191 protein-coding genes and 2 tRNA genes (2 of these 193 only partly in view) are annotated in these 230,686 nt (G+C 49.8%); 104 read left to right on the top strand and 89 right to left on the bottom strand.

Annotated features, from left to right (window positions below; genetic code table 11):
• From L1278_RS07785 to L1278_RS07795, 3 genes are all read right to left on the bottom strand, one after another.
• Positions 1 to 1,092, bottom strand: partial view of an acyl-CoA carboxylase subunit beta gene (locus L1278_RS07785; RefSeq protein ID WP_253402580.1) — the 5' portion only. Its footprint begins 468 nt before the window's first position; 1,092 of the gene's 1,560 nt are visible here — the first part of the coding sequence; the start codon lies at positions 1,090 to 1,092; its stop codon lies beyond the left edge, outside the window.
• A gap of 141 nt (positions 1,093 to 1,233) precedes the next feature.
• Positions 1,234 to 3,837: an ATP-dependent Clp protease ATP-binding subunit gene (locus L1278_RS07790; RefSeq protein ID WP_253402582.1), complete on the bottom strand. Its 2,604-nt coding sequence runs from the start codon at positions 3,835 to 3,837 to the stop codon at positions 1,234 to 1,236.
• A gap of 116 nt (positions 3,838 to 3,953) precedes the next feature.
• Positions 3,954 to 4,559, bottom strand: coding sequence for a WbqC family protein (locus L1278_RS07795; protein ID WP_253402584.1), 606 nt, complete (start codon positions 4,557 to 4,559; stop codon positions 3,954 to 3,956).
• A gap of 174 nt (positions 4,560 to 4,733) precedes the next feature.
• Here L1278_RS07795 and L1278_RS07800 point away from each other — a divergent pair, with 174 nt between their 5' ends.
• The gene (locus tag L1278_RS07800) at positions 4,734 to 5,645 is read left to right on the top strand and encodes a lysophospholipid acyltransferase family protein (protein ID WP_253402586.1); all 912 of its coding nucleotides are present in this window, start codon (positions 4,734 to 4,736) and stop codon (positions 5,643 to 5,645) included.
• Between the two features lie 53 nt (positions 5,646 to 5,698).
• Here the strand turns inward: L1278_RS07800 and L1278_RS07805 are convergent, their stop codons facing one another.
• The gene (locus tag L1278_RS07805; RefSeq protein WP_253402588.1) at positions 5,699 to 6,325 is read right to left on the bottom strand and encodes an L-threonylcarbamoyladenylate synthase; all 627 of its coding nucleotides are present in this window, start codon (positions 6,323 to 6,325) and stop codon (positions 5,699 to 5,701) included.
• A 211-nt stretch (positions 6,326 to 6,536) separates the two neighbouring features.
• Between L1278_RS07805 and mltG the strand changes: the two genes are divergently transcribed.
• The 17 genes from mltG (at position 6,537) to L1278_RS07890 (ending at position 31,222) form a co-directional block, all read left to right on the top strand.
• Entirely contained in the window at positions 6,537 to 7,607 is a 1,071-nt protein-coding gene (gene mltG / locus L1278_RS07810; protein ID WP_253402590.1) for an endolytic transglycosylase MltG, read from the top strand.
• A gap of 102 nt (positions 7,608 to 7,709) precedes the next feature.
• Positions 7,710 to 8,123: a thioesterase family protein gene (locus tag L1278_RS07815; protein ID WP_253402592.1), complete on the top strand. Its 414-nt coding sequence runs from the start codon at positions 7,710 to 7,712 to the stop codon at positions 8,121 to 8,123.
• The gene (locus L1278_RS07820; RefSeq protein WP_253402594.1) at positions 8,120 to 9,094 is read left to right on the top strand and encodes a YihY/virulence factor BrkB family protein; all 975 of its coding nucleotides are present in this window, start codon (positions 8,120 to 8,122) and stop codon (positions 9,092 to 9,094) included. Before L1278_RS07815 ends, L1278_RS07820 begins: the two co-directional genes overlap by 4 nt.
• 175 nt (positions 9,095 to 9,269) lie before the next feature.
• Positions 9,270 to 9,354, top strand: a tRNA-Ser gene (locus L1278_RS07825).
• A 240-nt stretch (positions 9,355 to 9,594) separates the two neighbouring features.
• Complete coding sequence (locus L1278_RS07830) at positions 9,595 to 10,467, top strand: peptide MFS transporter (RefSeq protein ID WP_253402596.1); 873 nt, start codon at positions 9,595 to 9,597, stop codon at positions 10,465 to 10,467.
• 63 nt (positions 10,468 to 10,530) lie between these two features.
• Complete coding sequence (locus L1278_RS07835) at positions 10,531 to 11,256, top strand: hypothetical protein (RefSeq protein ID WP_253402598.1); 726 nt, start codon at positions 10,531 to 10,533, stop codon at positions 11,254 to 11,256.
• 277 nt (positions 11,257 to 11,533) lie between these two features.
• On the top strand, positions 11,534 to 12,256 hold the full coding sequence (locus L1278_RS07840) for an SGNH/GDSL hydrolase family protein (protein WP_253402599.1): 723 nt from the start codon (positions 11,534 to 11,536) through the stop codon (positions 12,254 to 12,256).
• 56 nt (positions 12,257 to 12,312) lie between these two features.
• Positions 12,313 to 13,341: a LacI family DNA-binding transcriptional regulator gene (locus L1278_RS07845; RefSeq protein ID WP_253402601.1), complete on the top strand. Its 1,029-nt coding sequence runs from the start codon at positions 12,313 to 12,315 to the stop codon at positions 13,339 to 13,341.
• Between the two features lie 174 nt (positions 13,342 to 13,515).
• Positions 13,516 to 15,771, top strand: coding sequence for a GH92 family glycosyl hydrolase (locus tag L1278_RS07850; RefSeq protein ID WP_253402603.1), 2,256 nt, complete (start codon positions 13,516 to 13,518; stop codon positions 15,769 to 15,771).
• Positions 15,768 to 18,044: a GH92 family glycosyl hydrolase gene (locus L1278_RS07855; RefSeq protein WP_253402605.1), complete on the top strand. Its 2,277-nt coding sequence runs from the start codon at positions 15,768 to 15,770 to the stop codon at positions 18,042 to 18,044. Before L1278_RS07850 ends, L1278_RS07855 begins: the two co-directional genes overlap by 4 nt.
• Positions 18,045 to 18,145: 101 nt before the next feature.
• Complete coding sequence (locus L1278_RS07860; RefSeq protein WP_253402607.1) at positions 18,146 to 19,582, top strand: glycoside hydrolase family 125 protein; 1,437 nt, start codon at positions 18,146 to 18,148, stop codon at positions 19,580 to 19,582.
• Positions 19,583 to 19,634: 52 nt separating this feature from the next.
• Entirely contained in the window at positions 19,635 to 20,579 is a 945-nt protein-coding gene (locus L1278_RS07865) for an ROK family protein (RefSeq protein ID WP_253402609.1), read from the top strand.
• A 637-nt stretch (positions 20,580 to 21,216) separates the two neighbouring features.
• Positions 21,217 to 24,372, top strand: a complete 3,156-nt coding sequence (locus L1278_RS07870) for a TonB-dependent receptor (RefSeq protein WP_253402611.1) — start codon at positions 21,217 to 21,219, stop codon at positions 24,370 to 24,372.
• Positions 24,373 to 24,383: 11 nt separating this feature from the next.
• A complete protein-coding gene (locus tag L1278_RS07875; protein ID WP_253402613.1) occupies positions 24,384 to 26,270 on the top strand; it encodes a RagB/SusD family nutrient uptake outer membrane protein in 1,887 nt (628 codons plus the stop codon).
• A gap of 11 nt (positions 26,271 to 26,281) precedes the next feature.
• On the top strand, positions 26,282 to 26,980 hold the full coding sequence (locus tag L1278_RS07880) for a DUF3823 domain-containing protein (RefSeq protein WP_253402615.1): 699 nt from the start codon (positions 26,282 to 26,284) through the stop codon (positions 26,978 to 26,980).
• Between the two features lie 89 nt (positions 26,981 to 27,069).
• On the top strand, positions 27,070 to 28,806 hold the full coding sequence (locus L1278_RS07885; RefSeq protein ID WP_253402617.1) for a DUF4886 domain-containing protein: 1,737 nt from the start codon (positions 27,070 to 27,072) through the stop codon (positions 28,804 to 28,806).
• A 124-nt stretch (positions 28,807 to 28,930) separates the two neighbouring features.
• Positions 28,931 to 31,222: a GH92 family glycosyl hydrolase gene (locus tag L1278_RS07890; protein ID WP_253402619.1), complete on the top strand. Its 2,292-nt coding sequence runs from the start codon at positions 28,931 to 28,933 to the stop codon at positions 31,220 to 31,222.
• 205 nt (positions 31,223 to 31,427) lie between these two features.
• On the opposite strand, the gene L1278_RS07895 is transcribed toward L1278_RS07890, so the two are convergent.
• The 5 genes from L1278_RS07895 to L1278_RS07915 form a co-directional block, all read right to left on the bottom strand.
• The gene (locus tag L1278_RS07895) at positions 31,428 to 32,351 is read right to left on the bottom strand and encodes a hypothetical protein (RefSeq protein WP_253402621.1); all 924 of its coding nucleotides are present in this window, start codon (positions 32,349 to 32,351) and stop codon (positions 31,428 to 31,430) included.
• 142 nt (positions 32,352 to 32,493) lie between these two features.
• Entirely contained in the window at positions 32,494 to 33,102 is a 609-nt protein-coding gene (locus tag L1278_RS07900; RefSeq protein WP_253402623.1) for a TetR/AcrR family transcriptional regulator, read from the bottom strand.
• A gap of 195 nt (positions 33,103 to 33,297) precedes the next feature.
• Positions 33,298 to 33,753, bottom strand: a complete 456-nt coding sequence (locus L1278_RS07905) for a cold-shock protein (RefSeq protein WP_253402625.1) — start codon at positions 33,751 to 33,753, stop codon at positions 33,298 to 33,300.
• Between the two features lie 50 nt (positions 33,754 to 33,803).
• Entirely contained in the window at positions 33,804 to 34,031 is a 228-nt protein-coding gene (locus tag L1278_RS07910) for a hypothetical protein (RefSeq protein WP_188502380.1), read from the bottom strand.
• A gap of 137 nt (positions 34,032 to 34,168) precedes the next feature.
• Positions 34,169 to 34,360, bottom strand: coding sequence for a cold-shock protein (locus L1278_RS07915; RefSeq protein WP_188502381.1), 192 nt, complete (start codon positions 34,358 to 34,360; stop codon positions 34,169 to 34,171).
• 586 nt (positions 34,361 to 34,946) lie between these two features.
• On the opposite strand from L1278_RS07915, the gene L1278_RS07920 reads away from it, so the two are divergent.
• The 3 genes from L1278_RS07920 to L1278_RS07930 are packed head-to-tail and all read left to right on the top strand — an operon-like array spanning position 34,947 to position 38,079.
• Complete coding sequence (locus tag L1278_RS07920) at positions 34,947 to 35,765, top strand: prephenate dehydratase (protein ID WP_253402627.1); 819 nt, start codon at positions 34,947 to 34,949, stop codon at positions 35,763 to 35,765.
• A gap of 10 nt (positions 35,766 to 35,775) precedes the next feature.
• Positions 35,776 to 36,951: a pyridoxal phosphate-dependent aminotransferase gene (locus L1278_RS07925; protein ID WP_253402629.1), complete on the top strand. Its 1,176-nt coding sequence runs from the start codon at positions 35,776 to 35,778 to the stop codon at positions 36,949 to 36,951.
• A 45-nt stretch (positions 36,952 to 36,996) separates the two neighbouring features.
• On the top strand, positions 36,997 to 38,079 hold the full coding sequence (locus L1278_RS07930) for a bifunctional 3-deoxy-7-phosphoheptulonate synthase/chorismate mutase type II (RefSeq protein ID WP_253402631.1): 1,083 nt from the start codon (positions 36,997 to 36,999) through the stop codon (positions 38,077 to 38,079).
• 39 nt (positions 38,080 to 38,118) lie between these two features.
• On the opposite strand, the gene L1278_RS07935 is transcribed toward L1278_RS07930, so the two are convergent.
• From L1278_RS07935 to L1278_RS07950, 4 genes are all read right to left on the bottom strand, one after another.
• The gene (locus L1278_RS07935) at positions 38,119 to 39,378 is read right to left on the bottom strand and encodes an MgtC/SapB family protein (protein WP_253402633.1); all 1,260 of its coding nucleotides are present in this window, start codon (positions 39,376 to 39,378) and stop codon (positions 38,119 to 38,121) included.
• A gap of 112 nt (positions 39,379 to 39,490) precedes the next feature.
• On the bottom strand, positions 39,491 to 40,828 hold the full coding sequence (locus tag L1278_RS07940; RefSeq protein WP_253402635.1) for a TolC family protein: 1,338 nt from the start codon (positions 40,826 to 40,828) through the stop codon (positions 39,491 to 39,493).
• Between the two features lie 53 nt (positions 40,829 to 40,881).
• Positions 40,882 to 43,998: an efflux RND transporter permease subunit gene (locus L1278_RS07945; RefSeq protein ID WP_253402637.1), complete on the bottom strand. Its 3,117-nt coding sequence runs from the start codon at positions 43,996 to 43,998 to the stop codon at positions 40,882 to 40,884.
• Between the two features lie 78 nt (positions 43,999 to 44,076).
• Positions 44,077 to 45,165 (bottom strand): efflux RND transporter periplasmic adaptor subunit, encoded by a 1,089-nt coding sequence (locus L1278_RS07950; RefSeq protein ID WP_253402639.1) that lies wholly within the window; start codon positions 45,163 to 45,165, stop codon positions 44,077 to 44,079.
• A gap of 214 nt (positions 45,166 to 45,379) precedes the next feature.
• Here L1278_RS07950 and L1278_RS07955 point away from each other — a divergent pair, with 214 nt between their 5' ends.
• Positions 45,380 to 45,715, top strand: a complete 336-nt coding sequence (locus tag L1278_RS07955) for an MGMT family protein (RefSeq protein WP_253402641.1) — start codon at positions 45,380 to 45,382, stop codon at positions 45,713 to 45,715.
• A 44-nt stretch (positions 45,716 to 45,759) separates the two neighbouring features.
• Here the strand turns inward: L1278_RS07955 and L1278_RS07960 are convergent, their stop codons facing one another.
• Positions 45,760 to 46,281, bottom strand: coding sequence for a hypothetical protein (locus L1278_RS07960; protein ID WP_253402643.1), 522 nt, complete (start codon positions 46,279 to 46,281; stop codon positions 45,760 to 45,762).
• Between the two features lie 480 nt (positions 46,282 to 46,761).
• Here L1278_RS07960 and L1278_RS07965 point away from each other — a divergent pair, with 480 nt between their 5' ends.
• From L1278_RS07965 to L1278_RS07975, 3 genes are all read left to right on the top strand, one after another.
• Positions 46,762 to 47,871: a sensor histidine kinase gene (locus tag L1278_RS07965; RefSeq protein WP_253402645.1), complete on the top strand. Its 1,110-nt coding sequence runs from the start codon at positions 46,762 to 46,764 to the stop codon at positions 47,869 to 47,871.
• Between the two features lie 301 nt (positions 47,872 to 48,172).
• Positions 48,173 to 48,910: a LytTR family DNA-binding domain-containing protein gene (locus L1278_RS07970; protein WP_253402647.1), complete on the top strand. Its 738-nt coding sequence runs from the start codon at positions 48,173 to 48,175 to the stop codon at positions 48,908 to 48,910.
• 218 nt (positions 48,911 to 49,128) lie between these two features.
• Entirely contained in the window at positions 49,129 to 50,163 is a 1,035-nt protein-coding gene (locus L1278_RS07975) for a hypothetical protein (RefSeq protein ID WP_253402649.1), read from the top strand.
• 14 nt (positions 50,164 to 50,177) lie between these two features.
• Here the strand turns inward: L1278_RS07975 and L1278_RS07980 are convergent, their stop codons facing one another.
• The gene (locus tag L1278_RS07980) at positions 50,178 to 50,552 is read right to left on the bottom strand and encodes a cupin domain-containing protein (protein ID WP_253402651.1); all 375 of its coding nucleotides are present in this window, start codon (positions 50,550 to 50,552) and stop codon (positions 50,178 to 50,180) included.
• 110 nt (positions 50,553 to 50,662) lie between these two features.
• Here L1278_RS07980 and L1278_RS07985 point away from each other — a divergent pair, with 110 nt between their 5' ends.
• Together L1278_RS07985 and L1278_RS07990 are read left to right on the top strand one after the other, a co-directional pair.
• Positions 50,663 to 51,046, top strand: coding sequence for a hypothetical protein (locus tag L1278_RS07985; RefSeq protein WP_253402653.1), 384 nt, complete (start codon positions 50,663 to 50,665; stop codon positions 51,044 to 51,046).
• A gap of 187 nt (positions 51,047 to 51,233) precedes the next feature.
• Positions 51,234 to 51,770, top strand: coding sequence for a ferritin (locus L1278_RS07990; RefSeq protein WP_253402655.1), 537 nt, complete (start codon positions 51,234 to 51,236; stop codon positions 51,768 to 51,770).
• 71 nt (positions 51,771 to 51,841) lie between these two features.
• Here L1278_RS07990 and L1278_RS07995 read toward each other — a convergent pair whose 3' ends face one another.
• Both L1278_RS07995 and L1278_RS08000 read right to left on the bottom strand, forming a co-directional pair.
• Positions 51,842 to 52,126, bottom strand: coding sequence for a ferredoxin (locus L1278_RS07995; protein ID WP_253402656.1), 285 nt, complete (start codon positions 52,124 to 52,126; stop codon positions 51,842 to 51,844).
• Between the two features lie 79 nt (positions 52,127 to 52,205).
• Positions 52,206 to 52,622: an STAS/SEC14 domain-containing protein gene (locus tag L1278_RS08000; protein ID WP_253402658.1), complete on the bottom strand. Its 417-nt coding sequence runs from the start codon at positions 52,620 to 52,622 to the stop codon at positions 52,206 to 52,208.
• Positions 52,623 to 53,294: 672 nt separating this feature from the next.
• On the opposite strand from L1278_RS08000, the gene L1278_RS08005 reads away from it, so the two are divergent.
• On the top strand, positions 53,295 to 55,766 hold the full coding sequence (locus L1278_RS08005) for a prolyl oligopeptidase family serine peptidase (RefSeq protein ID WP_253402660.1): 2,472 nt from the start codon (positions 53,295 to 53,297) through the stop codon (positions 55,764 to 55,766).
• Between the two features lie 83 nt (positions 55,767 to 55,849).
• Here the strand turns inward: L1278_RS08005 and L1278_RS08010 are convergent, their stop codons facing one another.
• Positions 55,850 to 56,617: a peptidylprolyl isomerase gene (locus L1278_RS08010; protein ID WP_253402662.1), complete on the bottom strand. Its 768-nt coding sequence runs from the start codon at positions 56,615 to 56,617 to the stop codon at positions 55,850 to 55,852.
• A gap of 417 nt (positions 56,618 to 57,034) precedes the next feature.
• Between L1278_RS08010 and L1278_RS08015 the strand changes: the two genes are divergently transcribed.
• Positions 57,035 to 58,255 (top strand): S8 family serine peptidase, encoded by a 1,221-nt coding sequence (locus tag L1278_RS08015; RefSeq protein WP_253402664.1) that lies wholly within the window; start codon positions 57,035 to 57,037, stop codon positions 58,253 to 58,255.
• A 58-nt stretch (positions 58,256 to 58,313) separates the two neighbouring features.
• On the opposite strand, the gene L1278_RS08020 is transcribed toward L1278_RS08015, so the two are convergent.
• On the bottom strand, positions 58,314 to 58,817 hold the full coding sequence (locus L1278_RS08020) for a GNAT family N-acetyltransferase (RefSeq protein WP_253402666.1): 504 nt from the start codon (positions 58,815 to 58,817) through the stop codon (positions 58,314 to 58,316).
• Between the two features lie 130 nt (positions 58,818 to 58,947).
• Here L1278_RS08020 and L1278_RS08025 point away from each other — a divergent pair, with 130 nt between their 5' ends.
• Entirely contained in the window at positions 58,948 to 59,946 is a 999-nt protein-coding gene (locus tag L1278_RS08025) for a zinc-binding dehydrogenase (RefSeq protein ID WP_253402668.1), read from the top strand.
• Between the two features lie 180 nt (positions 59,947 to 60,126).
• Here the strand turns inward: L1278_RS08025 and L1278_RS08030 are convergent, their stop codons facing one another.
• Positions 60,127 to 62,331 (bottom strand): S9 family peptidase, encoded by a 2,205-nt coding sequence (locus tag L1278_RS08030; protein ID WP_253402671.1) that lies wholly within the window; start codon positions 62,329 to 62,331, stop codon positions 60,127 to 60,129.
• Positions 62,332 to 62,461: 130 nt separating this feature from the next.
• Here L1278_RS08030 and L1278_RS08035 point away from each other — a divergent pair, with 130 nt between their 5' ends.
• On the top strand, positions 62,462 to 62,713 hold the full coding sequence (locus L1278_RS08035; protein WP_188502413.1) for an acyl-CoA-binding protein: 252 nt from the start codon (positions 62,462 to 62,464) through the stop codon (positions 62,711 to 62,713).
• Positions 62,714 to 62,766: 53 nt separating this feature from the next.
• On the opposite strand, the gene L1278_RS08040 is transcribed toward L1278_RS08035, so the two are convergent.
• The 4 genes from L1278_RS08040 to L1278_RS08055 all read right to left on the bottom strand — a co-directional run bounded on the left by L1278_RS08040 (position 62,767) and on the right by L1278_RS08055 (position 67,054).
• Positions 62,767 to 63,189, bottom strand: coding sequence for a DUF2007 domain-containing protein (locus L1278_RS08040; RefSeq protein ID WP_253402673.1), 423 nt, complete (start codon positions 63,187 to 63,189; stop codon positions 62,767 to 62,769).
• A gap of 21 nt (positions 63,190 to 63,210) precedes the next feature.
• A complete protein-coding gene (locus L1278_RS08045; RefSeq protein ID WP_188502415.1) occupies positions 63,211 to 63,435 on the bottom strand; it encodes a CDGSH iron-sulfur domain-containing protein in 225 nt (74 codons plus the stop codon).
• 142 nt (positions 63,436 to 63,577) lie between these two features.
• Positions 63,578 to 64,381 (bottom strand): hypothetical protein, encoded by an 804-nt coding sequence (locus L1278_RS08050; protein WP_253402674.1) that lies wholly within the window; start codon positions 64,379 to 64,381, stop codon positions 63,578 to 63,580.
• 234 nt (positions 64,382 to 64,615) lie between these two features.
• The gene (locus L1278_RS08055) at positions 64,616 to 67,054 is read right to left on the bottom strand and encodes a GAF domain-containing protein (RefSeq protein ID WP_253402676.1); all 2,439 of its coding nucleotides are present in this window, start codon (positions 67,052 to 67,054) and stop codon (positions 64,616 to 64,618) included.
• Between the two features lie 241 nt (positions 67,055 to 67,295).
• Between L1278_RS08055 and L1278_RS08060 the strand changes: the two genes are divergently transcribed.
• Positions 67,296 to 67,928 (top strand): DUF6565 domain-containing protein, encoded by a 633-nt coding sequence (locus tag L1278_RS08060; protein ID WP_253402678.1) that lies wholly within the window; start codon positions 67,296 to 67,298, stop codon positions 67,926 to 67,928.
• 100 nt (positions 67,929 to 68,028) lie between these two features.
• Here the strand turns inward: L1278_RS08060 and L1278_RS08065 are convergent, their stop codons facing one another.
• Complete coding sequence (locus L1278_RS08065; RefSeq protein WP_253402680.1) at positions 68,029 to 68,205, bottom strand: hypothetical protein; 177 nt, start codon at positions 68,203 to 68,205, stop codon at positions 68,029 to 68,031.
• Positions 68,206 to 68,456: 251 nt separating this feature from the next.
• Between L1278_RS08065 and L1278_RS08070 the strand changes: the two genes are divergently transcribed.
• The 4 genes from L1278_RS08070 (at position 68,457) to L1278_RS08085 (ending at position 71,778) form a co-directional block, all read left to right on the top strand.
• Positions 68,457 to 69,071: a deoxynucleoside kinase gene (locus tag L1278_RS08070; protein ID WP_253402682.1), complete on the top strand. Its 615-nt coding sequence runs from the start codon at positions 68,457 to 68,459 to the stop codon at positions 69,069 to 69,071.
• Positions 69,072 to 69,188: 117 nt separating this feature from the next.
• Positions 69,189 to 70,856, top strand: a complete 1,668-nt coding sequence (locus L1278_RS08075; protein ID WP_253402684.1) for a Zn-dependent hydrolase — start codon at positions 69,189 to 69,191, stop codon at positions 70,854 to 70,856.
• Positions 70,857 to 70,861: 5 nt separating this feature from the next.
• The gene (locus tag L1278_RS08080; RefSeq protein WP_253402686.1) at positions 70,862 to 71,317 is read left to right on the top strand and encodes a hypothetical protein; all 456 of its coding nucleotides are present in this window, start codon (positions 70,862 to 70,864) and stop codon (positions 71,315 to 71,317) included.
• Between the two features lie 239 nt (positions 71,318 to 71,556).
• Complete coding sequence (locus L1278_RS08085; RefSeq protein WP_253402688.1) at positions 71,557 to 71,778, top strand: hypothetical protein; 222 nt, start codon at positions 71,557 to 71,559, stop codon at positions 71,776 to 71,778.
• 81 nt (positions 71,779 to 71,859) lie between these two features.
• On the opposite strand, the gene L1278_RS08090 is transcribed toward L1278_RS08085, so the two are convergent.
• The 6 genes from L1278_RS08090 to L1278_RS08115 all read right to left on the bottom strand — a co-directional run bounded on the left by L1278_RS08090 (position 71,860) and on the right by L1278_RS08115 (position 78,169).
• A complete protein-coding gene (locus tag L1278_RS08090) occupies positions 71,860 to 73,458 on the bottom strand; it encodes a glycosyltransferase family 39 protein (RefSeq protein ID WP_253402690.1) in 1,599 nt (532 codons plus the stop codon).
• A gap of 13 nt (positions 73,459 to 73,471) precedes the next feature.
• Complete coding sequence (locus tag L1278_RS08095) at positions 73,472 to 74,611, bottom strand: FAD-binding oxidoreductase (RefSeq protein ID WP_253402692.1); 1,140 nt, start codon at positions 74,609 to 74,611, stop codon at positions 73,472 to 73,474.
• 2 nt (positions 74,612 to 74,613) lie between these two features.
• On the bottom strand, positions 74,614 to 74,868 hold the full coding sequence (locus L1278_RS08100) for a hypothetical protein (protein WP_253402694.1): 255 nt from the start codon (positions 74,866 to 74,868) through the stop codon (positions 74,614 to 74,616).
• Positions 74,865 to 75,518 (bottom strand): alpha/beta hydrolase, encoded by a 654-nt coding sequence (locus L1278_RS08105; RefSeq protein WP_253402696.1) that lies wholly within the window; start codon positions 75,516 to 75,518, stop codon positions 74,865 to 74,867. The genes L1278_RS08100 and L1278_RS08105 overlap by 4 nt, the downstream gene beginning before the upstream one ends.
• A gap of 57 nt (positions 75,519 to 75,575) precedes the next feature.
• On the bottom strand, positions 75,576 to 76,523 hold the full coding sequence (locus L1278_RS08110) for an alpha/beta fold hydrolase (RefSeq protein WP_253402698.1): 948 nt from the start codon (positions 76,521 to 76,523) through the stop codon (positions 75,576 to 75,578).
• Positions 76,524 to 76,681: 158 nt separating this feature from the next.
• A complete protein-coding gene (locus L1278_RS08115; RefSeq protein ID WP_253402700.1) occupies positions 76,682 to 78,169 on the bottom strand; it encodes an APC family permease in 1,488 nt (495 codons plus the stop codon).
• A gap of 339 nt (positions 78,170 to 78,508) precedes the next feature.
• On the opposite strand from L1278_RS08115, the gene L1278_RS08120 reads away from it, so the two are divergent.
• Complete coding sequence (locus L1278_RS08120) at positions 78,509 to 78,712, top strand: hypothetical protein (RefSeq protein ID WP_253402702.1); 204 nt, start codon at positions 78,509 to 78,511, stop codon at positions 78,710 to 78,712.
• Here the strand turns inward: L1278_RS08120 and L1278_RS08125 are convergent.
• From L1278_RS08125 to L1278_RS08140, 4 genes are all read right to left on the bottom strand, one after another.
• A complete protein-coding gene (locus tag L1278_RS08125) occupies positions 78,709 to 79,182 on the bottom strand; it encodes a hypothetical protein (protein ID WP_253402704.1) in 474 nt (157 codons plus the stop codon). The two genes, L1278_RS08120 and L1278_RS08125, sit on opposite strands and share 4 nt — an antisense overlap.
• A gap of 111 nt (positions 79,183 to 79,293) precedes the next feature.
• Entirely contained in the window at positions 79,294 to 79,656 is a 363-nt protein-coding gene (locus tag L1278_RS08130; RefSeq protein ID WP_253402706.1) for a Rieske 2Fe-2S domain-containing protein, read from the bottom strand.
• An 8-nt stretch (positions 79,657 to 79,664) separates the two neighbouring features.
• Positions 79,665 to 80,036 carry a DUF3221 domain-containing protein gene (locus tag L1278_RS08135; RefSeq protein WP_253402708.1) on the bottom strand — a complete coding sequence of 124 codons (372 nt, stop codon included), beginning with the start codon at positions 80,034 to 80,036 and terminating at the stop codon, positions 79,665 to 79,667.
• A gap of 105 nt (positions 80,037 to 80,141) precedes the next feature.
• Positions 80,142 to 80,825 carry a hypothetical protein gene (locus L1278_RS08140; RefSeq protein WP_253402710.1) on the bottom strand — a complete coding sequence of 228 codons (684 nt, stop codon included), beginning with the start codon at positions 80,823 to 80,825 and terminating at the stop codon, positions 80,142 to 80,144.
• 411 nt (positions 80,826 to 81,236) lie between these two features.
• Here L1278_RS08140 and L1278_RS08145 point away from each other — a divergent pair, with 411 nt between their 5' ends.
• From L1278_RS08145 to L1278_RS08155, 3 genes are read left to right on the top strand one after another with little or no spacing between them, the layout of a single operon-like run.
• On the top strand, positions 81,237 to 83,768 hold the full coding sequence (locus L1278_RS08145) for a PIG-L family deacetylase (RefSeq protein ID WP_253402712.1): 2,532 nt from the start codon (positions 81,237 to 81,239) through the stop codon (positions 83,766 to 83,768).
• Positions 83,769 to 83,822: 54 nt separating this feature from the next.
• Positions 83,823 to 83,966 (top strand): hypothetical protein, encoded by a 144-nt coding sequence (locus tag L1278_RS08150; protein WP_220627672.1) that lies wholly within the window; start codon positions 83,823 to 83,825, stop codon positions 83,964 to 83,966.
• On the top strand, positions 83,963 to 85,666 hold the full coding sequence (locus tag L1278_RS08155; protein ID WP_253402714.1) for a sodium:solute symporter: 1,704 nt from the start codon (positions 83,963 to 83,965) through the stop codon (positions 85,664 to 85,666). Before L1278_RS08150 ends, L1278_RS08155 begins: the two co-directional genes overlap by 4 nt.
• Before the next feature lie 45 nt (positions 85,667 to 85,711).
• On the opposite strand, the gene L1278_RS08160 is transcribed toward L1278_RS08155, so the two are convergent.
• From L1278_RS08160 to thpR, 11 genes are all read right to left on the bottom strand, one after another.
• Positions 85,712 to 86,671: a methyltransferase domain-containing protein gene (locus tag L1278_RS08160; RefSeq protein ID WP_253402716.1), complete on the bottom strand. Its 960-nt coding sequence runs from the start codon at positions 86,669 to 86,671 to the stop codon at positions 85,712 to 85,714.
• 77 nt (positions 86,672 to 86,748) lie between these two features.
• On the bottom strand, positions 86,749 to 87,627 hold the full coding sequence (locus tag L1278_RS08165; protein WP_253402718.1) for a DUF2911 domain-containing protein: 879 nt from the start codon (positions 87,625 to 87,627) through the stop codon (positions 86,749 to 86,751).
• A 105-nt stretch (positions 87,628 to 87,732) separates the two neighbouring features.
• Positions 87,733 to 88,257, bottom strand: coding sequence for a hypothetical protein (locus tag L1278_RS08170; RefSeq protein WP_253402720.1), 525 nt, complete (start codon positions 88,255 to 88,257; stop codon positions 87,733 to 87,735).
• A 566-nt stretch (positions 88,258 to 88,823) separates the two neighbouring features.
• The gene (locus L1278_RS08175; protein WP_253402722.1) at positions 88,824 to 90,644 is read right to left on the bottom strand and encodes an ABC transporter ATP-binding protein; all 1,821 of its coding nucleotides are present in this window, start codon (positions 90,642 to 90,644) and stop codon (positions 88,824 to 88,826) included.
• A gap of 662 nt (positions 90,645 to 91,306) precedes the next feature.
• Positions 91,307 to 92,779 carry a sodium:solute symporter gene (locus tag L1278_RS08180; protein ID WP_253402724.1) on the bottom strand — a complete coding sequence of 491 codons (1,473 nt, stop codon included), beginning with the start codon at positions 92,777 to 92,779 and terminating at the stop codon, positions 91,307 to 91,309.
• A 52-nt stretch (positions 92,780 to 92,831) separates the two neighbouring features.
• Entirely contained in the window at positions 92,832 to 93,848 is a 1,017-nt protein-coding gene (locus L1278_RS08185) for an MBL fold metallo-hydrolase (RefSeq protein WP_253402726.1), read from the bottom strand.
• A gap of 158 nt (positions 93,849 to 94,006) precedes the next feature.
• The gene (locus tag L1278_RS08190; protein ID WP_253402728.1) at positions 94,007 to 94,660 is read right to left on the bottom strand and encodes a hypothetical protein; all 654 of its coding nucleotides are present in this window, start codon (positions 94,658 to 94,660) and stop codon (positions 94,007 to 94,009) included.
• Between the two features lie 255 nt (positions 94,661 to 94,915).
• Entirely contained in the window at positions 94,916 to 96,745 is a 1,830-nt protein-coding gene (locus tag L1278_RS08195; protein WP_253402730.1) for a M61 family metallopeptidase, read from the bottom strand.
• Between the two features lie 58 nt (positions 96,746 to 96,803).
• Positions 96,804 to 97,457, bottom strand: coding sequence for a class I SAM-dependent methyltransferase (locus L1278_RS08200; RefSeq protein ID WP_253402731.1), 654 nt, complete (start codon positions 97,455 to 97,457; stop codon positions 96,804 to 96,806).
• 183 nt (positions 97,458 to 97,640) lie between these two features.
• On the bottom strand, positions 97,641 to 98,132 hold the full coding sequence (locus L1278_RS08205; RefSeq protein WP_253402733.1) for a CinA family protein: 492 nt from the start codon (positions 98,130 to 98,132) through the stop codon (positions 97,641 to 97,643).
• Between the two features lie 33 nt (positions 98,133 to 98,165).
• Positions 98,166 to 98,738: an RNA 2',3'-cyclic phosphodiesterase gene (gene thpR, locus L1278_RS08210; RefSeq protein WP_253402735.1), complete on the bottom strand. Its 573-nt coding sequence runs from the start codon at positions 98,736 to 98,738 to the stop codon at positions 98,166 to 98,168.
• 93 nt (positions 98,739 to 98,831) lie between these two features.
• Here thpR and L1278_RS08215 point away from each other — a divergent pair, with 93 nt between their 5' ends.
• From L1278_RS08215 to L1278_RS08235, 5 genes are all read left to right on the top strand, one after another.
• Positions 98,832 to 99,539, top strand: a complete 708-nt coding sequence (locus tag L1278_RS08215) for a phosphatase PAP2 family protein (RefSeq protein ID WP_253402737.1) — start codon at positions 98,832 to 98,834, stop codon at positions 99,537 to 99,539.
• Between the two features lie 124 nt (positions 99,540 to 99,663).
• Positions 99,664 to 99,745, top strand: a tRNA-Leu gene (locus L1278_RS08220).
• 913 nt (positions 99,746 to 100,658) lie between these two features.
• Positions 100,659 to 101,369, top strand: a complete 711-nt coding sequence (locus L1278_RS08225; protein ID WP_253402739.1) for a phosphatase PAP2 family protein — start codon at positions 100,659 to 100,661, stop codon at positions 101,367 to 101,369.
• 475 nt (positions 101,370 to 101,844) lie between these two features.
• Complete coding sequence (locus L1278_RS08230) at positions 101,845 to 104,721, top strand: tetratricopeptide repeat protein (RefSeq protein WP_253402742.1); 2,877 nt, start codon at positions 101,845 to 101,847, stop codon at positions 104,719 to 104,721.
• Positions 104,722 to 104,778: 57 nt separating this feature from the next.
• The gene (locus L1278_RS08235) at positions 104,779 to 105,339 is read left to right on the top strand and encodes a histidine phosphatase family protein (RefSeq protein WP_253402743.1); all 561 of its coding nucleotides are present in this window, start codon (positions 104,779 to 104,781) and stop codon (positions 105,337 to 105,339) included.
• A 3-nt stretch (positions 105,340 to 105,342) separates the two neighbouring features.
• Here L1278_RS08235 and L1278_RS08240 read toward each other — a convergent pair whose 3' ends face one another.
• The 3 genes from L1278_RS08240 to L1278_RS08250 form a co-directional block, all read right to left on the bottom strand.
• Complete coding sequence (locus L1278_RS08240; RefSeq protein ID WP_253402746.1) at positions 105,343 to 105,774, bottom strand: RDD family protein; 432 nt, start codon at positions 105,772 to 105,774, stop codon at positions 105,343 to 105,345.
• A gap of 97 nt (positions 105,775 to 105,871) precedes the next feature.
• Positions 105,872 to 106,375: a methylated-DNA--[protein]-cysteine S-methyltransferase gene (locus L1278_RS08245; RefSeq protein WP_253402748.1), complete on the bottom strand. Its 504-nt coding sequence runs from the start codon at positions 106,373 to 106,375 to the stop codon at positions 105,872 to 105,874.
• Between the two features lie 103 nt (positions 106,376 to 106,478).
• The gene (locus L1278_RS08250) at positions 106,479 to 107,486 is read right to left on the bottom strand and encodes a c-type cytochrome (protein WP_253402750.1); all 1,008 of its coding nucleotides are present in this window, start codon (positions 107,484 to 107,486) and stop codon (positions 106,479 to 106,481) included.
• Positions 107,487 to 107,974: 488 nt separating this feature from the next.
• Here L1278_RS08250 and L1278_RS08255 point away from each other — a divergent pair, with 488 nt between their 5' ends.
• From L1278_RS08255 to L1278_RS08270, 4 genes are all read left to right on the top strand, one after another.
• The gene (locus tag L1278_RS08255; protein WP_253402752.1) at positions 107,975 to 108,430 is read left to right on the top strand and encodes a MarR family winged helix-turn-helix transcriptional regulator; all 456 of its coding nucleotides are present in this window, start codon (positions 107,975 to 107,977) and stop codon (positions 108,428 to 108,430) included.
• A gap of 48 nt (positions 108,431 to 108,478) precedes the next feature.
• Positions 108,479 to 109,138 (top strand): YceI family protein, encoded by a 660-nt coding sequence (locus L1278_RS08260; protein ID WP_253402754.1) that lies wholly within the window; start codon positions 108,479 to 108,481, stop codon positions 109,136 to 109,138.
• Positions 109,139 to 109,508: 370 nt separating this feature from the next.
• Positions 109,509 to 110,171 carry a YceI family protein gene (locus L1278_RS08265; RefSeq protein ID WP_253402756.1) on the top strand — a complete coding sequence of 221 codons (663 nt, stop codon included), beginning with the start codon at positions 109,509 to 109,511 and terminating at the stop codon, positions 110,169 to 110,171.
• A gap of 322 nt (positions 110,172 to 110,493) precedes the next feature.
• Complete coding sequence (locus L1278_RS08270; RefSeq protein WP_253402758.1) at positions 110,494 to 111,261, top strand: DUF6503 family protein; 768 nt, start codon at positions 110,494 to 110,496, stop codon at positions 111,259 to 111,261.
• Between the two features lie 178 nt (positions 111,262 to 111,439).
• Here L1278_RS08270 and L1278_RS08275 read toward each other — a convergent pair whose 3' ends face one another.
• Complete coding sequence (locus L1278_RS08275) at positions 111,440 to 112,339, bottom strand: flavin reductase family protein (protein ID WP_253402760.1); 900 nt, start codon at positions 112,337 to 112,339, stop codon at positions 111,440 to 111,442.
• 341 nt (positions 112,340 to 112,680) lie between these two features.
• Between L1278_RS08275 and L1278_RS08280 the strand changes: the two genes are divergently transcribed.
• The 29 genes from L1278_RS08280 to L1278_RS08420 all read left to right on the top strand — a co-directional run bounded on the left by L1278_RS08280 (position 112,681) and on the right by L1278_RS08420 (position 146,044).
• Entirely contained in the window at positions 112,681 to 113,469 is a 789-nt protein-coding gene (locus L1278_RS08280) for a polysaccharide biosynthesis/export family protein (RefSeq protein ID WP_253402762.1), read from the top strand.
• Positions 113,470 to 113,490: 21 nt separating this feature from the next.
• Positions 113,491 to 115,848 (top strand): polysaccharide biosynthesis tyrosine autokinase, encoded by a 2,358-nt coding sequence (locus tag L1278_RS08285; protein ID WP_253402763.1) that lies wholly within the window; start codon positions 113,491 to 113,493, stop codon positions 115,846 to 115,848.
• Positions 115,849 to 116,061: 213 nt separating this feature from the next.
• Positions 116,062 to 117,372, top strand: a complete 1,311-nt coding sequence (locus L1278_RS08290; protein ID WP_305884435.1) for a nucleotide sugar dehydrogenase — start codon at positions 116,062 to 116,064, stop codon at positions 117,370 to 117,372.
• A gap of 86 nt (positions 117,373 to 117,458) precedes the next feature.
• Positions 117,459 to 118,454 carry an SDR family oxidoreductase gene (locus tag L1278_RS08295; RefSeq protein ID WP_253402765.1) on the top strand — a complete coding sequence of 332 codons (996 nt, stop codon included), beginning with the start codon at positions 117,459 to 117,461 and terminating at the stop codon, positions 118,452 to 118,454.
• A gap of 67 nt (positions 118,455 to 118,521) precedes the next feature.
• Positions 118,522 to 119,571, top strand: a complete 1,050-nt coding sequence (gene rfbB, locus L1278_RS08300) for a dTDP-glucose 4,6-dehydratase (protein ID WP_253402767.1) — start codon at positions 118,522 to 118,524, stop codon at positions 119,569 to 119,571.
• Positions 119,572 to 119,586: 15 nt separating this feature from the next.
• Entirely contained in the window at positions 119,587 to 120,138 is a 552-nt protein-coding gene (rfbC, locus tag L1278_RS08305; RefSeq protein ID WP_253402769.1) for a dTDP-4-dehydrorhamnose 3,5-epimerase, read from the top strand.
• Between the two features lie 112 nt (positions 120,139 to 120,250).
• Positions 120,251 to 121,120: a glucose-1-phosphate thymidylyltransferase RfbA gene (rfbA, locus tag L1278_RS08310; RefSeq protein ID WP_253402771.1), complete on the top strand. Its 870-nt coding sequence runs from the start codon at positions 120,251 to 120,253 to the stop codon at positions 121,118 to 121,120.
• A 16-nt stretch (positions 121,121 to 121,136) separates the two neighbouring features.
• The gene (locus L1278_RS08315; RefSeq protein WP_253402773.1) at positions 121,137 to 122,195 is read left to right on the top strand and encodes an NAD-dependent epimerase; all 1,059 of its coding nucleotides are present in this window, start codon (positions 121,137 to 121,139) and stop codon (positions 122,193 to 122,195) included.
• 16 nt (positions 122,196 to 122,211) lie between these two features.
• On the top strand, positions 122,212 to 123,213 hold the full coding sequence (locus L1278_RS08320; protein WP_253402775.1) for an NAD-dependent 4,6-dehydratase LegB: 1,002 nt from the start codon (positions 122,212 to 122,214) through the stop codon (positions 123,211 to 123,213).
• Positions 123,214 to 123,252: 39 nt separating this feature from the next.
• Positions 123,253 to 124,413: a LegC family aminotransferase gene (locus tag L1278_RS08325; RefSeq protein ID WP_253402778.1), complete on the top strand. Its 1,161-nt coding sequence runs from the start codon at positions 123,253 to 123,255 to the stop codon at positions 124,411 to 124,413.
• 12 nt (positions 124,414 to 124,425) lie between these two features.
• Positions 124,426 to 125,451 (top strand): N-acetylneuraminate synthase, encoded by a 1,026-nt coding sequence (gene neuB, locus L1278_RS08330; RefSeq protein WP_253402780.1) that lies wholly within the window; start codon positions 124,426 to 124,428, stop codon positions 125,449 to 125,451.
• Complete coding sequence (neuC, locus tag L1278_RS08335; RefSeq protein WP_253402782.1) at positions 125,433 to 126,557, top strand: UDP-N-acetylglucosamine 2-epimerase; 1,125 nt, start codon at positions 125,433 to 125,435, stop codon at positions 126,555 to 126,557. Before neuB ends, neuC begins: the two co-directional genes overlap by 19 nt.
• A 4-nt stretch (positions 126,558 to 126,561) precedes the next feature.
• Entirely contained in the window at positions 126,562 to 127,608 is a 1,047-nt protein-coding gene (locus L1278_RS08340; protein WP_253402784.1) for a sugar phosphate nucleotidyltransferase, read from the top strand.
• Between the two features lies 1 nt (position 127,609).
• Positions 127,610 to 128,326, top strand: coding sequence for an acylneuraminate cytidylyltransferase family protein (locus tag L1278_RS08345; RefSeq protein ID WP_253402786.1), 717 nt, complete (start codon positions 127,610 to 127,612; stop codon positions 128,324 to 128,326).
• The gene (locus L1278_RS08350; protein WP_253402787.1) at positions 128,323 to 129,240 is read left to right on the top strand and encodes a Gfo/Idh/MocA family protein; all 918 of its coding nucleotides are present in this window, start codon (positions 128,323 to 128,325) and stop codon (positions 129,238 to 129,240) included. Before L1278_RS08345 ends, L1278_RS08350 begins: the two co-directional genes overlap by 4 nt.
• A 3-nt stretch (positions 129,241 to 129,243) precedes the next feature.
• Entirely contained in the window at positions 129,244 to 129,981 is a 738-nt protein-coding gene (locus L1278_RS08355; RefSeq protein ID WP_253402789.1) for an SDR family oxidoreductase, read from the top strand.
• A gap of 33 nt (positions 129,982 to 130,014) precedes the next feature.
• Complete coding sequence (locus L1278_RS08360) at positions 130,015 to 131,439, top strand: lipopolysaccharide biosynthesis protein (RefSeq protein WP_253402791.1); 1,425 nt, start codon at positions 130,015 to 130,017, stop codon at positions 131,437 to 131,439.
• 3 nt (positions 131,440 to 131,442) lie between these two features.
• A complete protein-coding gene (locus L1278_RS08365; RefSeq protein WP_253402793.1) occupies positions 131,443 to 132,801 on the top strand; it encodes a surface carbohydrate biosynthesis protein in 1,359 nt (452 codons plus the stop codon).
• A complete protein-coding gene (locus L1278_RS08370) occupies positions 132,798 to 133,724 on the top strand; it encodes a glycosyltransferase family 2 protein (protein ID WP_253402795.1) in 927 nt (308 codons plus the stop codon). The genes L1278_RS08365 and L1278_RS08370 overlap by 4 nt, the downstream gene beginning before the upstream one ends.
• A gap of 189 nt (positions 133,725 to 133,913) precedes the next feature.
• Positions 133,914 to 135,065, top strand: coding sequence for a glycosyltransferase family 4 protein (locus L1278_RS08375; RefSeq protein WP_253402797.1), 1,152 nt, complete (start codon positions 133,914 to 133,916; stop codon positions 135,063 to 135,065).
• A gap of 114 nt (positions 135,066 to 135,179) precedes the next feature.
• Complete coding sequence (locus L1278_RS08380; RefSeq protein ID WP_253402799.1) at positions 135,180 to 136,271, top strand: glycosyltransferase; 1,092 nt, start codon at positions 135,180 to 135,182, stop codon at positions 136,269 to 136,271.
• Entirely contained in the window at positions 136,268 to 137,332 is a 1,065-nt protein-coding gene (locus tag L1278_RS08385) for a glycosyltransferase family 4 protein (RefSeq protein WP_253402801.1), read from the top strand. Before L1278_RS08380 ends, L1278_RS08385 begins: the two co-directional genes overlap by 4 nt.
• A gap of 30 nt (positions 137,333 to 137,362) precedes the next feature.
• Entirely contained in the window at positions 137,363 to 138,559 is a 1,197-nt protein-coding gene (locus tag L1278_RS08390) for a hypothetical protein (RefSeq protein ID WP_253402803.1), read from the top strand.
• 60 nt (positions 138,560 to 138,619) lie between these two features.
• Positions 138,620 to 139,786, top strand: a complete 1,167-nt coding sequence (locus L1278_RS08395) for a glycosyltransferase family 4 protein (RefSeq protein ID WP_253402805.1) — start codon at positions 138,620 to 138,622, stop codon at positions 139,784 to 139,786.
• 53 nt (positions 139,787 to 139,839) lie between these two features.
• Positions 139,840 to 141,192, top strand: coding sequence for a UDP-glucose/GDP-mannose dehydrogenase family protein (locus L1278_RS08400; RefSeq protein WP_253402807.1), 1,353 nt, complete (start codon positions 139,840 to 139,842; stop codon positions 141,190 to 141,192).
• Positions 141,193 to 141,219: 27 nt separating this feature from the next.
• The gene (locus L1278_RS08405) at positions 141,220 to 141,837 is read left to right on the top strand and encodes a sugar transferase (RefSeq protein ID WP_253402809.1); all 618 of its coding nucleotides are present in this window, start codon (positions 141,220 to 141,222) and stop codon (positions 141,835 to 141,837) included.
• A 168-nt stretch (positions 141,838 to 142,005) separates the two neighbouring features.
• Positions 142,006 to 142,638 carry an acetyltransferase gene (locus L1278_RS08410; RefSeq protein ID WP_371927333.1) on the top strand — a complete coding sequence of 211 codons (633 nt, stop codon included), beginning with the start codon at positions 142,006 to 142,008 and terminating at the stop codon, positions 142,636 to 142,638.
• Positions 142,635 to 143,768: a DegT/DnrJ/EryC1/StrS aminotransferase family protein gene (locus L1278_RS08415; protein ID WP_253402811.1), complete on the top strand. Its 1,134-nt coding sequence runs from the start codon at positions 142,635 to 142,637 to the stop codon at positions 143,766 to 143,768. The genes L1278_RS08410 and L1278_RS08415 overlap by 4 nt, the downstream gene beginning before the upstream one ends.
• 344 nt (positions 143,769 to 144,112) lie before the next feature.
• Positions 144,113 to 146,044 carry a nucleoside-diphosphate sugar epimerase/dehydratase gene (locus L1278_RS08420; protein WP_253402813.1) on the top strand — a complete coding sequence of 644 codons (1,932 nt, stop codon included), beginning with the start codon at positions 144,113 to 144,115 and terminating at the stop codon, positions 146,042 to 146,044.
• A 107-nt stretch (positions 146,045 to 146,151) separates the two neighbouring features.
• Here L1278_RS08420 and L1278_RS08425 read toward each other — a convergent pair whose 3' ends face one another.
• The 4 genes from L1278_RS08425 to L1278_RS08440 form a co-directional block, all read right to left on the bottom strand.
• Positions 146,152 to 146,517 carry an endonuclease domain-containing protein gene (locus L1278_RS08425; protein ID WP_253402815.1) on the bottom strand — a complete coding sequence of 122 codons (366 nt, stop codon included), beginning with the start codon at positions 146,515 to 146,517 and terminating at the stop codon, positions 146,152 to 146,154.
• An 84-nt stretch (positions 146,518 to 146,601) separates the two neighbouring features.
• Positions 146,602 to 147,873 carry a fumarylacetoacetase gene (gene fahA / locus L1278_RS08430; RefSeq protein ID WP_253402817.1) on the bottom strand — a complete coding sequence of 424 codons (1,272 nt, stop codon included), beginning with the start codon at positions 147,871 to 147,873 and terminating at the stop codon, positions 146,602 to 146,604.
• An 833-nt stretch (positions 147,874 to 148,706) separates the two neighbouring features.
• A complete protein-coding gene (locus L1278_RS08435) occupies positions 148,707 to 148,973 on the bottom strand; it encodes a NifU family protein (protein WP_188502076.1) in 267 nt (88 codons plus the stop codon).
• Positions 148,974 to 148,978: 5 nt separating this feature from the next.
• Entirely contained in the window at positions 148,979 to 150,082 is a 1,104-nt protein-coding gene (locus tag L1278_RS08440) for an Mrp/NBP35 family ATP-binding protein (RefSeq protein ID WP_253402819.1), read from the bottom strand.
• An 856-nt stretch (positions 150,083 to 150,938) separates the two neighbouring features.
• On the opposite strand from L1278_RS08440, the gene dnaG reads away from it, so the two are divergent.
• Positions 150,939 to 152,867 (top strand): DNA primase, encoded by a 1,929-nt coding sequence (dnaG, locus tag L1278_RS08445; protein ID WP_253402820.1) that lies wholly within the window; start codon positions 150,939 to 150,941, stop codon positions 152,865 to 152,867.
• Between the two features lie 2 nt (positions 152,868 to 152,869).
• Here the strand turns inward: dnaG and L1278_RS08450 are convergent, their stop codons facing one another.
• On the bottom strand, positions 152,870 to 153,805 hold the full coding sequence (locus tag L1278_RS08450; protein WP_253402822.1) for a glycosyltransferase family 2 protein: 936 nt from the start codon (positions 153,803 to 153,805) through the stop codon (positions 152,870 to 152,872).
• A 230-nt stretch (positions 153,806 to 154,035) separates the two neighbouring features.
• Between L1278_RS08450 and L1278_RS08455 the strand changes: the two genes are divergently transcribed.
• A complete protein-coding gene (locus L1278_RS08455) occupies positions 154,036 to 155,277 on the top strand; it encodes a bifunctional 3,4-dihydroxy-2-butanone-4-phosphate synthase/GTP cyclohydrolase II (protein WP_253402824.1) in 1,242 nt (413 codons plus the stop codon).
• Between the two features lie 237 nt (positions 155,278 to 155,514).
• Positions 155,515 to 156,162 (top strand): hypothetical protein, encoded by a 648-nt coding sequence (locus L1278_RS08460; protein WP_253402826.1) that lies wholly within the window; start codon positions 155,515 to 155,517, stop codon positions 156,160 to 156,162.
• A gap of 11 nt (positions 156,163 to 156,173) precedes the next feature.
• On the opposite strand, the gene L1278_RS08465 is transcribed toward L1278_RS08460, so the two are convergent.
• Together L1278_RS08465 and L1278_RS08470 are read right to left on the bottom strand one after the other, a co-directional pair.
• On the bottom strand, positions 156,174 to 156,944 hold the full coding sequence (locus L1278_RS08465) for an ABC transporter permease (RefSeq protein WP_253402828.1): 771 nt from the start codon (positions 156,942 to 156,944) through the stop codon (positions 156,174 to 156,176).
• Between the two features lie 6 nt (positions 156,945 to 156,950).
• Positions 156,951 to 157,841 (bottom strand): ABC transporter ATP-binding protein, encoded by an 891-nt coding sequence (locus L1278_RS08470; RefSeq protein WP_253402830.1) that lies wholly within the window; start codon positions 157,839 to 157,841, stop codon positions 156,951 to 156,953.
• Positions 157,842 to 158,209: 368 nt separating this feature from the next.
• Between L1278_RS08470 and L1278_RS08475 the strand changes: the two genes are divergently transcribed.
• Together L1278_RS08475 and L1278_RS08480 are read left to right on the top strand one after the other, a co-directional pair.
• Positions 158,210 to 158,797: a DUF3267 domain-containing protein gene (locus L1278_RS08475; protein WP_253402832.1), complete on the top strand. Its 588-nt coding sequence runs from the start codon at positions 158,210 to 158,212 to the stop codon at positions 158,795 to 158,797.
• A 212-nt stretch (positions 158,798 to 159,009) separates the two neighbouring features.
• The gene (locus L1278_RS08480) at positions 159,010 to 160,209 is read left to right on the top strand and encodes a dipeptidase (protein ID WP_253402834.1); all 1,200 of its coding nucleotides are present in this window, start codon (positions 159,010 to 159,012) and stop codon (positions 160,207 to 160,209) included.
• Positions 160,210 to 160,728: 519 nt separating this feature from the next.
• Here L1278_RS08480 and L1278_RS08485 read toward each other — a convergent pair.
• Entirely contained in the window at positions 160,729 to 162,210 is a 1,482-nt protein-coding gene (locus tag L1278_RS08485; protein WP_253402836.1) for a PQQ-dependent sugar dehydrogenase, read from the bottom strand.
• Positions 162,211 to 162,405: 195 nt separating this feature from the next.
• Between L1278_RS08485 and L1278_RS08490 the strand changes: the two genes are divergently transcribed.
• Positions 162,406 to 163,125, top strand: coding sequence for a lipopolysaccharide assembly protein LapB (locus L1278_RS08490; protein WP_253402838.1), 720 nt, complete (start codon positions 162,406 to 162,408; stop codon positions 163,123 to 163,125).
• Between the two features lie 72 nt (positions 163,126 to 163,197).
• On the opposite strand, the gene L1278_RS08495 is transcribed toward L1278_RS08490, so the two are convergent.
• The 3 genes from L1278_RS08495 to L1278_RS08505 all read right to left on the bottom strand — a co-directional run bounded on the left by L1278_RS08495 (position 163,198) and on the right by L1278_RS08505 (position 166,201).
• Entirely contained in the window at positions 163,198 to 164,949 is a 1,752-nt protein-coding gene (locus L1278_RS08495) for a M14 family zinc carboxypeptidase (protein WP_253402840.1), read from the bottom strand.
• Positions 164,950 to 165,087: 138 nt separating this feature from the next.
• Positions 165,088 to 165,531 carry a DoxX family protein gene (locus L1278_RS08500; RefSeq protein ID WP_253402842.1) on the bottom strand — a complete coding sequence of 148 codons (444 nt, stop codon included), beginning with the start codon at positions 165,529 to 165,531 and terminating at the stop codon, positions 165,088 to 165,090.
• Between the two features lie 40 nt (positions 165,532 to 165,571).
• Positions 165,572 to 166,201, bottom strand: a complete 630-nt coding sequence (locus tag L1278_RS08505; RefSeq protein ID WP_253402844.1) for a mechanosensitive ion channel protein MscS — start codon at positions 166,199 to 166,201, stop codon at positions 165,572 to 165,574.
• 120 nt (positions 166,202 to 166,321) lie between these two features.
• On the opposite strand from L1278_RS08505, the gene surE reads away from it, so the two are divergent.
• The gene (gene surE / locus L1278_RS08510; RefSeq protein ID WP_253402846.1) at positions 166,322 to 167,095 is read left to right on the top strand and encodes a 5'/3'-nucleotidase SurE; all 774 of its coding nucleotides are present in this window, start codon (positions 166,322 to 166,324) and stop codon (positions 167,093 to 167,095) included.
• 81 nt (positions 167,096 to 167,176) lie between these two features.
• On the opposite strand, the gene L1278_RS08515 is transcribed toward surE, so the two are convergent.
• From L1278_RS08515 to L1278_RS08545, 7 genes are all read right to left on the bottom strand, one after another.
• Complete coding sequence (locus L1278_RS08515; RefSeq protein WP_253402848.1) at positions 167,177 to 167,950, bottom strand: energy transducer TonB; 774 nt, start codon at positions 167,948 to 167,950, stop codon at positions 167,177 to 167,179.
• Positions 167,951 to 168,098: 148 nt separating this feature from the next.
• The gene (locus L1278_RS08520; protein WP_253402850.1) at positions 168,099 to 169,361 is read right to left on the bottom strand and encodes a TonB family protein; all 1,263 of its coding nucleotides are present in this window, start codon (positions 169,359 to 169,361) and stop codon (positions 168,099 to 168,101) included.
• A gap of 101 nt (positions 169,362 to 169,462) precedes the next feature.
• A complete protein-coding gene (locus L1278_RS08525; RefSeq protein ID WP_253402852.1) occupies positions 169,463 to 170,908 on the bottom strand; it encodes a M56 family metallopeptidase in 1,446 nt (481 codons plus the stop codon).
• Complete coding sequence (locus L1278_RS08530) at positions 170,892 to 171,284, bottom strand: BlaI/MecI/CopY family transcriptional regulator (RefSeq protein WP_253402854.1); 393 nt, start codon at positions 171,282 to 171,284, stop codon at positions 170,892 to 170,894. Before L1278_RS08530 ends, L1278_RS08525 begins: the two co-directional genes overlap by 17 nt.
• Before the next feature lie 140 nt (positions 171,285 to 171,424).
• Positions 171,425 to 172,813 carry a RagB/SusD family nutrient uptake outer membrane protein gene (locus L1278_RS08535; protein WP_253402856.1) on the bottom strand — a complete coding sequence of 463 codons (1,389 nt, stop codon included), beginning with the start codon at positions 172,811 to 172,813 and terminating at the stop codon, positions 171,425 to 171,427.
• 20 nt (positions 172,814 to 172,833) lie between these two features.
• Positions 172,834 to 175,911, bottom strand: coding sequence for a TonB-dependent receptor (locus L1278_RS08540; protein WP_253402858.1), 3,078 nt, complete (start codon positions 175,909 to 175,911; stop codon positions 172,834 to 172,836).
• A gap of 247 nt (positions 175,912 to 176,158) precedes the next feature.
• The gene (locus L1278_RS08545; RefSeq protein WP_253402860.1) at positions 176,159 to 176,752 is read right to left on the bottom strand and encodes a histidine phosphatase family protein; all 594 of its coding nucleotides are present in this window, start codon (positions 176,750 to 176,752) and stop codon (positions 176,159 to 176,161) included.
• 354 nt (positions 176,753 to 177,106) lie between these two features.
• Between L1278_RS08545 and L1278_RS08550 the strand changes: the two genes are divergently transcribed.
• From L1278_RS08550 to L1278_RS08560, 3 genes are all read left to right on the top strand, one after another.
• A complete protein-coding gene (locus L1278_RS08550) occupies positions 177,107 to 178,216 on the top strand; it encodes a glycosyltransferase (protein WP_253402862.1) in 1,110 nt (369 codons plus the stop codon).
• A 40-nt stretch (positions 178,217 to 178,256) separates the two neighbouring features.
• Positions 178,257 to 179,351 carry a glycosyltransferase gene (locus L1278_RS08555; RefSeq protein WP_253402864.1) on the top strand — a complete coding sequence of 365 codons (1,095 nt, stop codon included), beginning with the start codon at positions 178,257 to 178,259 and terminating at the stop codon, positions 179,349 to 179,351.
• Between the two features lie 104 nt (positions 179,352 to 179,455).
• Complete coding sequence (locus L1278_RS08560; RefSeq protein WP_253402866.1) at positions 179,456 to 180,010, top strand: NUDIX hydrolase; 555 nt, start codon at positions 179,456 to 179,458, stop codon at positions 180,008 to 180,010.
• Here the strand turns inward: L1278_RS08560 and hisC are convergent.
• Positions 180,007 to 182,160 (bottom strand): histidinol-phosphate transaminase, encoded by a 2,154-nt coding sequence (gene hisC / locus L1278_RS08565; protein WP_253402868.1) that lies wholly within the window; start codon positions 182,158 to 182,160, stop codon positions 180,007 to 180,009. The genes L1278_RS08560 and hisC overlap by 4 nt on opposite strands.
• Before the next feature lie 207 nt (positions 182,161 to 182,367).
• On the opposite strand from hisC, the gene L1278_RS08570 reads away from it, so the two are divergent.
• The 3 genes from L1278_RS08570 to L1278_RS08580 all read left to right on the top strand — a co-directional run bounded on the left by L1278_RS08570 (position 182,368) and on the right by L1278_RS08580 (position 185,067).
• Entirely contained in the window at positions 182,368 to 182,820 is a 453-nt protein-coding gene (locus L1278_RS08570) for a MarR family winged helix-turn-helix transcriptional regulator (protein ID WP_253402870.1), read from the top strand.
• 77 nt (positions 182,821 to 182,897) lie between these two features.
• Positions 182,898 to 183,713: a TerB family tellurite resistance protein gene (locus tag L1278_RS08575; RefSeq protein ID WP_253402872.1), complete on the top strand. Its 816-nt coding sequence runs from the start codon at positions 182,898 to 182,900 to the stop codon at positions 183,711 to 183,713.
• A 160-nt stretch (positions 183,714 to 183,873) separates the two neighbouring features.
• Positions 183,874 to 185,067: a serine hydrolase gene (locus L1278_RS08580; RefSeq protein ID WP_253402874.1), complete on the top strand. Its 1,194-nt coding sequence runs from the start codon at positions 183,874 to 183,876 to the stop codon at positions 185,065 to 185,067.
• Between the two features lie 117 nt (positions 185,068 to 185,184).
• On the opposite strand, the gene L1278_RS08585 is transcribed toward L1278_RS08580, so the two are convergent.
• The 4 genes from L1278_RS08585 to L1278_RS08600 form a co-directional block, all read right to left on the bottom strand.
• Positions 185,185 to 186,039, bottom strand: coding sequence for a DUF4846 domain-containing protein (locus L1278_RS08585; protein ID WP_253402876.1), 855 nt, complete (start codon positions 186,037 to 186,039; stop codon positions 185,185 to 185,187).
• 402 nt (positions 186,040 to 186,441) lie between these two features.
• Positions 186,442 to 189,711 (bottom strand): amidohydrolase family protein, encoded by a 3,270-nt coding sequence (locus L1278_RS08590; RefSeq protein WP_371927345.1) that lies wholly within the window; start codon positions 189,709 to 189,711, stop codon positions 186,442 to 186,444.
• A 355-nt stretch (positions 189,712 to 190,066) separates the two neighbouring features.
• The gene (locus tag L1278_RS08595; RefSeq protein ID WP_253402880.1) at positions 190,067 to 190,849 is read right to left on the bottom strand and encodes a hypothetical protein; all 783 of its coding nucleotides are present in this window, start codon (positions 190,847 to 190,849) and stop codon (positions 190,067 to 190,069) included.
• A 23-nt stretch (positions 190,850 to 190,872) separates the two neighbouring features.
• Positions 190,873 to 191,415, bottom strand: a complete 543-nt coding sequence (locus L1278_RS08600) for a hypothetical protein (protein WP_253402882.1) — start codon at positions 191,413 to 191,415, stop codon at positions 190,873 to 190,875.
• Positions 191,416 to 191,637: 222 nt separating this feature from the next.
• Here L1278_RS08600 and L1278_RS08605 point away from each other — a divergent pair, with 222 nt between their 5' ends.
• The 7 genes from L1278_RS08605 (at position 191,638) to L1278_RS08635 (ending at position 199,288) form a co-directional block, all read left to right on the top strand.
• Complete coding sequence (locus L1278_RS08605; protein ID WP_220625778.1) at positions 191,638 to 191,919, top strand: ATP-dependent Clp protease adaptor ClpS; 282 nt, start codon at positions 191,638 to 191,640, stop codon at positions 191,917 to 191,919.
• A gap of 11 nt (positions 191,920 to 191,930) precedes the next feature.
• Entirely contained in the window at positions 191,931 to 192,539 is a 609-nt protein-coding gene (recR, locus tag L1278_RS08610) for a recombination mediator RecR (RefSeq protein WP_253402884.1), read from the top strand.
• Positions 192,540 to 192,699: 160 nt separating this feature from the next.
• On the top strand, positions 192,700 to 193,230 hold the full coding sequence (locus tag L1278_RS08615) for a transposase (RefSeq protein WP_253402886.1): 531 nt from the start codon (positions 192,700 to 192,702) through the stop codon (positions 193,228 to 193,230).
• Positions 193,231 to 193,385: 155 nt separating this feature from the next.
• On the top strand, positions 193,386 to 194,594 hold the full coding sequence (locus L1278_RS08620) for a pyridoxal phosphate-dependent aminotransferase (protein ID WP_253402888.1): 1,209 nt from the start codon (positions 193,386 to 193,388) through the stop codon (positions 194,592 to 194,594).
• Complete coding sequence (locus L1278_RS08625; RefSeq protein WP_253402890.1) at positions 194,594 to 195,613, top strand: bifunctional heptose 7-phosphate kinase/heptose 1-phosphate adenyltransferase; 1,020 nt, start codon at positions 194,594 to 194,596, stop codon at positions 195,611 to 195,613. Before L1278_RS08620 ends, L1278_RS08625 begins: the two co-directional genes overlap by 1 nt.
• On the top strand, positions 195,594 to 197,393 hold the full coding sequence (locus L1278_RS08630) for a TrkH family potassium uptake protein (RefSeq protein ID WP_253402892.1): 1,800 nt from the start codon (positions 195,594 to 195,596) through the stop codon (positions 197,391 to 197,393). The genes L1278_RS08625 and L1278_RS08630 overlap by 20 nt, the downstream gene beginning before the upstream one ends.
• A 95-nt stretch (positions 197,394 to 197,488) precedes the next feature.
• The gene (locus L1278_RS08635) at positions 197,489 to 199,288 is read left to right on the top strand and encodes a TrkH family potassium uptake protein (protein WP_253402894.1); all 1,800 of its coding nucleotides are present in this window, start codon (positions 197,489 to 197,491) and stop codon (positions 199,286 to 199,288) included.
• 165 nt (positions 199,289 to 199,453) lie between these two features.
• Here L1278_RS08635 and hemE read toward each other — a convergent pair whose 3' ends face one another.
• The 3 genes from hemE to L1278_RS08650 form a co-directional block, all read right to left on the bottom strand.
• Complete coding sequence (gene hemE / locus L1278_RS08640) at positions 199,454 to 200,500, bottom strand: uroporphyrinogen decarboxylase (RefSeq protein ID WP_253402896.1); 1,047 nt, start codon at positions 200,498 to 200,500, stop codon at positions 199,454 to 199,456.
• 668 nt (positions 200,501 to 201,168) lie between these two features.
• Positions 201,169 to 201,789, bottom strand: coding sequence for a MarC family NAAT transporter (locus L1278_RS08645; protein ID WP_253402898.1), 621 nt, complete (start codon positions 201,787 to 201,789; stop codon positions 201,169 to 201,171).
• 92 nt (positions 201,790 to 201,881) lie between these two features.
• Entirely contained in the window at positions 201,882 to 202,499 is a 618-nt protein-coding gene (locus L1278_RS08650; RefSeq protein WP_253402900.1) for a MarC family NAAT transporter, read from the bottom strand.
• 150 nt (positions 202,500 to 202,649) lie between these two features.
• Between L1278_RS08650 and L1278_RS08655 the strand changes: the two genes are divergently transcribed.
• Together L1278_RS08655 and purE are read left to right on the top strand one after the other, a co-directional pair.
• Entirely contained in the window at positions 202,650 to 203,780 is a 1,131-nt protein-coding gene (locus L1278_RS08655; RefSeq protein ID WP_253402902.1) for a 5-(carboxyamino)imidazole ribonucleotide synthase, read from the top strand.
• 2 nt (positions 203,781 to 203,782) lie between these two features.
• Positions 203,783 to 204,307 carry a 5-(carboxyamino)imidazole ribonucleotide mutase gene (purE, locus tag L1278_RS08660; RefSeq protein WP_253402904.1) on the top strand — a complete coding sequence of 175 codons (525 nt, stop codon included), beginning with the start codon at positions 203,783 to 203,785 and terminating at the stop codon, positions 204,305 to 204,307.
• 64 nt (positions 204,308 to 204,371) lie between these two features.
• On the opposite strand, the gene L1278_RS08665 is transcribed toward purE, so the two are convergent.
• The 5 genes from L1278_RS08665 to L1278_RS08685 all read right to left on the bottom strand — a co-directional run bounded on the left by L1278_RS08665 (position 204,372) and on the right by L1278_RS08685 (position 213,060).
• A complete protein-coding gene (locus tag L1278_RS08665; RefSeq protein ID WP_253402906.1) occupies positions 204,372 to 205,610 on the bottom strand; it encodes an outer membrane beta-barrel protein in 1,239 nt (412 codons plus the stop codon).
• 319 nt (positions 205,611 to 205,929) lie between these two features.
• A complete protein-coding gene (locus L1278_RS08670; protein WP_253402907.1) occupies positions 205,930 to 207,174 on the bottom strand; it encodes a porin family protein in 1,245 nt (414 codons plus the stop codon).
• Between the two features lie 98 nt (positions 207,175 to 207,272).
• Complete coding sequence (locus L1278_RS08675; protein ID WP_253402909.1) at positions 207,273 to 207,938, bottom strand: outer membrane beta-barrel protein; 666 nt, start codon at positions 207,936 to 207,938, stop codon at positions 207,273 to 207,275.
• A gap of 171 nt (positions 207,939 to 208,109) precedes the next feature.
• A complete protein-coding gene (dnaK, locus tag L1278_RS08680; RefSeq protein ID WP_253402911.1) occupies positions 208,110 to 210,041 on the bottom strand; it encodes a molecular chaperone DnaK in 1,932 nt (643 codons plus the stop codon).
• 298 nt (positions 210,042 to 210,339) lie between these two features.
• Positions 210,340 to 213,060, bottom strand: coding sequence for a S8 family serine peptidase (locus tag L1278_RS08685; RefSeq protein WP_253402913.1), 2,721 nt, complete (start codon positions 213,058 to 213,060; stop codon positions 210,340 to 210,342).
• Positions 213,061 to 213,542: 482 nt separating this feature from the next.
• Between L1278_RS08685 and L1278_RS08690 the strand changes: the two genes are divergently transcribed.
• Positions 213,543 to 216,728, top strand: a complete 3,186-nt coding sequence (locus tag L1278_RS08690; RefSeq protein WP_253402915.1) for a glycosyl hydrolase — start codon at positions 213,543 to 213,545, stop codon at positions 216,726 to 216,728.
• Between the two features lie 146 nt (positions 216,729 to 216,874).
• Here the strand turns inward: L1278_RS08690 and L1278_RS08695 are convergent, their stop codons facing one another.
• Positions 216,875 to 217,345 (bottom strand): hypothetical protein, encoded by a 471-nt coding sequence (locus L1278_RS08695; RefSeq protein WP_253402917.1) that lies wholly within the window; start codon positions 217,343 to 217,345, stop codon positions 216,875 to 216,877.
• A gap of 171 nt (positions 217,346 to 217,516) precedes the next feature.
• On the opposite strand from L1278_RS08695, the gene L1278_RS08700 reads away from it, so the two are divergent.
• Together L1278_RS08700 and L1278_RS08705 are read left to right on the top strand one after the other, a co-directional pair.
• Positions 217,517 to 218,059, top strand: coding sequence for a PepSY domain-containing protein (locus L1278_RS08700; protein WP_253402919.1), 543 nt, complete (start codon positions 217,517 to 217,519; stop codon positions 218,057 to 218,059).
• Positions 218,060 to 218,064: 5 nt separating this feature from the next.
• Positions 218,065 to 220,476: a TonB-dependent siderophore receptor gene (locus L1278_RS08705; protein WP_253402921.1), complete on the top strand. Its 2,412-nt coding sequence runs from the start codon at positions 218,065 to 218,067 to the stop codon at positions 220,474 to 220,476.
• A 233-nt stretch (positions 220,477 to 220,709) separates the two neighbouring features.
• On the opposite strand, the gene L1278_RS08710 is transcribed toward L1278_RS08705, so the two are convergent.
• The 3 genes from L1278_RS08710 to L1278_RS08720 all read right to left on the bottom strand — a co-directional run bounded on the left by L1278_RS08710 (position 220,710) and on the right by L1278_RS08720 (position 226,135).
• A complete protein-coding gene (locus L1278_RS08710) occupies positions 220,710 to 222,206 on the bottom strand; it encodes a DUF6056 family protein (protein ID WP_253402923.1) in 1,497 nt (498 codons plus the stop codon).
• A 204-nt stretch (positions 222,207 to 222,410) separates the two neighbouring features.
• Complete coding sequence (locus tag L1278_RS08715) at positions 222,411 to 222,992, bottom strand: hypothetical protein (protein ID WP_253402926.1); 582 nt, start codon at positions 222,990 to 222,992, stop codon at positions 222,411 to 222,413.
• Between the two features lie 206 nt (positions 222,993 to 223,198).
• The gene (locus L1278_RS08720) at positions 223,199 to 226,135 is read right to left on the bottom strand and encodes a glycosyl hydrolase (RefSeq protein ID WP_253402928.1); all 2,937 of its coding nucleotides are present in this window, start codon (positions 226,133 to 226,135) and stop codon (positions 223,199 to 223,201) included.
• A 189-nt stretch (positions 226,136 to 226,324) separates the two neighbouring features.
• Between L1278_RS08720 and L1278_RS08725 the strand changes: the two genes are divergently transcribed.
• Complete coding sequence (locus tag L1278_RS08725) at positions 226,325 to 227,299, top strand: YpdA family putative bacillithiol disulfide reductase (RefSeq protein WP_253402930.1); 975 nt, start codon at positions 226,325 to 226,327, stop codon at positions 227,297 to 227,299.
• Here L1278_RS08725 and L1278_RS08730 read toward each other — a convergent pair.
• The 4 genes from L1278_RS08730 to L1278_RS08745 all read right to left on the bottom strand — a co-directional run.
• Entirely contained in the window at positions 227,289 to 227,846 is a 558-nt protein-coding gene (locus L1278_RS08730) for a hypothetical protein (RefSeq protein WP_253402932.1), read from the bottom strand. The two genes, L1278_RS08725 and L1278_RS08730, sit on opposite strands and share 11 nt — an antisense overlap.
• Before the next feature lie 18 nt (positions 227,847 to 227,864).
• Positions 227,865 to 229,148 carry an LVIVD repeat-containing protein gene (locus L1278_RS08735; RefSeq protein ID WP_253402934.1) on the bottom strand — a complete coding sequence of 428 codons (1,284 nt, stop codon included), beginning with the start codon at positions 229,146 to 229,148 and terminating at the stop codon, positions 227,865 to 227,867.
• A gap of 117 nt (positions 229,149 to 229,265) precedes the next feature.
• On the bottom strand, positions 229,266 to 229,949 hold the full coding sequence (locus tag L1278_RS08740) for a pseudouridine synthase (protein WP_253402936.1): 684 nt from the start codon (positions 229,947 to 229,949) through the stop codon (positions 229,266 to 229,268).
• 182 nt (positions 229,950 to 230,131) lie between these two features.
• Positions 230,132 to 230,686, bottom strand: partial view of a GNAT family N-acetyltransferase gene (locus L1278_RS08745; RefSeq protein ID WP_253402938.1) — the 3' portion only. 57 nt of this gene lie beyond the right edge of the window; the window shows 555 of its 612 coding nt (coding positions 58–612); its start codon lies beyond the right edge, outside the window; the stop codon is at positions 230,132 to 230,134.

Raw genomic sequence — 230,686 nt, forward strand, 5'->3', positions numbered from 1 at the left:
TTCCAGCACCAGCAACGGCACGTTGAAGCTGTCGCAGAAGCGCACGAAGCGGGCTGCTTTGGTGCTGGCGTTGATGTCAAGTACGCCGGCGAGTACGGCAGGCTGGTTGCCCACGATACCGATGCTGCGGCCACCCAGACGGGCAAAACCTACCACAATATTCTCTCCGAAGTTCTTGTGCACCTCAAAGAAAGAGTCCGCGTCGATGATGCCCTCGATCACCTCACGCATGTCGTAAGGCTGGTTCGGGTTCTCCGGTATAATGGTGTCGAGTACAGCGCGTGTTTCGTCCGCTTTTTCCTCGTAAGGTATAGAGGGAGGCAGTTCTTCGCAGTTCTGCGGCACGTAGCTCAACAGCGTTTTGATGTAGGTGATACACTCCACTTCGTTGGCGCAGGAAAAGTGCGTTACGCCGCTCTTGGTGCTGTGCGTGCTGGCACCGCCCAGTTCCTCCGACGTTACGTTCTCGTGCGTTACCGTTTTCACCACGTTAGGGCCGGTCACGAACATGTAGGACGTGTCTTCCACCATCATGATGAAGTCGGTAATGGCAGGAGAGTATACGGCGCCGCCCGCGCATGGCCCCATGATAGCTGAGATCTGAGGTATAACGCCTGAGGCCAGTGTGTTGCGGTAGAAGATGTCGGCATATCCACCCAGCGAAACCACACCTTCCTGGATACGGGCACCACCCGAGTCATTCAGACCAATTACAGGTGCACCGTTTTTCATGGCCAGTTCCATGATCTTTACGATCTTTTCGGCATGTGTTTCAGAAAGTGAACCGCCCAAAACGGTGAAGTCCTGTGAGAAAACGTATACCAGACGCCCGTTGATGGTGCCGAAGCCGGTCACCACGCCGTCGCCGAGGTAGTACTGCTTGTCCAGACCGAAGTCCTTGGAGCGGTGCATCACAAACTTGCCGATCTCCTCGAAAGAGTTTTCATCCATTAAAAGGTGAATGCGCTCGCGGGCCGTCAGTTTGCCTTTTTTGTGCTGTGCTTCTATTCTGTCCTGTCCGCCGCCAAGCAAGGCTTCGGCGTTTTTGCGCTCCAGCGTTTCTATCTGGCCTTTTCTGATTTCTCCTGCCATGAAATGGGGTATATCTGATTTATCTGATACGAATTGATTAATTGTCAAATTTAAAAACTATAAGCCGAAAACAGCTATAAACCAGACAAAAAATAAGGGCTGCCCCACACGGGACAGCCCTTATACCTTAGGTCTTATACCTTATTTGTCAGATTTCTCACCGTCGCCCGAAGACTTGGTTGGCTCGGTCTCTTCCTCTTCTCCGTCGTTGGCCATGCCTTTGTTTTTCTTACCATTGCCTTTTTTCGAAGCGAAGGTCAGCTTCTCTTCGCCTTCCTTGTAGTCCACCATCATGGTGTCGCCCTGTGCGATCTCGGCTTTCAGTATCTCTTCCGCAATCGGGTCTTCGATATACTTCTGAATAGCACGGTTTAGCGGACGGGCACCATACTTAGGATCGTAGCCTTTCTCAGCCACGAAGTCCTTCGCTTTGCTGGTGAGCTCAATCTTGTAACCCAGGGACTCAATGCGCTTGAACAACCTGCCAAGCGACAGCTCGATGATCTTGTGCATATCCTCACGACCAAGTGAGTTAAACACGATCACGTCATCCAGACGGTTCAGGAACTCTGGCGAGAACGTTTTCTTCAGGGCGCTTGCAATAGTGCCTTTCATGATTTCGTCCACGTTGTCCTGTTTGGTCTTCGACATGAAACCGATACCGGCACCGAAGTCCTGCAGATCGCGTGCACCGATGTTGGAGGTCATGATGATGATCGTATTACGGAAGTCCACCTTGCGGCCAAGTCCGTCTGTCAGAATACCATCGTCCAGCACCTGCAAGAGCAGGTTGTACACATCCGGGTGCGCTTTCTCGATCTCGTCGAGCAGTACTACAGAGTATGGTTTGCGGCGGATCTTCTCAGTCAGCTGACCACCTTCTTCGTAGCCCACGTAGCCCGGAGGCGCTCCCACCAGGCGAGATACGCTGAATTTCTCCATGTACTCACTCATGTCGATGCGTACCAGCGCGTCGTCTTTGTCGAACAGGTAAGTGGCCAGCACTTTGGCGAGCTCTGTTTTACCTACACCAGTCGGACCCAGGAATACAAACGAGCCAATCGGCTTCTTCGGATCCTTCAGACCAACGCGTGTACGCTGGATGGCTTTCACCAATTGCTTGATGGCTTTTTCCTGACCAATTACTTTTCCGCTCAGTTCATCGGCCATATTCAACAGCTTCTGACCTTCGTTCTGGGCGATACGCTTCACCGGTATACCTGTCATCATGGCAATAACCTCTGCCACATTTTCCTCTTTTACCGAATAACGCTTCTTTTTGGTCTCTTCTTCCCAGTTCTTTTTAGCTTGCTCGAGCTGGTCAATGAGTTTTTTCTCTTTGTCGCGCAGTTGGGCAGCCTCTTCGTATTTCTGGCTCTTCACCACGCGGTTTTTCTCTACTTTGATATTCTCAATCTGCTCTTCGAGCTTCAGGATATCCTCCGGCACCACAATGTTATTGATGTGCACACGCGCACCCGCTTCATCCAGAATATCGATGGCCTTGTCCGGAAGGAAACGGTCGCTCATGTAGCGGTCCGAAAGCTTCACGCAGGCCTCAATCGCCTTATCAGTGTAGTTCACATGGTGGTGGTCTTGGTACTTGTCCTTGATGTTGTGCAGGATCTCCATAGTCTCTTCCGGCGTGGTAGGGTCTACCATCACGATCTGGAAACGACGGGCCAACGCACCATCTTTCTCAATGTACTGGCGGTACTCGTCAAGCGTGGTCGCGCCAATGCATTGGATTTCGCCGCGGGCCAGGGCCGGCTTGAACATGTTGGAGGCATCCAGCGAACCGGAAGCGCCACCGGCACCTACAATCGTGTGCAGCTCGTCAATGAACAGGATCACGTCCGGAGACTTCTCGAGCTCGTTCATCACGGCTTTCATACGCTCCTCGAACTGACCACGGTATTTTGTGCCCGCCACGAGAGAGGCAAGATCAAGAGTCACCACACGCTTATTGAAGAGCACGCGGCTTACCTTTTTCTGCACAATGCGCAGCGCAAGTCCTTCAGCAATAGCTGTTTTACCTACACCAGGCTCACCAATCAGGATCGGGTTGTTCTTCTTACGACGGCTCAGTACCTGAGCCACGCGTTCGATTTCTTTCTCACGGCCCACAATCGGGTCGAGTTTGTCGTCTTCTGCCAGTTTAGTCAGGTCACGGCCAAAATTGTCGAGCACCGGAGTGCGCGATTTTTCACCGGGCTTCTTGCTCGAGCTGCTGCCAGCGCGGGAAGAAGAGCCAAACAATTTGTCAGAATCATCATTATCGTCTGTGTCAGACGATGCCAGTGGATTATTGCTGTGATAATCCAGGGAGTCTCTTATCGCTTCGTAGTTCACGTTGAATTTCGCTAGGATTTGTGAAGAAATATTGTCCTCATCCCGAAGGATGGATAATAAGAGATGTTCAGTACCTATTATATCACTCTTGAAGATCTTGGCCTCCAGGTAAGTAATCTTAAGCACCTTCTCAGTTTGCTTGGTAAGCGGAATGCTGCCGGTAATATTGCTGTTCTGAGAAGCGGTGTTTCGTGTAGCCTGTTCCAAAGCGTACTTCAGTTCATCTATCGAAACACCCAGCTTCTTAAGCAAGGCGATAGCAGTTCCTTCTCCTTCCCTGATCATGCCCAACACCAGATGCTCAGTGCCAATATAGTCATGTCCGAGACGGATAGCTTCCTCACGGCTGAGTGAGATCACCTCTTTCACTCTGTTCGAGAATTTAGCTTCCATGTATACTCTTTAAAAAATGTAAAGGTCTAAAAATGTTGTAACTCGTTGAGGCTAACAGGAAAAGCCCCTGATTGTTAACAAGCCCGAGTCAGCAAAGGTTTAGTTTTGCAGGGGCATTATTGTAAGTAGGAAAGCGACTTCGGACCCTGTGTGAACAACAAGTCAATTATACTAAGGTCTTGTACAAATTGTTTGCCAAATACTTGTGTATAGGGTTGTACGTACAAGTTGTCAGGAATGATTTTAGGATGTATCCTATTTCTGAGGTCGAGCATCCCCTCCGGTTGCCCTGTCTGATAGCTGTCTGTGAACCCGATTGTCGGGTCTAGTTTCAGAAATTTAAGATAAAGCCGCAATAAATCAACGTTCAGGTCGAATAAATATTTCGGCTGCCGCTCATATACCTCTTTCAGGTAGTCGCTGTAAAATTCAAAATAAGGCGCCCGTCCGTAGGCTGCCTGTATCGTGCGCCAGTGCACGTTATACCATTTCTGGGTATAGTCAATCTCTATTTCAGTGATCAGGGTCTTGTCTTTGCTGTTGCCCCGCAGCACCGGCACGCTCAGCGGCACCATGCCCTGCGCCGTGAGCACATGGCAGCGGTTGCGGTAGCTCTGCTTCACGTAGTTCTCGTGTTTTTCTATGATCAAGCCATCCGCCCGCAGCGCCTGCGCGAAGTACTGGATGGGCGGGTGGTACATGGTTTCGGTAAGAAGAAGCAATGGTTTGAGTTAAGTGTTTAAATTTGGACAAAGGATAAAGGATCGGTACCTGTATTAATAAGTCCTTAGTCTTTTGTCAAGCAATCCTTTGTCAAGTACTGCTGCGAAATAAGCACGATTTCTTTAATTTCATAATGCAAGTATAGCTTGTACCTTTGCAGGCGATCTATACCTGTGAAAAAATCTCCGAACATACCCATACTTTATTACCCGCTGTGGTGGCTGCTCAAAGGCCTGTCTTTGTTGCCGCTGCCTGTCCTATACCTGCTCGCTGACTTTTTGTTTGTGCTGGTGTATTATGTGATCGGCTACCGCAAAAAAGTTGTGTTGCAAAACCTGCGCAATTCCTTTCCCGAAAAGTCAGAACAGGAGATTCAAGGTATAGCTAGGGCCTTTTACCGGCAGTTCCCGGACCTCATCGTGGAGATACTGAAGCTGGCCTCGATGGACGCAGCCGAAATGCGCCGCCGTATTGTGTTCTCCAATCAGGAAGTGCTCAACGATTATGTCCAGCAAGGCGGAACAGTTATCACGATGGGCTCTCACTCCGGCAACTGGGAATGGGTTTTATCGGCCGGCTCGGTTCAGTTCGGTTTCCCGTCAGAAGGTATATACAAGCCACTCAAGAATGAATTCTTTGAAGAGTTCATGCTATACCTGCGTGGCCGGTTGGGTGCTCGCCTGATCAAGATGAAGGACACCATGCGCGACTTTGTGCGAAACAGGAAGACGCCGCGTGTGGTGGCCATGCTCTCAGATCAAACGCCTCCTTATGGCGAAATACAGTTTTGGACCACTTTCCTCCATCAGGATACACCTTTTTTTGTCGGCGCTGAGAAGCTGGCGCATGCATTTGGCTGTCCGGTGCTGTTTCTGGATGTGGAGCGCATCAAGCGTGGCCATTATCGCCTTACGTTCGAGGTGCTGTCTGACGGCACCATCAAGCCCGAAGAAGGCACATTCCCGATCACCGAAGCCTTTGCCCGCAAACTCGAGACCTCCATCCGTCGCAACCCCGCCAACTACCTCTGGACGCACAAGCGGTGGAAACATAAGCGGCCGAAGGCCACAAGTACAGAGTCCTGAGTCACGAGTTCTGAATTAGTAAATTCCAACTCTGGACTCGAGACTCAGAACTCCTAAAGATATTCCTCAATATCTCCCGCACCTTCTCTAAGCACTTCAAAATTGTTGGCCACGTCTACTACAGTTGAGGCGACATTCTGGCCTGGACCACCGTCAATCACGGCATCTACTAAGTTGCGGTATTTTTCATAGATAAGTTCCGGATCGGTACTATACTCCAACACCTCGTCCTCGTCACGGATGGAGGTGGAAAGAATCGGGTTGCCGAGTTCCTGCACCAGCGCCAAGGCAATTTTGTTGTCGGGCACGCGTATACCTACCGTTTTCTTTTTGCTTCCGGCATAGCGGGGCACACGGCTGCTGGCATCCAGCACGAAAGTGAAGGGGCCGGGCAGTGCCTTTTTCATCACCTTATAAGTTGGCGTGTCGATCTTGGCATAGTCGGAAATGTGCGTGAGGTCGGAGCAAATAAAGGAGAGGTTCACCTTATCCGGCTTCACGCCTTTGATCTGGCAGACGCGCTCCACGGCTCTTGTATTGTGGATGTCGCAGCCGAGGCCATAGATGGTATCCGTCGGGTAAATGATCACTCCGCCGTTGCGCAGTATCTCGACCGCTTCCTGTATTCTTTTGGGCTGTGGATTATCCGGATGTATGTGGAGGAAAACAGCGTTGGCCATAGTTTTATCGTGTAAAGTTGAGCACTAGGTAGGACATACTGATTAAAAGCCCGCTGCGTTGCAGGTATAGCCTTTCAGATTAGTGGATGAAGCCATTCGAACAGATGCCGGTTCAAAATTAGTCAGATAAGAAAGAATAGTGTTATTTTTGTAGCCTAAACTATACAGGTCCGGAACCTGACATCCTTTTCCGGGCTTATTTATCAACATTATGGCTAACGAAGTCACCCCACGCAAACGCGTCAAGAAAGAGAAAAGCATGTGGCTACCCGGCATTATTGTGCTGTTTCTGTTCCTGTTTGTGAGCTTTTCCTACTACGCCTACCAGATCGTGTATACGGCCAACGTAGACACCAAAGAGCAGGACACTTATGTCTACATCCCGACCGGCGCCAGCTACGAGCAGGCCCTCGACTCAGTGGAGGCCACCGGTACCATCATCGACCGCCTGTCGCTGCGCTTCATGGCCAAACTTATGGACTATGACAAACTGGTAAAGCCAGGCAGGTATAAGATCGAGAATGACTGGAGTAACCGCCAGCTGATCGGCGTGCTGCGCTTAGGTGAGCAGGCACCGCTCAAAATCACGTTCAACAACATCCGGCTGCGCAGCCAGCTGGCCGAGAAACTGGCCGCTGCCGTAGAGCCATCGACTGAAGAAATTGACAGCCTGCTCAACGACCAGGAGTATCTGCAAACGCTCGGTTTCGATACGACAACAGTGGTGAGCATGTTTATACCTAACACCTACGAGGTATACTGGACCATTAAGGCGCCGGAACTTATGCAGCGCATGAAGACCGAGTACGAGCGCTTCTGGACCGCCGAGCGCAAAGCCAAAGCCGAAGCGCTGGGCTTGTCTCCGAAGGAAGTATCAACGCTGGCTTCCATTGTGCAGGCCGAGACGATCAAGAACGACGAGAAGCCGCGTGTGGCCGGCGTATACCTAAACCGTCTGCAGCGCGGTATGAAACTGGAGGCCGACCCGACGGTGGTATATGCTGTGCGTGACTTTAGCATCCGCCGCGTTCTCAACGTGCACCTGCAGCACGACTCACCTTACAACACTTATAGGTATGCCGGTTTGCCTCCGGGCCCGATCAACGTACCGGATATCTCCAGCATCGACGCCGTGCTCAATCCGGAACAACATAAGTATATCTACTTCTGCGCCAAAGAAGATTTCTCGGGTTACCATAGCTTCGCCGTTACGCACGCCGAGCATATCGCCAACGCACGCCGCTACCAGCGCGCACTGACAGAGCGGAATATTTTGAAGTAAATTGTTTAATTGCTGCCTTGTTAAATTGTTGATTCGCAGGTATAATATATGCCTGCAGGAGGTCAACGATTTAGCAATTTAACCATCCAACCATTTAAACAAATGTTCGAATCAGAAGTACAGATACGCGTGCGCTACGCCGAAACCGACCAGATGGGCTATGTCTATTATGGCAACTACGGGGCCTACTACGAGGTGGCCCGCACGGAGGTATTCAGGAGACTAGGTATACACTACAAAGAGATGGAAGCGACCGGTACCATGATGCCGGTACTAGAGCTCAAGTGCAAGTATATCCGTCCGGCCAAGTACGACGATCTGCTGACGATCAAGCTCTTTGTTAAGCACAAGCCTCATGGCTCGCGTATAAAGTTTGAGTATGAGGTGTATAACGAGGAGCAGACGCTGCTGAACGTGGGCGAAACCACCATGGTGTTTGTGGACATGAAATCAGGTCGCCCAACGGCTATACCTGCGCTCATACACCAGAAGTTGGACGGATACTATAGCGAATGAGGCTGAACCAGCAATATCTGAAGCGCCGCAGAGCGTATCGCAAATTTATCGTGTTCCTGAAGAGGTGGCGTTTCAACAACGGCCAGTCTTCGGTATACGAGGTGGCCGACGTGCTGTTGGGCGAACTCAGGCTGGACTCCGTTACCAAGCGCGCCTCGTACATGGCCTTCAACTTTACGCTGGCCATCTTCCCGACCATCATCTTCCTGTTCACACTCATACCTTACATGCCCAGCATCCTGTCGCTGGACCTGGGTGAGAGCATTCTCAACTTCCTGGCTGATTTCCTGCCCGAAGAGATGTATACCGTAGCCTACGGCACCATCGACGACATTGTGAACAAGCCACGCGGGGGGCTGCTGTCCTTCGGTTTTCTCTTCGCCCTGATTCTGTCCACTAATGGTATCATGTCGCTGATGGATGCCTTCGACAAGAAGTACCATACCTTCTACAAGCGGCCCTACTTTAAAAAGCGTGTGATTGCCACGGTGCTGACCATTGCGCTTTCTTCTATACTGTTCCTGGCTGTAGCGGCAATCTTCTTTGGGCAGTGGATATTAGACGTACTTGTCTTTTACGAGGTCGTGACCGAGAGCTATACCTATACCTTGATCGTGATCCTGAAATATGTGGCCATTATCCTGCTATTTCTGCTGGCTACGTCGCTGATCTACTATTATGTGCCCGCCATCCAAGACAAGTGGCCTTTCATTTCGGCCGGTGCAGTAGTGGCGACCATCCTGATTTTTCTGGTGTCAATGATCTTTTCGCTCTACATCAGTGCCTTTGATACCTACAATAAGTTCTATGGTTCCATTGGTGCCCTCATTGGTCTCATGATCTGGCTTGACTTTGTGTCGATGATCCTGATCCTGGGCTTCGAGATCAACGTGAGCATCGACACAGTAACAAAGCGCCTCACCCGCAAGACGGCACAAAGCGAAGCAAAAGCTGCTTCGGCAGCGGTCTGAGAATCTAGTCGGCAGGTATAAGCGACCGTTGCGAGGTTTAGCAGCGATGCTTTGAAAAATTTTACGCTTCTAAATCAACTGCTTATACCTGAAATGCTCTAACCGGCGAAAAATATTTGCGTATAGCTTTGAAAATTCAGCGCGGCACTATACTTTTGTGCTCGATTCAATTACTAGAGAGTTGGCGGAGTGGTCGAACGCGGCGGTCTTGAAAACCGTTGACTGTAACAGGTCCGGGGGTTCGAATCCCTCACTCTCTGCAAAGCCTGCAAACGATAAGTTTGCAGGCTTTTTTGTTTTACAGGACTCCTGAGTTTTACAATTTCTTTCCTTTCCAAAGTAGCATGTTCAGCTACTCAAAATCATTCCCATCCCATAGGATCTGGCTTTTGCAGCTTTCTCTAATTATTGGCCGCAGAAGGTATAATCCAGGCTTATATAAATAGCACATTGCCTTGAATTTGCTTTTGCAACAGACCATCCATTTTGTAGACAAAAGAATGTCTACTAAAACTGCTACCAAATCAAAGCACCCTAAAGGTCTCTATTACCTGTTCTTCTCTGAGATGTGGGAGCGGTTCGGCTTCTACCTGATGCTGGCCATCTTCTTCCTTTACATGATCGATGCACAAAATGGTGGCCTTGGAATTTCCAAGGAAAGCGCATCTGATATCTTCGGGACGTTCATTGCTTTTGTATACCTGACTCCCTTTCTTGGCGGCCTGCTTGCTGACCGGGTACTGGGGTATAGGCTATCGATCTCCATTGGCGGTATCCTAATGGCCATTGGTTATATCGGGCTGGCCTTGCCGGGCGATCTGGCAATGGTTGCTGCGCTTGGCCTGATCATCATCGGAAACGGTTTTTTTAAACCAAATATCTCTACCCTTTTAGGCGGGTTGTACTCCACACCCGAATACCAGGATCAGAAGGACACAGGTTATAACATCTTCTACATGGGGATTAACCTGGGAGCATTTATTGCGCCCTTAGTGGCTTCTTACCTTCGGAATAACTATGGCTGGGGCTACGCTTTTGCAGCTGCAGGCGTAGGTATGTTCCTGGGTGTTATCATTTTCTGGCTGGGCAATAAGCATTACAAAGATGCTGATGTGCGCAAGCCAGCCGCGGCCAACGATATGTCGCTCACCCGCATTTTTAGTGTGGTGATATTGCCTGCAGTCGTTGCCGGCGTGCTAGGCTGGGTGCTTATACCTGGGGATATTTTCGGTTCCAACTCGACAGACGCCTTCATATTTGGTGCTATCCCAATTATGGTGTTCTACGGTTCGCTTTGGGCACGCGCTTCTTCAGAAGATAAACGGCCAATTGCCGCCCTGCTCTCCATTTTTGCTGTAGTGATCGTATTCTAGGCCATCTTCAAGCAGAACGGTACAGCGCTTACTACCTGGGCCGAATATTACACGGTTTGTGAAATGGTAGATGGTCTGACCGGGCCAGCCGGTACGATTGGTATGGTGCAGGAAGTGGATCAGAGCCTGGCAACCGTGCCGGATTATGATGAGAACTTCCGATCGCGTACCGATGCCGATGGCAAAGTAGTGACCAAAGAGGGAGTGGCGCCGTATTTCAATAACCTGCCCAAGGATCAGTGGCCGGCCGAAGGCCAGCCGCTGAAGCTTACCTCGACGGAGCTTTTCCAGTCCATCAACCCTTTGTTCGTTATTCTGCTCACGCCACTGGTCGTGTGGTTCTTCGGCTTCCTGCGACAACGGGGCAAGGAGCCCTCAACGCCTGCCAAGATTATGTGGGGCCTGATCATCACGGCCATGAGCACGCTGGTTATGGTAGGTGCCGTGTTTGCCGGTATGAATGGCGCGGAAAAAAGTTCCGCGATGTGGCTGGTTGGTTCCTACGCCGTGATTACGATAGGGGAGCTTTTCCTGAGCCCGATGGGCCTTTCCCTAGTGTCAAAGCTGAGCCCGCCTCGCCTGACTGCCCTGATGATGGGTGGCTGGTTCCTGGCTACCTCCATCGGCAACAAATTATCAGGGGTACTGGCCAGTATGTGGGACAAGTATGACCACAAGGCCTGGTTCTTCGTGGTAAACTGCATTGGGTCGTTACTGGCAGCTTTTGCCATATTACTGATGCTCCGGTGGCTTCGAGAGATCGTGAAAACGCACACTGGCAAACAGTAGGCTCTATACCTTGTGACTATACCTAAAATCAGCCTGGACCTTCACCCGGGCTGTTTTTTTTTATTTTGTACACAACCCGAAGTATGGCATTAGGTCTTCATTTTCTGACTGAGCTTTGTAACGACCCATAGGCCACCCATTTGGGAGGAGTTTGCTAATCAGATTAAAAATAATAGTTTTACGATAGGATAAGGGTCTTTCGCTTCATATTAGAGTATGTTGGAGCCTGGCTTTATCATGACATCCCACACCTTTGAATAAAGATTAAGTTAACATTATGAAGAAATTACTATCCCTTTTTGCCCTCCTTTTTACAACTGCTACTTCTGATGCACAGGATTGGCCTAACCTGAAAAAATATGAGGCTGCTAATCAGGAGATAATTGTCTCTACTAAAAACCCAAAAGCTGTCTTTATGGGCAACTCGATCACAGAGGGTTGGTGGCAACAGCGTCCGGAGTTTTTTGAAAAGCATGGTTTTGTTGGAAGAGGGATCGGGGGACAAACGACGCCTCAGATGCTAATACGATTTACTCCTGATGTGATCGACCTGAAGCCTGAGGTAGTGGTGATTCTGGCTGGAACCAATGACATTGCTGGAAACACCGGACCTTCCTCCGTAAAGATGATCACCGACAACCTGGCGGCCATGGCGCAGCTGGCGAAAGCAAATGGAATAAAAGTAGTGTTGAGCTCTATATTGCCCGTGAAAGAGTATCCGTGGAGCAAAGACGCTGATGCCGTTGGAATGATTGGGCAGGTGAATACCTGGATGAAGCGTTATGCAGCCGAACAAGGGTTCGTTTACCTGGATTATTTCTCTGCGATGGTGGATGACGAAAAGGGACTAAAGAAGAAATACTCGGGTGACGGCGTGCATCCGGATCTGAAGGGATATGCCGTGATGGAGCCACTGGTGCTGAAAGCGGTTGAAAATGCCCTGAAACAGGGTAAAAAGGAACCAAAGAAAACTAAAACCTCCAGGACCAAAAGCCTTTAAGTCTATCTCTTCTTCCTGATGGAAGCATCATCCTAACGCTACTGCTATACCTGAAATTGAAACCCAAACGTCCCTCCATCAAAGACATTGCGGCTAACCTTAATGTCTCCGTAACGACCGTATCCTTCGTCCTGAACGGCAAAGGGCCGGAGATGCGTATTTCTGAGGAAGTTATCCAGAAAATACTTAATTACGCAAAAGAGATCAATTACACTCCCAACCAGCTTGCACAGAGCCTGCGCACCGGCAAGTCGAACGTCATCGTTTTTATGGTGGAGGATATTTCCAACCCCTTCTTTGCACGGTTAGCCCGCATCATTGAAGTTACTGCCTATAAGAAAGGCTACAAGGTTATTTTCTGCAGCAACGAGAACGATGACCGGCACACCGAAGAGCTCCTTCAGGTTTTCAGGGATCAGAAGGTAACCGGCTATATTATTATACCTTCGGCAGGAGCCAAAAAACAGATCATGGCCTTGTTGGAGGAAGACGTTCCGATGATTCTCTTCGACCGCTATTTCCCTGAACTGGAAACGAATTATGTGGTGATTGACAATGAGAACGCTACCTATAAGGCTACGAAGCATCTTATTGGGAATGGCTACAGGAATATTGGCTTTGTAACGATTGCCTCAAAACAAACCCAGATGATGGACCGCCTGAAGGGGTATAGCAAGGCGGTGAAAGAGGCCAAATTCCAAAGCCGGGTGCTAGAACTGCCGTTTGTGGACCCCTTGGTAGGAGAAGGGCTTATGCGGAATTTCTTTGATGCAAATCCAGAACTGGATGCCGTTTTCTTTGCTACCAACTATCTGACCCAGCGGGGATTACTGGTGATGCGGGAGCATTTCCCTGGCAAGCTGAATGAATGGGGCATTATGACTTTTGATGATAACGAATTCTTCCACATTCATACACCTTCTATTTCCGCGGTAGCCCAGCCACTTGAAGAAATCGGAAACAAATTGATGGAAATTATGCTGGAGTTGCTAAAAGGGGAGAAAAAAACTGTGCATCAGGTGGTGCTAAAGGCGGAGTTGAGGGAGCGGGATTCTTCCAGGTCGAAGCATGCCAGCAGCATTTAATAACAGCCGCTAATTCTAGCAAATCTTATCTGAAGCGAAACTTTGGGCTCAAAATGTAGGAATTCCTTGTTTGCGTGGTCCATCCTCCCCTAGAATCTGCGGACATAGACAACAGTAAGTTTGCAAATGAGCAATTTTTTTAGTTTTTTGCTAAAACGATTTAGGAGTGACAATATGAGCAAGTATACAATCAAGGTCTTGGGGCTGTTATGTGGACTAATACTGGGTAGCTGTTCGACGGTTCAGAAAGCTATTGTAGAGCCCGTAGACCATGTTAATCCCTATATGGGGAATATTAGTCACCTGCTGGTGCCGACGTACCCTACCATGCACCTGCCTAACGGCATGCTCCGGGTCTACCCCGAGCGGGACGACTACACAGGCGTACGACTTAAAGGTCTTCCCGTTGCAGTCACCAGTCACAGGGGGAGCTCTGCTTTTAGTCTGAGCCCCTACCAGGGTCCTGCGTCTGGGCTACAGTCTGTTATCAGGTATAGCTACGATCGGGAAAAGATCACGCCCTATTCTTATTATGTCTACCTCGACGAGCAGGAGATGGACGTACATTATGGACTTTCATCTCAGGCCGCCCTTTATGAAATCAACTTTGGAAGTCAGGAAGATACCTATCTGGTAGTCAGTTCCAGGCAAGGCCAATTGGATTGGGACGGAAAGGCCCTCTCGGGCTACCAGGAGCTGGCAAACAACACGCGCATCTACGTTTACATAGAACCCGAAACGCAACCTTCCGAAGTCTCTGTGTTGCAGGAAGGAAAGCTTACGGCCGGGGCTTCTGCAACTGGCCGGGAAGCCAGCCTTGTAATGGAATATCCTGCCGCACTCCAGTCGCTGAAGCTGCGCTATGGAATCTCCTTTATTGATGCCGTTCAGGCAAAACAAAATATGCTACGCGAGGTAGCTGGCAAGAGCATCGCTGAATTACAAACCCATGCGCGTAAACAATGGAACGAAACGCTGGGCAAGATAAACATCGCCGGCGGCTCTCCAGATGAGCGTACTGTCTTCTATACCTCCCTGTACCGCACGTTCGAGCGGCCGGTGAATATTACAGAAGATGGCCGCTATTTCAGTGCGTTTGACGGAAAAGTGCACAAAGCCGATCGTAACTTCTATACCGACGACTGGATCTGGGATTCCTACCGGGCGCACCATCCACTGAACGTATTGATTGATCCAGCCAAAGAAGAAGACATCCTGAATTCCTTTGTGCTGATGGCACAGCAAATGGACGAGTTCTGGCTGCCAACTTTCCCTGAGATCACAGGTGACAGCAGGCGGATGAACTCTAACCACGGCGTGCCCACCCTGCTGGATGCCTGGCGCAAAGGCCTTCGCAATTTCGATTTGAAAGCTGGCTATGAGGCTGCCAAGAATGCCATCACAGAGAAAACATTAGCCCCCTGGTCAGCCGCCCCTGCAGGAGAGCTTGATCGTTTTTACAAGGAGATAGGCTTTATCCCGGCGCTAAGACCAGGAGAAAAAGAGTACATCCCGGAGGTGAATTCGTTTGAGCGCCGTCAGGCCATTGCCGTAACGCTGGGAACCGCCTACGACCAATGGGCGCTGTCCGCGATTGCCGATGAACTCGGATATAATGATGATGCGAAATTCTTTCAGGAAAAATCTTACAATTATCGGCACCTGTTTAATCCGAAAACCGGGTTTTTCCATCCGAAAGATTCTTCCGGAAACTTTATTGAGCCATTCGACTACAAATTCTCCGGTGGTATGGGTGCCCGGGATTATTACGGGGAGAACAATGCCTGGACCTACCAGTGGGACGTGCAGCACAACGTGGCCGACCTGATTTCCCTGATGGGAGGACGTAAGGCCTTCCTGAAGAACCTGGACCAGCTGTTCGAGGAGCCACTTGGCAAGAGCAAGTTTGACTTCTATGCCCAATTACCCGACCAGACAGGCAACGTGGGGCAGTTCTCCATGGCCAATGAGCCTTCCCTCCACATCCCATACCTGTACAACTATGCTGGCCAGCCCTGGAAAACCCAGAAAATGATCCGCTTTTTGGTAGATACCTGGTTCCGGAATGACTTGATGGGGGTTCCTGGTGATGAAGACGGAGGAGGTATGTCTGCCTTTGTTGTTTTCTCCCAGCTTGGGTTCTATCCAGTAACGCCCGGTATGCCGGTTTATAATATCGGCAGCCCGGTATTTGAGAAGGCCGTTCTGGATCTTGGAAACGGAAAGCAATTCACGATTATTGCCAAAAACTATGACCCAGCGCATAAGTACATCCAATGGGCACGTCTGAACGGGAAAGAGTGGAACAAGCCGTGGTTCTCTCACGAGGATATCATCCAAGGCGGTGAACTAGAATTGACCATGGGCCTTAAGCCTAATAAAGACTGGGGAACTGCTGAAGAAGCGGCTCCGCCTTCCATGCAGAAATGAAGTATTGGGGTTTCCATATCACGTTAGCAGTTCTCCTGCTAGGTATGAGCTTTTCGGCCCATGCCCGGCAGGAGCAGGACCTGGTGCAGTATGTTAATACGCTTCAGGGGACTAATTCCTCTTTTGAGCTAACCTATGGCAATACCTATCCCACTACCGCTTTGCCTTTCGGCATGCATACCTGGACCCCACAGACTGGTAAAAATGGAAATGGCTGGAAATACCAGTATGCAAAAGACTCGATCAGAGGCTTTCAGCAGGCACACCAATGCAGCTCCTGGAGCGGCGACTACGCTGTTTTTTCACTGATGCCGGTAGTAGGGCAACTGAAACTGCATGAAGACGAGCGCGCCACCCGATTCAGCCACACGAATGAAATAGGCAAACCTCACTACTACAAAGTTACCTTCGACAACCAGATCACCACCGAGATTTCCCCCACCGAAAGAGGCGCCCATCTGCGCTTCAGCTTTCCCGAAGGAGAGAGTTCATACCTGGTACTAGATGGCTATACCGGACTAAGTTCGGTTAAAATCGATCCAGAAAACAAGCGCATCACCGGCACAGTTTCCAATGGCCGTCTTGTTGGGAAGCTGATCAATTACTTTGTGGTTGAGTTTGACCAGCCTTTTAAAACTTATGGAACCTGGGAAAACCGCAAAGGCGGGCAATGGCCTGGAGCAAAATCTGCAGAAGGGAGGGGAGTTGGCGCTTACATCGAATTTGCATCCGGGCAGCAGGTACAGGCCCGGACCGCCTCTTCTTATGTAAGTCTGCAGCAGGCAAAGCTTACCCTGGAGCAGGAGCTTGGTAAACTTGACAGCCTGGAAGACACTAGAGAGGAAGCCCGCCAGGTATGGAACCAGCAACTGGGGAAGATCGTGGTGGAAGGCGGTACAGAGGAGCAGTTGCGGACCTTTTACTCCACCTTGTTCCGGGCTAACCTGTTCTCACGCAAATTCTATGAAATAAACGCGGAAGGAGAGCCTTATTATTTCAGCCCATATGACCTCAAGCTTCACGCCGGATACCTCTTTACGGACACCGGATTCTGGGATACGTTCCGGGCTCAGTTTCCTCTCAATACGATTTTGCATCCCACCCAGCACGGGCGCTACGTGGCAGCCTTGCTGGATGTGCATGAGCAGAGCGGCTGGCTGCCGAGCTGGTCCTTCCCCCATGAAAACGGCGGTATGATCGGGAATCACGCTATTACTTTACTTGCCGACGCCTGGGTAAAAGGTATACGCACCTTCGATCCGCAAAAAGCACTGGAGGCCTACCATCATACGGCTACCAACAAAGGTCCCTGGGGTCCTTCGAACGGACGGGAGGGCTGGAAAGAATACTATACCTTAGGCTATGTGCCTTACCCAACCTATGAAGAAGGAACTGCCAAAACATTGGAGTACGCCTATGATGATTTTGCCGGTTACCAGCTTGCAAAAGTGACCGGGAACGACTTTTACAAAGGAATCTTTGAGCGGCAGATGTACAATTACCGGAATGTGTTCGATCCGGCTACTGGCTTTATGCGGGGGCGCCAGGCTGATGGCCAATGGAACCCGAATTTTGATGCTTTCGAATGGGGTGGCCCCTATACCGAGGCCAATGCCTGGCACTACCTCTGGTCGGTGTTCCACGATGTACAGGGACTGATCGACCTGCTCGGGGGTGAGAAGCAATTTGTGAGCAAGCTAGACTCGGTGTTCTCTTTACCCAGCACCGTGAACACGGGCTCTTACGGCTACATGATACACGAAATGACGGAGATGCAGCTAGCCAAAATGGGGCAATATGCGCACGGCAACCAACCCATCCAGCACATGATCTACCTGTATAACTATGCCGGTCAGCCCTGGAAGGCCCAGCATTGGGCACGGGAAGTGATGGAGCGCCTGTACAATTCCACCGAGAATGGGTATCCCGGAGACGAAGACCAGGGCCAGACCTCTTCCTGGTATGTGCTGAGTGCCTTAGGCTTTTACAGTGTGACGCCGGGTACGGACGAGTATGTACTGGGAAGCCCGGTTTTCAGAAAAGCGACCATCAACCTAGAAAACGGGAAACAATTTGTCATCGAGGCGGAAGGCAACAGCAAGGAGAACGTGTACATCCGGTCGGCCAGGTTAAACGGGAAAGCTTATTCCAAGAATTTTATCCGGCATCAGGATATCATGAACGGAGGGCGGCTTCAGTTTAAAATGGGCAGTAAGCCTAATAAGTCAAGAGGAACAAAAGAAAGCGATAAGCCATACTCTGTCTCCCGCTGAACTTACTCCCGGGGAAATTTAAGTCTCTGAAGATGATCAGGAATAGAGGTATGGGGAGAGCAGCCGTCATACTGGTAGTAGAAAGTGAAATAAGGTAACATATGAAAAGAAGAAATTTTATACAGAATGTAGCGCTTGCCGGGGGATTCGTTATGCTGGACCCATTGTCCGCGGTAGGAGCGCCATCACTTACCGATACATTGTTCAAGCGTTTTCCGGAGGTGAGGACCCCAGAGGCGAAACGTAATTTCAGCAGCAAGGTGATTGAGAAAGCTATCAAGGAATTCGGCAAAAAGGTGAAGGATGAAGAGCTCGCCTGGTTGTTCAACAACTGCTTCCCTAACACACTGGATACCACCGTTACCTATTCCGAAAAGAACGGCCGTCCGGACACCTACGTGATCACCGGCGACATCGACGCGATGTGGTTGCGCGACAGTTCGGCACAGGTATGGCCATATCTGCCATTCACTGAAAAAGACAAGAACCTCAAGAAACTGATCGCGGGCGTCATTAACCGACAGACCAGCTATATTTTGAAGGATCCCTATGCGAACGCCTTCTACAACGACCCGACCCAGACAGGCCACTGGGTAAAAGACATTACCGACATGCAACCGGGCGTGCACGAACGCAAGTGGGAGATCGATTCCCTGTGTTACCCGATCCGTTTGGGCTACGGCTACTGGAAGACCACCGGCGATACATCACCCTTCAACGCAGACTGGCAAAATGCCATCAAGCTGATCCTGAAAACTTTTAAGAACCAGCAGTTGAAAGACGGGAAAGGCGACTATACTTTCCAGCGGGAAACGGCTGCAGGTACCGATACCAGAGCGTTGCAAGGCTATGGCTATCCTGTAAAACCAGTGGGATTGATCGCTTCGGCTTTCCGGCCGAGCGACGATGCGACTGTGTTTTCTTTCCTGGTACCTTCCAACTTTTTTGCTGTAGTTAGTTTGCAGCAGGCGGCCGAGATGATGACGGAGCTTGCCAAAGACAAAGCAACAGCCAACGAGTTGAAACAGCTTAGCGAAGAAGTAAAGGCAGCCCTACAGAAGCATGCGGTGGTAAACCACCCCAACCACGGGAAAATTTACGCCTTTGAAGTGGACGGCTATGGAAACCATTTGATGATGGATGACGCCAACGTTCCGAGCTTGTTGTCGCTACCATACCTGGGCGCTGTTGAGGCAGATGATCAAATTTACAAAAACACCCGTAGCTTTGTCCTCTCGCTGGACAATCCTTTCTTCTTTAAGGGAACAGCCGCGGAAGGTATAGGCGGGCCTCATATTGCGGTGGATACGATCTGGCACATGTCCATCATCATACAGGCGTTGACCAGTAAAGATGAAAAGGAAATCAAGAAGTGTATCGGGATGCTGAAGTCGACACACGCTGATACCGGATTTATGCATGAGGCATTCCATAAAGATAATCCGTTTGAGTTTACCCGAAAGTGGTTCGCCTGGGCGAACACCTTGTTCGGGGAGTTGCTATGGAAGACGTATCAGGAAAAACCGCATTTGCTATAGGGGAGTGGCTGTGGCCGAGCTAAATTAACTACAGCTAAATCAGATTTGATGAATGACAAAGGATAGAAAGATTGCCCTGGGAGTTGACATCGGAGGGAGTCATATTACGGCAGCGGCAGTGTGTTTGGACCAGTTCGAGATCATTCCCGGGACCAGTATTAACAGAAAGATAGACAATAAAGCTTCAAAGGAAGCTGTTTTAGAAGCCTGGGCCGGTACGATCCGGGAGGTGCTGGAGACCCAAATCCCGACATTGGGACAAGGAAGTATCGGGATAACAGGTATAGGTATAGCGATGCCTGGCCCGTTCGATTATCCCAATGGGATCGCGATGTTTGAGGGAAACAACAAGTATGAATGCCTTTACAAGGTGGATGTCCGCAAACCGTTGAGTGAGCTGGTAAACATTCCGGTAGAGAAAATCCATTACTTCAACGACGCCTCTTCCTTTGTGGTGGGCGCAGCCTTACAAACGCAGGTGCTTCATAAGAGAACCGTGGGGCTCACCCTAGGCACCGGTTTCGGGGCAGCATTCCTGGTCAACTCCCTGCCTGCGATAGAGGGGGAGCAGATTCCGGAGAATGGGTGCCTGTGGGATAAGGGCTTTAAGGCTGGTATCGCCGACGATTATTTCTCTACCCGCTGGTTTGTGGGGAAGCATGAGGCAGCTACGGGGGAAACCTGTAGCGGCGTGCGGGAAATGGTTGCATCAGGCCATACGTCGACCCAACTGGTTTTTGAGGAATTTGTTGAAAACCTGACAGTGTTCCTGAGGCCGTATCTGGAGAAATTTGAAGCAGAAGCGCTCTTAATTGGAGGCAATATCTCCAGATCGCACCACCTTTTCGTTGAGGCCCTGAGAGCATCTCTTGGTATACCTAGTGGACTTCAAATTGAGATTGTGGAGGATACGGAGAACTGTAATATGCTGGGAGCATCGCATTTGATGCAACTGGACTACTGGCAGCAACAGTCTGCGTTGAAGGCATTCTTCTAAGGCTATATTCTCTTTATTAGTGTATCTGGTCTGTCGAAATACAGACTATTAAGGTATAAGGACCTGGTTGGTTTTTCTTCAAAAGGAAAGCCAGGCAGGTCCTCTTACTTTATATAGATGGTACCCTTTCTGGTTGAGTTCATACCTTATGCTTCAGCCTATACCTATCTCTTAAGTCTTTCTATAGACAAGACGATAATACTTCTTTCAACCACCAAACCCTGCGTGAGTGAGTACTCTCTATGATGTTACTGTGTTGATTTACAGTATTTTGAGCGTGGCGTTACAACGCAAGGTTATGATTTTCCTCTTGTTACTTCTTCCACCAGGTTATTGTAGCCTCCATAGAGGGTGAATAGGGGAGATGTATACCTTAGCTTCCTGGTTGTTTTCCTATATTATTTTGCAAAAGTCAGGTATAGTGTTAACCCCATGTTAAGCCTGGATGATGGCCAGATTAATAAATAGGGCGTTTTCGGAGAACAAGACAAATTATTATTAGGGTTTTTCTATTAATGCTGTTGTATTTTACTAAAACGTTTTAGTATATTTGATATCATTGTGGAGCGACGCTTTTCAGCCGATCAGGTTGACGCGAAACCATAAGAAGTTCAAAGTTCAACTAACATCAAAAGTTATGACAAATAGATACTCTAACAGGTATTTGCGTAAGGGATGGGGGCTGGTGTCTTTCGCTGCTCTCCTGTCGTACTTTCCTTCTCAGGCAGGTGCCTCGCTTTACAATGTGCCCGAAAACGACATGGCGCTTGCGTTCATGCAGGATCAGGCCACAATAAAGGGCAAGGTGGTAGACGATCAGGGGATGCCCTTGCCGGGTGCCAGCATCGTGGAGAAGGGGACAACCAACGGCGTGACTTCCGATGCTGACGGTAACTTCACCATAAAAGCCGGATTGAATACTGTACTTGTCGTTTCATACCTGGGCTATAAATCTCAGGAGGTGGAAGTTGCCGGCCAGACTAATCTGACTATCGGGCTGGAAATGGATGCAACAGGCCTCGGAGAGGTGGTTGTGGTTGGCTACGGTACCCAGAAGAAAGAAAACCTAACTTCTGCCATTTCTACTATCAGAGCCAAAGACATTGTTACTACGACCAGTTCCAGCCTGGCACAAAGCCTTCAGGGTAAAGTTCCGGGTCTGCAGATTCGTCAGCAGGACGGAGAGCCGGGTAGCTTTTCATCCTCCATCAATATTCGTGGGTTCGGAGAACCTCTTTATGTAATCGACGGGATCGTGCGGGATGGAGGAGTAGAGTTTCAGCAGCTTAACCCCAACGACATTGAGAGTATTACCATACTGAAGGATGCTTCTGCCGCCATCTACGGCTTGAATGCTGCCAACGGAGTAATCCTGGTAACCACCAAGAAGGGTAAATTAGGGAAGCCATCCTTTAATTATACCGGTACAGTAGGCTTCCAGAGGCCGACTGATGTGCCGGTGATGTCGGATGCAGCGCAGTATCTTGAAATGTACAACGATGCTGTTTTCTATCGCGACAAGAACCACTACATATCAGCCGATGAACTGCAACGCTGGCGCGAGGGAGGTGCCGGTTATACGAGTACGAACTGGTTCGACGAGACCTTTAAGGACTATGCTACCCAGCACCAGCACAATTTCTCCGTGCGTGGAGGTACAGAAAAGGCTGACTACTTTGTGAGCCTTGGCACCTACTCTGAGGGTGGTTTATTTAAAAGCAACGACATCAATTACAACCGGTATAACTTCCGCTCCAACCTCGGCCTGCAGCTAACCAACAACCTGAGAGCGGAAGTAATGCTCTCCGGCAGGTATAGCGAAAGGGAGTACCCGGGAGGTGACGGATTCATGTGGATCTACAAAGGGACCATCATCAGTCACCCGCACGAACGTCCTTTCATCAACGATAACCCTGACTACCCTGCCAATATCCACAACCAGCAGAATCCGGTGTTGATGGCCCAGAACCGATACGCAGGATACACCACCAATGAGAACAAGGACTTCACCTCCTCTGCCTCCCTGGCCTGGAGTGTTCCTTTCCTGGAAGGGTTAGAAGCCAGAGCTACCGCTTCCTATGACAGCCGGAACATGTTCAACAAAAACGTATGGAAAAACTATACGGTCTACTCACCGGATCTAACGCCGCAGGTGATCAATCCGCCACGGATTGCAAACGCCATCGACGATGCCAACCGCCTGGTGTTCCAGGGCCAGTTAGCGTACGAGAACACCTTCTTCGATCGGCACAACGTCAGTGCAACGGCAGTTTTCGAACAGAAATATTACGAGAAGAAATACTCATACCTGAAACGGGAGTACGACTTCTTTACCACGGATGTGGTGGACTTCGCGGGTGGGCTTCAGACGAACGCGGGCAGTGAAGTAGAGGAAGCCACCATGTCCTACATCGGTCGCGTGAACTACGACTTCTCAGCAAAGTACCTGGCAAGCTTCGCCTTCCGCTACGACGGATCCTACCGCTATGCGCCAGGCAACCGCTGGGCGTTTTTCCCAACTGTTTCCGCAGGTTGGAGAATTTCGGAGGAAAATTTTATCAAAGACAACTTACGCTTTATCAACGATCTGAAGATCAGGGCCTCTTATGGTCAGATTGGCGAGAACGTTGGGGCTCCCTTTCAGCACGTGCTAGGGTTTAGCCCATCGCCCAACCAGGGCGCAGAATTCACCAACGGTATTGTGACGGGTGGCATGGTGGCCCCGGGCGTGATCAACCCGAACTTCACCTGGGTGGAGTCGACCATCGCTGACATAGGTATAGAAGGCAGCTTCTTTGACAACAAATTGAGCTTTGAGGCAGACTACTACGAAAGGGAGAAAACAGGAAAGCTGAAGACCCGTGAGGGAGGCTTACCAAACACCTTTGGAGGGGAGATGCCGATAGAGAACCTGGAAAGTGAGGTAACGAGAGGCTTTGACTTCATTGTTTCGCACCAGCACAACATCAACGAATTCAGCTACGGGGTAAGTGTCAACATGAACCTGGCCCGTACGATGCACAAGGTGGTAGACAAGCCAGATCCGACCAGTAGCATGGACCGTTGGAGGCACGGTTTCCCGAACAGATGGAACGATATCCAATGGGGTTATGACCGCACGGGTCAATTCCAGAACCAGGAGGACATCAACAACGGCCCGATTCACGGTGGCAACCAGGGGAACTCACAGATTCTACCGGGAGACTACATCTACGATGACGTGAACGGAGATGGAATCATCGATGGCAAGGACATGATGCCGATCTTCAGAAACGGTACTCCGAAGCTGTTCTACGGACTCACGCTTACTGCGGGCTACAAGAACTTCGACATGACTGCCGTTTTCCAGGGCGCATCCTTGTACACCATCCGATTTAATGAGGTATACAGCCAGATGTTCTTCAATGGCGGTAACATCCCCGCTTACTTCTACGACAGATGGCACCTGGCAAATCCTTACGATCCGAACTCAGAGTGGGTACCGGGAAGATGGCCTGCCAACCGTTTTGCAGAGTATATGCAGTCTTCCTACAGAGAGAGTGATGCCTGGAGGATGAATGCCAGCTACCTGCGCATGAAGAGCATTGAGATTGGGTATACCATCCCGTCGCAAATCACTGGCAGGTCTTTCCTTAACCAGGTACGGATCTACGCCAATGCGCATAACCTGTTAACATTCTCTGATTCTTTCCTGAAACAATTTGACCCTGAAAAACATGAAGGGCAGTACCAGGCCGGTTACAATTATCCGCTGATGCAGAGCTTTAACTTCGGAGTGAATGTTTCTTTTTAACTAGCAAAATCATGAAAAATAGAAGCTTAAAATATTTATTCATAGCCCTTCTGGTAGGAACCTTCAGCTCCTGTAATGATTCCCTGGACGTTGAACCGAAGAACAAAGTGCCTGCAGAAGCGGTGCTTTCTGACCCGAACGGTATTCGCAGTTACCTGGCGAATATGTATTATGAATTGCCGGTAGAGGATTTCGTGTATTTCCCACGTGCAGGTTTTAACGCCCGCGGTAACACAGGTTCCCTGTCGCTATCCCAATACGGACTGGAAGCCATTCACTCAGAGTGGCCTAACTGGAATGAGTTCAACAACCAGTGGTGGACGCGCGGTTACCAGCTCAACCGGGATATCAACCTGCTGGAGGAATCTGTGGCTAAAGTTAATTTCTCTGAAGCAGAGAGAAGCGCCATTGAAGGGGAGATCGCATTTCTTCGTGCCTATACCTATTATGGTTTTGTGAAAAGGTATGGCGGGGTGCCCATTATTACCGAAAATCAGAACTATTCTACCGATTGGGAGAGTCTCCGTGTGCCACGCAATACCGAGAAAGAGACCTGGGATTTTGTGCTTGCCCAATTAGACATTGCTTTTGACAAACTACCGGAGACCAGAAATAGCCTGGACGAAACGAAGCGAAGAGCTACGAAATGGGCTGCGGCCGGCTTGAAATCGCGCGTTGCCCTGCATGCTGCTTCTGTGGCTAAGTACTGGAACCGCGCTCCGCTTTCAGGACAAGCTGTCGATGCCGGGTTGGTAGGTATGCCAGCGACTGAAGCAAACCGCTACTACCAGGAGGCTATTAAGGCTTCTGAGACAGTGATCAATTCCGGTCGGTTTGGCCTATACATGGCGAACCCATCTAGTCCGCAGGAAGCTGCCAGAAACTACCAGAAACTGTTTATGCAGCCAAACGACGCCATGACAGAAGTGCTCTTTATGAAAGGGTACGGCCATGCTGGTGGTCCGCTGGCCCATGACTACGATGGCTGGAATAACCCCAACCAGACAGGTGAAGGCTTCCCACACGTTGGGCGCACCAATCCTGTACTGGAGCTGGTTGACCGGTATGAGAACTATGAGAAACCGGGAGAAGCTTCTCCCATCGTCACGACTGCCGACGGGCAGGTACAGCTAGGGGATTTTAACCCTTCTGCCGATTACATCCGGTTCTCTTCTCCGGAAGAGATCTTCCAGGGAAAAGATGCACGTTTCTTTGCTTCCATCATCCACCCCGGCGCGGTATGGAAAGGTACGGAGATCGTTATTCAGGGTGGTGTCATTCGTCCGGACGGAAGTGCCTTGACAACGAAGGGTTCAGTAGAGCACAAGGGTACGACCTATCACGCCTACGGGGCAGCGACCAGCAACCAATACTCAGGTTTTGATGGAACACCTAACATGACGCGTACAGGCTTCCTGTTGAAGAAGTTTTTGGATGAAGGAGCCAGCATCAACACCTGGTTACAATCAACCACCGACTTTATTGACATCCGTTATGCGGAAATCCTGCTGAACTATGCCGAAGCGGTAGCCGAGAGCGGACAGGGCAATGCAGACCTGGCCAGCCAGGGGCTGAACGCCGTCAGGAGAAGAGCAGGACACACGGTTTCTATACCTCTGACACTGGAGAATGTGTTGCGGGAGCGCGCTGTGGAACTTGCCTTTGAGAACAAGGAGTACTGGGACCTGATCAGAAGACGCACCTACCACCAGATCTTCAACAACTACGTGAAGACTGCGCTGGTGCCGATGCTAGACCTGCGCGGAGAGGAGCCAGCCTATATCTACATCAGGAAGAGAGTGCCCGGAGCTCAGCCCAATACCTTTCCCGAGAGAGATTACTACAGTGGCATCCCGGGTGTAAACAACAACGGAGTTATCCAGAATCCTCAGCATTAAGAAAGACAGTTATGAAAAGTATCAAGACATTAAGCATTGCCCTGGCAAGTCTGTTTCTGCTGGGTGGTTGCGAATTGAACGAGCTCGATAATTATGAAGGTCCGAATGCAACCATTAATGGCGGCATTTATGATAAGGAGACAGGAGAACTCATTCAGCAGGACATCATTAACGGGATGCAGATCGAATACATCGAGCATGGGTTTGAGAATCCCCAGACCCAGTATGTGGTGGTGAAGAACGACGGCACCTACCGCAACAACCTGATGTTTGCAGGAGACTATACCATCAGGCCAGTACGCGGCAACTTTGTGCCGGTGGAGCCTGAGGAGATTGTGGTGAAGGGGAATACCGTGAAGAACTTTGAGGTGCAACCCTACATCCGCGTCAGAAACGCCAGGATCGAACGGCAGGAAAACAAGATCGTCGCAACTTTCAATCTTGACCAGACAGTGACAAACAATGTGAGCCGGATCGGGCTATTTGCCCATCAGGAGCCTAACGTAGGCGCTCCCCTGAATACTGTGTCGTCGGTAGTCAACCTTAATGAGGTAACCAACGATGTAACAGAGTATAGATTGGAAATTAACCTGGAAGCTCATAGTGGCAGCCTGAAACCCGGCAATAAGTACTATTTCAGGGTAGGGGCCTTAGTTGACGCTCCCGAGGCAAAATACAACTATGCACCGCCAGTTCTTATTGAATTATAATGTGCAAGGAAGCCTCGTGAAAGCCTTTCTCGGAAGCACCTGCACGAGGCTCCCTATACCTGACATCAATCAACTAATCATCTGAAAATATGAGACCTTTTCTACAAGGACAAATGAAAGTGCTCCTGTATGTAATGCTGAGCCTTTTCTCCCTGACTGCCATCTCTTGTGATAAAGACGATGAAGTACCGGGCATTGAGCAGTCGGTAGTTTTGGATACCAGTAACAAGACGCTTCCGGTGGGAGGTGAGCTGGTAGTGAAGCCTACCTTCGAACCCAAAGTGAACCCGCAGCGGACCTACAGCTGGGTTACCAGCAACCCTGATGTGGCGGGTGTCAAAATGAACGACGACCATTCCGCCGTCATCACCGCCAAAAGAAGTGGGGTTTCCACCATCACATTTATCTCTTCCGACAGGAAAGTGAGCGCGGCCTTCGAGGTAACTGTCAGCGGTCCGGAAGACGACGGCGTGATCAAGGTGCTGGCCATCGGAAACAGCTTTTCAGAAGATGCGATAGAAAGCTACTTATACGAACTGGCAGCGGCCAAAAATGTTCCGATCGTGATTGGCAACCTGTACATCGGGGGTGCTTCGCTGGAACAACACTGGAGCAATGCGGAGGGCAACGCTCCTGCCTATGACTACAGGAAAATCGAGGAAGGCGAGAAGACGAACAGGTCACAAACGACCATTGAATACGCTGTGAAGGACGAGAACTGGGATTATGTCAGTTTTCAGCAAGTAAGCGGTAACTCCGGTAAATACGAGACCTTTACCACGCCGCTTCCCGCCCTCGTGAAGTATGTAAAAGAGCGCACTACAAATCCGGAGACAAGGTATATCCTTCACCAGACCTGGGCTTACTCAGAAAACTCCACCCACTCAGACTTCCCTAATTATGGCAATGACCAAAAGGTAATGTATGCTTCTATTGTGCAGGCGTACCGGAAAGCGAAGATTGCCTACAACATGGACTATGTTATTCCGGCGGGCACCGCCATACAGAACGGGCGCAGCACCCTGATTGGCGATAACTTTACCCGGGACGGCTACCACCTGGATTTCGGGATCGGCAGGTATACGGCAGCAAGCACCTGGTTCGAGGCACTTACCGGCATCAGCGTAGTGGGCAACCCTTACAAACCAGCTGGCCTGACAGATCTTGAAGCTGAAATAGCACAACACGCTGCACACGCTGCAGTCCTAAACCCGGACAAAATTACCGTTCTATCCGATTATCAGCCAGCGCCGGCAGCGCCATTGACAGCACCGGTCTATGTGAACTTCGGACACAAGATCGTTCCTAAGTGGAACACTTTAGGAGACCATCACGAAGGCGCTTCCATCGGAAACCTGAAAGACGAGAATGATGCCTTTACCAATATTGCCCTGGTGGTGACGCAACGATTCAATGCGATGAACGAGGTAGGGGAGAGCGAGACCAACACGGAATTCAACATGCCGGCAGATGTTTCGACCCAGTCTTACTACGGAAATACCCGTGGCGTATGGCAGAACCTGGAGATCAGACAGAGCCAGTTCACGCTGTCAGGTCTGGACAAGAACACGACGTATAACCTGTGCTTCTTCGGATCAAGAGCCGGTGTTGGCGATAACCGCGAAACGAAGTTCATCGTTTCTGGCGAAAACGCGAAGACGGTATACGTTCAGACCTCGAGCAACAAAGACAAAACGGCATGTGCCGACGGCATACAGCCCGACTTCAATGGTACGATTACGGTTACTGTAACTGCGGGTGAGAATAATAACAACGGATCCGGCTTCTATTATCTGAATGCCATGAGGCTGGCTCCTGGAAAATAAAATTGGTTGATTGTTAATAGATTAGGTTAATTGAGCCAGAGTTCACTTCACTGTGGACTTTGGTTCTTTTTTATAGGCTGTACTAAGCCCGCTGCCATAACCGATGAAAATTAATACGTTGCGTATGAGATTTGTTTTTTGCCTCCTTGTACTTATTGCCTTAAGCTTCTCTGCCAAGGCTCAGAATCATATTGTAGAAAAAGTAGAGCATCCGGTCGACTGGGTGAATCCGCTGATGGGAACAGACTCCAAGCGCGAGTTGTCTAACGGAAACGTTTACCCCGTCGTCGCCCGTCCCTGGGGCATGAATTTCTGGACCCCGCAGACGGGCAAGATGGGAGACGGCTGGATCTATATGTACAGCGCAGACAAGATCCGGGGTTTCAAGCAAACGCACCAGCCCTCTCCCTGGATGAACGACTACGGGCAGTTCGCCATTATGCCCATTACGGGGAATCTTCGGGTGCGCGAAGATGAACGCGCCAGCTGGTTTTCCCACAAAGCTGAGATTGTGAAACCCTATTACTATAGCGTATACCTGGCAGATCACGATGTGACCACTGAATTTACCCCTACTACCAGAGCGGCTTTCTTCCGCTTCACTTTTCCAGAGGCAGAGCAGGCTCACATCATTCTGGACGCGCTGGATATGGGGTCCCATGTCAAAATTATTCCGAAGGAAAGAAGGATCATCGGCTATACCACTAAGAATAGTGGGGGCGTACCAGACAATTTCCGGAATTACTTTGTCATCGAATTCGATAAGGATTTCGAAGCAGCCCATACCTTCAGTAACTACGAGATTTTCGATAAGCCGGAAGCAGAGGCGAACCACGTAGGGGCAGCTATTTCTTTTAAAACCAGGAAAGGGGAAGTGGTGCATGCCAAAGTGGCGTCCTCATTCATCAGTCACGATCAGGCATTGCTTAATCTGCAGGAACTGGGGAACAAGAACTTCGAGGCTGTAAAAGCAGACGGAAGAGCAGAGTGGGATAAGGAACTTGGGCGCATAAAAGTGGCCGGTGGCACCTACGATCAGACCAAGACCTTTTACTCGAGCTTATACCGCAGCCTGCTGTTCCCGAGGAAGTTTTATGAGATCGACAAAGAAAATAAAGTAGTGCATTACAGTCCGTATAACGGGAAAGTACTGCCCGGCTATATGTTCACTGATACAGGCTTTTGGGATACCTTCCGTTCGCTTTTCCCTTTCCTGAACCTGATGTACCCGGAGTTGAACGCGCAGATGCAGGAGGGCCTTGTAAACGCTTACAAAGAGAGCGGCTGGCTACCGGAATGGGCAAGTCCGGGTCTGCGAAACGTGATGGTGGGAAACAACTCGGCTTCGGTAGTGGCGGACGCTTACCTCAAGCTCGGGAAAGAGCATACCTATGACGTTGAAACGCTCTGGGATGCCGTGATGAATGGTGCCAACAACGCAGGTCCGTTGACTGCAGTAGGGCGTGCCGGCGCATCGTATTACAATGAACTGGGCTATGTGCCTTACGATGTGGAAATTAATGAGAATGCCGCCCGTACGCTGGAGTATGCCTACGATGACTTTGCTATCTACCAGCTGGCAAAGGCCTTGAAGAAGCCTGCTGATGTAGTAGAGCTATACAAGCAACGCAGCCTGAACTACAGGAACCTGTACGACCCGGAGCACAAGCTGATGCGTGGCAAGAACAAGAATGGGGAATTCCAATCGCCGTTCAATCCGTTCAAATGGGGCGACGCTTTCACAGAAGGCAACAGCTGGCACTACTCCTGGTCGGTGTTTCACGATACGCAGGGGCTCATTGACCTGATGGGAGGGAATAAGGAATTCGTGGCCCAGCTGGATAAGGTGTTCAGCCTGCCGCCTGCCTTTGAGGAAAGCTATTACGGGCAGGTGATCCACGAGATCCGTGAAATGCAGATCGCCAATATGGGACAGTATGCGCACGGCAACCAGCCCATTCAGCACATGATCTACCTGTACAACTATGCCGGCGAACCCTGGAAGGCCCAATACTGGGTGCGCGAAACGATGGACCGGATGTACAAACCAACGCCGGACGGCTACTGCGGCGACGAAGACAACGGACAAACCTCCGCCTGGTATGTGTTCTCTGCCATGGGATTCTATCCGGTAACGCCTGCCACAGACCAGTATGTGCTGGGAGCTCCGCTATTCCGGAATATCACGGTAGAACTTTCCAACGGCAAGAAGATCGTGATCAATGCTCCTAAAAATAGCTCTGAGAACAGGTATATCGAGAGCCTTCGCGTGAATGGCAAGGCGCATACCCGAAACTGGTTGAGCCATTCGGATTTGATGAAAGGTGCTAAGTTGAACTTTAAGATGACTGACAAGCCTAATAAGAGCCGGGGTACGTTTAAAGAAGACGCTCCTTACTCTCTGTCTAATGAGTAGCGGCTGTCTGAAACGGTAATAAAACAGAAAAGCCCATCAATTAGCAATTGGTGGGCTTTTCTGTTTTATAGGGCGCGCTAATAGACTTCTAAGTTCTTGTGCAGTTCGGCTTTAGTATAACGGCTTATACCTACAATCCCTATGCGTTTGTACCATACCACAGGGTAATGATACTTGCTTTCAGTCAATCAGTTCCAAGTACGTTCTATTTTTCTGGTTCTAGTGACGCTACCGCTGCTTTCCCTATAGAAGCCTTGTACACGATATACCCTTCCTGTTCCAGTCCATCGAGCATGGTTTTTTTGATTTTAGTTGGATAGCCATCGCGGTTGTAGGTATAGCTACAGGTATAGGAGAGGTCTTTTCTGATATTACTATCCCGGTCGCGCACGGTATACCTGGTGATGTTGTGGTTGCGGTAAGGCAGCTCCAGCGGCATGAACTTGGCTTCGAGGGGAAGGCTCCTCAGATAACCCGGCTTGTCGTCATACTCCAGTTCGATGGTGAGGTAGGGTGTTTCTGCTCGAGGGGCATAATGTTCCATTCGCTGTAGCTTGCCCTGATCATAGCTATAACTAATATGCTTATATAAATAACGAGGGTCGTCCTCTGCTATACCTAATTCATAAGCACTCCGCACAAAATAATAATAGTTGGTCTTAATTAGTTTATTAGCAGCGTCATAGTGGTGATAAACATTATGGCTGTTGGCTCTTCCAGAGGATGGTCCCTGGTTATGCATCACCGTATAAACGGTAAAGCTCTCACGCGCTAAAAGTCCTGTTTCGTGAGACCGTATGAGCATCTCCTGTTTTCTTATAATAGAGTCGGCCTTGTCCAAGCCAATAGAACCTGCATCGGGTCTGAAGTTCACTTCAAAAATCTTATCCTTGAACTGGTGGTCCGGCTCCTTGAAGTACTCATCAAAATAACTATAAGTCACCTCCTGGTAGAAGTTGGGCCTGTTGGTTGTCACGCTGTACACCCTACCCTGGTCGTAGTGGAATTCGTGGGTCGTGCCGCCGATCACCACCTTTTTGGGATATAGCTGCTTGATTTCTTCTTCGCCTTTAGAGCAGGCGGCCAGAATAACCAGAAGGGGGAGGAGGAGTAAAGTTCTTGCTCTCATGACTTATCTGTTTAATGAGATTGGGAAATACTTTACTAAATATAGTTATATTTTAATTTGTAGCAAATTAAATGTGCTGTTTTTCAGTTGTTTAGTTTTCAACTAAGGTATAGCAGCAAGCTTTGCTTAGTCTGCTGATTGCTTACTTCTTCTCCAGCAAACCATGAAAGATCAGGTTAGCCAGGCCCTCATACACGGCAGATGGGCTATAATCGATATCCCTCATTAGTTCTGGTGGTACCTGGCTGATAAACTCCGGGTCCAGGATTTTCTCCAGCGCACTGGCGTAAAGCAGTACTGCCAGCGAGGTATTGGCGTCTTTCCGGATAAAGCCCTTCCGGCTGCCTTCTTCCAGCAATGTTTTGAATCGCTTAAAAGCGGCCTCGGTGCGGTACTGTTGTAGTAGTTGCCAGGTCTTGGGGGTGTGCTTTCGAATGTCGGTGAGCAGCTGGCCGTTGATAAGTGCAAAGCGCTGTCCGACGGTCCGGAAGACTTGTTCCGCTTTGCGGGTGAAATCGGCTTCTTCCTGCTGGAGCAGGTGTTCTACTTCCCGCTGCAGTGCTTCCAGGTAGTGCTTGATCACGGCGTGGAGCAATTCCTCTTTTCCTCTGAAATACTGGTACAGCGTTTTTTTGCTCATACCCAGCTGCTTGGCCAGGTCAGCCATCAATACCTTGCTGTAGCCTTGCTTAAAAAACTGTTGTTGAGCCTCCTGCAATATCAAGGCCTTCGGGGTGTTTGTCGTGTCCATACTAGTAGGGTGCGGTTCATCATCACGGTCCTGCCACAAAGGTACGAGCAGCTGTGACCAGGAAGCTTATACGACAAAAAAATCTCCTGCAGTCAGTATTATTACTGACAATAGCAGGAGATTTTAAATTTATAATCACCTAAGTTAAACTAGATGGCTTAAAGCTGTATTCGCAGGCTTTTGAACCAGAGGGGATTACGCCAGTTTAACGTTAACAGCATTCAATCCTTTGGGGCCTTTTTCAACCTCAAAAGTTACACGATCATTTTCCTTGATCGCGTTCACCAAACCATTCTGGTGCACAAAGACACGCTCCTGGGTCACATGATCCTGGATGAAGCCGTAGCCTTTCGAATCGTTGAAAAAAGAAACGGTTCCTTTTCGGATCAGGTCAGCCGGGTCGATATCGGCCTGCTTGGCCACACCGATCTGGATATCTTCCTGCTTGAATTCTTTTTTCTTCTTCGTAGGGTCTGGCGGCGTGTCGGTGATATTGCCGAACTCGTCCACATAGGCCAACATATCATCCAGGCCTTTGCCTTTGTCAGAGTTGGCCATACGCTCCTCGCGCTTCTGCTCTTTGTCTTGTCTTTTCTTAAGTTTCTTCTTCTCTTTTTCTTTTTTACTGAAGGTTTCTTGTGATCTACCCATATTGCTGTTAAATGATCTATATAATTACGGTAAGCGGATGTTCAGGTTTGTTAGTACCTGAACAGGAAATTTGTGCCATTGCGAATCCACTTTTCAAAAAATGAATTGTCGTTATACTCGCCGGTTACAAGTTCGAAGTCGGGTTGGTCTTTGTTTTTACGAGAGTTCATGAACTTTGGGAGGGAATCCTGATTGTTTGGGGTCCAATCCTGTCCTTTTTGGAGGGCTACGCAGATGTACTCGCGTGTGGTAGTGTCTACCAGGTATCTTCTATTCATCGTAAGGAGGGGTTAGGTGAAACATTGCCAGGGCGGCATTATACAAACGGGGAGTGGTGCAAATACGTGCACATCAAACTTAAAAAAAAGCCTCACCCGCAGGCAAGGCTTTTCTCGAAATGACTTATATCTAAAAACTAAGCACGCTTAACGTTAATCGCGTTTAGTCCTTTTCTGCCTTCCTGCAATTCAAAAGTCACTTTGTCGTTTTCCTGGATTTCATGTACCAGGCCAGTCACGTGTACAAAGTACTCCTGATCTGTGTTGTCTTCTTTAATAAAACCAAAACCTTTCAGGTCATTAAAGAATTTTACTGTTCCGTTATTCATTCTGTGTTGTTTAATTATATACTAACTACATTATAGTTGGTATATAGGTTCATTTATTTTTTTACAATATACGATAAAAATTTTACAATTGCGCGGTGCAGTCGGTTTTATTAAAGGTATTCTATATTCCTTCAGTGCAAAGTCACCAACCAAAGTGCGTACGGGTGCTTTAAAGCCAGATAATTGAGTTAGGAGAGGGTTAGTATACAGAAATATAATTTCTTAGAAGGCTCTGTTTTTGTGATATAAAAACGAAAATAAATTGTTGTTTTATAAAAAGTCTCTATATTGGCGACTGAAATGAACAAGCAGCAGACATCTTATACCTTCTTTTTTTACTTTTTTCCTTCACGGGACTAAAGCGGGAAAAGGTATATGTAATCATATAGAGGCCCCGCACCAAGCGGGGCCTTTTTTGTTTTAAATCAGCAATACGAATGCATCTGACACAACAGAATTTTTATTACGGCTTTGGTTTTAGCTTTTACTTTTTTGGTAAACGCCCGGGGCTGTATTGATTATACTTTAACCTAAAGTTATCACCAGCGCCCCGGAGTCTTACTTCGGGGCGTTTTTTTTGATCTAAATGAAAATAGCAATTCAAGGTATAGCGGGAGCATTCCACGAAGAAGCCGCCCGGCTCCGGTTCGGCGACCAGCCGATAGAGATAGTGCCCTGCCTCACGTTCCGGGAACTGGCTGCGGCTGTTGCCTCGGGGCTGGCCGATAAGGGCATTATGGCCATAGAGAATACCTTAGCGGGTACAATACAGCCCAACCTGGACCTGATACGGGAGCACCAGCTGTGGATAAGCGGCGAAGTGATCATGCGCATCCGCCAGCACCTGGGCGGTGTGCCCGGGTCGTCGCTGCAGAGTATCCGCAAGGTATACTCTCACTACATGGCCCTCAACCAGTGCCGCCCCTTCTTCGATGCCTATCCTGCTGTGGAGCTGATTGAGTCGGAAGACACGGCGCTAAGCATCCGGAACGTAGCCGAAGCCGGCTCTACGAAGCTGGCAGCCATTGGCAGCTCGCTGGCCATTTCACAATACGGCCTTGTCGTGCTCGGAGAGGGGATCGAAACAAGCAAGCAGAACTACACCCGCTTTCTGCTGCTGGACCGGCAGCCGCAACAGGTTATTTCCTGCAACAAGGCCACCCTTAGCCTGGTGCTGCAACCCCACCCGGAAGCTTTCACGCAGGCTATGGCGCTGTTGCAGGAGCGGGGCATACAAGTCTCTAAAATCGAATCTTTGGCTATACCGGGCCGCCCCTGGCACTATCGCTATTACCTGGACCTGCGGTTTGAGGCAGAGGAGCAACTAGATGAACTGCTTTTGTCACTCTATACCTTAACTGAATCTGTCGACCTGCTCGGGAAATACACGGCCCATACCCATTAATCCATTTGTTATGATCAATCCATCAGCACGCGCTAACAAAACAGGCGCTTACTACTTTTCCCAAAAGCTGACCGAGATCAGTCAGCTCGAGGCACAAGGTCGCACCATCCTCAACCTGGGTATAGGCAATCCGGATTTGGCGCCCGACCCGAAGGTGACCACAGCACTGATCGAAGCAGCCTGCCAGGCGGAGGCGCACCAGTACCAGTCGTACCGCTGCACTCCTGCCCTGCGCCAGGCGCTGAGCGCCTGGTATAAGCGAAACTTTGGGGTAGCGCTCGATTATCGGGACGAGGTCCTGCCACTTATCGGCTCTAAAGAAGGCATCATGCACCTTTCACTGGCTTTCCTGGACCCGGGCGATGAAGTGCTTATACCTGACCCCGGCTACCCCATTTATGCGAACGCAGCAGTAGCTGCCGGAGCCAAGGCAATCTACTACAACCTGACGGCGGCGAAAGGTTGGTTGCCGGATGTGGCTGAACTGGAAAGTCTTGTCAGTCCCACCACCAAAATGCTGTGGCTTAACTTTCCGGGCAACCCGACAGGGGCTGTGGCAAGTGAAGCGGACCTGCAGGCGCTTGTCTCTTTTGCCGACAAGCACCAGATCCTGCTTTGTCATGATAATCCCTATGCGCTAATCCTCAACGAAGAGCCGCTTAGCATCTTGGCTATTAAAGGGGCAATGGAAGTGGCCGTGGAGCTCAACTCGTTAAGCAAATCGCACAATATGCCCGGCTGGCGCTTGGGTATGCTGGCCGGAAAAGCAGCCTACCTCGATGCTGTCGCGAAGATGAAAAGCTACTCAGACACTGGCATTTTCAGACCCATACAGGAAGCCGCTATCGTTGCCTTAGAGGCAGATGAAGCCTGGTATTCGGCATTGCAGTCAACCTACCTGCAAAGACGGACCCTGATATGCCAACTGCTGGATGAGCTGCAGTGTAGTTACGCCACCACGGGGGCAGGGCTATACCTGTGGGCGGCTATACCTCCCGGCTGGCAGGACAGCTTCGCTTACAGCGACTACCTGCTCAGCACGTTCGACCTGTTCGTGGCACCCGGCTCGGTATACGGTCGCAACGGCGAGGGCTACATCCGGGTAGCGCTCACGCAACCTGCCGAAGCGCTGGCACAACTGCTACGGAGGGTGCAGCAGCATGAACTCAGCAGCCTCCAGGTATAACACATCAAATAAATAGAATTCAGAAACACATCAGCTTCAACTAATATGAATACGAAATCAGCATGGACACTAAAAGCACAGGAACAGCCTCTCATCATAGCAGGGCCTTGCAGCGCTGAAACAGAAGAGCAGGTGCTGGCGACAGCCCATCAGTTAAAAGATGCGGGAGTGGATATCTTCAGAGCAGGCAGCTGGAAGCCCAGAACCCGCCCGGGCTCATTTGAGGGGGTAGGCCAACAGGGACTTGCCTGGCTGCAGCGCGTGCAACAGGAAACAGGCCTGCGTGTAGCGACGGAAGTAGCGAATACCCTTCATGTTGAGCAGTGCCTGCAGCACGGTATCGATGTGCTTTGGGTCGGCGCGCGTACCACGGCCAATCCGTTTGCTGTGCAGGAAATTGCAGACGCCCTGAAAGGTACAGGTATACCCGTGCTGGTCAAAAATCCTGTTAACCCGGATATAAACCTTTGGCTGGGAGCCATTGAGCGCCTGGAGAAGGCAGGTATCAAACAGGTTGGCGCCATCCACCGGGGCATCTCGCCGCTGGGCAAGTCGGTGTACCGGAACAACCCGGAGTGGAGCATGCCCATGACCCTGAAGGAGCTGCGGCCCGATCTGTTGCTGATCAACGACCCCAGCCACATTGCTGGTAACCGTCAGCTGCTGGCAGGTATAGCCGAAACAGCATTAGCCCTCCGCATGGACGGCCTGATGATCGAAACGCACATAACCCCCGAAACTGCCTGGAGTGACGCCGACCAGCAGATTACCCCACAGACCCTCCAAGAACTGCTTGCAAAACTGAGCGGCCGTCCGTTGACCACTGACACAAAAGCGGGAGCCGATCTGAACGATATGCGCCATTCTATTGACTACATTGATGAGCAACTGATTGATCTGTTGAGCTACCGCATGCAGGTGGCCGCTGAAATAGGCCACTACAAAGCGCAGCATAACCTTACCGTGTTCCAGGAAAACAGGTGGGCGCAGCTGCTTGAAAAACACACCAGTCTCGCTCTGAGCAAAAATCTTAATGAGGAATTTGTCACGCAGTTGTTCGACCGCATCCATCAGGAGTCGGTGAGGAGACAGCAGAGGGTGCTGCCGCTTATACCTGCGCGGGCCTAGTCGGTTTGGCAGTGATTTCGGGTGAGGTAATAACGCGGGCTATACCTGCCAAGTATAGCCTTCCGGCCACCACCAGAGCACCAGAAGTCCGCCCAGCAGCACAATGCCAAACAGGAGCGAAATCTTAGCGAATAGCTTGCTGTTGCCCAGAAAGCCGGCCAGGGCACCCTTAAAAGCGACATTGGAAAGTGCAGCCACCAAAATGATTCGCCAGCCGTTGTCGGGCGACAAATTGCCCATGTTCATCAAGCGGGAAGTAGAAAGTGTAATGGCATCCACGTCGGTCAGGCCCGAAATGATGGCGACAATGTACAGGCCACTGTCCCCGAGGTAGTCATTCGCGGCAGCTGTTGCCAGAATCACAATACCGTAAATAGCACCGAACACGAGGGCCGCCTTCAGTTGGGCGGGGTTTTCCTGCTCGGGCATGTGGTCACCTTCTTCTTTATTGGTAAAGTAAGCGATTAGGCCAACCACGACCATCAGCCCCACCACAACCAACAGGGGAGGGGCCACCTGGGGCATTACACCCGGCGCCACGATCAGGATCTCCGTCAGGATTCGGAAAAAGGCCACCGTAGAGGCAATGAAGATCACAATAGCCGCCAGCTGGCTGCTTCCTTTAGAATCCTTAGCACGGCGGGCATAGCTCACCGTAGTAGCAGTGCTCGAGATCAGTCCGCCCAGCACGCCACCCAGAAATGTGCCCGCCTTGTTGCCGAAGAACTTATATACAAAATAGCCCAGCAGCCCGATGCCTACAATCAGCACGACCATCAGCCAGATGTTATTTGGGTTTAGTACTTCGTAGGGGCCATAGGCTTGGTCAGGCAATATAGGCAGGATAACGAAGGAGATGACCACAAACTGCATGATGGCTGTCAGGTCCTGCTGCCCGATGCGCGATACGATGCGGTGCAGGGTATCTTTGAGGTGGAGTAGAACTGCTACCGTGGCGCCCAAAGCCACAGCCACCGTCTTGCTGCCGTACACCAGGTAGGCGCCTACCGCAAACATGAGCAGAAGGGCCGCTTCCGTGGTTTGACCTACATCAGGTAAAGGCTCCTTCTTTTTCATCAGGTTAGCCGTCACGACAAGGGCGGCAGTGGCCAGCAAGCCGGCTCCTACTACCCATCCGCCCATTTCACGGGTCATCAGGGCAGTGAGGGTGCCAAAGAGTGTGATGAGCGGGAACGTGCGGATGCCGGCAATCTGGGCGTTGTCGTGCTGTCGCTGCAGACCAACCAACAGTCCGAGTCCCAATGAAATGGCAAGTATCTGGAAGAGTTCCTGTTCCATGCAGGCAGTGTAAGGGCTATAGGTAGGATGCTAAGATACAGCCCTAAATGATAAAAGTATAACCGGGGCTATACTTTTATCAGGCAATTACAATATATACCGGGAGGTATGGTTATTCGGCTCCTTCCTGCAGCAGCGTGCTGCTGATGCGCTTCAGCTCCGTTTCGGCGGCTTTTGCCTGGAACTGGATGTCGATCAATCGGTTTTCGGCAACGAGCTGGTTACGCTGCGCCTCCCGCAGCTCAATGGCAGTCAAAAGGCCCAAGCGATAGCGTTCCAGGGCAATGGCGGCGTTTTCCTGGGCCAGCGTCAGGTTGGTTTCTTCCAGCTGCAACAGCTGCAGGCGGTTGGTGTACTGGCTGTAGGCCCGGGCCAGTGCGGCATCCAGCAAGTTCTGCTGGCGCTGATACTCCAGGTTGGCAGACTCCATGTTGATGCGGGCATTTTGAGCCAGGCGATTTGTGTTGAACCCCCTAAAAAGAGGCAGGCTTACACTTAGGCCATAGTTATACCCCCGGTTCTGGTTAAAGAGCGGCGAGAACTCATTCAGCGGTTCGTTCTCTGAGCGGTTAAAGTTATAGGCACCCACCACTCCGATCACAGGGAGACGGCTGGCACGAACGGACCTGATGTCCAGGCTGGCGATCTCCTGATTGAGTTTGAGGCGACCCAGAAGCGGGTTGTTGGCCAGCATGCCTGCATCCGCGTTTCCGTAGTTCAGGTTAGGGTCTACCACAATAGAGTCTACGGCGACAAAGTCGATGTTCGGGTCGCGACTGAGGAGTTGGTTCAGGTTGATCTTGGCGTTCTGAAGCGCCTCCTGTTGCACCAGCAGCTCTGAGCGGTCGGTGTTAAAGTCCACCTGCGCACGCAGAATCTCCACCTTGGCGCTCACACCCACTTCGTACTGTGCCTGGGCGATGTCTACCCGCGCCTGCGAGATGGCAATGGCGTCTTCAATGGCCTGCATCTTCTTGGACTGGCGCACTACCTCAAAGTAATTGTCGAAAATGTTGGCAAGCGTGTTCTGCACGGTTTCGCGGGTGAACAAGGCTCCGGATTTTTCCAGCGCCTTCAACCGATCGTAGTTAATGAACATGCCCATGCCGTCAAATATGGTCCAGTTCAGGTTGATGCTCCCGTTGAGGTTGTTGGAGCTGGCGCCGTTACGGGTGCGGTCCGGGCCTGTCTGAAACTGCTGGCGGGAGTTGTTCTCACTAAAGGTACGGCCCCCGCGTGCGTCCACATTCGGCAGAAAACCGGCATTGCCACGGGTGACGTTGTTCTCGGCAATAGCCTCCTGCCGACCGGCGATCTGGATGTCGTAATTGTTTTGAAGCCCTATGCGGATGGCATCCTGCAGCGAAAGCTGTTCCTGTGCGGCAAGTTTGTTGGGGAAGAGCAGCACTACTCCCAGGAGGAACAGTGCTGCAACTTTAAGTGGGGACATTATATTAGAATGCAAAGGTTTAAATCTTAGCGTCAGAGATTCGATTTCAGATATTATTTACTCAGAGCGTGCTCTCTTTCCTGCTTGCGCTCGTTCCTGCGTTCCTGCTCTGCCTCCCTGTCTTTATCTTCCATCAGGTCCAGGTTCGCCTCGGCCGTGGAGAAGTAAGAATAGATAGCCGGGATGATGTAGAGCGTGAGGCCGGTCGAGAAGATAAGCCCGCCCACTACCGCTATACCCATGGACACGCGGCTTTCAGAACCAGCACCCAGTGCAAGGGCAATCGGCAGGGTTCCCAGAATGGTGGCCAAACTTGTCATCAGGATGGGGCGGAAACGCGACACAGCGGAGTCGATGGCGGCGCTGTACTTGCTCAGGCCCTCCTGCTTGCGCTGGTTTGCAAATTCCACCAGCAGGATACCGTTCTTAGTTACCAGACCCACCAGCATGATCATACCGATCTGGCTGAAGATGTTCAGCGTCTGGCCAAAGTACCACAAGCTGAACAAGGCGCCTGCCAACGCCAGTGGAACGGTGAACATAATGATGATCGGGTCACGGAAGCTTTCGAACTGTGCTGCCAGTGCCAGGTAGATCAGACCAAGTGCGAGTAAGAAGGCAAACATCAAACTGCCGGAGCTTTCCTGGAAGTCCCTCGACTGGCCTGTCAGGGCTGTCTGGTACGTTTCGTCCAGCGTTTTGGCGGCTATCGCGTCCATGGCCGCTATACCGTCGCCAATGGTTTTGCCTTTGGCCAGCGAGGCGCTGAAAGTGGCGGCCGCGAAACGGTTGAAGCGGTAGATCTGCGGCATGGCGCTCTCTTCCTTCAACTCAATCAGGTTGTCCAATTGAATCAGTTCGCCGGCGTTGTTCTTCACGTAAAGGCTGCGCAAGTCCAGGGGCTCGCTGCGGTTGGCCCGCTCCACCTGTCCGATGATCTGGTACTGCTTGCCGCCTCGCACGAAATAGCCGAAGCGAGAACCGCTCAGGCCAAGCTGCAGCGTCTGCGCCACATCCCGGATGTCCACACCCAGTGAAAGCGCTTTCTCACGGTCAATCTCCACACGTAGCTCGGGTTTGTTGAATTTCACGTTCACGTCCACGAAACTGAAAGTAGGGTCCTGGCGGGCTGCCTCCAGAAACTGGGGAACCACCTCGCGCAGCTTCGCCACACTCTGCGACTGTACTACATACTGCACCGGCTGTCCGGAGCCACGGCCACCGCCCAGGCCTTTGTCACCTGAGGCAAAAGCACGCGCGCCCGGAATCTGGTTGATCAGGCCAGGCAGCTTGTCCACGATTTGCTGCTGGGTCAGTTCCCGTTCAGATGGGTCGATCAGGCGCAGGCGTATAAAGCCGCTGTTGGCGTTACGGGTCATACTCGTCATGCTGCCTATACCTGGCACCGAGTCGTTGACCAGTGCCGTCAGCTCGCGCATGTAGTTGTCCATGAACTCGAAGGAAGCACCCTCAGGGCCGGTGGCGTTGATGCGCAGGCCGCTGCGGTCCTCATCAGGCGTCAGCTCCGATGGCATGGTTTTCATGAGTCCCCAGATGATGCCGGCAGAAGCGAGTATCAGGATGAAAGCGACCCAGCGGAACTTCATGAAGCTCTCCAGGCTGCTGCGGTACCCATTGGTTAGGGAGTTAAAGAACGGCTCTGTTTTGCGGTAGAACCAGTTTGGCTTTTCCTGGTGGCGGAGCATGCGCGAGGACATCATCGGTGTCATGGTAAGCGACACGAAGGCCGAGATGATCACCGAACTAGCCACCACTATGCCGAACTCCTTAAAGAGGCGACCGGTGGTGTCTTCCAGGAAGGCTACGGGCATGAACACCGCAGCCAGCGCCACCGTGGTGGAGATAATAGCGAAGTATATTTCCTCGGAGCCCTTCTTGGCGGCCTTCTTAGGTTCCTGCCCGTCTTCTATACGGGCATAGATGTTCTCAAGTACCACAATGGCATCGTCCACCACCAGGCCGATCGCGAGCACGATACCCAGCAAGGTGAGCACGTTGATGGAGAAATCCATCAGGTACATGATGAAGAAGGTGCCGACGAGCGAGACAGGTATGGCCACGACCGGAATGAGCGTGGAGCGCCAGTCGCGCAGGAAGAGGAAGATAATAACGACTACCAGGCCGAAGGCGATGAAGAACGTTTCCTGCACCTCAAACAGGGAAGCCTTGATGTATTGGGAGTTGTCGAAGCCGATAACCAACTCGATGTCCTTGGGAATGTCTTTCTTGATGTGCTCGAGGCGTCGGTAGAACTCATCAGAGATCTCTACCTGGTTGGAGCCCGGCTGCGGAATGATCACCACGCCCAGCATCGGAATGCCGTTGAAGCGAAGCACCGTCTTCTCGTTCTCAGGTGCCAGTTCGGCGAACCCGATGTCACGGAAGCGGATCAGGCGGTCGGCGTCCTGGCGCACTACCAGGTTGTTGAACTCCTCCGGGGTGGAAATACGACCCATCGTTCGCACCGAAAGCTCGGTGCTGGCACCCTCTATACTTCCGGAAGGCAGCTCTACGTTTTGCCTGGTCAGCGCCTGCTGTACCTCAACCGGGGTTACGCTGAGGGCGGAGAGTTTGTCCGGGTCCATGCGCAGGCGCATGGAGTAGCGCTTGTCGCCCCAGATGTTGATGGCACTCACACCCGGAATGGTCTGCAGCTGCTCCTTAAATATGTTGGTGGCCAGGTCAGAAAGGTCGAGCAGGGAGCGCGTCTCGCTCTTGATGCCGAGCATCAGGATCGGGTTTGCATCGGCGTCGGCCTTGGCAATGGTGGGAGGGTCAGCATCATCCGGCAGCAGGCGCTGTGCCCGCGACACCCGGTCGCGCACGTCGTTGGCCGCGGCCTCCAGGTCGATGCCCAGGTTAAACTCTACCGTGATGTTGCTGCTGCCCTCGCTGCTGGAGGAGGTAAGCGTGCGTATCCCTGCTATACCGTTGATGGACTCCTCGAGCGGCTCGGTGATCTCCGACTCGATGGTCTCGGCGTTGGCCCCGGTATAGGAGGTAGACACGTTCACGATCGGAGGATCCACGCTCGGGTACTCGCGCACGCCAAGGAAGTTAACCCCGATGATGCCGAATACGATGATGGTGATACTCATCACGATGGCGAGTACCGGGCGCTTTATACTTATGTTTGATAAACTTGCCATACTTCTTAATTACTTATTCCTTCTCTTCAGGAGATTCATTTATACCTCCTTAGGCTCCATGCAGCACGTTGCGGCGTGCTACTCCTTCACTTCAGATGATGTCACTCTTCTGATTTTCAAATCAGAGCCGGGGCGTGCCTGCAGTATACCTGAGCTGATGATGGTATCGCCAGGTTGTACTCCTTCAATGATCTGGATCATGGTTTCGGAGCGTTGGCCGATCTTCACCATCTGTGGCTGGGCTTTTCCGCCTTTTGCCAGGAACACTTTATGTCCTGTTGCCTCCGGGATGATCGACTCAGTAGGTATAAGGATGGCTTCCTCCACATCCTTCAGGCCAAGCTCCACTTTCACAAAGGCGCCAGGCTTTATTTCCTGGTTCTTGTTCTCGTAGAGGGCGCGCAGTTGCAGGGTGCGGGTGGCGGGGTCGATGTTGGGCTGTATGGCGTAAATGGTGGCTTCATACCGCTCAGCACTGCCTTCGGAAGAGAAGGTGATCTTATCGCCTACTTTTACGGATTGGCTATAGCGGCCGGGTATGGAAAAGTCGATTTTAACAGGGCTGATGTCGACGATGCGGGCCACAGGCGTGGTTGGCGTTACGTAACTGCCTTCGCTCACCTGGCGCAGGCCGATCACGCCATCGAACGGCGCACGCACGTAGGCTTTGGACAAGGTGGCTTTCAGCGCCTGGATGTCTGCTGTGGCAGTGGCGAGCTGGTTGCTCACCTGGTCATACTCCTGGCGGCTGATGTATTCTTTCTCGAGGAGGGTGCGCTGGCGCTCTTCCATGTCCTGGTACAACTTCTGGTTCGACTGCAGCTTGGCCAGCTGAGCGCGCAGGTCTGCGTCGTTCACTGTCATCAGGAGCTGTCCTTTTTTCACCTGGCTGCCTTCCTTGAAGTTGATAGCCGTTACGCGGCCGGATATTTCGCTGCGCAGTTCCACGTCCTCGTTCGGCATAACGGAGCCGGTAGAAGTGATCCTGTTCTGGAAAGCGGTGGGAGAGACTACAAACACGTCTACGGCCACTTTCTGAGCCATAGGTCCGCCCGTAGGTCCGGCAGCTTTTGTTTCTTCGTTACCAGAAAACACTTTGCTGTAAAGTAGGTAACCCACAACGGCGGCAACTACCAGGAGAAGGATGGTTTTGACAGTTTTGTTCATTTAGATTTAAACTTCGATTCGAGGTGCGTGACCTCAAAGGTATAAAATTCTGGTTTGTATTAAATGTATAGACAACAGCAAAAAACGACTAAATTTACACGCTTATCATGGTAGTAAAAAGCATGGGCTAGCTGAACTCTACCAACAGGCGCTATTATAAGACAAACGGCAACTCCAGAGGTTTAAAAACGAATAAAAGAATTTGCGCAAAGGTATGAGCGACAACAAGAAAAACTTTTTTGAAGATGTGTATGAAGTAGTTAAGCTGATCCCCGAGGGGCGTGTGACTTCGTACGGCGCCATCGCCAGCTACCTGGGCTCGAAGGGTTCGGCCCGGATGGTCGGCTGGGCCTTGATCGCTTCGCAGCCATTTGCCGCTATACCTGCGCACCGGGTGGTTAACAGAATCGGTATGCTCACCGGCAAGCAGCACTTCGAAGCTTCCAACGCCATGCAGGAGCGGCTGGAGCAGGAGGGCGTTAAAGTCGAGAATGACCAGGTGGTGGAGTTTGAGAAGCTGTTCTGGGACCCGGCGAAGGAACTGCTGTAAAGTTTGAGAGTTTAGGAAGTGAGGCTAGCTTTCGTTTGGGTAAACTATTGTGTGATTTTCACATTTGAAGATGCGGCTGATAGCCTTTTCCATACCTGAATGGCCTTTTGCAGTCGGGGGCGGTTGTAGCGCTGCACCAGGATGGGGTATACGTTCAGGATCACATTCAGAAAAATCAACCACAGCGATTGCTCTAGTCCGTATTGGTATAACACGAAAAAGGTAAACCCAAGTACGATAAAGAAGATAACCAAATGCCCGAACTCAGATTGTCGGGTATTGTATTCCATCCGCTGTAGTGCCTCCAGATCTTTTTTGACAGGGCTTACCGCTTTATGAAGCCTTTCCCAGCCAACCCAAACCAGCAGCTTCCGGAAGATGTTGACACCAAACCATCGGTATACCTGCCCGCCATTTTCCCATACCTTCACATCAAAGTATTCAGCTGAGAGGGCTGGTTTAAAGGTTTGCATGATAGACGACACCGCCATCATCAGCATGAAATTAAAAACCCAGGCAAAAGAGAAGGAAGTGACGCCCAGCAGATAAGCTACGGCTAGAATCATGCCGACCGAAAATAGGGAGATGAGAAAAGTGCTAAGGTATTTAAACATGGGTACAGCGTGCAGCTATGTTTTCAGGTATAGTGATTTACTAATTTACAGCTATTGCCCTTTCCGGTCAAACCCCAAAAAGAAAAAGGCACCACCTTGCGGGCAGCGCCTTTAACCACTCTAACAAATCACTGTCGGCACGAGTCCGGGGACTACGCTGCTGACAACGGCCTTATCACAGCCTACAGAAAAAATGTCTATGCAGCACCATAGGGGCTCTGTCTTCCCCGATAGTGATACAAGTATAGGGAGTCTGAAACTGGCAATTTTAACTTTTAGACAAGCGACCGTTTTGCGTACCCTTACAGCAGGTATAGCACCCCGCAGGCTGTACGCGGCACGATGGCTGCACTTCGTGTGGCAGGTATAGCCGCTCGTCTAAAAGCACCTGTCGGCTAGGGACTTGATGCGCAGAAAACGTAACTTTGCAGGATGGAAGTAAAACTGAACGCGGCACGTGAGCTGGAGGTAAAGAGCTGGAGTCTGCCGGATGTGCGTAACATCACTCAGAACAGGCTGCTGCTGCACCTGCTCTTCTGGGCGGTATACGTGTGCTTTTTCGGTCTGCTCTACGGCAGCTACATCGACGATTACTACAACGCCTTCATGATCGAGCTCATTGAGCTGCCGTTCAAGATGCTGCTGGTATACTTTAACATGTACTTCCTGATGCCGCAATACCTGTTGCAGCAGCGCTACCTGGAGTTCGCCGTATACCTGCTCCTGATGATGGGGGCCATCGGCATCCTGATGCAATTTGTGCTCATGCCGCTGCTCATTCATCCGCTCATCTGCCCCACCACCTGTACCAACGACAACCTGACGCTCCACCGCTTTGTGCGCAATATCGTCAACCTTGGTTACCTGGTGTCGATGTCAGCGGCCATCTACCTGCTCAAAAACTGGTACCGCAACCAGCAGTCCACGCAGCAGCTGGCGCAGGATAAACTGGAGGCCGAACTTAAGTTTCTGAAAGGCCAGATTCACCCGCACTTCCTCTTCAACACGCTCAATAGCCTGTACTCGCTCACGCTCCGCAAATCCGATAACGCGCCGGAGGTGGTGCTCAAGCTGTCGGGTTTGATGGACTATATGCTCTATGATGCCGCTGCTGCCAAAGTCCCGCTAGAAAAGGAGTTGAGCTACATTCAGAACTACATCGCCCTGGAGCGCATCCGCTACGGCGATCGGGTGGACATTGCCTACACCGAGTCGGGAGGTATAGCCGGTAAGCAGATTGCACCCATGATGCTGCTGCCCTTTGTGGAAAATGCCTTTAAGCACGGCGTGAGCACCGAAACCAAAAACGCCTGGATAAGGGTAGACGTGAAAGTGCAGGGCCATACCTTGGTAGTGCTGGTTGAGAACTGCAAATGCCTCGAAAAAGCCAGCGACAGCAACCGCGATTTCGCCTCAGGCATCGGCCTGAAAAACGTGCGCCGCCGCCTGGAGCTGCTCTACGAAAACAGGTATAACCTGGAGGTTGAGGACGAGCCTGAGAGCTATGCCGTGCGCCTGGAGTTGCACCTGGGTCAGGGATAAAAATTTTTAGAGATTTATTCCCTGAGCCCTCCGAGAAATAGGGCTGTTTCTTTAGGGGATTCTCCCCTTGAGGGGAGCGTAGAAGGGTGTTTACATCAGCGAGTAAATTGCAAATAGGTCATTAATTGGGTTTTCTGTACTGCCTTTACACCCCTATAATCCCCTCAAGAGGATAGTTGCTAGCAGAAATTATAAGCCTTGCTTCTTTTAAGCAACAGGAGTGGGTTAACGTATATCACGAACATCAGCTAAGATTAACGCACACCCATTACGTATACCTTGTGCCATACCTGAATAAAACATGAAACTACGCTGCCTGATAGTAGACGATGAGCCCCTGGCGCTGGACGTGCTGGAGACTTTTGTGGAACGCCTCGACAACCTGGAACTGGTCTGCCGCTGCAACAATGCTGTGGAGGCTTACAACTGCCTGCAGACTGAGCACATCGACCTGATGTTCCTCGACATACAGATGCCCAAGCTGACAGGTATAGATTTTCTCAAGTCTATACCTAATCCGCCCAGGGTCATCTTCACCACCGCCTACCGCGACTACGCCCTCGACAGCTACGAGCTCAACGCCGTAGACTACCTACTCAAGCCCATCGCCTTCGACCGCTTCCTGAAAGCTGTGGCCAAGGTGACACCAGCCGAACCCAGAGGTATAGCCACTTCGCCTCCAGCAACAAATCAATCCGAACCGGATTACAAGGATGCCTTCATCTATCTGAAAGCCGACAAAAAAATGGTGAAGGTGATGCTGGCCGATATTCTTTACATCGAGAGCCTGAAGGACTACATCCGCGTAAAGACCGATACGAAGGAGATCATCTCATACCAGAAAATCTCCTTCCTGGAAGAAAAGCTGCCCACCGACAAATTCCTGCGCATCCACCGCAGCTTCATCATCTCCCTCGACAAGGTGCAAGCCTTCTCCGCCACCGCCGTCGACGTAGGCAAAACCGAAATCCCGATCGGCCGCCTCTACAAGAATGACGTTCTGCAAGTGCTCGGGCAGAACAACCTGCTGGAAAGTTAAAGCGTTTAGGATTTTGAGAGTTTAAGAGGGAAGAAGTAAGGTGAAGTGAATTGCGTTTGCTCCATTCTGCTAATTATGCCAAAAGAGGCAGGTATAGCGAATGAGGTAAAACTTCTATACCTTAACTCGTAGCATAATATCTTTCTTTCCCGTAAAGGCTCGTCAGGAGACGCATTGTTGACTCCCAGACTCTTAAACTCTCTAACACCTAAACTCCCTTGAACTCCATCTCCAAAAAGAAGCTGTTTTACCCGATAGCGGCTTGCCTGCGCAGTTACCTGCACGAATACGACCGGGAGACAAAACTGCCCGTGCACTACGAAGATCTGGTCCACTATACCGATGCCTTCCCTTACTACGACAAAAAAGGGCACGACACACTCTGGGAGACCATCATGTTCGACCAGCAGGCGCAGGCGGAGCTCAACTCCGGACTGACCCAGATCTACGCCCTGCTCAAAACGGACGGCGATATGTCGGTGATGGAGCACCTGTACGTGTCCCGGGTCGATTACTGCACCTTTGGCAACTCTAACCCTTTCCGGGTGCAGATCATGAACCAGCTCAACGACAACTACGACTACTTCTATGTGAAGCGTGCCGATGCTTCCCGCATCTACGGGCTTGAGCTGGAGTACATTTTGTCGCCCAACCGCATCAACTACCTCGTGGATGGCGACACGCTCATTGAAGAGCATATTGCAGGTATACCGGGCGACCTTTTTATCAAAGAATACCTCAACCGGCCGGCCTCCAACAAGGTGCGCATTGCCAAAGAGTTTGTGAAATTTAACGAACGCTGCTTCGTGCGACTGCTCGGCGACATGCGCTCCTATAACTATGTGGTGGACATCACGCCTGACTTTGAGGATGAGCAGTACCGCGTGAGGCCCATCGACTTCGACCAGCAATCCTATGAAGGGCGCAAGAGCATGTACCTGCCGCAGTTTTTCAAAGACAATAACGTGATTGTGGAACTGGTGCTCAAGCTGCTGAAACCTGATGTGGTGCGGCAGTACCAGAACGAGGAGCGAACGCTTATTTTCAGGCGCCTGCGCACAGCCCGCTACCGCCTTCGCGACTTGATTGACTGTATGCGCAAAGACACCATCTCGACACCAGAAAAAATAGCGCAGCTGAAGCAGGAACTGGCCCAGCATCACAATTCAGACGAGTTTCTCAAATGCCGGGGCATGGGGGACCTGGTGCGCCTCAACCTCAAAACCGTGATGAAAAAAGCCAAAATCAAGTAGGGTTATACCTGCTGCTACAGTCGCTCCAGGTTGGTGCGGGTGCGCTCGCTGTCGGTCAAATTGCCGGTGTTCACAGTAGTGGCGGGCTCAAACAGCAGCACTTCGGCCTCTTCGTGCGCCACCGGCCGGTGCTCCACGCCACGGGGCACGATAAGGAACTCTCCCGGTTGTAAGGTGATCGTTTTGTCCCTGAATTCCATATCAAAGCTTCCCTTTACGACCAGAAAGAGCTCGTCCTCCTGCTCATGGTGGTGCCAGTCGAATGCGCCCTTGAACTTAGCGAGCTTCACCTGCTGCCCGTTCAGCTCCCCGGCAATACGCGGATTCCAGAAGTCAGGTATAAGAGAAAACTTCTCAGACAGCTTTACTTTTTCTATTTTCTGATTCATGCTATACCTATTTTATAGAGTGGTTATGAATATCATCTAAATTTATTTGGACTGATTCTAAATAGACCTTACCTTTGTGTTGTTCGATTTAAGAAACAAGCGCCACCACTATGATAGCAGCAATAGCGAAGCCCGGAGAGATAAAGACAGCAGCCCCTGAATTGGTCGAAATTTATGCAAACGAAGCTGGAGCCGTGTTCCAGTGCGACCGCAAGAACCGCCTGATGCTATACTTTGCCGGAACGCTGAACGTGCTCAAGGTAGATACTTTTCTGCGTTTAAAGAAAGCTGTTGCAAGCATTGACTTGGAGCAAATGGCCGCCGACCCGTCTCGTTCCTCTGATTACGAAATTGTATCGATCTGTGGCTGCGACCGCTGCTTTATCTTGTCGCTGACTGAACTGTATGGCCTGCGTGATCTCCTGGCGGGCGCAAAGTTTAGCCTGGAGTTGAACCGCCTGCTGCACGAGTGCCTGACACCGCTCGAAGCCTAGTTCCGCAACAGCAGCTATACCTGCCAGCACAACCTTAGAGTTGTGCTTTTTTTATTTAGACTTCTTCTATATTTCGTCCCATGTGTCCGTTTTCGGAACATTATACTTATCTTAATGGTAAGAATAAAAGACGCATGCTCTGCTTGGAGCATGCCCTGGATGTAGAACGAAAAACACCCCTATACCTATGAAGGATTTATTAAGGCTAAGAACTTCGCTTACCGAAGAGATAGAAAGAGTACTCAACGAACAGATCAAAATGGAAGCAGACGCTTCGGCTATGTACCTGGCCATGTCAGCCTGGTGCGACCGCAACGGCTTCGACTTCAGTGCAGGTTACTTCAAGAAGCAGTCGGACGAGGAGCGCGAGCACATGCTGCGTCTGTTTAAGTACGTGTCTGATATGGGCGGCCGTGCCGTTTCTCCGGATATTTCAGGTATTCAGATCGAATTCGAGTCTTTCAGAGGCGTGTTTGAGCAAGCGTTGCAGCAGGAAATCGCTGTAACACAATCATTCAACCGCATGGCTGACAAGTGCATGAAAACCAAAGACTTTGTGACGTTCACGTTCCTGCAGTGGTTCCTGAAAGAGCAGATCGAGGAAGAATATGTAGCCCGCCGTGCGCTTGAGTTGTTCGATGTGATAGGCGAGGAGGGAACAGGCCAGTACGAGATCGACAAGCGTGTGCCGAAAATCACATACGAGGATACTTACGAGGGATAATTAACCCTACTATAAAAGCAAAAGCCTTTGGATTCGCTCCAAAGGCTTTTTTTTATTAGTGGCCCCTATACCTATACCTGACCGTCTGTTTTCAGGATATGGTCATTGAAAGCTTGTTTGGCCTTTTCTTCGGTGGTATGTTGCAGCCACACATTGTCAGGCTGAAAACTCATGACAGGGGCAAAATCGCAGCGGTCAGTGCATTCGGTCTTCACCACTTCTACCTTTCCTTTCAGGCCCATGTCTTTGATCATGTTGCGGAGCATTTTGCCGATCTCCTTTCCGCCCTTCTTCTTGCACTTGCTGCCCGTGCACACATATATCACCTTATCAGGTACCTCAAATCCTTTGCTCATGTATTAGTTTGAATTGCTTCTCTTTTAAAGAGGAAAACTTGTGAATTAGTTCATGTACGTGCAGTCCTATACCTTCGGCTTAACTTTGCTGACAGGCCGTGAGCCAACTGCGGGCCTCGTCTATATCTTTAAAGATACGCATCTCGAAGCGACCCTGTACCCGATCCAGCATATCGGCTGAGGAAGCGGCTGCAAATGCATCTTCATTGGCAATGTGCGCATAATATCGCAATCCTGCTTCTGCGGCGGCAGGTATCCATACCTGCTCAATCCATTCCACTGATTCATCCCAACGCCCTACCAGGTTACGGTTATCGTTCAGTCCGCAGGAGGCTTTATGCTGCTTAATGGCTTGCAGTACGGCAAGGCTACCCTGCTTTACGTTTTCAGGAGACACATAGCCGATCCAATCGTTGTACACCCACTTGTTATGCTCATCATAATAAATGGTGAGGTAAGTTTTGCCTGTAGAAGATGTAAGCTCCTGTACTTTCATCCGGATAATTTTGTGCGCTGGTTTATTGAGGATCGGCAGTATTCGGTACTCCTTCCCGCTGACTTGTAGAAGTAAATGTAGTGAATTAGGTTTGTTAATGCCCTGTGCGATTATCATACGGCAATAGCCGCAGCCTTGATTTGTAAAAGGACTGTTAAGCGAAAGCTTACTGGATATTGGTGTTCACCAGTTTCAGCTGACCGGCTCGCTTTTGCCCATATGCCTTAGAGACTGGCCCTCCTGTAATAACTGTTGTCCCGGGTTCATTCATGCCTACAAATGAATTTCTGTCTTTCCCTGACAGACCAGCTTTTCCTGCCTGATGAAAGACCGAATGCTTGACTTGTTATAAAGTATAGGTGTCTACTTGCAGAATGTTGCCTGTGCCTACCACATAGGTGGTGCCTTTGGCAATTTCCGAGTTAGATATGGAAGAATGCTGCGCCAAGGAGGTAAAGGAACCAAGGAAACCCAGTAAGAATGTGAGTGAGCAAGGTGATTTTTTCAGAACAGTATTAAGTTAAGGATATAATTAGATATATTAAGCCTGCTATAAAAATTGCCAGCCCGGAGAAGACTGGCCTGATTTCTTTGAATGCTGATTTCTGGCTTAAACCTTCAACCTCACTAACTGTCTAATCCCACATCTAACCTACTAACCTTAAAAGAAACATGCACATCAAGACTCTGAGAACCCCGAAGCGCTTGGCCGCTTCGTTGCTGAGCCTGTTGCTACTGGCGGGCTCCCCGGCTCCTGTCGTTTTTGCGCAGAACGGCAACCAGGCCATCACCGGCTACCAGCGACCACCCGAGGCCATTGCCTCTATTATCGACGCGCCTTCTACACCAAATGTCAGCATTAATTCCAAAGGCGACTGGATGCTGCTGCTTGAGCGGGCAGGCTACCCCAGCATAGAGGAGCTTGCGCAACCTGAAAGCCGTCTGGCTGGACTCCGCATCAACCCCGCCACTAACGGGCAGAGCCGCGCCACTTTTATCAACAATATCAAGCTAAAGCAGGTGAATGGCGGCCAGGAGTTTGAGCTGGCAGGTATACCGCAAAATGCCCAGATCTCTTACGTAACCTGGTCGCCGGACGAAAAACAGATCGCTTTCACCATCACCAAAGCCAATGGCATCGAACTGTGGACAGCAGGTATAGCCGACCGACAGGCGCGCAAGCTAACTGACGCCGCCTTGAACGATGCGTATAGCGGCAGTCCATTCTCGTGGTTGCCGGATAGCAAGTCGCTGCTCGTGAAGTTTGTGGACGAGAAGCGTGGCGAAATGCCAAAGGCTAACCTGGTACCAACGGGCCCGAACATTCAGCAAAACATTGGTAAGGCAAATCCTTCGCGCACCTACCAGGATCTGCTCAAGAACAAGTACGACGAGCAGCTTTTCGACTACTACATGCAGACCCAGCTGAAGCTGGTGAGCCTGGACGGAAAACAGCAAAATGTAGGTCAGGCCGGCATTATCAAGAGTGCCGACGTATCGCCGGATGGGCAGTACCTGCTCGTGGAAACGATCCAGAAACCTTACTCATACCTGGTGCCGCACTATTACTTCCCTTACAATGTGGAGGTGTGGGGCCGTGATGGTAAAGTAGTGAAGCAATTGTCCCAACTGCCACTCGCCGAAGATATTCCGATTGGTTTTGATAACGTGGCCAAAGGTCCGCGTGGCTACAACTGGCGACCTGACAAAGCGGCTACGCTCTATTGGGCAGAAGCGCAGGATGGTGGTGATGCCAGCAAAGAAGTTGCTGAGCGCGACGTAGTGTTCATGCTGGATGCACCTTTCTCCGGAAAGCCTGCTAAACTGGCCGGTACCAAGTACCGCTATCGTGGTGTACAGTGGGGCAATAATGACTTGGCTCTTATAAACGAGCGCCTCTGGAAAACCCGCACTGAGCGCGTCGTTCGCGTGAATCCATCGAAGCCTGCGCAGGCCGGCACGGTGCTGATCGAGCGCTCTTACGAAGACGGTTACAGTGACCCGGGCAGTCCGGTATACACCAAAAACCAGTATGGCCGCAGTGTGTTGCTAACTGATAAGAAAGGTGACAACATTTACATGATCAGTGAAGGTGGCTCACCGGAAGGCAACCGTCCGTTCCTGAGTGAATTCAACCTGAAGTCGAAAAAAGCGAAGATCCTGTTCCGCTCTGAGGCCCCTTATTACGAGCGTCCGGTGGACATCATCGATCTGAACAGCAAGCGCATCATCACCCGTCGTGAGTCGGAGCAGGAGGTGCCGAACTACTTTGTGCGTGACCTGAACAAGAAGCGCATGACGCAGGTAACAAAATTCCCGCATCCATACCCGCAACTTCAAGGCGTGCAGAAAGAGATGCTGCAGTACGAGCGTAACGATGGTGTGAAATTAACGGCGGTACTATACCTGCCGAAAGACTACAAGAAAGGTAGCGGAACGCTTCCGATGCTGATGTGGGCTTATCCGCGTGAGTTCAAGAATGCCGCTGCTGCCGGACAAGTGAAGAGCTCGCCTTACGAGTTTACCCGCATCAGCTCTGGTTCGCCGCTGTTCTGGGTGACGCAAGGCTATGCCGTCCTCGACCGCACGGACTTCCCGATTGTAGGGGAGGGAGATGCGCAGCCAAATGACACCTACGTGGAGCAACTGGTAGCTAGTGCCAAAGCTGCTATCGACAAGACAGTAGGTATGGGCGTGGCCGATCCGAAGCGCATTGCCGTGGGCGGACATTCTTACGGTGCTTTCATGACCGGCAACTTGCTGGCACACTCTGATCTGTTTGCCGCAGGTATAGCCCGAAGCGGAGCTTACAACCGCACGCTCACACCGTTTGGTTTCCAGCAGGAGGAGCGCACGTACTGGCAGGCACCGGAGGTATACAACCGCATGTCTCCGTTCTCTGCAGCTCATAAAGTTAAAACGCCTATCCTACTTATTCATGGCGAGGCTGACAACAACTCCGGTACCTTCCCGGTGCAGAGCGAGCGCTTCTACAACGCCCTGAAAGGCCACGGTGCCACCACACGACTAGTGTTCCTGCCGCACGAGAGCCACGGCTACGCAGCCCGTGAGTCAATCCTGCACATGCTGTGGGAAATGGACACCTGGCTGAACACCTACGTGAAGAACCGTCAGGTGCAGTAAGGTATACCTATACCTTGCCTGTAAACAAAATGCCCCGGCCAAACAGGTCGGGGCATTTTGTTTTTATACGTTAAATAAGATATTTATTGATTGATCGTCTTGATCGTGTGCGGGACAATATCACGTGGCCAGTTTTGCCCGTCTACCGGCTCTTCGGCGATCTTATCGACTACTTCCATACCTTCTATCACTTCTCCAAACACTGTGTACTCCTGGTCCAGTGAGGGCTCTCCGCCGATCGTGGTGTAGAGCGCAATCTGCTGTGGGGTATACTTCATGTTGTGTTTGGCCTCTAATGCTCTTAGTTCCTGAACAGTTTTGATCTCTCCCTGCACAATGTAAAAGTTGTGGGATGAGGATTCCTTCTCCGGGTTGCGCTCGTCGCCGTAGCGGGCCATGGCCAGGGCTCCGCGCTTGTGAATGTATTTGGGGTTGAACTCCTGCGGAATTTTGTACGCCCCGTTTTTCATGGTACGGGTATCAGAGTCACCGCCCTGCACGGCAAATCCTTTGATGACCCGGTAAAACTCCCCCTGGTCATAAAAGCCCGCTTTTGTAAGGCGCACAAAGTTGGCGCGGTGCAGCGGTGTTTCAGGGTATAGCCGCAGCTTGATATCACCGTGGCGCGTGCTGATCAGGATCAGGCTGTCAGCGTGTTCTTTTTCGTAGGCAGTCAGTATGGCGACGGCACTCTCTGAAGTGAGCGGCTCCAGCTTGGCCTCCGTATCGGTCTCCAGATTCTCGGATTTAGTCTGTTCTTCTGTGTTGGGCTGGCAGCCTGTCAGGCTGATGAAGAAAGCGATCACCCAGAGGAGATGCCGGGGAGCGCGTGTTTTTTTCAAATAGTTCATAACGGTGAGTTTAGTGCATCTGTTAATATAGTGAACTGTAGGTATAGGTTGCAAATAAAATTGCACCGGCTAGTCATTAAAATAGGATTAAAATTTGACTTTTCAAGGATAGTGCTTCCTGAATGCAAACTTTGCATTACGAACAACGTATAAAGGCGGCTCCAAATATTCTGATCTTTGCATACACCCCAAAAAGTGCCCTGATTGCCGTGGGAGCGAGGATTTGCGCGCTAAATTCAGTGCAATTTAAATGTTGCAACAACGTGTGGCCTGCAGCTAGCGCCAGGTGCATTTCATAAAAAAGCTTCCAAAAAAATTATACTTTTATTTGGATATATAAATCTCATTCAATAGTTTGCCTTTCACTATCCTTATAATAAACCTTAAAACTTTAACTAACCTAACATTTTTACAAGTATGAAAAACACCTTACGCGTTAAGAACGTTCTGCGTTCTGTCCTATTTGGCGCAGCTCTCTCTACTGCTGCCGTTTCGTTTACCTCTTGCGACTCTGAGGCCCCTGAAGCAACTGAAGTAGCAGAGAATTTACAGACCTCCACCCAAAATGGAGCTGTTATTAAAGGCCAATACATTGTAGTATTTAAGAAAGATGCCAATCAGCGTCTGGATGGTACTGTTACTTATGCCGAGCGTGTAGGCGCAGTGCGTGAAATGGGCCAGGAATTACTCTCCTCTAAAGGTATTTCCAATGCAACAATTGAGCAGGCCTATGGTCAGGCATTAGTAGGTGTGGCAGTAAAACTGTCGGATGACCAGGTGGACGCGCTCCGTAGCGACAGCCGTGTAGATTATATCGAGCCAGACAGAATTGTGATGCTGGCGAAGCCAGGAACAGGTGGCGGCGGTTCTGCAGCCCAGACAGTGCCTTACGGCATTGCCCGTGTGGGTTATGGTGACGGTACCGGTAAAACTGCCTGGGTGATTGACTCAGGTATAGACCTTGACCACCCAGACCTGAAAGTGGATGTTAACCGCAGCAGAACGTTCTTTACCTCTGGTAGAGATGCTGGCTCAGCTGACGATGGCAACGGACACGGCACACACGTAGCAGGTACGATTGCCGCTCTTAATAACTCCATCGGTGTGATCGGTGTGGCACATGGCGCTACAGTAGTAGCCGTAAAAGTGCTGGACTCACGCGGTAGTGGTTCTTACTCTGGCGTAATCGCTGGTGTTGACTATGTGGCTTCGGCTGCTCAGTCTGGCGACGTGGCCAACATGAGCTTGGGTGGCCCAACTTCTCAGGCATTGGATGACGCAATTATTGCTGCTGCCAACAAGGGGGTTAAGTTCGCCCTGGCTGCCGGTAACGAGTCTACGCACGCTAACAACTCGTCTCCTGCACGTGTAAACCATGCTAACGTGTACACAGTTTCTGCCATGAACTCTTCTGACTCATGGGCCAGTTTCTCTAACTATGGCAACCCGCCGGTAGACGTTTGCGCACCTGGTGTGAGCATCAACTCTACCTGGAAAGGTGGTGGTTATAACACGATCAGCGGCACATCTATGGCGTCTCCGCACGTAGCAGGTCTCCTGCTGCACGGACCACTTAGAACAAGCGGCACTGTGAAGAACGATCCGGACGGAAACCCAGATCCAATTGCAGTGAAGTAATCCGAACCGATAGGGATAGTGATACAAAACGGGCAGCTGAAAGGCTGCCCGTTTTTTTTTATGCCAAAGCTTTGCGCATCACGTAGTCGTTCATCCAATAAGGGCCAATCGGGATGTCCTCTTCCAGCAGCACCCGGTAGCCTGAGCGCTCATAAAAAGCTTTTGCCTGGTTATACTTGTTTACATTCAGGTCCAGGTAACGGGCTCCTGCCTTCTTTACCCTTTCTTCCACCGCTGTCAGCAGCAAATTGCCCAGTCCCTCACCCTGGCGCGAAGGGAGCAGGTATATCTTGTTGAGTTTGTATACAGCGTCTGAGGAATCTTTCATGGAATAGGCAGCAAAACCGATCGGCTCCGCAGCGTCCAGCAATAAAACAAAGCGTTGACCTTCCTGCATTTGCTGTTCCAGAGCTTCGTAGGTATAGATCACCCCAAACATATACTCAATCTGTTCCCGCGAGAGAATGGCACGGTAGGTGGGCTCCCAAATAGCCTCGGCCAATTGGTGGATGGTCGGTATGTCAGTTGATGTGGCTTCCCGGATGCTGTACGTGGTATTCATGTGCGCTTATGTTGCTGTGCTGGCAACGAAGATAGTTGCTCCCCTATAAAAAGCCAATGCCTGCCCCGATAGGTTTTCAGCTTAGGGCAGAAGTTATACCTTTGTATACCTATACCTTCATCCAACTACTATGAGAGCCATCTACCTGGAAGCCATCAACAGCCCTTTTGTGCTGATCGAGAAAGAGAAACCTACTGCCGGAGCAGGAGAAGCCATTGTGCAGGTAAAAGCTGCCGCCCTGAACCACCGCGACGTCTGGATACAGTACGGCCGCTACTTCACCAGAGACTACCCGGCCATACTCGGGTCTGACGGTGCAGGTATAGTAACAGCAGTAGGTGAGGGGGTGGACGAGAGCTGGGTAGGGCAGGAAGTGGTGATCGACCCTTCCACCGACTGGGGCGATAATCCGCAGGCGCACAGTAAGGCATATAAGGTGCTGGGCATGCCCGAGGACGGCACATTTGCAGACTACGTGAAAGTAAAAGCCACTAACCTGCACCGCAAGCCCGCACACCTGAGTTTTGAAGAAGCGGCTGCCCTGCCGTTGGCCGGCGTTACGGCCTACCGCGCCATGTTCACGAAGTGCGGCTTGAAAGCCGGTGAGCGGGTGCTGATAACGGGTGCCGGTGGCGGCGTGGCCCTGTTTGCCGTGCAGTTTGCGGTAGCAGCTGGAGCGGAGGTATGGGTCACATCAGGGTCGGACAAGAAGATCGAAAAGGCCAAAGAACTGGGTGCAACAGGCGGCATTAATTACAGGAAAGAAAACTGGGGCAAAGAGTTGAAAGCTATGGTTGGTGGGTTTGATGTAGCCATAGATGGGGCAGCGGGCGAAGGTTTTGTGCAACTGGTGAAACTGGCTAACCCAGGCGGGCGCATTGGCATTTATGGCGGCACCACCGGTATGATCGGCCAAATTAACCCGGCTGAGATTTTCTGGAAGCAACTCGCCATACACGGCAGCACCATGGGCACCAACCAGGATTTCACCGAGATGATCGCCTTTGTAGCAGAGAAGAAAGTAAAGCCCGTGGTAGATATCGTGTTCCCGCTCGAGGAAACCGAACAAGCCATGCGCTACATGGAAGCCGGCAAGCAGTTTGGGAAAATAGTAGTGAAGATGAGCTAGATATCTGCTATAAACTGAATCGTTCATGTTATCTCGACGATGGGAGAGATCTGGAGTCTTTCGAAGTCCGAGCAAAATTTCAGATTTCTCCCAAGGGTCGAAATGACAAGGTATAAAAGAGGAAGCCCGCTGCAGATGGATTTGCAGCGGGCTTCCTCTTTTTAACTCCTAATGCTATACTTACTCCTTGATTCCAGCCAGTTTCAAAAAGAAAGCGTACTGCAAGGCTGTTTCGCGGTAGGGTTGGAAACGGCCGGAAGCACCGCCGTGTCCTGCTTCCATGTTGGTCTGGAAGAGTACCAGGTTATCGTCGGTCTTTAACTCGCGGAGCTTGGCTACCCACTTGGCGGGCTCAAAATATTGTACCTGCGAGTCGTGCAGACCGGTGGTTACGAGCATGTTCGGGTAGTCTTTGGCTTCCACGTTGTCGTAAGGGGAGTAGGAAAGCATGTAATCGTAGGCGTCTTTCTTGGCCGGGTTGCCCCACTCGTCAAACTCACCGGTGGTCAGTGGAATGCTGGTGTCGAGCATGGTGGTGACCACATCCACAAACGGTACGGCGGCGTGCATGCCTTCATACAGGTCTGGACGCATGTTGGCAACAGCGCCTATTAACAGGCCTCCGGCGCTACCGCCCTGCGCAAAAAGCTTATCCGGATTGGTATAACCTTGCTTGATCAGGTATTCCGACACATCAATGAAGTCGGTGAAGGTGTTTTTCTTCTTCATCAGTTTGCCATGCTCATACCACTGGCGCCCCATTTCCTGGCCACCACGAATGTGCGCAATAGCATACACAAAGCCACGATCAAGTAAGCTCAGACGAACGGAGCTAAACCCAGGGTTCATGCTGATACCATAAGAGCCGTAAGCGTACTGCAGGGTCGGGTTGTTGCCATCGAGCTTCAGGCCTTTGCGGTATACCAATGAGACTGGAATCTTAGTGCCATCTTTGGCGGTGGCGTAAATACGCTTGGATTCGTAGTTGTTCTTGTCGAAATCACCCACCACTTCCTGTTCTTTCAGCAGGGTTTTCTGCTTCGTTTCCATGTTGTAGTCAAACGTGGAGCTTGGGGTGGTAAGCGAACTGTACACATAGCGCAGCACTTTGCTGTCGAAATCAGGGTTGATGCTGATGCCGGCGGTATAAGCTTCTTCTCCGAAATCCACGTAATAGTCTGTTTTCGGGTCATTCCATTTCTTCACGCGCAGCTCCGTGAGGCCGTTCTTGCGCTCCTGCAGCACCAGGTAGTCTTTGAAGATCTCAGCCTCTTCCAGGTACGTGTCAGCACGGTGTGGAATTACTTCTTTCCAGTTCTGTTTGGTGGTTTTGCCCACCGGGGTTTTCATCAGCTTAAAGTTGGTCGCGCCGTCTTTGTTGGTGCGGATGTAGAAGCTGTCGCCGAAATGGTCGACGCTGTACTCAAGACCGCGCTCGCGTGGCTGAATAACTTTAGGAGTGGCTGTTGGCTTGGCAGCATCAACAAAACGGTATTCCTGCGAGAGTGTGCTGCTAGAGCCGATGATGATGTACTTGTCTGACTTGGTCTTATACACAAACGTGCTGAACGTCTCATCAGCTTCGTGGTATACCTCCTTGTCCTGCGATGTGGGAGTGCCCAGGGTATGGCGGAAAATCTTGAAAGAACGCAAAGACGGGTCCTTCATGGTATAGAAAATGGTCTTGTTGTCGTTCGCCCACACCGCACCACCTGTGGTGTTGGGTATACGGTCAGGCAGCATTTCGCCGGTCTGCAGATTTTTGAAGCGGAGGGTATACTGGCGGCGGCTTACGGTGTCCTCCCCGAAAGCTACCAAATGGTTATCCGGGCTCACGTTCATGCCAGCGGCAGCATAATAGCTCTTGCCCTCGGCGCGTTCGTTGGCGTTCACCATGATTTCTTCCTTGGCATCCAGGCTCCCCTTTTTGCGGGCATATATCGGATACTCTTTGCCGGCCTCAAAGCGCGTATAATAGAAGTAACCGTTCTTCTTATAGGGGACAGACTCGTCGGTTTGCTTGATACGGCCCACAATCTCGTTGAAGAGCTTTTCCTGAAGCGCTTCCGTATCGGCCATTACCTGCTTGGTGTATGCGTTTTCGGCGTTCAGGTAGGCGATCACTTCCGGGTTCTCGCGCTCGTTCATCCAGTAGTAATTGTCCACACGAGTATGGCCGTGCGCCGTGAGTTCTTTTGGTTTCTTGGCAGCGACAGGCGGTTGCGGCTGCGCGACATCAGCGTTTGCCGTGGTGTCGGCTGCCTGCTCAGTCGTGGCCGTCTCGGTTGTGGTGGGTTGTTGTGTGGTGCTGCAGGCTGTGCCCGCCAGCAAGCAAGCCGATAGCAGTAGGGCCGGAGCCGTTGTGCTGTTGTGTCCTTTTTTCATAGTGTGTATTTTTTATACAGAATATAAAAATAAGGAAAATATTGGAAACTCAATTATAAAATAAAGTTATGCATGCAGCGTATTTTTTTATACCTTGTCACCACTAAAAAAACGATTAATCTAGCACACTATGGCAACACAAGAAGAATTTGAGCAGGCAGTAGCTCAGTCGAAGGAGTTGACGGAACGACCATCGAATACGATTTTGCTGCAACTTTACAGCTTATTCAAACAGGCTACGGAAGGGGATGTGAACACAGAGCGTCCGGGTGGTTTCGATTTTAAAAACATCGCCAAATGGGATGCCTGGAAAAGCCTGGAAGGAACGAGCCAGGAAGATGCCCGCGCGCAGTATGTGCAACTGGTAAACAGCCTGAAGTAAGCCCGAAAGCTGAAAACAGCAGGTATAAAAAAAGCGCCCTGAGGGGCGCTTTTTTAGTTTTCTTTCCAGGTATAGCCGCAGTCATGGCAGCCGTAGCGCTTGCTGACGAAGGGCAAAGTTATACCGAGCACGCCTCCAAAGAACCCACGGGCAGAGATGTTTTTTGACTCGCAGATCGGGCAGGCTTCTGTATCCTCGTATACCTGCGTAGGAGGCGCTAATTCAATGCTATCATCGATGATGTACTCACTAGTGCCGCGCTCTATACGGCCCAGTAACTCGAGGGCCTCTTCCACATCACCTTCTGTCACCTGCAGTTTCACACCGCCCACTGCCAGCGAGTAAAGTGGCTGTGCCGCGATAATTTGCTCGTCGCCTAAAAAGCAGAGAATTCCCTCCGCCTCCAGACGTCCTTTCAGGATGTGGGCTTCGGTGGGCTGGCTGAAGGTGGCAACGGTGATCAGGCGCTCTGCCATAGGGAACAGGTTGTGTTACGGTTACTGTTTTTTGGGAGGGAGATCGAAGGCTTCAGCATCATGCTCGAAGTGCCCTTTGTGCGAACCGTCGCAAAATGGTTTGTTCTTCGACATGCCACAGCGGCAGATCGAAACCAGTTCGCGTCCACCGAGCCCGTATACGTTACCGTTCTTGTCCACAATCTCAAACTCACCCTCTACACGCAGAGAGCCATTGCTGTTCACTGTTATTTTTGTCTTCGACATTATCTTTTGTTTAGTGCAGTAACAAATATAGCTTTTTTACGGCAATATTACCAGAGGCCAGCCTGCAGCACGAGAAGGACAGAAACACCACAGCCCCCGGACACGGAGGTCCGGGGGCTGTGACACTACTGACGCATCAGGCTTAGTTGCTGTACACGTAGTTGAATGTTTGGGACTTACCGTTTGGCAATGTCACTGTCTGGCTGATTGGCATGCCGCTGTCGTCGTATTTGTAAGAGTAAGAGCGCGTGAATGCCTTCTGGCTGTTATGCACTTCCATAGAAGAGCGCACCAGGTTGTTGGGGCTGCTGGCCGAGCCTGGCTCTGCAAAAGCGTGCAGTGGGTTCGGGTTAGCATCGTAAGAGTTGGTTGTGGTCGCGTAAAGCTTAGCTTCTCCTGTGCCATCGATCACAAACTGCTTTTCCTGGGCGTAGTTACCGTTCGGCATCACCTCATAAGTCGAGAATGACTTCAGTTTGCCTTTCTTCTCCGTGCCTTCGAAAACGGACTTCTTGCTCAGCTTCTTGGCAGCGTCGTAAGCATAAGTGGTGTAGGTCTGGTACTCCGGCTTGCCACCTGAGAAGTAAGTGGACACCGATTTGCTCAACTCGCCTTTGTCGCTGTAGGTATAGTGCTGCTCTGTCAGAAGCGTCTGGCTTTTGCCGGCGTAAGTTGTGCTCTTGATCAGGCGGCCCTTGTTGTCGCGCTCGTACTTGTCTAGACTCTCCACCTCGCCGGTTTCCGGGTTGTAGTGGTTTACCTGGCTGAGCTGCTTGCCCACCACATTGTAAGAAGTAACATCTGCGGAGTCCAGCGTAATGTGTGACAGGGCGCCACGGTCAAATGTAGGCTGTGCAGAGGACTCACTGTCGTTTTTCTCGCAAGACGATAGGGCTACCACGCCAAATACTAGCATGGCGGGTAAAAAACGGTTTTTCAATTTCATTTGGCTAAAAGTTGAAAAGTGAAAATAAATAAACAGCACAGGGCGCTTCCCCGGCAGTCTCAGGTAAAACGCCCTTTCCCTTAAAATAATTGCACTGTTGTAGAGAAAATTATAGGAATAGCTAGGATTGATAGAATCTTACAACTTTAACTGCGTTGTAAGATTCTGATTTATAACTTGTTGTTAAATAGATGTTCTAGTTAAAAAAAATGCTTTTTGTATAAAAGTGCAATTTTAGTTGAGAGTGGCCGCGCGTGCGATCTGCAGCAGTTCGTCGCCGGCATCAATGTCGTGGCGCAGCTGCTCCTGGAAATTGATCGAAATGCGGAGCGCTTTTAGTCCCTGCACGCCCTGTAGCTCTTCTATCTCCAGGTCTTCTATTTCTTCTTCAATATAACCTTCTGCCTGCAGGAAGTCGATGTAGCGGCGGTATTCCTGCGCTTCACGTGGCTGCGTGTACACAATGGCGACCTTGCCGGGTTGGGTAAGGCGCTCCTCGGTGCCACGCAGCGTGGCCTTGTCAATTCGCTTTTTGAGAATCTCATAGCGGATATTGTCGGCACCCTCCACATCAAACTTCTTCTCATCGAGCCGGAAGCGGATGCAGATAGGGTTATTGTGCACCAGTATCAGCTGGGTGATCTCGAGGGGGAGCTTCAGGTTAGCGCGCAGTTTGTGTATGCGACGGGCAATCTCGCAGGTGAGCATCAACTGCCAGAGGCGCATGTTCTTCAGGTATAGCTCCTCAAAATGACCACTGTTCAAGAGCGATGCCCCGATGTAGATGTTATACTCCAGGCCATCCGTCTTATACTTCTCAAAGTAATGCGGAAAGATCTGCTGCGCCTTTTCCTCCTCCCGGTCCAGGAAGCTGGAAATGGTGTCGTTAATCAGGTATAGACTCTCTTCGTAGGCTCGCCGCTTGTTGTACACCACGCCATTCGGGTTGTTGGTGGCCTTGCGGTAGGTTTCAATGGCCTTTTGGGTGGAAGGGTACTTCTGGGTGAAGTGATTGAAAAGCGGTTCGATCTCACTGCGCAGAAACTCCAGCACCACCGCCTCATCGCCCGAGCCCAGTTCCTGCACGATGTTTTGCGAGTACTTGTCTATCTTGTAGATCAACTCGTCCAGGATGGAGAGCGGCAGCTTGTCTTTGGCGGCCAGAATCACCTCTTTGGCCAGCACCAACTGGTCGAGCAGGTCGCCCTGAATGGCTTTGTTGCGCTCCGAAGCCGAGCTGCGCACGTCCGATACCCCGTAGAGCGGGTAGATGTCGCGGAACACGATCGGCTCGATCTCGGCCGGTACATTTCGTTCCATCTTATCGAGCAGGTTGATGGCTGCCTGCGTAAAGCGCCACTCCACAATCGGGTGAATGGCCGTGTACTTCTCTTTGATGATATTTTGAATACTGCTGCGCAACTCGTCGAGCATGCGGTTGAGCGCCAGGGCAAAAAGCGGCAGTATCTCCTTGAGCTTGATCGTGGAAAGTGCATTCAGTTCGCCAGGTATAGGCGACGCTAGTTCCAGCATGCCGATCGTTTTGCCTTCGTATTGGAGCGGCGCGATGATCAGGTTTCGTACACCGGACTTAATCAGCTCCTGCTCCAGTCTGTTGGTCTCGTCCAGCTGCTCCAGGTCGTCTACTATAATGGTATTGCCCTTAATGAGCACGGGGGCGTAGATGGACTCCGTCAGGTCTTCCAGTTTGACATGGGAGTCTTTCTGAAGCACCAGTCCGTTCCAGGTTTTGCGGGTAAAGTTGGTGTCGAACTCATGTAGCGCGGGCAGGGAGGCCAGACCCAGCCGCAGCCCCGGCAGCCCGAAGAGCACGCGCAGTTTCTGTTGCAGGCTCTCAAACCCTTCCGGCGTGGTCACTGAGTCCTGGTCGAGGAGGTCGTAGCGCAGCGATGAGATGGTCGCCTCGTTGGTCACGTCCGTAAAATCGTAGATGGCAAAGCCACTAAACTCAAAGTTCTCCGGCGGAATCTTCTGCATCCAGAGGTCCAGGTCGTTGTAGCGGTTGATCAGAAAGTTTATTTCCTGTGTGCTGAGCTGCTTGATCGGCCCTTTGGCCTTCACTTTCATGAACTTCAGATCGGTGATCAGCTTGTAGTGCCGGTCCAGTTTGGTGAACTTGTCTTTGATGCTGAAAATAAAGGGCTCGTCCACAAAAAAGTTGGCGTTGTAGAATTTCTCCAAGATCAAGGTATAGGCCGAGAGCGTCTGGCGGAAGAGCAGCGTTTTAAGGTCGAGGTTGAGTTTTTGGGTATAGTTACCACCTCCCAGCAAGTCAAGCTCCTCCAGGCGCGGCGTGGCGTAGAAGCTGTCGAAGTGAAAAGGCAGCACAGTGGCGCGCAGATCGTTCTCCCAGAGGGCACTCGGGAAAATGTCCTCCATCAGAATGTCGACCGTATCAATGTATTTATTGATAATGGACACATCTTCGATAGGCTCCAGCAGCGCAGGATTTTGGCGCAGCAAACCGGCCAGCTCGTTTACGCGAGACACATTGCAGTTCGGGTCGGTCTTGATCTTGTTTTCCCAGTAAGTCACCAGCGGTGACAGGCTAAGGGTCGCCTTGAACGGAAACCGCTCGGCGCTCAGGATGATCTCGTCCCGGTTAGGTATGGAAACAACAGTTTCGTGGAAGTTGCCCCTCGATTTGCGCATATGATTTTATTTGGTTGATGGGGAAGAGCGCGTATGGCTAATCCCAAGTGCGGCGCAGGCAAAATGCCTGTCTTTGCTTTAAACGTAAGCAGCCGCAAAAAGATAGCAGGCGGCATGTTGTACCGGGTGCAGGTATAGCAGCAGCATTAAAAAAAATATAGCTCCATCAGAATATTCTGGCATAATATTTAATGGGAGTGCTGTGTTAGAAGAGTATCCTGTAACATTATAAAAACAACCTATGAAGAAGATATTTGTTCCCGTTCTATTGCTTTTGATGGTGATCAGTACGCTTGGAGTTCAGGCTCAGACCAAATCGAAGCTAGAGCAGGACCTCGAGGATTTCCGCACCTGGATGAACAGAAGAGTAAACCAGGGCGATAGCATCACAAGGGCTGAATGGCCAACGGTCAAGGAGGAGTTCAGGGCCCGCACCCAAAGCCTGGACCGTAGCAGCAGTCAGATGAACGAAGCCTCGAAGCAGGAGTATGGCGAGCTGAAAAACCAGTATCAGGAGTGGGAAGCAGAAAAGGAAGAGCGCTACGGACAGCCACTCAGCCGCGAGACGGCCGTCACCTGGGAGCGCCGCCTGGCCGGCACGAACAAAATCGGATCGCTCAAGGCCAGTCAGTTGCGCGGCACTTTTGTCAGGTTTATGGAGAACGTGCGGGCGCAGCGCACCGATTGGAGCCTGCGCGACTGGGACTACGCCGAGCACGTATATCTGCAGCTCAACGACCGCAAACAGCAGGTGCTCAGTCAAATGACGAACAGTGATAAGATGAAAGTGGCGGCGCTGCAAGTAGAGTTCAACACCCTGCGCAAAAGCCGCGACGCCAAAGATAGGTATAACCAAATGCGGGAGCAGCGATAGGTATACTTCCCTTAACGACTGGAGATATCTATACCTAATAAAACAGCCGGGACATGCAGCATTTGTTGCATGTCCCGGCTGGTTACGGTTATACTGTTAACTAAATGGCGTTCTGGCCTTTAGTGCCGCCAGACTGGTCGCCTTTGTTACGACCCTGGTTTGGACTTTTATCCTTTTTCTGGTCAGGCATACTGCGGTTTCCCTCTTGGCCGCCTTTCTGTTTGGCCTCAGGCTGTTGCTGCGACTTATTTTTGTCCTGGTTGTGTCCCTTTGTCATAGCTTTATTTATTTTAGTTTCACTTACAATTTACGCAGTCTGGTCAGATGAGTTGATGGCGCATAGCGCAGTAACAGAAGCGCTACATCTGTGCCCTTAAATTATTGAGGTATAGGTATCTAGTGGATCGCGGTGTGTAGAGCAACAGGCAATGTGCATAACCGCGTGGGTAAGTTTCAGGACCGGAGAGAAACAGGCACGAAAAAAAGCTTTAATTTGCAGCCGGTTTCTTCATCCATTATACCATTACCATGCACATTGCGATCGTCGGCAACATTGGCGCCGGCAAAACTACCCTGGCCACCAAACTTTCCCAGCACTTTAATTGGGAGCTATACCTGGAGTCAGTTGAGAATAACCCTTACCTGAAGGATTTTTATGAGGACATGGAACGCTGGGCCTTTCACCTGCAAGTGTTCTTTTTGAACAGCCGTTTCGGGCAGGTACAGCAGATCCAGGCCAAAGACGGGCACGTGATCCAGGACCGCACCATCTACGAAGATGCTTATATCTTCGCGAAGAACCTGCACGATTCCGGACTGATGAGCACGCGCGATTACGAGAACTACTACGCCCTGTTCCAGTCGATGATCAGCATGGTGAAAGCGCCTGACCTGATGATCTATCTGAAGGCGGACCTGCCGAAACTGATTGGGCAGATCGAGAAACGCAACCGCGAGTACGAGAACAACATCAGCATCAACTACCTGCGCAACCTCAACGAGCACTACAATACCTGGATGAGCAGCTACGACCAGGGCAAGCTACTGGTGATCGATGTAAACAACATGGACTTTGTGGCCAACCCCGAGGATTTAGGGAGCATTATTGAACGTATCAACAGCGAACTGTTCGGCTTGTTTTAAGCTAGTCAAGAGCATCATATAGGTATAAGCCGCTGCCCTGACAAAGGGTGGTGGCTTTTTCTTTTACTTCAAATCCTGTATCTTTCTCTTGAAAAATAAAACTAACCTTATACTTACATGAAATCACGCCACCTTATACTTGCTGCTTCTGTAGCCGCCATGACGGCCGCCTGCACAGGCAGCACCACTAACGAAGCGCAAACCACTGAAACGGTACAAACTGACACCACTGCCACCGACCTGCAGCAAAAGCTAGGCATGTACACCACGGTGCGTTTGACCGCTGACCTGAGCGGACTGAGCGAAAAAGAGCGGCAGATGATTCCCCTGTTGATCGAGGCAAGCAACATCATGGACGAGTTGTTCTGGTATGAGGCCTATGGTAAAAAAGACTCCCTGCTGAACGCCTTGACTGATGATGCCGCCAAGCAGTTCGTGAAGATCAACTACGGCCCCTGGGACCGCCTCAATAACAACGAGCCTTTTATACCTGGCGTGGGCCCGAAATTAGACGCAGCCAACTTCTACCCGCACGATATGACGAAAGAGGAGTTTGAGAAGGCGAATTTGAAAGACAAAGCCAGCCAGTATACCTTCCTGCGCCGCGACGCCAAGGGGAACCTGATCACAGTGCCTTACCACGTGCAGTTCAAAGAGCAGGTAACACGCGCCTCTGACCTATTGCGCCAGGCGGCAAACCTGGCCGAAGAGCCGGGTCTGAAAAAATACCTGACACTGCGTGCCGATGCCTTGCTGAATGACAACTACCAGCCAAGCGACCTGGCCTGGATGGACATGAAGAACAACCGCCTTGACATCATCATCGGCCCGATTGAAACCTATGAGGACAAAGTGTTTGGCTATAAAGCGGCCCATGAGGCCTATGTTTTGATCAAGGACATGGACTGGAGCAAGCGCCTCGAGAAGTATGCGGCTTTCCTGCCGGAACTGCAGCGCGGTCTGCCGGTGCCAGCCAACTACAAGAAAGAAACGCCCGGCACCGACTCAGACCTGAATGCCTACGACGTAGTGTACTATGCTGGTGATTGCAACGCGGGTAGCAAAACCATCGCCATCAATCTTCCGAACGACGAGGAGGTGCAGCTGAAGAAAGGCACGCGCCGTCTGCAACTCAAAAATGCTATGCAGGCCAAGTTCGACAAAATCATGCTGCCCATTGCTGATGAGCTGATCGCCGATGACCAGAAGCAGCACATTACCTTCGATGCCTTCTTTGCCAACACCATGTTCCACGAAGTAGCGCACGGACTGGGCATCAAGAATACCATCAATGGCAAAGGCACGGTACGTGAGGCGCTTAAGGAGCATGCCTCTGCGCTGGAAGAAGGCAAAGCCGATATCTTGGGCCTTTACATGATCACGCAGCTGCACAAGAAAGGCGAAGTGAGCGGTAGCCTCGAAGATTACTATACTACCTTCATGGCAGGCATTTTCCGCTCGGTGCGCTTTGGCGCGGCCAGTGCTCACGGCAAGGCTAACATGGTGCGCTTCAACTTCTTCAAGGAAAACGGTGCCTTTGAGCGCGATGCTCAGACCGGTAAGTACCGCGTGAACTACGTGAAGATGGGTGAGGCAATGGACAAACTATCGGAGTTGATCCTGACGCTGCAGGGCAACGGCGATCACGCGGGCGTGGGCAAACTGCTGAACGAGCAGGGACAGATCGGTGCGGAACTGCAGGCCGACCTCGAACGCCTCAGCCAGAAGAATATACCGGTTGACGTGGTGTTTGAGCAAGGCGTAGACGTGCTAGGATTAAAGTAGGAAGCATGGAACTGCTGTACTGGAAACAGGAAAACCTGACGGCTCGGAAGTATACAGTGCGTGATGAGAACAGTTTGGTTGGCGAACTTGCCTTCAGGGGTTGGACGAGCAACGACGCGGATTTCAGCTCAGCGCGGATCAACCTGTACTTCCAAAGGCAGGGCTGGCTCGAGCATGACCTCACCATCCATTTCAAAGACGAAGTGATCGGCATGAGCAAATCGTCCGGCTTCGGCAAAACCACGACTACGCTGGTGACAGGGGAGCAGTTCACGTTCCAGGGCAAAACCCTGAATAGTAGCAGGGACATACTCGATAAAACTGGCCAAACCCTGGTGCGTTTTGAACAGGGAAACTTCAGTATCGCGAGCGGCCAGATTTCCATTGGCCGGGACATTCCGGAGCTTACCAAGCTGCTGTTGGTGGCAACCGGACTTTACTTGAAGCATCTCGGGCAGTAGTGAAGTTATTCCTCCTGGGGCAATATTTTCATACTTAACTATCTAAGTATTTGATATTCTGAATAAAAGGTCCTGCTAATCGGCAGGACCTTTTTTATTGTTGGGTCACGAAGCTGACTTTTGTGCGTTTTAGGCCGCTCAGGGCAAGTTGTGGAAAACTGCACTTGAATATAGACAACTTATAGAGGGGGTTGGGAGTAAAACTGATCTCCAACTCACTTTAAATCAAATATTTAATTATGAAAAATTTTGTAAAATCCTTTTACGATTTTAACCTAAGCAGCCCCCAGGAACGCCAGGAGCGCAACCAACTATACCCTGAACTAGCCAAATTTCACATTGCGCTTCGCGAAGAAATGAGCGAAGAAGAGTACCAGGAGTTTTACAGAGCGGAGAAGGAAGCTGCCAAAAACCTGATGATCCCTAACCCTAATTCCAAGCCTCAATGGATACGAATGTAACTCATACTGACGATAGAAACTGAAAAAGGTAAACCGAACGTGGTTTACCTTTTTTGTTTGTAAAAACAGAACTTAGATTATTTACTCAATTATCTTATATATAATAATTGAATCTACAGGAGTTAAGCTTACAAACCAAGGTATAAATTGCGGGTAAGTATGATAGAACCTTGCATAGTGAGCAGTAGTGAGACTATTCCACATATTCTGAGCGCATATTATTTCATCAACTTTTGAAAACTTCATATTAGCTTCAATTTTTTGTTGATACACTCGCTTAGGAACAACAAAATAATCGCCTACTTCTGGCTTTGATTTCTCGGAGTCATAAAACTCCATACCTGCTTTCTTGCTATACCATTGCCAGCCCCAATGCCCAACAGTCCATACCTTAGCACTTGATGGTATTTTTTTTATAACAACAGGAGCTGATGCTCTATAAAAATTTGCGTATTGCCAATCGGAAATGCTTAGAAGAATGCCGAGTAGTATAGTAAAGGATATTGAAAAAACTATTGCCTTTGTAGAAATTTGCTCAATGGTATAGGCAATAATAATGAGTAATGGGGGTAAGATGAGCAAGGAATGACGAGTTGCCATAAAAGGTGCAAAGAGGACAATGAAACCTATTAATCCAACAAACCAAAGAACGATTAATTTCATAGTAGGTGTCAATGTGGTTCTTCGCAAAAGGATATAAGGAAAGATAATCAACATCAAACCATTGGTAAAAAAAGCAACCCAAAACAAGCTATAGAAAGGTGCTTTAAGAGGTATACCATATACCAATAAGTAGACTATTACTACGCATGTAACAATACCAAAACAAACTCTTACTATTGTATAACGGCTCGAGGACTTTAAAAAGTGATCACAGAAAATTAAAGTGAATGGAACAATTGCACCAAGGGTAAGTAAAAAAGAAACTGAGTTGTTAAGTAGTAGGTCTGGGGTAAATGTGTTTTTAGGTCTTCCTAAAATATGAGAGCCTCCATATTCGAGATAGTTAGTAAGTGACCAAAAGGCAATTGTAAACACTGGTAATAATAAGACTAACGCAACCCTAATCTTTTTTTGTTGCCAAACTTTATATATCAGGATTATTACAAGAGGTAAAAGTGTGTATTTTATAAGCAAACCACCGCTTAAGATCAAGGCAGCTATAAAAAGGTTTTTAAATGCATCAGCTTTGTCAGCTTTAATGATATAATACATAAACATGACAGATATACTAAGAATAGGTATATCTGTCATTAAGTTCTGATTAACTAGAAACCCTGGGCCTAATGCGAGTAAAATACTAGCTGATAAAGCAAATTCTTTGTTAAATAATTTCGCTAGTTTATAAAAAAACACAATACTAATTAGGATGAAAACTGACTGCAGAAGGTGCAGTGCAATTTCATTATAACCAAATAGAGCACCAACACTAGCAATTAAATAGAAATAGAGTGGAGGTTGATTGAAGTGATGTATAGGTTCATCTGTATCCACCCAATTGATGTATCCAGACATAGGTCTCAATGGATTGTGCTGAATCCATTCAGCTGCTTCTAAATGAAAAGTATCGTCAATATGAAATGCCTTATTAATATTGATAAGTGTTGCAATAATCCAGACAGCGGACAGTATCATCCAAGGGTAATTCTGTAATCGATGCCAGAAGGAAGCTTTGAGCATGAATATGAGTTTGTTACAGTTTCTCCAACACCAGCTTCGCCCCCTCTTCACCCACCAACGAGCCGATGGCTAGGCCCATGCCACCCATGCGCACGGCGCAGCACACATGCTCCGACACCGGCTGCACAATGGTTGTTTTTCCCGGGCCAACCCCCATGATACCACTCCAGCGTTGCTCTACTTCATAAGGTGTGCCCGGCAAAATGACTTCGCGTAAAAGTTCGTCCAGTTTGTGCTGCACCAGATCTGTAAGTCCCATCTCGGTCGTTTCCTCAGTTTTGAAATCGAGGTTGCGGCCGCCGCCAAACAGCACCCGATTGCCGATGTTGCGGAAGTAGTAGAATCCTTTGTCGTAGTGAAAAGTGCCTTTGAAGCGCAAGCCGGGTATAGGTTTGGTGATGAGCACCTGCGCACGGGCCGACACCACCTGCAGCTGCGGCAGCAGCTGGCGGGCAAAGCCGTTGGTAGCGACCAGGGCCGCGCGAGCAGGTATAGCAATGCCTTGTTTGGTGAGGGCGGTTATACCTGTGCTCTCTTCCTGCAGACTTTCAATTTCCACTCCGTTCAGCACAATCACACCCAGGGCCTGTACCTTCTGCGTGAGGGCGAGTATCATCTTACCCGTATCGATCTGCCCCTCGGCAGAGCTCTCGATCAGGTGCGCTATCTGCTTAAATCCGAAATCACTGATCTTGTGGTCTGCCAGGCGGTAGATGTCCTGTTCTCCCGTTACCTGCTGCAACTGTTTGTTGAGATATGGCAGTTGCTCAAGGCAGTCTTCGTAAAGCGGCTTTTGGTTTTCTTCAAACAGTTCGTAGCCACCCCAGCGGTGGTAGTCGATAGCTTGGTCGCCCAGGTTCTGGCGCAGACGTTGCAAGCCACGCCAGCGACGTTCCACCAGCGCAAACACATCGCTTTCGCTGTGGTGACTCAGGTCGTCGAGCAGCTCGGAGGGACTGCCGAAGCAAGCAAAGCCGGCGTTGCGGGTACTGGCCCCGGTGGGTAACAGACCGCGCTCTACCACCATGACTTTCAGGGCAGGTTGCTGCGTTTTCAGGTATAGCGCCGCATTTAGGCCCACGATGCCGCTGCCCACAATGAGCACGTCCACATGGCTGAAGTACGATTCCTTTTCCCAGAAGCTCAACTCCATGGCTACTCGTCTTCGCGGATATAGGTATGGGTATAGTTGCGGGCCGTCGCCTCGTCTATGATCTCAAAACCGGTCAGCATGATTTCCCGCTCGCCGCTGTTGTAGCCGCGCACGAAAACGCCTTCCGGACTTTCATAGATGGAGTAGTTGTGACGGCCGAAAGGGTAGAGGTTGTTGCTCCGGAGGGTGGTCGCGTTGGTGAGGTCGGCCGTTTTACCGTCCGGCGTTTTGATGATGAATTTCTTTTTATCTGTCATGTCTCGCAATCTTCTAAAATCTTATCCAAGATAGCACTTATCTCGGAAGCGTGGCTCAAAACCATCAGGTGACCGGCCCTTTTTAATTTGATGATGCCCGGGTAGGTACCCATCGGCAGGATGCGGTCGGCGGTGCCGTGAATCATCACCGCATTCTCGTAGTGGTCGGGTTGGTGCCAGTTGAGCAGCTGCCCGATGGCCCAGCGCAGAAAGTGCGGGTCGGTTTCGAGGATCACCTGCTTGAGCAGTACTTTTTCGGCTCTGGTGTTGGCACCAAACAACAGCGGACCTACAAAATGAAAGCGCTTGAGCCAGGGCACAGGTATAATGCGGTGCAGTCGCAGGAAGCCCATCAGGCGGTAGTACCACGGCAAAATTTTGCTGCTGGCGATGCTCGAGATGAGGATGGTTTTGCGTGGGTTCAGAAACTTAGAAAGCTCAATCGCTACAATCCCCCCAAAGGACATGCCCACCAGTACCGGGTTCGGTTCAGTGATCTGCTCGGCCAGCCTCATTGCATACTCGTGCAGTGGTTCGTCATCTTTCGGCTTAATCCAGCGCACGTATACCTTGTTTTTGCATTTGAGGTGCAAGAACTGAAACATGCGCTCGTCCGCCCCAAGTCCGCTGATAAAATAAATGGTGCTCATACAGCTTAGCGTTTACGGCTGGTGACCGTTAACGACAGCAAAGCTACTTCTTTTCTGCTAATCGAGCTGCGCGACTTCCTGACTCAGAAAGGACAGCACGTCCTGAACGGTTTCGTGTGGCTGCTCCTCCATAGGGATATGCCCTGCACCTGCGTAGACTTTCAGTTGGGCACCTTTTATACCTTGCTGGAATTGACGTGCATTTGTGAAAGGTACCCAGGCATCGGCTTCGCCCCAAAGTATGACGGTAGGTGCCTGTACCTGTGCCAGTTTGTACAGGTTGTCAGTGTCTACCGTGTTGAGACGATCTATCAAAGCGCTCCGGTTACCCTCGCACAGCAGCAGGTCGTGGCTCAAGGTAATGGTTTCCGGTTTCAATTTACTGTCGTCGCCATATACCTCTTTAAGACTCTGTTCTACAATAAAGCGCGGCGTGATATATTTCAGCGAGTGCTTAAGCAGGGGCGTTTGCGCCATCCGGAAGGGGAGCGTGATACGCTTGTCGTTGGCGTTGGTGACGCCGGTAGGGGAGACAAGAATCAGTTTCTGCACCCGTTCCGGATGCGTGGCCGCAAAGTCGAAGGCGATCTGGCCGCCCAGGGAGCTGCCCCCGATATGTGCCTGCTCTATACCCAGGCTGTCCATAAACTGCAGGAGCAGGTCGCGGTAATAGTCGATGGAGTACGAGCCGGATGCATTGGGACCGGTCAGTCCGAAGCCGGGCAGGTCGAGCCGCAGCACCCGGTGCTGTTTGCTGAGTTCGGCGGTCCAGCCATCCCAGGTATGGAGCGAGGCGGCCGTACCGTGTACCAGGATGATCGGTATACCCTGTCCTTCGTCACGGTAGTGCAGTTTAGCATCAGCGATGTTTATAAAGTGGGAGGAAGATGTCGTATACCTGGCTTTTAACTCTTCGGCAGGTATATCCGCCCTGATCATTAGCGCAAAAGCAATCAGTATAACTAGCCCGGCTACTACAGCTACATGTTTTCCCTTGAACTGCATGGTGTTCGGATTGTGACATTTCCTGAACTAAAGTATGAAATTATTGGCGAAATGTTTGCCCGCCCTTTTCTGTTTCCTACATGGTGAGATGGTTTCAAACAAAAAAGCAGCCTGCCATACCTGACAGACTGCTTTTGAACTATTGTACAGAAAAATTCTTACGAACCAGACTCCTTCTTAAACTTGTTTCCGAAGAAATAATAAACCGGTATGCCCAGCGCCACGATGATGAGGCCCGGCCAGGTATAGACTGGCTTGTAGATCAGCAGGATGATACAGATGCCTGAGGCGATGAGTACGTAAAGCGCTGGCAGGATCGGGTAGCCGAATGCCTTGTAAGGGCGATTGAGATCCGGACGACGCACACGCAGCACAAACACCCCGATGATGGTGAGTATGTAAAAGAGCATCACCGCAAAGATCACATAATCGAGGAGGTCGTTGAAAGTGCCGGAGAGGCAAAGCAGGCAGGCCCACGCGCACTGCATCCACAGTGCGGCGGCCGGTACGCCGTTTTTGTTCAGGTGCCCCATCTTCTCGAAGAACAGGCCGTCTTTGGCGATGGCATAGTATACCCGTGCTCCAGAGAGAATAGCGCCGTTGTTACAGCCAAACGTTGAGATCATGATCAGGATGGCGATGCCTACCGTGGCCGGGTAACCACCAATCACCTCTGCCACTGCCGTTGCCACACGGTCGTTGGAGGCGTACTTGATGCCTTGCCCTATCACGTCCGTTGCATTGGGGTCGCCGTTGAGGGGAAGCACGAGCAGGTATACCAGGTTGATGATCAGGTAGAGGCCCATCACAATCGCGCTTCCGATCACCATGCTCAGCACGATGGTGCGCTTCGGGTTCACGATCTCGTCACCCGAAAAGCCGATGTTGTTCCAGGAGTCGGCGGAGAACAGGGCGCCCACCATGGCAATGCCGATGGCCGTGATCAGCGCCATACCTACCGGAGGCGCTTCGCTGGTTCCCGCGGCCGCTGCGGCAGAGCCCCAAAAATCAGAGAAATTGGCCTGCACTGCTGTGTCGTTGATGCCGAAAAGCAGTCCGAAAAGGATCAGGCCAAACAGGGCGATCAGCTTGGTGCTGCCAAAGATGTTCTGGATCAGCTTGCCACTCTTCACACCCCTGGAGTTGATGTAGGTCAGGAACAGGATACTCCCTATGGCCAGCAGCTGCACCGAGCTGAAGTTAAAGCTGCCCAATGAAATCAGCACATTGTCTTCGCTGAACCAAGGTATAAGCACCCCGGTAAAACGGGCAAAAGCAACGCCCACGGCTGCGATCACGCCGGTCTGGATTACGAGGAAGAGCGTCCAGCCATACAGGAAGGCCACCATCTTGTTGTAGGCCTCTTTCAGGTACACATACTGCCCGCCCACCTTCGGGAACATGGACGACAGTTCGCCATAGCTGATGGCGCCCACCATGGTCAGGAAGCCTGAGAGCACCCACACCAGCAGCATATTGCCCGGACTGACAACCGCCCTGGATATATCGGCGGTCACGATGAAGATGCCCGAGCCGATCATACCCCCGGTCACAATCATAATGGCGTCGAAAAGCGTAATCTCCCGCTTAAAACCGCTTTCTTTCTCTTCTTGCTGCACCCTCTTTACTTCTTCTGTATCCTGCATAGGAGCCTTCTTATACCTGTTTAAGCAGCCGGCAACCCGGAGAAAGGCACTGGCTGAGAGACAAAATTAAAGTTAATTTTTTGGGAATGGACTACTACAGATCATTATCTGCCAGAAAGCCTGCAGTTGATAAATTATATATAACTATACCTGTTAAAATTTGACTTTTTGGCTTTTAAAAAGTGTGGTCGTTCGTCTGGTTTTTCAGGAGCTTCACGGATGATTTCAGGCCCTTGGTATAAAATAGTAGTAAATGAAGTAACAGTACCTTGCATAACAAAGTACTATAGAATAACTTTGTCACAGTAATTAATTGATAACCATTTAAATCTTAAAGCCATGAAAGTATTATTCGTAATCGCCGCCACAGTATCTTGCTTCGGTCTTGCTTTGCAACCAGCTACCAAAAACGTTCAAACAGTTGATGCTGCTGTTGCGAGCCATGTAGAGATGGAAGTAGAAGAGCCCATGATGACCGTACTGCTCGACACAGTCGTGATCACACCTGTTGCGCCTCATGCGGTAGCTGCTAACGTGCGTTAAGCCGTAGCAGCCCGCTGGCCAGCGGCAGTGTTATCCTGTTTCAGGAGCCACTCTTCGGCCAGACGCCGTTGATAAAAGTTTTTCATGGAGAGCTTAGGAGTCAGGCGCTCTTCAAGCTCTCGGGCAGCGAGTCTGCTGAACATACTAAAGGAGTATACGTGCGCCATGTAGTGCAAACCGGCTCCGATTACTTGCGGCAGCCACTCAAACTGAAGCCAGTCGTTCGCTTCCTGCCAATCGCCGGTCACTTCGGACTTGTCGTTGAGCAATTTCGGGCAGGGGTCTTTTCTTAGCAATTCGAGAAAGGCCTTCGCTGCGCAGACCACATTGTCAGCTGTTATATGGCCCTGCCACTTGGCTTCTATGTAGTCCTGCTTACGCTGAATGGTGACGTACAATTCGCCCATCATGTGGTGCAGTTCTATTGGTGGGGATGGCGTAATTTCCGGACGGATGATTCTGGTTGCCATAGACATAACATCAGTTGGTTGCGCCCTAATGTAAACAATTCGTGCACCTCACCCACAGGAATCACCCTATTTTAAGTAGAGCGCTCCCTAACAGGGGTAAAAGACTCCTTCTCAGGTAGTGGTCGCTACGTGTTCGATTCCCACAAACACACCCTCATCCCTTAATTCTACCCGGTGCAGAACCGCCTTGCGGGTACGAAAGTCACACTCACGTCCATCCTGCATGCTATACCTGTAGCTGTGCCAGGGGCATATCACTTCATTCAGGTAATTCGTAGTGCCTTTGCTGAGGGAGTAACCCAGATGCGGGCAGCTATCGTCGAGGGCAAAAAAGCCGGTGGTAGTATGCGCAAAGCAAATAGACCGGCCATCCAGCACTAACTGTTTTAGTTTTCGAAGGGGCACCTGCTCGCGGGCTTCTGTCGCGCTGTCAAACACCTTATGCCAGGTATAGCGTGCCTGTTTCTGTTCCATCTGTACAACTAGTTGCTCACCCGCACGGCGGATGCATGGGCCTGCACCGGGAAGGATTCCATCACCTGTTCATCAAACCAGGCTTCCACTAACTGACCCTCGCGTAAATGGTCCAGGCGGAGCGTGGTACCCTGCAAGTTTTCGATGTAGGTTTTGGCATCAATCCGGAGTGTCGCCTGGGTATAGTTTGTTTGCACGCCTTCTACCGATTCGACCAGAACCATAGCTACGCCTTCCTTTTTCTTGGAGTTGGTTTTTTTGATATTCTTGATACTGCCCCGCATGTCGGGTTGTGTGTTGGGGATCTGGAAGCCGTCCTGCGTCTGGCATCCAGCCAGGAGGAGAGCTGCCAGGGGTAGTATGTTCAGGTATCTTCTCATGGGTACAGGGTCGTGTCAGGCCCATTCCTTAGGGAAGGACCTGTTTTGACATTTGTACGCAGGAGGGGGGGAGTGGTAAAGGCTCAAGCGCTTTTTATTTGCCGCTTAAGCCACCCGCATGAACTGGTCTGACAACTCTCTGCGCAGGTTTTCACCTTGGGTATAGTAAGAAAGGAAGTCGGTGCGGCGGCAAGAGGCCAGCCGCGGCTCCTGGCGCAGGGTAAGCCGGGAGCGTCTGCCTACTGTCAGCAGGCCAATCCCTTTTCGTTCGCATAATTTAGATAGGTAATTTGCCATGGCATTGCCGCGCCAGCACAGGCTGCTTACCTGTATACCTAACCACTGATGGTCGCCGGGTTGCTGCCTGAGTTGGTCAACTGCATTTTTCATTTGCTGCTGTATGTAGCGCTTACGAAGCCTGGAGTGCAGGACAAAACCAGCGACAGCAAGTATAGCAGGTATAGAGGCCATGGCCAGCCAACTGCCAGTCTGGTAGCAAAGATAAGCTGCCACGCCGAAAATAGAGCCAGCCGTGACATAGCGTATCCTGCCCAATCCTTTCTTCTTGTAGGAAGAAAGTACACGTGCAAGTTTATCAGAAGCGGAAGTGCTGAGAGAGACAGCAAAAAAGCTATTGTCGTGTTTCTGGTAGGCAAACAGCGCATCAGCAAAGGTGCCTTGATGGGTGGACACCGTTCTGTTTACAAGTAAGCCAGACTTTTTTTCATGTTTGGCATAGTAGGACCCAAGGAATTCGATTGCCTGGTCTCCGATGCTGCTCTCCGCCATATGCGTCAGTTGTTTGTAGCCTTCAAATACATTGTTTCATAGTTGGGGCTACCCAGTAAAACTGATGAGCCTTAGGCAGGATGCGTAAAGTGTCTTCCACTTTTTTTACAAATATAGCGATGGTAAAATATAAAGCTAATAATTTGATTATTTTTTTGAAAAATTTACTTTAGTCGATAGTGTTCTTCGATAAGTCCTGACTGGTCATATTACTATTCTATACCATCTGTTTTCTGATCATAGGGTTACGTGCTGTTTTAAATGCAAATTTTTTATACTTATTGTTATATGTCGGGTTTGCGTGACTTTCTGTCTTATAAAACCCTGAAAACTGGGTAGGCTGACGCAAATTTTTTAGATTTACGGCATGGTGCTGTTAGCCTACTTTTACTGCCCCTTTTAACTAAAACCATGAAAAAAAGTTTTTCGCTCCTGTTTGCCCTATTCGTTCTGCTAACCTGTGTGTCGCTGCACGCGCAGACACCCTCCAAACCCAACGCCGCTGAGCTACTGCAGGATATTAAAAAACTGAACGTGTTGGGCACCGCGCTGTATGTGGCAGCGCACCCTGACGACGAGAATACCCGCTTTATTGCCTATCTTTCTAACGAGAAGCTATACAACACCGGCTACCTATCCGTAACCCGCGGCGACGGCGGTCAGAACCTGATCGGACCGGAGATTCGCGAAGGACTGGGCATTATCCGCACGCAGGAGTTATTACAGGCCCGCCGCATGGATGGGGGGCAGCAGTTTTTCACCCGCGCCAACGACTTTGGCTATTCTAAAAATCCGGAGGAGACTTTTGCCATCTGGGACAAGGAGAAGGTGCTGCACGATGTGGTGTGGGCAATCCGCAAGTTCAAGCCGGACGTGATCATCACCCGTTTCACACCGAAGCCTTCTGAAACACACGGCCATCACACGGCCTCTGCCATGCTGGCAAACGAGGCCTTCGTAGCCGCGGCCGACCCGAAGCGCTTCCCGGAGCAGCTCAAACATGTTCAGGTATGGCAGGCCAAACGGGTGCTTTGGAACACAGGTGTGTGGTCCTTCCGCAGCCAGAAAGAATTTGAGGACTATGGTTCACAACTCTTGAAAATAGACGTTGGTGGCTACAATCCACTGCTGGGCAAGTCCTACCCGGAGATTGCTGCTCTGAGCCGCAGCATGCACAAGAGCCAGGGCTTTGGCGCTACCGGTACGCGCGGCGTAACCATCGAGTATTTAGAACATACCAAAGGCGAGCGGGCAAAAGAAGAACTGTTTGAAGGCATCAACACCACCTGGAGCCGCGTGAAAGGCAGTGAAAAAGTGGCAGCCTTGTTGCAGCAGGCAGTATCAGAATTTAAGCCCGAGCAACCGGCCGCCGTGGTGCCTACGCTGCTGGCCGCCCGAAAAGAACTGGCCAAGCTGCCCGACAGCTACTGGAAGCGCCTTAAAACGGAGGAGTTGGAGGAGGTGGTGAAGCACAGCCTGGGCCTATACCTGGAAGCAGTGGCGACTGACTATGCCGTAACGCCAGGCGAACACCTGAACGTGCAGTTGGAAGCTATCAACCGCTCGGCTATACCTGTGCAGTTGGTAAGTATGCGTCCTGCCTTTACTTCTAAGGACAGCCTTCTCAACAAAACACTTTCGCCAAACGAAGCGCTTCTGATTCCCTTCAAACTTGAAGTACCGGCCTCGGCAAAACTATCGCAACCTTACTGGCTACGGCAGGAGGGGACGCTGGGACTGTTCCGGGTAGATGAGCTGCAGGAAATCGGAGCGCCTGAGAATCAGCCGGCCGCCGAAGTACGCTTCGACTTGAAGATTAACGGGGAGCCGTTCAGCTATACCGTGCCGGTCGTGTTTAAGCGCAACGATCCGGTGGAGGGCGAACAGTACAGACCTTTGGCCATTACACCGCCGGTGTTTGTGAACATCTCGGAGAAAGTGCTGATGTTTGCCTCGCAGGAACCCAAACCGGTACATGTGCTGGTGAAGTCGGGCAAGGCAGGTATACGAGGCAATGTAGCCCTGCAACTGCCGAAGGGTTGGCGTGCAGAACCAGCCCATGTGGCCTTTGATCTGGAGCAGAATGGGGCCGAGCAGTTGGTGCGTTTTATGGTGCATCCGCCCAAGGGACAGCAGGAAGTAGAGTTGAAAGCGGTGGCTACTGTCGAAGGCAATCCCTATACCCGCGGACTCAATATTATTCAGTATAGCCACATCCCGACCCAAACCACTTTCCCGGAAGCCGTGACCAAAGCCGTGCGCCTCGACCTGAAGCGCAACGGAGAACAGATCGCCTACCTGATGGGTGCCGGCGACGACATCCCTGCCAGTCTGCAGCAGATTGGTTACAATGTGACATTGCTGAAAGACGAGGACATCACAGACCAAAACCTGAAGCGTTTTGATGCGGTGATACTGGGCGTGCGGGCCTATAATACAGTGGAGCGCATGAATTTTTACCAGCCGCGTCTGCTCAACTACGTGCAGCAAGGCGGTACCGTGATCGTGCAGTATAACACCGGGCATAGCCTCAAGACCAACAACGTGGCCCCTTATCCTTTAAAGATATCAAGCCAGCGCGTGACGGTGGAGGACGCCGACGTGCGCTTCCTCAAGCCAGATCACCAGGCGTTGAACAGCCCGAACAAGATCACCAAAAAGGATTTTGAAGGCTGGGTGCAGGAGCGGGGTCTATACTTCCCGAGTGAGTGGGGCAGCGAGTTTGAAGCAATCCTCTCGAGTAACGACCCTGGCGAACCAGCCCGTAACGGTGGCCTCCTGATTGCGCGTTATGGCAAGGGACACTTTGTGTATACTGGTTACTCCTGGTTCAGACAACTGCCCGCCGGAGTGCCAGGTGCCTATCGCATCTTCACTAACCTGATCTCGCTTGGAAACGGGCATGGCGGCACACAAGGCAGCGCGGGGAGTACAGCCAAATAATTATCCGGAAGCCAGTGTGCTACGCGCATCGCGCTTTTGATAAGAATAGAAACCATGAAAGAAACTGACAACAAGCCTACCCAGGAGCTTGACAAACCACCCTTTTTCAAGAGCTGGAAAAGTATGTACTGGCTGGTGCTGGGCAATCTCGCTTTTCTGATCACCCTGTTTTACATCATCACCCGCATCTATTCATGAGGTTACTCGACTGGATTGTACTGCTCGGCACACTGGGCTTTATTGTGATCTACGGCGTCTGGAAAACACGTGGCAGCAAAGATATAGAAGGCTACCTGAAAGGCGACAACAGCATGAAGTGGTGGACGATCGGCCTCTCCATCATGGCCACGCAGGCCAGTGCCATCACTTTTCTCTCCACGCCGGGGCAGGCTTACGAAGATGGGATGCGCTTTGTGCAATTCTACTTCGGTTTGCCTATCGCCATGGTCATCATCTCGATCACGGTTATACCTATTTTTTACCGGCTCAAGGTATATACAGCCTATGAGTATCTCGAGAGCCGCTTCGACCTCAAGACCCGCTCGTTAGCTGCCCTGCTCTTTCTGATCCAGCGCGGGCTGGCGGCAGGCATTACCATTTATGCGCCGGCCATCATCCTGTCCACCATTCTGGGCTGGAACCTGACGCTCACCAACCTGTTCATCGGTGTTCTGGTGATTGTCTATACCGTGTCGGGGGGCACGAAGGCCGTAAGCGTGACGCAGAAGCAGCAGATGGCCGTGATGATGGGCGGTATGCTCGTGGCCGGTTTTATGGTGGTGCACTACCTGCCAGAAAGTGTGTCCTTCGGCGATGCCGTGGCCGTAGCCGGCAAAATGGGTAAGATGAACGTGGTGGATTTCTCCTTCGACTGGAACGACAGGTATAACTTCTGGTCAGGTATGACGGGCGGTTTGTTCCTGGCCCTTTCTTATTTTGGCACCGATCAGAGCCAGGTGGCCCGCTACCTGGGTGGCCGTTCCCTCACCGAAAGTCGCCTGGGTTTGCTCTTCAATGGCCTACTCAAAATCCCGATGCAGTTTATCATTCTCTTTATCGGGGTGATGGTGTTTGTGTTCTACCAGTTTAACCAGCCGCCTCTTTTTTTCAACGAGGCCACCAAAAACAAGGTATACGCGACCGATTTTGCCCCTGAAATGGAGGCACTGGAAGAGCAGCACACCGCTTTGTTCAACCAGAAACAGGAAGCGATGCACGGTCTGGTTGCCGCCCTGCGAACCGATGATGAAAAGGCCATCGCCGCTGCCCAGGCCGAGGTGCAAGGTATAACTGACGCCTCCAAAGTAGTTCGTGACGATGTAAAGGCGCTGATTACCAAGGCCACACCCGATGCTGAGACAAAAGACACGGATTACGTGTTCATTTCTTTTGTAATGAAGTATTTGCCGGCTGGGTTAGTGGGTTTACTTTTAGCTGTGATTTTTTCGGCAGCCATGTCGTCTACTGCTTCCGAGCTCAACGCCCTGGCATCTACTACGGTAATAGATATCTATAAGCGATCCGTCAAAAAGGACAAAGACAATTTTCATTACCTGCGCGCTTCCAAGCTGTTTACCGCAGCCTGGGGTGCCCTGGCCATTATCTTTGCTACCTACGCCTCCCTGCTAGACAACCTGATACAGGCCGTCAACATTATCGGGTCCATCTTCTACGGCACCATCCTGGGTATTTTTCTGGTGGCCTTCTACGTGAAGTACATTAAAGGTAACGCAGTATTTATCGCGGCGCTGCTAGCTGAGGCGGTGGTGCTATACTGCCATTTCTATACCGATATCGCCTTCCTGTGGTTCAACGTAATCGGTTGCGTAGCCGTGGTCGTGTTTGGTGCGATCATCCAGTTCTTTATGGGGCAGAAGAAAGGGGAATTAGTGGCCTAGCAATTTTTATAGCGCGAGCACCTACACTCGCGTCATAGATTATACCTAATACCGCGGCTTCTGCCCCGCCACAATATAGACCAGACTGCCGCCAGCCGATACGTACTCTTCGTTCAGGAGCCTCTGCTTGAGGGCGATCTTGTTGTAGAGCAATTTCTGCCAGTAGGCGTCGAACTTGTCTTTGTCGCCGCCGCCGGCCATGAAGTAGTTCAGATTGTCCTGGTAATCGTAGCCCATCGAGTCGGAATCGATCCACTGCAGCATCTGATCCACGCGCAGCATCTTCTCCTGTGTATCGTAGGGCGGAATGATCGAGAGGGCTTTGTCTGAGATCCATACCTTAATGTTTTCAAGGCCGGCCTTCAGGTATAGGTCAGGTATCACGTCGCCGAGGGAGTTGAATCCTTCTCCGAGCCGCTTCTTCCCTTTTTCGATGCGCAGCTTTATCTCGAGCACTTCCAGGGTGCTCTCCACGTCAAAATCGGTCTCGCCGTAGCGGTCGAACATGAGGTTGGGCACTAGGTTATTGGGTTCCAGTGCCAGCACCCAGCCGCCGGGCTTCGTGATCCGGATCATCTCGTTTATGACCTGTTTCGGGTCCTTTACATGGATCAGCAAAGTCTGGCAAAGCGTAATATCGGCCAGGTTATCAGGCAGGGGAATGTTGGAGGCGTTGCCCACCCGGAAGTCGTAACTGATGTCGTTGTGCAGGTAGATGCTCTGGGCTTTTTGCCTGGCCTCTTCAATGTATTCGGGCTCAAAATCGACACCGTATACCTTAGCGCCAGAGGGGAGGTGCTTCGAGAACATAAAGCCCATCATGCCTTTGCCGCAGCCAATATCCACGAGCGTGCCAGTATAGTCCAGGTGCAGGCGACGGGCCAGTAACTCCAGGTAGTCGTCGTTCCACCAGTATTCCCGGGCGGGCCCGAGGTGGTCTTCTGAGTGTTTTTTAGGTTCTTCCAACAGGTATAGCGAATTAGGTATAAGGAGTGGCAGGTCCACTCCATCAGGTATAGTATCTCAAAAAAGAAAGCCCCTGCCAGAGCAGAGGCTTTCGGTAAAAAGCGGGCAGGTATAGCCTACTTCATTTTCTTCCACTCGGCAATGGCCTTCTCATTCATACGCACGTAGTCGGCATTGTTTGCCTTTTTTGCCAGCTCTATTGATTGCTCAGCAGTCTTTACAGCGCCTTTGTAGTCTTTCATTTTCGCCTGAATTTTGGCCTGTGCGTGCAGGTTCCAGAATTTAGGGTCGTTCGCATTGGCTTTCTTCATCCACTCCAAGGCCTGCTTCATGTCCTTGTTGTTGTCAGCGTAGTAGTTGGCAGCAGCAGCGTAAAGCGTAGGAGACACCTCTTTGCCATTTACCACACGCTCCTGAATCTGCGCCATCACTTTGCTGTCTACTTCCGTCTCAATGGTGAAACTGGCGATCGTTTTGTCCCACATAATCTCCAGATCGGCTGAGTTTGCTTTCAGGTTAGCAAAATTGATGGTGAAGGTTTCCACCTTTCTTGGGTTAGTCTGCGGCTTCACGGTGAAACGGAGCAGATCGTCTTCCTGCTTGTAAGCGGCTACGTTTCCACCGATTTTGATGTCTTTGTACAGGATGATGGTCCACTCATTCTGGTTTGGAATAGTCAGTAGTGCATACTCACCGGCAGGCACTTTTTTGCCCTGGATGGTCACCTCGTCGCTGAACTTAAGGGTAGTGGAGTTGTTGGCACCCGTGCGCCATACCTTGCCAAAAGGCACAACATCACCACCGAAAACCGAGCGTCCTTTCATGGATGGGCGGGAATAGCTCACGCTTGCGTTCGTAAGGCCGATTTCCTGCGTTACGGTGGACAGTGGGCTGGCGGCTGGCATTGCTATACCTTGTTGCTGGGCCTGAGCTGTCAGGGTAGTGCCGCCTAGCATTGCTGCCGAAAGAAGCACGCTGAATAAAATCTTTTTCATTGTTCTATTTTTTTAGATTGCTGATGTTTTGCGATACGAAAATACTCAAAAATGCTGATAATACCCTTTAAACGTTCCTCTCAGAATAAGTTTTAAAGAGGCCTTCTAGAAACTTCGCCCTACACTTAACCCAAAGCGAGGTATAAAAGCGGGCCCCGGCGACTTTATGTTACTTTCTGTCGAAAGGAAAGGCGTAAAGCCGACGCGCACCACCAGTCCGCCTGTCGGGTTCTGATACCGGAAACCGATGCGGCTGAAGTACATGTTTCGCAAGAGGTCAGGCTCGTTGGTAAACCGTCGGGTATAGCCCAGCCCGAACTCAAAATGTTTCTGAAAGCGCCCGATCATACCCAATGCTTCAACAGGTACAACCGGGTAAAAGCCTGGCTCTTCAGCGGAAAAGAACTGGTTGCTCGCTATACCTATCCTGAAAGCCGCCTTCACCATAGACTTCTGGTACACGATGCGGTCGTAGTTAGCGGACAGCAGATCACCATTCCCGCCCAATTCGGCATACACCGCATTGCGCGCTCTGAATGAGTCGCGGTAATTCTGAGCCGAAGCCGAAAAGCCAATGACAAGCAGCAGGCAAAAAAGAAGGGCTCGGGTGAAAGCGCTGGAAATGTGCATAAAGTGATTCAGGGGCGAAGATACAGATACGGTGTAAAGCTCCGCAAATTAGTGATTTATTAGGATATATTGATGTAGAAGTATGTAGGGTTGGAGAGGATGGTAACTGTAAGAATCAGGATTTTCAAGATTTAGGGATGACAGGATTTACGTGCACGATTGACATCCCCCTGCCCCCTTCAAAGGGGGACCTTTCGGCCTTTACCAATTTGAAGGTATAGCTGCGTATCACGGCCCCACTGGCAGTTAAAGTAAGAGTAACTTGCCCCTTCAACAATGAAACAGACAGCATTCGCCAGGTGCACTTTTCGATGCTCTACTGTTTGAGCGTTCAGCGAGTGGGGGTAAGGGCCCTTGATTTGGAGCTTCTTGACTTTTTTGCTTACTTTTTGTCTTGACACAAAAAGTGAGTGCCCGCCGCACAGGCGAAGCCATGAAACAATTCAGGTTGCTATACCTGCAACTGCCACTTATGCTATACTGCAACCCCGCCACTACTATACCTACAACAAAAAAGCCCTGTCAGCTTAACACTAACAGGGCTCCTATACCTTATAAAATCAAATTTAACTCATCTCAAACTGCAGCCTGAGCAGGTTGGCATATATACCGTTGTCATTAAGCGACAACACTTCATGCGAGCCTTCTTCAACAATCTCCCCTCCATCAATCACCAGAATCTTATCTACTTTACGAATGGTAGCCAGACGGTGCGCAATCACGATGGTCGTTCTGTTCTTCATCAGTTCATCCATGGCTTGCTGCACCAGATGCTCTGACTCGGAATCGAGGGAACTGGTGGCTTCGTCGAGTACGAGGATAGCCGGGTTTTTCAGGATGGCACGGGCAATAGCGACGCGCTGGCGCTGACCGCCGGAGAGTTTGATGCCGCGCTCGCCCACTAAAGTATCCAGTCCTTCCGGGAATGAGGAGATAAAGTCGTAAGCATTGGCTTTGCGGGCTGCTGCTATAATTTCTTCCTCAGATGCTTCCGGGCGGCCATAGGCAATGTTTTCGCGGATGGAACCGCCAAACAGCAGGACTTCCTGTGGCACGATGCCCACATTGGCGCGTAACTCGGTCAGACTCATCTGACGGATGTCTTGTCCGTCTACGGTAATGCTGCCGTGGCTTATATCATACAAACGAAGCAAAAGCTGTACGATGGTTGACTTGCCTGCTCCACTTGGGCCTACCAAAGCTATCTTCTCACCGTAATTGATGCTGAAGTTAATGTCGCGCAGCACCTGGATATCCGGACGTGTAGGGTATGAGAAGGCCACCTGGTTATAGCTGATATCGCCGCGCACCCGTCTAATCTCGCTCAGTGGACGCTGACTCTTATCGGTTGGCTCTTCCTGTTCGGCCAGTATTTCCTGTATGCGTTCTGTTGCTCCCAGAGCAGACTGTATTTTGCTATAAAGCTCTCCCAGACCACCCACGGAGGCGCCGATGAACACGGTATAAATGATAAAGGAAATCAGTTCGCCGATGGTCAGGTCGCCGTTTTGCACCAGCGTAGCGCCATACCAGATCACGAGGATGATACCGCCAAACAGACCTACAATGATAAAGGAAATGAAAGCGCCCCGGTAGTTGGCCGCCGAGAGGGCAGTCTTCACGGCTTTGCTGAGGGAGTGACGATAGCGGCCGATCTCAAAATTTTCGTTGGTATAGGCCTTTACGGTATTGATCGCCTGTAGCGTTTCCTCCACGATCACGTTGGTGTTAGCCAGTTCGTCCTGTGTTTTCTTGGAAAGGCTCTTGATCTTGCGACCAAAAACAAGCGTGAGCGCTACCAGCACCGGGAAGGTGGCCAGCATGAACATCGACAGCTTAATGGAGGTCCAGAGGATAATGATGATGCCTACCAATAGGGTAGTGATCTGACGGAAAAGCTCGGCCAGCGTGATCGACATGGCATCCTGTACCTGGGCCACGTCGGTGGTGATGCGGCTTGTGATCTCGCCCACACGCCTTTTCTCGTAGAACGGAATCGGCAGCATCATGAACTTGCTGTAGAGGTCGCGGCGGATGTCGGCCACGGCGTTTTCGCTTACCTGCGCAAAGAAGTATACCCTGAAAAAAGAGAAGATACCCTGCGCCAGGATCACGGCAAACAGGCCAAGGGCGATCATGTCAATGTCTTCGAGGAACCAGTCGGCGTTGCCCGTGGAGGAGTCGACCAGCTTGCCGGTGAGCAGCGGGAAGATCATGAAAGTCAGGCTGGAAAGTACCAGAAAGCCCAGACCGACCATGAACTTAAACTTGTAGGGTAGTACGTAGCTAAAGATCCTGATGCCGCGACGAAAGCTGTCTTTACTGATTTTCTTTCTGCCTTCTTTCTCCTGTGTGCTGTCGTTTAGCCCGATTCCGCGTTTTGCCATTAATGAAATCTATACTTAATAATAGGGTGTGCTGGCTTATAACAGCCAGTCAGCACTAAAAATGCCACGTACCCGAAAAATCTTCCAAAGGTAAGCAAAGTATAGGAGATTAGTGTCAGAATCATAACAGAGGGCTTTTATTCCCCAGTTTACTCACTATGCCGCAAGTTTAGCGTCTGCGCAAGTATGGTTGAGCATGGGGCCAGATTGCTAATGGCGTAGCGGCGGCCTGCTTTTATAGGTATAGCGGTTGGGCTATTGCATAGCTGGCTTTTGCCCTGGCCGGGCGGGCCATACTTTTTTCCTTGATGAAAGGAAAGAGGGCCCCTACCCCCAGTAAGCAAAAAAATCAAGACCCTGCAAATCGAGGGCCCCCACCCCCACTCACTGAACGCTCGAACAGTGGAGTGTCATTTAAGTGCACCCGGCTGAAGTGATCTGTTTCATAGCCTAAGGGACAAGTTAGTCTTGCTATACCTGCCAATGGTCATCTGCTATAGAACTTATACCTTTAAAATAGCAGCTACAGAAAAGTCCCCCTTCGAAGGGGGCAGGGGGATGTTGATCTTTCCCTAAACTCCCTCCCCTGTTTTGGAGGTAGGGGCCCTCTATAAAAGGGGAGTGCGGGTTAAACTACAGCACTTATACCTGAGAACTATGAGTTACAAATCTACTGCCTTAGAGCTGGCTTCAGTAGACCCTGATTCAGACACTGCCCACAAGCCCACAAACGTTAGAAATCCATTCAGAATCAGCACCTCAAAACCAAATTGATAACCATAGAACCAGGCGACTGAATTAGCGCTAATGATGTAGGTGAGGACCGGGGCAGCCACGCAAATGGCCGGCACATAGCGGTCGCGTACCTGGCGGCGGGTAAAGAGGCCGAAGCTGTAGAGCCCCAGCAGAGGTCCGTAGGTATAGCCAGTCACTTGAAGCACCGTTGTGATCAGGCTTTGGCTGTTGATTGAGTTGACGGCAAAGATGACAAGGCCAAGCAAAATGGAAAACCCAATATGCACAAAGTAACGCAGCCGTAGCCGCTCATGCTCGCTTCTATCTTTGAAATTGAGGAAATCCACGCAAAAGGAAGTGGTGAGTGAAGTAAGCGCCGAATCGGCGGAGGCGTAGGCGATGGCAATGATGCCCAGAATGAATGCAATACCTACCACAGGCGGGAAGTGGTTCAGGGCCAAAAACGGGAACACATCATCGCCACGTTCCGGCAATGCTATACCTTTGGCGGAGGCGTACAAGTATAGCAGGGCGCCCAGCATCAGCAGCAGGGCAAAAACCATCATCAGGATGAGGCTGAACCAGAACATGTTTTTCTGTGCTTCGCCGATGTTTTTGCAGCTCAGGTTTTTCTGCATCATGTCCTGGTCCAGACCCGTCATAGCGATGGTAATGAAAGCGCCGGAGAAAAACTGCTTGAGAAAATAGTCGTTGGCCTTAAAGTCCCAGTTGAAAACCCGCGAATAATCACTGGCGGCTATCGTATCGACCATGCCTTGGAACCCGAGATTAAGCTCGTCGGACACTACCCAGATACTAACCCCAACGGCCGTCAGCATAGCGCCTGTCTGGAAGGTATCGGTCCAGATGATGGTTTTCATGCCGCTCCTGAAGGTATAGACCCAGATCAGCAGGATCGTGACAGCCACTGTCACGGCGAACGGAATACCGATCTCGTCGAACACGGCCAGCTGCAGCACGCTTGCCACCAAGAAAAGGCGTATGGCCGTGCTCAGTGTGCGTGACAAGAGGAAGAAAGCGGCCCCGGTTTTATAGGACCAGAAGCCGAGACGCTGCTCCAAGTAGGTATAGATGGAAACTAGGTTGAGGCGGTAATACAGCGGCAGCAGCACCGTAGCAACCACAAAATAGCCTGCCAGGTAACCCAGCACCACCTGCAGGTACGAGAACTGCGCGTCGCGCACCATGCCCGGCACCGACACAAACGTAACCCCCGACAAAGTAGCGCCTATCATGCCAAAGGCCACCACATACCAGGGCGATTTCCGGTTGGCCAGGAAAAAGGTATAGGAATCCGTATTCTTGCCAGTGAGGAAAGAAATCAGGACCAGGATGCCGAAATAGCCGATGAGGAGGCTTAGGATGAGCGTTGCAGACATGTGAAATGCGGGAAAAACGCTGCAAATATAGCACAGCCTGCCGGTTTTAGGGCTATACCAATTCCCGCAGCAGCACCTGCTCGCCAATGGCAGGTATACGCAAGCCCTGCATCATACCTGATACGGCGATCTGCTCGAGCAGGCGTACCGGCTCTCCCGCCGGCTCGTCCGACAGGTCGAAGGTGCCGTAGTGCATCGGTATAAAAGTGCCGCCGCGCAGCACATTGTAGGCCCGCACCGCTTCATGCGGATTCAGGTGACTTTTCTGCATCAGAAAGCTCGGGCGATAAGCCCCCACCGGCATCACACACACATCCATCGGACCGAACAAAGACTCTATCTCCTCAAAGTGCCCGTTATAACCTGTGTCGCCGGCAAAGTAAAGCTGCATGGTGGGCGTCTTGATCAGGAAACTTCCCCACAGCACTTTGTTCATGTCGAACATGCCGCGGCGGTGCCAGTGCGAGGCTGGCAGAAAGTAGATCTCTATACCTTCCGGGGTGAGGTCGAATTTCTGGTACCAGCCTGCCTCCTGGTAAGGCAGGTGCGGCTCGGCGCTACGCAGCAGATCACCAGCATGCAAAGGGGCAAGGGCCTTCAGGTCCGGGTTGTGGCGGTAGAGTGTTTTAATGGAGCGTTCGTCGAGGTGGTCGCGGTGGCCGTGCGAGAGCAGGACCAGGTCTATACCTGTGAGTTGCTCCGGCGCGCATGGCAGCCCGATGCGCCGCTTGATCATGGGCAGGTCGTAGAACACCGGGTCGGTGATCATGGTCAGGCCGTTCACCCGGATCAGAAACGTGGCATGCCCGAGCCACACCACCATGTCTTCCTTCGATGTGATGAAATCGGTGCCGTAGACAACGGGCGGCACATAGGTGTCGGCTTTCTTTTCTTCGCGCTGCGGATTGCGGGAGGTTTTCCAGCGCAGCACCTGGCTCATTTTAGGGTTAAAGAGCTCGTTGCCATTCAAAAACTGCCCGTTAATGGTCTTATTGCCGCGGAAATCTGGTTTTACCACGGGCAGTTTGTCGTTTTTCAGATGTCTTACTGTTTCGTTCTTCTGCTTCAAAATCTGAATAAGCTTGTTTCAGGGAATATTAACACGATAACGCGCACGAAAGTTGAAACGTGTGCCGGTAATTAATTAAAATACGCCAACAGGCATTAAAAAAACGCCTTCTCCTTTCAGAAAAGACGCTTTGTAATTTTTTATCCTACCCCGGTAGGCTAGTACCAGAAACCTCCGCTTCGGCCCACAGACACCGGATGGTGAAATGGACTGTAGAACGGGGAGGCGCCTTTGGAGTAGCGCATAGCACCGGTCACCGAAAAGTGCTCTGTGATTTTATAAGTCGCCCGCATGTCCATGCCCTGGCGGCCCGGGTTCATAAAGTTCATGTAAGCCGGGTTCTGAGCTGGTATGTTCGAGAAGTCCCTCCACACGCTGCCGCTCAGGATCAGGCGATCGTTCACCAGGTATTCGGCACCCACATGGGCAATGTAATGATCATTTTGGCTGCTCCGCATTAGGGTAGTTCCGCCATCAGAAGTAGGCACGGTATACTGGCCCGGCATCACCGATAGATAGGTCAGGCTGCTGAACACGCGCAGGCGCGGGTTGAGCTGATAACGGACGGTTGGTTCCAGGTAGGTGGCGCCAAAACCGCTGCCAAAACTGGCTCCGGCCGAAAGACTGTAGCTGAAGCGCTTTGCGGGCATCTCAAATTTCGTCGGCCTTTCTTCTTCAGTAGCTGGGGCTGGTCGCTCCTGCAGGACCGGGGCTGGTGCAGTTTCCAGGCTGGCTTTCTGGCCCGTCTGTGCCATGGCGCTCCCTGCGAAAAGCAGGCTGCAGGTCAGGAAAGTGCTCAAAAATATTTTCACGTGAAAAAAAATCAGTTGAATGTGGTACTAAGTTACAGCGCAATTGCTTCAGAAACAAGCGGGTGTCATTTCTCAAACGGCTACGCAGGTCATTTGTTGTAGGCAGCTAAACCTTGCTTTTGCTTCCCCAGCCAGGTATACGCTTGCTTAAAAAAGCCAGCTGGAAGCTCAAGCCCGGCAAAAGCAGATAGTAAAAGGTATAGGCTATCATCCCCGATGCAGAAACGAGTCTTCCGGGAGCAAAAAGGAAGGTGACTACTTTGCCTTTGACCCCAACCAATCTTCCCTGAAAGCTTTCATAGCTGGTGTGAGCTCCTTGCCTGACTCTTCGAAACGTTCAATCATCAGCTCCGGCATCTCTTCCAGCACAATCTGCGTGCTGATGATCGGGGCCAGCTCGCTACTTCGGTAAGTGATCGGCACACTGTGCGCTGGCTTGAGTTTGCTCATAATCTTCTGCAGTTCCTTTTCGCTCGTCACTTTCTTGCCATTGAGTGTCAGTAGGATGTCGCCCCGGTTCAGACCGGCTTTGTAAAGCGGCGAGGTGACATAGGTGCCGCTCACGAGCTTTGCGCCGTTCTTGCTGAACTCGAAGTTGGCTGGTCCCAGGCTGGCCTTGCCGGGTTCGGCTTTACGCAGTTGCAGACCGGCTTCGGCCAACAAGGCGGCGTAGTCAGGCAGTTCGCTACCGTATACCTGTCGTCTGAAAAAGTCGGATGCCCAGGCGGTGTCTTTGGTCACTTCGGCCAGCGTGCGCTCCAGGTCGGCCATGGTATAAGGCATTTCAGTTTTGCCGTACTTCTGCCAGAGCGCCTGCATGTAGGCGTCGAGGGTGGTGTTGAAGTCACGGCGCAGCGTCAGGTCGAGTCCCATGCCCAGCATGCTGCCATAGGTATAGTACGAGATAAAGGTGTTGTGACGATTGTTCGGGTCCACGGAGCGGGCGGCATCCACAAAAGGTGCTTGCATACTCATCTCCGCCAGGCTATGGTAGTGCCTTCCGGGTGAGAGCAGCACGTAGTTCAGGTCGCGGGCAACGTTTTTAACATCATTGATGCCGAGGCGGTACATGGTCAGGGCCCCATAGTAAGAGGTAAAACCTTCGGCCAGCCACAGGGCCTCCGTCATGTTGGCCCGCTGAAAATCGAAAGGCTCCAGCGTAGCAGGTCGCAGGCGCTCCACATTCCAGGCATGAAAAAACTCATGCGACACGGTACCAAGCAGGGCCGGGGTAGAAGTGCCGAGCGGGCGGGAGCTCGACACGATGGTAGAGTTGCGATGCTCCATGCCGTCACCTATGGCCTGCGGACCATAGCAGGCGATAAAGGTATAGCGGCCGAAATCGAAGTCGGGCAGTTCTCCGAATACCGCCTGCTGCTCGGCCACGATTTGCTTGGTTTTCGCCACGTACTCATCAAACTGCGCCTTGTTGCCGTGGTGGTGCATGGCTACCTGAATGGTCTTGCTTTTGCCGCGGTCCTGCACGGTCCACTCTGCCAGTTCAAAATTGCTCAGCTCGGTGGGGCTGTCCATGAGGTACTGAAAGTGAGGTGCAGTGAAAGTAGAGTCGTTTACAGGTTGCAGCTGCGTGGCGACTTTCCAGTTGCTACCCTTAGGTATGCGAAACGTGACGCGGGCGGGAGCTTGCTCGAAGCCGCGGGCATACATGAGGGTGGCGGGCATGTTCAGGTGCGCGTGCGTCTCATCGATGCCGGTATAGGTGCCGTCGGCATGGGCGCCAAACAAGGTATAGCTCAGTGTGATCTCTCCCTGATGCCCGCTCACGTCCCACTGGTGCGGATTCGGTCGGCTGATCTGCAACTGCTTTCCTTTGCTGTCGGTCGCTTTCACGCTGTAGACGTTTTTGGCAAACTCGTGCAGTGCATAGCGCCCCGGCGAGCTGCGCGGCATGAGCACCTGCAGGGTGTCGCTTTTTATACCTGTAAAAGTAACGCTGATCTGTGCCTCGTGGTGCACGGCGTTCGGGAAGGAGAGGTGGTAGCTAACTTGCTGTTCCTGTGCCAGCAGAGGGGTAAACGACAGCGACAGGGCAGCGCACAGGGCGCCAAAAAGTCTCGTGGACATAAGGGTGTGTTTGGTTCGAAACTAAAAGTAGGAATTTTATAATTGTTGCGCAATGTGGCTATACTTTCCGGTAGGCCCTGGCCTGTACCAGACCGCCGTAAAATGTGGCGGAAGCCTCAAGTCGCAACGGTTGTCTGGCGAAGTGATCATTAAAGTCTGGTAGTCTGGGGGCTTTCACATGGCTCACCAAACCGAAAAAGGTATACATGCTTTTGAGCAGCAGTTGCTGCCAGGCAGGAGGTGGTGTTTGAGCTGGCCAGAAATCGCTGAAAAGCCAACGGCCTTGCGGACGTAATGAAGCACACAACCGATTCATAAGTTGCTGCAGCCGCTCATCCGGAAAAAGATCGAGTAGGAAAGGGGTAATGATCACGTCGAAGGTTTCGTCTGGCTGTAAGCTGTTTTCGTCGCCTAGGCGAAAGTCTATCTTGAATGGTTCTGGAAACTTTTGACGGATGCGTCGTTGGGTCAGGTGCAGCATTTTTTCAGAGACTTCTAGGTAAGTGATCTCTGCTTCAGGCCTATACCTGAGCAACTGCTCCAGCAGCCAACCACTACCGCCCCCGATCAACAGCACTTTTGAATTTGGAGGTATAAGTGAAATGTGTTCCGTCTGCGCCCGCTGCAACACATTGCCGAAGACGAGCCATGAGAGGCCATCGTAAATTGGGGCTATGCTGTCGAAATTGGTGTTACTCACTGATTTTATCATTTCGACCTAAGGGAGAAATCTGAAGAGAAAGTGGGTAAGCTGATTAGTAACTTCAATCCTAATTGGATTCAATTGAATGACGAAGTTAAAGGTTGGGAGGATTAACATACTATATATCACTCCAGATTTCTCCCTTAGGTCGAAATGACAAAAATGAACAATCTTCATCACTAGTCATAAGGGCTACCGAGAGTAGTGATCTTCCACAATCCCTTTAAGTTTTTCGAGCACGTATTCGGTAAATTGTTTCAGCAGACTTTGGCTGTTGCCTTTAAACACTTCCCGGAACTCCTCCGCTTTGCCATCATACAGAAAGGAAACGAAGATGGTGCCCACCGGCTTTTCGGATGTTTCGGAGCCTCCGGAGCCGGCAAGGCCCGTGGTGGCGACACTGATGTCGGCATTCAACGCTTTCTTCAGGCCCATCACCATCTCATTGGTTACCTGCTGCGACTCGGCGGTGTAGAGGTCGAGGGTATCCTGTTTCACACCCAGGAGTTTTTTCTTGGCTTCCACATTGTATACTACCAGGCTGCCGATCAGCACATCGCTGCTGCCTTTGGCTTTTACCAATTCAGATGACAACATGCCAGCCGTGCAACTCTCAGCAAAGGCAACGGTCAGGCCATTGTCTTTCAGCATCATGGTCAGTTCGGTAAGCTCCGTTTGATTCATAGGGTTACATTTAGTTCAGATAAAGGGTGATTCTCATACTGTTTTGCCGTCCGGGGGGTTACCTGTCAGCGGGTAGCGCTGCAGGATGCTGTAGCGGGGGTGAGGCGATCCTAGCTCCGAGCGCCAGACCGCCATTTCATTTACGTGGAGTGTGATCGGGCTGGCAGGTTCGAATGATTTAAGATCGTGAGGCGCAGGGCGATCCATGCGAAAGCGGGCAAGCGTAACGTGCGGAATGGGCTCACGGTTGAGGGCTGGCACTTCAGAAAGTGCCTGTGTGAGGGAGCGGCTCAGTTGCGCGAAGGCGTCATGGCTCTTAAAGCGTGCCCAGGTCAGGCGAGGGGAGCGGGGCTTGGGGCCAGGCTCGATAGCTTCCAGGTGTAAATCGAAGGGGGCGAACTGCTGCGCCATGTGGGCGGTAATGTCTTGTATAGCAGGCAACTGAGTGGCCGGTACGTTGCCGATGAAATAAAGCGTCAGGTGCTGGTTTTCTGTGGGAACTTGTCGAATGGCATCACTCTTATACCTGGCGGCCTGCTCAGTTAAATACTGCTTGAGCGTATCAGGAAGCGGTGCTGCAATAAATAGTCTGGTCGTTTGGCCCATGTACTGTCGTGTCTATACTTGTATGGCTTCGCATACGTAATAACAGGTCGGGCGTATACCTAGCCTGAATTTGAACCAAGACCCCGAGTATGTATGATACGAAACTTCTATAAAAAGCTGGCTGCGGGCTTTGCCTTGTTCACCCTCGAACTGATCTTTGTGATGGTGATTTTCCTGGCCTGTGTGCTGGTCTTTCTCTACGTGAGCGCCCAAGTGGTAGAGGCATCCGGCCCGATAAAGTTCGATGAAGCAGCTTTTGCGGTTGCCGCCGATTTGCAGAGCACCGGCTTTACACAGTTTATCGAGTTCATCACTTTTTTCGCCTCTCGCCACTTTATGACGGCGGCCGGGCTGTTGCTGATCGCCTATTTTTTGTTCGTGCGGAGGCATAAGTGGTATTCGCTTAAAGTGCCGGTGGTGGCACTGGGCAGTATATCGCTCAACCTGGTGCTCAAGTTCTTTTTCGACAGAGAACGGCCCGCTATGCCCTTGGTCGACGCCTCCGGCTTGAGTTTCCCGAGCGGTCACTCGATGATCGCCGCCTCTTTCTACAGTCTGATCATTTACCTCACCTGGAAGCATGTGGAGTCGAAGCCGCTGCGAAATTTCTTGGTGGCCCTGCTCGTCATTTTTATTCTACTCATCGGATTCAGTAGGATATACTTGCGCGTGCATTACGCAACAGATGTAGTAGCAGGCTTCGCTGCTGGTATTCTGTGGGTTATCTTTGGTATTGGGCTGCTGCGCCGCATTGAGAAGTATACCCGCAAAGAAATCGCTCCTGTCGTTGAGGAGGAATGATATTCAGGTAGAGGAATTTTTTTTTAGGGTGAGCTATTGCAGATAATAAATTCTGTTATACCTTTGCAATCCCAATCAACAAGGGTTAAAGGGTTTTGGGAACACATTTTGAATAATACCAAATGCGCACGTGGCGAAATTGGTAGACGTGCAGGTCTCAGAAGCCTGTGCCTTCGGGTGTGGGAGTTCGAGTCTCCCCGTGCGCACTAATTCAAAATGTAAAAAAGCCGGCTGCAAAGCCGGCTTTTTTGTTTTATACCTTTCTGAAGTGATTTTCAAATAAGTATTCTCAGGGTTGTGAAGGGGATGGCGCGAGCGTCCACGCTTGTGTCTGCAATAGTGGGGCCTCTAGGCCAGGTATAGGTTTAGGTATAGATATACCGCAAGTTTAGCGTCAGCGCAACTGGTGGTTTTGCATAGGGCCGGTTTGCGACTGGCGTAGCGGCGGCCTGCTGTAGGTATAGCAACCTGAATTGTTTCATGGCTTCGCCTGTGCGGCGGGCACTCACTTTTTTCCTTGATGAAAAGAAAGAGGGCCCCTACCCCCAGTAAGCAAAAAAATCAAGACGCTTTTGAACTCGCTGACCGCTCAAACACAAAATCGTCGTTTTTGCACCTGGCCTGTGATCTGCTTCGTTGCTTCCGGGGCAAGTTACTCTTGCTATACCTGCCAGTGGCGTGTGCTACAAAGCTTATACCTGTAAAGTAGTAATTACAGGCTCCCCGCCTTAGACAAGAAGGGGTTAGGGGTGGTTGGATCCGGTATCTGTAGCAAAATCTACAGCGCTTATACTTGCGAACTGGTAACGGCGGAAAGTCCCCCTTAGAAGGGGGCAGGGGGATGTATAATTGTGCAAGAGAATCCTGTCAATCCGTGGGGGTAGGGGCCCTCTTTTAATCCTGTAAATCCTGATTCAGACAAGCTGTACCTGCAGACCTCGTGGTGTGCAGAGTTCCTGCGTGTGTCTCAACCGACTGCTATAACTATACCTATGCCTCTTCAGCCGATGCCAATCTGTTAGACACTTGCAGGTCTGGAAGACACTGCGAGGTCTTTTCAAAAAGCTATACCTCACCTAACCACCCCTTCTTTCGTAAAGTGGGCAAAATGTATGCGACATGAAAAGCCTTACCAAGCGACTTCTGAAACTACTGGCGCTGCTTTCGGCTGAAGCAGCGCTGGTGGGCTTAGTTTTTCTTGCCAGTCTGCTTGTTTTCGGCTACATGACCCGCGAAGTTTTCATTCTGCAGGACACCGGTCTGGACGGTGCTCTGTTTCAGTTTGCGGCCTCGCACCGTTCCGAAAGCATGACCCGCCTGATGCGTTTTTTCTCTTTTTTCGCCTCCGCCGACTACCTGCTGGTTGCGCCCGCCCTCATCGTGCTGGTCATGGCCTGGTTTCATCACCTGCGCTGGTATGCCCTGAAGGTATTGGTGATCGCCTTTACCAGTACCATGCTCAATCAGTTGCTTAAGCGTTTATTCGAACGGCCCCGGCCCATCACAGCCATGTTGGAGCAGTCGGGGCTGAGCTTTCCCAGCGGACATGCCATGATCGGTGGCTCATTTTATGGGTTGCTTATTTACATTGTGTGGCGCGAAGTGAAAAGCCCTTTCTGGCGCTGGTTATGGGTAAGTCTGCTTTCCTTATTACTGCTGTTCATCGGCTACAGCCGCATTTACCTCAACGTGCATTACGCTACCGATGTACTGGCCGGTTATGCGATGGGTATCATTTGGCTACTTGTTGCTATCTGGCTGATGAAGAAACTCGAGCGATGGTATTTTGGGAGGTTAGAAAGGTTGGAAGGGAGAAAGTTAGAAAGTTAATGTTCTTTGTAGGGACAGGTCGCGCCTTCTTGTAGTCGATTTTAGAAATTAGAAGATGCTGATTCGAATATATTTATCTGAACCCGAATGAAGGCCTCAACCCTCAAATTTGCGGGCCTCCAAACCTGCGTATGTCAGCACACGGGGATATGGACATCCCCAGCAGATGAGTGTAGGGGTCCTCGATATAGCTTCCGAACATCCATGTCCGGAAGAGCATCAGCAGCTTTTGGGACGGAAAATCCACAAGTACATAAACATTTCATCCTGGCGTTCTATGTAGGGACAGGTCGCGACCTGACCGAATCATACAACGGTATACCTGCACAATCGTGCACTGGCAACAATTAACAATCAGCAATTTAACAATTCAACAATTTAACCATCTAACAATTAACAATTCAACATTTCCCTTTGTCTTCAGCATCAGGCAGCTTAATTTAGAGTGATCAACCGCCTCTCTAAAACAGAAACTATGCCTCGCCTTCTGATTGTATGCCTTTGCTATACCTTGTTATTTCTTGCTATACCTGCCCTCGCCCAGCAGCCCGACCAAATTGTCGAGGTGAAAGCCAGATTGGAGAAAGAGCGACGTGCTTTACGGGAGACAGGTATAAGATCATTGCCTGAGAGAGCAGACCGCATGCTGGACCTGGGCATGTGGCAGGAGGCTGAGGCGCTACTCAAATCAGGCACTAGCTCCCCTGCGGTAAATTTGGCTAAAGCGCGTCTTGCTATGCTTCGACACGAATACCAGGTAGCGGAAGCGTTGGTGGGAGGGGTGCTGAAACAGGAACCCGCCAACAGAGCCGCTTTACTGTTGCAAGGCAAGCTGCAAATCCAGGCTTGGGAATTGAAAAATGCGCTGGCCACTGCCCAAAAACTGCTGCGTGTCAATCCAAAAGATGAAGAGGCCGCCCTGCTGGCAGGACGCATCCTAATGCTGCAGAAAAAGTACAACGAGGCCCTGGCTCAGGCTTTGAAAGTACAGCGCTGGAATCCAAATAATGCCGCTGCCTACCTGCTGGAGTCGGATGTGCTGTTCTGGGACCAGAAGCCCGAAGAGGCCGAAAAGCCTCTTGTTAAAAGCCTAACGCTCGACCCATTCAATGCGGATGCTCGCTTCAATTACGGCTATGCCATCTGGCGCCGGGTGGACGCCACACAACTCAACGCCATGGCCGCGCAGTGGGAGCTTGCGCTGGAACTCAATCCGCTGCACTATGTCACGCATTGGCACTGGGGCAACGGTCACACTAACCTCACCTATGCCGATTACGCCCAGCCGGAAGATAAAGCCGTTCGCAAAGCCCTGCAATCTGCTGATCAGCTGATCTCTCAAAACAAACTGCAGGAAGCCCTGGCTGAGATCCGAAAAGTGCAGCAGGCTTACCCGGCTTCGGTACTGCCTGACATGCTGCGCGGCTCTGCTTACTACATGGCTTTCGACCTGCCACGCCAGCCACGCCTCGATTCAGCGGAAGTTATTTTCCAGCGCATCCTTCGCAAGAAGCAACACTACGGCCCGGCGCACAATGCCCTGGCCGCTGTCATCAAGCAAAAGCAGCTCGTATACCTGGCCGCTTATGATTCACTTTCTCAGGTGATCCGGCAGACGGAGATCAATGACTCTGTCAACTTTGCACGCGTGTTTCCGGATGTAACGTACTATCCTGGGGAGACGGTGAAAAAGATGGTCTGGTCGCAGCTATACGCCAGCACGGTGTATTTCCCTTTTCTGTCGCGGCAGGGTGAAAAGTTTGTGATCCCGCCCCTGCACATCGACCTGGCCATTGCCATGAATTCTCCTTTCTTCCGACAGGCTACCACTTTTGACAATCGTCAGTGGATGGATATTAGGGGCGTAGGTAGCGGGGCAGCCGCCATTGAATACGTTATCCGGGGAGCCTACCTGGAGCGTAATGTGGTGCTGCATGAGTACGTACACTTGTTCCATGGGCGGGTATTTACGGACGCTGAAAACCGGACTGTGCGCCAGCTTTACCATAATGCTATGAAAGAAGGGCGCACGCTCGACTATTATTCAGCCAACAACGAGCACGAGTACCTGGCCCAGACCTATCCGGCTTACTTCGAGCCCGTGAAAGTGCATCCGCTCAACCACAAGTCCATTAACACCACCGCCGACCTGAAGGCAAAGGATCCCGCACTCTATACCTTCCTGGACGAGCTTGTGAAAAGGCAGCAAGCCTATCTGGCCGGCGACAAACAGGCCATGGCCAGCAACTGGGCGCAGGTATACCTGAACCTGGCCGAATGCGAAACCCGGGCACAAAACTACCCCAAAGCGACCGCACTCCTTGACTCGGCCCTAATCTGGGACGCCAACTACCAGCCCGCCCTAATAGCCTATGCCGGTCTGAAGCAAAGACAACTGGCTTTCGACGAAGCGCAGCAGTGGTTGCAGCGCGCTCAAAAAGTGGACAAGGATTATGCACCGATCTATACTGCAGAGGCGGATTTGTTTGAAGCTCGCCGCAGAGCCGGACAATTGTCGGTCCGCCGGGCAGTACAGGAACAGCAGTCACGCTACGACCAGGCTCTTTTGCTAGAAGAGGACCTGCTGACCCGCGCCCGCATTAACCAGGCTTTCCGGGAAATGTATGCCTCCTACGGACGTCTTTCTGAGGCTATTGCAGTAGGAGAGCGCTATGTGCAGGAAGCCCCCACTATCTCTACCTACCTGCGTGACCGCCGCGACGAAGCACAGGCTTATACCAGCTGGCTGCGGGGTACTGCCGCGCCATCTGAAGAGGCGGAGCGCACCCTGGCGGCACTGGTTGCACGCAAGCCGCAACAGTACGAACTCCGCCAGCAGTATGCTGAGGTGCTGGCCACGCAGGGCAAGTATTCTGAGGCCATCGCCACGCTTGCAGAAGCGCAGCGCATCCTCACAGCGGCTGGAACGCCCCGCCCCGGCTACATGGTACGCATGGCCGCCTGGCAGTTGCATTTGGGAGATAAAGCTGCCGCTCAGCAATTACTGGAGCCAATCAGCAACGGTAAAATGCGTGCCCGCAGCGAAGCCACGCTGCTGGCCAGGGTATACGCCGGACTAGGTGATACGAATAAGGCACAAGAAGAACTCAAGAAGCAACCCGTACAACACACGCCCGCCGAATTAGCTGATTTTCTGTTCGCCTCCGGCAAGGTATGGGAAGCGGAAAAGGATCAAAAACGCGCCCGAAAAGCCTACGAAGCCGCCCTTCGCGAGAACCCATACCTGTACGAAGCCCGCCAAAGCCTGGTCCGACTCCTGCACCAGGAAGGCAAAAGCGGCCAGGCCGAACGCCTGCTTACGGAAGGTATAGAATTGGGGTATAAGTTGTAAATGCTGATTCAGACAATTTTCTTAACTTTCTACCTCCAAACATTCTAACCTTAACTCATGAAAAATCTCTTCCGCCTCGCTTTCTTTCTTTTATTTATAGGCATGTTCAGTGCCTGCAACACGGGTACGTCAACTTCTGATCAGCAGATCGAGGAGATCGAGACTGCTACGGAAGTGACTACGGTATACCTGGTTCGGCATGCCGAGAAGGATACTACCGATGCTTCCAATGAAGATCCGGAGTTGACAGAGGCAGGACATGCACGGGCGGAGGCCTTGCGTGCTTTGTTGGAAGGACAGGAGGTGGATGCTTTGTATGCGACGAAGTATATGCGCACCGGACAGACGCTTTATCCGCTGGCCAAGGAACGCAACTTAGAGGTGGTGCAGTATGAAGGGCACGACTTTGAAGGGCTGAAAGCACGTATCCTGCAGGAGCATCGTGGGCAGACGATCGTGGTAGCTGGACACTCGAATACACTGCTGCCGATCATCGAAGCATTTGGCGCGACAAAGCCTTTCGAAGAGATTGCAGACAGCCAGTACCGTTATTTGTTTAAACTGACTGTTCGTCCGGACAGTACGGCAAGTGTGGAAGTGACTGAATTCGGGGACTAGCCTTTATGACAAGACCCTGGTCTTGCAGATGCGGTCGTGGAATAGGCGGGAATGGGAGGAAACTCTTGTTCCTGTTAACGCCTGCATAATCAATACAAAAATGCTGATTGGCTTGATCAGGTAGCGGAGGCTGGCACAACGGAACGAAATGCGCTCACCGGAATGTCCCACAACGCGAAGCCCCACCAAATGTTTGCCAATAGAACCCTGCCAGGTAGCACTTTCGGTGCCGGCAAAGTATAGCCAGCCCATCAGTAAGTGCAGCAAGCGCTCTGATTTAAATAGAAATGCTTCTTCGTTGCTGCTGATAGTAAAGAACTCGATCAGTCCGATAATGGAAAGCAAAAAAAGTGCGTCCAGACAAAAAGCAAGCACCCTCGTGCCCAACTGAGCCTCGAGTAGGTGCGGTTTCGCTTTCTGATAAGACAACTGCATAGGTAATAAGGAGTAATAGCACCTTAACACAAGATGCTATTACTCTATACTACATACCTGCAAGTGAGTTGCAGTACTTTATTAAAAATTGTAATTTTTAAAATAGATTCATTTGTATAGCCGCCCGAAGTGCTCCTTCATGGCGCAAAAGCCACTCTTTACGCCATAGGCCACCTGCGTATCCCGTCAGGCTTCCATCGCTGCCAATTACCCGATGGCAGGGCACCACAATGCAGATCGGATTCCGTCCGTTGGCAGCGCCCACAGCACGTATGGCCTTCTCTCCCGAAACAGCCCTAGACACAGCCAGGTAGCTGGTGGTTTTGCCATGCGGTATACCCTGAAGCTCCTGCCATACCTGCTTTTGGAAAGTCGTACCTGCTGGCGCTAAATTCAATTCGAAATCCTGCCGCTTACCCGCAAAATATTCCTGCAATTGCTGCACGCAGGCGCTGAGGCAGGCCGGCAGATCACCTGTACTGTCATCTAGTGCTACCTCGTCACCACAGAATTTGACTTCCGTTATACCTAAATCTGTACCGCTGATCCGGAGCTGCCCCAAGGGAGATGGCATATAAGTAGTGTAGGTTCTGCTTTCCATAGTATGCGCCTGGCTATACCTCAAATATAGGAATTCAAACCTACGTTCGCCATCAAAATTTGAGCATGTGCTGGCAAACGTGGGTGACAGGTATAGGATAGGCCTACTTGCCGGCTACTGCCGTTGGCGGAGTAAAGCGCTCTACCTTGTTGTTGTTCCCCTCTACTGACATCAGGTATTTGTAGATCGCTTTCAGGTCGGCTTCTTCCATACCTGCATACATGGCCCAGGGCATAATGGTGTTGAAATCGTCAGGGCCAAGCTTTTTGGCAGTTGCTTCAGGTCTTCCGTAGCTTTTAAAGCGCTGAACAAAGGTTTCCTCTGTCCAGTTGCCTATACCTGTTTGCCTGTCTGGTGTGATGTTGGCGGAGCGCAACACGGCGCCGTTCGGAAACTTAAACTCGAATCCACCGGCCAGGTATTTCCCTTCGACAGGCGCCCCTTTCTCTTGTGGCGTGTGGCATTCGGCGCAGGCCGCTATAGTGAGCAGGTACTTGCCGCGGATCAGTTCATCCTCCAGTGTGCGCTCGTCAGTAGGAGTAGGTTTCCCTGACGGGATCGTGCGCAGAATTAGATTCATTGGGAAATCTGGTTTGGAGGCCGGCACCTGGTGCCTGATCGGGTCGAGCGAACGAATGTAGGTGACAATGGCATAGGCATCATTGGTCGTCATGCTGGCATACGACTTATAAGGCATTACCGGGAAGAGTGGATCACCGTTGCGGCTAACCCCCGTCGTAAAGGCGCGGTATACCTCCCCATCGGTCCAAGTGCCTATACCTGTCTTAGTGTCAGATGTGATGTTACGGGCGTAAAAAATGCCGGGGAAGCCCATGGAGTGATCAAACACATCGCCTCCTTTACCTTCTGTACCAGGTAAAACCGGACCTGCAAAGCGGGAAAAGTCGCGTGTAGAGTGACAGTCGATGCATACCGCCACATGATTGGCCAGGTAAGCGCCACGCTCAATTAACTCCGGCGTCTTCTTGATGGTGATAGTAGGGGCTGCATCCACCTTAGGGAAGGTATAGCGTAGGTATACGACCCCTGCCGCCGCAATTACTACTAGCGCCACGAGCAGCATACCAATGATTCTAAGAGCTTTATTCATAACAGTGAGAGGTATAAAGTGAGAGATTAGGTCTGCTGTAAAGTGTAATATTTAAAATAAAAATTTTCATAATCAAGCGCATTTTTACCTCGAGTTCTATATTTTAGTGCAGCTTCATTTTCAGGATGTGAAGAGTAGGTATAACTGGGTATAAATATGAACTATGTTGTTGTATTAAATGTATGTACATATATTTGCAGTATTGAAATTTATTGGGATCAGGTATTGTCAGGACTATTCTTTTCAAGCGAATCCCAATAATGAAAATACTCAGGTAAGAGGCCGTTTTAGAGGTATAGAAATGACAGTTTCAAATGGCACTAGTTTCTGCTTCGCTCAAACTGGCGGTATGACAATAATTCCCCTCTTGAAAGGGGCAGAGGTGTGTTAATCGTTTACAACAATTCTCTAAATCCTTAGGGAAGGAGTTGAATAAGAATAGTTACAAGCAGAACGATTATGCCTCACAACAATTAAAACAGCATAACATGAATATAGAAGAAGAAATTAAGCAGGCAGTTTTCAGGAGTCCGCACCAGAAGGCGTACATCAACCTGGTCTACACGGCGGGATGGGTTGAGCAACAGCAGAGTATGCAATTCAAACCTTTTGGGGTGAGTTTACCGCAGTATAATGTTTTGCGTATCTTGCGAGGACAATACCCGAAACCTGCTACCGTTAGTATGCTGATCGAACGCATGCTTGACAAGACCTCGAACGCTTCGCGGATCGTGGATAAGTTAGTGGCCAAGGAACTGGTTACCCGTCAGCAGTGCCCAAATGACCGACGTACTGTCGATGTACTCATCACCGACAAGGGCCTGTATCTGCTCAAGCAGATGGATGAACTGGAAGGAGGGAAGGGAACAGGTATAACGAATTTGTCGGACGAAGAAGCCCTGCAACTAAGCAAACTGTTGGATAAAGTGAGGGAGAAGAATTAAACCATTTTACAATTTAACTATCCAACCATTCAACAATTTATAAATCACATGAAAAAAACCGCTATTCTGGCATCACTTGCCGCCGCGCTGATGCTTTCTGCCTTTACCGGCACCTCACGCACTGATCTAAATGCAACTGAAGTGGCCGCTCCTGCCAAGGCACGCACTTTTGCTGTGGAGACTGCTGCCAGCGAAGTAAACTGGAACGCCAAAAAAGTGACTGGTGAGCACTTCGGCAAAATAACTATGAAAAGTGGCCAGCTACAGGTGGATAAAAACCGCGTGACCGGCGGCACCTTCGAGTTTGATATGAGCTCGATCACGGTAGAGGACATCAAGGATGCCGGCATGAATGGCAAGTTGGTTGGTCACCTGAAGTCAGATGACTTCTTCGGTGTAGAAAAACACCCAGGCGCTACTTTCGTGATCACGGAAGCTACTCCAATCACAAAGGCCACCGCTGGCCAGCCAAACTACAACGTAAAAGGCAACCTGACCATCAAAGGCATCACCAACCCCGTGAGCTTCCCGGCTACTATCACCGTGAAAGACGGTGTAGCCACTGCCAAAGCCGATGTGACTGTAGACCGCACCAAATATGACATCCGCTACCGCTCCAGCAACTTCTTCGAGAACCTGGGTGACAAAGCAATCTACGACGAGTTTACAGTAAGCTTTAACGTGAAGGCGAAGCAGACGAATAGCTAAGGTATAGCTGGAATAACTCCACTTAAGCCCTCCCCTAAAAATGGGGGAGGGCTTTTTTGTTTCTAATAGGTATAGGTCCTTATTTGTCATCTCGACAATAGGAGAGATCTGGATGATTGTAAGGCCTGTACTATATCTCAGATTTCTCCTAAAGGTCGAAATGACATCTAGTGGACATGCTGGCATTGCTGGGATGTCGGAAATCACCCTTGCACGATTTGGACAGGTTGCGACTTATCCTAACAGGGCTGCTAATTCTTTTATCCATACAACAATTCAAAATTTTCTGAACTATGTTTGTACAATAAATGTATATACATTAGATTTGCAAACAGAATTAGAAAACTATAATTATCTAAATTAGAATTACATGAAAAAGACAGCAATCCTTGCTTCTATGGCCGCAGCGCTTTTCTTTACCGCTTGCACCGACAGTAACACTGCAACTGAAAACACAACTGCCGTTACAACTGAAGCCACTGTTGCAACAGAAGGTGAAGCGTATGCCGTAGATACGGCTGCCAGCGAATTGACCTGGAACGGTAAAAAAGTAGGTGGTGAGCACTCTGGTAACATCAGCCTGCAAGGTGGCGAACTGTTAGTAACTGACGGCCAGTTAGTAGGTGGCGAGTTTACCATCGATATGGCCTCTATCACCAACACCGACTTAACAGATGCTAAATACAATGCTGACTTAGTAGGTCACCTGAAGTCTGACGATTTCTTTGGCGTAGAGCAGCACCCAACGGCTAACTTCAAGATCAACAGCATCAGCCCGATTGCCGACGCTGCTGCCGGTCAGCCAAACTATAACGTAGAAGGCGACTTAACCATCAAGGGCAAAACCAATCCTGTTAGCTTCCCAGCGACAGTTACTGTTGAAAACGGCACAGCTACTGCTAAAGCTGACGTAATCATTGACCGCGCCAAGTATGACGTTCGTTACGGCTCTAAGAGCTTCTTCGATGACCTGGGCGACAAAGTGATCGACGATAACTTCACCGTGAGCCTGGATATTACTGCCAAGCAGTAATTCGAACTACCTCTAAGGAAGAAGACCCTACCCGAGCCCTCCCCTGAAAACAGGGGAGGGCTTTTTTGTTTCTAGCAGGTATAGGTCCTTATTTGTCATCTCGACAATAGGAGAGATCTGAATTATTCCGAAGCCTGTACTACGTTTCAGATTTCTCACTAGTAGAGGGCCCCTACCCCCAGTTCGAAATGACAAAAAAGTACTTTCTGCCGGTGTTAGGATTCAGGCAGATTACTTGTGCACGTTTCGGATAGGTCTCGACCTGTCCCTACAGATATTTAGAAAATGATTAACTTGCCTGTACATACAACGCCACCACCTTATGCTGTACAAATCTATCTATACCTTACTATTTATACTGCTAATCAGCATCACCTCTTGCCAGACTGAAAAGCAGCCGGACGCGCAGCAGATTGTGGATAAGGCGATTGAAGCTCATGGAGGGGAGCGTTTCCTGAAGAGTGCGATCAGTTTTGAGTTCCGGGACAGGCAATACCGGGCTTTGCGTGATGGTGGGGTATTTGTGTATAGCCGTACTTTTACGGATTCTACGGGGCAGCATGTGCGGGATGTGTGGCGAAACAGCGGCTTTACCCGCACCATCAATGACGAGGAGGTAGAACTTCCTGAAGAAAAGCAGAAAGCCTATACCGCTTCTGTTAACTCTGTTATCTACTTTGCCCTACTGCCTTATGCCCTTAACGACGAGGCTGTGCAGAAAGAATACCTGGGCGAAACTACCATCAAAGGAGAGCCCTACCACAAGGTACGTGTGACTTTCGCCCAGGAAGGCGGCGGCGAAGGCTACCAAGATGTCTACATCTACTGGTTCCACCAGCAGCGCCACACTATGGATTACCTGGCTTACTCTTTCCAGGAAAATGACGGTGGTACCCGCTTCCGCGAGGCCTTTAATCCCCGCACCGTCGGCGACATCTTATTTCAGGATTATAACAATTATACCTTAAAGGAGGATACCCCACTGGAAGCCTATGATCAGGCCTTTGAGGCAGGTAAAATGGAAAAGGTGTCGGAAGTTGTGTTGGAAGATATTGAAGTGAAGGAGTTAGAAAGCCATAGGGATATGTAGCGACCTTTCCGAATCGTGAGGTTTAAATACCTGCTATTGTGCGCCATCCCCCTTCAAAGGGGGATGGCGCACAATGCGTACTTCAATAATGATTCATACATATTGAGTGTCTCCCTTTGAACGGGGCAAGGAGATGACAATCGTGTAAAAGTCCCCTCTTGGGAGGGGCAGGAGTGGGTTAATAATCAACAATCATCAGCAACACTTTCCACGCCTCCTGCACCTGATGATCATCCAGCAGCTTTTTGCCTAGTTTTTCCAATTCTGTACGCAGTTGTGCTTTGTCATGCCTGTGCTTACTAAAGGTATAGCTGACTAGCGGATCAGATTTGAAGGCTTCTACTTCCTCCGCAGAAGGAATAACTTCTGTATTGCCCAGGCGGGCCAGATGATTGCCGGTCAGGATACTGCTGTGGCGGATGTACTCTGGTAACTGATCTACCCCGACGCTCTTGTTTCGCACTGGCTTGGGCAACTCGAATATACAGTCGCCATTGGCCCTGAGGTAATAGTCGCCACCCATACGCGCGACAGCATCCAGTTTATAAGGATCGATCTTGCCATCCTCGTTCAGGATGTTTTCATTCACATGAATCAGCAGTACCTCACAGATCACCAGGTTACCGGCGCCGCCTTCCGGTCCGAGGCTGATCACCTCGTTCACCCGGCACTCCAGGGCTACAGGTGCTTCTTTCACCCGCGGGGCACGCACCATTACGGAAGGCTCTGGCGTCAGACCAGATTTGATAAACTCGTTAATGCCCTTGTCATACTCCGTACTTGCCAGCGACATCTGCTCCACCATGTCGTAGTTGCTAATGTTGATGACCACTTCCCTGGTAGTCTCTACATTCTCCAGGGTATGCTTTCCGGTATTGTCGCGCACCCGGCGGGCAGGGGAGAAGACCACGATGGGCGGTTTGGCGCTGAAAACGTTGAAGAAGCTAAACGGGCTCAGGTTCACATTCCCTTCCTCATCCACCGTACTGGCAAAGGCGATCGGCCGCGGCGCAATGGCACCCAACAATAAAGCATGCACTTCTGCCGTTTTGGTTTCTTTCGGGTTTATGGTTTTCATGGTATAGCTGGTTTGTGTTGGAGGGTTGCAAGTTACGAAATGTATGAATGTGGAAAGTAAGGTTGTAAAACACGATGAGACTAAACTTGCCCCTGCCCCTCCAAGGAGGGGGATTTGCACAAATAATATTCCCTTCCTTGGAGGGGCGGGGGTGGGTTAATCATTCACAAGTACTCCCCATCTTTAAATGAGAAGGTATAAGAAGCTAGAATTAACCACATATAATAAATGTTTTCAAAAACATTTTACGTAATTTTGCTTTCTAGCGACAATGTGTCTACGTTGCTGAGACTTGGTTGTGACCTTTAGCTTGTTGCATTAGCAAATGCTATTTACCCCATATGAAAATTAAACTAGTACTCTTCCTGAGTCTTCTCTTCTTGGCCTCCTGCAGTTCCCTGCGTACCCGTAACATCGTCTATTTTAGCGACCTGGAGCAAAAGCCACTTCTTACAGAATCAATAGAAATAAAGCGTCTGACCATCAAGCCCGGTGACCTATTAGCTATTGAAGTACTTACTCCAAACATGGAAACGAACATGCTATTTAATAGAGGCATTATGATGGAGGAAGGTGCCAGTGGTGGTGGACAGATGATGCGGCAACAGGGCAACCAAAACGAAGGCTATTTAGTAGATACTCGTGGCACTATTGATTTTCCTGTATTAGGTACGATGCCTGTCAACGGGATGACAACGGAACAACTTCGGGACTCAATCCTGTTACGGGTAAAAGAATATGTGCAGGATCCAATCGTTAAAGTAAGATTGCAAAATTTCAGGTTCACCATGATGGGCGAGACAGGACCTGCTGTAGTGGAAGTTCCTGCCGATAATGAGGATGTGAACCTACTAGAAGGACTTGCGATGGCAGGCGGCATTTCAATTTACGGGAAGATGGAAAATGTACTAGTGATCAGAGAACAAAATGGTGTGCGTACCATGGCTCGCTTAAATCTCAATAGCAAGGAAACGCTTAACTCTCCCTACTTTTATTTGCAGCAGAATGACATTGTGTATGTAGAGCCAGATAAGGCCAAGGTGACAGGTACCAGCTTTATCCGGCGTAACTGGGGCTTCGCTGCAGGCATTGTGTCTTCTGCCTGGGTGCTTTACCAATTGTTAAAATAATATAACACTTCCTTCTATATAATGTCCGAACTCGATTTTCAGGAAGATAACAGTGAATCTTTAGATATAAAAGGCCTGGTCATGCGGTATCTCCGCTATTGGTACCTCTTTGTGATCGGTGCTGCCCTTGCTCTTACGGCGGCACACCTTTACCTGCGTTATTCTACCCCAGTCTATAGCGTAAAAGCTACTATTCTTATCAAAGATGAAAGTGGCGCTGATCTGGCCAATAGTGGGGTATTCGGTGACATGGCTCTGCTAAAATCAAATAAGTCCTTTTCGAATGAGGTGTTAGTTATTAAGTCGAAAGGCTTGATGGAACGTGTGCTGACGGAATTGGGCATGGAGGTGTCTTATTTTGGTGAAGGGCGCATCAAATCACCGGAGTTGTACGGAGGGCGGAGCCCAATTAAGGCGGTTATTGCACAACTAGACTCGGCTGGACTAGGGAAAAACTTTATTGTAGAGGTAGAAGACAATAACTCCTTCAGTATTTATGAGGGCGAAAATAAAGTCTCTACTCACAAGTTTGGTGAGCAGATAAAGAAGCATTATGGTACTTTTACTATTGTGGCAGATTCGGATATCACCAATGATAGGGGTCGTCGTGTGTTAGTGCGTTTTAATAACCTCGGTAAGTTGGCGAATAGCTATAGTAAACAGCTTGGGGTGAAAAGCGTGAACGAGTACGCCACGGTCATGGAGTTAAGTCTGACTGATCCGGTACCTGCCAAAGGCAAAGACATTCTGAATAAGCTGATTGAAGTATACAATCGTGAAACAATCAACGAAAAAAACCTAGCCGTTTCTAAGACTATTCAATTTATTGATGACCGTTTGGTATACCTGACACGAGAGCTGACAGATGTAGAAAAGGATGTAGAGCGGTATTTGCAAGATAATAGATTGATAGACCCTGCTGCCAGTGGAGGAATGTATCAAAGTACTGCACACACCTATAACCAACAGATAACAGAGAATGAAATTAAACTCGAGATATTAAAGTCAGTTGAATCATACCTCCAACAAGAAGAAAATAAATATGAACTGGTACCCACCAGCCTTGATATTGCTGATCCAACGCTTGGTGGTTTAATTGTTAACTTCAATGAGCTACAAAATCAGCGACGACGCTTGGGCCGTTCTGTTACTGAAAACAATCCGGTTCTCCGTAATGTGAATGAGCAGCTAGAAATTTTGCGCCTGAATATTCTGGAAAATATTCGGAATATCAGAGAGGGACTATTAGTCGTTCGCCGTAATTTACAGGCCAGCGCCCGTCAGTTTGAGTCACAGGTGCGGCAGGTACCTTCTATGCAACGAGAACTGACTGACATCAGCCGACAACAGGGCATTAAGGAGGGATTATATTTATATCTTCTGCAAAAACGCGAAGAGGCCGCCTTATCACAGGCTATTACGCCATCCAATTCCCGTGTTCTTGATCCGGCAGCGGCTGGTGGAAGCCCCATTGAACCTCAGGCTACCAACATATACCTTATGTCTTTGTTAGCTGGTCTCGCTATACCGTTCGCAGGTATATTCCTGCGCGATATGCTCAACGATACTATACAGGAGGTGCGTGAAGTTGAAAAGGCTACATCTACACCTATCCTTGGCGAAATCGGGCATAATGATTCGGGTCAAATGATGGTAGTCAGGCAGGAGAGTCGTAGCTCGAGTGCTGAGCTTTTCCGCTTATTGCGTGCAAATATGCAATTTGCTGCAGGAGGCAAAGAAAATAGGGTGATTCTGGTAACTTCCAGCATGAGCGGAGAAGGTAAAACCTTTTTTAGTTTGAACCTGGCTGCCAGTTTGGGGATGACAGGTAAAAAAGTAGTTGTGCTGGGTTTTGACTTACGGAAGCCTAAGCTGACACAAGGAGTGAATTTGCCAAACAATATTGGTATCACCAATTACCTGATCTCAGACAGTGTTCAGATTGAGGATATGATTCAGTTTGCACCCGATATGCCAGATTTGGCAATCATCGGCTCAGGACCTATTCCTCCGAATCCTTCTGAACTGATGTTATTGCCGAAGATTGGAATGCTCATCGAAGAACTCAAGTCTGCCTTTGACTATATCATCCTGGACTCCTCGCCTGTCGGGCAGGTGGCGGATACCCTGGCATTAGCCCCTTATATTGACTCTAGCTTATATATAGTACGCTATAATTACACGCATAAAAAACAGCTGCAAATCATTGATGACCTATATAAGTCACGCAAGCTCAAGCATCCGATGATTGTGCTCAATGATGCTAAAAAGAGCAATAGCTATGGTTATTCCTATGGTTACGGCTATGGGTATGGTAACTATTATGAAGAAGAGTCGAGGGGTTTGGGTAGTAAGTTGAGGAAGTTGGTGAAGGGGTAAACCCCACCCCAGCCCTCCCCTAAAAACAGGGGAGGGAGCCTGTGAACGATTACACCTTTGCCCTTCTCAAGAGGGCCCCTACCCCCAAAACAGGGGAGGGGGATTTTAAAAAATAATTAAATAGAAAGTGTTCTCAAGCCCCCTCCTGTTTTGGGGGTAGGGGCCCTCGATAAAAGGAGGGGGTTGGGGGAGGTAAAAAACGAACATAAATAAATGTCAGGTACAGAGATGACAGCTATAGGAAATGCCAAAATTGCCGTAATCGGCTTAGGTTATGTAGGTTTACCACTAGCCGTTGAGTTCGCTAAGAAATTCTCTACTGTCGGGTTCGATATCAACGAGGGACGGGTGCAGGAACTGAATGGTGGATATGATCGCACTTTAGAGATTGAAAATGATTATTTAAAATCGGTTCTAACTTCAAGCTCTAATGGCAAGGTAGGTTTGTATTGCTCTAATAACCTGAAAGACATTGAAGCCTGTAATTATTACATCGTCACTGTACCTACCCCGGTGGATAAAAACAACCGACCCGATCTTACTCCGCTCTACAAAGCGAGCGAGACTGTGGGAAAGGTACTGAAGCGCGGAGATATCGTGATCTATGAGTCTACTGTATATCCTGGTGTGACGGAAGAAGAGTGCGTGCCGGTGCTGGAGCGCATGTCAGGACTATCGTTTAATGTAGACTTTTTTGCAGGCTACTCTCCTGAACGCATTAACCCGGGAGATAAAGAACATACTGTTGCTAAAATACTAAAGATCACTTCCGGTTCTACTCCTGAAGCTGCAGAGAAAGTGGACCAATTGTATAGAACAGTGATCACAGCCGGAACGCATAAGGCAGCTTCCATCAAAGTAGCAGAAGCAGCAAAAGTGATCGAAAATTCACAGCGTGATATCAATATTGCCTTCGTGAACGAACTTGCCAAAATCTTCAACCGCCTGGGCATCGATACTGACGAGGTATTGGAAGCAGCCGGAACCAAATGGAATTTTCTCAAATTCAAGCCCGGTTTGGTAGGAGGTCACTGTATTGGTGTGGATCCATACTACTTAGCACAAAAAGCTCAGGAAGCCGGTTACCATCCGGAGATCATTTTGGCTGGCCGCCGATTAAACGACGGCATGGGAGAGTATGTTGCCCATGAAGTAATTAAGTTAATGGTCAAGAAGGAGATTGCTGTAAAAGGAGCTAATATTTTGGTGCTCGGCATAACATTTAAGGAGAACTGCCCGGATGTGCGCAATACTAAAGTAGTAGACATCCTGCGCACCCTTAAAGATTACGATACCAATATCACTATTTACGACCCATGGGCTGAACCTGCTGAGGTAAAGCACGAGTATGGATGGGATTCTGTTAAAGAATTGAACAGTGTAACTAATTGCGATGCCATTATCTTAGCCGTATCTCACGATGAATTTAAGTCATTGGACTTAAGTAAACTCTGTAAAGAAAACGCTGTGATCTACGACGTAAAAGGCGTCCTCCCCAAAGAACTCTCCGATGCTCGTCTATAAGTTAGGTAATTAAAACTCCCCTCTTCGGTTAAGAAGGGGCTGGGGTGGGTTGACCCGGTAATTCAAACCCTTTATCAAGAAGAAATATGTATAATACTCCCTACCACACGACAGACCTAAGCCAAAGCAGCTTCCTTGTGACAGGCGGAGCGGGCTTCATCGGTTCTAATATCGTCGAATACCTACTCAAATACGATGCAGGGAAGGTGCGTGTACTTGATAACTTCTCGACCGGTTCTAGAGCAAATATTGAAGAGTTCAAAAACAATCCGGCCTTTGAACTAATAGAAGGCGATATCCGAGATCTTGGAACCTGCAAAAGAGCGCTGGAAGGTATAGATTATGTATCGCATCAAGCTGCACTAGGCTCAGTGCCCCGCTCCATCAATGATCCTATTACGAGTAACGAAGTAAATGTAAGCGGTTTTCTAAACATGCTGGTAGCGGCAAGAGATGCACGAGTAAAGAACTTTATCTATGCGGCAAGCTCCAGTACATACGGCGATCATCCAGGTCTACCAAAGATAGAGGACAATATTGGGAATCCACTTTCTCCTTATGCTGTGACTAAGTTTGTAAATGAACTGTACGCCAGTGTCTTCTCCAGAACCTACGATTTCCATACCATAGGCTTGCGCTACTTCAATGTGTTCGGACCGAAGCAGAATCCGAAAGGACCATATGCAGCAGTGATTCCACTCTTCATCGAGGCAGCAATTGAAAACAAACAGCCTTATATTAATGGGGACGGAGAGACGAGTCGTGACTTTACTTTTGTTGAAAATGCGGTACAAGCAAACATCAAAGCCTTGCTGACTGAAGATATAGACAAGCATGAGGTGGTGAATATTGCATATGGTGAACGGACTACCCTGAACCAGTTATGGCAAAGAATAACTAAAACCGCAGGTATCGAACTAACACCAGAGTATCGGGAAGAGCGAAAAGGTGATGTGCGTCACAGTCTGGCAGACATCAGCAAGGCAAACCAACTAATAGGCTACAATCCTGGATTTTCTGTTGCAGAAGGTTTAGATATAGCTTTCAACTGGTATAAGCAAAACAGCATTGTAGTGCAGTAATTCCCCTTCTTAGACAAGGCGGGGTTAGGGGTGGTTGAACAAACTACCATGAGACAAATTTAAGCATATGAACCTACTGATCACAGGCGGTGCGGGCTTCATCGGCTCGCACGTGGTGCGGCTTTTCGTGGAGTCCTACCCCCACTACCGCGTCTTCAACCTCGACGCCCTGACCTACGCGGGCAACCTGCAGAACCTGGCCGACGTGGAGTCGCGGGAGAACTACACCTTCCTGAAAGGCGACATCACCGACGCTTCGTACCTGGAGCAGATTTTCGCTGAGCACAAGTTCGGCGCCGTCGTCCATTTGGCGGCCGAGTCGCACGTGGACCGCTCCATCGCCGGGCCCATGGCCTTCGTCGAGACCAACGTCATCGGCACGGTCAACCTGCTGGAGGCCTGCCGCCGCGCCTGGGCCGGCGACTACGCGGGCAAGCTCTTCTACCACGTCTCCACCGACGAGGTGTACGGCTCGCTGGGCGCTGAGGGCCTGTTTACGGAAGAGACACCGTATGACCCGCGCTCGCCCTACTCGGCCTCCAAGGCGGCCTCGGACCACTTCGTCAGGGCCTGGTTCCACACCTACGGCCTGCCGGTCAAGCTCAGCAACTGCTCCAACAACTACGGCCCCAACCACTTCCCCGAGAAGCTGATCCCGCTGGCGATCCACAACATCAAGAGCGGGAAGCCGGTGCCCGTGTATGGCAAAGGCGAGAACGTGCGCGACTGGCTCTACGTCAAGGACCACGCCCGGGCGATCGACGCCATCTTCCACCGCGGCCAGGTGGGGGAGACCTACAACGTGGGCGGGGTGAACGAGTGGCGCAACATCGACTTGATCGAGCTGCTCTGTGACGTGATGGACGAGAGGCTGGGCCGCGAGCCGGGCGATTCACGGAAGCTGATCACCTTCGTCAAGGACCGCGCCGGCCACGACGCCCGCTACGCTATCGACTCCTCCAAGCTGATGGAGGAGCTGGGCTGGAGACCGTCGGTGACCTTCGAGGAGGGCCTGCGCCTGACCGTGGACTGGTACCTGGAGAACGAGGCCTGGCTGGAGGAGGTGACAAGCGGTCACTACCAGCAGTATTACGCGCAGCAGTACGGGGAGAGATAGGTGAGGAGACGAGACATGAAAATTATAGAGACATTCCTGGGGGACTGCCTGCTGCTGGAGCCGGCCGTCTTCGCAGACGAGCGGGGCCACTTCTTTGAAAGCTTCAACGAAAGCCGGTTCAACAGCTTGTTGGGAAAAGAGGTGCGCTTTGTGCAGGACAACCAATCACACTCCACCCGCGGCGTGCTGCGCGGGCTGCACTTCCAGCGCGGGGCGCACGCGCAGGCCAAGCTGGTGCGGGTGCTGCGGGGCGAGGTGCTCGACGTGGCCGTGGACCTGCGGCCGGATTCGCCCGCTTTCGGGGAGCACTTCTCGGTGGTGCTCAGCGCCGAAAACAAATTGCAGCTCTTCATCCCGCGCGGCTTCGCCCACGGCTTCGCGGTGCTCAGCCGGGAGGCCGAGTTCTTCTACAAGTGCGACAACTACTACCACAGGGAGTCGGAGGGGAGCATCCTCTACAGCGACCCGGAGCTGGGCATCGACTGGGGGATCGACCCGGCCGGGTTGATCGTGTCCGCAAAGGACAGGGAGAGCGGGACATTCGCTGAGTTCAGACATAGCCTCTGATGCCCGCTCAGGCGGGGCGAGCAGCCCTTGCCGGGGATTTTATTACCTTTGTCCGGGCGGAACTCGTATAGACCCCGCCCGAGCATCAAACACAAAAACTGACGGAAGACAAATGAAAGGCATTATCCTGGCCGGGGGCTCCGGCACCCGCCTGCACCCCCTGACGCTGGCCGTGAGCAAGCAGCTCATGCCCGTCTACGACAAGCCCATGATCTACTACCCGCTCTCCACGCTGATGCTGGCGGGGATAAGAGAAATATTGATCATTTCCACGCCGCACGACCTGCCAATGTTTGAGCGCCTCTTGGGGGACGGAAGTCGCATCGGCTGCCGCTTCAGCTACGCTGTGCAGGAGGTGCCCAACGGGCTGGCGCAGGCCTTCGTGCTCGGGGAGGAGTTCATCGGGCGGGACAAGGTGGCGCTGGTGCTGGGCGACAACATCTTCTACGGCGCCGGCATGAGCCAGCTGCTGCAGGCCAACGCCGACCCTGACGGCGGGGTGGTGTACGCCTACCATGTGCAGGACCCGGAGCGCTACGGCGTGGTCGAGTTCGACGAGCAGGGCAGGGCCGTCTCCATCGAGGAGAAGCCGCGAGAGCCCAAGAGCCAATACGCCGTGCCGGGCCTCTACTTCTACGACAATGACGTGGTCGGGATCGCCAAGCGCCTGGCGCCCAGCCCGCGGGGCGAGTACGAGATCACGGACGTCAACCGCGAGTACCTGCGGCGGGGCAGGCTGAAGGTCGGGGTGCTGAACCGCGGCACGGCCTGGCTCGACACGGGCACGGTCCAGTCGCTGATGCAGGCGGCCACGTTTGTGCAGGTGATCGAGGAGCGGCAGGGCCTCAAGATCGGCTGCATCGAGGAGGTGGCCTGGCGCATGGGCTTCATCTCGGACGAGCAGCTCAGAGAGGCCGCAGAGTCCCTCCGCAAAAGCGGATATGGTGAGTATTTGCTGAGGTTGCTAAAAGAGAAGTTTTAAATATATTTACGATAGTATGAAAGTTCTGGTAACAGGAAGTGCTGGCTTTATTGGCTTTCACTTAGTTAATAGATTGTTGGAGAGAGGAGATGAGGTTGTTGGGTATGATAATATAAATGATTATTACGAAGTCCGTCTCAAATACGGAAGATTAGAGGAAGCCGGAATTGCTAAGGAGAAGATCGAAGTAGGATCATTAATACAAAGCAGCAAATTCAAGAATTACAGGTTTGTAAAAGAGGACGTTGTTAATAAAGAGTATTTGCATAGTCTGTTCAAATCAGAAAAGTTTGACGCTGTTATTAATCTGGCTGCACAAGCTGGCGTAAGATATTCATTGGAAAACCCCGATGAGTATATATCTTCAAATGTTCAAGGTTTTTTGAATGTACTGGAGGCGTGCCGACATTATCCAGTGAAACATCTGGTATATGCTTCATCAAGTTCCGTATATGGAACGAATACAAAAGTTCCTTTTTCGACTAATGATCAAATAGATCATCCTATCTCTCTGTATGCGGCTTCAAAAAAATCTAATGAGCTAATGGCGCATACCTATAGCCACTTATTTAACATTCCTACAACTGGGATACGTTTTTTTACCGTTTATGGACCCTGGGGTAGACCAGATATGGCCTTATTTTTATTTACAAAAAAAATAATTGAAAGGGAGGCTATACAGGTATTTAATAACGGGGAGATGAAGCGCGACTTTACCTATATAGACGATATAATCGAAGGTGTGCAAAGGGTCGTAGATAAGCCAGCAAAGGCTGATGGCTATAATAATGTAAGCAGTAAAGAAAAAGGACTTGATTCTAAGGCTCCTTATAGGATATATAATATAGGGAATTCCTCACCTGTGTTGTTGACTGATTTTATTGACGCGCTTGAAGAATCAATAGGTATAAAAGCTAAAAAAGAGTATTTACCTTTGCAACCCGGTGATGTATTGATAACATGGGCTGATGTAGATGATTTAATAAAGGATTTTGAATATCAACCCAATACCGAATTAAGACAAGGGATTAATAACTTCGTGAAATGGTATAAATGGTTTTATAATATAGCATAATTTTAAGAACTACGTAATGGCTGAGCTTAAAAATAAAAAAGTATTAGTAACAGGAGCTGATGGATTTATTGGTAGCCATCTGGTAGAACGCTTAGTGGATGAGGGCTGTCAGGTAAGAGCATTTACATACTATAATTCATTTAATAGTTGGGGCTGGCTTGATAACTTCCCGAAGGAGAAGCTCTCACAGATAGAAATTTTCTCAGGAGATATCAGAGACCCTAATGGTGTCCGTACTGCCATGAAGGATATCGAAGTTGTTTTTCACTTAGCAGCACTGATTGCCATACCCTTTAGCTATCATTCCCCGGATAGCTACATTGATACAAATGTCAAAGGTACTCTAAATATCGTGCAGGCTGCGAAGGATCTAGGGATTGAGCGAGTTCTTGTAACTTCTACTTCAGAAGTATATGGTACTGCCCAGTATATCCCAATCGATGAAAAGCATCCAAGGCAACCGCAGTCGCCCTATTCAGCGTCTAAAATAGGTGCAGACTGTATTGCCGACTCCTTTTACAGAAGCTTTAACTTGCCACTAACGATCGTACGGCCCTTCAATACCTATGGACCGCGTCAATCAGCCAGAGCTGTTATCCCTACTATTATCACACAGTTGCTGCAAGGCAAGACTGAGATCAAATTAGGTGATTTGACACCTACACGCGATTTGCTTTTTGTGAAAGATACAGCCAATGGCTTTGTAGAAATTGCAAAGTCAGAAAGCTTAATAGGGGAAGACTGTAATATTGCTACGGAGTCTGAAATAACTGTCGGGGATCTTGCTCAAAGTCTTATCAATCAAATAAATCCTGATGCCAGAATTATTCAGGATGATGTTCGATTGAGGCCTGAGAAAAGCGAGGTATTCCGTTTGTATGGTGCCAATGGCAAAATTAAGAGCCACACGAATTGGGAGATGCAATATACCTTGGAAGAGGGCCTTGCAGAAACAATCGAATGGTTCAAAAACAAAGAAAATCTGCGCCAATACAAAGCTGATATTTATAACATCTAGCCAGCCAATACAAAGGTAATCATTATAAAACAGATCTATATGGAGCAGCCTTCTAAGTATGGGCACATCGTAGAGTATATAAAATCTCAATTTTCGAACCAGGACTTCATACCACTACATGAGCCAAGGTTCATTGGGAATGAGAAGAAGTATGTTGCTGATGCCATTGATTCAAATTTCGTGTCTTCTGTTGGTGCCTATGTGAACCGCTTTGAAAAGATGATGCAAGATATCACTGGAGCGAAGTATGCTATTGCTACTGTAAATGGGACTGCTGCCTTACACATGGCACTCATAGTAGCGGGAGTAAAGCAAGGAGAAGAGGTGCTTTCTCAAGACTTGACTTTTATAGCCACTGCAAACGCCATTAGCTATATAGGAGCTATACCTGTGTTTCTGGATATAGATAGAAAGACACTGGGCTTATCAGCCGAGAAACTGGAAAACTTTTTACAGCAACATGGGAAACAAGTAGATGGGGTAACTATTAACAGTAGAACAGGAAACAGGATTGCTGCTTGTGTGCCCATGCATACTTTTGGATTCCCATGCGAAATAGAGCGAATAGCGGAGATTTGTGCTAAGTGGAATATCCCTTTGGTGGAAGATGCTGCAGAATCTCTGGGCAGCTATTATAGAGGCAAGCATACAGGTAACTTCGGTTTGTTGGGTACTTTCAGTTTTAATGGTAATAAAACGGTGACTTGTGGCGGCGGCGGTGCCATTGTAACCAATGATGAAAGTATAGCTAAACTTGCTAAGCACTTGACTACACAAGCGAAAATGCCACATGCCTGGGAGTTTAACCACGATCATATTGGTTATAATTATCGCATGCCAAATCTGAATGCAGCATTGGCTTGCGCTCAATTGGAGCAGTTAGCGACTTTCGTAGAAAATAAGCGTGAGTTGGCTGTACAGTATAAGCGCTTTTTTGATGATGTAGAAGGAATAGAATTTATGACGGAAGAATCGGATGCAAAAGCAAACTACTGGTTGAATGCCCTTTTACTAAAAGACAAAGAAGAGCGTGATTCCTTTTTAGCTGAAGTCAATAGTAACGGCGTGATGGCCCGCCCAGTATGGACATTGATGCACAAGCTGCCAATGTTCCAGGATTGCCTGCATGATGATTTATCTGTTAGTAAGTGGGTTGAGGAAAGGTTAGTTAATATTCCAAGTAGCGTTAGGATTTCTTAAGAAATAAAATCAATGAATAAAACTATCATTATAGCGGAAGCAGGAGTCAATCATAATGGCGATTTAGCCTTAGCTAAAAAACTTATTGATGTTGCTGCTGATGCAGGAGTTGATTACGTAAAGTTTCAAACTTTTAAAGCTGATAAGCTTGTGAGCAAATCAGCTAAACAGGCAGAGTATCAAAAAAAGAATCTGGGGAATAATACCGAAGACTCTCAGTATGCAATGTTAAAGAAGCTGGAACTTTCTGAAGACATGCATAATGAATTGCTTGCTTATTCTAAGCAAAAAGGAATTAAATTCTTATCAACAGGCTTTGATGAAGAAAGTGTTGATTACCTGGAAAGCTTGGGTATAGATCTTTTCAAGATTCCTTCAGGAGAGATTACTAATTACCCGTATTTAAAGCATATCGCCCCAAAAGGAAAGCCTATTGTCGTTTCAACTGGTATGGCTACTTTAGGCGAGATCGAGGACGCTCTAAATGTATTAAAAGAAGGAGGAGCATCGCTGGATAAAATAACAGTTTTGCATTGTAACACTGATTACCCGACTAGGTATGAGGATGTAAATTTGAATGCTATGCTAACTATACAGCAAGCTTTTAAAATCGAAGTTGGGTACTCTGATCATACATTAGGTATTGAAGTGCCAATTGCCGCAGTAGCCTTAGGAGCAAGCGTTATAGAGAAACATTTCACACTTGATCGTAATCTACCAGGACCTGATCACAAAGCATCTTTGGAGCCACATGAATTGAAGGAAATGGTTTTTGCTATCAGGAACATTGAAAAGGCGATGAGTGGTAATGGTCGCAAAGAACCTACTGAATCCGAATTGCTGAACAAGGGGGTAGCCCGTAAGAGTATCCACCTTAAACAATCAGTCGCTGCTGGCGAGCTGTTAAACATCTCTAACTTAGAAATGAAAAGGCCTGGTGATGGAATATCACCAATGGACTTGCCTAAAGTAATAGGTCGCAAACTGAATTCGGATATGGAGGCCGGGAATAAATTAGAATGGAAGCATCTGCTTTAACGCGCATAGGGGTTCTTACAAGTTCTCGTGCAGACTATGGCATCTATAAGCCATTGCTTAAGGCTTTAAAGGAAGACCCTAGCTTTGAATTAAACATAATTGCTTTTGGTACGCACTTATCTCCTTATCATGGCTATACAGTAGATAATATCATTACAGACGGTTACGAAGTAAAGTATAAAGTCAATTCTTTGTTAATCAACGATGATAAGAATGCCATTTCTACTGCTTGTGCTTTAACTTCTCTTAAGTTCGCTGATTTCTGGGAACAACATGCACTTGATTTCGATCTGGTTTTTTGCTTAGGAGATCGGTTTGAAATGTTTGGTGCAGTTGCGGCAGGTATACCCTACCAGATAAAGTTTGCTCACCTACATGGTGGTGAAACTACACTAGGAGCGATAGATAATATCTATAGGCACGCAATTACCCTTGCTTCTACACTACACTTTGTTTCTCAAGAAGAATTTGCAACTAGAGTTTCTGAAGTTAAGGGCGACCATGATAACATATTTGTGACGGGAGCATTAAGCTTGGACAATCTGAAGGATATTCAGTTCCTTAGTAAAAAAGAATTTGAGGATAAGTGGCATATTGACCTGGATATTCCTACAGTTTTAGTAACTGTTCACCCAGAAACTGTTGCCCCAGAGTTGAACAGTCAGCACCTGTATGAAACCTTAGAAGCTTTGCGTTTCATAGCAAAAGAGTATCAGGTGGTCATAACGATGCCAAATGCGGATACTAATGGAAACGTCTTCCGTGAAGGATTTGTAAGCCTTAAGACCGAACTAGGAAACAAGCTGTATCTAATAGAGAATTTTGGCACACAGAACTATTTTACCTGTATGCTATATTCTAAACTCTTAGTGGGAAATACTTCAAGTGGTATCATTGAGGCGGCTTCATTTAATAAGTATGTTCTGAATCTTGGAGATAGGCAAAAGGGCCGGGCAACAGGAAATAATGTTATTCATGTGCCGTTTATTGCAAATAAGATTAAGGAGGCATTTAATCGCGCTAAGCTTCTCGGAGATTATCAGGATGATAACCCCTATTTTAAAGATGGGGCTGCTCAAAATATAATTGCTGTTATAAAGAAATAAAACTGTGATAAACTTTAGAAAACATCTTATTTATAATAATTCTCCAATCAGACCTGCATTGTCTCAATTGAATGAGCTCGCAGCGGACGCAATCCTTTTTGTTGTAGACGAAGAGGAAAAGCTGCTTGGGTCATTAACGGATGGGGATGTTAGAAGAGGCTTTTTAAGTGGCCTAACCCTAGAGGATGTAGTTGACAAGTTTTTACAGCCAAATCCAAAGTTTCTACAAAAAGGAGCTTATACTGTTGAAGATGTAATTTATTACAGAGAGCATAATTTTAAAGTAATACCTGTTCTTTGTAGAGAAGGTAAGATAGTCAACGTTATAAACTTCCGCTTCCATAAATCATATCTACCAGTAGATGCGGTCCTTATGGCAGGCGGTCGAGGGGAGCGTTTACGGCCTCATACGGATACAGTTCCAAAACCACTTTTGAAAGTAGGTGAAAAACCGATTGCAGAGCATAATTTGGATAGATTGGTTGCTTATGGTATAGATGACTATTGGATCTCAGTAAAATATCTTGGAGAGCAGATTGAGGAATATTTTGGTGACGGAAACAATAAAAACATAAAAATTCAATATATCTGGGAAGACGAACCTTTGGGTACTATCGGCGCGGTATCAAAGATTGAAGACTTTGAACATGACTACGTTCTTATTACAAATTCAGATTTACTGACCAATCTAGATTATGAGAATTTCTTTCTATACTTTACTAATCAAAAAGCTGATTTAGCTGTGGTAACTATTCCTTACCAGGTGAATGTTCCCTACGCTGTGTTAGAGACTTTAGATGGTGATATTAAAAGCTTCAAAGAAAAGCCAACTTATACTTATTATTCTAACGGAGGGATATATCTGGTAAAAAAAACAGTACTAGAATATTTACCTAAGGGTGCTTTTTATAATGCCACAGATTTGATGGAAAAACTTATTCAAGAAGGCAAAAAAGTGGTTTCCTATCCATTAGCTGGCTATTGGCTAGATATAGGAAAACCTGAGGACTTCGAGAAAGCCCAAAAAGATATTCATCAGATAAAGTTTTAAAATGAACATACTTATTACAATTTGTGCCAGAGGTGGATCAAAAGGTATACCTGGCAAAAATATAAAGGAACTCAATGGGTTACCACTTATAGCCTATACTATAAACGTCGCCAATGAATTTGCTAAAAGGTACAATGCTGATGTTTCCTTGAGCACTGACGATAGCCTGATTATGGCAAAAGCGGCAGAATATGGATTAATGACCTCCTATATCAGACCTGAAATATTAGCCACAGACACAGCAGGTAAAATAGATGTCATTCAGGACCTTGTGAACTACGAAGAAAGTACTAGAGCTAAGGAGTATGACTTTATCGTGGATCTTGATGTAACTTCCCCAATGAGGACACTCCAAGATTTAGAAGAAGCTTTAAAAAGGATTCAAAGTCACCCTGAGGCTCTAAATATATTTTCAGTTAATCCTGCAAATCGGAACCCATATTTCAACATGGTAGAAGAATATGGTGATGGTTTTGTAAGGGTTGTTAAAAAAGCTGGAGACATAAAATCAAGACAAGCTGCACCACCTGTGTACGACATGAATGCCTCCTTTTACATATTCCGGAAGAGTTTTTTTGAACAGGGTTACAGAACTAGTACCACAGAGCGCTCCCTCGCCTATGTAATGAAGCATATTTGTTTTGATCTGGACCATCCTATTGATTTTACAATCATGGAGATAATGATGAGGGAAAGATTGCTGGATTTTGAACTATGAAAGTATTAATTATAGGTCTGGGATCGATTGCTCAGAAGCACGTAAATGCATTGCGCCAAATAAAGCCAGATGTAGAACTGATTGCACTACGCACAGGAGAAGAAAAGCCGAGTCAGCAAGGTATATCTAATATATATCATCTAAATGAAGTGAGTCGTGATGTTGCATTTGCTATCATTTCAAACCCAACAAGTAAACATTTAGAAACAATAAGAGAACTTACAAGTCTCAGAATTCCTTTGTTTATTGAAAAGCCTCCACTAGCAACTTTAGATGGAGCTATTGAAATTGTTCAGTATTTGGAGAGAGAAGAGATCACGACGTATACTGCCTTCAATTTTAGGTTCCATCCTGTCGTACAATGGATTAAGGAAAATATTAAGAACAAAAGGGTACTTGAAGTACAGGCATATTGTGGTTCATATCTACCAGAATGGAGAGCTAATGTAGATTATCGGAACGTTTACAGCTCTAAGAAAGAACTCGGTGGAGGAGTACATTTAGATTTAATTCATGAGTTGGATTACGTTACATGGCTTTTCGGTAAGCCCAATGCTGTACATGGTTATACATCTAAGGTATCTGACCTCGAGATTGATTCGCCAGACGTTGCACACTATTGGCTTCAATATGAATCAATGAATGCAAGTATAGTTTTAAATTATTATAGGAGGGACTCTAAAAGAAGCCTAGAAGTAGTGTTTGATAATGGTATCTGGTTTGTTGATCTAATTAATTTTAAGGTAATAGATTCCTTTGGTAAAGTTTTGTTCGAAGCAGTTCCTGATGTGCTTGCGACATATGTTTCCCAAATGTCCTACTTTATTTCCTGTTTAGAAGAAGGGAATAAGCCTATGAATGATTTGTCCGAATCTATTGAGACATTAAAGTTGTGTTTAGCTGTAGAGAATTAGCAAATGTTGTTAAAAGATAAAGTAATACTTGTTACCGGTGGTAGTGGTCTATTAGGTAAGGCGTTTATAAATAACCTTAAGGAAAAAGGAGCTATTGCCTTAAATTTGGATGTTAATGTAAAAACTGATTTTTCTCAAGACGAAGTATTTTGCAATATCACGAATGATGCAAGCATTTATAAAGCTATAGACTCTATACTGGATAAATATCACAAAATTGATGGTTTAGTAAATAACGCCTATCCTCGTACAAAAGATTGGGGTGCTCCCTTTGAGCAAATAACGACAGCGTCTTGGAGGGAGAATGTTGACTTGCAGCTGAATAGTTACTTCGTGATTACTCAGGCAGTTCTAAAAGAGATGAGACAAAATAAGGCGGGAAGCATTGTAAATATAGCTTCTATTTATGGTGTCGTTGGAAATGATTTTACTATATATGAAGATACTGCCATCAATCCTCCCGCAGCTTATTCTGCAATAAAAGGTGGTCTGGTAAATTTTACCAGATACCTTGCTTCTTTGTATGGCAAGCATAATGTAAGAGTGAATTGTGTGTCTCCAGGAGGTATCTTTGATCGTCAACCTGAAACTTTTGTAAGCGCTTATGAAAAGAAAGTACCTATGAAAAGAATGGGGAATCCAGATGATATTGCACCTGCAGTGTCTTTTCTTTTATCTGAAGAGGCTAAATATATAACAGGGCAGAATCTTGTGGTAGATGGTGGGTGGACTGCTATTTAACTAGCTGTTTTAATTGATTCCAGTATATAAATAATGTCTCTTAAAAAAACTACTCTTACAAATCTAAAATGGTCTTTTGTAGAGTCTGTTAGTTTAAAATTAATAGGTTTTATATTAACTATAATACTTGCAAGGCTACTTAAACCTTCAGATTTTGGTATTTTGGCAGTAGTTAATGTTTTTTACCTAATAACAGTCCCGTTCATAGATGGAGGGCTTAAAGAAGCTTTAATACAGAAAAAAGATGCTGAGGAAAAGGATTACTCTTCTGTTTTTTGGGTAAATTTAATAATTGCAGCATGTTTTTACATTGTGCTTTTTATTGCAGCACCTTTTATAGAAGATTTTTACAACATCGCTGATTTAAGCTTTTATATTCGCTTTCAATCTTTATGCTTATTGATTGATTCGTTGACAATTGTACAAGTCATTAAAAGTACAAAGGAACTCAATTTAAAGAACATCACACAATCACGAATACCTGCTTCACTTTTAAGTTTTTCAGTGGGTGTTTCTATGGCATACATGGGGTTTGGAGTAGTCGCATTAATTACGCAGCAACTGGTAAATTCAATTTGTTATGTAGTATTACTATGGATGAAGATTAAATATAGGCCAAGCCCAGTAATTAGTCGGTCGTCAATAAGATCGCTCTATAGTTTTGGTATAAAAGTATTTGCTGCTGGTTATTTAAACAGAATTTATGTCCAATCGATGAGCTTAATCTATGCAAAGTTTTTTTCTCCTGCTCTTCTAGGATTATATAACAAAGCAAATAACCTACAGCAGTTACCAGCATCCTTGATCCTAACTTCAGTTGCCAATGGAGTGTATCCTACAATGGTAAAAATTCAGGATAATAATTCGAAACTAAAAGAACTGTATAAAAAGAATATTCAAGTTTCATTCGGGTTAATTTGTTGTCTTAGTGTACTTTTCTTTTATCAAGCGGATAATGTAATTTCAATACTTTTAGGAGAAGCTTGGATGGGAATGGTGCCTTATACAAAAATAGTAGCAGTAGGAGGTTTGTTTCTTCCTATGAGTTCGTTAAACCGAAATATCCTTAAAGTAAAAGGACAGGCTGGTTTATTCTTGAAATTAGAGTTGTGGAGAAAGGTTTTGATTATAGTTGCCATTATAATTTTTATACGATTCTCCTTTATAACTACTTTAATCTCTGTGACTACAGTCAGTTTTCTAATGACTTTGGTTGACATGCATTTTGCTGGCAAGAACATTAATTATTATCTAAAAGAGCAGATCACTGATATTTTGCCATTTTTCTTTATCATTAGTTTTGTGGGGTTGTCTATTGACTATGTACTAAGCTATACTCAAATGAGCTCAATCGTTGAATTAACCATATTTTCACTCAGTTTCTCTGCTTTAACAGGCTTAATTATCTTTTTGACGCAAAGGAGGCTTGTTGGTGAAATAATGCTATTATTAAAATAAAATATGAATATTTTACTTCCAATAGAAACTATAAATAGGGAAATAGACTTCAAAATTGTGTTGGCCTCTATTCTAGCCAGTAATGACCATAACATATTTATCGGCCAACATGATTTCCTGATGTCCCTTTTACCAAAAATGAAAGGTGGAGTTTATATAGGTAAAAACCTGTTTTCCAGACGCTCGGATTTAGAGAAAGGTAAAAAATATTCTGAACTTAAAAAAAAGGGTTTTGATATTATCTACCTACATGAAGAGGGTGCCGTTTACGCAGGAGACGAACAAAATTGGGAGCAAGTTTTGAAGCAACAATATGATTTACGTTTTTTTGATGAACAGGACAGAATATGTGTATGGGGCGATCTTCAAAAAAGAATCGACATACAAAGAAGTAACGGCCTAAATATATTTGTAACTGGGCACCCTAGATTTGATCTCTACAAAAAAGAATGGAATAGCTATTTTAGTAATGATGTTGAAAAAATAAAGACAGAGTACAACAGCTACATATTAGTAAATGGCAATTATGGAGTCGCAAACCATGGACTTGGTGTAAGTTATGTTTTTTCTGATGCTTTTAGTTATAAAGTAGATGATATTGATGCTAGACTAAAAAGGGTAGGTTTTTTTAGTTACTCAACAAAGCAGCTAGTTTCAATTATAGAGTTGACGCATCAATTAGCGGTAAGATATCCAAATAAAAAAATAATATATCGCCCTCATCCATCAGAAAGCTATAAATACTATGAAGCAGTTTTCGGTGGAATTTCTAATATAATTGTAAACCATGTTGGTCCTGTAGGGCCTTGGATATTAGGTGCAGAAGCCGTAATACACGATGGTTGTACTACGGCAATTGAAGCGAGCTTAGCTAATATTCCTGTTATTAATTATAAACCACATACTAGTAATGAACATGATATATGGCTTCCTAATCAATTAGGTAAGCAGGCGACTTCTTTTAACGAAGTATGTAATTTACTCGATAATGTTTTACAATTCGATTTTAGCTTCTCTAAAATTGAATCTGTTGAAAAGGTTTATGACTTATTCTACAATTTTGAGGGGGATAGTTTTGAAAGGTTCATAAATATTGTCGAAAGTAAAATTAATGAAAAAAAGGATAAGTCAGAAAGTCCATCTTCTTCGTTTATTAATAAGAATTATTTAATCCAAAAGGCTAAAACATCCTTAGCTAGTGTTATTAGTAAAGAATCTGGGAGAAAAATTAATTACCATAGAAATAAATTTTATGGTTTTGATAAGGAGGTAGTATCCTCAAAATTTAAGCAGGCAGGAAAAGTTTTAGGGAAACAAATTGATTATAAATTACATAATCCATTTTTAATTGAAATTAGATGATTGGAAAACCGTTAGTATCAATTATAATTCCAACATATAAAAGGAGTCAATTTATAACACATTCAATAGATAGCGTTTTAAATCAAACTTATAGTAATATTGAAATTCTAATAATAGATGATAACGGTATAGGGACGAAATCTCAAATAGCAACTAAGTCAGTACTAGAAAAATATTTAAGTAGGGGAAACTTTAAATATGTAGAGCATATAAAAAATAGTGGTGTCTGTGCAGCAAGGAACACGGGTCTCTGTCATATTAAAGGTGATTATGTAGCTTTTTTAGATGATGATGATATTTGGGATGCCACGAAACTAGAGAAACAAATTGCAAAATTTGCAGAGTTACCCCTTGAAATAGGTATGCTCTATACAGGAGTTTTAGTTTTAGATGAAGTTGAGAATAAATCATATAAATTGCATTCAAGGCTTTCTGGGAAAATTCTCGACGATTTGCTTTTTATGAATCAAATAGGGACTTTGAGTTCAGTATTAGTCAGAAGGGAAGTAATAAAATCGGGGATAAGGTTTGATAATTCTTTAAAAGCTAGGAATGATTTGGATTTTTATATAGAAATATCTAAGCGCTTCCAAGTAGATTTTGTAGACGAATTCTTGGTTACAAAACACGATCATGTTGAAGAGACTATTTCTCGTAATATGACAAAAAAGCTTGAAGCCTGGACCCTATTTTATGAGAAGCATCGGAGTTTATACGAGCAGAATATTGAGGCAGATATTCAGTATAAAATAGGCTTTGGGCATCTTAACATGCTTTGCGGTAAATACAGGAAGGGTTTAAAATACTTTACTGCAGCTTTCCTACAAGCACCACTTAAATTAAGGAATTTAAAATATCTTATTTCATCCCTTCTCGGGGTAAACATTTATAATGCCCTTGCCAAGCTAAGTAGGCTATTATAATATAAATAGCTGAAGTTTGATCATTTTGGTTTATACTTTGGATAGTCCTAGTAGTAATAGGATTGGTTTAGCAAATAATGTTGAACTAGAGCAATATGGCTTGTAAATTAGCCTAGGTTATTAGTTAAGTAAGTTGAATATAATTTCAGTTTTTTAAGGAATTGAGATTTAAACAGTAAAATAGATACAATGAATATTGTTTATGTGGGTATTCCTAAAGCTGGAGGAGGTTATAGCCATTTTTGTCAACTAAAGAATAAGCTAACTCAATATAATTTTACACTTTTAAGTTTAGGCGAAAATAAAGTATCCTTTGATTATGAGGAAGAGGCATTTGTAAATATAGGACAAGGATTAAATTTAACGCATCACCAAAAAGAGTTAGCACATCTATTTATAGATTATCTTATTAAGAATAAAGTCAATATACTTATTCCCAATAATTCACCACTTGTTGTTTCGTGTCTGCCTTTTCTGCCATCAAATATCAATGTAGTTTACATAGTTAATAGTGATACACCACGAGTTTATCAGTATGTAGCTACGCATTCTGATTATATATCAAGAATTGTATGTATATCTCCTGTTCAAGTGAAAAAGCTTGGGAATAGGTATCCGAGGCTTAGCAGCAAGCTAATCTTGATTCCTCACGGATTAGATGTGCAAGATATAAATCCTATTTCTATAAGGGAAAAGAAGACACTACAAATTGGCTTTTTGGGTAGGCTGCATGATGGCCATAAAAAGGTTTTAATTATACCTAAGATATTGAAGAGATTTGGTGGTAGTTACAATTTGCACATAGTGGGTGATGGGCCTGATAAAACTGATTTGCTTAGATTATTAGATAAACATAATATTTCGTATACATACCATGGATTTATTAAAAATAAAGATTTAGCACCTATAATCAGTTTATGGGATATTATGCTATTCCCATCAGTTGTGGAAGGCTTTGGTCTTACGTTGATTGAGACAATGCAATATGGTGTGGTCCCTATTGCAAATAGATTAGAAGGAATTACTGATTACATTATTGAGAATGGCGAAAGCGGATATTTGGTTAGTAATAACGATGTTTCATCTTATTTAGATAAACTAAACAAACTAAATAACGATTCTGATTTAATGCTTAAAATGAAGCGGAAAGCTAAGTCAAGAGTCATAGAAAGGTTTGATATTAGTAAGGTTTGTAGTGATTATGAAATGGTATTTCGTGAAGCTATGTTATATCATAGACCGCCAACTGATAAAATTGCTGATTGGCAGCCATACAAGGAGTATAAGCCAAATATTATACAGAGAGTTATCAACAGTATGAAATTGTATTTCGGAAATTAAAGCAGTTTATAATCATTCATGTTATTTACCTTTATAGCTTATTGTTCTAAAATGTATTCGTGTATCGAAAACTAATTATTTTTACTTGTCTGGTTAATATTCAATTTAATAAACTTGTCTATTTTATTTTACTTTCCCGATTTACGTCCAGGAGGAGCTGAGCGAGTTATGTTACAGTTGCTTAATTTTTTTCACAATAGGGGGCTTTGCGTCTCTTTACTTCTTGGTAAAAAAGAAGGACAGCTTTTAAAACAACTGAATCCCCAAATCCCTGTCTATGAGTTAGGAACTGCCGGCGCCAAGGGCTCTGTATTCTCACTTATTAGATTCTGCAGAAAACATCAACCGGACATCCTATTTGCCACATTAGGGGCTTCAGTAGCGGCGGCACTTGCAAAGCCCTTTTTGCCACGTAAAACGAAACTTATTTCTCGTTTAGGAAATACAGTTGGGGCAGAAAGAAGCATAATCAAAGGTTCCATCAGAAGGATGATAGTGATGGAATTACTTAAGCTGATTGCTAAGAAGTCTGATATAATAATCTTTCAAAGCCAATATATGAAAAGGGACTTCTTAAAATTTATCAAAATAAATGAGTCCAAATGTCGCGTTATCTATAATCCAGTAAATATTCCTGAAGTTAATTCGAAAGCAACAGAGGAGGCAATCAATTCTGATCTTTTAGCAATAGGAAGATTGATGGAACAAAAAGACTATTTTACCCTAATCCAAAGTATCGCTCATTACAAACGTATTACTTCTGATTCTATTAATTTAAATATTATTGGAGAAGGTCCGTTAGAAAATGAGTTGAAGGAATTAGTCAAAAGTTTAGCATTAGAAAATGAAGTTCACTTCCTAGGTTTCCAGGCCAACCCTTATAGATATCTTTCTAAATCAAAATACCTTATTTCTTCTTCTCTCTATGAAGGATTCTCAAATGTGATTTTAGAATCTCTTGCTTTGGGCGTACCAGTAATTGCTACAGACTGTCCCAGCGGCAACAGGGAAGTCCTTGAAGAGAATGTAAATGGTTTCTTTACCGAAGTAGGAAATCCAGAAAAGATGGCTAATACTATTAAACTTGCTTTGGAAACTAGACCATCGTTTGTTTCAAGTAAGTTAGCTACTGATTTGAAAACAAAGTTTGATCTTCGATTCATTGGCGAGCAGTATGTACATGTTATAAATGAATTCCAGAATTGAGAGTTTTATTCTTTCCTAAATATACCCGTCTGGGTGCGAGTAGTAGATTGCGAACCTACCAGTATCTGCCCTATTTTAGGGAGCAAGGAATCGATGTTGAGTGCAGCCCCTTATTTGATGACTTATATTTGCAGCAGCTTTATCAAAAGAAAGCAATCAGTAAAGTAAGAATTATTCAAGCCTATATTTCAAGATTATTTAAACTCTTTGCATCAGCAAAATATGATCTTGTTGTTATAGAAAAAGAACTCTTTCCCTATTTTCCTGCGTTTGCAGAACAAGCTCTTGCATTGCTTAAAGTTAAATATATTGTTGACTATGACGATGCGATATTTCATAACTATGATCTGCATCCCAACAAGTGGATTCGGACTCTGCTGAAAAGAAAAATTGCTAAGGTAATGAATGGGGCATCGTTAGTGGTTGCAGGCAATAAATACTTAAAAGATTATGCTCAAAAGGCAGGAACCCGGAAGACTACTATTATTCCAACAGTGATCAATACGGATCATTATACGGCAAAGAATGCTAAAAATCAGGGAGAAGTTATTATCGGATGGATAGGTTCGCCCACTACCCTAAAATATGTTAAAAATATAGTGCCTGTTTTAAAGGACCTTAGAAGTAAGTATCCTCTTAGATTACATATCATTGGTGGTAAAGCAGGAGTAGGCTTTGATAACTATGAAGAAGTATTTGAATGGTCAGAAGAAGCAGAAGTAGAACTAATCAAGCACTTCGATATAGGTGTTATGCCCTTGAATGATGATGCTTGGGAAAAAGGAAAGTGTGGCTATAAGCTTATACAATACATGGGCTGTGGGCTGCCTGTAGTCGGCAGCCCTATAGGCGTAAATGATGAAATCATACAGGATGGAATAAATGGATACAAAGCCACAGACTTGATAAGTTGGAAGCAAGGACTCGAAAAGCTATTGGCTGATAAGAATTTGAGGGAGACTATGGGTAAAGAGGGCCGAGCTTTAGTGGAAGAGAATTATTCTTACAAAGTGGCCAAAGATAAATGGTTACAAAGCCTACTAGGAGTATATAATTTTTAAGTACACTTATATGTAAGCTTATTAAGTATAATGGGCATTTTTGATGTAATAATATTATTGCTAATACCCTATTTGGTAAAGGTAGCTATTCCCTATTTTTCCAAGATAGCTGGTGTCAAATATACAAAATGGTTGTACTATTTGTGGTATTATCATGTTTTTTTTGGTGTCATCTTTATTATTTATATTCAGGTATTTGGAGGTGATGCGCTTGGCTATTGGCGAATAAAAGAGGCTAGCCTTGATGAATACTTAGAGTTAGGGCAAGGAACCGCATTTATGCATGCATTTAATTATGTATTTGTAAATGTTTTACGTCTTTCATTCTTTACTGGATCAATGATCTATACTTTTATAGGTTTCCTTGGAGTGATGTTCTTTTATCTCTCTACCGCAAAACTGGTTAAAACCAATGTAAAGGTGTATGGATATAATGTTTTCCCTTGTATCTTTTTTCTCCCAAATCTACATTTCTGGTCATCTGGTGTAGGTAAAGATACATTGGTGTTTTTTTGTGTGGGGTTATTTCTTTTTAGCGTTATGAGCCCATTGCGCCGAAGTATAGGAATTGCCATCGCACTTATTTTGTCCTATAATATCCGCCCTCATATCACCATATTTCTTCTAGCATCTTTCGGGATAGGCTTTCTGTTTGATAATAAATTAAAACCGGTTCAAAAGATTTTCCTTTCATTATGTATGATAGCAGTCGCTGCAATCATATTTGATGATGTAATGCGTTTTTTGAAATTAGAAGATATGTCATCAGAAAGTGTGGAGCAGTTTTCTGATAAAAGAGTTTATAACCTTAGTAGGGGACATACAGGGTCTAGTGTGGATATTTCTTCATACCCCTTACCGCTCAAGGTTTTTACTTTTCTGTTCAGACCACTTTTCTTTGATATCCATAATGTAATGGGAGTTTTTGCTTCAATTGAAAACTTAATTATGCTAATCCTATTCACCAAAGTACTGAATATTAAAACTCTTGAACTTTTGAAACAGGCTCCTTACCAGATAAAAGGCTTGTTTTTCTTCTTTCTGATTGGAAGTATTGCTTTTTCTACTTCATTAGGCAACCTTGGCATAATGATGAGACAGAAGAATATGTTGGTGCCCGGTATGTTAATATTTATGTTTTGGGTTCTGAGTACTAGAAAAGAAGAGCTAATAGTCAGGTATAAAAGAATGAAATCGAAGATAATTCCTGTAGCAGGTATTACATAATTGGGCAAATGCTACCAACTTAGATTACTATCTTTGCTGCTCCAAACAATTATTACCTAAATGCCTCCAGTACTGATCCGTATGACTACGGTTCCCCTCTCTCTTCAAAAGCTGATCACGGCCCAGCTGCCTTATATGCGTTCCAAAGGCTTTGAACCAGTGATGGTATCTGCAGCTGGGCCGGAGTCCGAGGCGGTGGTGAGGGAGCAAGAGTCTCCACTGATTGAGATCGGGATGACCCGTAAGATCACACCTATGCAGGACCTAAGGGCATTGTGGCAATTCTATAAGCTCTGCAAAAAGCATAAGCCCGCTATTGTACATTCTCATACGCCCAAGGCCGGCATTATTGGTATGCTAGGGGCGAAGCTGGCAGGTGTGCCAGTGCGCCTGCACACGGTAGCTGGCCTGCCGCTGATGGAAACGCAGGGCAAAACCCGCCTGCTACTCGAAGCGGTAGAAAAGCTCACCTATGCCTGTGCCACCAAGGTATATCCGAACTCCACGGTACTTAAAGACTTTATCCTGAAGTGCAATTTCTGCGGTCCGGATAAAGTGAAAGTGATAGGCAATGGCAGTAGCAATGGCATCGATACCTCTTTTTTTAGCCGGGAGCAGTTAAATGAATCGAAACTGCAGGAATTGAAAGCCAGCTTAGGTATAGGACCTGATGATTTTGTGTTCATCTTCATCGGCCGACTGGTGAAAGACAAAGGGATACAGGAGCTGGTGCAGGCCTTTGTCAGGCTGCAGCAGCAACACCTACATGTGAAGCTGCTGCTCGTGGGGCCATTCGAGCAGGACCTGGACCCTATTTCAGATGAAACACTGCAGGAAATAAAACAGAACAGCAGGATACTGTCAGTAGGCTTCCAGAACGATGTACGCCCCTACCTGGCCATCAGCCAAGCGCTGGCCTTCCCGTCCTACCGCGAAGGCTTCCCGAATGTGCCCATGCAGGCGGGTTGCTTCGGACTTCCCGCTATAGTAACCGATATCAACGGCTGTAATGAGATTATACGTCATGGCGAGAACGGCCTGATCGTGCCGCCGAAGTTGACAGATGCTTTACAAGCAGCAATGGAGCGGTTTTTGACCGACAAAACGAGCTTTGCCCAAATGCAGGCGCAGGCGCGTCAGCTGATCGTGGAGCGCTATGAGCAGACCCATTTCTGGGAGCTTTTATTACAGGAATATCAAGCTTCTTTAAGCTTGGTTAATTCCTAAAACTTGAGTTTGTATTTTATACTAAGTTTGTACTTCATTAATAACATTTACCTATGAGAATAGCTGTAGTTGGCACCGGTTACGTGGGCCTGGTGACGGGCACCTGCTTTGCCGAGGTGGGCATTGACGTGACCTGCATCGACATCGACTCCAAGAAGATAGACAACCTCAAGCAGGGCATCTTGCCCATCTACGAGTCCGGCCTGGAGGAGATGGTATTGCGCAACTCCCAGAAGGAGCGCCTTTCTTTCTCCACTAACCTTGCTGAGAGTGTGCAGGGCTGCCAGGTGGCCTTCATCGCCGTGGGCACACCTCCGGGCGAAGACGGCTCAGCCGACCTGAAGTACGTGCTGGCCGTGGCCCGCGAGATCGGCCGCTCCATGACCGACTACCTGGTGGTGGTGACCAAGAGCACCGTACCGGTAGGCACAGCGGCCAAGGTGCGCCGCGCGATCCGCGAGGAGCTCGAGGCCCGCAGCGCCGACATCGCCTTCGACGTGGCCTCCAACCCCGAGTTTTTGAAGGAGGGCGCCGCCATCGACGACTTCCTCAAGCCCGACCGCATCGTGGTGGGCGTGGACTCCGAGCGCGCCGAGCAGGTAATGGCCAAGCTCTACAAGCCATTTCTGATGAACGGCCACCCCCTGATTTTCATGGACATCCCGTCGGCGGAGATGACCAAGTACGCGGCCAACGCCATGCTGGCCACCAAGATCTCGTTCATGAACGACATCGCCAACCTGTGCGAGATCATGGGCGCCGACGTGAACATGGTGCGCAAGGGCATCGGCTCGGACGCCCGCATCGGCAACAAGTTCATCTACCCGGGCATCGGCTACGGCGGAAGCTGCTTCCCCAAGGACGTGAAGGCCCTCATCAAGACGGCCTCCGAGAACGGCTACCAGATGGAGGTGCTCAAGTCCGTGGAGACGGTGAACGATCGTCAGAAGTCAGTGCTCTTCAATAAGGTAATGAACTACTATTCAGGTGACCTTTCAGGCAAGACCTTTGCCGTTTGGGGACTTTCTTTTAAACCCAAAACCGACGACATGCGCGAGGCGCCCTCGCTGGTGATCATCGAGAAGCTGCTCGAGCAGGGCGCCAAGGTAAAGGCCTACGACCCGGTGGCCATGAAGGAGGCCAAGCACTCGCTTGGTGATACGATCGAGTACGGCAAGGACGAGTACGAAACGCTCATCGACGCTGACGCGCTGCTGCTGGTGACCGAGTGGCCTGAGTTCCGCTCACCTAACTTTGCTGTAGTGAACAAGCTGATGAAGGAGAAGGTCGTGTTCGACGGAAGAAACATCTACGACGCCCGCGAGATGGAGGAGAAGGGCTTCACCTACTTCGGCATCGGCGTCAAGCAGGCCATGGTTCCACAACAAACAAAGGAGACGGTATAGGCCAAATTTATTCGTTAAAAGATTACAATGAAGGTATATAGCCGTTATTTTAAACGCCCAATCGATTTCGTCTTAAGCCTGAGCGCCTTTATTGTTCTTCTTCCAGTTTTTCTGGTAGTGAGCTCATTACTCGTAGTAGCTAACAATAGAAAGCCTTTCTTTTTGCAGCCTCGCCCCGGCAAAGATGGCCGTATCTTCCGGGTGATTAAATTCAAAACCATGAATGATAAGCGAGATAATCAAGGAAACCTCTTGCCTGATGCGGACAGACTTACCACAATTGGAGCTTTCGTGCGCAAGACCTCCCTCGATGAAATTCCTCAGTTGTTGAATGTGATAAAAGGAGAAATGTCGCTTATCGGCCCAAGACCTTTGCTGGTAGAGTACGTATCCCTCTACAATGAAGTGCAGCGCCGTCGTCATGAAGTGCGCCCAGGCATTACTGGCTGGGCACAGGTAAACGGCCGCAATGCCATCAGTTGGGAAGAGAAATTTCGCTACGATATATGGTATGTCGATAATATCTCTTTTTTGCTGGATGTGAAGATTATTTTCATGACCATTGGAAAAGTGTTTAAGTCAGAGGGGATAAGTGCAGAGGGGGTTGCTACGATGGAGCGGTTTAGGGGGACACCTCACCAGTAGAATCTTGTTTCAGGCCAGACCAGCCTTAAGCCCTAATGCCCTCAACTTAAGCCATGAACAGTCCAAACTGTCATCTCGACGATAGGAGAGATCTGGGTTATTTCAGAATATGATCACTATTTCAGATTTCTCATTACATTCGAAATGACAAACTGAGAATTCTTACCTTTGCAGCACATCATACCTGAACCAATCATGTACCTGTACGGCGCGAGCGGACATGCGAAAGTGATCATCGATATCCTGCGGGATATGGGTATACCTGTGTTGGGTGCTTTTGATAAAAATCCTGCTATAAAGGAAGTTGGAGGTATACCTGTATTGGGGGCTGAGGTGGAGCAGGATATGGAAAAGCCTGTAATCATCAGCATCGGTGATAATGCTATTCGCCGCCGAGTTGCTGAACAACTAAAGCTGGCCTTTGGCAATGCCATCCACCCCACAGCAATTATCTCACCTTCTGTTACCATTGCAGAAGGTACTGTCGTGATGCAGGGAGCCATTATACAGGCTGACGCTCAAATCGGGCGGCATGCGATCATCAACACAGGGGCCAGCATCGACCATGACTGTAAGATAGGCGACTTTGCCCATATCTCACCGGGAGCGGTGCTGAGCGGGAACGTGCAGGTAGGGGAGGGTACACACATTGGTGCTGGTGCTGTAGTGATTCCAAATCTGAAAATAGGGAAGTGGTGCAAAATAGGCGCGGGCGCAGTCGTAATACGCGATATACCTGATGGCGTGACTGCCGTAGGCAATCCGGCCCGAATTATAAAAGAACATCTGACAAACATATGAATCCAAAGATCTGGCTCTCTTCCCCGCACATGGGCACAAACGAGTTTAAGAATGTTAAAGAGGCTTTTGATACCAACTGGATCGCTCCACTAGGTCCGCATGTAGATGGCTTTGAGCGTGACCTGGCCGACTTCCTGAGGGAAGGTATGCATGTGGCGGCGCTGAGCTCCGGCACGGCGGCGCTGCACCTGGCGCTGATTATGCTAGGGGTGAAGGCGGGTGATGAAGTGATCTGCCAGAGCATGACCTTTTCGGCCTCAGCCAACCCGATCGCGTACCAGGGCGCCATCCCAGTGTTTGTGGACAGCGAGGACCGCACTTGGAACATGTCACCTGACCTGCTGGAACTGGCCATTCAGGATAGAATGCGCAAAGGCAAAAAGCCGAAGGCGATCATCGTGGTGCACCTGTATGGTATGCCAGCCGAAATGGATCGCATCATGGCCATAGCCGACCGCCACGAGATACCGGTGGTGGAGGATGCTGCTGAGGCGGTAGGCTCTTCTTTCAAAGGGCAGAAGCTAGGGACTTTCGGGGCCATGAGTATCCTCTCGTTCAACGGAAACAAGATCATCACAACATCAGGCGGTGGAGCGCTGGTTTCGAACAACGAAGCCTATATCAAGCAGGCTCGTTTCCTGGCGACACAGGCCCGCGATGCGGCTCCGCACTACCAGCATTCGCACATCGGGTATAACTATCGCATGAGCAACGTGTGCGCTGCCATCGGCCGTGGACAAATGGACGTGCTGCTGGAGCGTGTACAGCAACGTCGCGCCAACTATACCTTCTATCAGAAGACGCTGGCTGCTATACCTGCGATTCAGTTTGCAGAGGAGCCCAATGGGGAGTATTACTCCAACCGCTGGTTGAGCACAGTGCTGGTAGATGATAGCCAGGGGATAAGCCGTGAGGACATCCGCCTGGCACTGGAGAAGGAGAACATCGAATCGCGCCCACTCTGGAAGCCGATGCACCTGCAACCGGTATTTGCCAACGCGCCTTATTATGGCGACGGGACCAGCGATCGCTTGTTTGATCAGGGACTGTGCCTGCCTTCGGGGTCCAATATGACGGATGAGGAAAGGGAACGAGTAGTGGACTGCATCAAAGCCTGTTTCGCCCAATAGAAAAGATGAATTATAAATAAAATCCGGCTGTGCTTTAGCATAATATGCAAAGCACAGCCGGATTTTTACGTATAGGTAGTAACTATTTCAATTGAGAAACAACAAGTTAAAGACTGAGTTTTCAGTTTTTTTCTCTAATTTTGGACAGCATATGTATCTTTTAAATTGTGAAGGATATAATTATGCTGGTGAAGCTGCGTTAAGGTTTAGTTAAGGTATGAACTGTTAACTAAATTCTGATGTGACTGGGAACTTTTGACTGGACAAAACAGGTATTAATTTAAATTAAAACCCACTCCAGCCTTTTGCCGTAACCTAAGCTCTTCTCTACCCGAGACTACCGTATGAAAACATTTTTACAGAACAAAGCTTTACCAAAATGGATCATTCTGATCATCGATCAAGTTATTTCCACTTGGTCCTTCGCTTTGTCTTTCTTTATCATCCGCCAGTTTGACTTCGAAACAATTTTGCGCGGTCACTTCTTTGTGTATAGCGGTATATACCTGGCAATTTCTGTCATAGTATTTTACGCTATGCGTATCCATACCGGCCTGATCCGCTACTCCAGTACCGACGATATTTACCGTATCTTCACGGCCGTTTTGATGGCCAGCTTACTATATGGGGCCATTATAGGCTTTTGGGTTTCACCAGAGCTACATATTGACTCTGTGAACATCTACGTTGTGCTGCTGGTCAACTTCTTTATCAGTTCTTCGGTGCTGATCATGATGCGATTGGGAGCGAAGGCCCTGTTCTACTATATCAAGCGCGGTGCCAGCGGCGACAAGGAGTCAATTCTGATATACGGAGCCGATAGTTTTGCCATTCTAGTGAAACAAGCGCTGGAACTCAGCAATGCGGGTCGCCTGAATATTGTAGGTTTTGTCGATGACAACCCTAACAAGATCGACAAGCACATCCAGCAGAAGCGAGTGTTTCACATCAACGATATCGAGAAACTACAGCGGAAGCTGAAAATCGATAAATTGGTTATCCTGAGTGAAGACCTGAAATCGGATGCCCGCAAGAATGCGATCGAAACCTGTGTAGAGCTAGGTATAAAGGTAGTGACCGTGCCACCGACTGAGCAATGGATGTCAGGCCAGTTGCGCATGAACCAGATACAGGATCTGCGTATTGAAGATCTTCTGCAGCGTCCGCCGATAGTGATCGAGAACGACAAAATATCAGCTGATTTGGCTGGTAAGCGCATCCTGATCACAGGAGGCGCCGGTTCTATCGGTTCAGAGATCGTGCGTCAGGTGCTTACCTATAAACCAGAAATGGTCATCATTTGTGATCAGGCTGAGTCTCCTTTGCACGAGCTGCAATTGGAAATGGAAGAGCACTTTCCGGATGCTAACCTGAAGCTTTGTATTGCTGATATCCAGAATTTCAACCGCATGTATTCCCTATTCAAGGAATATAATCCGCAGATGGTATACCATGCTGCAGCCTATAAGCATGTGCCGATGATGGAATGCAATCCTTCTGAAGCAATCCTGACGAACGTAATGGGCACCAAAAACCTGGCAGATCTTTCGATGACCTTTGATGTAGAGAAGTTTGTGATGATCTCCACGGACAAGGCGGTGAACCCGACCAATATCATGGGTGCCTCAAAGCGTATCGCCGAGATCTATATTCAGTCGCTCAACAACATCAGTGCGCAGCCAAAACTGCAGGACAACGTGAAAGGTACCGCCCTGCAACAGACCCGTTTCATCACCACCCGCTTCGGCAATGTGCTGGGATCAAACGGTTCTGTTATCCCACGTTTCCGCTCCCAGATCGAGAAAGGCGGTCCGATCACAGTAACGCACCCGGATATCACCCGCTACTTCATGACCATACCGGAGGCAGTACAGTTGGTGCTTGAAGCCGGCACAATGGGCAAAGGCGGTGAGATCTTCATTTTCGATATGGGACAACCTGTGAAGATCGTGGACCTGGCTCGCAAGATGATCAAACTAGCCGGTCTGACCGCCAACGATATCGAGATCGTGTTTTCAGGCCTGCGTCCGGGTGAGAAGCTGTACGAGGAACTCCTGAACCAGGAAGAACTTACCATCTCGACCCACCACGAAAAGATCAAAGTGTCGAAAGTGCGTGAGTATACCTACAACAAGGTCCTCGCCAGCATCAACGAGCTCCTTAACCTCAACAAAGACGGTGATGAGCTGGATACTGTCAAGCAAATGAAAAAGATCGTTCCTGAGTTCAAAAGTAAAAACTCGAGGTTCGAGGAACTGGACTCGATGGTGCAGTAACACCTCCCACATAAAACGTCAAAGGCCCGGATTTACCGGGCCTTTGACGTTTAAGAATGCGTTCTACATTTATAGAAGTCCCCCTTTGAAGGGGGTAGGGGGATGACCTACTTTGCCAGTTTTTCTAAGCAGTCCTCAATTACCCGTTGAACATTGGGCAAATCTTTCAATACCTCTTCGTCAGTGAAACGAAGAACTTTGTATCCTAACTTTAGTAATTCTTGATCTCGTTTTTGGTCATCCTCAAATTTGAAATTGTGCGAGTATCCATCTACCTCAATTATTAGTTTTAGCTCCTTGTTCATAAAATCAGCTATATAATTGCTGATTGGTCGCTGTCTTAAGAAATTATATCCCGTCTTTCCTTTGCTCAGAACCTCACACCATAACCTAACTTCTGCTTTGGTTGAGTCAGTACGGAGGTCTTTAGCAAACTTTTTTAGCTTTTTATTGTAGTGACTGTTATCTGGCATCTTAATGTAATTATCTTCTGCAAATAAGTCATCCCCCTGCCCCCTTCAAAGGGGGACTTTTCCCAAAAAGCCGACGAGACCGGCTTACAACGCCGGCAACACCTTCGCTCTCACTTCTCCAAAACCAACTCTTATCCCATTCCTCTCAGCGGAACCGCGCATAATCACGGTATCGTAGTCGTTGATGAATTTGCGATCTGTGCCATCGGATAGTTGGATGGGCTGCGTGCCGCGCCAGGTGAGTTCAAGCATGGAGCCATAGGATGTTTTGTCAGGGCCGCTGATGGTGCCGGAGGCGTACATGTCGCCGACCTGTATGTTACAACCGTTGCTGCTCTGGTGGGCCAGTTGCTGGTTCATGTTCCAGTACATGTACCTGAAGTTAGACCGGCAGATGCTGTTCTCTTGTCCGTCCTCTGGTTTTAGGAGTACCTCCAGGTTGATGTCATAGTTATGTTCGCCGTGGAACTCCAGGTATGGCAATGGCTTCGGATTCTGCACAGGGCCTTTCACGCGGAAAGGCTCAAGGGCATCGAGTGTAACTACCCAAGGCGAAATGGAAGAGGCAAAGCTTTTGGCCAGGAAAGGCCCTAAAGGCACGTACTCCCAGGTCTGCATATCACGGGCAGACCAGTCGTTGAAGAGCACCAGACCAAAAATATAGTCATCCGCTTCATATGGGCTGATCATGTCGCCCAGTTTGGTTTCCCGTCCTGTGATAAAGGCTACTTCTAATTCAAAGTCGAGTAGGCGGGACGGACTGAAAGTCGGGGCATCGGCGTCGGGCGACTTGGTTTGGCCGTTCGGGCGGCGTATGTCGGTGCCTGATACGATGATAGAAGAAGCTCGGCCATGGTAGCCAATCGGGATGTGTTTCCAGTTTGGCAGTAGGGCATTTTTCGGATCGCGGAACATGGTGCCCACATTGGTGGCGTGCTCGATGCTGGAATAGAAGTCTGTGTAGTTACCCACTTTCACCGGCATCAGCATGCGAACGTCACTTCGCTTAATGAGGCATTCTTGCATCAGCCTGCTGTTGCCACTGATCTCGTCGTTGTCGTTGCGCAACAGCTCCGACACGCGGTTGCGAACGGCACGCCAGATTGGTTTGCCCAAAGCGATAAAGTCATTGAGGTATGGGCGGTGAAAAACCGTGGGGTCAATGTCGAGGAGTTCGAACAGGTTGTGCTGAGCGACCGCATAAAGATCCAGCACATAGTCACCGATGGCCACGCCAACACGCGGGTCTTTGGTGGCTGACACAAAAATGCCGAATGGAAGGTTTTGTATCGGGAAGTCGCTCTCAGGTGCTATTTCGATCCAGGAATGCAGGGAAGGGTCGTTCGCTTTTATCATAGTGCAAGAAAATCTGGGTTGTTAGACAAAGATAGAGATTTTGAAGGGTATGGGAAAGATGAAAGTTCTATGGGTAAATTGAATATACATAAATGTCTCTGGTTATCCCTTCCATTTAAGCGAAGCACTAGTCTGTGGTTTCACAATTTTACGCATGCCCTCGCTCGCGCCTCGCGCGCATGAGTCATTGGGCGGACTTCCCGAAAGTGTTCGGGATTTTCAACTGGCCGTTTTTCCCAATGTCCAAATGCTCTTCCCCAAACGCTCTTTCGGATATCCATGTCCGAAAAGCATCTGCTGGGGATGTCCACATCCCCGTGCAAAGGTATAGCAGGTATACGGGGATTGGGACATCCCCTACCGTTTGCTTTCGGATTGATAAATCCGAAAGAGTTTGTGAGGCTGTTTCCATGTGCTACTTTAGTTTTTAGGTATAGGGGACAAGGATGTCCCCAGCAGAAATACTTCCGGACATGGATATCCGGAAGAGCGCTGAGACAGACCACCTGTAGGGACAGGTCGCGACCTGTCCGAATCGTGCACCGGCAATCATGCATCCGAATACCTGCCCGAATCCTGTTCCTCTATACCTTTGTAAATCATGCACCGCTATACCCTGTCCAATCGTACATGAAAGTTCCCCTTCGAAGGGGCGGAGCAATGGTGCACAAGTGGCGGGACGCCACCGCATAGCTCTCGCTCGCGGGACGCGAGCGAGAGCTATGCGGTGGCTATACTTATACCTGACTAACCCAACAAAAAAGGCAGGTGCCGATTTCTCAGCACCTGCCTTAAGTCTATTGTCTTTTGTCAGAAATTCCTTTGTCAAATAACTACCCCAGCGGTATCACATTTACAGCCTCCACGGCTCTGATCTCGGGCACGGCCTTCAGCACAGATTGCTCCACACCGGCTTTGAGAGTCATGGTAGACATCGGGCATGTGCCACAGGCGCCGAGTAACTCCAGCTTAAGGGTCATATCATCGGTTACTTCGAGCACCTTCACGTTGCCGCCGTCAGCTTCCAGGTAGGGCCTGATCTGGTCGAGGGCACTCTCAATGCGAAGTAAAAAATCGTTGTCAACGTTAATGGTAGCCATTTGTCTTAGCTTTTAATTTCTACTGGTTGTGTTTTGGCCAAAGTCGCGTTGCGAACAGACACCTGCTGCGCAACAGCCTGGGCCAACTCTCTGAAAACACCGGAAGCTGGAGAATCGTTCTGCAAGGCCACCGGAGTTCCTTCGTCACCGCTCTCACGGATGCTTTGTACCAAAGGTACCTGGCCTAAAACCGGCACATCGAACTTCCTGGCCATGTTCTGACCGCCTTCCTGCCCAAAGATATAATACTTATTCTCAGGAAGTTCGGCAGGTGTAAAGTAAGCCATGTTCTCCACCACACCCAAAACCGGCACATTGATTTGCGGCTGGCGGAACATCTGCAGCCCTTTCTGGGCATCGGCGATGGCTACTTTCTGTGGAGTCGTCACGATCACAGCACCCGTTACCGGCAGTACCTGAACCATGGTCAGGTGAATGTCGGATGTTCCCGGAGGAAGGTCAAGCAGCAGGTAGTCCAATTCACCCCATTCTACATCGGTGATGAACTGCTTCAGGGCAGAACTCGCCATGGGGCCACGCCAGATCACAGCATGGTCAGGAGGCGTCAGGAAACCGATGGACATCAGTTTTACGCCAAATTTCTCTACCGGGATGATGTAGTTCTTGCCATGATCGCCCTGCACCATGCTCGGACGCTGGTCTTCCACACCAAACATGGTAGGTATAGACGGACCGAAAATATCGGCATCGATTAGGCCTACTTTAGCACCTGACTGTGCCAAGGCAATGGCCAGGTTGCTCGTAACCGTAGACTTGCCAACGCCGCCTTTACCAGAGGCCACAGCAATGATATTTTTCACACCGGTAAGTACTTCGCTGCTGCCTGCGCGACCAGAAGTCACACGGGAAGTCATGTTCACGGTTACCTCTGCCTCTTTGTCCACCATGGTATGAATGGCGCGGATACAGGCATTGCGGATGAGGTCTTTGAGTGGGCAGGCAGGTGTGGTAAGGATAACGGTGAAGCTTACGTTCTTGCCGTCTACCTGTACATCTTCTATCATGTTCAGGGTCACCAGGTCTTTGCCAAGATCCGGCTCCTCCACATAGCTGAGGGCTTTGAGTATATCTTCTTTCGTAATTGCCATAGTGTTAAAGCTTTTGTGAAGCCTTACAAAGATACAAACAAAAAAACTTTAAACATGATTTAGCAGGGTATAATAGGTATAGCGGGTTGGGCTATTGCATAAATGTTTTTTTCCTTGCTGAGGGAGTTAAAGTAAATAACTTGTAGCATGGGTGTTTACGTTCGAGTACACAGTTGCAGACCTCCTGCCTAGGTATAGGTATAAGTGTTTGTAGCTAATGCTGTTGCAGGTATAGCCACTGCTTTGTTTTATAGCTTCGCCTGTGCGGCGGGTACTCACTTTTTGTCTTGAAACAAAAAGTAAGCAAAAAGATCAAGACGCTCCAGACTCGCTGAACGCTCAAACAGTGGAGCGCCGCAAAGTGCACCTGGCTGATGCTTTCTGTTTCATAGCTTCCGGGGCAAGTTACTCTTGCTATACCTGCCAGTGTTGCGTGATGGTAACTACAGCGCTTATACCTGTAAAATGGCAGCTACAGACTCCCCTCCTTGGACAAGGAGGGGCAGGGGTGGTTGGACCCGGGACTGCAAAGAAACTGCCTCAGCTATACAGTTTATACTTGGAAATGGCATTAACAGGGCTTATACCTTTGTGATAGCATTAATGGAAAACTCCCCTCTCAAGAGGGGCAGGGATGTGTTCAATAAAGCAAGAATCTGAACTGAATCCATCTCCAAGCTATACCTATAGCCGGCAACTACTAAAAAGTCTCCCTCTCAAGCAGACAGTAAGAAGTCAATCGTGCAAAGAGCCCTTACCCGTGAAGTAATCGTGATTCCAGAAAAACCTACGCCAACCCTATAGCGATTCAACAACTTAAAACCTTATATTTGTAACCCCTCAAAACAGCATACCCATGTCCCTGATCCCGAAAGAAGTAGTTGACCAGATCCTTGCTCAAGCCGATATAGCGGAAGTGGTGGGGGATTTTGTGTCGCTCAAGAAAAAGGGACAGAACCTGTGGGCGAACTGCCCATTCCACCACGAGAAGTCGCCTTCTTTTTCGGTGTCGCCGGCGAAGGGTATTTACAAATGCTTTGGTTGTGGCAAGGCAGGCAACTCCGTGCAGTTTATCATGGACGTGGAGGGCACGAGCTTTCCGGAAGCACTGAAGTACCTGGCCAAGAAGTATGGCATCGAGGTGCCCGAAGACGAGCCCAACCCGGAGTATGCCCGGGAGCAAAGTGAGCGCGACAGCCTCTACATCGTCTCCGATTTTGCCAGCAAACACTACCAGCAACTGCTTCACAGCCATGAGGAAGGGGCGATTGGACAATCCTACCTGAAGGAGCGCGGACTCAGTAACAGCACGATCAAAAAGTTTGAGCTGGGGTATAGCCTCGATACCTGGTCCGACCTGACCGATGCGGCCCTGAAAGCGGGGTATAAGCAAAAGTACCTGGAGGCGACCGGGCTGACCATTGTGAAGGAAGACGGCAAAAAGTACGACCGCTTCCGGGGACGTGTCATGTTCCCGATCCATAATATCTCGGGGCGTGTGATCGGCTTTGGTGCCCGTACGCTCAAGAGCAACGACAAAAAAAGCCCGAAGTACCTCAACTCGCCCGAGTCGGAGATCTACCACAAGAGCAATGTGCTCTATGGCATGTACCAGGCCCGGCAGGCGATCCGCATGCAGGACAATTGCTACATGGTAGAGGGCTATCTCGATGTGCTTTCACTACACCAGGGAGGTATAGAAAACGTGGTAGCTTCGTCGGGTACCTCCCTCACCGAAGGGCAGATCAAGCTCATAGCCCGCTATACCCAGAACATCACGGTGCTCTACGATGGCGACGCGGCAGGTATAAAAGCTTCCCTAAGAGGTATAGACCTGATCCTGGAGAATGGGCTGAACGTCAACGTGGTGACTTTTCCGGCAGGCGAGGACCCGGATTCCTACATCCACAAGGTAGGCGACGAGAAGTTCAAAGCCTATGTGGCCGAGCACGCGCAGGACTTTATCTCGTTCAAGGCCAGTCTGTACGCCGAAGAGGCGAAGGGCAACCCGGTGAAGAAGGCGGAGGCGATACGAGAGATCGTGACCTCTATTTCCAAAATTCCAGACCCGATCAAGCGTTCGGTTTTTTTCCAGAGCTGTAGCCTTATCTTCGATATCGATGAGCAGCTGCTGATTTCGGAGTACAACAAGATGCACCTGCAGGAGCGCCAGCAAAAGCAGCAACGCTCGGGCAGTCCGGAGGATCTGGCGGAAGCAGAGGCCTATGAAGCCGAGCAGCAAGAGACGCAAAAGCCCGAAACGGAAGCCGATAGTCTCAAACGCTACGAGCGCGAAATTGTGCGGATGCTGCTCAACTATCCTGACAAGGTGCTGGTGGATGGGCAGAACACCTGCCAGTACATGCTCGAGCAGCTGGAGGATGTGGAGTTCCGCACGCCGCTATACGCACGCCTGATCGAAGTGGTAAAAGAGAAGCTGCAACAGGGCATTATACCTGCAGCAGATGATTTCATCAACTATCCGGACCAGGAAATACGAACCGAGGCAACCAACCTGCTGTCGGACCCCTACGAACTCTCGCAAAACTGGGAAACCCACCAGATTTACGTGCCGCATGAGTCGGATCTGCTGCCTTACGGTGCCGAGCGCGCCGTGCTGCGCCTAAAGTGGCGCAATGTGCAACTGCTCATGAAGGCCGAAATGGAGAAGCTCCGCCTGGTAACAGATCCCACCGAACAGGACCGCGTGCTGCAGATCATCTTCCAACTCAAATCCTTCGAGAAACAGATCGGCGACTTGCTAGGTATTGTGGTGAATAAGTAGGCTCAGATTGTCGTTTTACTACCAAAAATCAGGCGCTTTATTATACTGAGCAGTAATGTTGCTCTTAACTTTCTTTTTATATTTTTAGTTGGCCTGTAGAAAAAGGACTTGAATAATGAGTATATAAAAGGCTTGCCTAAGGGTTTTTTCATTAGAATATAGCCTTCAGCCTGAAGAAGGTAATGCTCAGCCAGGAAATTGATGTAATCCCGTTGCGAAATCTGCTTTACTCCAGATTTGTCCCGGCGAGCCATTGCATTTTGTGCAGCAACCAACTTTTCGTCCCTGGACTTATTAAAACCTTCAAAACCCCTGGAAGCCCCACGATGGCTTATTCGGAAATAATACAATGGTTTCTCTACAAAAATAGTATCCCCGACTTCTTCCAGTTTATATATAATGTCTTTATCGTCAGATACTTTGAAGAAAAGATCATACCCGGGTGTCAGATCATAATGTCGCCGCTTGTATGTAAGCAGGTGCCCTATTTTCTCTTCCAAAATATCTGAATAAACCACCTGTGCGCTTTCTGGAGCTATTTCTAATGGATTGAGGAGGTGGTCACAGTTGTAATGCTGGGTATAGACAATGCTGGCCTCAGGGTATAGCTGATGAATAGGAACAATTTCTTCCAATGCATTAGGGGCGAGTTGGTCATCGTGATCCAATATCACAATAATTTCCCCGGAGCTATTCCGTACTCCCATCCCTTTTGCATGGCTCACTCCTCCGTTTTTTGGTAAGGGAATAAGCTTATATCTGGCTTTGAATGCACTTGATATAACGAATTGCTGCAGTACTTCCAGCGTGTTATCCGTGGAGCTGTCCTCAACCAGTACGACTTCCCAGTTGTCGTATGTCTGCCGCTCTACAGACTGCAATGTGCCGATGATAAGGTCTGGGTTATTATAACAGGCAATGACAACTGAACACTTCATACCATGAGTTGAAAAAGATTATGCCAGCGCTGCTGCAGCGTAAAAATAGATAATGTTTCTTTAAGAGAAGTGTATTTTCTAACTTTGCTCCCTAGAATGAGCGAATAGATGCTGGAGTTTTGTCACTATTACCTCAATTGAACAATGTACTGGTTTTTGTAGTTCTGTTAGGAGAGCTGCAAATTTGAGGTAACAACCAGTAAATGAGCTCGCTGGACTTAAATAAACACATGGAAACTAATTCACTAGAGCCTATCAAGCTCGATTCAATAGAAGACGCGATCGAGGACATCCGCCAGGGTAAGATTATTATTGTGGTGGACGACGATGACCGCGAAAACGAGGGCGACTTTATCTGCGCGGCAGAGAAGGTAACCCCGGAAATCATCAACTTTATGGCAACGCACGGTCGCGGCCTGATCTGTGCGCCGCTTACTGAAGAGCGATGCGATGAACTGGGGCTGGAACTGATGGTGGGTCGCAACACGGCCCTGCACGCCACACCGTTCACGGTATCAGTTGACCTGATCGGGCACGGTTGTACGACCGGTATCTCGGCCTCTGACCGCGCCAAAACCATTCAGGCACTGGTGGACCCGAATACAGACCCACACTCACTGGGCAAACCAGGCCATATTTTCCCACTCAAAGCAAAGAAAGAAGGCGTGCTCCGTCGTGCAGGCCATACGGAGGCTGCCGTTGACCTGGCCCGCCTGGCAGGACTTGCACCGGCTGGCGTGCTGATCGAGATCATGAACGAGGACGGGACAATGGCCCGTTTGCCAGACCTGGTGAAAGTGGCGGAGCGTTTCAACCTGAAACTGATTTCGATCAAAGACCTGGTAGCGTATCGCCTGAAGAAAGAAAGCCTTATTGACCGTGAAATAGCGGTAGAATTGCCAACCGATTTCGGAAACTTTGACCTGTATGCCTTCACACAGCGCAGCAACGGTGCCAAGCACCTGGCCCTGGTAAAAGGAAGCTGGAATGAAGATGAGCCTGTGCTGGTGCGTGTGCACTCTTCGTGCGTGACGGGTGATATTTTCGGCTCGTGCCGTTGCGATTGCGGTCCACAGCTGCATGAGGCCATGCGCATGGTAGAGCGCGAGGGCAAAGGCGTGATCGTATACATGAACCAGGAAGGACGCGGCATTGGCCTGATCAACAAACTGAAAGCCTACAAACTGCAGGAGCAGGGCCGCGACACCGTGGAAGCCAACCTGGAACTGGGCTTCGGTATGGACGAACGCGACTACGGTGTGGGCGCTCAGATCCTGCGCGATCTTGGTGTGAAGAAGATGCGCCTGATCACAAACAACCCGAAAAAGCGCGTTGGTTTAATTGGCTACGGGCTGGAGGTAGTGGAAAATGTGCCGATAGAAATCGCGCCAAACCCACACAACCAGAGCTACCTGACTACAAAGCGTGACAAGCTAGGTCACGAGATCCTGAAAAATACCGTTGTGCGCTAAGCAGCCTTCGTTAAAACAGAACACCAAGCCCGTGCCATTAGGTACGGGCTTTTTTTTGCACCGGACTTCCTGTAGCCTTTAAATATAATTTAGTGAATGGCCTATCCCGTATCCGGTTTATTACGTTTAGAATTGTATGTAAACTTTTGTATAACAATAGGTTAGGTGGTATGTGTTGAGGTTTGTTATTTGCATTATTTAATGTTTAGGTAGATGAGAGGACTGGGGACTAAATATTTGTTTTTCACGTTATTTGTAACTTTTGCCTGTGGTAGCATACAGGGCTGGGCACAGGGTCAGTTGGGGTTCGATACAGAGCATTGGCTTTATGGAAAAGTTGTACTGGTTAACGGCGATAGCTTGCAGGGGGCTGTGATCTATCACCCTGCTGAGGATGTCGTGCAAATAGCATCAGAAGATGGTGCCATCAGTTCTTTCTCGGCCGTCAATGTCAGTTATTTTATGATAAGTGGCGTGTATAATGGCAAGCCACAGACCTTTCGGTCCCTGCCCTGGAACAGGGGGAGTCTGGAAAGCGATTTCAGGGTGCCGGTATTCTTTGAGCAGATCAACCAAGGGGAGTTCGTACTGATGAAACGATATGTGGGGGTGACCGGCACAGAAGCAGATAAGCAGTATGCGACAGCTTCTTTACAAACGAGTTACTTTCCCCATTTCGCCACAGAAGGCAATAAATTTCAGGAGGTGCTGTACATGCTCTTGCCCGACGGTGAGATTGTGCAGTTACGCAAGCCCAGAAAAGACCTGCTCAAACTATGCGGCGTTCACACAGGAAAAGTGAAGCAGTATGCCAAGTCCAAAAAGCTCGACTACAGTAATTCCAAGGACCTGCTCAGTATTGTAGATTATTATAATACGCTTTAAAGCCAGGGCCCTTATAGGTCGCGGAGGCGCACCAGCAGGATGGAGGCCAGCACGAGCAACGCGATATAGAACAAGGCGGGCAGTACTGCCCATGCCGGGCTAAGCGCCAATGTGGGGCTGGTGAGACCATCAATAATTTCCTGCCCCGGAGTAGGCGTGAGGCTACCAAAAACTTTCATGGGCATAAAGCGGTCGATGCTGTCATCGATTTGGTAATGTATGATCGGCTCCACGATCTTGGACCAGGCCAGGAAAGCGATAATGGCCAGTCCGCTTTTGCGTATCAAAAAAGCGAAGAACATAGCCAAACACATATACCCGACAGCCTGCACAAAGAAGTAGGAGAGGTAATCGATTTTGCCGAATATGGCGCCTATGCTGGTGTCCTTGCTGTAAATCAACCCGAAAAGCAGGCCCATGATCAACAAAAAGATAGTCCCGGTTGCGGCCAGGCCCAGCGTCACGTAAAATTTTGCCAGCACCGCCTCGGTGCGGGAGCGCCCGTCTATGACTTGCTGCCGAAGCGTGCGGTAGCTGTACTCGTCTGTGATCAGCACAATGACCAGTATACCTAGCAGGAGGTTAAAAAAATAGGCGATATAAGAGAAGCGCATCCACAGGTTAGGGAAGTCATAGAGCGACTTGCCCAGCGACTGCCCGCTAACCATGAAGCTACTGCTGAAATAGATCAGCAGCACTTGCAGCAGCACGTAGGTGGCCATGATCACCCAGAAAGTAGGGTATTGGAGTATCTTTCTGAGCTCGGTTTTAATCAGGTTCATGCGGACTTATTTTTGGGTGATTTCAAGAAACTGTGCTTCGAGGCTTTTGCGGCGCACCAGCAGTTGCGAAAGCACGATGCCCTGGGCAAACATATCGCGGTTGAGGTCAGTACTAGTGTAGCCTTCGGAGAGCGTAAGGCTGATGGTATTCTTATCCTGGGCAAACCGCACCACGTAAGGCAAGCGCTCCAATAGTTGCAGCACAGGTGCCAACTCTTCGGCACTGATCAACAGCTGGTCCTGCGCAGAGAGAATGTCGCCCACTGGTCCGTTGGCTTTAAGCTTGCCTGACTGCAGCACCGCTACGTGTGTGCATACCTTCTCGACCTCGTCGAGCAAGTGGCTGGCCAGCAGGATGGTCTTGCCCTGCGCGGCGATCCGGGTGATAAGGTCGCGCACCTCGGCTATACCTTGTGGGTCGAGGCCGTTGGTGGGTTCATCGAGCACCAGCACTTCCGGGTCATTGAGCATCGCGGCGGCCAGAGCCAGGCGTTGTTTCATACCCAGCGAGAAGCCTTTGAAGGTTGTGTGGCTCCGTGTACCGAGGCCTACCATGTCGAGCATTTTGTTGATGTGCCGATGGTCTGCTTGCTTGGTGTCGGCCACTACCTGTAGGTTTGCTTTGGCAGTCAGGTAGGGGTAGAAATTTGGAGTCTCGAGCAGCGCACCCACTCGCTGTTTGGTTTCATTGCTGATAGAACGCCCAAACCACAGATAACTGCCACCGCTTGGCCGGATCACGTCGAGCACCATACCCAAAGTCGTGGTCTTGCCGCTGCCATTCGGACCTAGCAACCCATAGATGCTGCCCGCTTCCACCTGGAGCGTCAGTCGGTCGACGGCCTGCAGGCTTCCGAATTTTTTTGAGAGTTCGTCAAGGTATAGGACTGTTTCCATAGCGGGGAGTCGTTTAGGCAAATATAGCCTTTTTCTGATACTGATATGAAAAGCAACCCGCTAAGGTATAGGAAATGTGTCGATCGGCCAGGTGTGGACAATCCCAAACAACCGGATATGGTTGGAATAAAGTGAATCAGGAAGGCATACCTATCAGGTGTGGTTATGCTGAAACGTAGTGCTTCTGGCTCTCTGCACAAGCCGAACGAGGTAGCCCAATTCCAGCATGGCAGCATTTCGATGGTCTTGACTACAAACGGCAGGGTGGTCGTTCGTGTGATTTTTGTAATAAAACCCAAAGGGCTAAATGGATGAAAACCAACGTGATTTTTTGTCTATTTTTACTGCTTATAAGTGACGATTAGCGCATGGAAGCAGAAAAATACAGCAAAACAGAACTGAGTATGACCGCTGCAGAGGCCAATGTGCGGGCGCTCGTTTTCATCGTGCCGATTTTGGTCATCTATGGGGCGGCCTACTGGCTCATCTGGCCCGAACAGTTCGCTGTACAGCATCTGCGACAACTGGTGCAAACACAGCGGGATTTGATGATGATCTCGCCCATGATCATGCTGCTGGTTTTTGTGCTTGGGGCAGTGGTGCACGAGTTACTGCACGGGCTTACCTGGGCGGTCTTTTGCAAAAATGGGCTCAAGTCGATCAAATACGGCGTGCACTGGAAAGTGCTGACGCCTTACTGCCACTGCAAAGAAGTGCTGCCGCTCAGGCACTACGCGATAGGCGGGATGATGCCAGGCCTGGTGATGGGACTTTTGCCGGCACTCGCAGGTATAGCCATGGGTCATTTTCTGCTCTTCCTGTTCGGTTTGTTCTTCAGCATAGCCGCTGCCGGCGATTTGTTGATCCTCTGGATGCTGCGCCACCAGCACAGCTCCGACCTCGTGCAGGACCATCCGGATAAGATCGGGTGCTATGTGTTGAGTACGAAGGTATAGCCGTAATAATTCCTGACCTGTCTATTCTCGGAAAAGCCTTGTCTATCCTCTTATACCTATACCTATACCTATACCTATACCTATACCTGCGTCCATCCAGGCTAATTCATTCAGACTTTTTAATCTGATCACGCTGAATCAGGTGCTGTAGGAAAGTCGCGCCTTTTTACTATATTTAAGGTATGGCTCTTTGGTACATGAAGCATCAGACTATGAATTATAAGAAACTACTGGGCGGAGGCCTGGCGCTGGCAGCCCTGCTGTGCAGCAATCCGCAGGCATCGGCACAAGACTACAAGCAACTGCACGATAAGGCGATTGTGATAGACACCCACAACGATGTGCTGATCTCGGTACTGGAAGGTTTGCGACTGGAAGACGATCTGCGCGGTAAAACGCACTCTGACCTGGCCCGCTTCAAGGAGGGCGGGGTGGATGTGCAGGTGTTCTCTGTCTGGAGCGATGAGACTTACGGAAAAGGCAAAGGCTTTAAATTCGCCAACCTCCAGATCGACTCGCTCGAAGCCATTGTGCGTCGCAACCCAGACAAAATGATGCTTGCCCGCACACCCGCCGACATAGAACAGGCTGTTGCGCAAAACAAAATGGCCACGATGATCGGGGTAGAAGGCGGGCACATGATGGAAAGCAACCTGAAATACCTGGAGGCGCTGCACAAGCGCGGTACCAGCTACATGACCCTGACTTGGAACAACTCGACGCCCTGGGCGACCTCTGCCATGGACGAGACAAGTGGCAAGCTGCCCAAGAACCGCAAGCCTGGGCTGACAAAATTTGGTAAGCAGGTGGTACGCAAAATGAACAAGCTCGGTATGCTGGTCGACCTGAGCCACGTGGGCGAGCGCACTTTCTGGGATGCCATGGCCACTACCACCAAACCAGTGCTGGTTTCGCACAGTTGCGTGCACCATTTCAACCCGCACTCCCGCAACCTGAAAGACGACCAGATACAAGCCATCGCCAAAAATGGCGGCGTGATCCACCTTAACTTCTTCTCCGGCTTCCTGGATCCGGAGTATGACAAGCGCATGAATGCTTTCCGGGCCAATCACAGAGCGGAAGTAGACTCGCTGCGCAAAGCAGGTGCGAACTCGATCCAGATCTCTGATTGGGCCATGGCAAACTACCCCGAAGAAGCCTCCGAATTGCGTCCGCCACTCTCCCTGCTGATGGAACATCTCGATCATATCGTAAAGTTAGTTGGCGTTGATTACGTGGGCCTAGGCTCCGACTTCGATGGCATTACGTCCACTCCACAGCAACTGGATAGTGTCGCCGATATGCCTGTCATCACCCGTGAGCTACTTGCTAGAGGGTATAGCGAAGAGGATGTTGAGAAGATACTTGGCGGGAACTTCCTGCGCGTGCTAAGGGCGAATGTAGGAAGCTAGGTATAGCAGGTATAGGTACAACCAAAAAAGTCAAGCTCTGAGATAGGGCCTGACCTTTTTTTTTGTGCTATTTTGAAGTCAATGCTGTTATGGTAAGCTGATTAATAGGTATAGGTGCTGAATTCGGCTTTATACCTATGCATGATTAATATACCCCTGCCCCCTTCAAAGGGGGAGTTTTGGCCGCTAACTTTTGACAGGTATAGGCTTCGTATCACAGACCACTGACAGGTAGAGCAAGACTCACTTGCACGCTGGCTATGGAACAGACAACTGTGCCTGGTGCGCTTTTGACGATTTTTTGTTTGAGCGGTCAGCGAGTTCAAAATCGTCTTGATTTTTTTGCTTACTTTTTTCATCAAGGAAAAAAGTAAGTGCCCGCCGCACAGGCGAAGCTATAGAACAATACTGGTTGCTATACCCATAATTGCAGTTGCTAGAAAGTAAATTAAGCAAAATCTATACCTTGGCCCCACTATACCTGTCACAAGCGAGGACGCTCGCGCCATGGCAACACCACTACTCAACCGGCACAACTCTATAAATCGTCCCCGGACTCTCTACAGCAACATAAATAAACCCATCCGGACCCATTTTTACATCACGTACACGGCCGATGTTTTTGAGGAGCTTTTCTTCACTTACGATCTTATTACCATCCATCTTGAGTTTACTCAAAAACTGGAAACGCAGCGATCCAACCAGTAAGTCGCCCTCCCAACCTTTGTAGCGATTGCCCGTCACGAAAGCCATACCGGAAGGGGCGATAGAAGGCACCCAGTACCAGAGCGGCTGCTCTATACCTTCTTTTTTAGTCAGTTCAGTCAGTACGGTGCCGTTGTAGTTGATGCCGTAGGAGATAACCGGCCAGCCGTAGTTTTTGCCTCTTTCGGCAATGTTCACTTCGTCCCCGCCTCTCGGACCATGCTCGTTTGTCCAGATGGCGCCGGTGCCCGGGTGAATGGTCATACCCTGGATGTTGCGGTTACCGATGGTCCAGATGGAGCCGATGGCGCCTTTTTCGTTCGCAAAAGGGTTATCAGCAGGTATAGTGCCATCGTCTTTGATGCGGTGTACTTTGCCCGGGGCGCGTTCTATGGTCTGCGCGTTTTCGTGGTGCTGTCCTCGATCGCCTACGGTCACATAAAGCAAGCCGTCGCGACCAAATTCCAGGCGGGAGCCGTAATGGTGGCGGGTGCGGGCCCAAGGCTGTGCTTCGAAGATCACTTTCTGTTCCGTGAGTTTATTGCCGTCTAGTTTGGCGCGCATCACGGCTGTGGTTGAGAGCATCTGTTCTCCTTCTTTCTTGAAGGCCGAGTAGGAGAGATAGATCAGGTTATTTTTGGCGAAGTCGGGGTGCAGTTCTACGTCCAGCAGACCGCCCTGTCCCTGTGCCAGCACTTCCGGCGCACCGGTAATCTTCTGCAATTGACGGCTCCCCTTCGGCAGATGGTAGAAAGCGCTGTTGCGGTCCGTTATCAGCATGTCGCCGTTTGGCAGGAAGGCCATTCCCCACGGAATTTCCATACCTGTTGCCACGGTATCGAGGCGGTACTTCAGCGATTCGGAGGTATAGACAGATGTGGCTGTAGTTTCTTCACTGAAATCGTATTGCTTCACGTTCTGTATACCTTCCTGTATGTAGGCAACCAGCGCCGTGATTTCCTGATCGTTAAAAGTCTGCTCAAAGGCAGGCATGCCTTCCTCAGGATAACCGTGTTTGATAGCAGCAAAAAGGTTTTCAGCGGTGTTGCCATGCTTCCATTTGCGATCGGTGAAAGCTTCCATCTGTTCGCCATGGCAGCCGGAGCAGTAGCTGGCGTAGTTGGTGCGGGCTTTGTCCAGTTGGGCTTCACTGAGGGCTACTTCCTGAGCTGAGTTTTGGGCGATAGCTTGTGTATTAGTTTCCGTGGTGCTGGCGCTGTTGCCGGAACTGGTGCAGCTATGCAGCGTGATAAGGGCGAATCCCAGAAGTGGAAGCAGGTGTGATGTTTTTAACATAGTATGTGTGTAAATCTTGCGGCTTTACGTGATTGATGTGGTTGTGTATACAAATATAGCTTTCAAGAGTTATTTCAGGTATAAAATCTGTTAAGTGAGATGTTTTAGGTATAAGGATCAGCAGTCAGTTATAGGAAAGCTCCGGGAAGAAAAGTGGTTTAGTCCCCTCGTTTCCAAACTGCAATTTACTTGACTATGCTACTTAGGCTTTGCGTTCTTTTGATGCTGATGACAGGCACCGGCTCGGCTTGTCTGGCGCAGTTTACTGCTTCAGATATACGCCAACTACACAATGCCGCCCGCTATACCGGAAGCGAGGAGGATTTACTCAAGATACTGGGGAAGAACATCCGCTACCCGGCAGCCGCTCAGCGGGCTAATAAAGTCGGAACGGCAGTTGGTGTCATAAAATTTTCCAGAAGCGGGGATGTTGTCGAGTTCGGTACACTTAACAAGGCCTTTTCAGAATTTAAGAAGGAATTTGAACGCATGGTGCCTCTTATCAAAGGCAAATGGACTGCGACAAACGACACAGCACAATTCTTTTATGCCGTCATTCCAGTTCAATTCAAGATCATTGGAGTAGGCTATACCTTAAATAGCGACTTAAAACCAGATTTTTTTAAAGAAACCATCATGACGATCGCTTCTGGTGTGCCTAGAGATAAGATGGACGCTGTGGAGAAACAGGCAGTGGGAGTGTACCAGCGTATGGAAGATGAACTGGTAGCCCAGGTAAATGCCTATGTACAAAGTGAAAACTATACAGAAGCTATTACGGCAATGGAGGAGCTTGTAAACCTGCAGCCACTGCATACTGCTTATTACCAGCCACTGATTACGTTGCACGAACGGATAGGCAATGAACAGGAGGCTACTTACTACCGGGAAGTAGTGCAGCTGTTCATAAAATAAAACCCTCCTCTATACCTTATAAAGCGAAAGCCACCTTCATGGGGTGGCTTTCGCTTTATCGTTAATTTCATTTTAGAGGGGCAGTTTCACATCCTGCATCAGCCTGCCTACCGGGTACATGTTGTGGGTAGGCTCGTAGTGCGGTGAGTTTCTGTACACGAAGTCCAGTTGGGCGCGGGCGTTCTTGGCGAACTCTGTATCCTGCTTTTTGCGCTCCTCCAGCTGCTTGCGCAGATCTGGGTTTTTCTTCAGGATCTCAGCGGCCAGGTCTTCGAACACATAGCTCGAGAAATACTCCTTCTGCATCAAAATACTGTCGAAGAAGTTCCAGTTGAAGTAGGAGTCTACGGCCTGCGGCTCTAGGGCCTCTACTAAAAAGCGGTTAGCCTCCTGATTCAGGTATACCACATAGTCACCTTTCAGGAACTGGCGTGGCATGATGCGCGTCTCCACCTTAGTGCCAGAGTGCAGGTAGTGGCCTTCGTAAGCACGAGGAGAGGTTTTGTAATCAGAGATGTAGTAAGTGTCGAGTGTGAGGGTGGTATCGCGTTTAAGCTGGCCCATCTCCACTTTGTTCAGCTTCAGACGGTCAATTACTTCGCGCCATGCCTGCGGAATGATGTAGGCCACCGGCTTCTCCACCGTTACAGTCGGGGTGAAAGTGTTGTAGTAATTGATATTAGTGGAATAAGGCGCTTTGCGGTCGTAGTACAGGCGCTCCAGTCCGCTCACTTCACTTGGCTTATACTTGGCAGCGTAGCCCAGAAATGGGATTTTATCCACTTTGGTCGTATCCAGTTGCCAGTCGAGGGCGAAGGTTTTCTGCGTCAGTGTTTCCTGTTTTGCCTTGGCGCGTATCTCGCCTATTTCTTTGGCGTCGCGGCTCACAGTGCTGATCATGTGCTCCATCAGCTTGTAAGTTGACTGCACCCGCTGATCGAAAGGCTTGAGCATGTGGGTCTCCGGTACAAAACCGATGGTGTTGTACAGCGCGGTATACCCGGTGGCATAGCGTGGCGACTCCATGAAGCCGATAATTCCTTTTTCAGGCGTCTCGCCAATGGTATTCATATAAGGCACCATCGGGAACTTGTCCTTCTTCATACCTTCATAAAGCGTCGGCAACATTTTGCCCTGCAGGTAGCCGGCCAATGTCGGGTTCAGCTTGTTGTGTTGCGTGGCGATGAGGGTCATCACGTGCTGGTAGTCGGCGCCATTGGAGGTATGGTTGTCCATGAACACATCCGGGTCCCAGTCGCGGTAAATGAGGTGGAAGGTCTGGGCATTCCGGGAATCGGTTTTGAGGTAATCGCGGTTCAGGTCGAGGTTGCGGGCATTGCCCCGGAAGCCGTAGCTCTCCGGACCTTCCTGGTTGGTGCGGGTGTGGCTGTTTCGGTTGAGCGCGCCGCCAATGTTGTAGACAGGTATAATGGCCAGCACCACATTATCGAGTTGTTTGCGCTTGCTCTTGTCCTGCAGGTAGTCGCGAAGCAGCAGCATGGTGGCGTCAATGCCTTCGGGCTCGCCCGGGTGAATGCCGTTCTGGATCAGCAGCACGCGCTTGTCTTTCTGTTTTACAGATTTCGGATCAAAGTCTTTTCCGGTGGAAACGATGACCAGGTGCAGCAGCCGGCCGGAGTCGGTATAGCCGTAGGGCACCATTTTCACCTCGTCGTAGGCCGCATCGAACTTGCGGTACCAGTCGATGGCCTCGTCGTAAGTGGCGGTTTGGTTCTTGTTGCCTTTTTCGTAAGGCGTTTTGAGATCGTTTTTGTCAGGTGTTCCGGTAGCCAGCAGCGCGGCCAAGAGCAGAGTGGTTAGCATGTGTGGTGTTTACAATTGTTCTTGCAGAGCAATGTTAACCAATTATGCTTAGAAATGGAATCAGAAAATTGTCTGAGCGTTGTTTTTATACCTTGTAAGTTCAGATCAAGGCCTGTTCGAATCGTGCACCGACATAGCCTATACCTGAAAGGTCTTCCGGTTCTTATTGGGGAATAGTGTTTTATCGAGGCTATACCTACCAGGACCAATAAAGTAGAGGGCGAAAAAGAGAATGGCTGCTTCGAGCGAGTGGGAGTAACCACCAAATCCATCGCCGGCAGTGACATGGCGCAGGGTAGCCACCAGCATAGTGATGACGAGCAGCACTGTAACGGGCCTGAAAAACAAACCAAGCACCAGCAGCGCACCACCTACCGTTTCGGCAAAAGCGGCCATAAAACCCCAGAACTCCGGCATAAAATCAATCCCCAGCAGCTGCATGTTCGCTCCGATCTTCGCCCAGCGCTCCGATCCGCCCACCATTTTGGGCCAGCCATGGAGTATGAACATGATGCCGATGCCGATGCGGAGAAGCAACAGTCCGGTGTTTTTATAGCTATAGCGGGCGCGGAGTAATGACATGCGAGCAATAATACGCAATCCGCAGAAATATTACAATAACCTAATATATTAAAATGCCACGCACAAGTGTATTAGCAGGTATCTGGTCGGGTTTCAGTTTGTGAAGGCTATTCTGATCTAATTGTGAGGAATCCAAGATGAAGGACATACCCGATTTTTCGCTCACAGCCACAAAACCCGCCTCACCTGTGCTGGTGTAGTCAATAGGGTGCTGCTGTGCCACCTCACCGTACTTCGACCCGACTCCTATACCTTGGGCCGTTCTGTAGTTGGTGTCGCGGATGCTGATGCGCCATACATGGCAGTTGGGCTCGCAGAGTTGTTCCACCAGCATGCCGTGCGGGCTTTCCGGATTGCTGAGCACATAAGCCGTGTATTGTTGGCCCTCTAGTTGCAGGGTGGTGTCCCTGATCTGCCAGCCTGCCGGCACCTGGCTGCGCATTTCTTCTATGGGCATACCGATCCTGACCCTGCCCGCCTGTCCTTTGGCAAGCACTAAATTAGCCGGGTCTGTGACTTCCGTGTTCGTGTCGGGTTGCTCGGTTTCTGACATCGCCTCACCCGCTGTTATATTTGAGTTGGAGTCCGCTTGACCGGTGTTGTCATGGTCGGCCAGGCAAGCTGCCATGCCCACCCCCAACAGGATAGCGTACAATATATTCTTGAGCATAAGGTAAGATTAGGAAATCATTATATTCCTTGTAACCCTGTTCTGAGAGCCGGGGTTGTCGTATATTAGCACCAAAACGGAATTCGTTTCTTTTGTTATACATCAACTAAAAATAATAAAATGGCTTTACCATTAATACTGGTTTCGAACGATGACGGCATCACAGCGCCAGGCATACGTATGCTGGTGAAAGTGGCCAAGAGGATAGGGGACGTCGTAGTTGTGGCGCCCGACGGTCCGCAGTCAGGTATGGGGCACGCGATCACGATCGGGAACACCCTGCGGCTCGACCGCTCCATCGCTTTCGACGATTTGGATATAGAGGCGTACGAGTGCTCCGGCACCCCGGCCGACTGCGTGAAACTGGCCAAGTTCCATGTACTGAAAGACCGCAAGCCCGACCTGGTGGTAAGTGGCATCAACCACGGCTCGAACTCGAGCATTAGTGTACTTTATTCAGGCACCATGTCAGCAGCTATTGAGGCTGCAATCGAAGGACTTCCGGCTATCGGTTTTTCACTTTGTGATTACGGACACGAAGCGGATTTTTCTCATACCGAGGAGTTTGTGGAACTGATCATCCGGCAGGCGCTGGAGCACGGTATACCTGAAAACACGGCCCTGAACGTGAACCTGCCAAAGAAAAGCAATGAACCCATAAAAGGCGTGAAGGTATGCCGGCAAGCCCATGCCAAGTGGCAGGAAGAATTTGACGAACGCCTTGATCCGCGCAACCGCCACTATTTCTGGTTGACGGGTAGCTTCGTGAACTTCGACAAAGGCGAGGACACCGACGAGTGGGCGCTGTTGAATAACTACGTATCGGTCGTGCCCTGCCAGTTCGATATGACAGCCTACCACGCCATGGCTACGCTCAATGAATGGGATCTATAAGGTATAGGTATAGAGTATAAAGTGAGAAGCCTCCCTGGATTAACTGTTCCAGGAAGGCTTCTTTTTGTTACTGAAGCCAAATTAAAAACGAACGGGCACGGTAAACCGAACTTTAACCGGCTTACCCAGCTGCATCCCGGGATTCCAGTCTCCACTTGTTAAAGTCAACACGCGGATAGCCTCCTGATCTAAAGCGGGCGACAGGCTTTTAACCACTCGGAAATCACTCAGGCTACCGTCTTCATGAACAATGAACGAGATTTGAGAAATGCCCCAGGGAGATTTCAGACTCTTGTTTATTTTGTTCTTGTCAATAAACTTATATAATTCAGCTATTCCTTCCTTATAGTCTGGCACCACGTCTCCTTCCCTCATGCTAGAATTAGAAAACTGTCCGGTGGAATTAACCTCTCGGGCCGTATTCGTCTTTGCTGGAGATTTCGGCTCACTGCCCTCAAAGCGGATTGGCAGGGTAAACCGAACGGCTACCAACTTACCGTTCTGCCTGCCCGGCACCCATTTCCCGGTCATGCTTTCGATCACACGTACGGACTCCTGCTCCAGCTCCGGGTGCAGTCCTTTCAAGATCGCCACATCGGAGACGCTGCTATCCGGGTTTACGACAAAAGACGCGACCAGCAAACCGCCGGGAAGGCCTTCGGCATAGCGGAGGTTCTGCCCGATATACTGCATCATACCCGCTTCTCCGCCTGCAAACACTGGCATTTGTTCTACAAAGGTATAGATGTCTCTTTTTTCAGTTTTCTGGGTTTGAGCAACCGCTACAGAGGGGTTCAGTGAGCTAATCGTAAAAGCCAGTGCCAGGCCTGTGAAGTAGTGTAAAGGTGTTTTCATGAAATAAGTAAGGTGAATAATCCAGACCCGAGGCTTAAAGAAGCTAAATGTAGATATTATTTTGCTTACTCTAAAAGCTGTAAGCAGAAAAACCCCTGGGCTGCATAGCGCAGCACCAGGGGCAACCTAACAAGTTTGTTATTATAGCTTACTTATACCTTGTCACTACCACGTCGGCGATTTTCAAGTCTTCCGCCGATGGTTTATTGGCGCCTCCTTCGGTTACAAACAGTAGCTTGATGGTTCGAGATACAGCGACAGGCTGGCCGTCTACCTTGCCGGGGTTCCACATACCTTGTGAGTTGCGGATGGTGCCCGCAATAGCATCGTGCAGTTCTTTACCAATGGCTACAGTGAACATGCTCATAACTTTGCCGTCCTCTTTTACGACGAGGTGCACATCCAGAGGCCCTTCGAAGTCGACGCCCGCCGGATAGCGCAGGTTTTTGGCCAGGTACCGCTCAAAGGAGCCGTCTTTGAAGGTTGGCTTCACATCCACCTCGTTCAGGTTGTAGTAGCTCTTGGTATACTTGGTCATGCTCGGTACGCCCATTTTTTCGCTGCTATGGCCCGATTCTGAACCCAGGAACTGTACCGGCAGCACCACTTCGGCACCGGTTGGCTGACCGCTTTTGAGGGCCGGTTCCCATTGGCCGGAGGTGGCTTTCACGGCCGCCATCGCCGATTCTGACAGTTTGGCCAAAAGGGTTTTGTTCTGCAGCTGAAACGTTGAGGCATCCATGTAGTCGAGTTCAGAGCCTGGTCCCACGGTTTTCTTCAGTTTGGTGCCCTCCAGTCGCACGTTCGATACCTGCCCCTCGCGGTCTACATAGAACTTCACCATCACACGGGCGTTCAGGTTTTCGTTTTTGGCTTCGGCTGGCAAGCTCAGGTGAGCCTTCATGGCCTGAAACATCGCCTCGGTGCCGCCCTTAAAGGCAGGCATGCGGTTGGCTACGCTGGCTGCGGCTGCGCGGTCGGATTCTTTCAGGGCAAACCGGATCGGTAAGGTATAGCGCACCCGCACGATCTCACCGTTCTGGCGGCCCGGGTTCCACTGGCCGCTCATCATGTTCACAACCCGTATCGCCTCTTCGTCGGTTTCTTTGCTGAGCGACTTGACCATTTTTACGTTGCTGATCTTGCCGTCGGCCTCCACCACAAAGCTCAACACAGCCAGGCCTTCGATACCATTGCTTTTGGCGATAGCCGGATACTGGATGTTCGTGCCCAGGAATTTCATCATTTCAGATTCGCCACCTTTAAACTGCGGCATTTCCTCCACATAGGCGTAAGGCTCGTTTGCAGATTTTTTGCTTTGTGCGGTGATCTCTGTTGGTAATCCGAAACAGAGGGAGAGGGCAAGCAGTGGAGCAGCCAGCCAGGTTTTGAGTGTGTTTTTGTTTTTCATGAGAGGTATTTTTAAGGTTATTTTTTAGAAAAGAAAAGACAATAGGTGTCCTGCCCCGGTTTTCAGGCCAGGTGAGTCAGGTATAAATAAGGGTGAGCGTATTATTTTATCGCGAAGCGAATGGGCAAGGTATAGCGCACCGGTACGACCACTCCGTCCTGTCTGCCCGGAGACCATTGGCCTTGCATTTTTTCCACTACGCGCAAAGCTTCTTTGTCGAGCGATTCGTGCAAAGTTTTAAGGATGGTGATATCCTGCAAGCCACCGTTTTTGTCTACGACAAAGCTCAGTACAACCAGACCTTCCACGCCTACCTCCTGCGCATCTTTCGGGTAGCGTATGTTGCGCCCCAGGAACTTCATCATTTCCTCCTCGCCACCATTGAATTGGGGCATCTGCTCTACATAGGTATAAGGTTTCTCGCCCGAAAACTCTTCTTCTGAAGGAGGGATCGTAACAGATGGTTTCACGTTTTTGAAATCCTCCTTCTTCACGGTACTGGCTGTTTCGGTAGCTGCCGGCTTCGCTATTGCTTCTGTGGCACCCTGCGCTATACCTGCCTGCTTCTGGTTCCCAACAGGTATACCTGCTTTGCGGGCAGGAGCGGTGATAAGGATTTCTGACAGCGAAGCAGGCTCCTCGACAAGGGGCATCATGTCAGCGCTTACTTTACTGGCAGAGAAGGCAACCAGCAGCAAAAGGATGACCGGCAGCACGAGGAGCAGGCGCGTTTTGCTGGCAGGCTTGCCATGCAGCTGCAGCATGCGCAGGCGGCGGAAAACCTGTGGTTTCTGAAAGTAGCTGCCCACCGGTATACCGGCCATAAAGAGCGCCTCTTTGGCCAGCAGGGAGCTGTACTCCTGCGGCTGGCAGCTGGCCAGCACCTCGGCATCAGCCTGAAATTCGTGTACGTTGCGTAGTTCCTCCTTCATAAGCCACACCAGCGGGTTAAACCACAGCACAGCGGTCAGCACTTCATAGTAAAGCACGTCGTAGGTATGGCGCAGGCGCACGTGGGCCATTTCATGCGAGAGGATTTGCTGCTGTTCGTGCGCAGACAAGTGCTTCATATCTCCCAGAAAAACATAGTGCAGGAAGGCAAAGGAAGGAAATTGGCCTTCGGTCTGCAGTACTGTTGCTCCGGCGCCTGGAGATGGAATTGGTCTGGCGGCAGAAGCCAGCGAGCGAATACGCACTACCTGCAGGTATAGCCTGGCCAGCAACACAAATCCGATCACACTATATAGTACAAGAAGCCAATGGCCTGTCGTGAAAAGCGGCGCTGTGGTGGTAGCGGCTGAACCATAGCCCACTACCTGCACTTCCTGCAATTGAAAGGCAGGTATAAGGTCGGTAACAGGAAGCACTGTTTGAAACGGCAGCGGCAACTCCAGCAACGGAATGGCCAGGGCAAGAACCGGAGACAGCAACAGGTATAGCCTGTTGTAAAGCAGACCCGGTTGGTTGTGGAACACGAGTCTGTAAAACAGGTATAGCACCAGCAGGGCCAGGGCCGATTGCAGCAGGTAATTAACTGTTGTTTCCATCTTGTTGGTCCTCCTCTTTAAGGTCGTCTTTTACATGGCGCATCAATTGGTCGAGCTCTTTTACATCCAGGTTGTTGTCCTTGGCGAAGAACGAAACGAGCTTTTCGAAAGAGCCTCCGAAATAGCCGCTCATAAAGTTCTTCAGAAAGAAGCTCTTGTACTTGTCTTCGGCCACCAGCGGGAAGTACTCGTGCGACTTGCCAAAGGCGTTATAGCCCACAAAGCCTTTCTTCTCCAGAATACGCACAATCGTGGACACGGTGTTGTAGGCAGGTTTGGGCTCGGGTATCTCCTCCAAAATGTCCTTCACAAATCCTTTTTCCAGTTTCCAGAGAATCTGCATGATCTCTTCTTCGGCTTTGGTGAGTTCTTTCATAAGGCTATTGGTTGCTTGGTAGGATAAATATATAACTAATTACTTAGTTTACAAACTAAAGGTTTAGTTTTTGTGAAATTAAATCAAAAAGAGCTCCCTACATAGGAGCTCTTTTTGATTTCAGTACTTTGAATCAGGTATCAATATCCTTCGTTCTTTTCTAAGTTAGGATTTATTTCGATCTGCTGTAACGGAATAGGCCATAGGTTTCGGAAAGCCTGTGCGTCACAAAAGCCCAACACCTCGCAAGTGCGATTGTAGCGGCGCAGATCCATAAAGCGCAGACCCTCACCTACAAACTCAAGGCGGCGCTGAAGCAGGATTTCATCCAGCGCTGCTCTGTTAGTGAGAACCAATAATGGCCGTAGCCCTGCCCTGGTTCTTATGGCGTTGATGTCAGAAAGGACTTGTGGCGATACAGGCAGAATGTTGTCGCCACCATTGGCTGTTTGTCTTACGGCAGCCTCTGCTCTGATCAGGTACATTTCGGCCAAGCGGATGACGATCACGTTATCGGCGTTGTTTACGGCGTCTTCGTACTTCAGCAAGCGACGACGGTTGGCAGAGCCCTCAATGCGAACAGTAGCCGCAAAACGGGAATCGCCATTGGCAGCCGATGCCTGTAATACGTTGTACGTATCCTCGCTGACATAAAACTTCTGGCCTGGTGTGTTCGGGTTGGTAGCTGAGCCTAAGCTGTTCTGATCGTTCGGTGTAAAATCAATTTCGAAGATAGACTCTGAGTTGCCGCTTCCTTCGGTCGTAAAAACGCTGGCGAAAGTAGGCATCAGCGAGAAAGCGCCACTCTCGATCACCTGGCTGGCTTTGGCTTGTGCCTCTGCATTGTTGCCGTTCTGCAAATACACACGGGCAAGCAAAGCTGTGGCGGCAAGGCTCGAGGCACGGCGTGGGTCGCCAACCTCTACCAAGCTCAGCATGTTCTCAGCAGTAGCCAAGTCGGTAATGATCTGACTATACACTTCCTGCTCAGAAGAACGCGCCAAATACTGGATATCCGGCAGGCCGGATGTGGCATTCAACTCAAGTGGCACACCACCAAATACCTTCACCAGGTCAAAGTAAGCCAGCGCTCTCAGAAAGTGCATCTCACCACTGATGGCATCGCGCTGCTCAGCCGTGATAGTACCAGCCGTAACCAAACGCTCTGCCTGAGAAATAACAGTGTTGGCTCGGTTGATAACCAGGTAAATGGTTCCCCAGAAATTTTCGATCTGCAGGTTAGATGCAGTTAAAGCACGTCGGGCTGCTTCGGCATCAGTGGTGAACGTGCCAACAAACTGCATGTTATCGGAGTAAATCTCGTGGTAAATGTTGTAACGGAAGCCATAGTAATCTTCAGACTGCAGGGCACTGTAAACGCCGAGTGCTGCCTTGTCCAGCGAATTGAAATCAGTTACGGCAACGTCTGCTTCTACCTGCGTGGTAGGCGCCACTTCCAGTCTATCCTCGCAGCTGGTCAGCACACTTAAACCAAGCGCTGTAGCCAATATATAGGTGTATTTTTTCATCTTGCTAATCGGTTTAAGGATTAAAATCCAACATTAATACCAAATGTGATGGTACGGTTCTGCGGCACTGTATAGAAGTCCACACCCAATGTGGTATTGCTGGTGCCTGCAAAGTTCACCTCCGGGTCGAAGCCAGGATAATCGGTGAAAGTAACGAGGTTCTGAGCCTGGGCGTACAGGCGCAGCGTTCTCATTCTCAGTCGCTCACTGATTGTGGATGGCAGGGTATAGCCCAGCACCAGGTTCTTGAGGCGCAGGTATGAGCCATCGTAAATGAAGCGAGAAGAGTTGCTACGGCCGTTGTAGTTCAGGTCTTCGTAAGTAGCCCGAGGCACGTCAGTTACGTCTCCTTCCTGCTGCCACCTGCCCAGCACGTCTTCCAGCATGTTATCGTCGTAGCGGCCCAGGTGCATCTGGTACTCCCGCGACGGCATGGCAATGTCGTTGCCGTAAGAGAACTGGAAGAACACGTTCAGGTCGAAGCCCTTGAAGCGCACTGTGTTTGTTAAACCACCTATAAAGTCTGGCTGGGCGTTACCGATTACCGTGAAGTCGTCGTCTGTGATGATACCGTCGTTGTTGATGTCGCGGTAGTTCACGTCACCTGCCAGCGTGCCGTTAAACTCGGTTTTAGAAGCCGGAACCTGGTCTTGTCTGCTGTAAATGCCGTCAGCGATCAGGCCATAGAACGTACCAATCGGATAGCCCTCGCGCAGCACGATGGAATTACCACCGAAACCGTAGAATATATCCTGGCCTTCGTAGAGCGAAGTCACCTTATTGCGGTTGCGGGCAATGTTAAAGTCTGTTGTCCAGTTAAATCCATTACCCGGATTAGAGATGTTTACCGTGTTCAGGGCAATCTCAAAACCCTTGTTCTCTGTAGAGCCCACGTTAAACTGCACGCTTGAGAAACCACTCTGGGTAGGTATAGGGCGAGCAAACAACAGGTCATCCGTCTTCTTCACATAGTAGTCAACAGCCAGGTTAACGCGCCCGTTCAGGAAGCCGATGTCGGCACCCACGTTAAACTGCTTGGTGGTCTCCCACTTCAGGTCAGGGTTAGCCAGCTGCGACTGCGCCAAACCAGACAGGTCGAGGTAGTTACTGCCACCTGTATAAAGGGCCAGGTAGCGGAAGTCGCCAATTTCCTGGTTACCGGTTACACCATAGGAGGCACGCAGTTTCAGTTCGCTCATGTAGTCAAGACCCGACATGAAGTCTTCTTCGATCAATCTCCAACCAGCAGAAACGGATGGGAAGTAACCAAAGCGGTTGTTTTCGCCAAAGCGCGAAGAGCCGTCAGCACGGAAGTTCACACCCAGCAGGTACCTGTCTCTGAAAGAGTAGTTTACACGGCCAAAGAACGATACCAGTGAAGACTCAAGTTCGGAGCCTGTACCAGCGTTTACGCGGGCTGCGCTCGATACGTAACGGAAACGCTCACTGGCAAAGCCCTCGCCTGTCACACTGGTGTTGCGGATCACATTGTCCTCATTGCTGGCGCCTATTACGGTAGAGAAGCTGTGGATTTCGTTGAAAGCTCGGTTGTAAGCGAGTGTGGCTTCCAGCAAGCTCTTCGAAACAGTTGTCGTGGCATTGATTGCCTGACCACCCTGCGCCTCAAAAGTAGCACCAGGGAAGTTAGCTGCGCTGTAGCGGCGCTCATCCACATTCAGCACGTCCATACCGCCCTTCACCTGAAAGTCAAGACCAGGTACAATGGTGTATTTGGCAAAGGCATTGCCTACGGCGCGCAAGTTGCGTGTCTCGTTATCATTTTCACGGCCTTCTGCCACTGGGTTGGTATAGAAGAAGTTTGGATAAGAGTACGTTTTGGTTTCTATGTCCGTGTAAACCGGCCAGAGTGGAGAGGCTGCCAGCGCATTGGCAAACGGGCTGGTAATGGAGTTATCGCTGATGATACGATCGCTGTCAGATCGGCTGAGCTGGATGCTGGTACCTAGTGCGAATTTGTCATTCGCCTGGTGGTCCAGGTTCAGTCGGGTAGAGTAGCGCTGGTAGCGGCTGCCGATCACGACGCCTTTCTGATCGAAGTAGTTACCAGACACATAATAGCGTGTCTTCGGATCGCCACCGCTGAGTGAAATTTCATAATTCTGAATACCAGCCCTGCGGGAGATTTCATCTACCCAATCCGTATCCGTCAGCGGGAAATCAACTCCGTTATAATAGAAGTCAGTAAACTCCTCTGGCGTGTATTGGCCCTCCGGTATATAACCATCATTTACGAAGGCCTCCATCATGATGTCGGTATACTGCTGGGCATTCAGAAGTTTTGGTTTCTTCCAGTAATTCTGTGTACCCGCATACATGTTGAAGTTAATCTGCGTCTGGCGGGCGGAGCCACGCTTGGTTGTGATCAGCACAACGCCATTGGCAGCACGCGAACCGTAGATGGCAGCAGCAGAAGCGTCTTTTAGAATGTCAATGGACTCGATGTCGTTCGGGTTGATGTCTGTAACAGCGTTAACGGATTGCCCCCCAAAGCCAAGTTGTGAAAAATCACCTGTTGTAAGGGGCACACCGTCCACTACATAAAGCGGCTGGTTGCTGGCGGAGATGGAGGTTGCACCACGCACACGCACCGTGATACCGCCGCCGGGCGTACCTGAGTTTTGAGAGATCTGCACACCAGCAGCACGGCCCTGCAGCGCCTGGTCAACACCTACAACCGGCAGGTTCTGGATATCCTCAGATTTTACCTTCGCAGTAGCACCCGTTACCTCACGACGCTCCTGCGTGCCGTAACCCACTACCACCACTTCGCTCAACTGCCGCTCGTCAGCAGCCAACTGCACATCAATTGTAGAACGTCCGCTGACAGGTATTTCCTGACGCTGCATACCGATAAAGCTGAAAACCAGTGTGGCGTTGGGTTGTATGGTCAGGGTGTATTCGCCATCGACTCCTGTGGTGACACCATTGGAAGTGCCCCGTTCCAGCACGGTAACACCCGGTAGCGCAGAGCCGTCAGTGGCAGCGGTGACCCTACCGGATACAGTTTGAGTCTGAGCCCAGACACTCCCTACAAGTGTCAGGACTAAAAAGAAGCTCAATAGTATACTCTTCTTCATATTAGTTAAATTTGATTTACACTTAAGAACGTTTTTACGGAAATATTGTAAATAAATCGAAGAAATAATTTAATTATATTAAATAAAACATAAGTAAATATTCAAATAACTATATTTTTCAAAAGACAAAAATCAGCGCTTCCCTAACATGTTGCTTACAGATTAGACTTCGTGAAATAGAAAAGTATAGTGTATAGGAAAGCGAGTTCTCAGGTATCTACCGCTTCAATTCCCGGTGTTGTTGATGTTATTTCTTTTCCAGCATCGTCACACTCAAGAAGCCGCTGCCCTCTTTAATGACCGACTTCCAGCCCAGGTCCTGCAGGTACCAGCGTATAAAGTTGTTGAGCAGGCCATGCGCCACCAGTATCACGGGCGGGTTATGCTCGGCCTGTTGTGCCAGAAAGGAAGCCGCTTCCCGTGCCCGCTGCTTCGCCTGCCTGAACGTTTCGATTCCCTGGCTGTTGAGGCCCAGCATCCAAAGCACCCTGGCGCTCACCAACCAAAGCCGGATGGGTAGCCGTAGCAGAGGCAGGGAGAAAATGCGGCGCTCAAACTCCCGGAATTCGTGTCGTACCACTAATTCCACCTCCTCCCCAAATATCTGTCGGGCAGTGAGCTGCGACCTTTTCAGGGTGCTGCAATATACCTGGCAAACCTCCTGGTAGGGAATGGCCTCGTGTTCCATGACAAACTGCTCCACCTCCGCTGCGTCGTAGGCGCTGATGTAGTTGCTTGCATCTGCCTTGCTAAAGTATCCCTTTTTTGGCACCACTGGCCGCGCATGGCGGATCAGGAAGATACGCCCTCTGGTACGACTGGTCTCTGGTACTCCTTTCAATGCAAGGCTCGCGTGGTTCAAACATGTTATACGCAAGGCGTAAACCTACGATGCCTGCGCACTGTTTGGCAGCTAATAATAATGCATGGTTTTAGAACACATGCCGCATATGGGATACACACCTGATAAAAAATCGTAAAAAACCGAGAATCACACTAACGGAATCTGGCTTGCACCCGTAATAGAATGCACTGCCGGCAGACGCCGGCCGGCCAGCCATCGGACATCCTTATACCTGGCCGGCACAATTACCTATCCTATACCTGTCTCCAAAGCCGTTCTGCAACCGGACGTACAAGGTATACTGGCCTGAACCAAAACACGATGTAACACATATCTACACCAGAAAAGATAATGAAGATACCCCTTTACCCATCGACTATCCTGATGACTGCCGATACGGTTGGCAGCGTATGGACGTATGCACTGGAGCTAACAAGAGCCGTAGCAGCGCATGGCACCAATGTGGCGCTGGCGACCATGGGAGAGCCCATGAACGAGGAACAGCGCGCGCAGGTTGAAAGCATCTCCAACCTCACGGTATATGAAAGCGAGTATAAACTAGAGTGGATGGACTCCCCTTGGGAGGACGTAGAGAAAGCCGGTGAATGGCTGTTGCAACTGCGCGACCAGGTGCAGCCTGACATGATCCACCTCAACCACTTGAGCTTCGGAAGCCTGGACTGGGGTAAACCCGTGCTGGCCGTGATCCATTCGTGTGTGCTGTCGTGGTGGCGCGCCGTGAAGCAGGAAGAAGCCCCGAAGAAGTGGAACAGGTATAGCGAGATGGTGCGCAAAGGACTGCAGGCAGTTGATATCGTGGTAGCGCCTACGCAGGCCATGATGCACCAGGCAGAAGAACTGTACGGTCCGTTCAAACAGAGTGCCGTGGTGTATAACGGCCGCGGCCAGCAGTACTTTCAGTTCGGACGCAAAGAACCATTCGTCTTCAGCCTGGGCAGGGTGTGGGACGAAGCCAAGAACATTTCCATGCTGGCGCACATCGCCTCGGACCTGCAGTGGCCGGTTTATATAGCTGGCGAAGGCAAGCATCCGGAAACAGGGGAGTCTATGGAACTTGACAATGTGTATTTCCTGGGGCAGCTCACCAACAAAGAGGTGACCGACTGGCTATCCCGAGCGTCTATCTATGCACTGCCTGCCAAATACGAGCCTTTCGGACTGACGGTGCTGGAGGCGGCCATGTCGGGTTGCGCGCTGGTAGTGGGAAAGACCGAAAGCATGGCCGAGGTATGGGGCAATGCCGCCCGGTACGTGGATCCGGCCAGTGCGGATGAACTGCGCGATACGATCGAGAATCTGATAGAAGACGAGTTTTGCCGCAACATCATGGCTTGCCGTGCCGTGAAACGCTCCCATGGATACACTGCCGACCAGATGGCCCAGGACTACAGTTATCTGTACGGGCAGCTGGTCGAGGCACCGGTTTCGGTTTCTAAATGAAAATCTAGCTTATCTTTACCAAAAATTGTCTGACAACGACATGAACATTGTTATACTCGGCCTTTCGATTACAACCTCCTGGGGCAATGGCCATGCCACTACTTACCGTAACCTGGTGCGGGCACTGCACGCCAATGCACACCGCATCCTGTTTCTGGAAAGAAAGCCAACGCAGCGTACTGCCCCCGATTTAGGCGAGCCTGACTTTTGCCAGCTCGGCACATATGCCTCGTTCGAGCAGCTGCGCCAGTACACGGAGCAGGTGCGGGAGGCTGATATGGTGATCGTGGGCTCCAGCCTGGCGGAAGGCAATGCCATCGGGAAATGGGTGATCGAGACGGCAAAGGGCATCAAAGCTTTCTATGATCTGGATGCCCCCGCTACCCTTACCGAACTGGAAGGCCAGGGACCGACTTACCTCAATGCGAGCCTGATACCTGCCTTCGACCTATACCTGTCCTGCACAGGCGGTCCGGCGCTGGAGCTGTTTGAACAGAAATATGGTGCCCGCATGGCACGGCCGCTGTATTTTTCAGTCGACCCGACACTATACCACCAGGAGTACCGCGAGATAAAATGGGACCTGGGTTACCTGGGCACTTATTCAGAGGACAGGCAGTTGACTTTGCAGAAACTGATGGTGGATGCCGCGGCACAGTGGCCCGCCGGACGTTTTGCGGTGGCGGGCACCAAATATCCCGAAGACATGGGCTGGCCCGGCAACATCACTATGCTCCATCACCTGACGCCAGTTGAGCACCGCGATTTCTTCAATAGCCAGCGCTTTGCCCTGAGCATCGCCCGCGCCGGCACCAGCAGGTTTGGCTACACCCCGAGCATGCGACTTTTTGAAGCGGCCGCCTGCTGCACACCCGTCATCTCCGACTATTGGGAAGGTATAGAGACGCTGTTCGAGCCTGAGTCTGAGATTCTGATCACCAAGAGTGCCTCCGAAACGCTCCGTTATCTCCGCGAGATCTGTACATCTGAGCGGAAGGCGATCGGTATGCGGGCGCGTCGCAAGGTGATGGCGCACCACACGGCCGCACATCGCGCCCACGAGCTGGAAACCTACGTCGGGGAGCTCATGACTCTGGATACTTCCAATGAAGAACAGCTGGAGGTGATCAGCTGAAATAAACTTGTTTAAATTGCATAAGCCATACCTGTTATGCTGTGAAGCAGGTATGGCTCTTTTTTGTGCAGTAGCCACTGCTCCGCACTGATAATTTGAAAACAATGAAGAAAGGATTAGAACGCTGGAAAACACTCAAGTCGGAAGTAGTCTTTAACCACAAGTGGTATACCTTGCGCCGCGACCACGTGGAGCTGCCCAACGGTCACCAGATGGATGATTATTTTGTAAGCGTGCGCCCCGATGTGGTGCTCACTTTTCCGATCACCGAAGATGGAAACGTGCTTTTTGTGCGGCAATACAAACACGCTGCCAGCGATATTTTTATCGAGTTGCCGGGTGGCGTAATTGATGCGCACGAAACCGACCCGCAGGAAGCAGCCCGTCGCGAGCTGCTGGAAGAAACCGGCTATACCTCCGACGACGTAGAGTTGCTCCTAGAAGTGATCGACAACCCGACAAAGGACACTAACAAAATCTACTTCTTCCTGATGCGCAACGCGCGCGAAGTGGCTGCCCAGGACCTGGACGAGAGCGAGCACATCGAAGTGCTGAAAGTGCCCCTCCACGAAGTCGAGCAAATGGTGCTCAACGGGCAAGTGCATGTGTCGGGCTCGGTGGCACTCTGCCTGCTGGCCCTCCGCAAACTGGGGCTTTAGTCAGCTGGCTGCCAGGCAGTGGCTGCGATGATGTTGGTGTTTTTCCAATGCAAGGTATAGCCAGCCGTATGCGCAGCCAGGCTGAACTGCGGGTGCAGGTCCAACTCCTCCTGGATCTGGGCTGCTGTCACCAGAACCGGAGCGGGTTTAAAACCATTGCGTATGAGGCGGTGCTGCCAGGCATCGAGGCGTTCGTGGCGCTCCACGCGGTCACTTCCTTCAAAGGCCACCACATTAAGGATCTCTCTTCCAAAAAACTCCTGCTCGATCACGCGTCGCTCCGGCATATCGGCAGGCAGCAGAGTGTCAAGCACATCAAACACGGTGTGGTAGTGGCGCAGTGACTCCCGCAGACGGGGCAGAAAATCGAGTCGGTTGTGCTCGGAGTCTGGTTCGGTGAGGGTGAGCAGCTCAGGACGCAGCGTTCGGATCTGCTCCAGTACCCGGTCGCGTTGGTCAGGTATAGCCACTAGTTCGTCGGCAAGGTGATGCAGGGTGAGTGCGGCATTCACGATCAAGGTATGGGAAGGGTCGATCTCCAGTGTTTGCAGGTCGAAGTCTTCGAGGCGGGTGGCGACATAGGTATAGCTGAAGTCTAGACCCAGACGCCCGGCATGCGCTGCCAGGCGAGCGCCGGTAGCCTGCAGCTTGTAAGTCGGGTCATCGTTGCTGTTGTCCGGTATATCGATGCCGGTGAGGTGCAGGGTAGGGCGCTCCCCAGGTATAGCCGCCAATAACTCCATTAAATGGAACCATTGCAAACCGCTACCTATACCCAGGTCGAGCATGTATACCGATGACTTTCCGGCAATGGTTGGCAGGATGGAGTGGTTGGCAAAGCGGTGCCCGAAAGTGACCAGAGGCGTGGCCGTTACCAGTACATTGAAGGCCGCGATCATGTCCATCACTCCAAAATTAGAAGCATATAGATTGCCGGAGTCCTTGGTTATACCTTGCTGGCAGCGCAATGCCAGGGCACGCGCAAAAGCCTGCGCAATGCGGCCCTCTGCGTCTGTTTGCCCGGCCGCTCTGTCCAGCAGATCGTGTGCAACGGCTGCCGCCTCTTCAGGCTGATCCTGTACCAGGTAGCCCAAGTCAAGCACTTGTGCCAGAAGGGGTTGTGTGGCGTATACGCGGGAGGGGTGTAGCAATTCTTGTAGCATTTGTAGGAGGTATAGCTGGTGCTCGTCCGGGCCTATGGTCAGGCGCAAGGTATGGTGGTCGGCACGGCGCACCAGGATATGGTTTGCGAGTAAGTAGTTGTGAATTTCATCGGCGCTGTAGCCGCCAGCATCCAGTAGCAGAAAATTACCCTGTGATGGCCAGAACTGCACGCCCATTCTATGCAGTGCCTGTTCCAGCTTGCTTTTCCCGATCTGTGTCGCCTGCAGCGTCTTATACAGGAAGTGCTCATCCTCCAGGGCAGCCAGGGCAGCGACCTGAGCCAGCTGGTTCACATTGTAGGGCTGTTTCACTTCCATTACCTGCTCAATCAGGTGTTGCTGCGCGACCATATACCCGATGCGAACAGAGGCGAGTCCGTAGGCTTTGGAGAAAGTGCGCAGCACGACCAGGTTAGGATAGCGCGACAGCATGGCCACTGCGTCGGCACAATCGGGAGCGGTAACATACTCGATGTAAGCCTCGTCGACTACGACGGTAACATGTGGCGGCAGCGAGTCGAGTACCTGCTCCAGTTCAGTGCTTGTCAGGTAAGTCCCGGTCGGGTTATTGGGGTTGCAGAGAAAGCAGAGCCGCGTAGAAGGCCCCACTTGACGTTTTAAAGCAGCAACATCGATCCGATAGCTACTGGTTAGCGGAATTTCCGAGCAGGGAATGCGCAGCGCGCGGGCTTCCTGGCAGTACAGCGGGTAGGAAGGCGTGAAAGTCAGCACTTCCCCGTCCCTGTCATGACCACAAAAACGGCGCACCAGGAGCGAAATCAGCTCTGCCGAGCCGCTTCCCACCACAATTTCGTCAGCCCGTACCCCTAACTTGGTGGCCAGGGCATGTCGCAGGTCGGAGGCGTCGGGGGTGGGGTAACCGTGCACGCTGTTCAAGGCTTGTTGCATGGCGGCAAGCACCTGCGGTGATGATCCGAACAGGTTTTCGTTGGTGGCAGCTTGATAAGGGAGGCGTTTGGTTTCCATATGCAGATGGTGCGGCGGGTTGGTGACGTCTGCAATATAGTACTTAGGAAATGTATATGATACTTTTTGTCTAAGGTTTAAACATAAAAAAATAATAACAAAGTTAAATTCTCTAACTTGTTCCGCTTGTCAAAGTAACTAAATGTTTGGAAATGTTGTATATACAATTATTGCAAGCGTTATTGCACCCTACTAGATTTTTTTCACATGAAGTTAGAAGATGAATTAAAGATGCCGAAGTTCAGGAACTCCTACCAGAAGGCTTCCCTGAACCTGATGTTTACAGGCGAGTGGATGATGGCACGCGTCGACAGCCTGCTCAAACCCTACGATATTTCTTCGCAGCAATTCAATGTGCTGCGCATCCTCAGAGGACAACAGGGGAAACCCATCAACCTATTCACGATACAGGAGCGCATGCTCAACCGCATGAGCAACGCCACCCGGTTGGTAGAGAAACTGCGTTTGAAGGGACTGGTGACCCGCGAGCTTTGCGAACAGAACAGGCGCAAGGTAGAAATTGCCATTACAGCCAAAGGCATAGAATTGCTCGATAGCCTGGATCCGCTGATGCAACAATTGGAAGAGGATACATTTAAGAACCTGTCGGCTGAAGAGGCCCAGCATCTGAGCGATACGCTGGATCGGGTACGAGATTAACAGAGGCAGAATGTTCCACTACGCTTAACTTCTGACAAGCCCTATCGTTTAAAAGTCAGAAAGAACACTAAAAAGCTATGGAACAAGAACAAACCACATTATTGAAGGATTATACCATGGAAGAGAAAGGTGCCTATTTAGCGGCCCTTGCTTCCATGGCCTCCGCCGATGGGCATGCCTCTGAAGAGGAACTGGAGTTTCTGAGGGTATTGAGCGAAGCAGCCGAAATGCCGGAGAACGTAGAGCAGGAAGTGCTCTCTATTGCCCAAAACCCCTCCCAAATCAGCCTGAAACGTGTGCTGGATGTGCTGCAGAAGAGTCAGTTGCGCTTTTCCTTCATCACCGATATCATCAGCTTTGCCAAGGCAGACGGCGAGTATACCCAGGATGAGCAAAAGCGCATTCAGGAGATGGCCAACTACCTGGGTGTGGACCAGAAGCAATACAGTGTGCTCGAGCAGTTTGTAAACAAGGCAGATGAAGCACAACAGCACGGCGAGGATCCTACAACGCAGTCCTTTATGAGTAAGAACGGTTTCAGCGATATGTTCAAAAATGCCGGTATCTCCCCGCAAATGGTGCAGGGTATACTAGGTATAGCAGCGCCCATTGTGCTGGCCCGCCTGATGAGTGGTGGCAAACGCCGTGGCGGAGGCATGATGGGCGGCATGGGCGGTGGCCTTTTGGGCGGATTGCTTGGCGGCATGATGACAGGCCGCGGTGGCCTGATGGGAGGTGGCCGACGTTCTACCAGCGGACTGGGCTCGATGGCCTCGGTGCTGGGGGGGCTGAACGGCCGTAGCCGCTACGGCGGCATGGGCTCCGGCGGACTCGGCAGCTTGCTGGGCGGACTGTTTGGCGGCAGTAAGCGGGGCGGCAGCACGAGCTGGTAGGTATAGCCAGGCGCTATACCTGATGTGCAGGTATAAATAATATAAAGAGCGGGAGGTGAGCAAAACCTACCGCTCTTTTTTGTGTGATGACAGCGCCGGACTAGCAGTTATACCTTACTTTGAGTAATTTTAGAGAGATCTTCCATACCTATCAGACACGATGATAAAAAGTAAAATTTTATACCTGGCGCTGACCTTGGCGCTCGGCTTTTCTTCCTGCCAGCAACAGCCGCAACAACCTACTGTAACTGAACAGGCGCAAGCCACAGAAGGCAAGGTATACTACCCGGGCAAAGGTGATAACTGGGAAAAGAAGCAGCCGGATCAGCTAGGTATGGATGCCGCGATGCTACAGGAAGCCGTGGAATGGGCCAGACAGCAGGAAACGACCCAGATGCCAAAAAATTTCTCTACACAGGAAGAGATTTTTGGCAAAATGCTCGGACCTATACCTGATGACAGAGCCAGCACCAATGGCATCATCCTCAGAAACGGCTTCATCGTGGCCGAGTGGGGCGAAACAGAGCGGGTGGATCCGACCTATAGCGTGGCCAAAAGCGTGCTTTCTACCATTCTAGGTATAACGATCGATCGTGGGATGATCAAAGACATCCACGACCCGGTGGCAAATTATGTGCAGGACGGTGGCTATGACTCGGAACAGAACCGGAAGGTAACCTGGGAACACCATGTACGGCAAACCAGTGAATGGGAAGGGGAGTTGTGGGGCAAGAAACACGACTTCGTAGGCAAAGCGGAATTTGGCAGAGGTGAGCGCAAGCCACGTGCGCTACAGGAGCCGGGAACCCACTATGAATACAATGATGTGCGCATCAATCGCTTTGCTTTGTCGCTGCTGCGCCTCTGGAAGAAACCTATACCGGAGGTGTTTAAAGATGAAGTGATGGACCCGATTGACGCCTCCAATACCTGGCAATATGTGCCCTACCGCAACTCGTATGTAGAACTGGACGGCAAACGCGCGCCCTCAGTAAGCGGCGGTACCCGCTGGGGCGGCGGCCTCTGGATCAGCGCCCGCGACGAAGCCCGCTTCGGCTACCTTTTTCTCCGCAACGGCCGCTGGAAAGACAAGCAAATTGTGTCAGAAGAATGGGTGAAGGAAGCGACGACCTCCCGCGGACCAGTTGGTCCTGACTACGGTTACCTGTGGTGGCTCAACACCGAAGGCAAAGCCTGGCCAAGTGCCCCGACTACCAGTTATGCCGCTCTAGGTGCCGGGCAGAACACGATCTGGGTAGACCCCGAGCATGATATCGTGATCGTGTGGCGCTGGCATAACGGTAATCCGGATGAGTTGATCAAAAGGGTGCTGGCAGCGGTGAAGGAGAAGTAGAGTTGTTGATTGTTATTTAGAATTGTAAAGTGGTAGGTATGGCGCGAGCGTCTTCGCTCGTGTCTTCTATAGCGGGGCCTCTGGCCCCTTCTTTATATTCTTATACATAGATCAAAATCAAAACCGCTTCAAGTGGTTCCGTTGAAACGACCACTCCGGCGTGAGAAGCGGGCCACTGAAGTTGCTGCTATACCAGGGGCTTATACCTGGGTTCATCGGATTTTTCAGAATGTGGATTTCCTGCGCTGGCATATAGCTTTGGGCGAGCAGGAACAGCTTTTCTCCAGTTTGCGCAACCGCCATATCCATTACGATCACAGCATGGCCGGGACTTCCGCCCTTGATGAAAACGTCGCCAATTTGTAGGTCATTCATCGAAAGAGCTTTCATTTCTTTCTCCAGCGACAGGGTGCCGGCATAGGTAAACACAACTTGCAGGTAATCCTTGAAGGAAGCATAGGCAGTTGATGGAGCTGCTTTTTTTACCCATGAGCAATCATTGCCTTTCACTTGTACCCGGTAACCCTGCTGCCATTTGCTATAGTCTGCCCGGAAGCCGCTCGTGAAGTTAAAGTGAATAGCATCGTATTTTTCCTGCCCATACAAATACTCCGCCCGCAGTCGCATCACAGCATCAGCGCATTGTTGCAGATCGCGGGTGCCAACATCTATGTCGAGCACAGCATCATAGATATTGTCGTTTGGTTTGATGGCACCGTTGTAGTAATGCACCTGTGCGCCATGCGGTTTTAACTTGAAATGCTGGAGATAAGCTCCAAAAGTATTCACGGATTGCACAGCTCTTTTGTAACCTCTCGGTGGGGAAAACCTCTCTGCTATTGTCTTACCTGCAGGGTTGACCAGCACTTCGGTCTCGGTTATACCTTCAAGAATTTCAGCTGCTACCTGCTCGGCTTTGGAACCGCAGGCGGTGAGCAAAATGAAGAGAATGCTGTACAGGTATAGCGGCATGGGGCGGAGGTTAGGTTATGAACTAAGTTAATAGTTTTAATTGAATTTGCAAGCATTTATCAGTTAAGTAGATAGTTAATATTTAATAGATTCTTTATAGGGCCAAAGGCCTAAAGCCATCAACATAAGCTTTCTCATGTCATTTCGACCTGGGGTAGGGGACCTCGTTTTGGGAGAAATCTGAAATATTGCCACTGCTCTCCGAGAATTCGGATCTCTCATTACTTTCGAGATGACAGTATAGATTTATTGTTCCTTAAGTTAATGGAGTAGCGCCAGAGGCCCCCGATAGTCGACACGAGCAAGGACGCTCGCGCCATACCCAATGCTTATACCTTCAAAAACAAAACGAGCCGACTCAAAAGAGTCGGCTCGTTCCTTTTTAGTTTATACCTGAAGATCTTAGTGACGGCAGGTGCAATTTTCACCGGCTATACCTTCTACGCGGGTGTCGGTACCTTCGTGCCAGTCAAAAGAAGAAGCGTACTTGCTGTTTTCCCACCAGAATTTGCCTGGTTTGCGTTCGTGGTTGCCAACTTCATTCATGGTGGCAGCATCAAACAGACGGCCGTTTACCATGGTGTAGCGCACGTGTTCTGAGTTCTGGATGTTCTCCAGCGGGTTCTGGTCCAACACGATCAGGTCGGCCAGTTTGCCGGTTTCCAAGGAGCCGATGTCTTTGCCCATACCCAGGTACTCGGCACCGTTCAGGGTTGCGGCACGCAGTGCTTCCATGTTGGTCATGCCGCCTTGCTGCAGCATCCACAGTTCCCAGTGTGCACCTAAGCCTTGCAGCTGTCCGTGGGCACCGAGGTTCACTTTCACACCAGCGTCCGTCAGGGCCTTGCTGGCTTCAGAAGTCTTGAAGTAACCGTTCTTGTACTCCTCGTCCGGTACCTGCATCACAAAGCGTGAGCGACCGTCGATCACAGAGCGTGGCGTGAATTTCAGGAGTCTTTCCTTCTCCCATACCTTGGTGTTCTGGTACCAGTAGTACTCGCCGCTGGTGGCGCCGTAGTTCACAATCAGGGTAGGGGTGTAACCAGTTTTAGAAGCTTTCCATACCTCTACCACATCTTTGTAAAGCGGATGAACCGGGATGTTATGCTCAATGCCGGTGTGACCGTCCAGGATCATGCTCATGTTGTGGAAGAAGGTAGAACCACCCTCTGGTACCACGGTCATGTCCAGCTCGCGGGCTGCCTGAATAATCTGCTGGCGCTGCTCACGGCGTGGCTGGTTGTAGCTCTTCACCGAGAAACCACCGGCAGCCTGAATACGGCGCAGGTGCGAACGGGCATCGTCGAGGCTGTTCACCACGGCTTTGAAGCTACCATCAGCTCCGTACAGAATCGTGCCTGTCGAGAAAATTCTAGGACCTACCATGTGCCCCGCCTTCACGGCCTCGGACTGGCTGAACACCATCTCCGTAGTAGAAGAAGGGTCGTGTGTGGTCGTTACGCCGTAAGCCAGGTTGGCCAGGTAGGACCACTGCTGTTTCGGGCTCATGCCGTTGCGGAAAGTACCCAGGTGCGCGTGAACATCTACTATACCTGGCATAATCGTTTTGCCGCTGGCGTCGATCACTTTCGCGTCTTTTGGCACGGCTATACCTTTGCCAACTGACACAATGCGGTTGCCGTCTACTACGATCGTACCGCCTTCGATCACTTCATCGCCTTTCATCGTGATGATGCGGGCATTGGTGAAGGCTACTTTGCCTTGCGGGGCATCAGTTTTGAACTCCAGCCCGATTTTTATACCTGTCGTGTCGATGGCAGGCAGTTTCTCCGGGGCACCTTCCAGGAAGGCGAAGCGGTCTTTCAGGTCATTGGAGAAATACTCATCACCCAGCACCCAGTTCACTTTCTTGCTGTCGCCTGACCAGTGCACGCTTGTTCCAGCGTCTTTGGTGAAGCGGGCCACAGGCACAGCCTTGGTCTCTGCGCTCAGTTCCATGCCGGCACCGTTAGCCGAGAAAGGCACCACATAGCCGTTGAACAGCTCCACAAAAGCCAGCCACTTGTTGTCCGGGCTCGGGTAGAACTGGTCGGTGTAGGTAGAAGTATAGTGCGTACGCTCCTCTTTGCCGCTCAGGTCCACACTCTTGAAAGCAGTTTTACCACCTCCGTAAGCCGAGAAGAAGATGCGGTCAGAAGTTGCGTTGAACAGCGGAAGTGAGCCGCTCTTTTGTACCAGTGTCGGGTTTTTTCCTTCGGCGGTCATGTAATAAATGCCGCGCTCGTTGCCATGCGCATAGCCCATGTGGTTGTTGCCACCGTCTTTGCTATACACAATCAGCTTGCCGTTCGGTGAGAAAGAGGCGTTGGTATAGAATCCTTTCTCAGAAGTGAGTTTGGTTGGCTTGGCGTTTTTCTTGCGGATGTCCACTTTCACCAGCGCACCCAGGTTGTCATCGTCCCAGGTAGAGAAGAGAAGGGTCTTGCCATCTGGCGAGAAAGCCGGATAGAATTCGAAATCCTTGCCATTGGTCACGCGCTCCGGCTTACCGTTTGGCAGTTCTTTTTTGTAGATATGACCCGCCGCATTGAACACGAGCAACTTGCCGTCAGGCGAGGTCACGGCGTGGCGAATAGCCTTGGCCGTGAACTGGTCCGGCGATACGCCTGCCTTGCTGAAATCGTGGCGAACAGCTTCGGCGATATGGTGTGTGGCAGTCGCTTCGAATGGTATGTTGGTTACTTTCTGGCTGGCTACGTCGATCTTGTTGATCTTGCCACCCGCCCAGAACACAATGCTCTTGTTGTCGGGCGTCCAGGCAAAGTTCGGGTATACCCCGAAAATAGCCCAGGCTTCCTGCTGGTCGTGGTTGAGCTGGTCGTAAATCGGCCACTGCTCACCTGTCTTCAGGTCATGAAGGAAGAGTACCGACTTGGTGCGCACGCGGCGCACGAAAGCCAGTTGCTTGCCATCGCGGGAGATAACCGGGCGGACCGAACCACCATTACCGGTCACCACGTTCTCAATTGCGCCTGTGTTGCGGTCTACGCGACGAATGACGTAGATCTGGCCGTTCGGATCTTTGTTGTACTCAAACGTAGAGCCGCCGCTCATGTCTTCAGAGAAGTACACATACTTGCCGTCCGGCGATACTACCGGCTCGCCAACGTCCTGCTGGTCGTTTTTGCGCTTGGTCAGCTGCACACCGCTTCCACCCGACTTATGGTACATCCACATTTCGCCGGCACCCAGCGAACGGGAGGCCGTGAAGTGCTTGCGGGCAATCAGGTACTCACCATCTGGCGTCCAGACGGCGTTATTCAGGAGTCGGAAATTTTCTTTGGTGATCTGCTTGGCATCAGAGCCATCGCGCTTCATTACCCAGATGTTGTCGCCGCCACCCGCATCGGAGGTAAAGGAAATGAACTTACCATCGGGACTGAACCGAGGCTGTACTTCGTAGGCGCGGCCACTGCGAAGGAGTTTCGCTTTGCCACCGGACATTGGCATGCTGTAGATGTCGCCGAGCATGTCAAACACGATCTCTTTGCCGTCCGGACTCACGTCCACACTCATCCAGGTGCCTTCGTCGGTTGTTACGGTGATTTCTTTTTGCGGTCCGCGGGCTTCTTCCACGTTCCATTTGTTGTCTTTTTTGTCCTGCGCCGTGGCTGTGCCCAAAGGTAAGGCAAGCGCCGCCGCCAGGAACATACTCCAATAGGTATGCTTCTTCATGACAGGGTGTTTGTCGATTAGATTAGGTTAGATTCTCAAATTTAGCGATTTGAGGGGAGAAATCAGAAAAGGTTTAAAATGGGTAGGGAGGAATAATGATGATGGAGGGGAATGTGAATCTTGCGGACAATTTCGAGCCTGAATGTTTTGGAGATCTGGAGGTATAGTTTTTCAATCGTAATACCTGTTATTCTGGAGAAATCTTGGTGGAAGGGAGGTTAAGCCTTTGCTACTCAGTTATAAGCTCATCGACTGCTTGCCGCGAGTGTGAGGTATACGGTAGACTCTGGCCACTTATTTGTCTTGGAGAAGTGTTTAAAGCCTTCTCCAATCACGGACATGGGTTGTCATCATGCAGATTTCCGTAAATGGCAAATACCTCATCGCTATTATAAGAATATTTAAGACGAATAATTTTATAGCAATTTGCCTGTACCACAAAAGTGAAATCTTCCAGTTGTGCAGCTGTGTTTCCGCTACCATTCTCAAAATGTTCAAAATATCCCGGCAGGGCTCTTTCTAATTCATAGAAATCATCACCAACTTTAAATTTAGGTATAGTCTCCTTTATTATCTCCCGACGGATGTCGTCAGGCATCAATCGAAACGCATACGCAGGAAAGAGAGTTGGGAAAATTTTAAGGTATAGCACCATAAAAGTGGTGGGGTATAGAATTACGGATGTTCTCATGAACCAGCTTTCTTGCATTTTTTTTACAATCCTACTACTCCTGATCAAAGCCAAATATATACTTCCAAACAGTACCCCGATTAGGAAAGCAATCCAAAATACTACTTTGAAGTCACTCTTTAAAAACAGCCAGCCAATCAGAATTGTAAAAACAATGACAGCGTATATGCCAGTGAAAATCGGGAAGATAGGATAGGAGAATATCTTACTTGAATGGTTGAGCCGTCTTAATGGCAAGAGTATAAATATTAGCCATGCTATTGTCACGAAAATTGCTGACCAAAAAATGATTACACCTAAATCATCTGCTCGTCCATCTGCAATACCTTGCTGAAGGGCAATGAAAACTATCGACAAAGCCCAAGCAACAGAAATCGCCAAAAAGGATAGAGGTCCTGTAGCCTTATTTATACCTTCAGTCAATTTATCAGACTCTTTTCTTTCAATTACTCCACCTCAAACTCCCTCGGCAAATCAAAGCTCAGCGGCTTGTTGCGGCTGTGGATCTGCTCCAGAAAGCTGTTGAGCTCGTCTTTATACTCCAGGTGGTAATCTTCGTGCAGGTTCTTGCGAATGAGTTGGATGGTGCGCTGCAGAAGGCGGGCGGTGGCGGTATAGAAGGCTTTGTAATAGCTGTCGAAGTGGCCGGTGAAGTTTTCGAAGATCAGGCGCAGCAGGTATAAGTGCAGGTCAGTTTCGAGCTTCACGTCTTTGGTAATACGCTTGAAACGGGCAATTTCCTTGGCCGACTTGCGCAACGACTTGGTCAGGGCACGACCCAGGTAGCGACCGGAGGTGTCCATCATCAGTTCGCGTATCTTTTCTGCGGTCTGGTCATAGGCCTCTTCCGGCGTAAGTTCGCCCAGTTCAATGGCCAGCAAATCGTACAGCTCCCCGTCGCGGCGGGCAGCTTTGATGATGATGGCTTCCTTTTCTTTATCGCTCAGCTGCTTGACAGCTTTTTTAAAACCAGTAGAGACGGTGGGCATAGGTATATATAAGCTATACCTGTAAAGCTAGGTAAAATAGGCGTGCTGTTCAAGATGGTCGGGCCGTAAATATAGCTTGAAATATGTGCTTTTGCAGGAATTAACCCCGGCTCCGGATTGTTTTAAACTATACCTTTTTCAGATAGCCGGAGCTGGCCGGGGAGAGCTGTATTATAATGCGTTCTGCTTCCGTAGCTCCATAAAAATTCGTAATTTTGCACTATGAATATTGAGACTCAAATTTTACATCAGGATGAAGTGGCTCTGCTCGAAGAGAGCACCGATCTGCACAACCTGATTGTGTATAACGACGACGTGAATACGTTTGACCACGTGATTACAACGCTTATCAAGGTATGCGGCCACTCGGCGGAACAGGCGGAGCAATGCACGCTGCTGATCCACTACAAAGGCAAGTGCACCGTGAAGGTGGGGTCTTACGAAGAGCTGGCAGGTATGTGCACTGCCCTGCATGACAAAGACCTATCGGCCAACATCGAGTAGCGGGAGGTTGAATGGAATTTCCGTCTAAACTGATTGAAAACGCCGTTGAGGAGCTGGCGAAGCTCCCGGGCGTAGGGCGCAAGACTGCCCTACGGTTGGCGCTGCACATGCTTAAAGAGGAATCTGAAGAGACTTTTCTGCTGGCCGAGGCACTCGTGAAAATGCGCACCGAAGTGAAGCATTGCAGGGAATGCCACAACATTTCAGACACTGAGGTATGTGGTATCTGCCTCAACCCGCTGCGCGACCGCAGCCTGCTGTGCGTAGTAAGCGACATCCGCGATGTAATCGCTATCGAGAATACCTCGCAGTTCAAGGGCCTGTACCACGTGCTGGGCGGTGTGATCTCGCCGATTGAAGGCGTAGGGCCATCGGACCTCCACATCGACTCGCTGCTGGAGCGTCTGCCGAACTCCGAAGTAAAAGAAATATTGCTGGCCATCAGCCCGACCATGGAAGGCGACACCACTGCTTTTTACCTGACCCGCAAACTCCGCGACCACAACGTGCGCATCACGACCATCGCCCGTGGTGTGCCAGTAGGGGGTGAGCTGGAATATACCGATGAAATTACCCTGGGACGCAGCATTGTAGAGCGTACTTCTTACGGGAAGAATTAAAATTATCTTTTTGAAAGCTGAGGAAGGACATGCGAACCGCGTGTCCTTTTTTTGTTTTGGTAGGTAGGGTATGGCGCGAGCGTCCACGCTCGTGTCTACTATCGTGGGGCCTCTGGCCCCTTTATAATCATCTGCGTACAATTTCTCAAACTTTAAACTTATGTCTGAGAAGTATAAAATCTACAGAGGAGGCCTGTTCTTCGTTACCCTTACAGTGGCCGGCTGGATAGATGTATTCACCAGAAGAGAATACGCTGATGAAGTGGTACAGAACCTGAACTACTGCAGCAAAAACAAAGGGCTACAGGTATACAGTTATTGCCTGATGCCCAGTCACCTGCACATGGTTTGCTCAGTAGAAGATGGCTATTTGAGTAGTGTACTCCGAGACTTTAAGAGTTATACAGCTAAAAGGATCATAACTCAGATTGAAAACAATCTAACTGAGAGCAGAAAAGAATGGTTGCTATACCTGTTTCGCTTCTTCAGGCGGCACAATACGCACAACAAAGAATATCAATTCTGGCAACAGCACAACCATCCCATTGACCTGACGGATACGCCCATGCTTCAACAGAAAATTAATTACATTGAGCAGAATCCGGTGGTGGCTGGCTTGGTGACCGATGCAGCTTACTATACTTTCAGCAGTGCAAACCCAGGTAGTGGTGTGATGCTGGCAGAAGTGTAAAAAAAGCAAAGGGGCCAGAGGCCCCACGATAGTAGACACGAGCGAGGACGCTCGCGCCATATAATGCTATCAAGCCAATGGGCGCCATATTCAATCCACATTTCACTGGTTTTCTCTTGCATTATATTAACTTTGGAGCTTATCTCAGAAGAAGCATGCAAAATACAGCATCACACATACTTTCAGACAGAATCATGGCGCTGTCGGAGTCGCAGACTATCGCGATGGCCAAAAAAGGTCGTGAACTGGCCGCACAGGGATTTGATATCATCAACCTGAGCTTTGGAGAGCCGGATTTTCAAACGCCGCAGTACATCAAAGATGCCGCGAAGGAGGCGATCGATGAAGGCTTTACTTTCTATACCCCCGTACCGGGCTTTCCGGCACTGCGTCAGGCGATCGCCGATAAATTTAAGCGCGACAACAACCTGGACTATGGTCCAGAGAACATTGTGGTATCGACAGGGGCCAAGCAGTCCATTGCCAATGCGGTGATGTGTCTGGTGAATCCGGGGGACGAGGTGATCGTTTTCTCGCCTTACTGGGTGTCCTATGAAGAGATCGTGAAGCTGGCCGAAGGTATACCTGTGCCGCTGCAGGGTCGTCTGGAGAATGACTTTAAAGTGACGCCGGAGCAACTGGAAAGCGCCATTACCTCCAATACCAAACTAGTGATGTACTCCTCGCCCTGCAATCCGACGGGTTCTGTGTTCGACGAGCAGGAGCTGCTGGCGCTGGCCAAAGTGCTGGAGAAACATCCGCAGGTATACGTCATTGCCGACGAGATCTACGAGTACATCAACTTCGGGGAAAAACATGCCAGCATGGCCGGCTTTGATTTTATCAAAGACCGCGTGATCACGGTGAATGGTTTCTCGAAAGGGTACGCCATGACGGGCTGGCGCGTGGGCTACATTGCTGCGCACAAAGACATCGCCATTGCCTGTGAGAAAATGCAGAGCCAGATCACGTCCGGCACCTGCTCCATCGCCCAGAAGGCGGCCCATGCAGCGCTTTTGGGAGGAAATGAATCGGCTTTGGAGATGCGTGACGCTTACCTTCGTCGCCGTGACCTCGTACTGGAGATCATGCAAGGTATACCGGGCTTTAAGACCAACGTTCCGACCGGCGCTTTTTATATTTTCCCGGATGTGAGTTACTATTTCGGAAAGAGCTACAACGGCAACATCATCAGCAGTGCGCTCGACCTGAGTCTATACCTGCTCACCGATGCACATGTGGCCTTGGTAAGTGGCGAGGCATTCGGTGCGCCGCAGTGTATCCGTTTCTCGTACGCCACATCCGACGATAAATTAATCGAGGCGCTCCGCCGCATTAAGGAGAGCCTCGCCAAATTGCAATAATGAATCAGCATACCAATTTAGAAGATATATTCAGTGCCTTTGACAGCCTGACCGTGCTTATTGTGGGCGACGTGATGATCGACTCATACCTGTGGGGCAAGTCGACACGTATTTCACCGGAAGCACCGGTGCCGATTGTGAACGTAGTGAAGCGCGAGAAGCGACTGGGCGGAGCAGCCAACGTGGCCTTGAATGTGCAGGCCATGGGCGCGACCCCGCTGCTTTGTTCCGTGATTGGCGACGACCCGGATGGCGGAGATTTCCTGCGCCTGATGGAGGAACGCAATCTTTCCACAGAAGGCATCGTACAAAGCCCCGAGCGCGTGACCACCATCAAGCACCGCATAATAGCCGGTGGTCAGCAACTGCTGCGCGTGGACGCCGAGATTGAGCATAACCTGGCCGACTACGAGGAGCGCCATCTGGAGGAACATTACCTGAAACTACTCGAACGGGCTGATGTGATCGTTTTTGAAGATTATGATAAAGGAGTGTTCTCCGAGCAAAACATTACCCGTTTTATTCAGCTGGCTAACGAGCGCGGTATACCTTCTGTGGTGGACCCCAAAAAGAAGAACTTTTTGAGCTACAAGGGCTGCACACTATTCAAACCAAACCTGAAAGAACTCAAAGAGGGCCTGAAAGTTGACTTTGCCGACGAGAACCTGCCCGCTTTTGAAGAGGCTGTAGCACAACTGCAGAAACGACTGGAAACGCAGCAGGTATTGGTTACACTCTCTGAGCGTGGTGTGTTTGTGGCCAATGGCGAAGAAAAGACTTATATACCTGCGCACCGTCGCGCAATTTCTGATGTGTCCGGTGCCGGCGATACGGTGATCAGCATATCGGCGCTGTGTATGGCGCTGAAGACTTCGCTCCCTTTTATGGCCGGCCTGAGCAACCTGGGCGGTGGCCTGGTGTGCGAACAGGTAGGCGTGGTGCCTGTCGACAGAAACCGCTTGTTCCAGGAAGCAAAAGTGAACAGGCTGTACGAAACCCATGAACACCGAACGGCTTAACAGGCTCTTATACGGCAGTAAACTGTGGGCATACATGCTGATGCGCCGCACAACCTATGTGCTCACCATCGTGGCCATAGGTTTGTTGCTGTATGCACACGGTGTTGTAACAGACCCCGGAACTCTACAACTTATCTACTATGCCATCGACGCCATTCTTGGCGTCTTTGTCCTGATATACCTGTTGCGGATTCTGTATGGCTTTGAACGATTGAAATTCCTGCAGCGGACTTGGTTCGAGGGCACGTTGATGGGCCTCATTCTGATCAACCACGTAGGTACCTACCTGTTCAACTTCCCTGTCATTTACAATATTTTTGAGGGGCTGGGCATGCCGCTTTCAGTGGAGGTATACCGTATCCTGGTGTCGCTCTACATGCTCATGCTGCTGATCGTGGAGCTGCTCGAGACCCGGGTGCACCTGAAGACCCTGCAGGTAAAACCGGCTGTTATATTCCTGATGAGCTTTCTTTCGCTCATCGCTATTGGCACCGCCATGTTCATGTTCCCCAAAATGACCAACGACCCAGATGGCATGCGCTTCATTGATGCACTTTTTATGGCCACCAGTGCCTCATGCATCACCGGGCTGGCAGTAGTGGATCCGGGTACATACTTTACCCTTGCAGGGCAGGTAGTGCTTTTGGGGCTGGTGCAGTTGGGCGGTTTGGGCGTGATGACCTTTGCTACCTTCTTTGCAACGCTCATGCGACAAGGTATAGGTATAAAGCAGCACGTGGCCATGTTCGAGATAATGGAAAGCGAGTCCATCTCGTTCACAAAAGGACTGCTCCGCAAACTGATCATGATGACGCTTTCGATTGAGGCGTTCGGAGCTGTGATCATCTTTGCAACGTGGAGCAACGAAGTGGAGTTTGTGGGGCTGGGGAGCAAAATTTTCTTCTCCGTGTTTCATGCGGTGTCGGCCTTTTGTAATGCCGGCCTTTCCTTGTTCCCGGAAGGCCTCTACAGCAACCCGCTTCAAAACGCCTATGTCATGCACCTGACCATTGCGGCCATGGTTATCCTGGGCGGCATCGGTTTCCCGACCATGCTGGATGTGTTTTCCCCGGATGCCATGCGTACCCGAATGGCAATGCCCTGGCGCAACTGGAAAATGATGACACGCGTGACCGTGTATACCTCGGCTGCTCTCCTGGCCTTTGGTACCATTACCTTTTTCTTGTTGGAGTACTTCAACACCTTGTCTCACCTGAACTTTGCGGAGGCGCTCATCACGTCCTTTTTTCAGTCAGCCACTACCCGCTCGTCCGGGTTCCACACGGTAGATGTGTCAGCCATTTCGGTGCCGGCCCTGCTGATCATGATGATGCTGATGTTCATCGGTGCCTCGCCGGGCTCGATGGGCGGCGGTATCAAGACGACTACCTTTATGGTGATCATCCTCTCTGTGTGGACAACGATCGTAGGCAAACGTAACATCGAGATCGGTAAAAGAACCATCCCGCATTCGGTTTCTTACAAGGCTTTTGCGGTGTTCACATTCGCGGTGGTCTTTAACATCCTGTTTCTGATTATCCTCTCTATTTCAGACTCGCAATTTGATATTCTTCGCCTGGCTTTTGAGCAGGTCTCGGCCTTTGGCACGGTGGGCCTGAGCACCGGTATAACGGCCGGGCTTTCAGACATAGGCAAGATGGTTATCATTATGTCGATGTACATTGGCCGGGTAGGTACCCTGACGTTGGCGCTCGCTATCAGCACACGGGTTCCTTCTACGGCCTACAAATACCCGGATACTCACCTTTCGATCGGATAAGGTATAGCTAGTACGTATAAGACAGCAGATATGGGAATTGAAAATCCTACGCAAACGACAGGAGTAGTGGATACTACTGAAGTGCATAAAGCTATATGAGTACAGAAAGACTCAACAGAGCGTTATACGGCAGCAAACTGAGGGTATACGCCATCATGCGCCGGACGACTTACCTGCTCACGCTGATATCGGTGGGCCTGCTGGTTTACGCACATGGTATGGTGGAGGACCCGGATACTGTACAAAAAGTGTTTTATGCCATAGACGGGATTTTTGCAGTCTTTGTAACCATTTACCTGCTCCGGATACTGTATGCCTTTGAACGCGTGAGGTTTCTGAGGCGCACCTGGTTTGAAGGCACCCTGATGGCGATCGTTTTCATCAACCTGGTGGGCACCTATTTGCTGCAACTGCCCATTATTTACAACCTGTTTGATAGCGTTGATATAAAGGTTTCAGTGGAGCTGTACCGGGTGGCGGTGTCAGTATACATGCTGGTGCTGCTTCTGATAGAGTTGCTGGAAACCCGGGTCTACTTCAAGGTCCTGCAGTTTAAGCCGACGGTTGTCTTCCTGCTGAGCTTCGTGTTCCTGATCTTATTGGGTTCCGGGCTCCTGATGATGCCGAACATGATTACCTCGCCGGGCAGTATGCGCTACATCGATGCCCTTTTTATGGCTACCACAACCTCCTGTGTAACAGGTCTGGTGGTGGTGGACCCGGGCACGTACTTCACGTTTTCAGGGCAAGTGGTACTGCTCATGTTGATACAGCTGGGAGGATTGGGCATTCTGACCTTCGCCACATTCTTCGTTTCGCTTATGCGGCAGGGGATGGGCATCAAACAACACCTGGCCATGTACGAGATCCTGGAAAGTGACTCGATCTTCTCCACCCAACACCTGTTGCGCAAACTGGTGTTGATGACTTTTACGATCGAAGCGGTCGGGGCGCTGATTATCTTTACGACCTGGGACAAAAACCTGGAATTCGTCAGCTTGGGCAGTAAAATATTTTACTCCGTTTTTCACTCGGTTTCGGCTTTTTGCAATGCGGGCATCTCCCTATACCCGGAGGGGTTGTACACAGCGGCAGTACGCAATTCGTACGCGTTACATCTTGTCATCGCGGTGCTGATTATTCTGGGCGGTATCGGTTTCCCGACTATGATTGATGTACTATCTCCTCAGTCGATCCGCGCCCGTATGAGGGCCCCGTGGAAAAACTGGAGACTGCTCACCCGCATCAGCATTTATACTTCTATCGGTTTGATTGCCCTGGGTACCGTGGGGTTTTTCCTGTTGGAGTACTTCAACACGCTGGCGCACCTGAACTTTGGGGAAGCCGTTATCACATCCTTTTTCCAGTCTGTCACCACCCGCACGGCCGGCTACAACACCGTGGATATTTCGGCTCTATCGGTGCCAACCCTGCTGATGTTCATCTTTCTCATGTTTATTGGGGCTTCTCCTGGTTCCACGGGCGGGGGTATCAAGACGACCACATTCCTCATCATTTTGCTTACTGTGTGGACTACCATCCGGGGTAAGCGCTACGTGGAGATTGGCAAGAGAACGATTCCGCACGCTGTGTCCTACAAAGCCTTTTCAGTGTTTGTCTTTGCCGCCATACTCAACCTCCTGTTCCTGTTTACTCTTACCATCACTGATTCTCAGTTTGACGTGATGCGGCTCGCCATTGAGCAGGTATCGGCTTTTGCCACAGTAGGGCTGAGCACAGGTATAACGGCCGGCATGTCGGACGCCGGAAAAGGGGTGTTGATTCTATCCATGTTCATCGGGCGGGTAGGTACGCTTACTCTTGCTGTTGCGCTCAGTACCCGCACCACCACAACCGCTTACAAATTCCCGGAAACGCATGTGCCAGTCGGGTAAGAGGGTTTTGGTGTTAACAATTAGTTGTGGAGTGTATAGAGCAGAGTGTTTGACGGGGATTATATTCAGACATTTATATTCCCGACCCTTCATAACAGCGAAGGCCCGCCAAATAGGCGGGCCTTCGCTGTTATGTATGAAAAGGTCAATTCTAATCTCTTAACTCTAAAACTCTCCAACTCCTAAACTTCCAAACTCCTTCACCGTCTGAATAAAGCATTTTACCTTCTCAGGATCAGTGTCCGGGTATACGCCGTGGCCGAGGTTGGCAATGTGACGCTGTGGTCCAAACTCCTTCAGCATTTTGATGGTTTCGTCCTGGATAGTCTCAAATGAACTGTAAAGCAGGCAAGGGTCCATGTTGCCTTGCAGCGTTTTGTTCGGACCAACCTGTGCTCTGGATGTTTTGATATCCATATTCCAGTCAAGGCCAATGGTTTCGCAGTTTAGTTTGCTGAAATCCTCCAGCGCAAAGAAAGCACCCTTGGCAAAAACCGTTACCGGTACATCGTTTATGGCGTTGCAAATTTCGGTGATGTAAGGCAGTGAGAACTCACGGTAGTGCGTCGGAGGCAGGATTCCTGCCCAGGAGTCGAATACCTGAATCAGGTTAGCGCCTGCCTCTACCTGTGCTTTCAGGTAGGCAATGGTGGTATCGGTGATCATGCGCAGCATCTGGTGCGCCAGTTTCGGATTGGTATACAGCAAACCGCGGGCATGCGAGAACGTCTTGGAGCCGCTGCCTTCCACCATGTACGCCAGGATCGTCCACGGCGCGCCGGCAAATCCGATAAGCGGCACGCGTCCGTTCAAGGCTCTTTTGGTCACTTTGATGGCTTCCAGCACATAACCCAGGTGCTCGTGCGGGTCGGCAACGCGCAAACGGGCCAGGTCAGCCTCAGTGCGGATAGTTTTTGGGAACCAGGGACCGCGCTTCTCTACCATTTCGTAGGTACAGCCCATTGCCTCCGGCACCACCAGGATGTCAGAGAAGATGATGGCAGCGTCCACGTCCAGAATATCCACAGGTTGGATGGTCACTTCAGCGGCCAGATCCGGTGTTTCCACCAGTTCCTTAAATCCGCTCAGGCTTTCGCGTACGGCTCTGTATTCAGGTAAGATGCGGCCGGCCTGGCGCATCAGCCACACCGGAGTACGTTCTACGGTCTCTCCTTTGGCGGCTCTTATAAGCAGGTCATTCTTCAGTTGCATGGCACAAAGATACGTTAAAATTGCTGACTGTCGGAAGATGATTGTTATCACCAAAAGGACATGAGCTATACCTGACTGTTAAAATGTTTTACTCTTGCTCATAGAAGAATGTTAGGTTTTGTTTTCGCCTGTCCGGCTAGGGTTTGCAGGTATAGCGGTGGTGGTGTGAGTGTCCTCCACTATTGACTAATATGGTGGGGTCTCTGGCCCAGGTATAGGTATAGGTATAGGTATAGGTGCGCCTTTGCTCCATACCGTAAGTTTAGTGTCAGAGTAACTGGTAATGGCACATGTGGCCAGTTTGTAATTGGCGTAGCTACTGCTGTAGGTATAGCAACTTATTCATTCTATAGTTTCGCCTGTGCGGCGGGCACCTACTTTTTTTCTTGACAAAAAAAGTAGGCAAAAAAGTCAAGACCCTCCAAACTCGCTGAACGCTCGAACAGTGGAGTGTCGTTTGGTGCACTTGGCTGATGTGATCTGTTTCATAGGTTAAGGGGCAAGTTACTCTTGCTATACCTACCAGTGGTACGTGCTAAGAGGCTTATACCTGACACAGGTAATGACAGAAGTCCCCCCTTTGAAGGGGGCAGGGGGATGACAATCGTGCACAACTCCTTCCCCTATTATGGGGGTAGGGGGCCTCTTTAAATCAAGAAGATACTGAGTCACACAAAAAACAGCCCCTGTATACCTGTTACAATAAAATTGACCCCTATCGACAGTACTATAAAACCCATTATTCTCGATAATGCTGAGAGTCCCGCCTTGCCCATAAACTGCAGCAACTGGTGGGAGAAGATAAGGATGAGATAGGCGACCACGGCTAGCGCAACAATAGCAGTTACCACCAAGCCCAAATCCGTAACCTGTAGCGCATCAGAGTATAGACTAATACTCACGGCGATAGCTCCCGGACCCGACAACATGGGCATGGCGAGCGGTGCAAAGGAAATGTCTTCTTTCTGCATGCTCTCTTTCATCACGCCTTTCGACACTTTTTTGCCTCGGTGTGCCTTGCTGGAAAGCAGTTCGAAGCCTGCTTTCATAATCATCAGTCCGCCCGCAATGCGGATGTCGTGTAACCGGATACCGAAAAAGTTGAGCACGTACTGCCCGGCCAGAAAAAAAACGGCCAGTATTAGGGCCATGTAAATACAGGCTCGCAAGGCCTGTTGGTTGCGATTTGAAGGGGTATCGTCCTGGGTGAGCGTTAAAAAGACGGGCATCGCTCCGAAGGGGTTCACTACACTAAACAGGGCCGAAAAAGTGGCCAGCATCATTTCCATAGCTTGGTCAGGCGTTATTCTGATGCAAAGCTAGGGAGGTGAAATTACGCCTGCGTTACCGTCGCGTTGTATGATTGTTAAGTGTGTTGTGACTACGACAAAAACAGCGCGTAAATAGCTGACACGATGAAATTCACACCAATCGACAGCACAATAAAACCCATGATGCGAGAGAGCGCAGAGAGACCTGCCTTGCCCATGAAACGCGTGAGCTGGGTCGAGAAGCGAAGGATCACGTAGCTGATTGCGGCGAGCAGGATGATGCCGATAAGAATCAAAGTCATATCCAGGAAAGAAAGCGAAGTGGTAAACAGACCGATGCTCACCGCAATAGCTCCCGGCCCCGACAACATGGGCATGGCCAGCGGCGTGAAGGAGATGTCTTCTTTTTGCTGCGCTTCTTCCACCACATCCGGCGACACTTTTTTAGTACTGCCACCTGGGGTAAGCAGGTCAAATCCTGCCTTCATAATCATCAGTCCGCCAGCGATGCGCAGGTCGTGGATGCGGATACCAAAGAAGTTGAGCACGTACTGCCCGGCCAGAAAAAAGACCGCCAAAATGCCCACCATGAAGAGACAAGCCTTGAGCGCCTGTTGGTTACGTTGTTCAGTTGTGTCGTTCTGAGTAAGAGTCAGGAAGACCGGCATGGCGCCGAAAGGGTTCACAACGGAGAAGAGGGCAGAAAGCGTAGCAAGAATAATTTCCATGAATGCGATAAACGTATAGCCAACAATATAGTTTTTAATCAATATAAAAACAAAGAAGCGCGGGCGGCAGGTATAGAAATTCTCTAGGGGGAAGGCCGATTAAAACATAATCCTTAATTTTGGGTAGAAAACACCCTAAGCAACAATACTATGAAAGGAGAGGTAAAGCTCGGGATACTGGGCGGCGGGCAGCTGGGCCGCATGCTGATTCAGGCCGGGCTCGATTTTAATATTTATACCCTGGTACTCGATCCGGACGAGAACGCACCTTGCAAGGACGTGTGCCACGAGTTCTTCGTGGGCAGTTTCCGCGACTTCGACACCGTCTATGAATTCGGCAAGAACTGCGACGTCCTCACCATCGAGATCGAGCACGTAAACGCCGATGCCCTGGAGAAACTGGAGCAGGAAGGCGTGAAGGTATACCCGGACGCTAAAACGGTGCGCACCATTCAGGACAAAGGATTTCAGAAAGAGTTCTACCGCCAGCACGCTATACCTACCGCTGATTTCAGAATCTTGAAAGACGCCGAGGAATTAAAATCCAACACGGACTTTTTGCCCGCTTTCCAGAAGCTGCGCCGCGAAGGCTACGATGGCCGAGGCGTAACCCGCCTGCAGAACGAGGCCGATCTGGGCAAGGGCTTCACTGAGCCGTCGGTGCTGGAGAAACTAGTGGATTTTGAGAAGGAGATCTCTGTGATCGTGGCCCGCAACGCCAGCGGACAGGTGACCGCCTTCCCGGTAGTGGAGCTGAGCTTCAATCCGGAGCACAACCTCGTGGACTCGCTTTTTGCGCCTGCCAACGTGCCCTACAAAATGCAGCGCATGGCCATCGAGATCGCTACCCGCGTGATCGAATCCTTCGACATGGTCGGGATACTGGCTGTGGAGATGTTCCTGACCAAGGATGGGCAGATACTGGTGAACGAGGTGGCGCCGCGTCCGCACAACAGCGGTCACCATACCATCAAGGCCAACTACACTTCGCAATACGAGCAGCACCTGCGCGCCATCCTCAACCTGCCACTGGGAAGCACCGATATCCAGAGTGCCGCCGTGATGCTTAACCTCTTGGGGGAACCGGGCTACGATGGCGAGGCAAAATATGAAGGTCTGCAGGAGGCGCTGGCCGTGCCGGGTGTCTACATTCACCTGTATGGCAAGAAATATACCCGTGCCGCCCGCAAGATGGGCCACATCACCGTGTTGGGCAGCGACCTGCAGGAGGCGCAGCAGCGGGCTGAGCAAATCCGTAACGTAATCAAAGTAATCGCATAATTATGGCTAATGAAACAACCACACAGCCGCTTGTAGGCATTATCATGGGCAGCCAGTCTGACATGAAAGTAATGGAAGCGGCGGCTGAGATCCTGGAAAACCTGGGTGTTCCTTTTGAGATCACGATCGTGTCGGCGCACCGTACCCCGCACCGTATGTTTGAGTATGCCGAGCAGGCCCGCAAAAAAGGCCTGAAGGTGATCATCGCCGGAGCAGGCGGCGCAGCCCACCTGCCAGGTATGGTGGCCTCGATCACGACACTTCCGGTTATCGGCGTGCCGGTGAAGTCAAGCAACTCCATCGACGGCTGGGACTCGGTACTCTCGATCCTGCAAATGCCGGGCGGCGTGCCGGTGGCCACTGTGGCACTAGACGGTGCCCTGAATGCAGGTATACTGGCTGCTCAGATTATCGGTACTTCCAACGCTGCCGTGGCAGATAAGCTGGAGAAGTATAAGGTTGGTCTGAAAGATAAAGTTATGCGCTCGGTAGAAGAATTACGGCGCGGTGATCGTGATCTTGATTAAGTTATAGTCTATTCTAATAACAAAAAGGGCCGCAGTATAAATACTGCGGCCCTTTTTGAAAGCTCTAAAACCTATACCCTGCCATTATGCTGAATCCTTTAACACTGCTGGCAAGGCTTCGGATATTGGAGATACCCTCTGTTGTCTCGTACCTTGTCTCGATGAGTAGTGCCCTGTTATGCATTGGGTACAGGATACCTATACCTGCCTGCGCACCGAACATATACTGCTTAAAAATGCTGCCCGGCATGGCTTCTGACACTTCGGTATAGCTGGTGTTATGAAAGGTGCTGGTTTTGGTTTCTACTCTGTCTGTGCTGATAGCATAAGAATAAGAAACTCCGGCGTTTACAAATGGTCTGAACTTGCCTTTGGGAAAGGTATAGCGTAGTTGAGCAGGGAGCTTCAGGTAGTGCAGATCGAGGAGAATATCGTGTTGTGTAGTTCTACCTGAGTTATTTACATCTCTGATCTCACCTTCGAAGCGATAGGGGGTGTAAAGTAACTCCAGTACCAGTGTTAGCTTTTCGCTGATGGTTGGATTGGAAACTTCGAGGGCTACTCCACCTCCCAGACCCAGACCGGTAGTGCTGAACGAAGCTTCTGAATAAGGGTGCTCTCCTGTCATTTGCAGCGTGGGCTTTGAGATAAAGAGCACAGGATACGGTTTTACAGTCGTTTTGCGGGATGGCTGCACATACTGGTTGCTGTCCATGCATTCATTGTAGTCATTGACTATTTTGGTTAGGCCACCGTGTCGGAATGTTGTGTTCCTAAACCGCTCTTCTGACATGGCGGGGCAGTCGGCAAAGGCTGACCCTAGCACACCAAGGTATAGCTTATCCACCATCCGGAAGGTTTTGCCGGTCTCAGGATCTTTCTTGTTGTAGACATTCTCTCTGAGTTCCACCAGGTCGTCTCCGTCTTTCGACAGATAAAAGTGGTCCAGGTCCGAGTCATCCCGATACGAGTAAAGAGAGGCTCTGCCTTTTGTCAGTACCTGCAAAAATAAACGCAGCACAGGCTGTGCCCCATCGGCAGGTATAGTATGCGCCTCGTATACCTTGTTTTCTTTTACAAAGCCATAGCCAGTCAGCTGGTCAGGAGAATAGGCTTGCTCTGCAGCACCTGGATTAGCCTTAAAAGTAGTGGTTTTAGAATTACGGATTGCCCCCCGGTAATCGACGTACCCTTGCAGCGTATCGTAGTTCTGGACGATGTAGCCTTCCCTGAAATCTTTTTGAGCAAAAGCGGGTGCAGCGACTAATAAAGTGAGGATAAAGATTAGGTAGAGCTGTTTCATTAAGCTGTTTTAAAGATAGTTCGCGTTGGATATAGATAAATAAATATATATTATAAACCTGCGGAAAATAGAGGCCTATTCAAATGACGATGTGCCTGAGTGGATAAGAAATACCAACATAATACTTAAAGGACAAAGTGATGCGCCCGGTAGAGGAGTTGTGGTGCGGTGACCACGGGTTGACTATTAAACAGAGCATCACGACATATGAAGAGGACCGTAGCGTTTAAGCTGCGGTCCTCTTCATATGTCGCTGACTGATACGTTCAGATTTATACTCCATCAATATTCAGATCCGAACGGGATCTTCAAGGTATAACTATAATCTATAAGATAGTACCAGGAACATGCTCTTGATGCTCGTAGAATGACTTGTATAGCGTGACACACCATCGTTGACTTCGTAGCGTGCTTCCAGGCTAAGCGGTTTGTTAAAAACCGGGTAAGAGATACCTATACCAGCTGCCACGCCTCCGGAAAGCGTCAGAAAACCATCATCTTCCAGAAAAGGTTTTGTAGTTGTGCGCGTTGAACTACCAAATGTAGACGCGGTAGTCATCTCATTTTCCTGCGATGCTACCAGGTTAATGACCGGGCCGATGTTGATGTACGGTCTGATCACCCCTTTAGGGTAGGTATAGCGGGCCAGAACAGGGATTTTCACATGTTTCACATCCAGCCAGATTTCGCTGGTGGAGACACCCGGCACCATCGGGTCATCTTGAAGACTCCCCTCGAAATAATTAGGAGCATACAGCACTTCTACCTGTAACGACAGTTTCTCACTGATGGTAGGCACCGAAAAGTTAAATGAGGCACCCAACACAGGCTTAATAGATGTGTTGTCGAAAATCTGATCCGAATCTTCTATCTTATAGGCAAGCGTTGAACTGCTCATACCTGCAATAGGTCCCAGCGCAACACGTATTTTCTTCGGTACTTTGCTGTACTCCTCCTGACCAACACACTCATTGTATTTCTTAACTATACTCGACAGCGAGTTAAGGCCCAGCACTACCTTGTCTACATCAGTTTCAGTGATAGAGTTGCAGTCCAGGAAAGTTTGCATCAGAAGCGGTTTATAGAGCTCACGGCGCATGAGGTTGATATGACCTAGTTTGCGGCCTTCCTGCATATTTTTTTGTTTAAAGTCCTCCACCCGTAGTTCCTTGAGCGGCTCTTCGTCTTTGGAGATGTAGAAGCGGTCTTTCTGCATTTGGTCACGCAAGAGGTACAGGTTGGCTTTGCCTTTAACCAGCAACTGTGCAAAAAGTGTTTGTTCTGTGCTCAGGGTATCAAAAGCCGGCACCAGTTTAGATTCATAGTACTTCTGCTCTTGCCGGAAACCATACCCCTGTATTTGAGTTGGTGTAAAATCCTGTTGGTTAGCAGCATTGTTGCTTTTAAAGGAGATCTGGTGCGTATTGCGTTGCGCACCGCGGTAGTCGACTAAACCGCTGGCTGTGTCGCCATTCTGGACAATGTAACCCGGTCGGAAATCTGATTGGGCGAAGGCCTGCGAGAGGAATAAAAAAGTAATAAGGGTCAAATAAAGTTGTTTCATCAGCTTGATTTAAATGATCTGTTTAAGTAAATATAGATATTTATAGGTATAGACAGAAGTTCTGAATAAGTTTTATAAAAAATCTCTATTCATTATAATCAAAAGTAAAACCCTGCACCCAGGTTCATCCTGTGCACATTCAGGTTAGCCTCTGTATCACTTCCCCGATTAAAACCAGATTGGTAGTTCAGGGCATTAGCCTTCAGTTCTATACCTAGTCTGTCGCTCGGGAAAAAGACAAGGCCAGGTGACAAGGTGCCAAATAAAGAGAGCCCTTTTGAGCGTGCCGTCGATAAGGATTGTGAGCCACCCGTTGGAGTCGTGGGGTCACCGAACTGCCCGGTGCCTATAAAGTTGTGCTCTGCCCTCGTGCTGATCCACGCAAAGCCAGCTTTACCCTCTGCAAACAGGGCAAACTTATTACTTAGGCTAACATAGTAGCGAGCCATAGGTCCTATGTTATAAGAGTGCGCTATGGTTTTACTGTCATAATGATAAAACGTATTCGAACTGCCAGGTGCTGAGGTTCTTTCCTGACGGTTTGCAGCATATTGATAACCATAACTGAGGCCAACTACCAGTTTGTCTTTAATAAAGTAGCCCACAGAAGATGCCACCTCAAAAGAGGTGATTTTACTAAACTCGTCGGGTTTGGAAAAGCCTGCTCCTGCCTGTATGCCGGCGAACCTGCTACCTGATTGGAGTTGGGCGAAGGAGCTGCTGGCTACCAGCAGGGCCAGGATGGTGAGGAGAATTGTTTTCATGGTTTGTAGAATGTCCATGAAATATAGGGGTAAATAAATATCTCTGAAAACCCATTCACCGAATTTTTACAAGGAGGCTTAGGTTAGTTTGCTATTTTACAGGCAGGTATAAAAAAGAATCCCCTGTCGGGAGGCCCAACAGGGGATTCTGTGTATAATTTGAGTTAATGCTTACTTTTTGCCGTCTACTTCTTCGTAGTCTACGTCAGTTACGCCGCCATCGTCAGTGGTAGCGCCCTGCGGACCGCCAGCCTGCTGACCGTTACCGGCTGCACCTGCTGCGCCTTCCTGTCCGCCTCCGGCAGCGTACATCTCCTGAGAGGCCGCCTGCCAGGCATTGTTAAGGCTTTCGATCGCGCGGTCTATACCTGCAATGTCTTTGGCACCGTGTGCTGTTCTGAGTTCGCCCAGCGCAGTTTCGATGTTAGACTTGTTGCCTTCGGATAGTTTCTCACCATACTCCTTCAGCTGCTTTTCGGTCTGGAAGATCATCGAGTCGGCTGCGTTCAGCTTTTCGATTTCTTCTTTCGCCTTCTTGTCAGCTTCGGCGTTGGCTTCAGCTTCCTGACGCATTTTCTCGATCTCCTGCTCGCTCAGACCAGAAGAAGCCTCGATGCGGATCTTTTGCTCTTTGCCAGTTGCTTTGTCCTTGGCCGTTACATGCAGGATACCGTTGGCGTCGATGTCGAAGATAACCTCGATCTGCGGAACACCGCGCGGTGCTGGTGGAATGCCGTCCAGGTGGAATCGTCCGATTGTACGGTTATCCTTGGCCATTGGACGTTCACCCTGCAGAACGTGAATCTCTACCGACGGCTGGTTGTCAGATGCTGTTGAGAACGTCTCAGACTTCTTCGTAGGTATAGTCGTGTTCGATTCGATCAGCTTGGTCATTACACCACCCATCGTCTCGATACCCAGTGAAAGCGGGGTTACGTCCAGCAGAAGTACATCTTTTACTTCACCTGTCAGTACACCACCCTGAATCGCAGCACCAATCGCTACCACCTCATCCGGGTTCACACCTTTAGAAGGCTTCTTGCCGAAGAACTTCTCTACTTCTTCCTGTACTTTAGGTATACGGGTAGAACCACCTACCAGAATCACTTCATCAATGTCAGAAGTTGACAGGCCGGCATCCTGAAGCGCTTTCTTGCAAGGCTCCATAGAGCGGCGAACCAAATCGTCTGTCAGCTGCTCGAATTTAGCGCGCGTCAGTTTGCGTACTAAGTGTTTCGGCACACCGTCTACCGGCATGATGTATGGCAGGTTGATTTCTGTTTCGTTTGAAGAAGAAAGCTCCACTTTTGCTTTCTCAGCGGCTTCTTTCAGACGTTGCAAAGCCATTGGGTCTTTGCGCAGGTCCAGGCCTTCGTCGTTCTTGAACTCGTCAGCCAGCCAGTTGATGATCTTCTGGTCGAAGTCATCACCACCCAGGTGTGTGTCACCGTTGGTAGAAAGTACTTCAAACACGCCGTCACCCAGCTCCAGGATAGAGATATCAAACGTACCGCCACCTAAGTCGAATACCGCGATCTTCTGATCTTTGTGTTTTTTGTCGAGGCCGTAAGCCAGCGCTGCTGCTGTCGGCTCGTTGATGATACGCTTCACTTCAAGACCTGCAATCTGACCAGCCTCTTTCGTAGCCTGGCGCTGAGCGTCGTTGAAGTAAGCCGGAACCGTAATAACGGCTTCTGTTACCGTTGTACCCAGGTAATCTTCTGCCGTAGCCTTCATTTTCTGAAGCACCATTGCCGAGATTTCCTGTGGCGTATACTGGCGATCGCCAATTTCCACACGGATGGTGTTGTTGCCACCCTGTACCACTTTGTAAGACACCTGCTTGGCTTCTTCACTCACTTCATTGTAGCTGTGGCCCATGAAGCGCTTAATAGAAGCGATCGTGTTTTGTGGGTTTGTGATTGCCTGACGCTTGGCAGGGTCACCTACCTTGCGCTCGCCTTTGCCACCATCTAAGAAAGCGACAATAGACGGAGTAGTTCTGCGGCCTTCGCTGTTAGGAATAACCACTGGCTCGTTACCTTCCATAACGGCAACGCAGGAGTTGGTTGTACCTAAGTCAATACCAATTATCTTTCCCATTCTATAGTTTTATAATGATTCGAATACAATTTCTTTTTTACTGTTGCTAGCAATCTATCAAGGTATGTGCCAAGGCGTTTTATACCTGTTTTGCCTGTCATTCTGTCACAAGTGTGCGGGCTGAGATTCCTTTTGTCGCTTTTACGTGAACACAACTTTCATAACTAAGACACTTTTGCCTGCAATTGTCAAGGTATAGCAATGCAAGACGGTAAAATTTATACCTGTTATGCTGATGCTCAAGAATAAAAAAGCCCTCTCACTGGAGGGCTTTTTAAATATGCTTATATAGAAATTACTAGCGTGCGATCACCATTTTCATGGTCGATGTTTTTCCTTTTGTGTTGATGCGGTACAGGTAGGTGCCGCTCGGAAGCGTACTGCCATCGAACTTCACCTCGTGGTTGCCGGACGTCTTCGTGTCAGATACAAGCGTTTTGATTTTCTTGCCCATAATGTCCAGCACCTCCATCGTCACAAAGCCTTCGTTTTCCAGGCTATACTGGATGGTGGTTGTTTCGGCAAAAGGATTCGGATAGGCGATGGTCTTCGTGTGTGCGGCTTCTGCTATTTGCATCGCCGAAGTGCTTGCAGCGGCAAGTTCGTTCCAGCCGTTGAAGGTGCGTGTCACGATCACGGCAAAATCAGCGCGGGTCACATTTGCTTTTGGCTTAAAGGTAGCGAGCAGTACCGGCTGCAGGTCGTTCGGCCCCTGTGTGACAGCATAGAAGGCGTTGATCAGGTTCAGTTCCAGTGCTACGCTCACGTAACCTTCCAGGCCAGCAGGTATATCCTTGGCGTCCTCTATCGGGTAGGTATTGCCGTTGAGCGTTACAGTTGGCGCTGTGCCATTACGTTTAATTGCCTCAGCTTCCTGACCAAGCGCTTGCACCAGCGAGTAGGCTAGGCTTGCTCTGCTCACCGTGCCACTCGGGCTGAATTTGCCGGCAGAGGCCAGCGTCATCAATCCGCCAAAGGTATGGAAACCGTCTCGTATGGCAGCGCCTTTTGCGGTCACCGATTCAGCCAGCAGTTTCTGTCCTGCCGCTACATCAGTGAAGGAAACCGCTCCGTTTGTAGGTATATACTGACGAACGCCCTGACCCATCATCAGGTAATCAGCCAGCTCGATTCGCTTCAGTGGGGCGTCGGGCTTAAAGGTGCCGTCGCTGAACCCATCCGCCAGACGATCTCCAACGGCCAGTTCTATGGCCGATTTAGCAGGGTGACTGGCAATGTCGCTTAATCCTGAAGTACCCAGAATTTGTGTTTGCGTGACCTTTATATCGATTGCTTCCGGGAAGCCTGCCCCTTGCAACCCGTACACGACGGCTTTCCACTGGCCTGCCATCGGGTTGGCAACAGCAACGGCACGATCAGTGTACAGAGTAAATAATGCCGAGATTCCTGAACTGTAGATGGTTCCGTCTGGTGCAACCAGGCGCAGACCAACAGGGTTGCCTGTCTCGCCTAGTAGACCCTTTGCAAACATTTTCGCCTCTATACCTGATACGCCGGCTGCCACTTTAAACGTGCTCTCGTTGCTGGCAGCAGTAGCCGGGTTGTAGTTGATCGGAAGCGTTTGTTCTGAAGCCGAGGAGTTGATATTGCTGTTGAATTTTCTGGTGATGTTCAGCTGAGAGCCAAAAGATGTGTTTCTGAAGATATGATCCACGGCGGCATAAGCGTTCACATAGCCTGCGCCCACTTCCCAGGGCTCTCGGCCCGGTATGTTGGTGGCAGTCTGCTGCAGGATAGATTTCACCTGGTCCGGAGTCAGGGCCGGGTTCGCTTCCAGCATCAGGGCGACGATGCCTGCCACGTGCGGTGTAGCCATGGAGGTACCGCTCATGTGCGTGTAGAAAGGCACCTCGGCAGGTTCTAATGTTTCCACGTCCTGTTGGGCGGCGAGCGAGGCAACTGGGCCGATCACTCTGGTAGAGACTACATCAACGCCGGGGCCTACAATGGTTGGTCTGTTTTCAACAGTCCAGGTTTTTCCATCATAGGTCAGTTTCTCTTTATGGTTTCGAACTCCTCTGGAAGAGAAATCGGCCAGTCTGCCGTAGCGGTCACCGGCGCCAACAGAAATTACCCAGGGAGCGATGGCGTATGGGTTGTGCGTATCGGAACCCGGACCTTCGTTGCCGGCGGCGAATACTGAAATGATGTTCTTTTTGTAAGCTGCGAGTGAGGCCACGTTCACAGGGTTGTTCACATCAAAAGGACCCGATGAACCCCAGGAGTTACTCATCACGCGGATGCCGTAACGGGCCTGGTTCAGCATAACCCAATCATAGGCGCCGAGCGCATCCAGAATGAAAAGCGCTCCACCGGAACCGTATCCGATCAGGTCAGCTCCTGTGGCCACACCTGCATACTTGCCTTTCGACATGGTGCCCAGTCCACCTACAGAGCCGGCGCAATGGGTGCCGTGGCCGGAGTTAGTGTCGGTGTTCGGCACATTCTCCAACCAAACAGGTGGCAGCAGCGCCACAAGGCTGTTCAGGTTAGTAGTGCCCAGCACGTTCTGTTTCAGGTTCTTGCCTAGCTTCAGGTCTTCGTGCGTACCATCTACGCCACTGTCATTGATGACGACTGTCACGCCCTTTCCTGAAACCGGAAGTCCGCCGTTTCGGGTCGTCATTTCCATATCGTTGCGGAGCCGTTGCACGCCTGTCAGATGGGTGTCGTGGTGGTTAAAGTAAGTCAGCTTTTTATTGAGGTAGAGGGAGCGCACCTGTGCGTTTCTGGCCAGGGCATCTACCTGCGCACTGGTAGCCAGCACGCCCACAATGGGCAAAGACTGCAATGAAATGCCTGTGGTGATACCGAGTAGCTTTAACGATAAGATGTTGCTGCTGCTCGGTGCTTTATCGCCATGAAAAGTGACAATTACCTGCTGTGGTAATAAAGACGACTGCAATGCCTGTCGTAATTCGGGGTCGACAGTAGCTTGTGCAAACGCACTACTTGCCAGGAAGCATAGTGCGGCAACCAATGTAAAGAATCTGTTCATAGGGGAGTTGTTTTTTGGTTAGAAATGGTACTGGAATAGGATAGCAGGGAGAGCAACTATTCTATCATGCGTGATAATGAGCTTTATACTTGGTTTGCACTATATTGGTTTGTGTTGATTAGTGAAGATTAAAAAATTTAAAAAGAGTGGCTTTTCGATGGTTAAACACCTTATTTACAGTTCATAAGCAAATTCATTAACTTTTGTGATTTATGAATTTACCGAGCTATACTTTAAATTTTTGTTTTGGTATTAAACCAATAAGTAAAATTAATTTTTGTATTCTTTTAGAAATAAATACTTATTAGCTGACGCACAAACACGCAAGTTTTTCCGGATGCTCTTCCTATAGATAGAGGGCGATATTTTTGTACCCGCCCTTAGAAGGTATAGCTTGTCCGCTGTTTCGATTTGCTATTTTGGCTAAACTTTTATAAATCAGTTCACCAAAAAAAGTCTATCAACCTATTGCTCACCTTTACATGAAAAGCACCTTTTTTAGAACAGGCACAACGGCTTGTCTCTTGCTGGCACTGACTTTTTTGTCGCCTGAAGCGGTGGCGCAGAAACAGAGGCCGCGCAACAGCAAGCAGAAAGAAGCTGCCGCCCCATTCGACGCTAAGCTTTACAAAGGCATGACCTGGCGCTCCATCGGTCCTTTCCGGGGCGGGCGCTCTGCTACCGTGACGGGCGTACCCGGTAAACCCAATCTATATTATATGGGCTCCGTGGGTGGCGGTGTCTGGCGCACCTCCGATGGTGGCTCCACCTGGGAGAACATCTCGGATGGCTTCTTTGGCGGCTCCATCGGGGCAGTGGCTGTGAGTGAGGCTGATCCGAATGTGATTTATGTGGGAGAAGGGGAGAAGACGGTGCGCGGCAATGTGTCATCCGGACACGGGATGTGGCGCTCGGTGGATGCCGGCAAATCCTGGCAACACATCGGGCTGAAAGATTCCAAGCACATTGGCCGTATCCGTATCCATCCGCAAAACCCGGACATTGTGTATGTGGCAGCCATGGGCGACCTGTACAAATCGCACGAGGAGCGGGGTGTGTTCAAGAGCGCCGACGGCGGCAAGACCTGGAAACGCACGCTCTTCGCTAACAAAGATGCCGGCGCTGTGGACCTCGTGATCGACCCGAATAACCCACGCGTCCTGTACGCGACCACCTGGAACGTGCGCCGCAATCCTTATAGCCTGTCTTCCGGCGGACCTGGTTCGGGCATCTGGAAAAGTACTGATGGCGGCGACTCCTGGAAAGAGATCTCACGGAACGAAGGCCTGCCGAAGGGTACGCTGGGTATCATAGGTATAGCTGTTTCTCCTGTCAATTCCAACCGCGTATTTGCCATGGTAGAGGCGGAGGAAGGCGGGCTTTTCCGCTCCGATGACAGCGGCCTGACCTGGCAGAAAGTGAACGACGACCGCAACCTGCGCCAGCGCGCCTGGTACTATACCCGCGTGTATGCCGACCCGAAAGACGAGGATGTAGTATACGTGCTGAACGTGGCCTATCACCGCAGCAAGGACGGCGGCAAGACCTTCACCTCTGCCTACGCTGGGCACAGCGACCACCACGACCTTTGGATCGCACCGGAAAACCCTTCGCGCATGGTGATCGCTGATGACGGCGGAGCACAGGTGACTTCGGACGGTGGCATGAACTGGAGTACCATGAACAACCAGCCGACGGGCCAGTTCTACCGCGTGGTAACCGACAACCATTTCCCGTACCGCATCTACGGCGCGCAGCAGGACAACTCCACTGTTCGCATCAGCCACCGCTCTACCGGGTATAGCATTACCGAGAATGACTGGGAGGAGACAGCCGGCTCGGAGAGTGCGCACCTGGCCGTGAATCCGGAGAACCCGGAAATCGTGTATGGCGGCAACTACGGCGGCTTCCTCTCGCGGGTGGACCATAGCAACGGGCAGGAGCGGGTGATCAACGTATGGCCGGATAACCCGATGGGGCACGGTGCTGAAGGGATGAAGTACCGCTTCCAGTGGAATTTCCCGATCATGTTCTCACCAAACGATCCGAAGAAACTCTACACCACGTCCAACCACGTGCACGTCACCTACAACGAGGGGCAGTCATGGGAGACCATCAGCCCGGACCTGACGCGAAACGATTCTACCAAACTGGGGCCATCGGGTGGGCCCATCACCAAGGACAACACCAGCGTGGAGTACTACGGCACTATCTTCGCCATCAGCGAATCGCCGGTGGAACCGGGCGTGATCTGGACTGGTTCTGATGACGGCCTGCTGCATGTGACACGCGACAACGGCAAGAACTGGGCGAAGGTGCAGCCGAAAGGGATGCCGGAGTGGATCCAGATCAACAGCATCGAAGCACACCCAACGCAAAAAGGCGCCGCTTACGTGGCCGCCACCATGTACAAGTCCGGCGACTTCAGTCCCTACCTGTACAAGACCACCGACCACGGCAAGTCCTGGACGAAGATTACGACAGGTATACCGGGTCACCACTTCACCCGTGTGGTGCGTGCCGATCCAAAGCGCAATGGTTTGCTATACGCCGGTACCGAGTATGGCATGTATGTGTCGTTCAACGATGGGCAGAGTTGGCAACCTTTTCAGCTGAACCTACCGATCGTGCCGATAACGGATTTGACCATCAAGAATGATAACCTGATTGCCGCCACTCAAGGCCGTAGCTTCTGGATCATCGACGATTTGACGCCTTTGCACCAACTGAACGAAGGTATAGCCAAGAGCAAGTTTCACCTATATCAGCCGCTGGATACTTACAAGATGGACGGTGGCAACCGTGGCCTTTCCAAAACAGCGGGCGAGAACCATCCGGGTGGTGTGATGGTGCACTACTGCCTGCCACAGAAGCCTGATTCGGCGACCGTGGTGCAACTGGAGATACTGGACCAGAACGGCAAACTGATTCGTAACTATGTGAGCAATGCCAAAGAAAAGAAGGACAAGCTGGAGGTGAAGGAGGGACTGAACCGCTTCGTGTGGGACATGCGCTACCCGGAGGCGAGCAAGTTTGACGGCATCATCCTGTGGGGTGGTGGTCTGCAGGGGCCGAAAGCTATACCTGGTACTTACAAAGCGAAACTCACGGTGAACAAGGAAAGCCAGGAGACGGACTTCACCATCCTGCCTGACCCGCGCACCCAAGCCACACCTGAGGACAGGGCAGCCCAGTTCACCTTCCTGACAGAGGTGCGCGACAAACTCACCGAAACGCACGATGCGATTAAGGACATCCGGACTATGCGCGCGCAGCTCAATACACTTAAGGGCAACCTGAAGGGGCAGGAGAACTATAAAGATGTAGTGGAATCAGCCACGGCTATCGACAAGAAGATCACGGCCATTGAAGAGGCGCTTTACCAGACCAAGAACCGCAGTGGACAGGACCCGCTTAACTTCCCGATCCGGCTCAACAACAAGTTGGCGAACCTGGTAGGGCAGGTGAGCACCGGCGACTTCCGTCCGACCGATCAGGCTTATGCCTTCAAAAAGGAAATCACAGCCCAGATCGACGAGCAGTTGAATATGTTTAAGCAAGTGCAGACGCAGGATGTGCCGGCCCTGAACAAACTGGTGAAGGAGAAAGGCGTGGACGCGATCTCCGTGAAGAAAGCAGAAACTGCCCCGGCAACGGGGGCTTTATAAGGTATAGCTATACCTGAAAAAATGGAAAGCCCTGCCAGCAATGGCAGAGCTTTCTTGTTTGCATAAATTTGCGTTTTTAGGTCTTCGGCAATTATCTCAACCAGGCAGCATTTTACGGTTGCCACAGGTATAGAACAGGTATAGGCCTATTCCTTCTCCACCACCAAAGCCGCTTTTTGCACTTCGCCTTCATGCGCCTGGCCTGGGTAGGGCTTCACACCTTTCAGGGTGAAGGTATAGTTAACACCGCCGACCTCTGCCACCAGGGTATGGGTTTCTCTTATGCCATCGGTTCCGCAGTCGCCGATGCAAAGCGTGATGTTCTCGTTAGCGCCCTGGCTGTTGGAGGCACGCAGCGCAACAGTGGCGTTGCCCGCCGTCACACAGTTAACATCGGTCGGGCAGCGGGAATCCTGGATACTTTTCAGGGCAACGATCAGACGGCGGGGCACCCCCTCCCCGTACATCGTAATTTGCCCGTACTGCTGCAGGAGCGCCTCCTGGCCAAATTTCAGGTCGCCTTCTTCTTGCATGGACGAGGCGACTTCGTGTGCTTCTTCTGGCTGACACTCGGTCAGGAACGCCAAAGCAAGCAGAGGATAAAACAGTTTAATCATATATTTATTGGTTAATCAACCTTAGGAGCCCATAAAACGGAGGATGGTTGCAATTAGTACGCAAATTTTAAAGACTAGTGTCGCCACATTGCTTATCTGCCGCAATTGTTGGATATTGGGCTTTCATACCTATCGCATCCTATTTACGTGAGTACCAGTACTGCCACCCTTGTGAAACAGAAAGTAAGAACGCTTGCCGACAGGTTGCGAAACTTTCGGACCTACCACCGCTACCTGGGGCTTTTTATGGGCGTGCTTATCCTGATCAGCAGCACAACCGGTATACTGCTGGGCTGGAAGAAGGATGTGGACCTGTTGCAACCACCTACCCATAAAGGAGCCAGCACCGACCTGCAACAGTGGCTGCCCATTGCCGAACTATCCTCGCGCTCCCTGGCCGGTTTAGACTCAGCCGCCGCCGTTCAGAATAACCCCATCGACCGCATCGAAGCCCGTCTCGATAAAGGCATCGTCAAAACTATTTTCAAAGAAGGCAGTTGGGAAGTGCAGCTGGATGCGAGCACCGGCAAAGTCCTTTCCGTTGCCCGCCGCCATTCTGATTGGATCGAGAAAGTACACGACGGCTCCATCATCAGCGACATTTTCAAACTGATTTCCATGAACGTGCTGGGCCTTGGGCTGCTTATCCTTTCCGTCACAGGATTCTTTTTGTGGTTCTACCCAAAACAGATCAGAAAGATTAAAAGCGAGTAAGCAGCATGAAGAAACTCCTGCATTTGATAGGATGGCTCTGCCTGCTCAGTTCTTCCACGTTCGGGCAGGTCCTGACGGTGAAAGACCAGGTGACCCAACAGCGGCTGGAGATGGTGCAGCTCTCAGGTATAAACGTAACACAAACAATTTTTACTGACAGCAAAGGACAGACGGATGTCAGCTCATTTAAAGGGCTGGACAGCTTGGCGGTTCGCCTGATAGGCTATGAACAGAAAGTGTTGTCGTATGAGCAACTTCAGCGACTGGGCTTTCAGCTATACCTGCGCGAAAACAAAATTGCCCTGGCCACCGTGGTCGTTTCGGCCACCCGCTGGCAGCAGGATGCTAAAGAGGTACCGCAGCGCGTTACTTCCATTCGGCCAAAAGACGTACTGCTGCAACAGCCGCAGACGGCCGCCGACATGCTGGGGCAGACAGGGGAGGTGTATATTCAGAAGAGTCAGGGCGGAGGTGGCAGCCCCATGATCCGCGGTTTTGCCACCAACCGGGTGCTGATCGCGGTGGACGGCGTGCGCATGAACACAGCCATCTTCCGGAGCGGCAATTTGCAGAACGTCATCTCGCTCGATCCTTTTGCCACAGAAAAAACAGAAGTGCTTTTTGGTCCGGGCTCCGTCATGTACGGCAGCGATGCGATAGGAGGCGTGATGAACTTCTATACCTTGTCACCCAGGTTTGCGACGGACGCTACACCGCTGGTTAAAGGAAATGCTGCCGTGAGGTGGTCCTCGGCCAACAACGAGAAGACCGGCCACCTGGACCTGCGCTACGGCCTGAAAAAGTGGGCTTTCCTGACCAGCGCTACCTACAGTGATTACGGCGACCTACGCATGGGCTCAAACGGGCCGGATGACTACCTGCGGCGCGAGTATGTGCGTACCCAAAACGGGCACGACGAAGTGATCACCAATCCCGATCCGGAGCGACAGGTATACACCGGCTACGACCAGCTGAACCTGATGCAGAAGATCAGGTATAGGCCGAGCAAGCATTGGGAACTGCAGTATGGCTTCCATTATTCCACCACCTCCAACGTGCCCCGCTACGACCGGCTCACCCTTTACCGCAATGGGACGCTCCGATCTGCGGAGTGGTACTATGGTCCACAGGTATGGGCCATGAACCACCTGCAGGCGACACACCGGGCAAACAATAAACTCTTCGATCAGCTAAACATTGGGCTGGCGCACCAGCTCTTTGAGGAGAGTCGCCACAACCGGGACTTTGGGAAAGCCATCAGGTATAACCGCTACGAAAAAGTGAACGCCTATTCTGCCAACCTCGACTTCGAAAAAGCGCTGGGGCAGCGGCATCACCTGTTCTACGGTCTGGAAACGATCATTAACAAAGTGCACTCCTCCGGCACCGACCAGAATGTCGTTACCGGAACTTCAACGGCCGGGCCCTCACGCTATCCGGATGGCGCCGACTGGAGCTCGCATGCCGCCTTCCTTACCTATCGCTTTAAAGCAGGCGAGAAACTCACAGTGCTTACAGGGGCCAGGTATAACCACATCCTGCTGAATGCTAAGTTTGAGAAGCGTTTCTATAATCTTCCTTTCTCTTCCGCTGAAATCAATACCGGAGCTGTGACCGGGAGCGCCGGATTGGTGTATAGTCCTGCACTTTCCTGGCAGCTGAGCACTAATTTGTCCACCGGTTTCCGTTCTCCGAATGTAGACGATATTGGCAAGATATTCGACTCGGCTCCGGGGCTGGTGGTGGTACCCAATCCGGATCTAAAGCCGGAGTACGCCTACAATGCCGATCTAGGGGCGGCCAAAACGTTTGGGGAGGTGCTAAAGTTGGACGCCACTGTTTTCTATACTTACCTGCAGGATGCGCTGGTGCGGAGAGACTATACCCTGGGCAGCGAGAGCAGCATCGAGTATGAGGGAGAACGCAGCCAGGTGCAGGCAGTTCAGAATGCCGCTTTTGCCAGGGTATGGGGCCTGCAGGCAGGTATAGAACTGAAGCTTCCCGCTGGCTTTGGCCTTGCCGCCAGGCATAATGTGCAGCAAGGCCGCGAGGAGCTCGACAATGGCACAGAAGCACCTTTGCGACATGCCGCCCCCACTTTCGGTACCGCCCGTTTGACCTATACCCGTAACCGTTTCAAGTCAGACCTCTACACTGTGTATAACGGAGCGATCCGGTATAGCCAACTGGCCCCGGAAGAGCAGGACAAAGCTTACCTCTATGCCACTGACCGAAACGGGAACCCCTATAGTCCGGCCTGGGCCACACTCAATCTGAAGGCACTCTACCAACTGACCCAGCACTTGTCGCTAAGTGCAGGTATAGAGAACATCACTGACCAGCGTTACCGGTCGTACTCCTCCGGTATAGCCGCGGCGGGCAGGAACTTTATGCTGTCGGTGCGGGCATCAATATAAAGATGAGCTGAGCTGAATTTACTAAAGAGCAAGACCAATAAGTAGATAGGTTTTATTCATATCAAAGGGTTTAAGATTCAGAAAGAGTAAGGCAATTAGAGGAACGAATATTCGTTTAAAACTGGGTCTATTCTATCCTTGCAATTGTACTGTTAGTCTTTAAATCAGAATTGTAATATCAATCACATTATTCAAACTCAAAAGAATATGTAAAGTCTTTAAAAACCCGTGCATCACTCTATTAATGACTTTTCCCGTAGACTACTTTTGCCTGTTTCCCTCAATGTAGTAAGATTATTCTGTACAGGGGGATTAGGTTCGGTCAAATACACAGCTTCTTTCCGCCAATAATCAGCAAATCCTCTGTTAATCCACATATCGTTGTTTTTAGAACCTTCTAATATATCCGAAAAATAAATTGTTTTAGGTATAGTTGGAAGAGGTGGCACAGGGCATACTTCACAATCAGAGGCTTTCAAACTACTATACCTCAAATTTAGTGTTTTATCATATGCAGCTGCTTTTCCTGAGATTAAATCGACATAGGCAGTAGTTACGTTACTCTCAATCGAAAATATGTTTAAAGCAAAGAGCAGGAAAGCTGCAGTTGGAATAAAAGGAGTTAGTAAGCGCTCATGCTTCAGCATATGGCCATAGGTAGTAATGACTATTTGCAGGAGGTAAAACCAGCCGAAAATAAAAAAGAAGCAAATCACGTTCTCTACTCTAGGGGTAGCCCGCTCACCTGTAGACCACGCAAATACAAAATACATCAGGAAAATAGTTCCTAAAAAATATAAGGAGGCTAGTCGAAGATCAACTGTGAAAAGTCGGTGATTTTTAGCACTGCCTGCTAAAGGAAGACCAATGTAAAGCATGTAGAGTACAGACGCGACTAATACAGGTGCTAACCATCTGTAAAATGTTAGCAATGTTAAGAACACAGAATATATAGTTGACCACCAAAATCTGGATGCATTAGGGTGGTCGTTCATGCGGGCATAATTACCGGGCGCTAGTACAGATACCGAGCATGAAGCGACACAAATGATAAATAGGAATAGCAGATACGGACGAGCATTCTGATTTTTCCAATTCGCCACTAGTATCAAGAATAGTGTCGAAAAAGTTACTATCATCGACATTTCATTTGAGCCAACGATAGCAATGCATAGTAAACTTGTAATTCCTATAAACGTTTTTTTTACGACTACACTATCCGTTTCGAAAAAGGCATATAGTATACATAGCATTAGCAGAACCAGAGTGTTAGGAAACTGGTACGCAGCATAGGTAGTAAAAAAGTAAAAACCTTCTGCAGGACTTGGGTTTACCAACAGATATAGGCTAACAAGTATAGCGGTTAATGAAGCGGCTTTCAGTTTGCCTGCATTGTTGTTGGTGATAAGGTGAGTTAGAAAGTATACCTGTAGGATCAGAAATAAAATCGTCAGGAATGAATAAAATTTATAAAGCTTCAAGGACCCTATTGTCAAGGGATTAATCCTAACGATCGCCGTGCCAAAGTATCTGCCGGACCAATTCATATAAAACTCAACCTGCGATTGGTAAAAGTTGAGGGTTGTATCCCGTATAGCGAAGCTGAAGTCATCAGCTGTTGGATGGGCATACAGAGAAAGAATCAGGAAAGGTAGAATGCTGCAAATACCTAATAGTATAAGCAGAACACGGCCATGAGAATGACTGTTATGCTGAGAGGCTTGTGACATTTTTGATCGCAAATAATCTCGTTAAGTTAAGATTATTTAAATGCTTTTTAAAGCAAATCAATTTGAAGTTAAACTATTTGGTGCATTATTATTACCATTAATCAACAAAGGCAGCTCGTTCGGAACTGCCTTTACTACAAGTATAGCATCTCCAGCCAGATCACTATTGGCACGGCGGCTATTTATGATATTAGTACAACACAATCACCATCTCGCATTTTTCAAGGTCAGGCCCACAGCGGCCAGGCGCTGCCCATCATGGAGGCTTTGAACAGAGCCCCTTAGTCCGAAGGTGAGGTATTGCTTTACCTTTACATCTAGGTTGAGGGCCAGCACATAGCCTGCCTGCAAACCATTTCTGGAGCGCACGTCAGGTTGAAACTCCATGATGCCGCCCTGCCTATTATACTGAACGAAAAGTCCGCGCAATTCCCGCTCGCTGGCATACCTGACTACCGGGCCTATAGCCGGGTAAAGCTGGACAGGGCCAGCATTGATAAACAGGTTATACAATCCTTCAAGCGCTATGCCATTCGACTTCTGAAAGGTCTCGTATCCTGGGGCCCAGCGACGGGTTTGCTCAATGTAAGTTCCGGTGGCCAGTATTTCGAAACCTGAGCGCTTCGAGATATGCGTTTGTATACCACCCATGAACCAGTGGCCAGGTATATCGCCGTTGCCGGCATATACGATGCCGTAGCCAACTTTAGGAGTCCATTTGTCCTGTGTCATAGCGGAGAGGGTGTAGCCGAACAGAAGTGCGAAGAGTAGAAGTTTGATTTTCATAAGTTTGAATTTTAGGTAAGCGTTAGTGATGAAATACAATAACAAGGCATGTATACAATATATAAAATATCATATAATTTTTTATAACAATTTATATGCCAGTAATGGAAAAGCATCAGCCTCAAGTTTACAGAAACAAGAATAAAACAACAAAGGCAGCCCCATTGGAGCTGCCTTTGTTGTTTTAGGTATAGCCGAAGCGAAAACTAGCTTCTGCTTCTTCTTTCAGGAGCTTTCAAAGTAAACTCAGAAGTAGCCTTGGCACCATCGGCTGTCTCTACTTCCACAATGTACTTGCCTGGCTGCAGATAGATTACTTTGTTGTCGGCGGCTGTTACTTTCACCGCTTCCTCACCGTCTTTCTTACTGCCGTTCAGGGCTGTTTCGTAGGCCTTCGCGTTAGCTTCGTCTATTGAGAAGTTGTAAGCCACGTAGTTCAGGCCTCGCTCGTGCTCGTCTTTCAGTTCTTTCAGCAGCTGTCCTTTATCTGTATTGATTCGGATGGTGGCTGTACCAGTCTGCGCTGTGTAATAAGGTATTTCCATCGAAGACTCCGTCGGCTCACCCCAGGCACCCCATGACTGTCCCCAACGTGGGTTGTAGTTGGTAGGCTGGAACGTGAACAGGTGCAGTTTTTGGTTTTGGATCTCCGGCGTCAGTTGCTGCAGGTGCTCCACATTGGCAATATAGATCGAGCGACCGTGCGTACCCACGATCAAATCGTTGTCGCGCGGATGCACCACTACGTCGTGCACCGACACAGCTGGCATACCGTTGCGCATCTGCATAAAGGTTTTGCCTCTGTCAAGTGAAATGTACAGGCCGTGGTCGGTTCCTACATACAGTAGGTCAGGGTTTTTCGGATCTTCTTTCACCACGTTGATGGCTTCGGCAGGCAGGTTAGTGCCCAGGCGCTCCCACTTCTTGCCGTTGTCCTCCGACACGTACAGGTATGGCGTGAAATCGTCCCAACGGTAACCGTTGAGCGAAGCATATACCCGGTTTTCGCTGTGGTTAGAAGCCACTACCGTGGATACCCACATGTGCTGCGGCAATTTCTTGGAAATATTCTCCCAGTTATAACCACCGTCTTTAGACACATGAATAGCGCCGTCATCAGAACCCGTATAGAGCAGGCCGAACTTCAGCGGGGATTCGTCGATGGATGTCAGCGTTCCGAAGCCCACATCACCTTTCAAACCGCCGTTGGTCAGATCGCCGGAAAGCGTCTGCATTTCCTCGCCCTTTTTCATGGAGCGGTGGAATTTGTTGGACCCGAAGTACAGGATGTCCTGGTTGTGGCGGCTCAAATGGATCGGACTCTCCCAGTTAAAGCGGAGTGGAGTTTCGCCCAGTTCATGACTTGGTTTGATGGAAACGCGTTGACCCGTGCGCTTGTCTACGCGGGTGTAGTTGCCGTACTGCGAACCCAGGTATACCGTGTTGTTGTCACGGAAATCTACCTGCACCATCATGCCGTCACCGCCACCAAGGCGCTGGTAAGGGTAGCGGCCGTTCTGGGTCCAGGCGGAGCTGAACTTGTAGTTGCTTGGGCCATACCAGGTACCATTGTCCTGCAGACCGCCATAGATGTTGTATGGTTTCTCCATGTCCACAGCAATGGCATAGAACTGGCCAACGGAAGGGGAGTTGGCGATGGCCCAGGTCTTGCCGTCGTCATAAGTGATGTTCAGGCCGCCGTCGTTGCCGTTGATCACGTAGCCGGGCTTGTCGGGGCTCACCCACAGCGCCTGGTGGTCGGAGTGCACGTTGTCGCCCTCGATGTTTCGGAATGTCTTGCCACCGTCGTCGGAGGTTAGCAGGGGCACACCCAGCAGGTATACCTTATCCGGGTTGTAAGGCGCCACACGCACCACACCAAAGTAGTAACCGTAGCTCGAGTACATGTCATCGATCGGTTTCTCGTGCGTCTTTTTCCAGGACTTGCCGCCATCCACAGAGCGATAAAGCTCAGCGCCCTTCACCGGAGCTTCCGTTGTCACGGCCAGCGGGTCCACAAGGTACTCAGCCAAAGCAGCCGGTTTGATCTTGCCGCTCTTCACATCTGCCTTCACTGTTTTGGCAGTATATTTTGAAGGGAAACGATTGTTGTCGAGGAAGCTGTTCAGGTCTTTGTCGTTCAGAGCCAGGAAAGCCTCCGTCGTCATACCTTTGAACTGCTCTTTCTGCAGCTCGCCCGCTTTAGTTTCCTTCTTCTCTATCGGACGCAGCTCCTGATTATCCAGGAAAGCGTAGATGATGTTCGGGTTGCCAGGGTGAATGTCGAGACCAATACGGCCTACGCCATTAGAAGTCGGGAAACCGCTGCCTTCGGTAGTCACACGCGTCCAGGTGTTGCCACCGTCCGTTGACTTATGGATGCCGGAGGTCTTGCCACCTTCAACGAAATCCCAGGCGCGACGCTCGCGGTGCCACATGGCCGCGTACACATTGTTCGGGTTCTTCGGGTCGATCACCAGGTCAATTGCCCCTGTGTTATCGTCGATGTAGAGCGTCTTTTTCCAGGTCTTGCCACCGTCCGTGGTTTTATAAACGCCACGGTCTTTGTTAGGTGAGTACAAATGGCCTACTGCCGCAACCCAAAGCGTATTCGGGTCGGTTGGGTGAAGTACGATGCGACCGATGTGGTGCGTATCGTCGAGGCCCATGTGCTGCCAGGTCTTGCCGCCGTCGTTGCTCTTGTAAACACCCACGCCGGAGTAGGAGGAACGGCTGGAGTTGCTCTCGCCGGTTCCGATCCAGATCGTTTGGTTGTTGTTCCAATCCACGGCGATGTCGCCGATCGTCATCACGGCTTCGTTGTCGAAGATCGGCTCAAAGGAGATGCCGTTGTTAGTGGTTCGCCAGAGACCGCCCGAGGCGTAAGCCGCGTAGAAATTGGTGGGGTCTTTCGGGTTTACATCCAGGTCGGTGATGCGACCGCTTTGCACAGTGGGGCCTACGTTGCGGAAGGTCACGTTTTTGACCAAGGAGTTCTGGTCGAGTTGCTGACGCTTTTCGGTTGTCTGCAGCCTTTCTTTGGCGGGTGTGGAGGCCGGCTGCTTGGGTGCTTTCTTCTGAGCCTGCACAGCGCCCCCGCTCAGGGCCACCAGCAGCGCGACAGAAAGTATACGCTTTTGCATTGTGTAGATGTAGGTATAGTTTAGAGTAGATTGTTTGAGTTTCTAAAGCTAAGGAATTGTACCGGATTTTGGAAAGGCTTTGTATGCCAGATGAGGGTTAGCGCTCGTTTAATTCTTGTTAACTTGCGTAATACCATCACATGCTGCGCAGTCTGCTATGACTGCCGGGAATTATTAATGACATTCGTATTGGATCATACACTCGATATACTGATCGTGGGCGGTGGCCCCATCGGGCTGGCCTGCGGGCTGGAGGCAAAAAAGACCGGCCTGACCTACCTGATCGTGGAGAAGGGCACGCTGGTGAACTCGCTTTTCAACTATCCCTTGCACATGACCTTCTTCTCCACCTCCGACAGGCTGGAGATCGGCGGCTATCCGTTTCCCTCCATCCACGCCAAGCCAAACCGGAACGAGGCGCTGGAGTACTACCGCCGGGTGGCCGATACAGGTGCCCTGCACCTTAACCTGTTTGAGGAAGTGACGGAGATCGTGCAGCAGGAAGGGCTATACCTGATCAGCACCAGCAAGGCCAGCTACCGGGCAAAGCACGTCATCATCGCGACTGGTTTTTATGATATACCCAACAAACTAGGTATACCTGGTGAGGAGCTTGACAAGGTGCGGCATTACTACTACGACCCGCATTTCTATTACAAACAGAAGGTAGTGGTCATCGGGGCCAACAACTCTTCGGCGGACGTGGCGCTGGAGACCTGGCGCAAAGGAGCGGAAGTGACGATGGTGGTGCGCGACGGCGAGCTGGGGCGTATCAAATACTGGACCAAGCCCGACCTGGAAAACCGCATTGCCGAAGGTTGCATCAAGGCCTATTTCAACTCCCACCTCACCGAGGTGCGGGAAAACGAAGTGGATATCCAGACACCGGAGGGGACAATAACGCTTGCCAATGATTACGTGATGGCCATGACCGGCTACCAGCCCAACTTTGCTTTCCTGGAGAAGGTCGGCGTAAAGCTATCGGATGACGTATACCGGCACCCCTTCCACAATCCCGAAACCATGGAAACTAATCTGCCACGTCTATACCTGGCCGGTGTGGTGTGCGGTGGTATGGAAACGCATGTGTGGTTCATCGAAAACTCCCGGGAGCACGCCGTGAAGATTCTGAAGCATATCGTAGAGGAGCAGATTAAAACATAAAACCCAGCTGCACCGACACGCGCTTGTAAGTGATCTTTTGATCCGTCATGCTGCTGCCCCAGAACGTGCTGGTTTCTGCTTCCTGGGTTTTGTAACCGGTCGCAAAGGTATAGGCGGTGCCATTGCCACTCCTGACGCGGAAGCCCAGTGCCGGATTGAACATCCAGCCGCCCTTCTTTTTCTCATTGTCAGATTCGTGGCTCAGGAAAGCGGAGCCATACCCGGCATCGATGCTATAGATTGGGCTGATGCGTGTGTTAAAAACCTCCCCACGGATACCCAGGGCAAAAGGCGTGATCAGGAGGTTGTTATAAAAATCAAACCCGGTCGTGGCGCCTACAGCCAGGAGCCTGTGCAAGCGGACTCCATTGAAAATCTCCACAGAAGGCGCAGCTACAAAATTGTCTAAATCACCCTGTTTGTTGTTCCCGTACAGGTAGCCAAGCTCCACAGTGCCCATGTAGCGTTTTACAGGCTGTTCTACAGTCTGTGCCATTGTCATTCCGGAAGTGAAAAGAAACAGGTTGATCAGGTATAGAAATTTCATAGGGTGGCGATAGGGAGATTAATGGGATACAGGGAGCTTGCTGAGCAGCTTGATATCTTCCAGGTTACTGTAGTCGTACTGGTACAGGCCATCCTGACCTATCAGCAGCAGGTTGCTACCCATCGGAATGACATCGAACGCATCGTGTTCCTTGAAATGGGAGATCAGGTTGTCGCTCACCTTTAGGTGATCCTTCGCATCAAAAATCTTCAGTCCATACTTGCCTTCACAAAGAAACAGTGTCGAGCGGTCTATACCCAGGCCGTGCGGGTTTTGCATCGGGTAGGTTTTGACAAGCTTCGGGCTACGCGGGTCGCTGATATTGATCACTTCGAGCTGGTTGGTGAAACCGGCACAGGCATTGCCCGAGCGGAGCGTTACCCAAGCCAGGTCGCCCTCCACTACCACCGGGTCGCAGCTGTTGACGTGTGCGTAGGTAGACAGGTGTACCGGACTTGTCGGATTGCTGTTGTCGTAAATGTGCATGCCTGTGGTGGAGCCGATGAACAACTTGTCTTGATAAGGGAAGATCGTTTCGATGCCCCAGCCCAGCCTGATTTTTTCACCCTTTTTCGGATCTGTGGCATTGCTGATATCGAGCACCTGCAGGTCTGAGTTGCTGACAGTATAGAGGTGATTGCCGGAGATAGTAAACCTTGCCATCGAGCCGCCTTTGCCAGCCGAATTGCTAGGCTGCACCACGGAAGCCGAAGCGAAGGCACGTCCGTCTAACGTCATCCAGCCATTGCGCCAACCCAGGCCAGCACTATTGCAGTCGGTACCGGCCGGCTGTGTTAGCTGTGTCTCTACAAACTCAGAAATAAATACCGAGGAGGTGTCATTCACCAGCATCCCAAAATAAGTTGGGAAGACATTCTCAACACGGTTGACCAGCTTAACATCCAGCGGATTGCTGATGTCGAAAGCCACCAGATCGATGTAGTTGTCGGCATACAGAATATTGCCCTTTACTGCCATGTCCAGATTGCCCGGTATGTTGATAAAGCTCAGGAAGCGTGGTGCTGTGGGGTTAGAGTTGTCTACGATGTGGACGCCTTTTTCTATTTCATTGATGAAGAGGTAATGACCCTTTGTATAGATCTTGCCCGGCTCCCGGAGGGTCTGTGCAGGCGCTACCTTCACAGCATTCTGCAGTTCTGCCCGCAGCATGTACACCGGTTCATACACGGTATAGGTGGTGGTCGTTTCACACTCGTCGGCGCAGGAACTCAACAGCATGGCCGGAAGGAAAAGTAACAGGGCGATGGCCTGTTGTAGAACGGGTAGAGGTCCTTTTCTCATAAGGGCTGTTTCTAAATGTGATATAAGATTAGCGGCCTTTGTAATGTGATGTTACACGCCCCTTAACTACAGGACCCCAAAGTATTAGGAATGGTTGTATGGTGCTAAAGAATCTTTTTAAGATCTTTTTTTCCTGCTGGTATTGTTACGGCTGTCGTAGTGGCGGCCGCCGGTACTTTTAGGAGCGCCACCTGGTCTCTTAGTCTTAATGCCAGCACCAAAACTGCTGCCCGTTGACAGGCTTTTGAGTTTATCCACTTCCTCGGCTGTCAGTTCGCGGTACTCGCCGGGTTGCAGCTCGCCCAAACTCAATGGGCCAATGGCGGGCCGGATCAGGCGCAGCGTCGGGAAACCCACAGCGGCCGTCATGCGGCGCACCTGCCGGTTCATACCCTGCGAAATTTTGATCTCCACCCAGCAGGTCGGAATCTCTTTCCGGAAACGGATCGGTTTGGAGCGCTCCCATACCTGCGGGGCCTCTTCGAGTAGAGCGGCTTTGGCGGGAGCGGTTTTCGTGTTTTTGATCATGACGCCGCGGCGCAATTCCTCCAGTGCTTCTTCTGTTGGTATACCATCCACCTGCACCCAATAGGTTTTCTCTATCTTGAACTTCGGGTCAGACAGGCGGTGCTGCAGGGCTTTGTCGTCTGTCAGCAGCACCAATCCCTCGCTGTCGTAGTCCAGGCGACCGACTGGGTAGATATTAGGTATAGGCACAAAATCTTTGAGCGTGGCGCGCCCCGCCTCGTCCGTAAACTGCGTGAGCACTTCGTAAGGCTTGTTGAGGATAAGGTATTTCAAGTTAGAATTTAGTAAGTTCAGAAATTAGAAAGTAGAATTGTAGCGACATTACACCGCAACGTCATGGGGCAGGTTGAAAATAGCTAGTCCATTACAGAGCGTTAACTTGCCCAAAGGCGCACCGATTAAATTTATCAGATTCTGAGAACTATCAATCAACTATCAGCAATTAACAATCCACGCTATACCTGCTCAGGCTGATGAATTTTGAACTGCAGATTCCATGATTGTTTAAGCTGGTCGTATTCAGGGAGGATGATGGAGTAAAGTACGGAGTCTTCGTTGATCCCGTCTACCGCGTAATGCTCCCGGATAACGCCCTCGAGTTGCATGCCGTAATGCTTCAGCAGTTTGATGGAGGGCGTGTTGTAGTCGGCGGCCAGTGCCTCGATGCGGCGCAGGCCCATTTCCTCGAAGCCGTAAGCCAGCACGGGGCCTAATGCCTCTTTCATGTAGCCTTTTTGCTTGTAGCTGTCCTCGAGTAGGGTATAGCCCACCTCCGCGCGACGGTGACTGACGACCCAGGTATGGAAACCGCAGCGACCCATCATGGTGCCAGTGGCTTTCTCCAGTATCCTGAAGTTCTTGAATGAATGGTAATAGGTGGTGAAGCCCTTGCTGAACTTATCTTTCTCCTCTGCCAGTTCCTCCGCCGTTTTTAACCCTAGGTAAGCCTTGATTTCCTCGTCGCTGCATGCGGTGAAAAGGTGGTTGCTTATCTCCGGCGTATACTCACT

Origin of the sequence: Pontibacter sp. HSC-36F09 (assembly GCF_024171605.1) — a bacterium.
GTDB lineage: Bacteria > Bacteroidota > Bacteroidia > Cytophagales > Hymenobacteraceae > Pontibacter.

Excerpts from the sequence above, each read along its gene's own strand:
- L1278_RS08540 (WP_253402858.1), bottom strand. The coding sequence starts at position 175,911 with ATGAAGAAGAGTATACTATTGAGCTTCTTTTTAGTCCTGACACTTGTA.
- hemE (WP_253402896.1), bottom strand. The coding sequence starts at position 200,500 with ATGCAACTGAAGAATGACCTGCTTATAAGAGCCGCCAAAGGAGAGACC.
- L1278_RS08585 (WP_253402876.1), bottom strand. The coding sequence starts at position 186,039 with ATGCCGCTATACCTGTACAGCATTCTCTTCATTTTGCTCACCGCCTGC.
- surE (WP_253402846.1), top strand. The coding sequence starts at position 166,322 with ATGGCTTTACCATTAATACTGGTTTCGAACGATGACGGCATCACAGCG.
- L1278_RS08080 (WP_253402686.1), top strand. The coding sequence starts at position 70,862 with ATGGAACTGCTGTACTGGAAACAGGAAAACCTGACGGCTCGGAAGTAT.
- L1278_RS07980 (WP_253402651.1), bottom strand. The coding sequence starts at position 50,552 with ATGAATCAGAAAATAGAAAAAGTAAAGCTGTCTGAGAAGTTTTCTCTT.
- L1278_RS08170 (WP_253402720.1), bottom strand. The coding sequence starts at position 88,257 with ATGCACATTTCCAGCGCTTTCACCCGAGCCCTTCTTTTTTGCCTGCTG.
- L1278_RS08145 (WP_253402712.1), top strand. The coding sequence starts at position 81,237 with ATGAAAAAAAGTTTTTCGCTCCTGTTTGCCCTATTCGTTCTGCTAACC.
- L1278_RS08475 (WP_253402832.1), top strand. The coding sequence starts at position 158,210 with ATGGAAGCAGAAAAATACAGCAAAACAGAACTGAGTATGACCGCTGCA.
- L1278_RS08605 (WP_220625778.1), top strand. The coding sequence starts at position 191,638 with ATGAATATTGAGACTCAAATTTTACATCAGGATGAAGTGGCTCTGCTC.
- L1278_RS08720 (WP_253402928.1), bottom strand. The coding sequence starts at position 226,135 with ATGCAAAAGCGTATACTTTCTGTCGCGCTGCTGGTGGCCCTGAGCGGG.
- L1278_RS08630 (WP_253402892.1), top strand. The coding sequence starts at position 195,594 with ATGAACACCGAACGGCTTAACAGGCTCTTATACGGCAGTAAACTGTGG.
- L1278_RS08620 (WP_253402888.1), top strand. The coding sequence starts at position 193,386 with ATGCAAAATACAGCATCACACATACTTTCAGACAGAATCATGGCGCTG.
- L1278_RS07965 (WP_253402645.1), top strand. The coding sequence starts at position 46,762 with ATGGAAGTAAAACTGAACGCGGCACGTGAGCTGGAGGTAAAGAGCTGG.
- L1278_RS08615 (WP_253402886.1), top strand. The coding sequence starts at position 192,700 with ATGTCTGAGAAGTATAAAATCTACAGAGGAGGCCTGTTCTTCGTTACC.
- L1278_RS08580 (WP_253402874.1), top strand. The coding sequence starts at position 183,874 with ATGATAAAAAGTAAAATTTTATACCTGGCGCTGACCTTGGCGCTCGGC.
- rfbB (WP_253402767.1), top strand. The coding sequence starts at position 118,522 with ATGAACCTACTGATCACAGGCGGTGCGGGCTTCATCGGCTCGCACGTG.
- L1278_RS08655 (WP_253402902.1), top strand. The coding sequence starts at position 202,650 with ATGAAAGGAGAGGTAAAGCTCGGGATACTGGGCGGCGGGCAGCTGGGC.
- L1278_RS08200 (WP_253402731.1), bottom strand. The coding sequence starts at position 97,457 with ATGATAAAATCAGTGAGTAACACCAATTTCGACAGCATAGCCCCAATT.
- purE (WP_253402904.1), top strand. The coding sequence starts at position 203,783 with ATGGCTAATGAAACAACCACACAGCCGCTTGTAGGCATTATCATGGGC.
- L1278_RS08140 (WP_253402710.1), bottom strand. The coding sequence starts at position 80,825 with ATGGCGGAGAGCAGCATCGGAGACCAGGCAATCGAATTCCTTGGGTCC.
- L1278_RS07915 (WP_188502381.1), bottom strand. The coding sequence starts at position 34,360 with ATGAATAACGGAACAGTAAAATTCTTTAATGACCTGAAAGGTTTTGGT.
- L1278_RS08150 (WP_220627672.1), top strand. The coding sequence starts at position 83,823 with ATGAAAGAAACTGACAACAAGCCTACCCAGGAGCTTGACAAACCACCC.
- L1278_RS08115 (WP_253402700.1), bottom strand. The coding sequence starts at position 78,169 with ATGCAGGATACAGAAGAAGTAAAGAGGGTGCAGCAAGAAGAGAAAGAA.
- L1278_RS08485 (WP_253402836.1), bottom strand. The coding sequence starts at position 162,210 with ATGTTAAAAACATCACACCTGCTTCCACTTCTGGGATTCGCCCTTATC.
- L1278_RS07920 (WP_253402627.1), top strand. The coding sequence starts at position 34,947 with ATGAAAATAGCAATTCAAGGTATAGCGGGAGCATTCCACGAAGAAGCC.
- L1278_RS08470 (WP_253402830.1), bottom strand. The coding sequence starts at position 157,841 with ATGGAAACAGTCCTATACCTTGACGAACTCTCAAAAAAATTCGGAAGC.
- L1278_RS08125 (WP_253402704.1), bottom strand. The coding sequence starts at position 79,182 with ATGGCAACCAGAATCATCCGTCCGGAAATTACGCCATCCCCACCAATA.
- neuC (WP_253402782.1), top strand. The coding sequence starts at position 125,433 with ATGGAAGCATCTGCTTTAACGCGCATAGGGGTTCTTACAAGTTCTCGT.
- L1278_RS08455 (WP_253402824.1), top strand. The coding sequence starts at position 154,036 with ATGGAAACTAATTCACTAGAGCCTATCAAGCTCGATTCAATAGAAGAC.
- L1278_RS07835 (WP_253402598.1), top strand. The coding sequence starts at position 10,531 with ATGGTAGATGGTCTGACCGGGCCAGCCGGTACGATTGGTATGGTGCAG.
- L1278_RS08315 (WP_253402773.1), top strand. The coding sequence starts at position 121,137 with ATGAAAGTTCTGGTAACAGGAAGTGCTGGCTTTATTGGCTTTCACTTA.
- L1278_RS08255 (WP_253402752.1), top strand. The coding sequence starts at position 107,975 with ATGAATATAGAAGAAGAAATTAAGCAGGCAGTTTTCAGGAGTCCGCAC.
- L1278_RS08135 (WP_253402708.1), bottom strand. The coding sequence starts at position 80,036 with ATGAGAAGATACCTGAACATACTACCCCTGGCAGCTCTCCTCCTGGCT.
- L1278_RS08635 (WP_253402894.1), top strand. The coding sequence starts at position 197,489 with ATGAGTACAGAAAGACTCAACAGAGCGTTATACGGCAGCAAACTGAGG.
- L1278_RS08350 (WP_253402787.1), top strand. The coding sequence starts at position 128,323 with ATGAAAGTATTAATTATAGGTCTGGGATCGATTGCTCAGAAGCACGTA.
- L1278_RS08055 (WP_253402676.1), bottom strand. The coding sequence starts at position 67,054 with ATGCGCAAATCGAGGGGCAACTTCCACGAAACTGTTGTTTCCATACCT.
- L1278_RS08175 (WP_253402722.1), bottom strand. The coding sequence starts at position 90,644 with ATGGCAAAACGCGGAATCGGGCTAAACGACAGCACACAGGAGAAAGAA.
- L1278_RS08295 (WP_253402765.1), top strand. The coding sequence starts at position 117,459 with ATGTATAATACTCCCTACCACACGACAGACCTAAGCCAAAGCAGCTTC.
- L1278_RS08515 (WP_253402848.1), bottom strand. The coding sequence starts at position 167,950 with ATGAAAACACCTTTACACTACTTCACAGGCCTGGCACTGGCTTTTACG.
- L1278_RS08230 (WP_253402742.1), top strand. The coding sequence starts at position 101,845 with ATGCCTCGCCTTCTGATTGTATGCCTTTGCTATACCTTGTTATTTCTT.
- L1278_RS08695 (WP_253402917.1), bottom strand. The coding sequence starts at position 217,345 with ATGATTAAACTGTTTTATCCTCTGCTTGCTTTGGCGTTCCTGACCGAG.
- recR (WP_253402884.1), top strand. The coding sequence starts at position 191,931 with ATGGAATTTCCGTCTAAACTGATTGAAAACGCCGTTGAGGAGCTGGCG.
- L1278_RS08400 (WP_253402807.1), top strand. The coding sequence starts at position 139,840 with ATGAGAATAGCTGTAGTTGGCACCGGTTACGTGGGCCTGGTGACGGGC.
- L1278_RS08015 (WP_253402664.1), top strand. The coding sequence starts at position 57,035 with ATGAAAAACACCTTACGCGTTAAGAACGTTCTGCGTTCTGTCCTATTT.
- L1278_RS07870 (WP_253402611.1), top strand. The coding sequence starts at position 21,217 with ATGACAAATAGATACTCTAACAGGTATTTGCGTAAGGGATGGGGGCTG.
- L1278_RS08245 (WP_253402748.1), bottom strand. The coding sequence starts at position 106,375 with ATGGAAAGCAGAACCTACACTACTTATATGCCATCTCCCTTGGGGCAG.
- L1278_RS08590 (WP_371927345.1), bottom strand. The coding sequence starts at position 189,711 with ATGTTCCTGGCGGCGGCGCTTGCCTTACCTTTGGGCACAGCCACGGCG.
- L1278_RS08730 (WP_253402932.1), bottom strand. The coding sequence starts at position 227,846 with ATGAAATTTCTATACCTGATCAACCTGTTTCTTTTCACTTCCGGAATG.
- L1278_RS08025 (WP_253402668.1), top strand. The coding sequence starts at position 58,948 with ATGAGAGCCATCTACCTGGAAGCCATCAACAGCCCTTTTGTGCTGATC.
- L1278_RS08165 (WP_253402718.1), bottom strand. The coding sequence starts at position 87,627 with ATGAAAAAGATTTTATTCAGCGTGCTTCTTTCGGCAGCAATGCTAGGC.
- mltG (WP_253402590.1), top strand. The coding sequence starts at position 6,537 with ATGGCTAACGAAGTCACCCCACGCAAACGCGTCAAGAAAGAGAAAAGC.
- L1278_RS08525 (WP_253402852.1), bottom strand. The coding sequence starts at position 170,908 with ATGGAAACAACAGTTAATTACCTGCTGCAATCGGCCCTGGCCCTGCTG.
- L1278_RS07885 (WP_253402617.1), top strand. The coding sequence starts at position 27,070 with ATGAGACCTTTTCTACAAGGACAAATGAAAGTGCTCCTGTATGTAATG.
- L1278_RS08180 (WP_253402724.1), bottom strand. The coding sequence starts at position 92,779 with ATGTCTGCAACGCTCATCCTAAGCCTCCTCATCGGCTATTTCGGCATC.
- L1278_RS08085 (WP_253402688.1), top strand. The coding sequence starts at position 71,557 with ATGAAAAATTTTGTAAAATCCTTTTACGATTTTAACCTAAGCAGCCCC.
- L1278_RS08735 (WP_253402934.1), bottom strand. The coding sequence starts at position 229,148 with ATGAGAAAAGGACCTCTACCCGTTCTACAACAGGCCATCGCCCTGTTA.
- L1278_RS07910 (WP_188502380.1), bottom strand. The coding sequence starts at position 34,031 with ATGAATAGAAGATACCTGGTAGACACTACCACACGCGAGTACATCTGC.
- L1278_RS07830 (WP_253402596.1), top strand. The coding sequence starts at position 9,595 with ATGTCTACTAAAACTGCTACCAAATCAAAGCACCCTAAAGGTCTCTAT.
- L1278_RS07805 (WP_253402588.1), bottom strand. The coding sequence starts at position 6,325 with ATGGCCAACGCTGTTTTCCTCCACATACATCCGGATAATCCACAGCCC.
- L1278_RS08270 (WP_253402758.1), top strand. The coding sequence starts at position 110,494 with ATGCTGTACAAATCTATCTATACCTTACTATTTATACTGCTAATCAGC.
- L1278_RS08275 (WP_253402760.1), bottom strand. The coding sequence starts at position 112,339 with ATGAAAACCATAAACCCGAAAGAAACCAAAACGGCAGAAGTGCATGCT.
- L1278_RS07875 (WP_253402613.1), top strand. The coding sequence starts at position 24,384 with ATGAAAAATAGAAGCTTAAAATATTTATTCATAGCCCTTCTGGTAGGA.
- L1278_RS08625 (WP_253402890.1), top strand. The coding sequence starts at position 194,594 with ATGAATCAGCATACCAATTTAGAAGATATATTCAGTGCCTTTGACAGC.
- L1278_RS07985 (WP_253402653.1), top strand. The coding sequence starts at position 50,663 with ATGATAGCAGCAATAGCGAAGCCCGGAGAGATAAAGACAGCAGCCCCT.
- L1278_RS08575 (WP_253402872.1), top strand. The coding sequence starts at position 182,898 with ATGGAACAAGAACAAACCACATTATTGAAGGATTATACCATGGAAGAG.
- L1278_RS07970 (WP_253402647.1), top strand. The coding sequence starts at position 48,173 with ATGAAACTACGCTGCCTGATAGTAGACGATGAGCCCCTGGCGCTGGAC.
- dnaK (WP_253402911.1), bottom strand. The coding sequence starts at position 210,041 with ATGGGAAAGATAATTGGTATTGACTTAGGTACAACCAACTCCTGCGTT.
- L1278_RS08425 (WP_253402815.1), bottom strand. The coding sequence starts at position 146,517 with ATGCCAGATAACAGTCACTACAATAAAAAGCTAAAAAAGTTTGCTAAA.
- L1278_RS08130 (WP_253402706.1), bottom strand. The coding sequence starts at position 79,656 with ATGGAACAGAAACAGGCACGCTATACCTGGCATAAGGTGTTTGACAGC.
- L1278_RS08670 (WP_253402907.1), bottom strand. The coding sequence starts at position 207,174 with ATGAAACAACTTTATTTGACCCTTATTACTTTTTTATTCCTCTCGCAG.
- L1278_RS08110 (WP_253402698.1), bottom strand. The coding sequence starts at position 76,523 with ATGCAGTTCAAGGGAAAACATGTAGCTGTAGTAGCCGGGCTAGTTATA.
- L1278_RS08000 (WP_253402658.1), bottom strand. The coding sequence starts at position 52,622 with ATGAAAGTACAGGAGCTTACATCTTCTACAGGCAAAACTTACCTCACC.
- L1278_RS07855 (WP_253402605.1), top strand. The coding sequence starts at position 15,768 with ATGAAGTATTGGGGTTTCCATATCACGTTAGCAGTTCTCCTGCTAGGT.
- L1278_RS08705 (WP_253402921.1), top strand. The coding sequence starts at position 218,065 with ATGAAGAAACTCCTGCATTTGATAGGATGGCTCTGCCTGCTCAGTTCT.
- L1278_RS07905 (WP_253402625.1), bottom strand. The coding sequence starts at position 33,753 with ATGGGTAGATCACAAGAAACCTTCAGTAAAAAAGAAAAAGAGAAGAAG.
- L1278_RS08530 (WP_253402854.1), bottom strand. The coding sequence starts at position 171,284 with ATGAAAGAACTCACCAAAGCCGAAGAAGAGATCATGCAGATTCTCTGG.
- L1278_RS07900 (WP_253402623.1), bottom strand. The coding sequence starts at position 33,102 with ATGGACACGACAAACACCCCGAAGGCCTTGATATTGCAGGAGGCTCAA.
- L1278_RS08290 (WP_305884435.1), top strand. The coding sequence starts at position 116,062 with ATGTCAGGTACAGAGATGACAGCTATAGGAAATGCCAAAATTGCCGTA.
- L1278_RS08365 (WP_253402793.1), top strand. The coding sequence starts at position 131,443 with ATGAATATTTTACTTCCAATAGAAACTATAAATAGGGAAATAGACTTC.
- L1278_RS07865 (WP_253402609.1), top strand. The coding sequence starts at position 19,635 with ATGACAAAGGATAGAAAGATTGCCCTGGGAGTTGACATCGGAGGGAGT.
- L1278_RS08040 (WP_253402673.1), bottom strand. The coding sequence starts at position 63,189 with ATGGCAGAGCGCCTGATCACCGTTGCCACCTTCAGCCAGCCCACCGAA.
- thpR (WP_253402735.1), bottom strand. The coding sequence starts at position 98,738 with ATGGGCCAAACGACCAGACTATTTATTGCAGCACCGCTTCCTGATACG.
- L1278_RS08500 (WP_253402842.1), bottom strand. The coding sequence starts at position 165,531 with ATGTCATTACTCCGCGCCCGCTATAGCTATAAAAACACCGGACTGTTG.
- fahA (WP_253402817.1), bottom strand. The coding sequence starts at position 147,873 with ATGATAAAAGCGAACGACCCTTCCCTGCATTCCTGGATCGAAATAGCA.
- L1278_RS08645 (WP_253402898.1), bottom strand. The coding sequence starts at position 201,789 with ATGGAAATGATGCTGGCCACTTTTTCGGCCCTGTTTAGTGTAGTGAAC.
- L1278_RS08690 (WP_253402915.1), top strand. The coding sequence starts at position 213,543 with ATGAAAAGCACCTTTTTTAGAACAGGCACAACGGCTTGTCTCTTGCTG.
- L1278_RS07890 (WP_253402619.1), top strand. The coding sequence starts at position 28,931 with ATGAGATTTGTTTTTTGCCTCCTTGTACTTATTGCCTTAAGCTTCTCT.
- L1278_RS08225 (WP_253402739.1), top strand. The coding sequence starts at position 100,659 with ATGAAAAGCCTTACCAAGCGACTTCTGAAACTACTGGCGCTGCTTTCG.
- L1278_RS08005 (WP_253402660.1), top strand. The coding sequence starts at position 53,295 with ATGCACATCAAGACTCTGAGAACCCCGAAGCGCTTGGCCGCTTCGTTG.
- L1278_RS08520 (WP_253402850.1), bottom strand. The coding sequence starts at position 169,361 with ATGAAAAACAAAAACACACTCAAAACCTGGCTGGCTGCTCCACTGCTT.
- L1278_RS08465 (WP_253402828.1), bottom strand. The coding sequence starts at position 156,944 with ATGAACCTGATTAAAACCGAGCTCAGAAAGATACTCCAATACCCTACT.
- L1278_RS08105 (WP_253402696.1), bottom strand. The coding sequence starts at position 75,518 with ATGAGCACCATTTATTTTATCAGCGGACTTGGGGCGGACGAGCGCATG.
- L1278_RS08030 (WP_253402671.1), bottom strand. The coding sequence starts at position 62,331 with ATGAAAAAAGGACACAACAGCACAACGGCTCCGGCCCTACTGCTATCG.
- L1278_RS08405 (WP_253402809.1), top strand. The coding sequence starts at position 141,220 with ATGAAGGTATATAGCCGTTATTTTAAACGCCCAATCGATTTCGTCTTA.
- L1278_RS08325 (WP_253402778.1), top strand. The coding sequence starts at position 123,253 with ATGGAGCAGCCTTCTAAGTATGGGCACATCGTAGAGTATATAAAATCT.
- dnaG (WP_253402820.1), top strand. The coding sequence starts at position 150,939 with ATGTCCCTGATCCCGAAAGAAGTAGTTGACCAGATCCTTGCTCAAGCC.
- L1278_RS07930 (WP_253402631.1), top strand. The coding sequence starts at position 36,997 with ATGAATACGAAATCAGCATGGACACTAAAAGCACAGGAACAGCCTCTC.
- L1278_RS08280 (WP_253402762.1), top strand. The coding sequence starts at position 112,681 with ATGAAAATTAAACTAGTACTCTTCCTGAGTCTTCTCTTCTTGGCCTCC.
- L1278_RS08240 (WP_253402746.1), bottom strand. The coding sequence starts at position 105,774 with ATGCAGTTGTCTTATCAGAAAGCGAAACCGCACCTACTCGAGGCTCAG.
- L1278_RS08260 (WP_253402754.1), top strand. The coding sequence starts at position 108,479 with ATGAAAAAAACCGCTATTCTGGCATCACTTGCCGCCGCGCTGATGCTT.
- L1278_RS08215 (WP_253402737.1), top strand. The coding sequence starts at position 98,832 with ATGATACGAAACTTCTATAAAAAGCTGGCTGCGGGCTTTGCCTTGTTC.
- L1278_RS07860 (WP_253402607.1), top strand. The coding sequence starts at position 18,146 with ATGAAAAGAAGAAATTTTATACAGAATGTAGCGCTTGCCGGGGGATTC.
- L1278_RS08450 (WP_253402822.1), bottom strand. The coding sequence starts at position 153,805 with ATGAAGTGTTCAGTTGTCATTGCCTGTTATAATAACCCAGACCTTATC.
- L1278_RS08035 (WP_188502413.1), top strand. The coding sequence starts at position 62,462 with ATGGCAACACAAGAAGAATTTGAGCAGGCAGTAGCTCAGTCGAAGGAG.
- L1278_RS08235 (WP_253402743.1), top strand. The coding sequence starts at position 104,779 with ATGAAAAATCTCTTCCGCCTCGCTTTCTTTCTTTTATTTATAGGCATG.
- L1278_RS08550 (WP_253402862.1), top strand. The coding sequence starts at position 177,107 with ATGAAGATACCCCTTTACCCATCGACTATCCTGATGACTGCCGATACG.
- L1278_RS07995 (WP_253402656.1), bottom strand. The coding sequence starts at position 52,126 with ATGAGCAAAGGATTTGAGGTACCTGATAAGGTGATATATGTGTGCACG.
- L1278_RS08675 (WP_253402909.1), bottom strand. The coding sequence starts at position 207,938 with ATGAAAACAATTCTCCTCACCATCCTGGCCCTGCTGGTAGCCAGCAGC.
- L1278_RS07895 (WP_253402621.1), bottom strand. The coding sequence starts at position 32,351 with ATGAGAGCAAGAACTTTACTCCTCCTCCCCCTTCTGGTTATTCTGGCC.
- L1278_RS08345 (WP_253402786.1), top strand. The coding sequence starts at position 127,610 with ATGAACATACTTATTACAATTTGTGCCAGAGGTGGATCAAAAGGTATA.
- L1278_RS08050 (WP_253402674.1), bottom strand. The coding sequence starts at position 64,381 with ATGAAATTGAAAAACCGTTTTTTACCCGCCATGCTAGTATTTGGCGTG.
- L1278_RS08685 (WP_253402913.1), bottom strand. The coding sequence starts at position 213,060 with ATGAACAGATTCTTTACATTGGTTGCCGCACTATGCTTCCTGGCAAGT.
- L1278_RS08395 (WP_253402805.1), top strand. The coding sequence starts at position 138,620 with ATGCCTCCAGTACTGATCCGTATGACTACGGTTCCCCTCTCTCTTCAA.
- L1278_RS08490 (WP_253402838.1), top strand. The coding sequence starts at position 162,406 with ATGCTACTTAGGCTTTGCGTTCTTTTGATGCTGATGACAGGCACCGGC.
- L1278_RS08155 (WP_253402714.1), top strand. The coding sequence starts at position 83,963 with ATGAGGTTACTCGACTGGATTGTACTGCTCGGCACACTGGGCTTTATT.
- L1278_RS08435 (WP_188502076.1), bottom strand. The coding sequence starts at position 148,973 with ATGGCTACCATTAACGTTGACAACGATTTTTTACTTCGCATTGAGAGT.
- L1278_RS07940 (WP_253402635.1), bottom strand. The coding sequence starts at position 40,828 with ATGTCCCCACTTAAAGTTGCAGCACTGTTCCTCCTGGGAGTAGTGCTG.
- L1278_RS08560 (WP_253402866.1), top strand. The coding sequence starts at position 179,456 with ATGAAGAAAGGATTAGAACGCTGGAAAACACTCAAGTCGGAAGTAGTC.
- L1278_RS08205 (WP_253402733.1), bottom strand. The coding sequence starts at position 98,132 with ATGAATCAAACGGAGCTTACCGAACTGACCATGATGCTGAAAGACAAT.
- L1278_RS07840 (WP_253402599.1), top strand. The coding sequence starts at position 11,534 with ATGAAGAAATTACTATCCCTTTTTGCCCTCCTTTTTACAACTGCTACT.
- L1278_RS08020 (WP_253402666.1), bottom strand. The coding sequence starts at position 58,817 with ATGAATACCACGTACAGCATCCGGGAAGCCACATCAACTGACATACCG.
- L1278_RS08715 (WP_253402926.1), bottom strand. The coding sequence starts at position 222,992 with ATGAAAATCAAACTTCTACTCTTCGCACTTCTGTTCGGCTACACCCTC.
- L1278_RS07945 (WP_253402637.1), bottom strand. The coding sequence starts at position 43,998 with ATGGCAAGTTTATCAAACATAAGTATAAAGCGCCCGGTACTCGCCATC.
- L1278_RS07960 (WP_253402643.1), bottom strand. The coding sequence starts at position 46,281 with ATGATTCTAGCCGTAGCTTATCTGCTGGGCGTCACTTCCTTCTCTTTT.
- L1278_RS08570 (WP_253402870.1), top strand. The coding sequence starts at position 182,368 with ATGAAGTTAGAAGATGAATTAAAGATGCCGAAGTTCAGGAACTCCTAC.
- L1278_RS08095 (WP_253402692.1), bottom strand. The coding sequence starts at position 74,611 with ATGGAGTTGAGCTTCTGGGAAAAGGAATCGTACTTCAGCCATGTGGAC.
- L1278_RS07815 (WP_253402592.1), top strand. The coding sequence starts at position 7,710 with ATGTTCGAATCAGAAGTACAGATACGCGTGCGCTACGCCGAAACCGAC.
- L1278_RS08120 (WP_253402702.1), top strand. The coding sequence starts at position 78,509 with ATGAAAGTATTATTCGTAATCGCCGCCACAGTATCTTGCTTCGGTCTT.
- L1278_RS08010 (WP_253402662.1), bottom strand. The coding sequence starts at position 56,617 with ATGAACTATTTGAAAAAAACACGCGCTCCCCGGCATCTCCTCTGGGTG.
- L1278_RS08265 (WP_253402756.1), top strand. The coding sequence starts at position 109,509 with ATGAAAAAGACAGCAATCCTTGCTTCTATGGCCGCAGCGCTTTTCTTT.
- L1278_RS08495 (WP_253402840.1), bottom strand. The coding sequence starts at position 164,949 with ATGCTAACCACTCTGCTCTTGGCCGCGCTGCTGGCTACCGGAACACCT.
- L1278_RS08070 (WP_253402682.1), top strand. The coding sequence starts at position 68,457 with ATGCACATTGCGATCGTCGGCAACATTGGCGCCGGCAAAACTACCCTG.
- L1278_RS08075 (WP_253402684.1), top strand. The coding sequence starts at position 69,189 with ATGAAATCACGCCACCTTATACTTGCTGCTTCTGTAGCCGCCATGACG.
- L1278_RS08195 (WP_253402730.1), bottom strand. The coding sequence starts at position 96,745 with ATGTCCACGAGACTTTTTGGCGCCCTGTGCGCTGCCCTGTCGCTGTCG.
- L1278_RS07790 (WP_253402582.1), bottom strand. The coding sequence starts at position 3,837 with ATGGAAGCTAAATTCTCGAACAGAGTGAAAGAGGTGATCTCACTCAGC.
- L1278_RS08600 (WP_253402882.1), bottom strand. The coding sequence starts at position 191,415 with ATGCCCACCGTCTCTACTGGTTTTAAAAAAGCTGTCAAGCAGCTGAGC.
- L1278_RS07850 (WP_253402603.1), top strand. The coding sequence starts at position 13,516 with ATGAGCAAGTATACAATCAAGGTCTTGGGGCTGTTATGTGGACTAATA.
- L1278_RS08285 (WP_253402763.1), top strand. The coding sequence starts at position 113,491 with ATGTCCGAACTCGATTTTCAGGAAGATAACAGTGAATCTTTAGATATA.
- hisC (WP_253402868.1), bottom strand. The coding sequence starts at position 182,160 with ATGGAAACCAAACGCCTCCCTTATCAAGCTGCCACCAACGAAAACCTG.
- rfbC (WP_253402769.1), top strand. The coding sequence starts at position 119,587 with ATGAAAATTATAGAGACATTCCTGGGGGACTGCCTGCTGCTGGAGCCG.
- L1278_RS08250 (WP_253402750.1), bottom strand. The coding sequence starts at position 107,486 with ATGAATAAAGCTCTTAGAATCATTGGTATGCTGCTCGTGGCGCTAGTA.
- rfbA (WP_253402771.1), top strand. The coding sequence starts at position 120,251 with ATGAAAGGCATTATCCTGGCCGGGGGCTCCGGCACCCGCCTGCACCCC.
- L1278_RS07880 (WP_253402615.1), top strand. The coding sequence starts at position 26,282 with ATGAAAAGTATCAAGACATTAAGCATTGCCCTGGCAAGTCTGTTTCTG.
- L1278_RS08090 (WP_253402690.1), bottom strand. The coding sequence starts at position 73,458 with ATGCTCAAAGCTTCCTTCTGGCATCGATTACAGAATTACCCTTGGATG.
- L1278_RS08555 (WP_253402864.1), top strand. The coding sequence starts at position 178,257 with ATGAACATTGTTATACTCGGCCTTTCGATTACAACCTCCTGGGGCAAT.
- neuB (WP_253402780.1), top strand. The coding sequence starts at position 124,426 with ATGAATAAAACTATCATTATAGCGGAAGCAGGAGTCAATCATAATGGC.
- L1278_RS08045 (WP_188502415.1), bottom strand. The coding sequence starts at position 63,435 with ATGTCGAAGACAAAAATAACAGTGAACAGCAATGGCTCTCTGCGTGTA.
- L1278_RS07925 (WP_253402629.1), top strand. The coding sequence starts at position 35,776 with ATGATCAATCCATCAGCACGCGCTAACAAAACAGGCGCTTACTACTTT.
- L1278_RS08100 (WP_253402694.1), bottom strand. The coding sequence starts at position 74,868 with ATGACAGATAAAAAGAAATTCATCATCAAAACGCCGGACGGTAAAACG.
- L1278_RS08065 (WP_253402680.1), bottom strand. The coding sequence starts at position 68,205 with ATGACAAAGGGACACAACCAGGACAAAAATAAGTCGCAGCAACAGCCT.
- L1278_RS08535 (WP_253402856.1), bottom strand. The coding sequence starts at position 172,813 with ATGAAAAAATACACCTATATATTGGCTACAGCGCTTGGTTTAAGTGTG.
- L1278_RS08355 (WP_253402789.1), top strand. The coding sequence starts at position 129,244 with ATGTTGTTAAAAGATAAAGTAATACTTGTTACCGGTGGTAGTGGTCTA.
- L1278_RS07935 (WP_253402633.1), bottom strand. The coding sequence starts at position 39,378 with ATGGAACAGGAACTCTTCCAGATACTTGCCATTTCATTGGGACTCGGA.
- L1278_RS08370 (WP_253402795.1), top strand. The coding sequence starts at position 132,798 with ATGATTGGAAAACCGTTAGTATCAATTATAATTCCAACATATAAAAGG.
- L1278_RS08375 (WP_253402797.1), top strand. The coding sequence starts at position 133,914 with ATGAATATTGTTTATGTGGGTATTCCTAAAGCTGGAGGAGGTTATAGC.
- L1278_RS08060 (WP_253402678.1), top strand. The coding sequence starts at position 67,296 with ATGAAGAAGATATTTGTTCCCGTTCTATTGCTTTTGATGGTGATCAGT.
- L1278_RS07990 (WP_253402655.1), top strand. The coding sequence starts at position 51,234 with ATGAAGGATTTATTAAGGCTAAGAACTTCGCTTACCGAAGAGATAGAA.
- L1278_RS07955 (WP_253402641.1), top strand. The coding sequence starts at position 45,380 with ATGAGCGACAACAAGAAAAACTTTTTTGAAGATGTGTATGAAGTAGTT.
- L1278_RS08440 (WP_253402819.1), bottom strand. The coding sequence starts at position 150,082 with ATGGCAATTACGAAAGAAGATATACTCAAAGCCCTCAGCTATGTGGAG.
- L1278_RS08480 (WP_253402834.1), top strand. The coding sequence starts at position 159,010 with ATGAATTATAAGAAACTACTGGGCGGAGGCCTGGCGCTGGCAGCCCTG.
- L1278_RS08650 (WP_253402900.1), bottom strand. The coding sequence starts at position 202,499 with ATGGAAATTATTCTTGCTACGCTTTCTGCCCTCTTCTCCGTTGTGAAC.
- L1278_RS08320 (WP_253402775.1), top strand. The coding sequence starts at position 122,212 with ATGGCTGAGCTTAAAAATAAAAAAGTATTAGTAACAGGAGCTGATGGA.
- L1278_RS08415 (WP_253402811.1), top strand. The coding sequence starts at position 142,635 with ATGAATCCAAAGATCTGGCTCTCTTCCCCGCACATGGGCACAAACGAG.
- L1278_RS08390 (WP_253402803.1), top strand. The coding sequence starts at position 137,363 with ATGGGCATTTTTGATGTAATAATATTATTGCTAATACCCTATTTGGTA.
- L1278_RS08420 (WP_253402813.1), top strand. The coding sequence starts at position 144,113 with ATGAAAACATTTTTACAGAACAAAGCTTTACCAAAATGGATCATTCTG.
- L1278_RS08505 (WP_253402844.1), bottom strand. The coding sequence starts at position 166,201 with ATGCTCAAGAATATATTGTACGCTATCCTGTTGGGGGTGGGCATGGCA.
- L1278_RS08665 (WP_253402906.1), bottom strand. The coding sequence starts at position 205,610 with ATGAAACAGCTCTACCTAATCTTTATCCTCACTTTATTAGTCGCTGCA.
- L1278_RS08360 (WP_253402791.1), top strand. The coding sequence starts at position 130,015 with ATGTCTCTTAAAAAAACTACTCTTACAAATCTAAAATGGTCTTTTGTA.
- L1278_RS08710 (WP_253402923.1), bottom strand. The coding sequence starts at position 222,206 with ATGTCACAAGCCTCTCAGCATAACAGTCATTCTCATGGCCGTGTTCTG.
- L1278_RS07820 (WP_253402594.1), top strand. The coding sequence starts at position 8,120 with ATGAGGCTGAACCAGCAATATCTGAAGCGCCGCAGAGCGTATCGCAAA.
- L1278_RS07950 (WP_253402639.1), bottom strand. The coding sequence starts at position 45,165 with ATGAACAAAACTGTCAAAACCATCCTTCTCCTGGTAGTTGCCGCCGTT.